Raw genomic sequence first — 176,032 nt, forward strand, 5'->3', positions numbered from 1 at the left:
CCCCTGCCGCACCGGCGGCGACCCAGGCCCATACGGCCGTCGCGGGGTCGGTCGTGGTGAGCACGGCGCGGGCGATCTCGGCGGCGGCGACATAGGGCAGCAAGCCGGCCACCGCGCCGAGCGCGGCCAGCGCCGCCGCCGCGAGCAGCCGCCCGCGGACCGGGCGCAGCAGGCGCGCCGCGGCTCCGGTCGTTCCCCGCGGTGGTGGCGACGGTGGTGGTGAGGGCGGGTTCGACGCCGGTGCGGGCACGGTTTCTTCGACTGTGGTCACGGTTTTCCTTTGATCAAGCGGCGACGACGTGGAGCGCGGTCGCATGCGGGTGGTGGTGACGGGCCCACCGGGTCGCCGCGACCGTGCCGAGCAAGGTCAGCGCCGCACCGGCGAGGATCAGGGGTGGATAGCCGGCCTGGCCGGCGAGAGCCGGGCCGCTCGCGTTGGCGACGAGGCGGACGACGCCGACCACGGCCAGTTGGACGGCCAGGTCGGTGGCCGCGGTCGCGGGCCGGGCCAGATCCATGGCACAGCTGTAGATCGTGCTGAGCGCGGCCGCGTTGGCGGCCCACAACAGGATCACGGCGAGCGTGGTCACGGTCGCGCCGAAGCCGTTCCCGGCATGGCCGGTGGCCACGGGGAGAAGGAACAGCAGCAGAAGTGCCTGAACGAAGCCGAACGTCCGTAGCGCTCGACGGCGGCTGACTCGCCGCAGCAGCATTCCTGTACCGAGTGCGGCCAGCGCGGACGCCAGCCCGCCGAGCGTGCCCTGGACGATCGCGATCCGCGAGGTCGACCATCGCGCGTCCACGAGCATCGCCGGTACCAGCGCCTCGGCGGAGTACACGCCGAGGAGGTACAGGGGAACCACGGCGAGCATCCACCGTGCGATGCCTGGCCGTCGGACGAGCGACAGGAGCGCACGCGAGGCCGGTCCGGACGCCGACGGCCCGGGCGGTTCGCGGAACCTCAGGAGAAAGACGAGGGGGAGGGCCGTCACGGCGGCCAGCACACCCAGCGCGGCTTCCCAGCCCACATGCGCGTAGAGCAGCAGCGTGCCGCTGGAGCCGAGAATGATGCTGAGGCTGATCGCGGCGATCTGCAGACCGCTGCCGGTACCGCGTTCCTCGGGGGTGAGCAGGCGGACCGCGAGCCCGTTGGTCGCGACGTCGTGAGCGCCGGCGACGATCAGCATCACGACCATGACCCCGAGTACGAGCGGCAGGTCGCCGACAGGGTCAAGGGGCAGCAGGCACAGCAGCGCGAGCACCATCAGCGCCTGGGTGAGAAGGAGCCAGCCGCGGTAGTGGCCGAAGCGCCGGACGCTCCAGCGGTCCACCACCGGGCCGAGCAGGAACTTTCCGGCCCAGGCGAAACCGGCCAGGTTGACCAGCGCCAGTTGCTCCAGCGAGGCACCCCGTTGACGCAGGATCACGACCAGCGCGAGGAAGAAGAACGAGAAGCCGATGTCCTGCACCAGATAGCACGAAGAGAGCAACGCCACCCTGCGCAGCCTGCCCCGGTTTTCGCAAACGCTTTTCATTAAGGCCAGCTTCGCAGCTCAAGTCAGCTTGAGGTCAAGCGATGAGCGGTTCGCGATCTTCACTCGTTCGGACCCAGCGTGTTGAACTCATGTCGACTTGAGGTGTCACGCTCGGAGAGCGAATTCGTGCTGACCGTGACCACGGAGCAGCGCCAGGCGACGGCAGGGGTGAGAGTCATGTGCGGCATCGCCGGATGGGTCGACTGGCAGCGCGACCTGAGCAACGAACGCCGGGTGCTGGAAGGCATGACCGAGACGCTCGCGCCGCGAGGTCCGGACGGCGCCGGGATCTGGTTGTCCGAGCGCGCGGCTTTCGGGCATCGGCGGCTCGCCGTCGTCGACCTGGCGGGGGGAGCCCAGCCGATGGTCGCGAGCCGGCACGAGACGGAGTCGCCGGTCGTCACTTTCAACGGCGAGATCTACAACTTCCGTGAACTGCGAACGGAACTGGCGGGCCGAGGGCATGAGTTCCACACCCGGTCCGACACCGAGGTGCTGCTGCGGGCCTACCTGGAGTGGGGCCCGCGCTGTGTGGACCGGTTCACCGGCATGTTCGCCTTCGGTATCTGGGACCCCCATCAGCGGAGTCTGCTCCTGGCAAGGGACCGGCTGGGCGTGAAGCCGCTCTTCTATCTGCCCTACGACGGCGGCGTGGTGTTCGGTTCTGAACTGAAGACCCTGTTGGCGCATCCTCTCGTTCGGCCCCGTGTGCGGGCGGAGGGGCTGGCCGAGATGCTCTGCTTCACGCACACACCGGGGGCGGGTGTGTTCGAGGACGTTCGTGCCGTCCGCGCGGGCCATCAGGTCCTGGTGTCCGGTGCGGGGTGCACCGAAACCCCGTACTGGAGGCTGGAAAGCAGGCCGCACGAAGACGACCTTCCCGCCACTGTCCACAAAGTACGGTCACTTCTCGGAGAGGCTGTCGAGCAGCAACTGGTGGCCGATGTCGAGGTCGGCACGCTGCTGTCCGGTGGGCTCGACTCGAGCACGGTCACGGCGCTGGCGGCCGGTGCGAAGAGCCGCGCCGGCACCTTGATCACCTGTTCGGTCGACTTTCAGGGGGCGGACGAGTACTTCCGGCCGAACACGGTCCGGCCCGAGCGGGACGCCGAGTTCGCAAGGCAGGTCTCCGAGCACGTCGGCTCCCGGCATCTGGAGGTCGTGCTCACCCCGGAGGACGTGAGCCTGGCACGGTCGGAGGCCTTGCAGGCACGGGACTTGCCCGGCTTCGGCGACATCAACGCCGCGCAGTGCCTGATGTTCCGTGAGTTGAAGAAGCACGTCACAGTCGCTCTCTCCGGTGAGTCCGCGGACGAGTCGTTCGGCGGGTATCAATGGTTCACCCCGGCAGGTGGGCTCGACGCGCCCGCGTTTCCCTGGACAGGCAACGTTCCGGCGATCGAATCCGTGCTGGCCCCGGAGTTGCGGAAGCGCTTGCGCATGCGCGAGTACGTCGCGGACCGCTATGCCGACGCGCTCGCCGAGGTCCCGGCCGTCGAGGGTGAATCCGCGGCGGACGCGTCGATCCGGCGGATGTTCCATCTCAACATCACGCGGTGGCTCGGGGTGCTGCTGAACTTCACCGACCGGATGAGCATGCGCGAGGGACTCGAAGTGCGCGTCCCGTTCTGCGATCACCGGCTCGTCGAATATCTGTGGAACACACCGTGGGCGATGAAGACCGCGGGTGGCCGGGTCAAGGGCCTGCTCACCGACGCGGCCGCCGATCTGTTGCCCGAAGCCGTGCTGAAGCGGAAGAAGACGTCGTTCCCGGTCGATCCGCATCCCGGTTACGAAAGGCTGTTGCGCGGACAGCTGCGCGACGAGCTCGCCGATCCCGGCTCCCGGCTCGCGCCGTTGCTCGACCCCGTGGCGACGGTCGGGCTCCTGGAGCGGTCACGACCCGCGACGGGCGTGTGGCGGCAGGTCGACACGATCTCTTTCTGGCTCCAGACGGCCGAGTGGATGCGAAGCCACCAAGTGACAGTTGACGTCTAGGAGCTTCTTTCACGTCGAGCTGTGGACAGGAACACCGCGGACATGTTGGGCTGAGACCTGACCGAACCTGACCTGGTCGGTTGTTTTCTGCCCTGCGATGTCGAGGAGCGGCGCCCTGAGCCTGTCGGAGTACCTCCGGGAGAACTGGATCGACGTCGTGAACGACGCGATCCTGCACGTGGATCTCACCCTGGCGGCGATGGCACTGGCCGTACTGGTCGGAATGACGATCGGCCTGCTCACCTACCGGCGGCGCTGGCTCGGCGCGATGGCGACCACGACGACGGCGGCGTTCCTGACCATCCCGTCGATCGCGCTGCTGGGCATCCTGATCGGCCCGTTCGGGCTGGGGCTGACGAACGTCCTGTTCGCACTGGTGCTCTACGCGCTTCTGCCGATCACGCGCAACACGATCGTCGGGCTGCGTGGCGTCGATCCGGCCGTGGTGGACGCGGCGCGGGGGATGGGGCTCGGCCGCGTCCGGCTGCTGTTCCGCGTGCGCCTGCCGCTCGCCTGGCCGGTGATCCTTTCCGGCATCCGGGTCTCGACGCAGATCACGATCGGTATCGCGGCCATCGGCGCGTACGTCAAGGGCCCCGGCCTCGGCAACGAGATCTTCGACGGGCTCGGCCGGTTCGGCTCGGTCAACTCGCTGAACCAGGTGCTCACCGGAACGCTCGGGATCATGGTGCTGGCGCTGCTGTTCGACCTGGCCTTCGTGGTGGTCGGCAAGCTGACCACCCGGCGACGTCCCCTTGTCCGCGTGACGGCGGCTCCGGCGGCGCCGGGGATGACCGCCGGACTGGGCGGTGAGACGATCGAGCTGCGGGACGTCAGCAAGCACTACCCCGGGCGAGCGGTACCGGCTGTCGAAAGCTTGACGATGCGAATCCCCGCGGGCGAGATCGTCGTGCTGACCGGTCCGTCGGGGTGCGGCAAGACGACGACCATGCGGATGATCAACCGGCTCGTCGAGCCCACCGCGGGCGTCGTCACCATCGGCGGCACCGACGTGGCGGCGCTCGACCTGGACGAACACCGGCGCAACACCGGCTACGTCATCCAGCAGATCGGGCTCTTCCCGCACCTGCGGGTGGACGCCAACATCGGCGTCGTGCCGCGGGTGCTCGGCTGGACTCGACGGCGCGTCGCCGACCGCGTGCGCGAGTTGCTCGACGTCGTCGGCCTGACCCGCGAGCACGGCAACCGGTACCCGCGTGAGCTTTCCGGCGGTCAGCAGCAGCGCGTCGGTGTGGCGCGGGCGATGGCCGCGGACCCTCCGGTCATGCTGATGGACGAGCCGTTCGGCTCCACCGACCCGATCACTCGCGCCCGGCTGCAGGACGAATTCCTCCGCCTGCAACGGGAAGTGCGCAAGACGATCGTGTTCGTCACGCACGACTTCGACGAGGCGCTGAAGGTCGGCGACCGGATCGCCGTGCTGCGGCCGCGGTCGGTGATCGCTCAGTACGACACGCCCCAGGCGATCCTCGCCGCACCGGCGGACGACTACGTCGCGAGCTTCGTCGGCTCGAAGCGGAACCTGAAGCGGCTCGCGCTGATCCGGGTGGGTGACCTGAGCCTCCCGCCGACGGCCGAGGCGGACGGCCTGCCGCCGGTCCGGCCCGACGCCACCCTGCGGGACGTGCTGGACGTGATGGTGCGCACCGGCAGCACCGCGGTCGTGGTCACCGAGGACGGCACCGCGCGGCCGCTGGGGGTGTGCGACGTGCCCGGCCTCGTCGCGGCGCTCAGGTCTCCTGACGAGGCTGCCGCGCCCGCGATCCCGGCCGCGGAGGAGACGCCTGGACCGGGTTCGGACACCACGATGCCCGCGCGGCCTCGTCGGCGTCGGCTCGGGCTGCTGGTGCGCCCGGTTCTGCTGGCCCTTGCCTTGCTGACGCTCTTCATGATCGTGCGTGCGCACCCGCTCGACTCGATCGAACAGCGTTTTCTCAACCCCGGCGAGATCTTCACCGAACTGGGCGCGCACCTGCGGCTCACCCTGATCTCGACGGTGTGCACCATCGCCATCGCCCTCCCGCTCGGCATCCTGCTCACCCGCGCCGGCGCCCGCTGGGCCCGGCCCGTCGGCCTGGGGCTGGGCAACCTCGGCCAGGCGATCCCGTCGATCGGGCTCGTCGTGCTGCTCGCGCTCTGGATCGGCACGGGCACCGCGACGGCGGTGACGGCGCTCGTCGTCTACGCGGCGTTGCCGGTGCTGCGCAACACGATCGTCGGGCTCGACGGTGTCGACCCGACCCTCGTCGACGCCGCGCGCGGGATGGGCATGGGCAAGACCGCCATCCTGTGGCGGATCGAACTGCCGCTGGCCGTCCCGGTGATCCTCGCCGGGATCCGGACCGCGCTGGTGCTCACCGTCGCGAGCGCGACACTGGCGACGTTCATCGACGGCGGCGGTCTCGGCGGCGGGCTTGTCGCCGGGATCGGACTGGACCGCCCGATCCTGAGCCTGACCTTCGGCATCATCGTCGCCGCACTGGCGCTCTTCGTCGACTGGCTGGGGCTGGTCGCCGAGGAGGTCCTGCACCCGCGCGGCATGTAGCTCGACCGACTGCAAGGAGATCAACTCATGCGGATGCTCCAGCGCACGACCGCCGCCGTGCTCACGCTCGTCGTGGCGGCGACGCTCGCGGCCGGCTGCACGATCGGCAAGGACGAGACCGGCGCCCAGGTGGGCGCGGGGTCCATCAAGAAGATCGACGCGCTGAACGGCGCCCAGATCCGCGTCAGCTCCAAGGAGTTCGACGAGCAGCTGCTGCTCGGCCAGATCGCCCTCGTCGCGCTGCAAGCGGCCGGGGCGAGCCCGCAGGACAAGACCAACATCACCGGCTCGAGCAACGTCCGCCAGGCGCTCACCAGCGGCGCTGTCGACCTGTACTGGGAATACACCGGCACCGCCTGGATCAGCTACCTCAACCAGACGAAACCGATCAGCGATCCGCAGGCGCAGTACGAAGCGGTCAAACAGACCGACATCGCCAACGGCGTCACCTGGTGGGCACGCTCGCCTGCCAACGACACCTACGCCCTCGCCGGCAACCCGGCGACACTGGCCCGGACCGGCGTCAAGACACTGTCCGACTACGCGGCCCTGGTGAAGCGGGACCCGGCCGCGGCCTCGACCTGTATGGGCCCGGAGTTCAAGAGCCGGGACGACGGGTTCCCCGGCCTGGCGAAGACCTACGGGTTCACCCTGCCCGACCCGCAGGTGCACCTGCTCAACGACGCCGTCGTCTATCCGAGCATCGGCAAGGGCGACCCCTGCGGCTTCGGCTCCGTCGCCTCCACCGACGGACGCGTGGCCGCGCAGAACCTCACCGTGCTCGACGACGACAAGCACTTCTTCCCGACGTACAACCCCGCGATCACGATCGCCACTCCGCTCGCCCAGAAATACCCGCAGCTGGAGCAGGTCTTCACGCCGATCGCCGCGAAGCTCGACACCGCGACGCTCACGGACCTGAACAAGAAGGTCAGCGTCGACGGCCAGAAGCCCGCCACGGTCGCCCGCGACTGGCTCAAGTCGGCGGGCTTCATCAGCTGAACCATCAGCGGGGGCCGGACGGAGTCGAGCTGTGCGCTTCAAGATCAATTCGAGCTACGCGGCATCGGGTTCAGGACAGTGGCAACCCCGCTTCCAGCGGTGTTCCGGTGGCTTGCCGCGGGTGCAGAGAGATCTCGCTGCCCAGGAAAAGGTCCGTATGGGCGTCGCCGGAGCGGAGGAGTCAGGTGGCGGATTCCCGCCGGTGATGAGCCTGATCGCCCAGTGACAGCGCGCGACGTGGGCGACCGTCTTCGGCGGCAGCCCGATCTCTCGGTGGAAACTGGCGGTCAGGTGCTGCCGGCTCACGCCCGCCCGGTCGGCCAGGTCGGTGATTCTGACGTCGCCTCTCGATCCGGTCATGCTCCGCCAACTGCCTTCCAGCGCCTTCGACAGATTCGGACCGTCCAGGATCCTGCCTGCCAGCCAGCCATCGATCGAGAATCCGGAACCGGTGGGCGACGTCGTCCGCCTCCCAAAGCTGTTCCGTGAGCCGGCGGGCATCGGCGCCGATATGCCAAATAGAAGTTGACCCAGCGGGTCAGTCTCTTGTCCGGTCGCCGGGTCTGCCATGCCTGGCCGACGGCCGCGAGCCTTTTCTGTTCTTGCACCACGGTTTCCCCGGTCGCCGCCGATGTCGAAGGACGAACTCCACCAGAACCGCAGCATGGCACGACGTCGATCTCCGGGCGAGGTTCCGAGCCGACCACGACCCGAAAAGACGCCCGGCCCGACTTTCGTGGGCGCCGCGGTTCGGAGCCGGTTGCCGGAATGCTCACCGCTGGAGGAAAACGAAGTCCCGGGGTCTTCCAAACCTGAATCGCCCGGTGATCACCCGATAGGCCGAGCGATCTCACTCTTGATGCACCTGACATTTTTCCTATCCACGCCTTGTTGTCCGCCGGTAGCTTCCCTCCGGCCGCGCGATGCGGTCCGCCGAAATGCCGAAAGGAACACCATGCTCACGAAGAAAGTCATGCGTGCGCTCGTCGCAGCAGGTGTCGTGTTGTCACTGCCCGCGCTCGCCGTGTCCGCCGCGGCGTCACCGGAAGCCGGTGTCCCGCGGTCGTCCGCGGCCGTACAGGGGATCGGAGTTCGGGTGACTCCGCGTATCACTACTGCGATGTACTCTGGTCCTGGACTGAGTACTCCCACGGTGGGGAGAGCGCGGCAGGGCGACAATGTGGCTGCCGTGTGCAGACTGCAGGACAACAACGGCAAGTGGATGGTGCTGGGCATCGACCGCCCCGGCGAGAACGGTGCCCAGTGGGCCAACACGGCAGGCTACATTTGGGACCTCGACATCATCGAACCCACCTATGGTCTTGATTTGTGCACGGATCGGTTGACCGTGCAACCTTCGAGAGACACCGCCCTGTACTCCGGCCCCGGTCTGAGCACCCCGCAAATCGGCAAAGCGTGGGCGAACGAGGACGTCGCCGCACTGTGCAAGATCAACGACAACAACGGCTGGCGCCTGGTGCTGGGCGTTCATCTCGCCGGTCGTAACGGGGTTCAGTGGGCCCGTACGGCAGGTTACCTCTGGGATGCGGATATCCGTGACAGCACCAGCTATTTGGCTGATTGCGGGGTGCAGTAGCGGGCCATCGCCGAGTCACCGCCCGCCCGACGTTTGGCGGGCGGTAAGCGGGGTGCGCACGGACGTGACCGGCTACCGGTACGCCGCCACGATCGACCTGCCCGCCGACGAACTGTTCGCTTGATCTGGGAGCACCTCGAGCTCGGAGGAAGAGTTACGGGCGAGAACAGACGACCTGGTGCGGGAACGCTCGCATAGTGCCTCGCTGTCAGCTGCGTTCAAAGCGGTGGACAGGCGTTCGGGCGAGGCTGCCGTCGACCGGTCAGCAGGACGAACTGCTCCGGATCATGCCCGCCAGGGTGTGAGTGCCACTTCGGTGGCGGTGCGCATGGCTGTCCGCAGCGCGGCAGGGTCGGCTGCGTCGGCCGTGTCGAAGAGCGCCTGGAGGGCGCCGGTGACCGCGCCGACGAACGCGCCGGTGAGCGCTCCCGCGCGGACCAGATCGAGCTGATCCGGGAAGGCGTCGGCGAGGTGCTTCGCGATTTCGCGCTGGGCGTCGAGCTGGAGCTGCAACGCGCGGCCGCGGACGGCCGGCACGGTTTGGATCATGCGTAGCCGCAACGCGGACAGGGGGCTGACGAGGTCGTCGCTGGTGTCGCTCACCTCGCCCAGGGCCCGCAAGAGCACGTCGGCCGGACCTTCGGTCGGTTCCCGAGTGGCGATGGCCTCGATGGCCGCCTGGATGCGCGCGTCGGCTTCCGGGAACAGCAGTTCTTCCTTGCTGGCGAAGTAGCTGAAGAACGTCCGCGCCCCGATCTCGGCCGCCGCGGCGATGTCGGCGACCGTCGTCTCGTCGTAGCCCTTGCGCTCGAACAACTCCGTCGCCGCATCGATCAGCGCCTGGCGCGTCCGGGCCCTCTTGCGCTCACGGAGAGACATGCCGAGCAGCATACGGCGCGTGGCAGCGACTGCAAAACGGCAGTGACTGCAAATCTGCACTCACTGCTGATATCGTGGTGTGTCATGACGGACGTTCTGATCTGCGGGGCGGGGATCGCCGGGTCGACGCTGGCGTACTGGTTGGCGCACAACGGATTCACGGTGACCGTCGTGGAGAGGGCACCGGGTGTCCGCTCGGGTGGCAACCCCGTGGATGTCCGCGGTCCGGCGCTGCCGGTCGTCGAGGCGATGGGCGTCGAGGCCCGGTTGTGCGACGCGGCCACGAGAGCCAAGCGGGTGCGGCTGCTCGACAAGCATGGCCGTGCGGTCGCCACCCTCGGCCTTCCCGCGGCCAAGGGACACGAGTTCGAGATCCCCCGATCCGATCTGGCCACGGTCTTGTACGAGACGGCGTGCAAGGACGCCGACTTCCTGTTCGACGACACCATCACCGGTCTGAGCCAGGACCAGCACGGTGTCGACGTGACTTTCGCCCGCGCCGTGTCACGTCGGTTCGATCTCGTGATCGGAGCGGACGGCGTGCACTCCGCGGTCCGACGGCTCGTCTTCGGTCCCGAGCACGATTTCGTCCGCCCCACCGGCATCTATGTGGCTACGATGTCGTTCGGCGAAGCGGTCGACCACCCCGAAGACGTACTCCTCTACAACACGCCGGGCAGGCTGGCCGCCCTCCATCCGTCCCGCGACGAAGGCGGGGTCGCGTTCATCTTCCGCGCCACGCCCGACGACATCGACATCCGCGACACCGCACACCACAAGCGGATCGTCACCGAGGCGTATGACGGCCTCGGGTGGCGCGTCCCCGAACTGCTGGCCCGGCTGCGGAACGCCGACGAAGTCTTTTTCGACGCGGTCAGCGTGGTCGACCTCCCGTCATGGTCACGAGGACGGATCGTGCTGCTCGGCGACGCCGCGTCGTGCGTTTCCCTGCTCGGCGAAGGCTCCAGCCTCGCGATAGCCGGTGCGTACACACTCGCTGGCGCACTCGCGGAAGCGGCTATCGGAGGCATTCGCCGGTACGAGACCGCGCACCGCGCCCATGTCGCGACCCAGCGGCGCCCGATGAAACTCGTCGCGGCCATGCTGGTGCCGAAAACCAGACAGGGCCTGATGGTCCGCAACCTCGCCGCCCGCCTGTGGCCCCAAAGTCCATGACCTGGCGTCATTGGACGGTTCTCGACGAAATCGGATCAAGAGAACCGGCGTCTTGGTGGGTCGAGTCGATTCGCCTTGTCGTGCAGGTATCGCTGTTCGATGTGGTTGTCGGTGAGGGCGGCCGCCTCTCGGTACAGCTTGGCCGCGTTGGTGGTGTCGCCGGTCAGCTGGAGCAGATGGGCGCGGACGGCGCGTACTCGTTGGTGTGTCAGCGGGTTCTGAGCCAGGTGGTGGCGTTGGTCGAGGTCGTCGAGCAGCGCGAGACCTCGCGCGGGTCCGTATGCCCGGGCCACTGCCACGACCCGACTGAGCTGGACCGGCGCTGTGGGGGTGAGCCGCTCGAGCCACAGATAGAGCGCCGCGATCTGCGGCCAGTCGGTCTCGCTCGGCGTCCCGGCGGCGGCGTGGACGGCCGCGATCGCGGCCTGCAACTGGTAAGGGCCGATCTCGCGTCGCTCCCAGACCCCGTCGATCAGGGCGGTGCCCTCGCGGATGAGGTCGGCGTCCCAGCCTGTGCGGTCCTGCTCCTCCAGCGGCACCAGCCTGCCGTCGGCGCCGGTGCGTGCCGCGTGCCGGGACTCGGTGAGCAGCATCAGCGCCAGCAGACCGGTCACCTCGGCGGTCGCCGCGTCCTCTGTGGACAGTGAGGCGCGCAGCATCCTGGCGAGCCGGATCGCCTCGTGGGTCAGGTCGACGCGGGTCAGCTCGGCACCGGCCGAGGTCGTGTAGCCCTCGTTGAAGATCAGGTACAGCACCTGCGTGACCGAGGCCATCCGGTCGGCCCGGTCGGCGTCGGTCGGTGGTGTGAAGCGGGCGCCCGCGCGGACAAGCTGTTGTTTCGCACGGCTGATGCGCGTGCCCATGGTCGTCTCAGTGGTGCCGTACGCGTGGGCGATCTCGGCGGTCGTCAAACCGCCCACCGCACGCAGCGTGAGCGCGACCTGGGACGTGGCGGACAGCGCGGGATGACAGCAAAGCAGCAACAGGGTGAGGCTGTCGTCCGTGCCCGGTGCGGGACCGGCCTGGCGGGCGGGTTCGTGCATGGCCAGTTCGGCCGCGCCTTCCTCCCGTTCACGTCTGCGCCGCGCCTGGTCGGAACGGAGTAGGTCGACCATCTTCCGGTAGCCGATGCGGATCAGCCAGCCGCGCGGGTTCTCCGGCACCCCGTCGGCAGGCCACACCCGGCTCGCGGCGAGCAGCGCCTCCTGCACCGCGTCCTCGGCGATGTCGAACTGGCCGAAGCGGCGCACCAGCGCGCCGAGCACCTGGGGCGCCTCGGTGCGCAGCAGGTGCTCGACATCGGCGGTGAGGGTCATGTGCCGAGGTCTGCGCCGAAGTCCTCGCCCATGATCGGGCGGATCTCGATCGGCTCACCCAGCGCGTCGACGATGCGCGCGACGATCTCGACCGCGCGCTCGTGGCTCGCGACGTCGATCACCGCGTAGCTCGCCAGGACTTCCTTGAGCTCGGCGAACGGCCCGTCCGTCGCCACCACGCCGTCCGGTGTCTTGCGGACCGTGGTGCTGACCGCGGGGTGACCGAGTCCCTCACTGACGACGAACTCGCCGGTCTCGACCAGTTCCTGTTCGAACTTCTGGTACGCGGCGAACGCGGCCAGCGCTTCCTCCGAGGGAGTCTGTGCGGTGGCGGCGTCCCACGCGGCTGCCGGCGTGTAGTTGAGCAGCAGGTACTTCACGTTGGTCCTCTTCCTCGATCGAGCTGGGGCAACGGTACGTCGATCAGCGGTCGGTTCGCAGCGACAGGGCCACGACGGTCGTCCACGCGAACGCCACCACGCCGTTCACCGCGATCTGGATGCTCATGAACTCCGGCGTCATCGGCACCAGCAGCACGAGCGCCGCCGCCCCGCTCAGCACCGCGGGCCTCACCCGCCGCGCACGGGCGTGCCGGACGGCCAGTACGATCGCGGCGAGCGCCAGCGCGGTGAACGCGACCGCGGCCGCCGCCGAGTGCACGATGCTGTGCCACGACATCTCGGCCACCGGCGCATCCGGTGTGCCGACAGGGAAGCCGTTCTCCGAGTCCGCGGTGAACAGACCGGCGACGACCAGCCCGGCACCGAAGATCCCCGTACAGACCGGCGCCGCCCTCCTCCCGACCCCGTCGGTGAGCGTGTGCCGGATACCGGCGGCCAGCGCGAGCACACCCAGGCCCGCGACGACGAACGTCACGACCTGGAGCCACCCGAGGCTGCCTGTGGACAGCTGGCTGAGCGGGTGCCGGGTGATGTCGAAGCCCTCCCGGGTGAGCATCTGGATGATCGACGAGGTGAAGAAGATCGGCCCGGCGAACGTGCCCGCGAGCAGCAGGCGTTCGGATGGGCGGCGAACGGGGTTGACGGCGGCGGTGACCATGACTCCTCCTTGGTGTGCTCGCCGCAACCACGTCGCCGGTTCGCGTGCCTTGACGTATGTCGGCCGTGATGTGAGTCACACGAAGGACGTGTCGATGTGACCGTGGCGCCTCCGAGGTACCGGTGCACAACGACCGACTCCAGGAGGACGACATGACCGAGACGACTACCCAGCCGAGCGCCGAACTGCGGACACTGGACCGCCTCGTCGGCACGTGGACGGTGACCGGCGGCGCGGAGGGGACAGTGCGGTACGAGTGGATGCCTGGCCGGTTCTTCCTGCTCCAGCACGTCGAGCTCACCCAGTTCGGGGAGCCGGCCACAGGTCTGGAAGTGATCGGCAACCTGCGCCCGTTCGGCGAACCCGCCGGCGCGGATGTCGTGTCCCGGTTCTACGACTCGACGGGCAATACCCTCGACTACGTCTACGAGCTGGCCGATGACACCCTGACGATCTGGGGCGGTGCGAAGGGCAGCCCGGCCTACTACCGAGGCACGTTCAGCTCCGACGGCACGACGGTCGACGGGGAGTGGGTCTACCCCGGCGGTGGCGGCTACCCGTCCACGATGACCCGGAGCTGAGCCCGGCTCCGACCGGCTGGGGAACGGAATTGTTCGAGCCGGTTGAAGCAGCGTTCGACGACGTTGCGGTGCTCGTAGACGTCAGCGTCGAAAGCCGGTGGTCGCCCGCCGCGGGAGCCTTTGTCCCGCGGTGGGCGATCTGGTGTGCCGCGTGCGGTGGCTTGGCGACTCCTGCGGTAATCCTCGACACTCCATCGGCGAAGTGCCCGTGGCCTTGATCCAACCGCCTGCGCACGCTCATGCCGAGGAGCGCACCCTTGGTGTGACTGGAGTCCGGTCGTACGGCCGGTCGGTTCGCGCTGGATGTCGGGTGGCCGATACCGGGTCGAGCAAGCTGTTACTGAGACAGTCCCATGGTGTCGGCCCACTGTGTAACGGCTTGGTGGTAGTCAGGTGCGTTGGGTGCGTAGTTGATCGAATGGCCGTAGCCGGGTAGTACGTAGGTCCGCAGTCGTGCGGCCGCGGAGTAGTACGGCGCCTCGGACTGGAGCAGACCGGCCGAGGAGGTGCAGTCGGTCGCGAGCGGGCCACAGAGGCCGCTGTCTCCGCCGCCGAGCACGACCAGCACCGGCACTGTGATCAGCCTGGTGTAAGGGAGAACGGTGGCGAGGGCGGCGGCGTCGAGCAGTTCGCCGGGGGCGACGACGTCCTTGGTGGCCTCGTCGTAGGCGGTCATCTCGAGGACGTCGGGCCCGGGTGCGTGGAATGCCGCGTATCGGGTGCCTGGCTGGGTGGTCAGGTAGGTGGGGTCGAGCCCCAGCTGCGACATCACCGGGTCGAGCGCGACGGGGATGAACGAGCCGAGGATGATCAGCGCGCCGGGGGGATTGATGTGGTGTGCCAGCCCGGTGATCAGCACGCCGTCCACATCGTGGTAGGTGCCTGCTTCAAGCACGGTGATGGCGGAGCCGAGCGAGTGTCCGCCGAGAATCACCTTGTCGAACCGCGAGCCGACGTCGCCGTGCCGGATCGCCTGGATCACCTGGTGTACCACGTCGGCTTCAGTGAACGCGGTCAGCAGTGCGCTGGGCGGTTTGGAGCTGGCGCCGGTGCCGAGCCGGTCGATGGCAAGGGTTGCGTAGCCTGCCTTGTTCATCGCGAGCCGGAACGAATGGGTTTCCGGGGTGGGCGCGGGGTCCCAGTAGACGCTGTTGTAAGTGGCGCCGGGGACCAGCACCTGAACAGTTCGCGCGCCTTGCGGTGGTTCGCACAGTCTGCCGTGCACGATCTGGGGGAGCAGCCCGGCCAGCCGCACCGGGATGGTCACGTCCTGGCAGGACGCCGTATCGGCCTGAGCCTGCGCGGGCGTCAGCAGTGACCCGGCCAGCAGGATGGCGAACGTCACCGCGCCGGCACGGCGCAGAGGATGGCGCTTCACTCTGCCATGACGCCAATGCATGAAACGAACCTCCACTGAATAGTGTGTTTGACGATTATGGGAAGCGCGGGACGACTGTCATCGGCAGCCGGCTCGGGTACGCGGTGGTCGTGTACTTCACCCGGACCGGCATGCCCGGGACGGGAACCAGGCGCCATTTCGCGGCGATCGTGGCCACGACGATCGCGATCTCGGTCATGGCGAAGGAATTCCCGATGCATTGGTGGGCGCCGGCGCTGAACGGTATATAGGCCCCGCGGGGCAGCTCCTTGGCTCGCTTGCTCGCCCAGCGGTCCGGGTCGAAACGACCGGGGTGGTCGTGGAACCTCGGATCGAAATGCATGGCGTGCGGGCTGATGATCACCTCGGTGCCCGGTGGCAGGCGCACACCGCCGAGGTCGACTTCCGTGGTGACCCGGCGCATGAGAATCCACAGTGGATACATCCGCAGGACCTCGTTGACGACCTGCCGCGTGTAGACCAGCCGTGGCACGTCCTCGGCGGTGGCCTGCCGCCCGCCGAGCACCTCGTCGATCTCGTTGTGAAGCTTCTGCTCGACCTCGGGGTGCCGGGCGATTTCGTGGAACAGCCAGGACAGCGCCAGCGCACTCGTCTCGATCCCCGCGGTGAGCAGGGTGATGACCTCGTCGCGCACCTGCTCGTCGGTCATCCCCTCGCCAGTGTCGGCGTCCCTGGCCAGCAGCAGCATGGACAGCAGGTCGCTCCGGTCGACCTGCTCGGCACGCCAGTTGTCGATGAGCTTCTCCACGATCGTGCGCATGCGGTCGACGGCCCCGTCGAACCGCCGGTTGGCCGGAATCGGGAGCTTCTCCACGAACGCGGGCGAGAGCACCCGGATCATGCCGTACTTGAGGATGACCGGGATCGACCTGCGGGCCTCCTCGATCGCGGCCTTGCCCAGTTCGGTGGAGAACAGCGCCTCGCCGACGATGGCGACCGCGAGTGCCTGCATGTCGTGGTCCACCTTGCGTACCTCGCCCGGCTCCCATGGTCTGACCAGTTCGGCGGCCGCTCTCGCCATGATCCGGGCGTACCCCGCGATGGTGGCGTGGTGGAAAGCAGGTTGCATCAACCGGCGCTGCCGCAGGTGAAGAACTCCGTCGGAGAGAGCGAGCCCGTTGCCGACGAACGGGCGGAACTTCTCGAACATCGCGCCCTTGCGGAAATTACTCCCGTCGGCGACGAGCACCTGGTGCGTCAGTTCCGGACTGGTCAGGAAATACGTTTCCAGCGGGCCGAGGTAGACCCGAACCACGTCGCCGTGCGCGTACAACGACGACGTGAATCCGAAGCGACGCCGCAACATCGCCGGAGTGTGTCCGATCAACGGCCATCGACTGGGCGCAACCGGTACAAGCATCCCGGACTCCATCGCCGACGCGGAAGGGAACAGAACACGTTAGCGCCATTCGGCGGCAGCCCACAGCGCTCGATCGGGTGACTACGCAGCCGTGACCCGACCACCATGCCGGACTGAGTAAGCTCGACGGCTCTGCAAGGAAAAGCGATGGGATCGGGGTGTTGGCACTGAAGCGACTACCAGACTGGGTCCCACCGGGCACCGACGACACGGTACCCAGTGCCGCCCGGATCTACGACTACATGCTGGGCGGCGGCCACAACTTCGCCGTCGACCGCGAGGCCGCCACGCAGGCCGAGCAAGTCGTGCCTTACGCGCGGGGAGTGGCGAGACTCAACCGCGCGTTCCTCCGACGGGCTGTCCGATTCATGATCGACCAAGGCGTCCGCCAGTTCCTCGATATCGGTTCGGGCGTGCCGACCGTCGGCAACGTGCACGAAATCGCGCAGGACGCCGACCCGGAATGCCGGGTGGTGTATGTGGACCACGATCCCGTCGCGGTCGCGCACAGCCAACTGATCCTCGCCGGCAACGACCGAACCACCGTGCTCAAGGCCGACGCCCGTGACCCCTCACGGATCCTCGGCGATCCTCAGCTGCGTCGGCAGCTTGATCTCGACGAGCCGATCGGCATGCTGTTCCTGTGCATGCTGCACTGGATCCCGGACGAATCCGACCCGGGTGGCCTCATGTGCCACTACATCGACGCGATGGCTTCCGAAAGCTACCTGGCGATCACGCACATCACCGAGGACTACCAGCCCCACCAGGTTCGGGAAGGACTCAGGCTCGCGACAAGGGGCGGCGACCAGGTCACGCCGCGCCCCTACGACGAGGTGCTCTCCTTGTTCGGCGAGCTCGAACTGCTCGAACCCGGCCTGGTCGGGTGCGGCACCTGGCGCCCCGCCGGGCCCGGCGACATCGCCGAGGACCCGACGCTGAACCAGTTCCTCTACGCCGGAATGGCACGCAAACCCTGAAGCGGGACGCCGGAGTGGCCCGCGCCCGCTCCGGCTTCCGCCGAGGCCACTGTCCATTAAGGACGCTGAGGCTCACCGGCCTCGAAGCGGGCCGGCCCGTCCGCCGCCGATGAGGGATCCGATGTCGGTCACTGGTCCCTTGTCGCCGGTGAACAGCGGGCCCATTCCCAGCTCGACTCCCGCTCGCCGCCACCACCGTGCCTGCGCGCCGGTTTCGAGATCACCGGCGAGCACGGTGATCCCGGCCTGACGAACCAGCGCGATCATGTTCCTCGCCCCGGCGAGGGCGATCGAGTCCTCATCGATGGCATGCCACACGAGACGAGAGTCGAGGCGTACGGCGTGTACCGGGAGGTCCTCGAGCAACGCCAGCTCGCCTGGCGTCACGCCGAAGTCGAGCAGTACCACTCCGATCCCCAGGTCGGCGAGAGCGCGCGCGTCATCGACGATCTCGTGCCCGGCTACGAGCAGTGCCCCGGCCGGCAGGCCGAGCCACAACCGGTCGGGAGTCGGCGCGGCACTGTCGAGAATTCCTTGGATCGTCCCGGCCAGCCGAGGATCGGCCATCTGGTTCGGTGTCAGTGGTACCAGCAGCGGCATGTCCGCGCCGCCGCCCGCGGCCTTGTCCGTCCAGCCACGCTTGACCAGCCACGTGCCGAGCGTGCCGATCAGCGCGGTGCGCTCGGCGAGTTCGAGGTATCGGTCCCTGAGCAGCAGTCCCAGCTCCGGATGTTCCCACCTCAGTTGCGCCTCGGCCCCGACGATCTCGCCGTCGGCCAGACGTACCACCGGCTCGTAGCCGATGCCCAGCTCGCCGTTCTCCCAAGCGCCGGGCATGGCGGCCACCAGGCCGATGGCCTCCCTGGCTTGGACGTCCCATACCGGGTCGTACCGTTCCCACCGGCCGGGGCCCTTGCTCTTGGCCCGCCGCATCGCCAGGTCCGCCGAACGCAACAACTCGGCTGGTTCGACATTGCGGGGAAGGTCTTCGACCACGCCGAAACCCGCCGTCACCGCCAGGCCCTTCTCGTCGATGTAGATCGGCTCCGACAGCGTCTCGTTGATCCGCTCGATCATCGTGAGGACGTCCGGCGTGCTCGCGGAATTCTCGATCAGAATGCCGAACTTGTCGCTCTCGAACCGCGCGACCATCGCGTTCTCGCCCGCCACCACGGACCTGAGCCGGTCCGCGGCGATCCGCAGCAGGCTGTCTCCCGCTTTCCTGCCGAGACCGTCGGTGACCAACGAGAAACCGTCGAGATCCACGTGGTACAGCGTCGCCGGATTCGGCAGGTGCAGCACATGCTCGAGGTGCGTGCTGAAAAACTGCCGGTTCGGCAGACCGGTGAGCATGTCGTGCAACAACTGGTGTCGCAGCTGGTTCTGCAGGAGCGTCAGCTCCGCGTCGTCGGTCACGATCGTGACGTAGCCGTGCGAACCGCGTAAGAGCGAAGCGGTCAGCGTGGCCTGAGACAGGTCGCCGTCCTTGGTGACGAAGCGCGGGCGCGATCGCAGCCGGTCGATCTTGCCGTCCCGGAGATCGCGGTAGCCGTCGCGCAGGACTCGCCGATCCGCCTCGTGTACGAACTCGAACAGGTTGCCGCCCGTGACCTCGCTCGACGCCCGGTCCAGTATCCGGTGCAGGGCGGGATTCGTGCGGACGAGGTGCCCATCGGGCCCGGTGACCGCGATCCCGCTCGGCGAACCGAGGAAGATCTCGTCCAGCTGGGCCTCACTGGCCCGCCACTCACGCTGCGACTCCCGGACCGCGTTGAGCAACGCCTGGTCACTCGTGTCCCGCTGCTCGACGGCCGCGGAACGGATCGCCTCCACGTAACCGGACGCCAGCGCACCGAGCAACCTGGCGACGCGCTCCGGTAACCGATCGGCGGAGCGTGAATCCGGCGGCGCCAGTAACGCGGCGGCGAGCACGTCCACCGTGCACTGCAGGCTCGTCCTGCCGACACAATGCAGCCGAACGAGTTCGGCGCCGACCTCCGCCGCGCTCTCGGTGGCGGGCTGGTCCCCGACCACCGCCGCGAGCAGTCGATCGAGCAGGCCAAGCAACTCTCGTTCGATCTGGTCGTGCGACAAGGGGAGATAAGTGGTGCTACTGACGAGATAGGCCCATTTTCGCGCGACCTTGACGCGCTCCCGCGGCGACGCGAGAGGCTGCGTTCTGGCAGGCCGCTCCTGGCCGCCGGAAGGTAGTGGCCTGGTCATGACGCTCGACCCCTTGATCTCCGTGTCCTCGACCGGCTGCTCGCGCCGATTCGGCTTTTCGTCCGAGGCCGATCAGGGTACGGCAGGCCCGCCATGGGGTGATGCCCTATCGGATCTTCCTGGCGACGCCACCGTCGATATGCGAATTGATTTCGGGATTTTCCGAAATATCGCCTGTTCCGCCAGGGCCTCCACAATGCGCGGCCGACCAGTCCCGGTTCGATCAGCATGAAGTCATCGAACAATATCTCGGCCTCATGGTAGCCGCCCGCAGCGGCTGCTCCTGGCGATGTCTCGGATGCCGGGCATGATCTTCCCGGCTTGCTCCGCGGCGTCCCGATCGACTCGGAAATTGTGCGTGCCCCCGGTGGATAGTCGATTTTCCGGGCGCCATCCGGTCTCGTCGTGCCGATTTCCCGGAGGAACCCCGTCCTGGTTCTTCGTGGCGTCGTCACCGTGTGGCTCGTTCGCCTGGAGGCGAAAAGTCTACTCTCTACGCCGAGTTCGTGGCTGGTCCATCGGTGTGACGGCGCATCAACCGATGGGGTGCTGTTGTCCTGTACCGATGGGCGCCTGTCACGCCTCGGTTTGTTGGGAAAATATTTCCCGACCGGCTCGAAGTTGGTGAATCGCGTTTCCCAAAAGACTCTTCAATGACGTCGAAATCCGCCGATGAGCGTGTGTATCGGCTCCGGCGACGGGCAGGATGTCACGGCGGATTTCCGCGGCCGGCGTTGTGCCGCTGTCCTTTTGTAAGGGCGTCTGCGCCCGGATTGCCTCTATGCTCGCCAGGGAACTGAGGTGCTGTGAGCGTGCCGGACGTGCGATAGCCGGGCTGTATCAGTTGATCAAGGCCAAGTTCGCCGACGATCCTGACGCGTCCGCGGTTCTCGACGCCGCTGAAGGTGCTGCGGAGGATTCCGCGGAGGTGCGCGAGCTTGCTGACACGCTGGAGAAGAAGGCGGCCGCTGACGAGGTGTTCGGCGAGCAGTTGCGGCACACTCGGTCATCGTCAAGGCCTGCTGACGACCGTCGACCGGCTCGCTGCACTGTGGCCACTGCGCACGGCGACCCCGGTTCGCGGAACAGCAGGCCCAGCTCCGTGCGGCTGCTTCACGCGCGACGGTTACGCCGTGGTGGCTGAGCGTAGGTCTGGAGTGCAAGATGACTCGACGTCTCGTGGTTGTGTTCGCGACAGTGGCCGCGATGGCGATGCTGCCGACCGGATGTGGCCTGGTCCCTACCGGCGACAGGGGGAAGAGCTCCACCCCGGCCGCCCAGAAGAGCGAGATGACTTCTGCCGGGCCCGTGGTCGACGCGGTGAAGGCCGCGCTTCCCGAGTTCCTCCAGGTCGAGATAGGCACGAACCAGGACGGACTGACCACAGAAGTCATGGTCGATGCCGAGGTCCCGTTCGGATACGTGGTCACGGGTGAGAAGCTCAAGGCCTTGCTGGTCTCGGTGTGGAATTCGTCCGATCCGAAGCCTGCCTTCGTGAAGTTCAACCCGTGGTCGACCTATGCGGGCCAACGGGGCGCGATCAAGGCGCAGCGTGCCGCCAAAGAGCTCGGCATCGACTGGAGCCCGAGTTTCGAGGTGGGCGTGAACGTGCCCGACTACGAGATCAAGGAACTCGCCGGCAACTGATCACCGGCGGCTCGGTCGTGCAGGGCCGTCGTGCTCGGCCGGGCAAAGGCCGTGTCGCAGTCACGGAGCTCGGGCTGGAGCAACAACGTTTGCCAGGCAAGTGAAACGCAGGGTTCCGTCGGGTATCTGATGTCCGGTGTAGACGGTATCGGAGTTCAGGTCGGCCACTGGAGCGGGATCCGGCCGGTGGTGTCGGGTTGGGACGAAGTCGTCGAAGAACGGTGCGATCAGGTCGAAGGCCTGGATGAGGTTGCTCTTGCCCGCGCCGAACGGATCGAGCTGAAACTGCGGATTCGTGACGGTGAAATGGAAGTCGGTCATCTTGTACGGTACGGAATACGTAGGATATCGCGGCTCGACATCCCGAGTTTGTAGCCCGATTCGGCCGAGGCGCATGATCAACCGAACGGCCCATCCGTGATCGCTTGACACGATCGGATGCCCCTGCGAGCATTAACTGGAAGTCACTGGTGGGGCCGTTTAAGTAACGGCATTCGGTCGAAGCGCGATTCCTGGACCGAATATTCTTCATGCCTTCGATCGACTTCGCGTCGAAGGTGTGTTCATGGGGAATCTGGTCGGCACTATTTGCTGGCCTGCAAGTTGTGTTCGGTGCGCAGGAGTAGTTCATCGACCGATGTGGGAGTGGAACCTGTCCGTACGGTTCCGCTGGGGATAGTTTGGAACGAGACTGCGAGGACCGCGTATTAGCGTGTGCCATGGTGATGGTCGTTCTCGTCCCTCGTTGGCGAACTTCCTGTCGAGGCGCTTAGATGTCAAGCTATCAAAATACTTTGATTGGTTCTCGCGTGAGTAAAACAGGGATGACCTTCTCTTCTTTATGTGTTGAAGAACGTGGAACGAATACTTCCGATGCGATGACACTGAGCCGATGACGTCGTCCACCGTCTGGTGTTCTGGCGATGCCGGCCGGGGTGGGCCGCCACGGCCGGTTCATGCCGTGCGGATCAGCTCGTTGGCCCGATCGGCATCTCCGCGCCAGGAAGGCACTGACGAGGCCCACGTGAGGTTACTGGCCGACTGCGGGGTGGTTCTCCCGCCCATCTTGGTGCACCGGCCCACCATGGGCATCATCGATGGGGTCCACCGCGTCCAGGCGGCGATCTTGCGGGGCCAGAAGGAAATTGACGCGGAATTCGTCGACGGCAGCTCCGAGGACGCCTTCGTGCTCGCGGTCAGGGTCAACGTCGACCATGGTTTGCCCTTGTCACTGGCGGACCGCAAGGCTGCCGCCGAACGCATCCTCGACACCCATCCAGACTGGTCAGACCGCGCCATTGCCGCTGCGGTCGGACTGTCGCACAAGACCGTCGGTGCGATCCGGCGGCGTGCGAGTGGGGAAAAATCCCACTCGCACGCCAGGGTCGGACGTGACGGAATCGCCAGGCGCCTCGACGCTACCGCCGGTCGCAGGCGGGCCGGCGATCTGCTCGCCGAACGGCCCGATGCGACGCTGCGTGAGATAAGTGCCGAGGCCGGGGTCTCCACCAGTACGGTGCGTGACGTTCGCGACCGCCTCCGCCAAGGCCGCACTCCTGTCATCGAGCAGCGGTCGCGCACGGGAGGCAGGGAATCGGCGGCGCCGGCGAAAGCCGATCACCTCGAGATCTTGCGGAGATTGCGGGCGGATCCGTCGCTGCGATTCACCGAGCACGGGCGTGCGCTGCTGCGAAGTCTCGATGTTTGGATGGCCGACCCGAATAAGTGGCCTGCCGCGGCAAGCGTCCCCGACCATTGGGCGTCCGTCCTTGCCGACCTTATCGACGAGAGCGCGCAAGCCTGGAAAGATCTTGCCAGCCAGCTCAGGCGACGAATTTCCAATTAATAGCATGATGGAGGTGCGAGCGCACCATTGTCATGCCGGGAAATCTCCTGCTAGCTTCGGCTCGGTTCCGGTGCTCGCTCCAGTGATTGAGTAGTGAATATTTCATTCGCGGGTTGACATGGGGGAGAGGGTTTCTCGATGAGGGACGACTTGCGGCTACCGTTGGGTGACGTGCGCCTTGCTCAAGCAGCCCAGCAGCCACGTTGGCAGGATGACGACGTGGCCGATCGGGTGGTCGAAACCTTGCGAAACGCGCCACCGCTGGCTTCGGTGTCTGAGACCAGACGATTGCAGGAGCAACTGGCGCATGTTGCTCGGGGAGAGGCCTTCCTGCTGCAGGGAGGTGATTGCGCGGAAACCTTTTCCGGCAATACCGAAAGCCATCTTCGGTCGAATATACGGTTGATGCTGCAAATGGCGGTCGTGCTCACCTACGGGGCGTCGATGCCGGTGGTCAAGGTGGGCAGGCTGGCCGGGCAATTCGCCAAGCCGCGCTCGGCGGAAACCGACGCGGCCGGGCTGCCCTGCTACCGCGGGGACATGATCAACGGGATCGAGGGCACCGCGCTGGCACGACGGCACGACCCGGCCCGGATGCTGCAGGCCTACAACCACGCCAGTTCGGCGATGAACCTGCTGCGCTCGATGACCGCGCACCGGGTCACCGGCCTGCACGAGGTGCACGGCTGGACCAAGGATTTCGTGCGTACTTCGGGCGCGGGCCCTCGGTATGAGGCCTTCACCGAGAACATCGACCGCGCCTTGCGCTTCGTGGACGCCTTCGACGTCGATCTGGACGGGCCGCGGGCGAACGAGATCTACTGCAGCCACGAGGCGCTGGTACTGGACTACGAACGCGCGCTCACCCGGCGCGCGGAGTCGGCGTGGTACGACTCCAGCGCGCACTTCCTGTGGATCGGGGATCGGACCCGTCAGCTGGACGGCGCACACATCGCCTTCGCCGGTGAACTGGCCAACCCCCTCGGGGTCAAGATCGGCCCGAGCGCCGCGCCTGAGCAGGTGGCGGAGTACGTGGACCGGCTGAGTCCGCAGAACATCCCCGGCCACCTGACCCTGATCTGCCGCATGGGTTCCACCCGTATCCGCGATCTGCTGCCGCCGATCATCGAGAAGGTCTCGGCCACGGGGAAGCACGTCATCTGGCAAAGCGATCCCATGCACGGGAACACCATCACCTCGAAGCAGGGGCTGAAGACGCGGCAGTTCGACCGAGTGGTCGACGAAGTACTCGGTTTCTTCGAGGTCCACGACCGCCTCGGCACACATCCCGGTGGGATTCATCTCGAATTCACCGGGGAAGACGTGACCGAATGCGTCGGCGGCGCACAGAACCTCACCGAAGCGGATCTTCCCGGCCGCTACGAATCGGCCTGCGATCCGCGCCTGAACAGTCATCAATCGCTGGAACTGGCCTTCCTGGTCGCCGAAATGCTCCGTAACAGGACGGCGTGGCGCCCGTATGCCACCGCCCCCTCGACCTTGGCGGTGACGTCATGACCATCAGGCACATCGTCCTCTTCAAACTGAAATCGGGAATCGAGCCCGACGACCCGCGGGTGCTGTCCGCCATGGCCATGTCGCGAAGTCACGGCAAGCACATCGACGAGATCCAGGAATGGTGGGCGGGCCCGGACGTCTCCCGTCGCGACATCTCCTACGACTTCGCGGTCGAGGGCGTGTTCGCCGACATGGACGCGGTCGCACGGTACGCCGTGCACGCCCACCACCAGCAGGGCGTCGCGCTGTGGCGCGAGTTGGCCACCTGGGTGGTCGTGGATCTGGACGAACGGTTCGCCGCACAGGAAACGGACTAAGAGGGGGCGAGATGTACACGATCTTCCATCCCGAACAGGACACACTGGTCCGCGATCTGCTGGCCAGGCACGAAGAATTCGAGCGGGGGGAGTGGGATGCGGGGCGGCTGGCCGACCACCAGCGCGAGGAACTGCGGGCGACCCTGCGCTACGTCACCGAGAACTCCCCGTTCTACCGCAAGCACTTCGCCCGGCTGAACACCACCGACGTCGACGGGTTCGAGCTCGCCGACCTGGCCGGCCTTCCCTTCACCACCAAGCAGGATCTCCGGGAGAACCTGCTGGAGATGTTGTCGCGGCCGCTGACCGAGGGCTGGGTGTTCTACGAGACGACCGGCACCACGGGCCGGTCCACCCCGTGCCCGCGGGACAACACCGACAGCGCGGTCAACAACATGGCGCTGACCGTCAACTACCGCGACGTGCTCCGCGCTCACCCCGGACGGCACCTCGTCGCGATCATGGGGCCGACCGAACTGCACTCCACCGGTGACACCTTCGGGGAGGTGTTCCGCAATCTGGGGCACGCCGTGGCCAAGATGTGGCCGCATTCCCCCGTCGTCGGTTTCCGTCGCGCGCTGGAGCTGTTGCGGGAGCTGCGGGTCACCGGCCTGGTCTGTACCCCAGGCATGGCGATGTCGATGGCCAACGAGGCGCGCGCGCTCGGACTGGACACCCAGCGCGACTTCGGGCTGCGTTTCATCATGGTGGTAGGCGAACTGGTCACGCCGGCGCTGCTGGACAACATCGGCTCGTTGTGGTCGGCCAAGGTCTACAACTGCATGTACGCGTCGCAGGAGGCCTCGATCATGGCCGCCGTCCGCGCGGACGGGTTGCTGCGGACGGTGCCGCTGAACAACTTCTACGAGGTCGTGGACCCGGAGACCGGCGCCCCGGCTGAGCCTTCGGCCGACGGCACCCGGCTGGGCGAGCTGGTGGTGACCCATCTCTACCGGGGCAGCAAACCGCTGATCCGGTACCGCACCGGGGACCTGGTGCGGCTGAGCCCGCCTGCGAGCGCCGCCGACTACCCCTCCCCGACGCTGCGGCCGGTGGGCCGGGCGCGCGACATGGTGCGGCTGAACGGCGAGCCCACCTATGCCTACGATCTGGAGCAGACCGTGCTGGCCCACGTCTCCACCAGCCTGGCCTACCAGATCGTGATCGACAACGACGGCGCCGACCGGCTCACCGTGCGGGTGGAGTGCCCGCGGCCCACCGACGTCGACGAACCGGCGCTGCGGGCGGCGGTGCGGCGGCGGTACGGCATCGAGCCCTTGGTGGTGCTGGAGGACATCGGGTCGATCGCCGGCACCGGCGCGATGGTCAGCTGGAAGGCGTCCCGGGTGCACGACCGGCGGGTCGAAGCGGACAGCGAACGCCTGGCGGCACTCGCGATCGCGGCGCGCCGGGATGCCCGGTGACCGCGCTCGTCCCCTTGGCAGGGCCTTCGGTCGGCGTCACGCCCTACGTCTACCACCAGGGCCGGATCCAGCTCTACGAGGACGTCGGTTTCACCGCTGGGACGCAGGGCCTGCACTACGGCACTGGCGTGTTCGAAGGGATCCGCGCGTACTGGCAGCCGGAAACCGCGCAGCTGCACGTCGTCCGGCTAGCCGAGCACTACCGGCGCTTCCTCGCGTCGGCCGGGATGCTGCGCCTGGAGATCGCCGAGTCGGTGGACGAGCTGTGCGCGGCGACGGCCGAACTGTTGGTGCGTAACGACTACCGGGGCGACTGCTACCTCCGGCCGATCGCGCACAAACTCGCCCTCCTGCCGGGCGCGTCGTTCGGCGTCAAACTGAGCGGGCTGTCCACCGCGCTGTCCGTCTATGCGGTGCCCATGCCGCGCGCGCCGCTGAGCCGGAGCGCACGGGCGCAGGTCTCCTCGTGGCGGCGCATCCCGGACACCGCGCTCCCCGCTCACGGCAAGATCACCGGCTCGTACGCCAACGTGGCGCTGGCCGTGGACGAGGCGGAGTCGAACGGGTACGACGAGGCGATCCTGCTCAACGTCCGCGGCACGGTGGCCGAAGCGGGCACCGCGAACGTGTTCCTGGTCCGGGATGGGCACCTGATCACGCCGCACGAGGGCTCGGACATCCTCGCCGGGATCACCCGGCGCTGCGTGCTGGAGATGGCCGTGCGCCTCGGCGATCGCACCGTCGAACGGGAGGTCGCCCGGTCCGAGCTCTACACCGCCGACGAGGTGTTCCTGACCGGGACCGGATGCGAGCTCCTGCCCGTCACCGAAGTGGACGGCCGTGTCGTGGGCGACGGGCGAATCGGCCCGGTGACGGCGCGGTACGCCGAGTCGTACCGGGCGGCGGTCACCGGGCAGGCGAGCGAGTACGCACCGTGGTCGACCACGGTCCAGCTGAACGATCCAGCGAACTGAGCATTGTGGGGGGTCAATGAGCACCATGACAGGGACGTCCATCCTCGACGTCGAAATTCCCGCCGAACTGCCCGCCGCCCCGATAGCCACGCTCGGGCCAGAGGGCACCAGCAGTGAGGCCTCTTCCCGCTACCTGGGCACCCAGCTGGGCACCCGGTTCGGCAGACCGGGCTCCGACTGGCCGGTGCAACTGCACGATCGGTACGAACTGGCCGGGAACGCGGTGCGAACCGGCGCGGCGGGCTTGCTGGTGGTGGCGAACGCCTATCACGGTGTGTCCGAGTTCTACATGGATCCGCGGCTGAGGATCCTCGGGGCGTACGTCTTCGACACCCCGCTGTACGGCATCGCCGCCGCCCCGTCGTCTCCCACCGCCGGCCCGGTGCGCATCGCCAGCCACCCGGCTCCGGTGCCGCTGATCCACGAACTGCTGGACGCCGACCGGTTCGACGTCGCGGAGATCATCCGCTGCGATTCGACCAGCGCCGCGGCGGCGACGGTGGCCAGTGGCGAGGCGGATCTGGCGCTGACCACGAAACCAGCCAGCGAGTTGCACGGGCTGACGCTCATTTCCCGCGTCCGGCCGATCCGGATGCTCTGGTCGATTTTCGCTCCCTGGCCCGCGGAACGGCGCCGTCAAGGCCTGTCGGCCGACGGCAGCCACCCCTCCCCGCAAGAAAGGTGAGACAACCCGTGACATCGAGCATCGAGCCGAATGGGAGCGACCGAGCCGGCCTCGACATCGACGCCCTGCGCCACAAGTACCGCGCCGAACGCGACAAGCGGCTACGGCCGGATGGGCGGCGTCAGTACGTCCGGCTGGGAAACCAGTTCGACAAGGCACTGGGCGACCCCTACACGCCGGTGATCGCTCGTCCGCCCCGGACCGAGCACACGACCGTCATCTGCATCGGCGGTGGTTTCGCCGGGCTGGTGACCGGGGCCCATCTGAAAGAGGCCGGGATCGGCGGGGTCCGCATCGTCGAGCAGGGCGGCGATTTCGGCGGGACCTGGTACTGGAACCGCTACCCGGGGGCACAGGCCGACACCCATGCCCTCGTCTACCTTCCGCTGCTGGAGGAGACGGGCTACGTACCGATCGAGAAGTACCCCCACGGCCCCGAAATCCTGGAGCACTGCCGTCGGATCGGCAAGCACTATGACCTCTACGACGACGCGTTGTTCCACACCGCGGTCACCAAGGTGACCTGGGACGAGGCCGACTCGCTCTGGACCGTGTCGACCGACCGCGGCGACCGACTCACGGCGCGGTTCGTGGTGATGGGGATCGGCCCGCTCAACGTGGCCAAGCTGCCGGGGATCCCCGGCATCGACCGCTTCCGAGGACACTCATTCCACGCCAGCAGGTGGGATTACGGCTATACCGGGGGCAGTCCGACCGGCGACCGGATGGACCGGCTGGCCGACAAGCGGGTCGCCATCGTCGGCACCGGGGCGACGGGTGTGCAGTGCGTGCCCCACTTGGCCGAGGCCTGCGGCGAGCTGTACGTGTTCCAGCGCACCCCTTCATCGGTGGATGTGCGCGGCAACGGGCCCATCGATCCGGACTGGTTCCACCGGATGGCCGAGCCTGGCTGGCAGCAACGGTGGATGGAGAACTTCGCCGTCAACTACTTCGGCGGCGACGGCGGCGAGGACCTGGTGATGGACGGCTGGACCCTCCCGGGCAAGCGCGTCCGGGCGGCGATGAGCCTGCTGTCCCCGGCCGAGCGGACCCCCGAGGCGCTCGCCGCGGTCCGTGAGCGGGTCGACTTCGAGAAGATGGCGGAGATACGGGACCGGGTCGAAGCCGTGGTCGAGGACCGCGAAACTGCTGAGCAGCTCAAGGCTTGGTACTCCCGGATGTGCAAGCGACCGTGCTTCCACGACGACTACTTGGCGTCCTTCAACCGGCCCACGACTCACCTGGTGGACACCGAGGGCAAGGGGGTCGAAGGCCTCACCGAGACCGGTCTGCTGGCCGGTGGGCGGGAGTGGGAGGTCGACTGCGTCGTCTACGCTTCCGGGTTCGAGGTCGGGACGTCCTACACCAGCCGTGCCGGATACGAGGTCACGGGCCGCGGCGGGACGACGCTCAGCGAGCACTGGGCGGACGGGATGCGGACGTTCCAGGGGCTGCAGGTCCACCGCTTTCCGAACGCCTTCGTCGTCCAACCGTTCCAGGGAGCCAATTTCCTGAACAACATCGGCCACGATGTCACCGAGTCGGCGAAGACCGTCGCCACCCTCGTGCGGCACACGCTGGATCGGGGACACCGTGCGGTGGAGCCCTCCCACTCGGCCGAACAGGCTTGGCACGACATGCTTTTGGCCGGTACGGAGAACTTCCGGGTCTCCCTGGAGTGCACCCCGGGTCTCTACAACAACGAGGGAATGCCCGCGGACAACTCCCACCGGCTGAACTCCGGCTATCCCGGCGGGCCGATGGCCTACTACTCCTACATCCAGGGGTGGCGGGCGGCGGGAACGTTCGACGAGCTGGAGTTCCGGTGACCCGTTCTCGTGGTTTCTTCTCTCACGCGGGGATTTCACAGCAGGGGATCTTGCTACCTGGGAGGGTTCGACATGGTTGACCGCGGCTGGGACCTGATCGTGGTGGGCGCGGGGTCGGCGGGTGCGCCGCTGGCGGTGCGCTCCGCTGAGCGGGGCAAGCAGGTCCTGCTCCTGGAGGCGGGCTCGGACTGGCAGGCGGGGCAGCTTCCCGAGGTGTGGCGGTCTCCGAATCCGCTGCTGGCCAGGCTTCAGCCGGAGGCCGCCGCAGGGCTGTTGTGGGAGGGGCTGGTGGCCGCCCGGACCGACAAGCAGCAACAAGCGCCGTACAAGCGCGGCCGGGGCATGGGTGGTAGCTCGTTGATCAACGGGCAGATCGCCATCCGGCCGCCGATGGAGGATTTCGAGGACTGGGTGGGCCTGGGCGCCGCCGGATGGTCGCCTGCCGACGTCTTGCCGTATTTCGCGAAGCTGGAGGATGACGAGGAGTTCGGCGAGGCGTCTTACCATGGGCGCGGCGGCCCGACCCCGATCTTCCGGACACCGCGGGAGCAGTGGGGCGCGGTCGATTCCGCACTCGCCCGCGCGGCGCTGGCGTCGGGCTACCCGTGGGCGCCGGACGTGAACGCGCCGGGCGCGACCGGGGTCTCCCCGTACCCGATCAACTCGCGCTCCGGCCTCCGGGTGTCGATCAACGATTCCTATTTGGACACGGCGAGGGACCTGCCCGGCTTGACGATCCGGGGTGACACGCTGGTGGACAGGGTCGTGTTCGAGGGCGACCGCGCTGTCGGGGTCCGCGTCGTCGCGGGCGGGACGGCGAAGACCGAGTACGCCGACACCGTGGTCCTGTCCGCGGGGGTGATCCACACCCCGGCGATCCTGCTGCGGTCGGGCGTGGGACCCGCCGACGAGCTGCGCTCGCTGGGCGTCGAGGTGCGCGCCGACCTGCCGGTGGGACGTGGCCTGCAGGACCATCCGATGGCGACGCTGGTGCTGCCGCTGACCGAGGCCGCGGCCCCCCGGTCTCAGCACGACCGACACACCAACGTCTGCGTCCGCACCGGCTCGGCGTCCGGGACGGTCTCGAACGACCTGATGCTGGTCTCGGACAACCAGACCGGCGCCGGACTGGGGGCGATCAGGATCTGGCTCAACCAGAGCCACTCGCGTGGGCTGGTGACGTTGACCTCGCCCGACCCGATGGCGCAACCGCTGGTGCGTCAAGGGATGCTCGCCGACCCCCGCGACCTGCGCCGGTTGCGCGAGGGGGTGCGGACGGCGGTCGAGCTGACCCGCCGTCCGGAGATGGCCGAGATCCTGGCGGGGCCGATGGCGAAGGCGAACGAGGTCTTGTTCGCGGCTTTGGACAACGACAGCGAGCTCGACGACTACCTGCTCGCGAACGTCGTCGATCCCGGGCACAGCACCAGCACGTGCCGGATGGGCGGGCCAGGACGACCCGACACGGTGGTCGACCCGTCATGCCGAGTGCTGGGAGTGGACGGCCTGCGGGTGGTCGACGCATCCGTCTTCCCGTCCGTCCCGCGAGCCAACACCCACCTGACGGCCATCATGGCCGGCGAGCTGATGGCTGACAGGCTGGACTGAGCCGGTCGGCTGGATGAGGGAATGAGAGTATTTATGGCTACTGCGGACGTGGTGATCGTCGGGGCGGGTGTGGTGGGGGCCTCGGTCGCCTATCACCTCACGCAACTGGGGCACGATCGGGTGACGGTGCTGGACGCCCGTGACCGTGCCGCCCTGCCCGGCTCGACAGGGCTCGCTCCCGGCTTCGTCGGACAGCTCAGCGCCACGCCCGAACTGGCCGCCCTGGCCACGGACAGCGTCGCCACTTACCGCGAACTTTCGTCAGTGGCGCCCACACCGCTGTTCTGGCAGGTCGGCTGCTTGGAGATCGCGACCGGTCCCGCTCGCCTGGAGCAGGCCCGCCACGATGTCGAACACGGGCGCCGCCTGGGCATAGAGGCGCACGTGCTCGACGCGGCCGACGCGATCGCGCTGGCCCCCGCGCTGGTCGACGCCGAACGAACACTGGGTGCGCTGCACATCCCGTCCGACGGCGCCGCCGATCCGGTCGCCCTCACACACGCGCTGGTCGACGCGGCGGAGCAGGGCGGCGCCACGTTTCGCTGGAGTACGCCGGTACGCGCGCTGGAGGCCGACCGAGGTCGGGTCGTCGGCGTCCGCGCGGGCGAGGACGGGGGACTGCTCAGGGCCGATCGGGTCGTGCTCGCCGCCGGCATCTGGGGGCCGGTGCTGGCGGCCGACGTCGGGGTGCGGCTGCCCATGGTGGCCGTCGAGCACCCTTACGTTTTCACTGCCGAAGTGGCCGCCCTCGACGACATTCCCCTCGACGCCCCGATCGTGCGCTATCCCGAGCAGGCGATTTACACCCGCCGTCATGGCCGTCGTTATGGACTGGGGACCTATTCGCATGCCCCGCTGCCAATGTTTCCCACGCCCGCGCTCAAGTCGGCGGAACGCCCCTTCCGGGAAACCCACTTCGGCGCCGCCGTCGCGGAGGCGGCCGCGCTCGTTCCGGCCTTCCGGGAAACGGCATTGGGTCGTCAGCTCAACGGGGTGTTCGCCCTGACCCCTGACGAACTCCCGCTCGTCGGCCCCGCGACCGAAATGCCCGGCTTGTGGTTCGCGGAAGCATCCTGGGTGACCCACGCCGGAGGTGTCGGCCGCCAGCTCGCGAACCTGCTCCTCGAGACTGGTGACCAGCTCGTCCCGCCGGAACGGCTGGCCCCTGATCGCTTCGCCGACCGGAGCGATCATTGGATCCGCGAGACCGCGCTGAGCAATTACCGGGGCATCTACGATGCGCACTGAACAGGGCCGGGAGTAGCGCGTGATCCACCGCGTGATTAAGCTCGACGGTCATGAAGCATCAGTGCTTGTTCTGCGGGATCGTGGCCGGCGATATCCCCAGCGTGAAGGTATTCGAAGACGACACGACGTACGCCTTCATGGACATTAACCCGGCTTCGGACGGCCACCTGCTGGTCATTCCCAAACGTCACAGCAAGGACCTGCTCGAGATCGAAGGCGAAGACCTCGCCGACGTCACGCTGGCGGCGCAACGGATCGCGAAGGCAGTGGTCAAGGAGTTCGGCGCCGACGGCGTGAACCTGCTGAACTGCTGTGGTGCCGATGCTTGGCAGACCGTGTTTCACTTTCACCTGCACGTGATTCCGCGCTACGTCGACAAAACCAAGGACCGGCTGGTGCTGCCGTGGCAGCCGGGAATGGGGGGCGACAAGGCGACGATGGCCGCTTTGGGCGATAGGCTCGCCGCGGCGATCAGCTGACGATTCGTCAGATTCGGGGAGGTTGGCAGCGAACTGTCAGCCTCCCTTTTCATGCGTGCCTCGACCGCGCTGGAGACATTGCCACGCCGCTGCTCTTCGCTTAATATTCCTGTGGAACATTTCACGGCATAAGGGGGGCGAACGATGCTGACAGATGAAAGCCGGGAACTCACTTACGAGACGGGTTTCCTCAGCAAGGACAGGCCGAGTGAACTCACCCGGCTGCGGGCGCTGGAGCGCTCGATGGACCCGACCGCGATCGCCATTCTGGAAAGCCTGCCCGTCCAGCCGGACTGGCACAGTCTTGAAATGGGGGCGGGTGCGGGTTCGATGGCCTATTGGCTCGCCGAGAGATGTGCCGCGGGCAGTGTCATCGCCGCCGATCTCGACCCCCGCTATATCGAAGCAGACCGGCTGCCGAACCTCGAGTCGGCCAAGGTCGACCTGGCTTTCCACGAGTTTCCCGCCGAATCGTTCGACCTGGTCCACGGGCGCATCGTGCTCTCCCATATCCCGGAGCGCGAGGAGGTCCTGCGCAAGACGCTGGACTGGCTCAAGCCCCAGGGCTGGCTGATGGTCGAGGACATGGTCGTCTTCCCACAGCACGAGGGAACGCGGTCCGCGTTCGCCCCGTTCCTCGAAGCGTTGACGCGCAGCAGCGCACTTCAGGGCAGCGACGCGACCTGGTCCCGGCGCATGCCTAACAGCCTTGTCGCACTGGGGCTCCTCGATGTCCAATTGCGGACGACGCCCATGGTGCTGGGCCTCGGTGGGCCTTCGGATGATTTATGGCGGCTCTCCATCGAGCAGTTCGGCCCTCTCTTCGTGGAGCGGGGAACAATGACTCAACAGCAACTCGACGCTCTTCACGCCGCTTTGGCCAAGGGGGAACTCCTGGATTTCTCCACGGTCATCGTGTCCGCGTGGGGTCGACGCCCCTGATCGTCGCGGCGGCAGTTCGTCACCGAACCCGCCGCGTGCCGCCCGTCATCCACACTTTCCCTTGGCGGTTTTGGCCGAGGAACTCGCCGACGACTCCACGCGTCTCGACACTCCGCGGACCGGCGACCTGTGCGGACATCTCGGTGCCGTCATCGCCAGCTCCTACCGCGTGCTGGAGACGGGAACCGCTGACGCGTTCCAGCGACTGGCATCCATGATCGGGCCGGGCATCGGACTCCCCGCGGCGGCGCGCCTGATCGAGCAGCCGGGCTCACGGACACGAACGATGCTGGACGAACTGGAACGCCTGCACTTGGTACAGCAGCTGGAAACCGAGTACGACAACCTCGTCGCGGCGAGCACCGCGGCCGCGCAACTCGGCTGGAACGACCACGCATGGCGACTGGCCGACGCGTTGTGGTATTTCAGCTACGCCCGCGGACACGGCACCGACTGGATCGACACCCTCCTCACAGCACTGCGGGCAGCACGCCGCCTCGGTGACCGTACCGGTGAGGCGGCCACCCTCAAGCAACTCGGCAACGCGTCCCTCCAATGCGGCCGTCCCCATGATTCCTCCGCTACGGCGAGAATCTCGGGACATCAGCAGGGATGCACGAAAAAACGGTGTCCATCATCTCCACGCGTCAACCTTAGGCTGCCTGAGCACAGTGCTCGCACAGCTCGGACACATCGAGGACGCCCTTCAGTGCGGCGAAAAGCAACAGCGACCGTCGAACACCTAGCCGCCGTCCACGGCGTCGTGAACGGAGCCGACGAGCCGGACTTCAGTCTCGACTCCGTCCGAGGATGTGTTCAGGCGAGTTACGGCGTCACGCTCCGGATCACCGGTCGCCACGAGGAGGCGCTTGCCCACCTTGACGGCGCCCTGCCCTTCGTTCGCCGATGAGTCCGGCGCCAGAGAAGTGACCCTCGCGCCGCCGAGGCTTGCGGGCTGCGAGGTCATCTCCGGCCGATTTTTCTCAGGCGGCTGCAACGGTGCTGATCACGTCGTTCGTCTCGTGCGCAGGGAGATTCATCGGCAGTGTCGAGCTACCCCATCTCCATCCGCGACGCTCCATGTGTTCCGGGAGCCCGGCTCATCCACCCGCCCCGTTGGCCGGGGTGGGCGGCGCGGCGGGAATCCGGCCCGACTCCGGGCCGGCATTGGCGTCGAAGGACGTGCCGGAGTAATCGGGGTCCAGCACGGAGATCGCGTACGTGGCTGGCGCGGCCACCACGGCCGCGACCCCGATGGCGAGCCCGGCGGTGACCAGGCGGGGCGAGGTGGTCTTGACCACGCGCACCAGGATCAGCGCGACGACAGCGGCCACGCCCAGCGCGAGCGCACCCCACTTCGCCCACGGCAGGAAATTCGGGTAGTGCGACCACAGCCACGCAGCCCAAACCACCTCGGCCGCCACCACGAGTGGTAACAGCCAAGCCTGCTTGCCGCCCTCCCGGTACGCCCGCCAGAACAGCACGATGCCCAGGGCGGAGAGTGCGGCGACCGCCGGCGTGAGCGAGGCCACGTACGCGGTGTGCGGGACATCGGCGACGCTGAAGACCAGACCGAAGGTCAGGAGCCACACTCCCCACATCACCATCCCGCCCCGCACCGGATCGGTGCGTTCGGCCCCGCGTCGCCGCCACAGTCCGTACAGCAGGGCCAGCAGCGCGAGCGGGTACAGCCAGCCGACCGCGACGGCGAGGTGGCCGTCGAACAGTTTGGCCCAGCCGTTCTGGACCGGCCTGCTCGTCGCCTTCGTCGGGTCCTCGTCGGGATTTCCCCGCTTGGTGGGGAGGATGTCACGCTGCCCGGCCACCTGCTGCGGGTCGATCGCGCCGCCGTTGTTGTCGAACTTCCTGGCGCCGGGCAGTTGGATGCCCAGGTGCCCGAGACCGTTGTAGCCGAACACCATGGAGAAGGCGCTGTTGTTCGTGCTGCCGTCGACGTCGGGCCGGGCACTGGCCGGGGTGAAGGTGTACAGCGCGATCCACGACAGTGACACCGCCAACGTCACCGCACCGGCGACCACCACGTGCTTCACCCGGCGACGCAACCCGGCCGGTGCGCTCAGCAGGTAACCGATCGCCAACGCAGGCAAGATCATCCACGCCTGCAGCATCTTCGCCTGGAAACCCAGCCCCACCCAGACCCCGGCCCATACCAGCGACCGCAACCGTCCCTCCAGCACCGCCCGCTGATAGGCGTCGACAGCCAGCACCAGGCACATCACCAGCGCGCCGTCCTCCATGCTGTGCCCGAACATCGACGCGGCAACCGGAGTCAACGCGAAGATCCCGGCCGCCAGCAGACCGGGCACCACACCGGCCCAGCGCCGCACCACCCGGTACATCACCAGCACCGAGATCACGCCCTCGATCACCTGCGGCAACGCCAGCGACCAGGCATGGAACCCGAAGATCTTCGCCGAGACCACCTGCGGTACGAACGAACCGGCCAGCTTGTCCAAAGTGGACGTCGCATCCGCGTCCACGGCCCCGAACAGGAATGCCTTCCAGCTCCCGGACATGCTCTTCACGGCGTCCGAATACAACGGCGCGAAGTCCACCGCCGGCAGATTCCACGCGTACAGCACCGCTGCCACCGCCGCGATGCCCAGCAACACCGGCCGGGCCCAGCGCGGCTGACCGTCAGGCGAACGCCACACCGCCCAGCGCGGGGACCTGTTTTCGGACACGACGTCCTGGGACAACGGAATACGGGCAAGTGTTTCGGACACTCGGATACCTCCAGGCGCGGGCAAGCCGGCCGAGTCATTTCAGTGCATTCCCCAGTGCGCGAATTCGCCCCCGCACGCGCGCTACGGCCGGAGCTCTCGCAGACTCCGACGTTATCCACGAATGATCGTCATCCATACCGCCGATCGGATTCGCAAGCTGCCGGACATGCGATACGCAGAGCCCCCATTTGGGCGGGGTGCGGGGCACGCCCGGATCCCGGTGGATGACGTGCAGCCAGTCGGTGTGCAGCATCAGGTGCCGCGTACAGTCGTCCGGCGACAGCGCGGCCCATCTCGCGAGGAAATCGAGGTAACGCGCGCGAATTCGTTCGGTATCGAAGGCCTTGCGGACCAGTTTCGCGGATTCCGTCGGCTTCGCGGGGCGCGCCGTGACGTCGCGGACTCCGGGTACGACCCACAAGCCGTTCTGGAGCGGGCCGATACTGACGCGGCACGAGCAGGTCCAGCACCTCGTTTCCGCGGGCAGCGCGGTCACACCCGGTTGGACGCTAGACACCGACTCCGCTACGGGCGGTGAAGTATTGCGGCGACCCTGCCCCCACGACGGCCTCAGAGGCCGCGTCAATACGTAAATACGTGCCCGATTCGCAGCCCTGTCAAAGCCTAGCGGCCCGGTCCAGTGGCGTGAGCCCGGCTCATCGGGACGACGCGTGCCCGGCGAAGCCAGGCCTCTTACGAGCGCCCATAGTCGCGCCAGAGTTGGCCTGTGTTGTCGGTGGCTTTCAGCAGTTCGTCGGCGCGTGGTGTGTCGGGCCAGATTTGGAACAGGTGTTGTTCGACCGGGTCGGCGGGTTCGCGGTTGTCGCCGGCGTCGCGGTTGCGTACTGAGTCACGGATGCGGAAGTTGTTGCCCGGGGCGGAGGGGAGGGGGAGGGGGATGTCGGTGTCGACGTCGACTGCGGCTCCGCAGACCGCGACATGGCGGGTGGGCCAGGTGACGGATACTTCGGCCACGTCGTCCCAGGGGGCGAGGTCGGGTTCGGGGCGGCTGTCCCAGATCTCGGTGGTGACGGTGATGTCGCCGAGGTGGAGGCCGCAGGTGACCGCGATGAAACCCGCTGACACTGCGAGGAGTCCCGTGGTGTCGGGAGTGGAGACGGCGCCGACGATGTAGAGAGGGCTGTCCTGGTCGTCGCGGTCTCCGAGGGAGAATCCGCTGTCCTCGATGAAGACGCTGCCCGTGGCGTGGTGGAGCATCGTGGCGGCCATCGGTCTCCATTCCGGTGTTGGGGACGGACGGGGCGTGAGACCGCGGTTCGGCCTCATGCCCCGCCTGCGGAAGCTTTAGCCTATGACGGGCTTTTTACGAACTCGCGTGTCTGCTCTGCGATATGTCCTTCTCGAGTACACGGTTGCCGCCGTACCAGGGGTGGCGGTAGCGGGTGCCCTCCAACCCGTGATGAGGTTGCGCTGTGCCCATTGGATATGCCAGGTGACCCCGGGGGGAGGGGCTCGCCACGGTGAGTGGCTGGGGCATGTGACGCAAGATCGCTGGGGGTGCTGTGCAGCGGACTGACCGCGGACGTGGGGCACGACGGAGCATTCCGTCAGCCAGAGGGCGCGGGACCGGCAGTCATGACTTTGGGTGGCTACAAGTATACGTTAGGTGCAACTTTGGCTTCGGTAGAGCCCGAAAGCTGGCGGACGGTAACCGATCATCATCTCAATGTGTGTCTCCGTGACTATAAGTACCCCCCTGATTCAGGCCTCCTGGGCGACGTATACTCTCTTCATATCAGCAAGTCCGAGTGGCGGAATGGCAGACGCGCTAGCTTGAGGTGCTAGTGTCCTTAACGGACGTGGGGGTTCAAGTCCCCCCTCGGACACCCGCATTATTCACACGCAAAGAGGTCGTCGCGTAGACGGCCTCTTTTTCGTTGTCGTACCGCAGGTCAAGCCTAAGATCCCGGTAGAGCCTTGCGAGCTTCCCCGGTTCGCTGTCGGCGAGCGCTGCCCCGATGTCGCCAAGCGAGTCGATCATCGCGTAGACCTCTGCATCGGTGATCCCCGCTGGCTCGCCCGCGGCCGCAAGCGCTCCCTGCGCTGCCGCTCGGTCCGCCTGAGCCTCGTTGATGCTCTCGACCAGCGCCGTCGGGTCAACGCCAGCGGCGATGGCGTCCTGGAAGCGCCTGAGCTTGGCCTCCGCCTCCTCCAACTGCTTACTGACGACTCCGTCGACCTCGGTTCGCGCCGCTGGCCGAGCGCCTAAGAGCTGGCTGACGGTCTGCTCAATGTTCTGCTGGTCAAACAGACCACCGATCCAGCCGTTCACCGCGTCCCGCAGCGGTTCTTCCCGGAGATAGATCGTGGGCGGATGCGTGAGCAAGGCCGGTGCACCTGGCGCCAATGTTCGGGCAGGGCATCGGTAGTACATGCCGTACTTGCGTGGGCTGCCTTCCATCTTCCGTTCGCAGGCGGCACACCGGATGAGACCGCGGAACAGGTACACATGCTTCACCGGGCGGCCCGCGCGTTCGGCCTTGCGAGCCGTCCGGAGGCCGCCAGCCGCTTTGGCTCGCCGGATCAACTGTGCCTGCGTGAAGTCCTCGACCGAGACGATCTTCGGGTGAGCGGGCTTACGTGACCGAACCACCCGGTCCGGCTTTGCTCGCCGGAACCGCACGACGTTGCCGGCAGCGACGTCATCGGGATCGAACAGCATCTCCTGCCGAGCCGACCGTCCAAAGACCGCATAGCCCGTATAGCGCGGGTTCTCCAGGATCGATCGCGTTGTGCTCCCCTGCCAGCCATCGGCGAGCCGATGCCGGTTCTGCTCCGGCCGCCGAGCCGAAGGGCAAGGGATCCCATCTCGATTGAGCCCGTTCGCTATCGCTCGATCGCCCATCCCATCGAGGTACTCAGCGAAGATGCGGCGCACGACTTCGACGGCTGGCTCATCGATCGCGAGCACCCGCAGACGGAACCCCTCCGCCGCCTTCCTAGGGTTCGGATGGGGGCCGCCATCAACGACCACGTACCCGTACGGTGCACGGCCTCCCTGGTGACGTCCCTCGTTGACGACCTGCGCGTCCATCGCCGCCCGGACGCGTGCCTGAACGTGCTGCCGCTCCGACTCACTCATGCCGCCGAGCACGCTCATCAGCATCTTGTGCGAAGGGTTCCGAGGGTCGAACCGCCCGCCCAGCTCCGGCACCCACAGCTCCACGCCGTAAGCAGCGAACCGCGGGGCGATCAGCGAGAACTGGTTGCCGAACCAGCATCGGGTGCCCTCGCCGACGACCAGGGCGTTCCACGTCCGGCGCGGATTCTTCAGCTCGGCGAGCAAGCGCGACGCTTCGGTCCTCCGCTCCCACGGCACTGACCGCGACTGGCCCACGTCGAAATACTCGGCCACGATCCGGCCGCCCAGCGGCTCGACGAACTTGCGCGCGTTCCCGATCTGCCAGCCTCGCGAGGTCTCCGGGTCCTGGTTGTCTTCAGTCGAGCAGCGACCGTAGACCGCCAGCGCGCCGATCCCGTCGTCCACGGGCTCGGCTACCTCCAGACCGAGGATCTCGTCCAATTTCGACCATGGGTCGCTGATTTCAGCGGTCATCGGTCGCCTCCCTCCTCGGTCCATCGAGGACCGGCACCTCAGTCAGGTCGATGAGAACCGCTAGCAAGGCGCGTGCTCCCGCAGGCGTCAGCTCAGGCAATCCCGCAGGTAGGATAACCTGACAAGGCTGGTTGTTCTGGTTCGCGCTCATCGCCGTGCCCCTGCGGCGACGTATCCCTCGCCATGACCGGCCTGCTCCACAGCGCGGCGGATATCAGCGGTCAGGTAGCCCCGGACCTGCCGAGTCTCACCGTCTTCGCTGGTCACACGGTCTCGCGTCGGCCGACATCCTGCTTCGGTCATCTGCTGCGAGAACGTCCTGCGTTCGATGCTGAGCGCCTCCACCAACTCGGCCGTGGGGACGAACTGCCGCCCCTCAGGCCCGAGGTCGACTCCCAGATACTCGACGAGCGCAGAGAGCGGTTCTGGTAACTCAGGCATCGATGGGCTCGTCGCAACCCCCGCGCCCAGAGCGTGTGCAACGGCAGCGTGATCGAGCGTTGGCATGCTGTCCTGACCGGCCGCATGCCCCGTCAGCGTTCCAGCCGCCTCCCGCAGAGCGCGCCCCTGCTGACAGATGGTCTGCCAGTCTTCGTTCGGCATGTAGTAGGTGCGGACCGTCATCGCCAATACGTCCGCCCCAGCCGCCGTGTCACCGTCCGGCCTGAGGATGCCCACGCCCTTGTGCGACGGCAGAAGGCGAGACGAGTCGAATCCGCGGGTGTTCATCTGCTCGCCGAGCACGATGTTGGAGTCACGCCAGTCCATCACCCGAAGGGCAAACCGTGATCCGAGCACTGCCCGGAGCCCGGATGGGATGGTCTTCGAGTCGGGGCGTTGAGTGGCGAGTACGAGCACGATCCCGGCCGCTGGCCCCTTCTTGGCCAGCCACGTCAACAACTCGCCGATGTACTCGCCTGCCGCAAGCCTCTTTCCTTGTACCTCAACAGGAGTGCGATCTTCGAGCGGCACCTGAACCTCGTCGATGAAGATCGCCGTTATCGGCATGTTCAACGCCTTGTCCCGTGACATCTCCGGCGTCACTTTCGATTCCGGGCACACCAAGTCGTCCAGATCCCGCATACGCCGGAACCTGCCCTGGACTTCGGCAACCAGTTCGGCCAGCCAATCAATGAGGGCATGGACGTGTTCAGGCTCGTCACCAGCCATGAAGCGGTGCGCAACTTGCCCGGCGGCGACCCAATCTTTCCCAGCCTTGAAGTCCGCTACGTAGAGCCGCACCCAAGCGTCCAGGACAAGTCCACTGGCAGCGAGCCGGGCAGCGAACGTCTTACCCTGCCTGGGAATAGCGCCAATCAGAAGCGATGTCCACACGAGCGGCAGATCGATCCGCCGATCACGTGCGTCACGTCCGAACGGGACAGGCCGCCAAGCATCCCACCGCGTAACGCCAAGCAGCGGCGTCTGAAGAGGCGGGCGAACGTACGGGTCCTCATCGGCAACCCACATCGAGATCCGGCCGGCATGCCCACCGTTTCCGCGCACGCGCTCCACGATGAGCTGAACTTCGTCGACTGCCAGGGCTGAAGCCAACGCATCCCGGTTCTTCACGACATCCGCGGCCTTCCGCGTCGCCGGCAGGTCTACGGTGACCGCCCAACCGTCACCCACGCGCGTTGCCCGTTCCACCAAGCGAAGTGTCTCGTCCTTCCCGATCAGCTTCGCGTCGCGGAACGCATCCACAAGAACTTGCGGATCCATCGTCCACGTCAGTGTGCGCGGACCGGCAAGTGCGGGCTTCCGTCCCGGACTGCCATCCTTGCGGCGTCCCAGAATCGCCAGCGCTAGTGATGCGGCAGCCCCGCCGATCCACAGTGGATCGTGTCCGTACAGGAGATCCACAACGGCGACCGCCAACGCCACTATGGCAACGACGGCCCCAGTGACCTTCCAGCGGAACAGCGTCAGTTCACGAATCTCCGTGAACTTGTCGGCAAGCTTCTCCGAGTCCTCGGCAGCCGTCCGATAGTCGTTTACCTTGACCCAGCCTCGCCACGCTCGCGTACCGGCTACGGCCCCACGGACTACCGCACCCGCGTACCGAAGCGGCGACTTGACTATCCAGACCACGGCGTCCTTCGCAGCCTGGACAGCTTGCGGCCTGCTCTTCATCCACAGTGGCACTCGCGGCGAGTGTTTCCACCAGCGCGCGAGCCGCCGACGAACGGTCCGAACACGCGGTTGGGGTAGCGAGTCGTCGATCAACTCGCCGTCCAAGATCGGCCCGACGTGCTCGACGTCGCCCGTGGCCATTCGGGCAAGTGAGACGCCGCTGTCAGCCTCTGAATTCGCTTCAGCTGCCATGGCGCACCCCCTCGTTCACCTCGGCCGAAAGCTCGGCAGCGAGCCGGGAGGACAACCCGCGCGAACAACCGGTGACCTCTCGCACCCAGGCGGGCGTCACTTTGACCTCGGGTTTCCAGGCCAGCCGCGCGTCGGCGAGGTAGTCGGCGAACAGCCGACGAGCGGGGCGTTCACGATCGGCCGTCGCCAGTTCATGAACGTCCGCGGGTTTCGCGGTGTTCACGAGAGCAATCTGCACGGCGTCCGTGAGCTTGTCGCGTAGGTCGGTGACGGCTTCGGCCGCGACGAATACGACCATCGGCGGCACGGAATGCAAGACCACTCCAGCCGGTGATCCGGCTGCCCACGAGGACCAGGTGTTCATGACGTACGTGGCCGCCAGCGTGAGCCACTTCGCCGCACGGACCCACCGCCCGGTGCGAACCTGATACCGGGCAGTGACCTGCTCCGCTCGAAGGATGGCGAGCAGCACCAGGCACACAGTCGGATCCAGCAGCCAGGCTGTCAGCCAGGGCAACGAGCCGAATTCTGATCCGGCGGCAGCGAACCACTGGACGTTGGCCGCGGTGAAAGCCAGTCCGAGGATGATTCCGGCCCAGCACAGCCGGTCGACCTGAGCACGAACTCGTTCGATCCGAAGGGCGACGACGTCCGGATGGGTCCGCCAGCGGCGGACATCGGCAGCCTCTGCGGCATCCGCGGCGAGTCGCTGAGCACGGCTCGTCGATGCCGTACGGGACGACATCTCCTGCGTCATGTCGATCATCGCCCACCGCCTCGACGTGAGGTATCGAGTGATGTGACGGTCAGAGCACGCGTCAGGACGTATGCCGCGATCAAGTCCGGCACTCCGAGTACCACGAGCAACAGAGTCGGGTTGCCAGGATGTGTGATCACGAGCCACTGCACGCCCACGAACGCCGCGCCCGTGAACAGCACTTTTCCGGCGAGCGAGACGACTCGTGCGCCCGCTCGTGCCGTTTCGGCAGCGCGGCGCGCTTTGCGTGCGCCGACACGCCACACCATGAACAGGGCGAACAGAACACCAAGTCCGGCGAGAACCTGTGTCGTTGAGAGGGTGAGCGTCATCGAGCCTCCCCTCCTCGGCGACGGTGCCAAACCGTGTGGAGGATGCGCCGGTCGGTATCCGGCATCGCACCCCACACGCCGAGAGCATCCGGCCCGGTAGTGCGGAGATCGAGTTCAAGGCACTCGTCGATCACTGGGCAGCCGGCGCACAGTCGCTTGGCCAGTTCCCTGTCAGGTGGATCGTCCCCGGTCAATTCCGGTATGTCCGCGCGCTCGAACGCCCAGAAGCACAGGCCGTCCCCTTCGACGACATCCTTCAAGACCGAGTCAGGAACAGGGGCGAACCGGTCTAGTTGGGCAGCGATCTCCGTGTAGTCGAGTTCGCTCATCGCGCACCCCCACCGAGGGCTCGCCGCAGTTCCGCGGCAGGGATGACGAGCTGCGAGCGGCGTCGCTCGGCCCGCAGCTCGCCGATCCGGATGGCGCGATGGATCGAGTTGAGGTCAACGCCGAGAATCCAGGCGGTGTCAGCCGGTGAGTAGAACGCTGGGCCGCCAGCGTCAGGCATTTTCTTCTGCATTGGAGTAGTCCCTAAAGTTAAGAAGCTGATTTGAGCCTTAAATGTGCGCTGATTTAGTCGCGCAAAGGCGCGAGAATGGTCCGAATGCGCGACGCGGTGTGGATCTCAGCGTCGTTGATTCCGTCAAGCGCTAATGTCGGCGCTGAGGCGGACCACGAAGGAAGAGGAATAGGTGTCGGAAGACTGGGCGGCGGTCGCGAAGACCATCAACGAGCGCGTACACGAGCTCGGGTGGAAGCAACGCGAACTGGCTGAGCGCTCGCAGGTCTCCCAGGCGATCGTCCGCGAAATCCAGAACCACACTGTGGAGCGCAAGCGAAGCGACCGGACGCTCGAAGCGCTTGCGGTCGCGCTCGGCTTGCACCCGCAGCATCTGCTCGCCGTCCTGCATGGCCGCATCCCGCCGTCCCTCGGCCAGCCTCGCGAAGACATGGAAGACGCCGTTTCGGCACGGCTCGCTGTCATCGAACAGCGGCTGTCGCAGATCACCGAGCACCTCGCCGATCTCACTGAGCTGCTCCGCCGCGATGGGACCTCCCGCGGCTAGCGCGAAATCCTGTTTGCGATCGGCCGACTCGGTCGACCGCCGGTGTTCCTTGTCGTTTCTCATGTCACTAAGAAACGGCATTTTGCCGGGCCGCGGGAGCTGGCAGCGGTTTACATGCCCCGTGTTATTTCCTGTTATCTCCGCAGTTCAAGGCCAGTGCCGGAGGCGCACGTCATGAACTCGACAAGCCCTTGAAGGCCGCTCGTAATGCGCTTGACTGGAGCCAGGAGAAACTCGCGCGAGCAATCAACGCGCGTGCAGCGGCACACGGATTGCCCGAACGCTCGGTCCCTAGCCGGAAGACGGATATTTCCCGGTGGGAGAACGGCCATGTGGTGCCCGAACCGCCGATGCGTGCCGTCCTGCGCGAGATCTATGGCCGAACCGACGACGATCTCGGGTTCCCGACGGGCGATTTCGCCGGCCCCTCCGGCGATGAACTGGCCGAACGGCTGGTCATCGCCCGCCGCGTGGACGAGCAGACCATCGAACTGTTCCGCGATGAGGTCATCAGCGTTCGCCATGCCGACCGTCGGTTCGGATCAGCCGCCAGGCTCGAACGGCTTCGCGGACAAATCACCGAGATCGAGGGCCTGCTCAGGCACACCATCCTGCGTCGCGACAGGGCTCCGCTGGCCGGCGTGCTCGTCGAGGCGTCCACGCTGGCGGGGTGGAACTCCCTTGACATCGGCTCGCTTGCGCAGGCATGGACGCACTACGAACGCGCGAAATACGCGGCAATGGAGTCCGGCTCGACCGGGTTGCTTGCTCACGCCACAGCTGAACAGGCATTCGTCCTTATCGACACAGGCAACGTCGATGACGCACTCGCCCTGTTCGAGGAGGCGCGTTCGATCGGCGAGCGCGCCCCGAAACTGCTGCGTGCCTGGCTCGCGGCCGCAGAGGGCGAAGGTCACGCGATCGCTGGTCACCGGGACGACGCTCTCCGAGCGTTCGACGAGGCCGACACGCTCCTACCGAACGAAGTCGTCCACCCGGAGCTTCCGTTCGTCTTCCTCGGCGGCAGCCATCTTGACCGATGGCGCGGCAACGCGTTGGTGCACCTCGGCGCCCCTGAAGCGATCGAACATCTTGAACGCGTGGTCGATGATGCCCGGTCGACGTCCTTCGTTCGCGCCGGCGCCGCCGTGTATGTGGATCTCGCCCTTGCCTACAGCGCATCGGGTGACCGGGAGGCCGCCCGAACCTACGCACAGCAGGCCCGGCGGATCATCTCCCAGGTCGGCTCCGTGCGGCTACGACGTCGGCTGGAACGACTGGTGTTGCCAGGCGACTCATACCCGGCGTGAGTTGAGGTAGTAGAGCAGGGACACCAACGTGCCTGATCCGAGCAGCTCCTGACGCTGGGCAAGCTCGTTAACCCGCGACAGCGGCACCCACTCCACCCTGCCGACTTCTTCCGTGTCGGTGGGCTCGCCAACGTGTTCGGCCTCGCGCCACAGGTACACGTCGACCGGCGCTGTGACCTGGCCCGGCAGCGGCTCGAAGCTCACCAGGTGTTCCGGCTCGCCGACCGGCTGCCAGCCGGACTCCTCGGCCGCTTCCCGAGCGGCCGTCCCAGCGGAGTCGTCGCCGTCGTCGACCATGCCGCCCAGCAGTTCATAGCCCCATTGCTCGGTAGCGAACCGGTAGCGCCACAGCATCAGCGCCTCGTCCTGGTCGTTCACGATCAACGCGATAGCTATCCGCGCGAGGTGCACGACGTGGTAGTCCCAGCGCTCGCCATTCGGCGCCTCGACGTCCGTCAGCCCGACCTTGACCCATCGGTTGTCGTAGACCAGGCGCTCGCCGAACGTCTTCCACGACCCATGCTCGTCAGCCACGCCGCGAGCCTACGGGCTGGCAGTTGCCCGCAGTACCACCTCCCGCTCAGTCTTCGCGCCCCGAAGCGATGAGCTGGGCGATTCGACGTTGCTGCCGCACAGACCCGATTTCGACAGCAAGGGCACGAGCACGAGCTGCGTGCGCTCGGCCTTCTTCGTACTCGCCCATCGCGACGAATGCCGTAGCGAGGTCCACTCGCAACGCTGCCTCCGCGCGCGTGAACGTCGGATCGAGACAACTGAGCGCAGTCGAAAGCACGCTTACCGCCTCCGGCTCGCCGATCCGGGCAAGCGCGTGCCCGCGCCACCTCGCGAGATGAACAGGATCAAGCACCACGTAGGGACCGTCCGCCGCGGACACGTCGGTCGGCAGAAGGGCTGCGGCACGATCGAAGGCCAGCAGACTTGCTGAACGCTGCCCGTCTGCCGCGAGAGCTTCACCGTGCGCGGCGGCGAGCCACGCGCGAAGGAGGCGGCCGGCTAGATGTCGGGCCTGACGCTCGGCAGCGCACAACAGGTCGACCGCTGATCCAGTCTCGCCGACGTCGATCAGTACAAAGGCCTGTTCAGCGAGACAGTGCACTTCAAATGCCTTGTCACCAGACTCGCGAGCAGCCGCCTTGGCTTGCTCGTAGAACTGCCAGGAGTCGTGAACGGAACCCATATCGAGCCTCTGCCAGCCGGCGAGCGTGCCGAACTCGGCGAGCAGCGCGGCAAGTCGGCCACGAGCGTCCGAAGTGAGGCTGTGGGACCGCAAGCGCGCGATTTGCCGGATTTTGGTAGCCACCTCTTCGTGGGCTGTTGAAGCACCCAGCTCCCGATCAAGGCGCCGGACCGAGGACAACTGGCTGTGAAACAGGGTCAACACGTCCGCGTTCACACGGCGAGCAGCGCTAAGTCGCTGCCGGAGTTCCGCGTCCGGGTCTTCGGTGGAACCGCGGACGGCGTCAGGTGCCGACAGCAGCTCGCCGATCCCAAGACCGAGCATCCGTTCGAGCAGGCGCGCGGTAGCCGGGCGCGGGCGTCCGACCGTTGATCCGTCCGGCTTACGTCCCGAGATCAAGCGCTGCAGATGCCGCACGCTGAGCGTGCCAGGCTCACCGAACCTGCGCGCAAACCGCTCGGCATCCTCGACGAACTCGGCGAGGGTCTGGTTTCGCTCCCGGAGCTTCATCTCCAGAACTGTCCGCGGCAGGTCGTTGATGCGGCCGCCAGCCGTCACCGCGCCCTCCCCAGCCTTCATGCTGCCCACAAGATGTCCTCGCTATGTCGTCCGCGTGACCTGTCGCCTAAATGAGCGCATAAGGCAGGCTGATTTCATACCTTACCGCCCGTTGTGGCTGGTCAACCTGTAGGTAGCGGAGGACTCATGCGCGACGTACTGCGGCCGGATGTGGCCGCCGGGACATACGTCACCTGGCACAGGAGCGAGGTTGACGGCCTCGATCACGCCGTAACCGACGAAGCGTTCGCGCGTGGCCGAGATGACGACCTCGGACGATACGAGGGACTCTGCGGTCACGTCGTGCTGCCCTTCTCGATGCTCGTTCCACCTGGGCGACCATGTGACCGCTGCAAGGCGTACCTGTCAGCTCGGTCGACGCTATCCACCGTCGAACGGCGTCTCCGCCCGCCTCAGCACCGCAAGCCGTCGCGTTTGCGCCGGCTCTTCCGACCTTCTCCTGGAGCCGATGCTCGCAGGCCGTGTGCGCGGCACTTGCTGAGCACCGCTCGAACCCGCGGGCTCCCGACCTCGAGCGCTGCTCTCTGCACTACCGAGCTACCACGCGGCAAGTCATGACATCGCCAACCGACGCCTCGATCCCCGTCTTCCAACGTGAGCTTGACCCACTTCTGCTCCTGCCGATCCGGCTGTTCGTCCTGTGTCTTCTCGCTGACGTCAGTTGGCACGAAGAGGGCGCTCTGGCGACGCGCCTTCGCGTCAGCTCACGAGTCCTCGCCCCTCATACCGACCGACTGCTCGCGGCCGGGTACGTCGCTCGACACGAAGGGCATCGAAGCCTGCTACGTCTCACCGAACTCGGCTTCGAGCGGCTCACCGGTCACGTGACCGCGTTCCAGCGAGTCGCTAGCCGAGCCGTAGACCTCGTCGCCGCGCAACGCGCTGGCCCAAATCCGCCGATGTGACACCTGAGTCGCCGTCTCTCCAAAGACATGCCCCCAATGGCGATACGTGGCGGGCGTGACGGTTTCAAAGCCAGCCGACCCAACCGTCACACGAGGCGTTCCCGAAGGTCATGAATGCCTTCATGCGTCACAACACCTGGGACAGCTGGTGTGTCACCAGACGGCTTTTCAATCCCCGTTTCCAGTACGACGTTCGCCACTACACCCCTGAGCAGGAACTGGTGAAATCGAAAAAGATGTCCCAGCTGTCTACCGCGAAACAGAGGGAGCTGGGTGCAGAACTGCGGCGGATCCGTACCCGCGCCGGCTACCTCGCAACCGACATGAGCCGAATGCTCGGCTGGCCCGCCTCCACCATCTCGCGGCTAGAGAGCGGCCTCCGCAACTACCAAGCCGGCGACATCGCCATCTACCTAGCCCGAGCGAGAGCAACCCCTGGCGAACTCGACGAGCTGGTAGCTCTAGACCGCCGTCCCGATGACGGCTACCAGGTCAGAGGCCACCCTGCTGGCTTCCCCGACGACCTTCCGCTCGTCAAAGTGCTCGACACTGGCAGCCAGTCCGTAACGGCCTACGCCCCAGTCGAAATCCCAAGGCAACTCCAAATCGAGCCCTACACACGCGAAACGCTCGCCAGGGTCGGGCACGAGAGCGGGGACGCTCTCGATACGACAGTTCACACTCGACTCGCTAGCCAACCCACCTCCCTGAGAATGCCGGGGCCCTTTACCTTCTACGTGCACCAAAACACGCTTGACCTGCCCAGCCAGGACCCCTCACTCGTACACGAGCAAGTGCTCCATCTTCTGCTCGTGTCCTCGCTACCGAACTTTCGCATTCACCTTGTTCCCTCCGAGTCCGCTGTCGTCGCTGACATCCGTACGGGGGCCACGATCTACGAACATGACCAGCACCGTCCTGTGCTCCACCTCCAGCAGCTCACCACAAGCCTCTTCTTGGAAAACGACCGTGACGTCTCGTTCTACACAGGGTTAGTAGCACGCATCGCCGACAAGGCGCTCACTCGTCAACAGACGCGGGAGTGGCTCACCGAACACCTGGCCAACATCGAACAGCGATGACGATCCAGCCTCAGCTTCCTACAAGGAAGTACTCGGCGAGAGTGAGGCGCTAGGTAGCAAGCTTGTGTTGCGGCACGGCGCCTCAAGCTTCGTTGCTGAGATCGTAGCCAAGCCTTGCTGCTGTTTGAAGATCCGCCTTCCAGGTTCCTGCTAGGACAACGAGGCCATGCGCAGCGAGTACGTCAGGTTTGCTTACACGTGCCCTTTCAAAGGATCTCCAAGGCCCGCGCCCACGATCGTAATCGTGGTCCGCGGGATCACCTGCTCTGGCAGATAGCCGAATAGTGCGATCACCCGCTTGCGCATGCCATCGGAGCCAAACACCACCCGAAGCTGTTCCATACTCAGCAGGCGCACTGGCTCAGGCGGCAGCGGCGTCCATGGCGCAACCTCAAGCGCGTAGTCGCAGTTGTCCTTCTTCCCGGTGAGCCACGCTCGATGGGTGCGCATCAGCAGGGCCTGGAAGCGGTGCTGCTTGGCGTCGATCTGGATCATGAGGGTGATCTCGCACCGGCCTTCGCGCGGGATCATCCAGGTGTTCCTGACCGTGCCCTTGATCTCGACGGGGATGTCCAGAATCGTTGTATCGAGGGGCGGCTCCTTCCGCAGCTCGAGGCACTGAATCACGTGGTACTGGATTGGTGCCCACGGATGAACGTTCGTCAGAGTTGGCCTCAGGGCTACTGAGGTCAAAGCGCCAGGTGCGCGCGCCTCGAGTACGTATCGGATGGCGTCGTTGACTGCGGACCGCGGCAGGTCCGTGATCGGTCGCATCTTTAGCCACGCATGCACAGCGTGAAGGTCAGCGTCGTCTTCTGGAGCGGCGATGACACAATGTCGCCGACAAGGTCTTTTAGGTAAAGTTACATCCTTGTCATCCGTGCCAGGACAAACTTGAACGATAATGGAGCTCGTCCGCACCTGATTTGATCACCAACGAACAAACTACCAGCTGGAGCGTCGACGAAAATGCTGCGCTACCCTGAAGATTTTCCGCCGGGTCCAAATTATTCGATCTCGCCTACGCTGCTGGAAATACAGTGCAGCGATTTTCCTATCGTGAAAGTAAAGACCCCTAGCGGGCAGACTATGTGGCTCGTCACAAAACACAACGATGTGAAACAGGCGTTCATGGACACCCGCCTCTCAAGATCTTTAGCCTACCCTGGCGCGCCGCGCCTTCGAGGCGACGACGTTACATCTATAGGTGGTTGCATACTCAATCTTGAAGGCGACCAGCACTCTCGAGTTCGGAGCGCTATTTTCCCACTTTTTACAAAGAAAGCAATCATACATTGGAGTGATCAACTACAGGAATGGTCCCGAGACACACTGCGTTATGCGTTGAAAGCAACAGATACCATCGACCTAGTTTCCGAGTATGCCCAGCCTATCGTCGCAAAACTATGTTCACAAACCCTTGGCATCAATGCCCGTGAACTCGCAGAGATTCGAAAACTGTTATCTGCGCAAGCAAGTCTCGTCGAAGACCCGCAATGCATCTTCCGGGCAACTCGTGAGATCTTAAGCATCGCAGAGCAACTCCTGAACCAAGAAGCCCCGTATCACGGCCCACTTTCTCCGATCAGGAACGCATGGAAAAGCGATCGTAAAATCTCCCACACTGAGGCGACAGGAACCGTGTCCATGTTGCTTTTTAATCTAGTCGAACCCCTCGAAGCTCCGATAATTCTCGGCATACTTCAATGCATCAAAAACCGGTCAAAAATAATGCCCATAACCGAAGGTTCAATTAAAGCACAAGATCACACCCATGCCTGGTCCCGGATTACCGAAGAGGTCCTCCGCTACCATAATAACGGACCGACAAACTTACCCAGGATTGCAACAAGCCAGGTCCAGCTATCTAGACAGAAGATCGAAGTTGGTGATCCTGTACTTACATCAAGTCTCGCTGCAGCTTGGGATTCCCGTGCCTACCATCGTCCAAGCTCTTTCGATCCCAAGCGAAGACGCCGTGACTCAATTTGGTTTGGCATAGGTCGACATCGCTGCCTTGGTGCCCAATTCGCGCACCGCGCAGTACAGGCGGCAATCTCAAGCTTCTTTTGTGCACTCGCCGAACGATCGATTGAGACACTTGATACACTTCCCCAAAGCGTCACCCGCATTAAGCGGGAGAGTGAAACCAATAAAGTTGGATTCCTGTTTCACCCTAAATCGGTAATGGTGCGAATAACCTAAAAGACACTCAATCGATAAGACCGCGACGCTTCATCTCTGGCATCACCTTCCGCGCCATAATAGAAGCCACGCGCAGGCCACTCGCGGGAAACTCCGTGTTTATCCATATATACTCCTTGATCTCACTAGAAGGACGAGGAGTTCCCTTTATTTCAACATGATACGCATGAATCACCAATGGAACTCCTTCAAATACTGCAATGTCACGATAGGTTCCTACAAACTCACACTCTCCCACATCAACCTTTAGCTCTTCATTTAATTCGCGAACAAGACATTCGTACTGAGTCTCGCCCTCCTCCATTCTTCCACCGGGCATGATGCATTCGCTTTGTTTTTCATTCTTCTTTCTGACAACCATAACCTTTCGATTGCTAATAATAACAGCGCCTACTTTTTGCATCGCCTTAAGCGAAGCATCGTACCTTTGATCCTCGGGTCGCATCATCTTCCCTTCAATACTTTTAGTTAAAATAATTCCAATAAGCCCTTAATTCAGTGTGATTTATCCGTTCCCAACTCCCATGGAAAGACGATCCACCCGTCAAGCGAGCAACCTGCAACGAGATCGAATTCTATCTCCAATTCAAAGTCAGGTCGAACTACGCATACGGCAGCATTTACCATGCTACATCCTTGTGCACGAACGACATCAACAACTGCCATAAGCGTCTCACCGGTTGTAGTGATATCGTCTACAACCAAGACACTTTTCCCTGTAAGATCACCTGGCTGTCCAGCATCAGGCACTACTACCCTTGATAATCGATCTGCGTCGATTGAATCACCCCTCGTCACTTGTGCCTGCAGTATCCTGACGTCACGAACGCCAAGTCGATGAGATAGGAGAGCGGCTGGCACCATCCCTCCACGGGCAATTGCAATCAGTACCTCGGGAGCCTCATTAGCCACAAGTGCTGCAACAAGATTATCTACACATCGCTCGATATCGCTCCAGCTTAGAATTCTTCGCATCGTTCCCTAACGTTAGAAAGAATCTCAGACTACAGCACGATCACTACATCGGAGATGGGCTGTAATTTCTCATTGGCATCCAGCGCTGAAGCCGCATCCCATCGAAATAGTCCTCTCCGGCGAAGAACTGTCGTAGCGATCCATTCGGTGGCAGACACTTTGCGGAATGGCGACGGTCCAGAATAAAGTTCTCCAGCATCGTCATATAAAGATAACGTCATCGGGGTCGATAATTCACGTGAAGCGAACGTCCCCCGCACGGTCAATTTGTCACCGACAGCGATGGCATCTTCGTCGGACTCAACAGCTATCCCCAAAGGAGTCGCCATCGGAGGCCTTGGGCGTGCCGAAAGTATACCGAGAACCTGCCTGACAATATTTTTAGTGGACTGCAAGGAAGCATGCCGTCCAGATGCGAAAAAGCAGGCCGCATCATCTTCCCACTCTGGAGGAAATGCTGAGATACGCGCAACTGTGCCGTCACCAGATTGACTATACGGACTATCCGCGGGTGGCAACGAATCAGCTTCTGACATCGAGAATACAACAGGCGTCCGTTGGCTATTTCCTAAGATGACATGATATACGGGGCCCGAAGCAGAACTGCGGCGGGACACCGCTTGTCGCATTTCCAAGTGAAAGTCTGCACCATGATGCGCTGCTTCATACACTTCTTCGAATCCAGCATCGGTGAGCGGAACCAATGTTTTTCGAATCCCCAGATTCACACAGGGGTAGACTGGAAGAAGTTCGGCAGCAGACGGAAAGGACCGCACTAACTGACTTAAGTCAGGACCGATGCGCCCTACACGTCGAGGAAACCATGAATTTAATGCTTTAACTGAACCAAGAAATGGCGTACCAATACAAATGATCCGCTGTGTAACACCGAGTGAATCTAGGCAATGAGCAAAATATCGAGCCACTAGTCCACCCATTGAATGGCAAACAAAGGATACCTGGCATCGTGAATCCAAACGTCGAGCATCGATTAGGATTGGAGTGAGCCATTCCTTTAGGCGTTGTGCAGAAGCCCGATTTGACTGGCGCCAATCATAAGGGAACGAATAAACCGCCCCAGGAAACTCGTTCTCCAAAGCGGCAATCAAATCACTATAGCCAGTTGAACCGAAAAAACCGGGAATTAGCCCCAAGCTTGGCAGCAATGCCTCGGCTTCAATACCGTCGTCATAGCCTTCAGTGCCGCGCGAGAACGCTGCTGGCGCCAACTGCAAGTCTGTAACTAAGCGGTGCCCAAGCTGGGCAGCCTCCTTTGCTAGCCGCCCATATCCCCACATCTGCTTACCGCCACGCTTTAGAACGCTGCCTAGGATACCTGGAATGACCACGATAATGCGGCGCATTCGTGGTACTCTGCACATAGCGAGGGAAAAAGTCAATAGCACTACCGAGTGGTTGAGAATTCACGAACTGGCGGGAGTTGCGGTGACCAGGAGGCAGAGTGGTGCGATCTTGGCGATCGGCATCGATTATACGGCCACCTCTCATGGCTCGTTACCTGATACACCACAGGATGCTGAACGAATCAGCTCACTCTTTAGAACTCTTGGGTTTGCCTCGGCAGACGAAGGTGTTCCATTAGCGCATGCGAACGCCGTCGAAATTATCGCGGCCGTCGCAGAGTGGGCGCGAGAGGCTGCGACGTCAACGGACTCTTTGATTCTATATGTCGGCGGTCATGGCAGAATGCACCTCGGACGGCATTTTATATTGACGCGCTCGAGTCCTGCTCAGGCACCATATTCGTCGATCAATGCCATTAGCGCACTTGACCTTATTGAGTGCATCATTAACAGCGGAGCTTCTCAGGCTCTTATACTGCTGGACACGTGCAGGGCCGGCTATGCGGCATCAGAGATGAACGTGACCTTACATCGAAGCGCAGCTAGTACTGCGCGGCCACCGACACGAGTTGCAGTCCTCGCGTCCACACTTCATCATGAACAATCGTACGCTGGCCTCTTTGTCGGAGCGTTAGTATCCAGCATAGATGACGGCTCTGTGACGCAACGTCATTGGCGCGATATGGATCCATACATCACACCTGGCGAATTATGTGAAGAGATTCGCGATCGCCTGGGCGATCATCAATTTTCGATGACCGCAGGCAATGAATCATTGCGCATAGTTCCAAACCCTCGCTTCAGGTCGCCTGCTCCAGACCGTCCAGTTGAGCTAAGCCATGTCTTAGCCGCATTGCCACCAGACGATCGGGAGCACTTCTTGCTCCACGCTTCCGGTTCGGACATCATCGATCTAGGCTGGCATTTCTCCGGCCGCCGCGGGACGACTCGTCGGATCCTCGAGTGGCTCAAAGAAACCAGGCAAGGAGTCTTGATTCTCACCGGATCACCAGGCACCGGAAAGTCCGCAATATTAGGACGGCTCGCAGTTTTGGCAGATCGCAGGGCGAATGGAGCATGCGTATCGCTTGGACTGAAATCCAGTGATGCAGATTTGATACCTGAGCTTGGGACCTTTGATGCGGTTGTCCATCTAAAGAACAGGTCACTTAATGACGTGGCGAGCCTTCTTTCTGCTGAGTTCGGATTTGCCGATATTTCGACTGTTGTCACGTGCGAAAACCTCTTGGATAACCTTCGAAATAATCTCAAGGATCGAACAGTACTGTTAGACGCGTTGGATGAAGCGGCGCCCGGAAACATCCAACTGATCGCGGTGGATCTCGTTCGACAACTCGCACAAATACCAGGGTTTAAAATCGTCATAGGTTCACGGCGCCAAATTCCGGTTCGCGACCTTGCCAGCACTGACTCGTTGGGGCCGCTGGCGGAAATGCTACTCGACGAAAATGTGCGACCATCAGTGATTGACCTTGATCAAGATCCGGAGAGCGAAGGCAGCATCGCGAGCTACGTGTATAAGCGTCTTTCGGGGATCTGGTCGGACGCCGACGCTGTGCAGACCGCAGCAAGTAAAGTCGCTTCGCTGTGCCAAGGTGTCTTTCTCTTAGCTCGCTTCGCAGTTCGCGCGCTCCAACTGCAGGAGTCAGCTCAGGTATTTCGTCAAGACTGGCATGAGCAAATCATTAGCGATATTACCAAAGGTGGTTTCGAGCGCGTTATAAGGGCCGACATTGAACGTCAAGCGGATCCGGAAGCTGCACAAGATCTACTTGGCGCCCTGGCATTCTCCCGAGGCAAGGGGCTGCCTCGTCGAGAGGTGTGGGCAACAGTTGCGACTACCCTCTCTCTCGGCAAGCGAATCTACACCGATGATGACGTCTCGGCAATAATCAGTGATGCTGCATGGTATCTCGTAGAGGCAGTGGAAGAAGGGCAGACCGTGTTTCGCCTTTACCACCAGGCGATCGCTGAGGTTCTGGCCGGTATGTTAACACCGCTTGACGTGATAGTCGCTCACCAGCGAATATGCGCCACATTCGTCCAATGCAGCCGGTCAAATGGTTGGTCATCCGCTAATCCATATATAACTCGATATTTGGCGAGCCACGCGGCCACTGGCGAGTGTCTCGGCGAAATCGTTGATGATGTAGACTTTCTTTCCCATGCTGACCTGGATGTCCTAACCGAAGCACTTGGTACGGGTATCACCGCCAATACCCCAGATCTGGTTCGCACGTACCTGCAGTCTGGAGAGTCACTTCGCGGGCAGTCTCCATCGGCAAGAAAAGCGGTCTTGGCGCTTCATGCACTTATGACGAACCGACCGGTAACGATCGAGAAAAGTATTGGTGCTCCGTGGTGGCCAAGGTGGGCCCGACTTCGCAGAGTCTTCTATACACGAGCTCTGTTTGGGCACATCTCATCGATCTACACATTGACGTTCGTCGGTCCGCCCGATGAAATATTTTTGCTTTCAGGTTCCGGTGACGGTATCGCTCACATTTGGTCTCTGCATTCTGGACGAAGCATAGGTCAACTAGCTCGCCACGATAATTGGATCCGGTCAGCTACTTGGCTGGATACTTCGTATGGTCGAACATTACTCACTTCCGATGGCAACCTAATGAATGTCTGGGACTTAAGAACGTTGACGCTTCTGCATCAGTTTGACGCTCAAGTCGGGGAGATTCTTAGCATTTCTCCCGTTCCTGGCCAGCGTGATATAGCAGCGGTATCCGGCGATCAAGGCACAGTCTGTATTTGGAACATAGTTGGCGCGCGAATTGAAGTAAAACTGGAGCAACATTCGGATTGGGTAAGAACACTTGCCGCAATAGCGGTGGATCATGGGGGAATCCTTGCGGCGGGTGGTGATGACAATTTCATCACCCTGTGGGACACTAATTCTTGGTCGGTTTTGAGCACTCTTCATGACTGCTCAGAAAGTACTTACGGCATGGCTTTTATCACTCTTGAAGATAAAATGCTCCTTGCAGCCGGCGGTAGCAGCAACGAGATTTTCGTCTGGGACTTGGCGAACAGTAGAATCGTAATGACTTTGCAGGGCCACACCGATTGGATCACGGGCCTATCGGCAAGTAATTCGGTGAAGAGACCAATTATTGCGTCGGCGAGCACCGATGGCACGTTACGAATATGGAGCGTAAGTGACGGTGCTTGCGCACAGCTGCTTGAAGGCCACTCCGATGTCATTTGGTCGGTCGATGCCAGGACTGGTGACGACGGAGGTTTATTGATTGCCAGTGGCGGCCACGACCGCACTGTCCGTCTTTGGGCACCTGACAGTCAGAAGGTTCTCGCAGGTCAAACTAAAGCCGCAGCAACTCACTGCGTGGCCCTAGCAGGTTCAAAAGAAGGCGATGTCGTGATCTCGGCAGACGATGACGGCCGAATCTTTATCCGGGATCGCCTATCTGGGCAACTCGTTACCGATTGGAAGGCACATCACTCGGCGATAAATTGTATTTCCGCAGTCGATGTCGGCTTTTCTCACTTTCTCGCTTCCGTTGGAAGTGAAGGGCATGTCTGCATCTGGTCTACTGAGGGTCAATTGATTATTGACTTTGAAGGCCCCGATAGAACGCTACGCGCTGTAACGTTTATAATGATTGAGGGAGAGTTGTTCGTCGCCGTAGGCGGCGACGATCGGATGATTACGGTTTGGAGTGTCAGCACTGGGAAAAGGTTGCATTCTTTAGGCGGACATGATGGTACAATCCTTAGCCTTGATTCATTTGTCGTGAATGGCTGCTCGTTTCTGGCGTCGTCAGCATCAGATGCAACTGTTCGTATATGGGATTGGCAGCGAGGTACCTGCACTTCGATCATGGGCGGCCACCAGGAATGGGTGCATGCCGTCGTAGCTGGCACGTTAGATGACGATGTAGTGATTGCTTCGGCAGGCGATGACGGAATCATCCGGCTATGGCATCCAAATGGAGCACCGGCGATCACCTCAACGGTTTCTAATAATTCTATTAGAAACCTCGCCATGGGCAAAGTTGGCGGTCTTGACGTGCTTTTGGCCGCTTCTGCGCAAGGTGACGTTTTGATTTGGCGCCCCGACAGAGGCGTATTCGGAAAGATTCCTGCTAACAGCGTATTGGATGTTGCTTCCACAGAAAACGAAGTTGCTATTGCTACCAGGCAAGGCGTATTCGTGATTGATTTGAAAGACTCAATCTTACGGCCAAGATAGCTCTCATCGATACAATAGGACGCCGAAATGTACTTCATCGAAAAGTGGCCAGACAGTCTGGATGTCAAATTTTTGATTTTGCCCCGAAGCCTTTAAGTATTAATTAGGCAGCTACTGAAGGCATCAGGATGTGTCATAGCAACTTGTGTCAGCTGGAGGTTGTACCGTGCCAAACACTGAAGCATGGCAACGACCAGCATCGTCAGCACGTACGCGGTTAGGTGATAGGGCGTCTTTGGCGAAGGTTTTGGTTGGCGGCTGGGATGCTGCTGGTCGTGTCGCGGTTCAGTTGCTGTCAGACGTCGTAGTGGGCGTTGATCGAGGATCTGCTCCCGGTCCGTACTGGTAAACGAGGCAGGCCGTTCTCCGATGCCCGGGCGATGGTCGAAGGAGTCATTTACCCCTAACGGTGCGGGATCGCCTGGCGGGATGTGCTGGACGTATTCGGTCCGTGGCAGACGATCTGGACCTGGCATCGCCGGATGGCCGACGAAGAGACCTGGGACGCCGTGCTGCAACGCTTGCTGACCATCGCGGACGCGGCCGGTCTGGTGGACTAGGCGTCGTCGGTGGATTCGACGATCGTGCGGGCACGTAAGCACGCCACCAGGATCACCTGCCCTACAAGGGCTAGGTCGAATTACACGGATCTGCTGACTGAGCCGCGTGATCACGCGATAGGCCGCCTCGTGGCGGCTGGAGCACCAAAGTCCACCACCTCGTCGACGGCAACGGCCGACCACTGATGGCCCTGGTCGGCGACGCACCAATGTTCCCGCACCTGATGCGACACCTGCGGATCCGTCGGACCGCGCGTGGCCGGGTCCGAAGCCGGTCAGGCCGGCATCTGCGAGACCGGGGCATCACCGCGGTGATCCCCGAACCTGCGATCAGTCCGGGCACCTCAAACTACGAGGTTCACGCGGTGGTCGCCCACTCACGTTCGAACCGGTGGACTACCGCTGCTGCAACGTTGTCGAGCGCCGGTTCAATCTGCTCAAGCAATGGCGTGGCCTGGCCACCCGCTACGACAAGCTCGCCATCGTCTACCAATCCGCGATAGTCCTCCACGCAGTGATCACCTGGACTAGAACTGGTCCGGCGAACCAGGGGGAAGCTCACTCATGACGGACACGACTTACCCACCTGCCACTGCAACACAGCGACCTCATGGCGCAGCACCAGGGCCTCGACGTCATCTGCCGTAGGCAGAGGCTCAATAACAGCAGGGTTAACGTGCCTGAGCCAACTACCGGTACACCGCGACCTAATCAGAAGTTGGTATGATCTTCCCTGACGAGGAGGTGCCTGATTACCGGCTGCTTTCGAATATGACTGAATGTCACACGAGGTCGAGCCGTGTGGATAGTGAGCAACTCGCTCGGACACAGTATTACCCCACGGATCGCGGAACGCGATCTTGAAGCTGGGGCGATCGCAGCCTAGCTCGAATCGATCTTCTCTAGTCGCCACCCGGCGCTATCGCAGACAATGAACTGCCGCGAGTCGCGCAACGCTACGGTGATACGGCTGCTTCGTGTCCGAGCTGACTCCAGCGGGACGTGGCCGTCACCGTCTTGAATGCCGAGCCGGACGTGGATCTCGTCGACGAGATGGTCTTCGCGGATGTAGAGCGTCTTCGGCCGCGGTTGGCCCGCGCGTTGGCTGCTGGTGTGGCCATGGCGGCAGCGGTACGTCGGTCGCCCGTGGTTCCAGTGCGAGTCCAGTCGCCGGTTGCAAACGCCGCAGTGGATGAGCCCGGCGAGGGCGAATCGGCGAGTCTGGCCGTCGTCGGCGGGGCGCGCTGCTCGGACTTGCTGCGCGGCGACGAAGTCCTGCTCCGTGATCAGCGCCGGATGGGCAGCCTTCGACGACAGCGCGGGCGTTGAGGCTGGGCCGTCGGTGCCGGTGGCGCGACGGTTCCAGGTCTGCCGTCCGGTGTAGCGCTGATTCGCCAGGATGACGGCGACGGTGCGTAGGGTCCAGGTACTGCGGGTTCGATGCCGGTTGCGGTGTGGATCGGCGCTGGACGGACAGGGGATACCGCGCTCGTTGAGGTGCCGGGCGATGCTGGCGACGCTGTGCCCGGCGAGACGCTGGCGGAACATCCAGGCGACGTGGGTGCGGTTCGAGAATCGGGGGCGAGGCGCTGGAGGCGTCGGCCCCAGCGGGCGTCGGCCGGGTTGGGGTGCGGGCCGGCGTCGACAAGTTGGTAGCCGTAGGGTGGTCGGCCGCCGAGGTGGCGTCCTTGCTGGGTTGCCTGGTTATGCATCGCTGCCAGTACCCGGTGGCGGGCGCGGAGCACTTCGCGCTGCGACTGGGTCGCGAGAAGCGACAATAGCGCCCGATGATCGCTGTTAGCGAGGTCGACTGGACCTCCTGTCTCGGGCAGCCACAGCTGGATGCCGTGCCGTGTGCACCAGGCGTAGAGGGTGACGAATTGGGTGCCGGTAAAGGCCCGCTCGTACTCGCCGACCACGATCGCATCGATCACGGATTCTGGGATCGAGGCCGCAGTCATGAGCTGGGCGGCCTGAGGGCGTTGTCGCCACGGGATGCGGCGTGAGGCGCCGGCGTCGAAGTAAGTCACGACGACCTGGCCGTGGCCCGCGACCAACTCATCGGCCATGTCCCGTTGCCAGCCCTGTGACGACACGCGGTCTTGATGGCGGGTGGTCGACGTGCGGCCGTAGAAGGCGAACCGCAAGCCACTGCCGTGGTCGCGGCGGGTAGGGGTGGTGGTTGTTGGCTTCTTGCCGTTCATCCACTGCGCCAGCAGATCGGCCGTGCCAGCAGGTGGTGCGACCTGAGGTAAGGGCGGGTGCGGTAGGATCACGCTGGACGGATGTCTCCGCCGTGGGGTCATGACGGCGCGCTCTGAGTGGTTCATCCGATCAGCGCAGTCGCGATGCGTCATTGAGGAATGTATAACGCCCTATGCGGCGACGATCGAGCGTAGCCCTCGCTGTGTGCCGGGTCCGCATGGCGCTCGACTAGCGAAACGTTATCGATTTCCTCTGAGGCGTTGTAACAGCGGGTGGCTGACCGCCGACCCATCAACCGTACCTAGCGGTGATCGTCGATCTTGCTGGGCGGAGCCGGATTTACTGGGCCGTCCCAGTGACTTGGTGTTGACGTTGCACCTCTCGTTCGGCAAACGTGAAAAGGAGCCACGATCCTGTGGTTGAGACGACGTCGTCGGAGGTTCCCATAGCCGTAGGAGCGAGCCAGGCCGGGGAAGTCGCTGAGATTCTTGCTCGTATCGGTCCGGTCGACGGAAGCGCGCTGTTGAGCGAAGCTCAGCGTCGTTGGCCGTCACTGACACTGCGACGTCTGCGTACGATCGTCATGTCGGCGATCCAGGCCGGCTTGGTGCTGGCTGACGGTGAAATACTCTCTGCTGTTGCAGAAGCGGCGCAACCTGACGACGGACGGCGCGATCTCTTGCGGGCTGTCATCGTGGACTTCGAATCCGTGGTTCGTCCCAGCTCGGAGAAACCGGACGGCGATCGCCAGGTGTATCAGATTGGTGCCGCTCGCTTGTCCAGCGACTCGAATTGGGTTGGCAAGGGGGAGCGGTTCACGGCCTGGGTAAGGCTGTCGGACGAATACTGGGAAGCGGAGATCAGATCGGAGCGCGTTCGCGCGTCATACGAAAGCCATGCAGTTAGTCCGGTGGAAGCGTTCGAAGCGCTGTGGCAATTCTGCGCCGACGCCGACACCCTGGTTGCCTACAACGGCATACAGGCCGACTTCCCTCTGCTCGACGAAGCAAGCGGCAACGCGGGCATCCAGGGTTTCGGCGGCCACCGCCGGGTCGATGCGCTCTACCTCGCTCACGCTATCTGGCCGACGGCTTCCTCCCACCGACTGGCCGAGCTGGCCACTGAGGTCGGGGTCGACCGCACGGGGCTGCGCTGGCATGACGCCGAGGCAGACGCAACACTGACGGCCCGCGTGGTCCAGCTCGCGGCGTCGACCGTGGCTGCGTGGCCTGAAGCAGAGCGTGTCCTGGCGTTGAGCGCGGGCACCGGTAGCGCGGCCTGGGACCTGCTGGCTTCATTGCTTCCGTCCGATTTGGCCACCCACGAGCACGACGATGCGGAGGTTGAGCAGGTACTGTCCGACCTCATCCCGGCGCCGTCACCGAGCCGCCGGAACACCCCGCTGGTCGTGCCGGACGAGCTGCGCGACGACTCGGGGCGGGTCGATCCGCACCGCCTTGCCCAGGCGGCAGCCTCGGGGCGAGTGGAGCGTCGACCGGCGCAGCAGGAGATGTCCGCCCAGCTGGCCGCTCAGGTGACCGCCGGCCGGGATGCTCTGTGTGAAGCACCCACCGGGACCGGCAAGAGCCTCGCCGTCCTCGCCACCGGTCTCGACTGGCTCGCCGGTGCGCTGGGCCGGCAGGTCGTCCTCTCGACCCACACCAAGCAGCTGCAGTCCCAGCTCGCCGGGGACATCGCCAAGCTGGCCGCGGTGGTGCCCGGTCTGGCGGACGTCGCCGCGCTGGTCAAGGGCAAGCGGAACCGGCTGTCCCTGCGGGCGATGGTCACCGCGCTGGCCGACGCCACCGGCGCGGTGGCGAGCTCCCGGCCCGAGCAGCGCACCCGGTTCGCCACCGACCCGAGTTACCGGGAGCTGCTGATCTACTTGGTCCGGCGCTTGGGCGAGGCGAAGACGCTCGACGACCGCTGGTCCTCCCGGAGTGTGGACCCGGCCGATCTCCCGGCCTTCATTTCCGAGTACTTCGAATCGGGTGCCCGGGTCCCGCTGACGCTCTGGCTCATCGGCCTCAGCCAGGAGAACGGCGACTACCGGCGCAGCTCGTCGTCGCTCCTCGCCCGGCTCTCGGAGACGGCGGCTGAGGCGTTCGCCGCGAGTCAGCTCATCGTTGCCAACCACGCGCTGCTCCTGAGCCAGCCGGACGTGGGTTCGGACTCGACGTTGCTCGTCATTGACGAGGCCCACTCACTTGAGCAGGCTGCCACCGCCGCGGCGAGCGCCGAGGTCGACTACCGCGCCGTGGAGAACCTCACCGGTGAGCTGCGCCGCTGGTGCACGCGCGGGCGTGACGTCCCCGACCGGCTGGCGGAAGCCGTCGCCGACCTGGAGTCCCTGCTGGACACCGAAGCGTTGCCGCGGGCGGCTCAGGCTGTCTTCGACCGGTCCGGTGGCACAGTGGGCAGCCGCGTCGTCACCTTGGCCAGCCCGTTCGGTGGAGTCGGCGGCGAGGCGCCGTCCCGGCAGCTGCTCGGCCGGCTCGACCGGCTGGCTCGATCGGCGAATGCCGTTTCCGGGGCTTTGGCCGCGTACCTGGGTGCTCGCGCTCGGACCGATGTCTGGTGGGAGTACGAGCGCACAGCCTCACTTGCCGCGCGAGCGGAGGTGCTTGCGGATGCGGCGAGCCGGGTCACCGGAGACGCGCGGCTGATCTTGGACGGAACGCCGGACGATCCGCCGCCCGAGGACGGCAACCGCGTCGTCTACGCCACCGAGCTGGAGAGCGAGGGGATCAGCGTTTCGGCTCGCCGATATGCGTTCGCGGTCGTGTCCGCCCCGATCGAGCTCAGCCGCGAGACGACCTGGGCCGACGTGCGTGAGCGGTTCGGCCGGGTTTTCTACGTCTCCGCCACGCTCCGGGTGGGCGGCAGCTGGACGTATATCCGCTCGAGGCTCGGCCTCGGGGTGGAAGTCGACGCGTTCGCCCTGACCGGCCCGTTCGATCTGGCCGGTCAGGCCCGGCTGGTCTGCCTGGCGGACTTCCCGAGCTGGGGTGAGCAGGCCGACGGCGCGGTACGCACGACAGCACACCAGCTCGCCGGCTATGCGAAGGAGGTCATTCGCCGCGAGGGCGACGCGTTCCGCGGCGGCGGACTGGTCTTGACGACCGCGAAGAAGGCTGCGTCCGCCATCGCCGAACGGCTGATCGGTGAACTCTCCGGCCGGGCGCCGGGAACGCCGGTCACGGTGGCGCCGCTGCTGGGCAACACACGTGCCGCTCGCTCGTTCGCCGAGACAGGCGGCTTCTGTGTCGCGACGCGGGGAATGTGGCAGGGCGTCGATTTCGCAGCCGACCGGGTTTCCCTTGTGTGGATCAACAAGCTGCCGTTCGCGCCCTTCGCCGACCCGCTCGTCGCCGCCCGTCGCGCGGCAGCGGCGCGCCGAGCCGCCGACGCCGGCGATCCCGATCCGGAACGTTCCGCGAACGAGAACTACTACTTGCCGCTGGCCGCGATGGATCTCCGGCAAGCCGTCGGCAGGCTGGTTCGCTCGACCGAGCACCGGGGCATCGTAGTGATCAGCGACCGCCGGCTGGCCGGCCGGACCGCGCAACGGCGGAGCTATCGCCGGGTGTTCCTCGAGTCGCTCGATCCGGGGCTGCAGGTCCCCGATGAAGTGACCGGAGAGCCCGCGGGAGGCAACGTGCTGACCATGGCCGAAGGCTGGCGGACGATCTGGCAGTTCCTCGGCGAGAACGGGCTCATCGAGCGGCACCGAGCCGCCGAACTGTGCGAGTCGGACGCCCTGCGGACCCACACCTTGCTGCCGGCCACTCGCGAGATCCTCGACGCGGTGATCAACCCAGTCGAGGAAGCGGCCGCGCGGGCCGCCGGGAAGCTGGGCGACCTGCTGGTGGAGCGGTGCGGCCGGATCGCGGGCCTGCTCCGCTTCTCGGAAGAACCGTTTCGGCTTCGTGCACAACAGGAATCGGTGATCCGTGCGGTCGCCGAGGACGCCGACGTGCTGGCTCTGCTGCCGACCGGTTTCGGCAAGTCGTACGCTTTCCAGCTGCCCGCGCTGGCGCTTTCCGGGGTGACCGTCGTCGTTTCGCCACTGGTCGCCTTGATGGCGGACCAGGCCCTCGAGCTGAACGCCACCGTCGGCGGGGCCGTGCGCGCGCTGGTCGGGCCGATGCCCGAGTCGAACAGCCGACGCGGGAAGACCGAGGTCGCCGAACAGCTGACCGGGGTCGCGGACCACGGCATCCGGCTCGTTTACGTCTCGCCGGAACGGCTGGCGAACCGCCGGTTCCAGGAGCTGCTGCGCGAAGCGGCGGAGAAGGGCATCCTCCGCCGGATCGCGGTGGACGAGGCGCACACGTTCGTGCAGTGGGGCGACGACTTCCGGCCGAGCTTCCGCCGTGCCGAGCGGCTCATCACCGAGCTCAGGAACGACGACCGGGTGCGGGTGACCGCGGTGACGGCCACCGCGAACCGGTCGGTCCGCGCTGGCCTGCGAGCGGGACTCTTCGGTGTGGCCGAGGAGCCTGTTGAGGGTGATTCACTCGTCATGGTGACCGCCAGTCCGCTACGTCCCGAGCTGGCGTTGTACCGGCGGGTGATCCACAACGCCGGACCCGCCACGGTCGCCGGGCTCGCCGAGGAGATCGCGACCGCGTGCGACGACCACGCGATCTTCTACTGCCTGACCGTGAAAGAGGTCGAGGCTCTGCACGCCCATCTCCGCCAGTTCCTCGGCGACGCCGGTGTCCGGCAGGTCCGGCGCTTCCACGGCCGGCTGTCCGAAGCGGAGAAGGCGGCGGTGCTGACCGAATTCCGCGAAGCACCGGTCAAGGGCGATCCCGGTTTCGTTCCGCTGATCATCGTGGCGACCAGCGCGTTCGGACTCGGCGTCAACCGGGGAGACATCCGGTGTGTGTTCGTAGTGTCGCCGCCGCCGGACCTCGCCGCGCTCTACCAGCAGCTCGGCCGAGCCGGACGTGATCAGGCCGGAAAGACCGCCGCCGAGATCAGCTCGCCGTCCTACGGCCTGGCTCTCGGGACCGGTCGCGGCTTCCGCACCCTGCGGTGGATGCTCTCGCAAGGCCTGTCGTCCGCCACCGAGAACCAGATCGGGAAGCTCCTGCTCGAAACCGCATCCAGGAGCGGCGTGCTGGATCCCGACGAGCTCGCGGACAGCTGCCTTCGGGTCGAGGTCGCGGCGGGACGACTGCGGCCCGCCGAAGCGCGGCATGCGTCCACAGTGGACGCCTTCCGGACCGCCGTCATCCGGTCGGTCGCCGTCCTGGCTAAAAACGGCGTGCTCGACGACCGGGGCGACTTTCCGGCGACGGTCCTGCTGGCTCCGGTCGACGAACCCCTCGACCTGGGCGACGACGAGCTGGCGGCGGTTGCCCAGCGGCTGCAGCAGATCGTTTCGGCGAGGTCAGGCCGGTACGAGATGACCGAACTGCACGAGAGACTCGCGCGGGAGGTGCCTCGATACGACCGGACATCCGGTGACGTCGCCGGTACTTGGGCCGTCCTTTCGACGCTCCACGACCGGGGTTGCCTCGACGTCTCCCAAGCCGGCAACTACCGGACGCTGATCTCGGTCCGGCCGTCTCGGACGGTGCCGGGAGAGGTGGTGGGCCACACCGTCGGACACCGCGCCCGGCGTGACCGTGAACTGGCCGAACTTCTTGCCTGGTATAACGAAGACCGCACCTGCGCCAACGCCAGCATCGCCGGGTACTTCGGTATGCCGGAGTACGCCCTGCCCGAGGATACGTGCACGACGCCGGCTTGCCGGTGTTCAACCTGCTGGCAACGCAACGCGGACCGGGCCCCGCAGCCGGACCTGCTTCGCGCGTTCAACACGGCTCGCCCCCGGCCTTCGGTCCGGCGAGACGGCTTGCCGTACCGGACGGTGACGGATCGCAATGTCCGCAGCCTTCTGTGGGACAACTACCGCGGGCTCACCGACGTGATGATCAACCGGGTGCTCCGCGGCGACGAGACCTACCCGGATACGGCCACGGGAAGGCAACGTCCGCTGTGGCCGAGGCTGCTGTACCACCGCCTTCGCGGATGTGATCCGGGCGCCCGGATCGATGACGTGCGCGCCGCGCTCGACCGACTGAACGCCGCGGAGCAGGTCATCCTGACCGGTGACGGACTTTGGCGGCTGCGCAGGTACGCAGAAGCAGACGAACGCCGTGAGCGGACCACGGCCGGGCAAACCGCGGAGGTGGTGACATGACAGCGAGCGCGACCGAGATCTGGCGGCCGTTCCACGACGATCCGCTGTTCACCGCGGAGCTTTTGGTCGAGCCGGACGCGCCGCACGAACGGGTTCTCGCCTATCTGGAACGGGTGGCCCTGGCGCGACGGGCTCCGCTGCACGTCGCGACGGCGTTCAACGCCGTGCATTTCGGTTTCGGCCCGGACGGCTCGGGCTATCGCGGAGAGCTCCTCGATCCGGAGCTGTTCTTCCGCCTCGACGTCGAGACGGAGACGGTTCCCGAGGTGGGCGTGTTCGTCCGCGTCGAACGAGGCGGGCACACCCTATGGGCCGAAGTGGTCGGGCAGTTCGGAGCCCATCACGGCGTTGACGTCGACGGCTGGGTCCCGCCCGAGCTCCCGGGAACATCCGGGTGGAACGATCCGGCGCAGGCCGGCGAAGCCCGCGCCATCCTCGACTTCGAAGCGTTCGGCATCGGCTTGAACCACCGCGACCGGGCGGAGCTCGAACGGCAGCGCCGCCGCGGCACAGTCCTCGACGCGCGAGGCCACGTGCTCGGTACCGCCCCGGTGGCTGCGCAGCCCCCGGGCACCGGCTGGTACGCCGACTGGCTGCTGACGAGCGCGAAACCGCTACTGCTCAGCGGACCGTTGGGCGGCCTGCTGACCGATCCCCACGACGACGGCGCGCTCGCCGACGCGTTGGAAGCGGCTCTGACCACGATCGGCAGCCTCCTGACGCGGTCGGCGATCCTGCGCCGCTGGGGCCCGTACGCCACCCCCGCTGACCGGTTCGCCGAACGCCTCGCCTCGCCCGACGCCCTCGGCGGAGACGACCTGGGGGAAATCGTCAGGATCGTCACCCGGCCGGCAGGCGAACCCCGTTACACCGGCGTCTGGCCGTTGCTCGAGGCGAGGGTCCACCTCGGTGAGACGCCGGACCTGCTCTCCTACGCCGGCGCGGTCGAAGCCGTGGTGCACGCCAATCTCGCGATCGATGGCGAAGCCGCTCGGCTCGGCGGGCTCGACGTGCGGATCGACGATCCGTGGCAGGCGGGCGGTGTGTGGCGCAGCGCGCCGTACCCCGCCCGGGGCGAGGAGTCCATCGAGGACGACGTCCTCCTGGAACACCTCGACAACACCCTCACCGTTTTCACGGTCGCGTTGCGCGCGACGCACATCGACAACGGCGTGCTCCCGCTGCCCACGTCCGCCATGAAGCTCTTCCCCCACCAGAACATGATCATCGACCTGTTCCACGAAGGCGAGCCGCTCGACGACGCGATGCGTGTCCAGGAGGTGGTCCTGAAGGACAACCGCCTGACCGGCATCGCCTGGCCGTTCGGCTTCTACCCAGGGATCAAGGTCACCGTCGCCGCCGCGCGTGGCGCCCGCCGGGTGGCGCTTTCGACGACGCTCCTCGACGCGCCCCTGCCTTACGGCGACGACTATCGCTGGGCGACCGACGAGAAGGTCTTCGCCGCCGCGCTCGGCCTGACCGAGGCAGCCACCCCCACGCCGGCGTCCGGCCGGAGTGTCAAGCCAGGGCGCGGCGTGGACCCGCTGGGCCGATTCATCGTCAACGCACTGCGCAGACACGGCGAGGCAGGGCCGTTCGGCGCCCGGCAGCTCATCGGTCCCCAGCTGATGACGGCGCTGTTCGGGCCGGATCTGGTCAACCCGGTGCTGCTCTGGCAGGTGATCCACACCTGCGAGGATCTGGTGGAGGCGGGCAAGCTGACCTGCGAACCGGTCGCGGACCGGACGGCGCCGGACGTCTTCGTCTGGTGGCCCGACGGCACCGGAGCACCTCGTATCCCCGATCAGGCACGTCGACCGGGAGGGCTGGCCGGCCAGGTCAAGGAGCACTGGGTGCCGCCGGGTATGCGGCAGCTACCGGACGGGTTCCGGGCCAGTGAGCAGGCGAAGGCCAACTACGCGAAGTACATCCGCGGCCTTCACGGACCGCACGCACCCGTCGAATTGCGGCCTGGTTTCACCTTTGTCCGAGGACATCGCCGCGGCGACGACCCCGGGCCCGTCTGGCTCGACGCGACCTCGGACTGAACCGCACCCGAACTTCGAAGAGGAAGGTGGCCGACCATGGCCGCTCCACACCGGCGTCACCGTCATGACACGGACTTCGGCGGACCGCTCGGGACCACCGAGCTCCTATCCGAGGCCGCCACGGCGACCGACCCGGACGAGGCCGCACGTCTGCGTTCTCAGGCTGAGCTGGCCGGCTTGCTGGACCGGCTCGGCGACGTCGTCGAGACGGCGCTCGACCTCGTGACGGCAGAGGAGTTTTCCCGGCTGGTTTGGCGACTGCCGAATCCCAACCGCACGAATTTCCTGCGCGACCTGCGTGTCCCCCCGGCGAAGCGGCCGACGCCGATGGCCGCGCGTGACGGGCTCACCCGCCTTCGGGCCTGGCCCGAGGAGCGGCGCATGCGTGCTTTGCAGCTTCTGGTGTCGCCGGTGCGTCGAGCGCTGGCCCCGGCGTTGACCGAATGGTGCGAGAGCCACGACGACGATGGCTTGCGGCAGGCACTGACCGACGATCCGGCTCAGGCGAGCGCGGTCCGGTTGACCGTTTTCGCCGACTGGCAGCGCGGGCCCGCGTCAGTGGCCGCGCTGCGGATCGCGCTGCGCAGCAAGCTTGCGTTGCCCAGCTGGCCGAGTGAGCTCGTCGACGCTGTCGTTGCTGCTTGCCGGAAGCTCGAAGCTGTGAGCGGAGGCGCGGCAGTGACGGTTCTTCCCGTTCCGGCGCCTGAGGTGAACGAGCTGTTCAAGACGGCCGAGCAGCTCCGGGAAGCCCTCGCGGAGGCCCAGCGCGCAGCAGCGAGGGTTTCCGCTGAACTGGCGGATTCCCGGACCGCGTCAGCGGAAGACCTTGCGACGATCGCGGCCCTCGGACCGCAGGCCGAATCGGCGCAAGCCCTTCTCGAAGGTGCGAGTTCGGAATCGGAGTTCGCAAATTGCCTGGTTCTGGCCGAGAAGCTGGAGGAGGCGGCCGAGCGAGCAAGCCGGCCGGACGAACACCCCGAACTCGAACGCTTCGAGGGTCTCGAGGGCCCGCCGGAGTACGGGGAGATGATCGCGAGCGTCCGCAGCGCCGCGAGTGAGCTGCTCGAAAGCGACGACTGGGACGACGCTCGGCGAAGCCGGGCCGAGGGCTTGACGGCATTGGCCCGCCTGGTCGACGCCGCGGCCGCGGGGGAACCCGGCGTGGCGGTCGAACTCCACCAGACGGCGCAGGCGGCACTGCCCGGCGACCTCCAGCCACTACTCGTGATCGCTCTCATGGGCCGACTCGGCTTCCGCCCGGACGGCGAGCCGGAACCGCGTGATACGCCGGTGCCGGTGCCGGTGCCGGTGCCGGAACCCGAACCGCGGCCCGCGCCGCTCGCGGTGGCACCTCCCGCCCAGCAAGCTGCCACGCCCGATGTATCAGCTCCCACTGATCAGCCGGACGACGCCGATCAGGCAGCCGACACCGAGGGCCGGCAACTGACCGCGGAACTGCTCGGGGCCGGCAAGCTTGCTCTGGCCCACCACGCCGCGGACATCATCGGAGACGACCAGTTCGCCGAAGCGACCCGGCTGCTCACGCTGGCGACAGCCGTCCGGACCGAATCGGGTACCACGGCCAAGGAACTCCGGGACTCGCTCGAAAACCTCGACCTGCACGGCTTCGACGGTCATCAGGCCGCCCAGCTGGCCTTGCTGACGGCGGCCGTACGTGCGGCGCTGGTGATGGCCGATCCCCATGCCGGTGAACTGGCGGACGAGCTGAGCGGGCACTTCGAGCGCCAGCCTCACCTGACCGCCTTGACGTCGGCGATCGGAAAGGCCTCCGCGCGCGGGCTGCTCTACAACCAGGCCTTGCTGGCCGAGCTGGCCCCGATCGCCGTTGCCGACAACGACATCGCCGCCGCGGCGGAGGCCGCGGCCGCCGACCGCGACCGGAGCAGGAACCTGCGGTTCCCGCGGGCCAACCAGATCGCGGAAACGTGGTGGGCACCGAACGGGCTGGTCGGGCGGGCGGTGGCCATTGCGGCGGCTGACCGGCGGGAAGACATCGAGACTGCGGTCGGAACGCTGCGCAAGCTCAGCCGGCGCCAGGATCTCGTCGCCGAGCTCAAGACCATCGACGACAGCCTGCGCAGCTCCGGTTCACGGTCGCTCGAAGGCGCTTCCCGGCGCAAGATCATCGAGCAAGTCGTGGAGTCGCTCGACCTGGTGCGGGTGTGGGTCGACGCCGTGCGAGCCGAAGCCAGCGCCGCGCACGGGACCCACCCGGTACCCGCGCAGGTGACCGAGCTCCGCGCTCGGGTGCTCGAGGAACGGGAGGGAGCCTCCGGCGAGCTCGATGTCCTGCGTCACGAAAGTGCGGACCCCGTGCTGGCGGCCGCGGCAGCTGCCTGCCTGGCTCTGCTCGAACAGAGCATCGACATGCTCGACGGCGAAAGCCTGAGGGGTGCCGAGCCCGACCCGCGCGCAGTGTTGAACCGTGACCTGCTGCGCTGTGCTCCGCTGCGGCTCAGCGCCGACCTCGTCCCGGCCCGGCCGATGACGCTCGATGACATCCGGCTCGCCGACCGCACCGGCTGGGAGACCGCGTTCGACGAGCGGCTGGCCATCGAGGATTTCGTCGCCGCGCGGACGATCGTCGACGCGATCGCCGAGGAAGCCGGCCGGGACATGACCCCGCTGCTCGACCGGCTCGAACAGGCCGTGGCCCGATCACGAGCCCAGGTGCGCGGGCTGGCCACGGAGATCGGAGGCCGGGTCCAGAAATCCGCCCGGCTGGGGCAGCTCCTGGAATCGGCGCGCTCCGAGGTGCTGGCCCAGCTCGAAGCCGCACGGCCGGACCGTGACGACTTGGACCAGGTACGCCGGCTACTCGACGAGATAGACTGCCGGCTGCCCGAGTACGCGGCGAAGGCCAAGGCGGAACTGTGGGAACGGGTGACCTCCGAGCTGAACAAGGCCGGGCAGCTCGTCCCCGAGAACGCCGCGGACCGCATCCGCGCCCGGATCGACGCCGGAGATCTCGCGACCGCGGAGGAGTACCTGCTCGTCGCGCTCGGTGGTGAAGAGCCGCCGAGCGCACCGGAATCCCCTGACCTGCCTCGGTTCCTCACTGCGCTCGACACCCTTACCGCTACGGTGGTGCGCGACGCGCTGAAGGCCGCCGAGAGTGGCACTGTCCTCGCGGACTGCCTGGACTTCGGGCCGCTGTCCCCGGCGGAACGCATTGCGGCGGCCGACGGGTTGCATGCGTGGCTCGACCTCGGTGGAGATCGGCGACACCGGGCGTTCAAGCCCGCGCTGGCCCAGGCACTCCGGCTGGCCGGGATCGAGTTCACCGCCGAGCGCCCGGCTGGCCTTTCCGACGGGCCGAACCGGCGCTGGGTCGAGCTGAGCGGCGTGAAACGGGTCGGCGACGCGTTGATCCCGGCGTTCGGTTCCCTGGCCGGTGACCAGCTGCGGCTCATGCTGTGCTGGAACGCACCCGACGTCCGGACGCTCTTCGCCTGGGTCACACAGGACACGAGCGACGCGCCCGTCCTGGTCGCCGTATTCGGGACGCTTTCCGCGAGTCAGCGACGGGCGCTGAGCAAAGCCACCGCGGCCCGGCCGGAAAAGCCGGTGATCATGCTCGACGACATGGCACTGGCCTACCTCGCCGCCTATGGCGGTGGCCGGTTCGCGGCCACGGAACGCATCCTCCTGCCCTTCGCGACGACCAACCCGTACCACCCGCACGCGACGGGCAACGTGCCGAGCGAGATGTTCAAAGGCCGGCAAGCGGAGCGGTCCGCCATCCTCGAGCGGCACGGGGCCAACCTGCTCTACGGCGGACGGCAGCTCGGCAAGTCGGCGGTGCTGCAGGCGGCGGCTCGCCGCTTCGAGGTCACGCCGGACAACATCGCGGTGTATCTCTCGCTGCCCGGATTCGGCGTGACGCGAAAGCCGGACGCGCTCTGGGACATGATCGTCGCCGGGCTCGCCGAGCGGGGGATCACCGCGCCGGGCCAACGAGGACGGGATGCGGCCAAGCACGCCGAACGGGTCGTGAAGACCTGGTTGGGTGCGGATGCCCAACGACGGTTGGTGCTACTGCTCGACGAAAGCGACGAGTTCTTCGACGCGGACGCCACGACCGGCTTCGCGACGACCACCCGCCTGCGTGACCTGATGAATTCGACGGAACGCCGGTTCAAGCCGGTCTTCGCGGGTCTGCACCAGGTTCAGCGGTTCGCGCAGCTGCCGAACCAGCCGCTCGCCGCCGCCCACTTCGGGGATGCGCTGGCGATCGGCCCGCTGGCCCCGGAACCCGCTTACCAGCTGATGTTCACGCCGATGGAAACATTGGGCATCTCGTTCTCGTCGGACGAGCTCATCCACCGTGTCCTGGCGTACTGCAACTACCAGCCCAAGCTCCTGCAGCTCGTCGGGGAAGCGCTCGTGCGGTCCGCGCACGAGCGACGCGAAGACAACCCGCGCTACGTGATCAACGACGACGAGCTCGAACGGGTCATCGGATCAGAAACAGTCCGGCAGAAGGTTCGAGAAGCAGTCCAGCTGACCCTGAACCTCGACTCGCGGTACAAGCTCATCGCCCTCGTGGTGGCCTTGGCCGCACTCGAGCACGGTGCCGATCGAACGATGGCGACCGGCGAGCTGCGCGACGAATGCCACTCCTGGTGGTCCGCCGGCTTCACCGGGCAAGGAGCGGACGAGTTCCGGTCGCTCTTGGAGGAGATGAGCGGACTCGGCGTGCTCGCCGCGGCGGACGGAGGCTGGCGGCTGCGCTCCAGCAACGTCCTGCGCCTGCTGGGTTCGGCGCAGGACATCGAGGACGAGCTGTTCGGCTCGGAATGGCGGGCTCCGACGAGGCTCGCCGCCGAGAATGCCCGCCGCACGGTCGCCGACGGCCTGGCCGCCCCACTGACCGAGAAGCAGTTCGCCACGCTGATCGAACGCTCCAATCGCCTCCGGTTGGTGCTGGGCAGCCGCGCCACGGGCGCCGACCATGTGGAGCAGCTGCTCCAGGAGGAGGACCGCCGGGTCGGAGCGCGGTTCACTCTGGAGAAGGCGACGTCTCCGGAGAGCTATCGGCGCGAACTTCGCGGCGGTAAGCCCGGCGACCCGCACCGGGTCGTGTTCTGCGACCTGGGCGGGATGAAGGTCGAAAGCGCCTGGACCGCGGTCAACCAGGCGCTCGAGCTGCTGCCCATCGCCGGTGTGACCCGCACGGTGGTCGCGCTGGTCAGCGCCGACGCCGGCGAGGTGTTCTCCGCGACCTGTGGTTCGGATCGGGCCGATCTCGCCGACCTCGTTGTCCCCTTGCGCCGCGTCTCTGCGGACGGGCTCCGCTCGTGGTTCGGAGCGGACAACCTGACGACGTCCTTCAGCGACTCGGGTAGTCAGGCAGAGCTGCTCCAGATCACCGGGGGCTGGACGAACTTGCTGAACCAAGCTGCGGAGCTGGCCGCGGGGGAGGCGCGAAGTGCCCGGCGGGTGTGCGACAAGATCCGCCAGCAGCTCGCCCGGCCGGAAGGCGCGGCAGAACTGGTCGACGCGGTTGGCTTAGCCACGATGCCCGCTTGCGCAGACGCGTTCGGCGAGTTCGTGAATTACGACGAGGCCCTCGCCACCGACGATCTCCTGGCGCTTCTTGACGACCACGGAGGAGCCGCGACCATGAACGTTCTGCGCAACTTGGACGTGCTCGTTGAGCGACCACAAGACGGCATGTGGGAGGCCGAACCGGTCATCGCGGCGGCTTGGCGTGTGTTCTCCACGTCACGCCGAGGCGTTGCTGACTGATAGCCGGCGAGCCGCCACCTGGCCAAAATTGTCGGTGGTGCTGGCTACGGTGAAAGAACACTCACTGAGGGGGAGCGGAGATGGCTTCCCCGCGTTCCGGCGTGGCGGGACGGGCCCACCGTAGTCGTGCCGGACCTGCTACGGGCGACCGGGGCCGGGGGACGTGGCCGGCCTCCGGCAGCTCGCGATGACACCGCTGCGCGAGAGGAGATCAGCGGACAACGTCGAGAACGAACCCTTGAGCACGACGAGGCGTTGCGGGAGGCGTTCTCGACGGGTAGGGAACGCCGCGGGCATCGAGCTTGCGGCTTCGCGACTCGACGTCGGCTGATAGGAGTCGGCGGCGTAACGGTGACGCGCTCGTAGCCGATCTTCCGGGCATCCACGCACCGAGGGGGTGGCACAAGATGAGTGCTCCGCGGACCGTGGGCCGCGCCGTGTTCGACGAGGCCTTTGGCGGGCGGGTGCGGGCACTCCTGCGAGCCCGGCCGGTCGCGGATGCGGCTGACAATGCGAGCCGGCAGTCCTGGGGCACCCACGACTACGACGTCGTCACCCTTGCGCTCGCCGCCATCGACACGGTGATCTCCCGGCAGGGTTTCGAGGAAGAAGTGACCTACGACGAGGCTGTCAGCGGCCTGGCGAGGCTGGCGGCGAGCGCATGTCCCGAGCAGCCCTCCGAGGAACACGAAGCGGTCGCACGGTACGTCATCGATGCGCTGCTGAACCGCCGAGAACGCGAAGCCCCGTTCGCCTACCAGGTCTCGGACTTCTCGCTCGAACCTGACGGATCTGTGCAGCACCGGGCGATTGCGGTGGAGTTCCGGCTGCTGAGCGAGCACGAAGACCAGCAGCGGGGCGTGAACGTGCTGCGAGCGTCCGCGGACGCGATCAACGCGCTGGTCGGCGGGCTGGAATTCGACGTCGAGGACGAGCAGGCCGCGGTCGAGCTCATGCTCGACCGGCAGCTCAAGCGAGGGGCGTTCGGCCAGGCGGAGAAAGCCGCGGAGCGGTCGCGGCTGCTGTCGGTGCGCTACAGCGACGAACTGCGCACGCTCCTGACCGACACCGTGCGCGACATCCGTACAGTCCTCGACCGCTGGGCCCGGGACGTCCCGGCGCAGTTCGAGCGCAACCGGGTGCATCTCGAGGAGCGGCTCGGCGCGGAGGGCAGGCTGCTCGACCACGTCCGGAGCGCCCTCGACACGGCGGAGGCGGATCCTGCGATCACCGCGGCGGCCGCCCGGATCGCGGGTCTGCTTGAAGAATGCCGTCGCCGGCACACCGAACTGCACGGCAGGCTGGTCGGCGCGCGGACGATCTTCCTCGACGAACAGCTTCGCCAGTCCTTCCGGCCGATCGGCGGGTTGCGCAACCCGGACATCGCCGACGGCGTGTTCCTGCCGCTGCTGACCATGGCCGCCGAAGACGCTGCGGAACCGGCCGAAGCGTTCGCCGTGTTCGCCGCGGGGCCACAGGTGCCCCGGATCGTGCGGTTCGCCGACCTGGTCGACGACCTGCTCGCACCGCGCCGAGAGCCCCGGATCGACGAACCACCGCTCGACGACGAAGAACTTGGTGACCCGGACCCGCCCGCGGTCTCGCCCGAGATCCTGGCGGCCGCTACGGCTGTGGTCGACTCCGTTCCGTTGCCCGCCCGATTGTCGGTGTTGCTGCTCGCCGTCCGAGCCACCGACCTGCCTGGCGAGCTCGATCGAGGTGCTGTCGAGCGACTTGTCGCGCTCGCCGCGCTCTGGACCTACGCCCCGGAGAGCGCGGAAGACTTCTCCACCGCGGTCGACACCGCCGCCCGCATCCTCGGTCCGGCTGCGGTGGTCGACGCCGACGGCACCCTGATCGACGTACCGGGCTGGTCGGGAGACGACCTGATCGTGGCCGAAGACGAAGAAACACTCGCCCGTTGGGCCGCGACTTCCGTTCAGGAGGTGTCATGACGCTCGGCCAGCAGGATCTTTCGGACGTCGGCGTACTCATCGGCTGCGCGCTCCGCCCGAAGCAGCGGCCCGGCGCCGATTCCGACTACCGGACTCTGCTCGGGCGCTACCGCGAGGACGCGGAATTCCACAACGCGGTGACCAGTGTCCTCGACGGGCTGGACCTGCAAGTGCTGGCCGCCGGCGAGCTCGGCCTGGTGCTGGGCGCGCGCCGTGAATCGGTATTCGCGTACCGGCTCACGGATCTGCCCAACGTGAGCACAGTGGCCCACCGGCTGCTGGTCGGGCTGATCAGCGCGGCCATCGCGGCTTACGTGTTCCCGGTCCCGGCCGACTTCGACGACGACCGCGTTCGGTGGGTGTCGGTCGACGAGATCGAACGGTTCGTCCGCGACGCGTGCGATCGGCTCAAGCGCGCACCGGAACCCCAAATGCTGGAAGATGTGTCGTTCGAAGAAGCATGGCGGACGTATGACCGACTGTCTCCCGGGTATAAGGCTGATAGGGGGAAGGGACAGGGACGTCGCTCGGCCGCGTCCTCCACTTATTGGGTCGCGAACGTCTTGAACTGGATGGTCGACCAAGGCCTGGCGCGGCTGGCGCCGAACCGCGGCCCCGAGACTTTCCAACTCCTCGAACGCTTCCGCATCCAGGTCGGTGAGCTGGCGGGCAACGCGACCTACGAGCTGTTGGCCGCGAGGCGCCGTGGCGACCACACTCCGGTGGTGGGGACGTGACCTACCAGCTTTCGTCCTTCCGCCTCGCAAACGTCGGGGACCGTGCCGCCCGCTTCACGGATCTGACACTGGACGTCTCGACGGCGGGCGAGCGAGCACCAGTCGACTCGATTCTCTGGCTGCGCAACGGCGGCGGGAAGTCAAGCCTGCTGTCTCTTTTCTTCGCGCTGTTGCTCCCGCTGCGCAAAGACTTCATGGGCAAGACGGTCAAGCGGCACATCGAGGACTACGTGTCCTCCGGCGACACGAGCCATACAGTGGCGGAATGGGTGGCCCAGCCCGGCAGCGACGCCAGCCGGCCAGCCCGGCTGGTCACCGGCGCCGTCTACGAATGGGACGAACGGCGAAAGCCCGCCGACCCGGATCGCGACCGCGAGAAGCTCAAGGGCTGGTACTACAGCTTCTTCGCCGTCCCGGGTGTACTGGACCTGCTCGGTTTGCCGCTGCGCGACGAATCCGGCCGGACGCGGACGATGGCCGAGTTCGTGAACGTGCTCAAGGAGATCGCGGCGGCCAATCCTCAGCAGTTCAGGTTCGTGATCACCCGCCAGCGTGGTGAGTGGACGGACGCGCTGACCGCGCGGAACCTCGATCCGGCGGTGTTCGCCTACCAGAAGCAGATGAACCATTCCGAGGGCGGCGTCGCCGGGCTGTTCGAATTCGCGACCACGGACAAGTTCATCGACTTCCTGATCGATCTGACGGTCGACAGCACGCAGCCCGACCTGGTCGCGAACAACCTGCGGAAGGTCGTCGACGTGCTCGCGCGCAAGCCCGGCCTGCTCGTCGACCGGGAATTCTGCGGGGAGCTGGAAGGCAGGCTGGAGCGGCTCGCCGAACGGCACATGCTGGCGAAGGCGGCGGCTGAGGCGGCTGCGGGAGCCCGCTCCTCCGCTTCCCAGCTTGCCGGAGCGTTCCGTACCGCGGCTTCGTCGCGGGAGGGCGACCGGGAGTGGCTGGCAGAAGAAGCGGACCGACTGGGGAACAGCGCTCGCACGCTGGATCGGGAGCGCAGCCGGGTCAACGACATCGCGAGCGAGCTGTACCGGGTCGCGGCGAACCACCGGAAGAAGACCGCGAAGGCTGAGTGGGAAAGGGCGACCACCACCGCGGGCGAAGCCAACAATAAGGACCTGGCGTGGCAGGCCGTGGTGCATCTCGCTGATCGGGTCGAAGCTCACCTTCACGCGGAGGACGTGCGGCAGCAGATCGCTCAGGAGGACCGGGAGACCGCTCCGTTGCGGGAAGCCCGTGACAACGCCGCCGTGACGCTCAAGGCCCGCTATGCGCAGCTCTCCGGGGAAGAACGCGAAGCCAAAACGATTGCGGATACGGCAGCCGGTGAGGCGCAAGCGGACGCGAAGACGGAAGGTGCTCGAGAGCAGCAGAACCGGAAACTGGCGTCCGAGGCGGGTGTGCGTGCCGAAACCGCTCGTGGTCGGCTGATCGAAATCCGCGACGAGGTGGCCGTCGCCGTGACGCTGGGCGATCTCCCGGACGATCAGGTCGATCCTGCGACCGTCCTGGCCGAGACGAAGCAGAACCGCCGCGAGAAGGAGGATCTGCGAGGCCGGGTGCGGAAGCGGCGTGAGGCCCGGCCTCCGGTTCGCGGCGGGCTTGAAAAGCAGAGCCGGAAGCTGGCGACCGATCGCGCAGCCAAGAGCGCCGAACGCGACCGCCTCGATGACGACCGGCGCAAGCTCGTGGCCAGGGCCGACGCACTCGGGACGGACGTCCGGCTCGCCGAGCTGACCCAGCTGGCCGCCGGAGCTCGCCTCGACCTGTGGACCGAGGCCGCGGACTTGCGGGCGGCACTCACCCGGGAGGCGTCGGCCGCCGAGTCGGCCGTCGTGGCCACGCGGGTGGACGCTGCCGAGGACAACCGCGCGCTGGACGGGCTCCAAGCCGACGACTTCTTGCCCACCACGCGCGACGCCGAACGGGCCGCGGAGGTGCTCGTGGCGGACGAGGTACCGGCGAGGCCGGGCTGGCAGATCCTGCGTGACCTGGTCACCGAGTCCGAGCGTGCATCAGTGCTGAAGAATCCCGGCGTCGCGGAACTCGCCGCCGGTGTGGTCGTCGCCGACGGCGATGCAGAGAATGCCCGCCGAGCTCTTGCTTCGATGCCGTGGCACGCCGTCGCGCACATCGCGGTATCCACCGTCACGCAGTTCGAACGGGCGGTGACCGCGACGCCGCCGGCACACTCGGTTTTCCCCAGCGAACCCGCGCTCTATGACCGCGATGCGGCGGAACACGCGCGAGCAGACCGTGAAGAGCGCAGGCGTGACCAGGACCGGCGGATCGCTGAGCTGCAGGAACAGGCGAAGTCGGACAGAGCATTGCTGGCGACGCTGGAGTCGCTGCTCGAAGACTGCCCGGCGGGGCACCTCGATGCGCTGGAGAAGGCCGTCGAAGAGTGTGACGAGGCGATCTCGGGCATGAGCGATGCCGATCAGGTCGTCCGGGCGCAGATCGAGGAGCTGGACGAGCAGGAAGCGGAAGACGCGGCGACCGAAATCGTTTTGAGCGACGAGCTGAACCTGCTGGCGCAGCGGATCGAACGGCTGAACACGCTGGCGAAGCGGACCGCCGAACGACCAGGGATCGAGCTGGCGATAGTGCAGCTCGACAAGGAGATCGAGGTCCACACCGGCATCGCCGACGAGGCCGCGAGCCGGGTGTCGGAGTTGCAGGAGGCGGAGCGAGCCGCTCGTGCGCTGGCCTCGCAGCACCAGGCGAACTGGAAGCGGTACGAACGGGATTCCACCCAGGTCACCCTGCTCGACGGCGATCGGGAGGCCGTCGTGACCGGCGACGGCGATCCGTTGTCGTGGCTGAGCAGCCGGTTCGCCGAGCTGGACTCGCAATGGCAGTCCGTGGCTTCCCAATCCGTGCTGGCCGAGCGTCTCACCGCACACCTCGAGCGAGGCAAACGGGCGGACCGGGCGCTGGCCGAGTACCCGGAATCCGCGCGCGAGCTCGCGCAGCAGCTGCTCGCGACCGGCGACGGTCAGGACATGGATCGGCGAGCAGCAGCGCGGAAACGCTCCCGCGACGTGGCCAACGAGGCACAACAGAAGCTGAGCGAGACGAAGACCGAACTCAACCAGGCATCGGAAGAGGTCAAGCAGCGCACTCCGCGTGATCGGCTGCGGCACGCCCCGCTCGACGACGAGCCCGCGACCGAGGCGGAGGCCCGGGAACGAGCGGCGGCGGAAGCCGAGCGGGCGACCGAAATGAGCAGCGAGGTGACCCGGCTCAACCGCGAGGCCGAGGACGCGGGCAAACTCGCGTCCGAAGCCGATACGGCTGCCCAGGTGTTCGCTCAGCAAGCCAAAAGGCTCGCCGGCGCCGCCACTCCGGTCGAGGTGCCCGAAGACGTCCCGGCCTATGCCGGGGACGAGCCGGAAGCCGAACTCGACTCGCTGCTCAGTAGGCTCAACATGGCCAACAAGGAGGCCGAGGAGACCGCCGGTCGTGTCACCAGGTCGGTCGCGGAGGTCCGAAGGATCGCTGCGGAAGCCCGGTTCGCCGAGGTGCCCGGCGCGATCCGCGATCGCCTCACCGGGGACGACGCGGATGTGCTCGCGGACCGCGCCGAGGCCCGTGCGCAGGAAATGCGGGTGCGGTACCGGACGATCGACGGCCAGCTCGCCGAAATCGGGCGTGATCAGCGGCTCGTGGTCGGGGAGATCGCGGGCCTCGTGAAGGACGTGCTCGCGAACCTCGAGTCCGCGCATCGATACTCGAAACTACCCGGCACGCTGGGGCGGTGGGCGAACGAGCACTTCCTCCGGATCAGCTTCCTGCGTCCGACAGGGGACGAGGACCTGCACGCCCGGATCGACGCGGTCGTCGACCGGATCGTCGCGGACAAGAAGACGAAACCGGAGGGGCTCGCGGTCCTCAAGAAGTGCGTGCACGAAGCGGTCGCGCCGCGCGGGTTCACGGTCAAGGTGCTCAAGCCCAACAGCGATCTTGCCGTCGAACCGGTCGACGTCACCCACCTCGGCAAGTTCTCCGGCGGTGAAAAGCTGACCGTGTGCGTCGCGCTCTACTGCACGCTCGCGCGGCTGCGGGCGGTCAACCGCGGACGCGGACGGGCCGCCATCGGCGGGACTCTCGTCCTCGACAATCCGCTCGGCACGGCCAGCCACGTTGCCCTGCTGCGCCTGCAGCGGGACGTCGCGGCGGCGCACGGTGTCCAGCTCGTGTACACGACCGGCGTGGAGGATCTCGGTGCGGTCGGCCAGTTCCCCAACGTTCTTCGCATGCGCAATGCGCCCGGCTCGCTTCGCAACCGGCGCTACGTGGTGTTAGACCAGCAAGCCACCGCAGATGACGACGGTATCACCCGCGCCCGAGTCCTGCGCGAGGACGACTCGTGAACGCGTTGGCCGGGCGGCTCGCCGAGCACGTCGCGGCGTCACCGGTGCAGCGAGTGGAGTTGGTTGACCTCTACGCGGCTGCGGTCGCCTTCGACCGAAGTCTGGCTACGACGCCGAGCGCCCGAAGCGAAATCCGCGAGGCACTGGACGAGCTGGTGGCGGCCGGTCAGGTGGCGTTCCCCGTGTCGCGTCAGCATTTCGACACGCGGGAGGAGCCTCCGCTGCCGAAGTGGGTACGTCTCCCGCCCCGCCGGCGCCCTGGTCGTGCGCCGCGGGACGTTCGAGTTTGGCCGGCGGCCCTCGAGGCTGCGGGACGCATCGCCGCCCGCGACGACGAGATCGGGGTACTCGAGATCGCCGCAGTTTTCCTGCGCGACAAAGGTGCGTCGCGCCCGAGCGTGCCGGTTCGCGAACGTTCGCTGGAGCTATTCGGTGACGAGAAGCGGCTGGACCGCCTGAAGTCGACGCGCTTGTTCACCTCGGGCGCGTTGACGATGGACCTCTTGCGCTGCCACGAGGTGCCTATTCCCTTCGTCTCGCAGTGGGTGGCGGGGGCTCCGGACCCGCGCGGTACCGCGCTGCTGATCGCTGAGAACCATCACACCTACACGTCGCTGCTCGAAGCCACGCGGTTCAGCGCTGCCGCCGGCGGCCCGGCTCGGTACGTCGGTTACGGGACGGGTAGCCAGTTTCCGTCGGCGGTCTTGTCCGTCCCGCTCCTGTCTCCGCCGCCGGATCGGATCGTCTATTTCGGCGACGTCGATCTCAACGGTTTGCAGATCCCGGCCACCGCGAGTCTTAACTCCCAGCGTGCGGGGCTTCCGGTGGTTGAGCCCGCGTACTCGCTCTACAACCTCCTGTTCGCGACGTCCTACCGACGTCCTACTGAGCCGGTGGCCGAGCACGTCGCCGCGCAGGTAGCGGGCTGGATGGGACCTTTGGCCGGGCAAGCCCAAAACGTGCTGACGGTCGGTACGCGGATCCCTCAGGAGGCCGTGGGGTACGAGCTGCTGATGGCTCGTCTTCCCGCGCTGGATGCCGCCTGAGCGAAATTGGGCCTTGGCCAGGACCGCTGTCGTGAGCGATCGGGACCGGTGACTCTGCGCTACACTGAGCGCATGATCTCCCCAGACACGGAAGATATCCCACGTATGGGGGTTCAAGTCCCCCTTTGAGCACTCGCCAGGGGGAACGCCCCACATCAGCGCTATGCCTGCCACCCCTTGACGGGCCGCCCTTGGACATCATCCAGGCAGCTGGAGGCGTGTGGATAGTGAGCAACACGCCCCTCGGACACACGCGTTAACCCTACGGGGCGAGCGGATGGTCAACCAGACCATCCGCTCTTCTGCGTTCTAGGGCTGCTCGCCCCGCAGCTCCGAGACCGGAGCGGTAGGGGAATCAAACCCGGGCATCGGGCGCTTACACGGGCGTGAAGAAGATTGGTTTTCTCTCGTTCGGCCACTGGTCGGCGAGTGCGCACTCCGAGACCCGGTCCGCCGCCGACTTCCTGCTCCAGTCGATCGACCTGGCCGTCGCGGCCGAGGAGCTCGGAGTGGACGGGGCGTACTTCCGTGTCCATCACTTCGCGCGCCAGGCGGGGAGTCCGTTCCCGTTGCTGTCGGCGATCGGGGCCCGGACCTCGAAGATCGAGATCGGCACCGGCGTGATCGACATGCGCTACGAGAACCCGATGTACATGGCCGAGGACGCCGGCGCCGCCGATCTCATCTCCGGCGGCAGGCTCCAGCTCGGCGTCAGCCGGGGATCCCCGGAGCAGGTGATCGACGGCTGGCGGTACTTCGGCTACGGGCCCGCGGAGGGGCAGACGGCGGCCGACATGGCCCGGCAGCGCACGGAGGTCTTCCTCAAGCTGCTCGACGGGGAGGGTTTCGCGCAGCCGAATCCGCGTCCGATGTTCGCCAATCCGCCGGGGCTGCTCCGGCTCGAGCCGTACTCCGAGGGGTTGCGCGACCGGATTTGGTGGGGGTCCAGTTCGAACGCGACCGCGGTCTGGGCCGCGGAGCTGGGCATGAATCTGCAGAGTTCCACGCTCAAGGACGACGAGACGGGGGAGCCGTTGCACGTTCAGCAGCGCAAGCAGATCGAGGTCTACCGCGCGGCATGGAAGGAGGCCGGTCACGAGCGTGAGCCGCGGGTGTCGGTCAGCCGCAGCATTTTCGCGTTGACCAGCGACCTTGACCGCGCCTACTTCGGCCGCGATCGTGACTCGCGGGACCAGGTCGGCATGATCGACGAGACGACCAGGGCGATCTTCGGGCGTTCCTACGCCGCCGAGCCGGACGAGCTGGTGCGGGAGCTCAAGGCGGACGAGGCGATCCAGGCCGCGGACACCTTGTTGCTGACCATTCCGAACCAGCTCGGCGTCGAGTACAACGCGCACGTGCTGGAAAGCATTCTCACGCACGTGGCGCCGGAGCTCGGCTGGCGCTGAATGCGCGATTCGGCCGATGGGCAGGGGAGTCCGGCGCGGTTAAGATCGACGCAATCCCCGGCTATCGGAGGGTCCCATGAGGCTGCCCCGATTCCGCTGTCTTCTCGGCCTGGTCCTGGCCCTCTGCCTGGCCTTGCCACCGACCGCGCAAGGGCACGCTCCCGCCCCGCTCGGCGGCGGGAGCGTGCTTCAAAACAGTGCTTCGTCCCGGTGTACGGCCGGATTCGCCGCCGTCTCGGGTAATACCGGCTACCTGATCGCGAGTACCGCCTGTGGGCAGCCCGGCGACACCATCCGCAGTGCGGGTCGCGTCGTCGGGGTGGTCGTGGCGGCCCAGGTGCCACCGACCGGCGCGATCGTCATCCGGGTGACCAACACGACCGACTGGCGGCTGGTGGGATCCATTCCGCCCACGGACAGCCGGGTGACGATCACCGGCTCGGCCGAAGCCGCGGTCGGCGCGTCGGTGTGCAGGTACGGCTCGACCACCGGCTGGCGGTGCGGAACCATCCAGGGGAAGAACCAGACGATCACCTTCCCCGGGGGAACGTTGACCGGGCTGACCAGGACGTCCGTCTGTGCCGAGCCCGGTGACAACGGCGGGCCGTTCGTCAGCGGAACGCAGGCGCAGGGAGTGCTGGTCGGCGGCAGCGGGAACTGTTCCAGCGGCGGCACCACGTACTTCGTCCCGGTGAACCGGGTCCTGTCGGCCTACGGGTTGACGATCCTCGCCGGGGCTAGCTGAAGACCACCGAGCGCAGCAGAAGCCTGTCCGAGCCGCGGCCACCGTTGGGGCGGAGCGAAAAGTAGGCCTCACTCGAGCAGTCGTCGTCGGTGAACACCACCGCCGTCGAGTCGGTGTCGTTGCGTGGGCGGAACGCGTCGACGTCCCAGTCGGCGATTTCGGGGATTTCGATGCACTCGCCGCTGGGCGGATCCACCAGGACTCCCACCTGGATCTCTTCGTGCTCGTCGTAGTAGCGGTAGGTGAATTCGCCTTCGGCCGCCGACGCCGTCGCCGGAATCGTGAGGAACAGGGCGACAACACCTGTGACAGCAAGGAAAACGCGACGCATGTGGAGACGTCCTTTCGGGAAGTCGGGATTCTTCGACGGTAGGACGAAGATCGACATCTCCGATAGGCCTCACGGGCACGTCCACCCGCCGGTGCCGGCGGCGGACCTGATCGTGGGTCGGGCGACCCCGATCGGTGACCGATGCTCGAGGAACTCCAGGTTTACGATCAAGATCATGCGATTCGCCATCAAGACTTCGCCCCAGGACACCGTCTGGTCCGACATGCTCGCCGTCTGGCAGGCCGCCGACGAGATCGAAATCTTCGAATCCGCCTGGACCTTCGACCACTTCTATCCCATTTTCTCCGATTCGACCGGTCCGTGCCTGGAAGGGTGGGTGACCCTCACCGCTCTCGCCCAGGCCACGAAACGGCTCCGGCTGGGCACGCTGGTCAGCGGGATCCACTACCGCCACCCCGCGCTGCTCGCGAACATGGCCGCGACGCTCGACATCGTGTCCGGCGGACGCCTGGAGATCGGGATCGGCGCCGGCTGGAACGAAGAGGAATCCGGCGCGTACGGCATGGAACTCGGCACGATCAAGGAGCGCAGCGACCGGTTCGAGGAGGGCTGCGAGGTCCTCGTCGGGCTGCTGACCCAGGAGACCACCACGTTCCAGGGCGAGCACTACCAGCTGGCCGACGCCCGCTGCGAACCGAAGGGCGTGCAGAAGCCGCACCCGCCGATCTGTATCGGCGGCAGCGGCGAGAAGCGGACCCTGCGCACGGCCGCGAAGTACGCCCAGCACTGGAATTTCGTCGGCGGCACGCCGGAGGAGTTCGCGCACAAGCGCGAGGTCCTGCATCGTCACTGCGCGGATATCGGCCGGGATCCGAGCGAGATCACGCTGTCCTCGCACGTCCGTCTCGGCGCGGACGGCGACTACGCCAAGGTTGCCGCGGACGCCGAGGCCCTCGGCGAAGCGGGTCTCGACCTGGCGATCATCTACCTGCCGCCGCCGCACACCCCCGCCGTTCTGGAGCCTTTGGCGAAGGCGCTCGAACCGCTGCGCTGAGCGAACAGGACGGCCTGCACGTGGACCCTTCCGTCCGCGTGCAGGCCGTTCGCGCGTCCAGGACTCACTTCTTCAGCACGAGGCACGCCAGCGTCGCGGCGGCACAGGTGCTGAATCCGACGAGCAATGCCCAGACTTCCAACGTCAGCACGACGTAGGCCACGGTGGTACCCGCCATGGCCAGTAGTACGACCCCTCGCATCCCTCGACCTCCCCGTCGAAGCGTTGCGATTAATCACTTTACGGGACGCCGTCACTCTGGCAACAGGCAAGACTACCGAAAGTGTGCAAGTCGTCGAAAATGACTGTTCAGGACGGTTGTCGCTGCGGAATCCGCAGGCGTGATCGACTTGGTCGACGACTGGAATAATCGGATTAGGTCCAGTTTTCAACTATGTGACTAAGTGGACCACGGGTGCGACGAGAAGCGCCATTGCGTAACCGGCCGGTCTCGCTATACGGTGGCAGAACTAGAACAGGTTATAGTTCTGGACGGTGGGCGGACCGAGGAGCGGAAATGGCGAACAGGGCTGCGCGCGGCGACGAGGCCGACTACGTGGTCGTCGGATCGGGCAGCTCGGGTGCGGCGATCGCGGGCAGGCTGGCGGAGTCCGGTGCCAGCGTGATCGTGCTCGAGGCGGGCAAGACCGACGAGCGGATGCTCGTCAAGAAACCGGGGCTGGTCGGGCCGATGCACGCGGTGCCCCAGCTCAAGAAACCCTTCGACTGGGGCTACTACTCGGTGCCGCAGAAACATGTTCTCGATCGCCGGATGCCGGTGCCGCGCGGCAAGGTGGTCGGCGGCTCCAGCTCCATCAACGGCATGGTCTACGTGCGCGGCAATCGCGCCAACTTCGACTCCTGGGCCGCCGAGGGCAACAAGGGCTGGGACGCCGACAGCGTCAACGCCGCGTACAAGCGGATGGAGGACTTCGAGGACGGCGAGAGCGAGTTCCGGGGCAAGGGCGGCCCGATCCGGGTCACCCGCAACAAGATCCCGCAGGAAGGCACGCTGCAGTTCGTCCAGGCGACCGCCGACGCGATCGGCTGCGAGATCATCGACGACTACAACGCCGAGTCGCAAGAGGGCGTCAGCCGGATGCAGCAGAACGCCGCCGACGGCCTGCGCTACAGCGCCTCGCGCGGTTACATCCACGATCTCGCGCCCGCCACGCTCCAGGTCCAGTCCGGGGTGCTGGCGGAGAAGGTCCTCATCGAGAACGGCCGCGCGGTCGGCGTCGAGGTCGTCGACTCCGACGGAAGCCGACGCACCCTGCGCGCGGGCAAGGAGGTCATCCTCTCGGCGGGCTTCGTCGGCTCCGCGCAACTGCTGATGCTGTCCGGGGTCGGCCACGCCGAACACCTGAAGGAACACGGCATCGACGTCGTCGCGGACCTGCCGGTCGGCGACAACCTGCACGACCACATGTTCCACGCGCTGACCTTCCGCGCGTCGTCGAGCAAGAACAAGGGCACGCCGCCGTACTTCGCGACCGGAATGGTCAAGGAGCTGATGCGACCGGGCACGACCTTCCTGGCGAACTCCGTCTTCGAGGCGGTCGCGTTCCTCAAGACCTCCCAGGCCACCGAGATTCCCGACCTCCAGCTGCACCTCCTGCCGTGGGCGTACGTGACGCCCAACCAGGACGCGCCGATCCGGCACGACGTCGACAAACGGCCCGCGCTCACCGTGCTGACCACGCTGATCTACCCGAAGAGCCGCGGCACGTTGCGTCTCGCTTCCGCCGATCCGACGGCGGCGCCGCTCATCGACTTCCAGTACCTGTCCGACCCGGCCGATCTCGAAGTACTCGGCGAGGGCTCGGAGATGGTCCGCGAGATCTTCGCTTCGAAGGCGTTCAACGGCTCGATCAAGGAAGAACTCCACCCGGGCAAGGCACTCCAGGGCCAGGAGCTGCGCGACGCGATCCTGAACCGCGCGACCTCGGTCTATCACGGCGTCGGCACCTGCCGGATGGGTGTCGACGAGCTCGCGGTCGTCGGCCCCGACCTCAAGGTCCGCGGCGTGGAAGGCCTGCGGGTCTGTGACGCCTCGATCATGCCGTCGATCACCGGCGGCAACACCAACGCGCCCGCCATCATGATCGGCGAGATGGGCGCGCAGCTCGTGCTCTCGGACAACTGACGCACGGAAAGAGGGCCATGACCGTCACACCGCTCGCGCTCACCCGCCCGGCGTCGGTGACCGACGCGTTCCTGCGGCGGCTCGTCGCCCGGGTCCCGGGCTCGTCCGGCACGACCTGGAAGCTCACCGAGGTCTATACCGGTGACCTGCTCGTCGAGCTGCCCCAGTCGACACCCGCCGACATCGAGCAGGCGTTCGCCACGGCGCGCGCCGCGCAGGAGAAGTGGGCCGCCACGCCGCTCAAAAGGCGGTTGGAGGTGTTCAAGCGGGCGCACACGCTCTTCGTCGACAACGCGCCGGCCGTCACCGACCTCATCCAGGTCGAGAGCGGCAAGAACCGCCGGATGGCGATCGAGGAGACCTGCGATCCGGCGATGGTGATGAGCCATTACCTCACGCGGGCCGCGAAACTGCTGGCGCCGACCAAACGCGGGGGGCCGGTCCCGTTCCTGACGACGTCGACCGAGGTCCGGCAGCCGAAGGGCGTGGTCGGCATCATCGCGCCGTGGAATTTCCCTTTCGCCACCGGCATTTCCGACGCCATTCCGGCGTTGATGGCCGGGAACGCGGTCGTGCTGAAGCCCGACAACAAGACGGCGCTCTCCCCGCTGTACGGCATCGAGCTGCTGGAGCAGGCAGGCCTGCCGAAGGGGCTGTTCCAGGTGGTGTGCGGCGAGGGCCCGGACGTCGGACCCACGCTCATCGACCAGGCGAACTACGTGATGTTCACCGGGTCCACCGCCACCGGCCGGGTGATCGGCGAACGGGCGGGCCGCAACCTCATCGGCTGCTGCCTCGAACTCGGCGGCAAGAACCCGATGATCCTGCTCGACGACGCCGATCTGGCCGAGGCCGTCCAGGGCGCGATCTTCGGCGCGTTCGGCAACACCGGGCAGATCTGCATGCACATCGAGCGGATCTATCTGCCGGAGTCCCGTTACGAGGAGTTCAAGAACGCCTACGTGGCCAAGACCGAGGCCCTCGACGTCCGCGCCGCGTACGACTTCGGCCCGGACATGGGCTCGCTCGTCTCCGCCGACCACATGAGCCGCGTCAAGTCGCACGTCGAGGACGCCGTCGCGAAGGGCGCCACCGTCCTTTGTGGAGGAAAGCCCCGGCCGGACCTCGGCCCGGCGTTCTTCGAACCGACGATCCTCGAAGGCGTCACGAAGGACATGCTCTGCGGCGTCACCGAAACCTTCGGACCCGTTGTCGCGCTGCACAAGTACGCCACGGTCGACGAGGCCGTCGCGCTCGCCAACGACACCGAGTACGGCCTCAACGCCTCGGTCTGGGGCGGTGACGTCGACGCCGCTCGTGCCGTGGCCGCGCGGATCGAGTCCGGCAACGTCAACATCAACGACATCCTGGCCACCGCGTTCGCGGCCAAGGGGACACCGTCCGGCGGGGTCAAGAACTCGGGCGTCGGCGCCCGCCACGGGGACCAGGGCCTGCTCAAGTACACCGACGTGAAGAACGTGGCGGTGCTCAAGAAGCAGGTCATGGGTCCCCGAGGCGGCCAGACTTACGAGAAGTACGTCGAAGGGATGCTTTCCGGGCTGAAACTCATGCGGCGCCTCCGCATCCGCTAGACGTCGTCGGTGTGCTGCGGCGCGGCCAGCACGCAGGCGATGCTGAGCACGCACATGCCGATCAGCAGGCCGATCGCCGGCCAGACACTGCCGGTCGCCTGGAACAGCAGTGTCGACGCCAGCGGGGAGAGACCGCCGAAGAGCGCGCCCGCCAGCTGGTAGGACAGCGAGATGCTCGTGTACCGCGCCCGCGGCCGGAACATCTGCGACAGGATGGCGGCGATCGGGCTGTAGGTCGCCGTCATCGCCAGGCGCATCGCGACGAACGCCGCGATGATCAGCGCCGCGTTCTTGGTCGAGAGCACCAGGAACTGCGGGGCCGCGAGCACGGCGACGCCGACAAGTCCGATGACGACCACCCGCACCCGGCCGAAGCGATCGCCGAGCCAGGCCGCGCCGAAGCTCACGGCCAGTTCCACGAAAGCGGCGATGGTGAGCGCGTTGAGCACGAGCGATTCGGAGACGCCGATGGCGGGATCGGTCGCGTACGCCGTCGCGAACGTGGTGACGAGGTAGTAGCCGCCGACCGCGACGGGTAGCACGCAGATGCCCAGCAGGATCGGTTTCCAGTTCGTCCGCACCGCGTACAGGATGGGGACGCCGGTGTCCTCGGTGTTCTCCTCGAAGACCGGTGACTCCTCGACTTTCATGCGCACGACGAGCCCGACCCCGATGAGCAGCACGGACGCGAAGAAGGGGATCCGCCAGCCCACCGTGCTGAGCCATTCGGTGCCACCGGTGCTCAGGAGGCTGAACAGACCGGTGGCCAGCAACGCGCCCGCGGGGTTCCCCGCCTGCGCGAAGGCACCGTAGAAGGTCTTCTTGCCCGGCGGCGCGTGTTCGACGGCCATGAGCACGGCGCCGCCCCATTCGCCGCCGACGGCCAGCCCCTGGACGAACCGGAGCACCACGAGCAGGATGGGCGCCCACGCGCCGATCTGGCCGTACCCGGGCAGGCAGCCGACCAGGAAGGTCGCCGCTCCCATCATGGTCAGGGTCACCACGAGCGCGGTCTTGCGGCCGACGCGGTCGCCGATGTGCCCGAACACGATGCCGCCGAGCGGCCGGGCGAAGAACCCGACAGCGTAGGTGGCGAAGGCCGCCGCGACCCCGGTCAGCCGGTCGCCCGTCGCGGGGAAGAACACGGTGCCGAAGACGAGGCTCGCGGCCGTGGCGTAGATGTAGAAGTCATACCACTCGATGGTGGTGCCGACGAAGGCCGCGAGACCGGCCCGGCGCGCGCGACGGAATGACTGGGTGTCGGTTCGGACGGTCATCGGGCCACCTCGCCGTCGATCCAGGTTTCCAGCACCTCGATGCCCGCGATCCGGGCGGGGTCGCAGGTGAGGGGATTCTCGCCCAGGAGCACGAAATCGGCGCGTTTGCCGGGGGTGATCGAGCCGAGGTCGCGTTCCCGGCCGAGCACCCGGGCACCGGCGATGGTGTGCGCGGCGACGGCCGAGCGGACGTCGATCAGCAACTCGTCACCGCCGAGCCGGTGGCCGCGCCGGGTCGTCCTGGTCACGGCTGTCTGGATGGCTTCGAGCGGGTTCGGCTCCGCGACCGGGGCGTCCGAGCTGAGCGTGACCGGCACGCCCGCCGCCTGGAACTCGCCGAGCGGGTTGAACCGCTCGCCGGGCGTACCGACGGCGTCGGTGACGCCTTCGCCCCAGTTGAAGTAGTGCTGGGGCTGGTTGACCGGGTGGACACCGAGCGCGGCCATCCGCTCGATCTGTTCCGGCGACGGCAGCCCGCAATGCTCGATCCGGTGACGGGCGTCGGGCCGGGGATTTCGGTGCTGCGCGTCCTCGATGGCGTCGAGCACCATCGCGATCGCGTCGGGGGACTGGGCGTGCGTCGCGGTCTGGAGCCCGGCCTCGTGCGCCTTGTCGATCAGCGCCGAGTAGTCCTCGGGGTCGTGATAGAGCTGCCCGGTGCGGCACGGGTCGCCGACGTAGCCGTCCGGGAAGTACGCGGTCCACCCGCCGAGCGTGCCGTCGGCGTAGAACTTGATGCCCGCGAACGCGAGGCGGGTGGTGCCGAAAGCTCCGTGCAGCCCCATTTCCAGGGCTTGGTCGAGCAAGTGCGACAGCAGGTACATGTGCACTCGCGTCTTGAGCCGCCCGGCTTCGTCCAGCCGCAGGTACATGTCGAACTCGCGACGCGTGACCTGCGCGTCGCCGATCGCGGTCACGCCCGCGGCGAGGAACTTCTCCTGCGCGGCGGCCAGCTGCCGCGCGTGTTCCTCCGGCTCGTCCTCGAGGTGGAAGTTCGGCCCGTGCCGTCCGACCTTGACGCCGGTGACCCCGGTGAGGATGTTGCACGCCGCGTCGGAAAGCTCTCCGGTGAGATCGCCGTGCTCGTCCCGGAAGAACACGCCGCCGTCGGGATCCGGGGTGTCACGCGTGACGCCGTTGCGCCGCAACGTGAAGCTGTTGACGACGCCGCCGTGCCCGCTGGCGTTCATGAGGTAGACCTCGCGGTCTTCGGCGACCGTGTCGAGTTCTTCCTTGCGGGGATGGCGTTTCTCGGCGAGGTTGCGGTGCTCGTAGCCGTAACCTCGGACGGGCCTGCCTGCCGGAGTGCCGTCGGCCGCCTCGCGCAGCAGCGCGACGATCTCGGGGATGGTCGAGGCCTGCTCGGGACCGCAGTCCACCCAGGTCATCATCTGCCCGTACATCAGCGGATGCGCGTGCGGATCGACGAAGCCGGGCAGGAGTGTGCCCGGCAGCCGCCGCACCTCCGGATCCGGACGGCCGAGGCCGGCGGCGCGGGCGCGGCATTCGTCCAGCGAGCCGACCGCGGCGATCTCCTCACCGAAGACGAGGACCGCGGCGGCGCCTTCGGTGGCGTCGTCGACGGTCACCAGCTCTTCGGGAAGCAGGATCGTCGCTGTCGCGTCGAGGACGGAACGATCGAGGGGCAACAGGCGCATCGCGCGGACTCCTGGGGTTCGACGGTGAAGGCGGGGGTCGCGGCGGTGAACGTAAACGACGACGGCTGGTGAGGCAATCAGATCACTCGTGCACGGACGGTGTTCACGATCGATATGCGCGTTGTCGGTCACATAACGCTTTATCTCTGCTGTCCAGAGGGGAATCTGGCCGGTGATATGGTGCGGCCCATCGTCGGAAACTCAGCGGAGGAGATACTGCCGTGGACGACGCGCTGGTCACGGCTTTGCGCGCGGACGGCCGGATGAGCGTGGCCGATCTGGCCAAGCGGGTCGGAGCGTCACGCTCTGCCGTGTCGGCCCGGCTGGAGCAGCTGAAGGCCGACGGTTCGCTGAACGTGGTCGCCGCGGTCCATCCCGAGTTCCTCGGCCTCACCGCGTACGCGCATCTCGCGATCCGCACCTCGGGCCGGTCCCAGGCGACCACGGACGCCATCGCGGCCCTGCCCGCCGCGGCGTTCGTTTCCGCGGTGAGCGGGGAGTACCAAACCGTCGCCGAACTGCGCCTGCCCGATTCCCCGGAGCTCTACCGCACGGTCGCGGACATCCGCGGCTTGCCGGAGGTGGAACAGGTCAACACCCTCGTCTACGTGGACGTGGTCAAAGGCCTGTTCATGCCCGGCCGCCCGCTGCCGCCCTGGTTGCGGCTGGACGACCGCGACCTCGCCATCATGCTGCGGCTCCAGGCCGACGGGCGGGAGAGTTTCGCGCGCACCGCCGAGTACGTCGGGCTGTCGCCGTCGGCCACCCGTACCCGCGTGCGCTACCTCGTGGAACACGACGTCATCCGGATCGCGCCGGTGCTCAGCCGCGCCCGCCCGGACGCCGGCCTGGTCTGCGGGATCGGCCTGAACGTCCGGGGCGCCGGGGACGCCGTGACCGCGGCGCTCGCCGCGCGCGACGACACCGAGTTCCTCGCCAGGACCATCGGCCGGTTCGACGTCGTCGCCACCATCGCGGCGCAGTCCGCCCGCGACCTCGACCGGACGCTGGAGGAGATCAGCGGCAGATCCGACGTGGTGACCACGGAGACGTGGGTCCACCTCCGCATCGCCAAGGAGCGGTACGAGTGGCCCTTGCCGACCGCGGAGGAACTCGCCCGCCGCTAACCGTTGTCCAGCAAGGCTTTCCGGATATCGGCCTTGAGCACCTTGCCGATCTTGGATCGTGGCAGATCTGGCCAGAGCAGGATCTCCTTGGGGGTCTTGATACTGCCCAGCCGTTCCTTGACCGCGGCGCGGAGTTCGTCGACGGACGCCGTCCTGCCGGCATGGAGCTGGACCACGGCGGTGATCTGCTCGCCCCATTTCTCGTGCGGTAGCCCGATCACCGCGCAGTCCCGCACCGCCTCGTGCGTCATGAGCGCCTGCTCGACCTCGGCGGAGTAGACGTTGAAGCCGCCGGTGATGATCATGTCCTTGGCGCGGTCGACGATGTAGAGGTAGTGGTCTTCGTCGAGGTATCCGATGTCGCCCGTGTGATGCCAGCCGTGCGCGCCCGCCTCCGCCGTCGCCTCGGGATTCCGGTAGTAGCCGGGCATCACCAGCGAACCGCGGACGACGATCTCGCCGCGTTCGCCGGGCGGGAGCAGCTCGCCCGTGCCGGACATGATCGCGACCCGGGTGAGCGGGGTGGGCCTGCCCGCGGAGGCGAACCGTTCAAGGGCAAGCGATCCGTCGGGATGGACGTGCTCGACGGGGGACAGGGTGGAGATCATCATCGGGGCTTCGGTCTGCCCGAAAAGCTGCCCGAAGACGGGGCCGATCCGGGTGATCGCCTCGGCGAGTTTGGTGGCCGACATCGGTGCGGCGCCGTACCAAAGGCATTGCAGTGACGTGAGATCCGCGCCGTTCAGTGCCGGGTTGTCGAGCAGGAGGTAGATCAGCGTCGGCGGCAGGAAGGTGTGCGTGATCCGGCGGCGTTCCACCAGGGCGAGGAACTCGCCGAGATCGGGGGAGGGCATGACCACGATCTCCCCGCCGAGTGTCATGACCGGGAAGCAGAGTACTCCCGCCGCGTGTGTCAGCGGTGCGAGCGCCAGGTAGCGCGGGCGCCCGGTGAACGGGTAGCTCATCAGTGTGAGCGCGGACATCGTCTCGACGTTCGTGCCGCTGAGCATCACCGCCTTGGGACGGCCGGTGGTGCCGCCGGTGCCGACGAGCATGGCCAGGTCGTCCGGTGGCGTCTCCTCCCACGGCTCGGCGCCGACGCCGTCGATCCAGTCGGAGAACGTGACGGCGCCGGGCATCGAGCCGTCGAGACAGACCACTGTGGACAGTTTTGGCAACTCGGGGAGCATCCGGGAGACGAGCGGTGCGAAGGACTCCTGCACCAGTAGACACGTGCAGTCGAACAGGTCGAGCAGTTCCCGGTTCTCGGCCGCCTCGTTGCGCGGGTTGACCGGGCACCACACGGCGCCCGCCCGGCTGATGCCGAAGACGCACCCGAACGACAAGGGATCGTTCCCGGACAGGATCGCCACCTTGTCGCCCGGTCCGACGCCGGACCGGGCCAGCGCCCGCCCCACCCGCCACGACAGCTCCCGCACGTCGCCGTAGCTGAAGGAGACGTCGCCCATGGTGAGGCAGGGTGCCGCCGGGTCGAGAGAAGCGCCCTTGTCGAGATAGTCGGTCAATCGCACGCGCTCGTCCTTCCGGTCACATGCCCATGCCGCCGTCGACCGGGAGCCCGGCCCCGGTGATGAACCGCGCCGCGTCGGAGGCCAGGAACACGACGGCGTCGGCCATGTCCGAGACCTCGCCGAGCCGCCCGGCGGGGGTCTGCCCGACGACAGCGCTGATGGCGTCCTCGACGCTGGGGAACAGACCGACCTCGACGACGTCCTGCGCGAGCTGATTACCCATCCGGGTGGGGACGAGGCCGGGGTAGACGCAGTTGACGCGCACGCCGTAGCCGAGTTTCCCGGCCTCCGTCGCGGCCACCCTGGTGAGGCGGTCGACCGCCGACTTCGTCGCCGAATAGCCCGCGATACCGGGGAAGGCGATGGTCGCGGCGACCGAGGCGATGTTCACGACGGCACCACCGGCGCCCGCCGGACCGCCGGGCCGCATCGCGCGGAAGGCGTGCTTCACGCCGAGGGCGGTGCCCAGCACGTTGACCTCGAGCATCTTGAGCACGTCGGCGGGATCCAGGTCCGCGACAAGCCCGGTGATCTCGACACCGGCGTTGTTCACCACGATGTCCAGCCCGCCGAGCTCGCCGATGACCGCGGTGACCGCCTGTTCCCAGCTCTGTTCGTCGGTGACGTCCAGCCGGACGAAGCCCGCGGTGGCGCCTTTCTGCTTGATCTGGTCAGCGGTGGCGCGCCCGAGGTCCTCCTGGACGTCGCCGATGACCACCGAGGCGCCCGCCTGGGCGAGCGCCTCGGCCATTCCGGCTCCCAGACCCTGCGCTCCACCCGTGACCAGGGCTTTCCGGCCCGAAAGGTCGTACGAACCCATGGACTTCTCCTCCTTGAGACGGTCCGCGGTTGCGGCGTGGGTCACATCCTGAGTGTTTTTTGGACGATCGTCAAGATTTTCTTGGACAGTCGTCAAGACTTCCGCGACGCTAGACTGTGGAGCCCCGCGACAGGCGCGGGCTCCCGGACCGACAGGAACTCGTGGTGACCGAGACGACCGAGCGGATCGCACGCCGGAGCGTGGACAAGTTCGCCCGGCGCCGGGCGGAACTGGCGGAGTCCACGCTGCAGGCGTTGTCCGAGCTGGGTTACGCCAGGACGAGCCTGCGGGAGATCGCGCAGAAGTCGAACTTCTCGCACGGGGTGCTGCACTACTACTTCACCGACAAGGTGGAACTGCTGACGTACTCGGTCCGCAGATTCGAAGAAGTGTGCGTGACCCGCTACGACGAGGCCGTGGCCGTGGCGCTCTCGGCGGAGGAACTGGAACAGGGCTTCGGCGCCGCGATGGCGGGCACGCTCCGGTCCGACGCCGTGATGCACCGGCTGTGGTACGACCTGCGGAACCAGAGCCTGTTCGAGGAGGCGTTCCGCGCCGACGTGCTCGAGATCGACGCGCAGCGGCAGGCGATGATCTGGCGTGTCGTGGAGCGCTATGCCGAACTCGCCGGCGCGTCCCCGGTCGTGACACAGCCTGTCGCGTACGCCGCTTTCGACGGGTTGTTCCAGCAGGCATTGCTGCACCATCTCGCCGGTGAGGAGAGCGCGGCGGAGACCCTCGCGGAGGACGCCGGGGCGCTGCTCGGCCGATTGGTGACCGGCGGCTGACGTCGCGCCGTGACGACGGAATCCTTGTAACACCCGAGAAGTCGGGACGACTCCTGTGCGGAGCCGTCAGCTGACGAAGGGGATACCGGTGATGTCGCGGAGGAACAGGCGCAGGACGAGACAGGCGCCGCCGCCCAAGTGGTACGCCTCGCCGCTGTTCGTGACGATCGTCAGCGTCGTCGGTCTGGCCGCGAGCGTGATCTCCGTTCTCGTCGCGACAGCGGCTTTCGATCAGGACTCCGCCGCGCTCGACGTCTCACTCACCTCGAAGGTGCGAATCGTTTCGTACGAGGCGTCTTCTCTCGACAAGATCCCGATGAAGGTGTCGGAAGGCGAGGAGGATCCGGCCTCCGACCTGTCGATCAGCGCCGCCGCGGTGGACGTCGCCGTGGAGAACCTGCACGATCAGTCGGCGTTGATCACCCGGGTCGACGTCGAGGTCCGCGCCGCCTACGCGCTGCGGGCCTGCGGTGGCGGTCCGCTCAGTGCCACCGCCAGGTTCGACATCCCGATCCCGGCCGACCGGAACGTGGTGGGCCGGGTTTTCGGGCAGGACAAGATGTTCGAGGTCGAGGGTAAACGCAAGGACCGCTTCGCCGTCTCGGTGGGGCCGGACCGGATGGTCGAGAACGACCTCGTCCAGATCTACCACGTCGATCTCCTGCTCCGGCTCCAGTCCGGGGAGACGGTACGCGCCGACGACATCATGCTCGTCCCGCCGGGGTCCGCTGGCGATGACGACCGCATCGTCGCCACGTTGGGGACAACGACGACCGGCTTCCTCGGGTCCCCCGAGTGCCTGCGGAAAGCGCGTGCGATGGTCGACGCCGCTGTGGAAGCGAAGGCGGCCAAGCAGTCTCCCAGGCTTGCCGCGTTGCATGCCAAGCTGCACGCCGTGGGGTACTGAGGGGTACGTGCTCTCCGATCGGCGGGCGGCCCGGATGGGATGCCCGGGCCGCCCTGTGTCACCGGACCTACTTGAAGATCACTTTGAACACGTCGCCGTCGAGGATGCGGTCCCAGCCGTAGAACACGCTGATCCCGTTGCCCGCGATGCTGTTCTCCGTATCCGGCACCGGCTTCGCCGAATATTGCCCGAACGGGGCGCCGTACTGGGAAGCCGCCGCGCCTTCCGCGGTGGTCTGGAACGGGAATTCGTCGCAGTTCTCGCCCGTTCCGGAGCCATGTCCGGGGAAGTACACATTGCAGGTGATCTTCGCCTGACCGTTGTTCGCGCCGCGCCGGACGCCGTCGTAATAGATGCGGTGCAACTCACTGGGGATCTGCTTTCCGCGCACCTCCGGTTTGGTCGAGCCGGGATTGTTGAGCGCCTGCCAGATGTGTTCCGACACCTGCGGGAATCCCGGTTCCGACCGGAACAGCTGAAGCCGTGGCAGTACGCGGTCGAAAATCGCGCCGTGACCGTATTGCGTTCCCTTGTGATAGATGTACTGCGCCGAATCGAAGCGGAATCCGCCCTCCATCACGTACCGCTTCACCGGGCCGGGCCAGAACGGAGGGAACGGCATGTGGTGCACGGCCAGCCGGTGCACGCCGATCGCCTTGTCGTCAGGTTGTGCCGGGTTGCCGGAGCCCACCGGTGAGGTGAGCACGAACGACATCTGGCCACCGTTCCATTCGGCGACGGTGCGTTCCTGGGTTCGGCCGGTCTGGTCGCGGCACGAGTTCGCGGTCGGCCAGCCCCCGCACTCCATCTCGAACGCGAGTTTCACGGCCAGTGCTGACGGCGCGCCCGGCACCTGGACCTCGACCTTGACCTCATCGACGAAAACGTCGAACTCGATCCTGCGACCGGCCGTCGGATCGTTCGCGACCGCCCCTCTTCCCACGGTGATCAGGCGATAGTAGACCTTCGACACCGTCTTGTTGGCAGGCAACTCGATCAGGGAGATGTCGCGGTCCTCGGATATGTGACAGTAGGCATAATGGTTCTTGATCCACCCCGTCGGCTTGACGGCGTCATTACGATGGGCGAGACATTCCCCGCGATCGGTGTAGTCCGGGTTGATCGGTGATTTGGTCGTCGCGTCGGACACATACTTCGCGAGTGGCGTTTCGTAGAACTGCTGTGCTCCGGTACCTTTCCAGTCGGTTTCCTCGATGTCGAGCCGATATGCGGGCTCGGTAGCAGGCTGGGCCGCCGCCGGCGTCACCACGGCCAGCAAGGACGCGCCCACGACGAGCAGCAGCGGAAATCTTTTTGACACCAAACTGTTCACCCCTCAGAAAAATTTCGAAACGACTGACCCTTAGTCGCTTCTTTCAGTTCTAAACCTGCGGGCAACGACGGGCAAGACCGCCATTCGGCCGCTTTTCCTGGTAGCTTCGGCATCATGGAGCCGGTCCGGGTGAAAGAAGACGAGGTAAGAGTCGAGTATGGCCAGTTCTTCGTCACCGACGAAGCGGGCTGGGATGACATACCGGTGACCGCGGAAACCGTGGGGACCATGCCCGGGGGAGCCGTGATCCGCGCGGAAGACGGGGTCAAGCGCGTGCGGCTGGAGTTCTGGGGAGAGCCGCTCGGCGAGCCTGCGGCGGTGTTCGAGACCTCGACCGGCCGAGTGCGGCTGCTCAGTGGAGGGCAGGAGCCGTCGTCGCGCGGCCAAGTGCTCGAACTCGATGGGCCGGGCGGCTACGGGTTCGACGTCGAGCGGCGGCGCGACGACCATGTGCTGCGCTGGTGGAAAGAGCGGAGTTCGTGAGGCGGTGGTCCACCCGGTTCGGCCAGGTGGACCACCGCAGCCGCGAGGTCGTCGAGTCCGGGCGACTAATCGGTGGCGTTGATCGCCGCGCCGTCGTAGAGGACCGTTCCGGCGGAGTCGTAGACCCGGACCTCGACCTGCGCCATTTCCCTGCGCCCGTCCGCCAGGAGCCTTTCGAACTCGGCGCGGCCTTCGTCGGACCCGGAGTCGTGCGCTTCGAGCCTCCCTCTCGCATCGCGCAGGCTGACCATGTCCACGGCTATTTCCGCGGCGAAGGTACCGTCCACGACGTCTGCCTCGGCCACCGTCCGGCCGGCGACCAGTTCCAAGCGGGCCGCTTCAGGGGCGAGGGCCCCGAGCAGCCGAACTGTGTCACCGTTGAAGGCGGGCCGCCATCGCCAGACCGAATACGGGCGCTGCGTGAAATCCCGGTCGTGACCTTCGGGCGCCAGGTTCAGCCATGTTCCCAGGCCGCTCGCGAGATTGCAGATTCCGTCGGCACCGTTGTCGTTGTAGGCGAGGAGCGCTCCGTGCTCCGCGGTGGCTCCGACCCTGGCGCCGGGATGCCATCCCCGGGTGGGAGGCTTTGTGTGACCCCGCGCGGCTTTTTCCTCCAGGGTCGTGGTGAGAGCGGATTCGAGCTGTTCGGCCGGTGATGTCACTGCGTGCTGTTCTCCTTCTTTTGGGGCAGTGGTTGCACTCTGACTGCTGGTCGAGGTGGGCGCATCGGGGAGATTCCCTGAGTTCCGATGATCGGCATCGTGGTCTTGAGTAAGCGCTTACCTGCTGTGGCCGTGGGGACTGCTGGGGTGTCCGGTTCGCAATTAGTCGGCTAATTGCGGACTGGTGCTTAGTGCTCACTCTTTGGTGGGGGCCTGGGAGATTTTTCGGTGACTTAAAATTACGAACACATGTTCGATTTGTTCGGGTACTATGAAGAGGTGTCCGAGACTGTTCTTCCCGAGTTGCCGCAGGAGTTGTGGCGTGCCGGCAAGCTGGAGCTTGCGCATGGCGTGCAGCAGTTCTTGCAGGTGATGCGGGTGGCGTCCGCCGGGTTGGGGCGGTATCTGGCGGAGATCGAGTCCCGGGGCGTCAAGGACTTGTTCGGGTATGGCACGACGATCAGATGGTTTGCCGATGTGGCGGGGCTTTCCTTCAAGGAGGCGCGGCCGGTGGTGAATCAGGCGATTGCGTTGAACCCGACCCGTGCCCTAGACGGCACCGAAGTCCCCGCGGTCGCGCCTACTACGGGTGCTGTGGCGGCGGAAGGGTTGGTCGGGGTCGAGCGGATCCAGCAGATTCTGGAGATTCTCGCGAAGCTCCCTGCTGACACGTCGGTTGAGGATCGGGAGAGTGCGGAGAAGATCCTCGGCAACCTGGCCCGGGACGCGGGTCCCCGGCAACTGGCGGACGCGGAGGCGAACCTGCTCGCCTGGCTCGACCCGGACGGGAACGAGCCGAAGGATCCTGAGCCGAAAGAGCCGCGCCGCGAAGTCACCTTGGAACGCCGCAAGGACGGCTTCTGGAAGCTGACCGGCCTGTTGGATGACGAGCTGGGCGCTCGGACCGCCGCCGCCCTGGAGGCCTATGCGAAGCCCCGCCCGGTGGACGAGTTCGGCCAGGCTGACCTGCGCATGAAGTGCGAACGCCTGGGCGACGCGTGGGCTGAACTTCTCGATCTGGCCATCGCCTGCCCGGATCAACCCGGCACCAGCGGGTATCGGACCTTGGTGCACGTCACCATCGGTCTGGACGAACTCAAGACCGGCATCGGCAAAGCGTGCCTGGACTTCGTCGGAACGGTGACCGCTCGCGAGGCGCGGATGGCCGCCTGCGACTGCCTGATGCTCCCGGTCGTGATGAACGCCGCCGGGGAGCCACTGGATGTGGGACGGCTACGGCGGTTCGTCACCCCAGGTCAGCGCCGCGCCTTGAACATCCGCGATCGTGGCTGCGCGTTCCCCGGATGTCATCGAAGACCGAAGAATTGTCACGCTCACCATATTCATCACTGGGCAGACGGGGGACTTACCGATCTCCGGAACCTCGTCCTTCTCTGTTCCTTCCATCATCGGCTGATCCACCACGGAGACTGGCAAGTCCGCATGGCCGCCGACGGGTTACCCGAGTTCATCCCACCCCAGTACTTGGACCCGCTACGCAGATCCCGGCGCAACACTCACGCATGACCCGAGGAGCCCGCCAGCCACACCCGGCGACGGGCCCCTCGGCATGCCCGAAGCACCCAGAACCGGGTCAACGCCTGGTGTGGCATCAGTGCTGTCGGGGCGTACCTCAACGGCCTCGATCTTCCACGTTCGAACCAAAGCGCCGGCGCTCACCGTGGACCAAACTTCCGATGCTGCGAAGGTGGCTTTCACGTGAGATCCATTCCGGATCACGCGAGTCAGGCCTTCGCTCACCTTGAGGGCCGGACACGACGCCACCGCTGCCATACCCTCAATAACCCGAATCGCCACTCACGACCCGCTGCCCCTCAAGGAGACGGTCCCGCACCCGCGTGAGCTGGGCCGGGGTCGCTCCGCCCTTGAGCAAGTAGGCCCGCACACCGCCATGACGGTCATCCAGGTGAGCCAGCGTCCGGAGGATGGTGTCGCCGTCGCAGCCAGCCGTGAGTGCGTAGTCCGCGGCGATCGACGCAGGTGGCACGCCCGCGACGCTCAGCGCGAGCGCCACGAGTACCCCTGTCCGGTCCCGTCCGGCGCTGCAATGCACCGCGAGCGGGCCGGGCGGTGCGTCAGCCAGCAGGGCGAAGACCGCGGTGATGCGACGCTGGTTGTCGTCGGACATGGTCCGGTAGGCGTCCGGCATGGTGGTGCCTTGCTCCGCCAGTTCGGCGATCAGTGGCTCGTTGCGGTACGCGGGATCATCGGCGAACGGGCTGGGGGCCTGCGCCGTTTCCCGCGCCCATCGGAGGTCCAGTATCCGGCTGATCCCCAGCGCGCGAACCGCCGCGATCCCGTCGGCGGTCAGCTGACTGTGACTGTCCGACCGGAGAAGCGCGCCCGAACGGATCCGCCCACCGGCGGACGTCGGCAGGCCGCCGACGTCACGGCTGTTGGGGCAGCCTCCCCAGTCCAGCCTCAAGCCGACCCCTCACCGACCGCTCAGCAGAACGATCTGATCCCCCCTGACCGAACCCGTCCGAACATACGCCACCAGCCCGGCCAGCGCGGCCGAGCCCGCGGCGCCCGCCACCGTGCCCTGACGCGCCAGCATGGCCTGAGCGGCAAGGAGTTCGTCGTCGGCCACGGCGTGCACGGCGCCGCCGGAGGCGTCGATCGCGGCGAGTGCGTCAGGTCCGTGGAGGGCGTGCCAGTTCACCAGGGGCTCGTTGTGCTCCGTCGTGACGACGGCGTCGCGAGGCAGCACCTGGTACAGCCCTGGCCAGCTCGTCACGATCGGGTTGTTGCCGGGGGAGCCGACGCCGTGCAGGGCCACCGGCCAGCCGAGCGCACGCAGCCGCCGGTGGGCCGCGACGATCGTCGTGCCGTTGCCGACCGGGATCCACAGCGACGCCGGTGCGGGGCCCAGCTCGTGATACAGGGAATCGATGACGTGGCCGTGTCCTTCGAAGATCACGTCCTTGTACGGTCCGTCGACGTTGCCGTCCATCGCCCCCTCCGAGACGGCCAGGCGATGCGACGCGCCGACGGCGTCCTCGTAGCCTCCTGGCACGAAGTGGACGTCGGCGCCGGTCGCGGCGGCGAAGGCGCCACTGTCGCCCCAGTCGGCTGGGAGGACGACGGTGCAGCGCACGCCTGCCGTCGCGCAGGCGGTCGCCATCGCCCGCCCGTAGCTGCCACATGAGCCCACGACGACCCGATCGTGGCCATCGGCGACGGCGCGGGCCACGATCGCGCGGGCGGCGGGTTCCTTGTGGCTGCCGGAGGGGTAGTGGGTCTCGTCCGCGAGGAACACGCGGACGCCCGGCAGCAGGTCGTCCGAGGGAGCGAGACTGGAAGTCCGAGGCAGCACGGAACCGTTCCCCTTCACCGTTTGTGGGCAGCGAGCAGTTCGTCGGCCTCGCGCTGCAGGTCGTCGCGCGTGCCGATGTTCGCGGGCGGTACGGCGTCGGGCAGCTCGTCTTCGATCAGCCGTAGCCGCGCGGTGAACCAGCCGCGGATCGCCCATCCCAGCTGTAACAGTCCACTGAGGACGATCAGCAGCGCGAGACCGCGGCCCGGCGAGTCCAGCAGGGGCTGGACGAACCGTTCGGCCAGCGGCCCGACGACGAGGTAGCCCAGCGGCATCGTCAGCATCATCAGGGTGATGAACAGGGACAGCACCCTGCCCTGCAGTTCGAGGTTGACCTTGCCCTGGATGATCGCGATCCAGTGACCGTCGGCGAGCGATTCGCCGAAGCCGACGAGGAACATGCCGGCGATGATCAGCGCGGGCGACGTCGTCACCCCGACGAGGATCATCGCGACGCTGCCGATGCCCATCGCGATGAGCATCCCGTGGCTGCGCCGGGTCGTCCCACCCCAAAGTCCCATCACGACGCTGCCGGTGAGCCCACCGACACCGCTCGCGCCCAGCGCCACGCCGAGCACCGACGCGGGCTGCTCCACCAGCAGCATCGGCGTGATCACGGCGAAGCCCAGCGTGTAGAAGACGTGGTCGATGACGAAGAAGCGGAGAGCGGCCCGCAGGCCGGGACGGCGGGTGATGAACTGCCAGCCGTTGCGAATCTCGGTGCGGAAGTTCTCTTCGCGCCGCCGGAACAACAGGTTCGGGAAGCGGACGAACACCAGCGTCAGCGCACCGGCGGCGAAGGTGCCCATGTCGACGAGCAGGACGCCGCTGATCCCGATCGGGCCGATCAGCGCGGCGCCGAGCATCGGGGAGAACACCATCCCGACGCCGACCCCGAGCTGTCCGATACCGCTCGCATGACCGAGATAGCGCTTCGGCACCAGCTGGGCGACCGCCGCGAGGTACGCGGGCCGCTGGAACGCGCCCGCTATCGACGTCACCGTCACGGCCAGGTAGACGTGCCAGAGGTGCAACCCGTCCGACAGCATCAGGAACGCCAGCGCCGCCATCGAGAGGCCCGCCATGCTGTCGCTCACCAGCATGACCTTGCGCCGGTCCCAGCGGTCGGCGACGGCGCCGGCGAGCGGCCCGGCCAGGATGCCGGGTAGGAGCCCGATCGCGCTGACCGTGGCGAACGCCGTGATCGAGCCGGTCTGCTGGAGCACCCAGATGCTCAGCACCAGGGTGCTCAACCCGCTGCCGACCATCGACAGGAGCTGCCCGAACGCGACGACCGCGAACTTGCGCAGATCGGGTTCCGCGCTCGTCATTGGCGCCGGCTCCGCGGTGACAGGCCTCCCGGAGACGAACCCGGCCAGCGCCTCGGCGAGCGGCTCGGCGTGGCTCTTGAGGAAGAAGTGCCCGGCTCGCGGCAGGACGGCGAGGCCGACGTCGCCTTCGGTGAAGTGCCGCCATTCCTGACGGCGTTCCCGATAATGCTCGGTGACCCGGTCACGCGCGCCGACGACGGTGAGCACCGGCGCCTTCAGCGGCTCGAAAGTCCCTCGGTACGCGGCGGTGAAGTACTCCTCCGCGTCACGCGCGTCGTGCCGGACGTTGCGCAGCACGAAGGCCTTCTGCCCGTCGTCGTCGAGGTCGGTGAAGCCACCGCGCGCCCGGAGATAGGCGAGGTACTCGCGATCGGAGGTGAACCGGTCAACCGGGACGTGCCGGTAGATCCAGTCGAAGACGCGACCCGGCAGCCGCGCGGTGGGGAACCCGGCGCCGAGGGCGACACCGGCCACGGGCAGACCGGCGGCTTCGGCCTTTCGTGCGACCTCCACGGTGAGCGCGACGCCGAGGCAGTGTCCATAAAGGAGGATCGGGCCTTCGATCGACCGCAGTTCTTCGACGATACGGCCGGAGACGACGGCGATCGGCTCCAGCTCCTCCTCGGGTCTGGACCGATCGTGGCCGGGCAGTTCCGCCGCGTGGAGCGCCCAGCCGGACGGCAGCGCGTCGGCGAGCGGCTGGTAGGCGACGGCACTGCCGCCGGAGTAGGGCACCGCGACGACCGTGTGTCCGCCGACGGCCGCGTCCGTCGCGGTCAGGCGGTGCAGGAGCCGGCGGCCGGTGTCCGAACGCGAATCGAGGTGCGCGGCCAGCCGCCGGATGGTGGCGTGCTGGTACAGCTCGACGAGGCTGGGGGAGGGCTCGATCCGCCGGACCACCTTGAGCGCGGCGAAGGAATCCCCGCCGAGGGCGAAAAAGCTGTCGTCGATGCCGGGATCGGTGACCCCGAGGACGTCCGACCACGCCGCCGCGATCCGTCTTTCGGTGTCGGTCCGCGCCCTCGCCCCGGTGAGACTCGGGCCGTTGCCTGAAGGCGCGGGCAAGGCACGTCGATCCAGTTTCCCGTTGGGTGACAACGGAAGAGCGGACAGGGTGAGGATCCGCGCGGGGACCATCTGTGGCGGCAGGCCTGCCGCGAGCGTCTCACGGTAGACGGCCTCGTCGGCCTCCGACCCGTCGCGGGTCACGACGTAACCGACGAGCTGCGCGCCATGGGGAGCGGCGGCGCAGGCCACCACCTCGGGCAGCGCGCCCAGCGCGGCCTCGACCTCGCCGAGCTCGATCCGGTGGCCGTTGACCTTGACCTGGTCGTCGAGCCTGCCGAGGAAATCGACCGTACCGTCGAGCTGGAACCGGGCCGAGTCGCCGGTGCGGTACATCCGGGCACCGGGGGAGAACGGATCCGGAACGAATCGGTCCCCGGTCAGCTCCGGCCGCTCGTGATAGCCGGGGACGACACCGAGACCACCCAGGTACAGCTCGCCGACGACGCCCGCGGGCACCGGCTGACCGTACGAATCCAGGATGTAGACCCGGTTGTTCGGGAAAGGCCGTCCGATGGGCAACGGCGCGTCGTCGGCGAGATGGTCGACGGAGCCTTCGAAACAGACGTTGTCGACGGTGACCTCGGTGACGCCGTAGGAGTTGACGACGCGGTTGTCCGGCCCGACGAGACGCCGCGCGAGCCGGAACTCCTTGACGTGCCACTTCTCGCCGCCACCGATGAGCAGGTGGACGAACCCGAGATCCTGCCCGCTGCTTTCGGTGTGATCGAGCAGCGCACGCAGCACCGCGGGTACGAGTTCGGTGCAGTCGACCCGCTCGGTCTTCATCAACGCGAGGAGAGCGGCGGGATCGAGCAGGGTCTCGCGGGGCACGACGACCAGACGGCCGCCGCTGAGATGCGCCCGCAAGGTCTCGCCGACGAACATGTCGAACGAGAAACTGGCCGCCTGGAGATAGGTCCATTCAGGACGGAGCCGGTAGGCCTGCTGCCACATTCCCGCCGCGTGGACCAGGTTCCCGTGGTTGACGACGACGCCCTTGGGCCTGCCCGTGGACCCCGAGGTGTAGATGACGTACGCGGGATCGTCCGCCGAGGTGACCGGCGGCAGGCCGGTGTCGTCGTCGGGGAGGCTCCCGGCGAGGTAGGCCGCGTCGATGACGGCCGTCGGCGCGCTGTCGGCCAGCATGTACTCCAGGCGATCGGCGGGATAGGCCGGATCCAGCGGCACATACGCGCCGCCCGCCTTGAGCACGGCCCACATCGCGGTGAAGAGTGCCGTACCGCGCTCCAGGTTGATGGCCACCCGATGACCAGGCCGCACTCCCTCTGCGCGGAGCCGTCGCGCCAGCCGGTTGGCCCGGCGGTCGAGGTCGCCGTAGCTGATCGTGTCGCCGCCGACGGTGAGCGCGGGCGCGTCGGGCGTCGCGAGCGCGTGTCGTTCGAACAGCTGATGCACGGCGGTCGCTTCCGGTGTCGGCGCGACGACGTCGTTCCAGTCGTGCAGGACACGACGGCGCTCGACGGCGGTGAGCATCGGGAGCCGGGTGACCGGGGTGGCCGGATCCGTGGTCGCCGCGTCCAGCACGGTCAGGAGATGGTCGAGGACGGCCTCGGCCCGGGCGCCGTCGAAGAGTTCGGTGGCGTAGTCGGCGTGCAGGACGGCGCCGTCGGCGGGGAAGTCGAGCGCGATGGAGAGATCGACCATCGAGGCGGACGGCGCCAGTTCGCCGGCGTAGCGCAGGATCGGGTCACCGGGCGCCGGGGTGTTGTGCACGGTCAGCATGACCGGGCTCAGTCGCTTGACGCCGGGCCGGGCCAGCGCGGTCACCAGATCGGGCAACGCCAGCACCTGATGGTCGAGGTCGCCGAGCACGGCGTCCCGCACCCGCGTGACGAGTTCGGGGAACGACGGCTCGCCCGTCACGTCGCCGCGCAACGGCAGGACGTTCAGCGCGGGCCCGATCAGCGAAGCGAGTTCGCTCGCCGACCGCCCCGCCACCGGCGCCAGCACGGTGACGTCGGTGCGACCGGTGTAACGCCGCAGCACGACTTGCAGACCGGCCAGGACCACCATGAACAGACTCGCCCGCTGCTCACCGGCGTACGCGCGCAGCCGGTCCAGGAGAGCGGGGTCGAGCCGCCGGACGACGCGCTCGGAGGCGTACGTGCGGGCGGCAGGACGAGGCCGGTCGGCGGGCAGTTCGAGATCGAGCTCGGCGCCGTCGAACCGGTCCCGCCAGTACGAGACGAGCGGCTCGTCGGCCTTCGCTACAGCGGCCCGGGCGGCGAGGTCGGGCGCGGGAAGCGCGGGCGGGAGAGCGGCGTCGGAGTACAGCGCGGCGAGTTCTTGGCCCAGCACGCCCGCCGACCAGCCGTCGAAGGCGAGGTGATGCACGTTCAGGACGAGCTCGCGTCCGTCGAGGAACGCGTGCGCGATCGGGCCGCGCCGGAGGTCGATCCCGGCGCGATCCGGTGCGCCGAGCGTCAGCGGAACCGAAACGCCGGGCTCGATGATCATACTCGGTTCGGTGCCGTCGTCGGGGAAACGTGCTCTGAGCAGCGGATGCCGCCGTGACAGTTCGGCGAGCGCGGCGGTCAGCGCCGCGACGTCGACCTCGACGGCCCAGCGATACCGGATTCCCAAGGTGTAGACCGCAAGGCCGCACAACTGTTCGGCGATCCAGTAGTCGCGTTGCATCGGGCTCAGCGGATGCGGGACGCCCTCCGTGAGTCCCGGCAGGACGGTTTCGGCCGCCCCGGACGCACTGGAGATGACCTCGGCGAGCGCGGGGACGGTCGGATCCGCGTACCACCGGGTGAGGGTCAGCTCCGCGCCGTGCCGCAGGCGCAGGGCGGCGATGAGGCGGACCGCGTCCAGCGAATCACCGCCCAGGGAAAGGAAATCGTCGGTCGTGCCGGTGACCGCGCCGCCGAGGATCTCCTCGAACAGCGCGGCCGCGGACCTTTCGGCCGCCGAGAGCGCGCTGTCTTCGACGCGGTCGGACGGCGCCTCCGCCGCCAGCGCCTTCTTGTCGATCTTTCCTTGCGGCGTCAGCGGAAACCGGTCGTGCCGGACCAGGACGGCCGGGATGAGATGGGTGGGCAGGACGTCGCTCAGCGCGTCCCGCACGGTCGTGAGGTCGGTCGTGTCCGTGACGAGGTGCCCGATCAGCCGGGCGCGGCCGGTCCGGTCGTCGACGAGGACGACGGCGTCGGTGACGCCGTCCAGCTGCCGCAGCGCCGCCTCCACCTCGCCGGGTTCCACCCGGTGGCCCCGGATCTTGACCTGATCGTCGAGCCGGCCGAGGAACTCCAACTGCCCGTCCTCGGACCAGCGGACCCGGTCGCCCGTCCGGTACTCACGGCCCCGGTCCGGTGTGGTCACGAACCGCTCGGCGGTCAGCTCCGGCCGGTTCAGATAACCTTCGGCCACGCCGATCCCGCCGATCAGCAGCTCGCCGTCGTCGCCGATCCGGCAGGTCACGCCCGGATGCGGGGTCCCGATCGGCACCACCTCGCCGGACCACTCGGTCACGTCCGTCGCCGTGGCGCCGACCGTGGTCTCGGTCGGCCCGTAGCTGTTGAACAGCCGGGTCGCGCCGCCGACCGCGGCCTGCCAGCGGCGTACCGCGTCGGGCCGCGCGGTCTCCCCGCCGATGATCACGCACCGCATCCCCGGCGGGACGGTGGTCTCGCCGCGGTCGAGGGCCGCGACGAGTTCGTGCCAGTACGCGGTCGGCAGGTCCAGCACGGTGATCCCGAGCTCGCCGCAGCGTTCGAAGAACAGGTCGGGCCTGCTGATCATGTCGTCGTCGCGCAGGACGAGGGTGGCGCCCCGGATCAGCGTGCAGAAGATCTCCTCGACGCTGGTGTCGAAGCTCAGCGACGCGAACTGCAGGATCCGGTCGCCCTCGGCGAAGGCGAACCTGTCCGCGAACGCCGTGGTGAAGTCACGCAGCGACCGGCGGCCGATCAGGACGCCTTTCGGACGGCCCGTCGAACCCGAAGTGAAGATGACGTACGCGGGTTCGGCGTGCAGCGAGGCGCCGGACAGCGGGACGACGCCGTCGGCCGTGATCAGCGCGCTGGGCCGGGTCTCGTCGACCATCACGGCCAGCCGGGCTTCCGGATAGACCGGGTCCAAGGGCACATAGCCCGCTCCGGCCCGCAGCACCGCGAGCAGGGCCACGATCGCGTCCCGGCCACGCGGCAACCGGACGCCGACCAGGTGTCCCGGTCGTACTCCGGCTTCGGCCAGCCTGTCGGCCATCGCGGCGGCGAGGCCGACGAGGGTTTCGTAGTCGAGCCCGCCGTCGGCGTCGGCCAGCGCCACGGCACGCGGCGTCCGGACGGCCTGGCCTGCCACGGACGTCCAGACGTCGCCCTCCACTGTGGACAGTGGTGGCTCGTGAGTTCGGGTCACCGGTTCTCCTCGGTATTCACATCGACCAGTGCGTGGGGGTCCGGTCCCAGCGATGGGCGCGCAGCGCGTCGAGCAGTTCCGGCGGCAGCGGCGCGGCGCCGGACACCGCGAGGTTCGACCGCACGTGCTCGGGACGGCGCATCCCCGGGATCACCGCGGAGACAGCGGGGTGGTGCAGGATGAACCGCAGTGCCAGCTCCGGCATGGTCATGCCGTCGGGCACCAGTTCGCGCAGCGCGTCGATCCGTTCGACGGTGGGCGGCAGGTTCTCCGGTCCGAAGTAGACGGCACGCCAGTCCTCGGGCGGGAACGTGGTGCCGGCGTTCAGGTTCCCGGTCAAGGACCCCTCGTCGAACGGGACCCGCGCGATGATCGCGATGTCCTCTTCGAGCGCACGCGGGAAGAGTTCGTCCTCGGGGGCCTGGTCGAAGATGTTGTAGATGACCTGGATCGCGTCGACCAGCCCGGTGTCCAGCGCGGCGAAGCAGTTCGTCGGCTCCCAGCGGTTGACACTGATGCCGAAACCGTCGATCAGGCCTTCGTCCTTGAGCCGCGTGACGACCCGCTGCCAGCCGGGTTCGGCAGCCCAGCGGTCCTCCCAGACGTGGAACTGGAGCAGGTCGATCTTGTCGACGCCGAGGTTTTCGAGGCTCCGCTTGGTGTATTCGAGAACGTGGTCGACGGGGAAGACGTCTTCGAGCGTGTCCTGCGGACGCGGCGGCCACTCGCGGTTGAGCGGCGGAACCTTGGTGGCCAGCCGCATCTCGGCCTCGGGACGGCGGCGGCGCAGCTCGCCGAGCAGGCTCTCGGACTTGCCGCGTCCGTAGACCCAGGCGGTGTCGAAGAAGGTGCACCCCAGATCGACGGCGAGGTCGAGGGCGTCCGGCGCGATGTCGTAGTTCCAGCCGGTGAAGCCGCCGGGGCCGCCGCCGATTCCCCACATGCCGTAGCCGACTTCGCCGACCTTCCAGCCGAGCCGTCCCATGGTGCGCTGCCGCATCCGCGTCTCATTCCTCTCAAGCACTGGCGGGTTCCTTCGGCCGGGCGGCGGAAGTGGTGAACAGTGCCGGGTTGTCCTGCAACAGGTTCTCGAGTACTTCACGGGCGGCCGTCTCGTCGTCGGCCCGCCCGCCGGCACGGTGTTCGAGGATCGCGAGCAGCAGGCCCAGCTCGACGTCACCGGCCGCCGCCGCGGTCCGGAGACGGGCGAGGAAACGCAGGCAGGGCACCCGATCCGCGCCCACGGTCAGCTCGTCGAACCGCACGGTCCCCGGGCTGTAGACGTGCAGGGCACGGCCCAGCACCGTTGGATCCTGGACGGCCTCCACGACCGCCCGCGCGACCGTGTCGACCGGGCTGTAGTCCGACCGGATCGCCGCCGCGGGCACCGAATCGAGCCGCTGGAAGGCGGTGAGCAGCAGGTGGGTCAGCGCGGTCGTATTCGGGACGGCGACGTCGGTCGCGGGCATGACCTCGCCCAGCCGCAGCACCGAGACCGGGAGGTCGACGGCGGCGTGCACCAGGCGCTCGCCCGCCCATTTGGACAGGCTGTAGCCGCTCGACGGCGGTGTCACGTCAACGATGTCGATGTCTTCGGGCACCGTTTTTTCGCTGATCAGGGCGTGGTCGTACAGCACGCCGAGCGTCGAGATGTAGTGCAGGGGGATGCCGCCCGCCGCGCGGGCGAACCGGATCACCTCCGCGGTGCCCAGCACGTTGGGCTCGCGGTGCATGCGGTAGTCGTACAACAGGTTGACCATGGCGCCGGCGTGGACGACCAGGTCGCACTCTTCGGCGAGCGATCGCCACCGCGGCGCGGTCAGCCCGAATCCGGTCCGGGCGAGATCGCCCGCGACCACGGTGATCCGCGCGGCGTGGTTCTCGTGCTCCAGCCGTTGCGCGTCGAGCGCCGCCAGAACCCGGTGCCGCGCGTGGGAATCGTCGCGGCCGCGGACCAGGCAGCGCACCGTCAGGCCGGTGTTTTCGAGCAACTCGTACAGCAGCCGGGCGCCCACGAACCCCGTCGCGCCGGTCAGCAGCACCGTGCACGCCGTCCGATCCCGCTTGTCGCGCAACGGGGTCCGGACCGTGCTGAGGCTGGCGAGGTCGGCGGCGACCAGATCCGACGGGACCGGTACGCGGTCGCGTCGCGCGATCAGTTCACGCAACCCGGACGCCGTCGGGTGGTCGGCGAGGTCCCGGACCCCGACGTCCACCCCGAACAGGTCGCTCAGCTCGACCACGGCGGCGACCGCTTGCAGCGAGTTCCCGCCCGCGGCGAAGAAGTCTTCGCCGACGGCGAGATCCGGGCACCGCAAAGCGGTTCGCAGCACGGCCAGCACGGGATCGGCGCCAGGGTCGGGCACCGCTTCCGGCCGCTCGACCCGACTCGCCAGGCGGCGTCGGTCGATCTTGCCCGCGGCGGTCAGCGGAAGCTCGCCGACGACCACCCCGCGTCGCGGCAGGCTCCCCCGGGGCAGCCGACTCCGCAGGTGGGCCAGCACTTCGCGCGAGTTCGCCAGCCCGGTGGTGACGAGCACCAGTTCCTGCTCCACGACCAGTGCGACAGCCTGCTGCACGCCTGCGCAGGAGAGCGCGGCCGTCTCGATCTCGCCCGGCTCGATCCGCACCCCGCCGATCTTGATCTGGTGGTCGATCCGCCCGCCGAAGTGGAACCGGCCCTCGGCGTCGCGGTGCCCGAGGTCGCCGGTGCGGTACATCCGGCCGGACGGGGAATCGAAGAACCGTTCGGCGGTGCGGCCGGGTTCGCCGTGGTAGCCGTCGCCGACACACGCGCCGCCGATGACGATCTCGCCGGTCGCCCCCGGCGGCAGGGGACGCCCGTCGATGTCGACGACGATCGCGACGCAGTTGTCGATCGGCCGTCCCAGCGGCACGACGTCGCCGTCGCGAGCCTCCACCTCGTGGAAGATCATGCCGATGGACGCTTCGGACGGCCCGTAGGCGTTGCTGACACGCAGTCCCGGCAGCAGTTCCCGCAGGCGGTGCACGTCGAGCGGGTTGATCTGTTCGCCGCCGACCACGAGGTGCCGCAGCGAACGCAGCCTGCCGACCGTGGCGGGCCGCTGGCGCACCAGGGTCAGCAGTGCGCTCAGAACCGCGGGCACGAAGTCCGTCACGGTCACCTCGTGCGCTTCGATGAGGTCGATCGTGTGCTGCAGGTCGTGGTGGTCCCCGGTGGCCGGGACCACCGTCGCGCCGCCGGTGGTCAACGGCCAGAAGAGCTGCCAGAACGCGGAATCGAACGTGTGCCGGGTGTTCTGGAGGACCACTTCGCGGACGGCGGGCCCGCCGAACCAGCGGTCCATGAACGCCAGCCGGTTCGTCAGTCCCCGGTGGAGATTCACCGCGCACGAGGGGGTTCCGGTGGTGCCGGAGGTGTAGACGCCGTAGACGACGTCGTCCGGTCCCGGGTCGGGAAGGTCGTCGAGGGTCTCGTACTCGGCGAGGTCGACGGGGAGCGCCCGATCGCGGTGCGCGGCGGGAACGGCCGCGACGTCGGCGCACAGCACGAGAGGGGCGTCGAGCAGGTCGAGCACGTGCGCGATCCGCTCCTCGGGCCAGTGGGGATCGACTGGCACGTAACCGATTCCAGCGGTCATCGCCGCCGCCCACGACACCGGCAGCGCGAGACCGTCCGCGACGAGAACGGGGATCAGGGAGCGGCTATCCGTTGTCACGGAACGGATCCGGGCGGCCAGCGCGTCGGCGAGGACGACGAATCGCTCGTAGGTCAGCGTTCCGTCGGCGGCGTACACCGCCACGGTGTCCGGTGTGGACCGTGCGACCGCGCGGATCTGCGCCGGGACACTGCGATAGGGACCGTGGTCGACGTCGGTCTTGGCGAGCACCAGTGCTTTCGTGGCTTCGGACAGGCCGTCGAGGCGGCCGAGGTCCACCGCCGGATCTGTCAGCAGAGCGCCCAGCAGCTCGCCGTGCATCTCCGCGACGGCGGAGGCGGCGCGTTCCCAGACGTCGCCCGGCGGGCAGCGCAGCTCGACGCACAGCAGGCCGGGGGAGTCGATCCACGCGTGCGCGACCGGTCCGGCGGCCCCGTCGGCGACGTTGTGGGCGTAGACGGCGACGCCCGTGCGGCCGAACGTCGTGGCGGACAGGGTGAGGTCCCGATCCAGGCGCCGGGCCACTTCGGCGAGTGCCTTGGCGGCCGCGTCCGGCAACGGGACCTCGGGTCTGCGCGGAGCGTCACGGCGGTACTTACCCCATCCGAGGGTCATGTCGCTCAATCAAGTGAATCCAGGAATCCGTCGCGCGGACGGGAGATAACGCTTGCCCGAACTCGATCTGAACGAATGATCGCGCTGCCTGCGGGGTCACCTTTGGTTGAACGAAGATGCAGACTTGTGGATCTCAGCGCGCGGACGAGCGCGGCGAACGCCGCCAGGAAGTCCGGTGTCCGCATAGCGGCACTGGAATCGATGGCGAGTGCTTTCGCCTGCGAGCGGTTCCTGTCCGAGGTGTGGCGGACCGGTCCGGACCATCCGCCGATCGCCGCGGACGTCGTGAAGGCGATGGCCGACGCCGGGAGTTACGTGGCGGGCGCGTTCGACGGGGACCGGCTCCTCGGAGCCTGCGTCGGTCTGTGGGGGCCGCCCGGACAGCCCGGTATGCACAGCCACATCGCGGGGGTCGGCGCCGAAGCCCGCGGCCGCGAGGTCGGCTTCGCGCTCAAGCTGGACCAGCGTGCGTACGTCCTGGAGAACGGCGCCGATCGGATCACCTGGACCTTCGACCCGCTCGTCGCCCGCAACGCCCACTTCAACCTGGGCAAACTGGGTGGCACGGCGGACGAATACCTGACCGATTACTACGGGCCGCTGTCCGACGGGCTGAACCACGAGGACGAGTCGGATCGTCTCCTGCTGCGCTGGGACCTGCTCGGCGAGCGGACCCGGGCCGCGTGCGATGACCACCGCCCCGAGCCCGCGGGCCCGGTTCCGCCTGCTCTGCTGGACATCGAAGACGATCGCCCGGTTTCCCGATCATGCGAGGAAGAAACGGTCCTGGTCGCCATACCGCCGGACATCGAACTCCTCAGGACCCGGCGGCCGTCGATCGCGCGGGACTGGCGGCTCGCCGTCCGCGAAACCCTGGGCGTGCTGCTGGCCGACGGAGCCCGGCTGACCGGCTTCGACCGAGCCGCCTGCGGCTACGTTCTCACCCGGGGCGAGGGACGATGAAGATCGAGCGCGTCACGCTCCGGCGTATCGCTTTGCCGCTGGTCAGCCCGTTTCGGACGTCCTTGGGTATCGAATACGACCGGCCGGCGCTCCTGGTGCAGGTGACCACATCGGACGCCGAAGGCTGGGGAGAATGCGTCGCCGGGGCCGACGCGAGCTACTCGTCCGAGTACGTTGAGGGCGCCGAAGACGTCCTCATACGGCATCTGGTGCCGCCACTGCTGGCGGCCGGAAGCCTGACCGCGCACACCGTGGCGCCGCTCCTCGCCGGGGTCAAAGGCCATCGGATGGCGAAGGCCGCGCTGGAGATGGCCGTCCTGGACGCCGAGCTCCGCGGGCACGGCCTGTCTTTCGCGACCGGATTGGGAGCCGTCGCCGACAGCGTCCCGAGCGGCGTGTCCGTCGGGATCATGGACTCGGTACCGGAACTGCTCGACGCCGTCGAAAGGTATCTGGCACAGGGCTACCGGCGGATCAAGCTGAAGATCGAACCCGGCTGGGACCTCGCGCCGGTGCGCGCGGTCCGCGAGCGATTCGGTGACGACCTGCTCCTCCAGGTCGACGCGAACGCCGCCTACACGCGCGCCGACGGCCGGCACCTCGCCCGCCTCGACGACTTCGACCTGCTGCTGATCGAGCAACCGCTCGACGAGGAAGATCTGCTCGGCCACGCCGCCCTCGTCCGAAGCCTCCGCACCCCGATCTGCCTCGACGAATCGATCGTGTCGGCCCGGTCCGCCGCCGACGCCATCGCGCTGGGGGCCTGCCAGATCGTCAACGTGAAACCCGGCCGCGTCGGCGGCTACCTCGAAGCCCGCCGCATCCACGACGTCTGCGCCGCGTCCGGTGTGCCGGTGTGGTGCGGCGGAATGCTCGAAACCGGGATCGGGCGGGCGGGCAACCTCGCGCTGGCCGCGTTGCCGAACTTCACCCTGCCCGGCGACGTCTCCGCTTCGGATCGGTACTACGAAACCGACATCACCGAACCGTTCGTCCTGCGAGACGGGAATCTGCCGGTACCGACGGGACCCGGTCTCGGGGTCGCGCCGATCCCGCACGTGCTGGACGAGGTCACGACGTCGGTGCGGGAACTGAGCAATCCCTGACCGCCGCACGCCAATCCCGAGCATGGGAACGGCGATGATCCGCACCTAGATTCGCTGCCGTGCCCGACATCGAACCCTTCACCATCCGCGTCCCCGATCGCGAGCTGGCCGATCTCCACGCCCGTCTCGCCCGGGTTCGCCTTCCCGAACCCGAGACGGTTTCCGATGCCACCCAAGGAATCGAGCTGGCCCGGCTGACGACGTTGCTCCAGGCGTGGCGGGACCACGACTGGCGGGCGAGGGAAATCCAGTGGAACACCATTCCCCACTACCGGGCCCGGCTTGACGGTCTGGAGATCGCGTTCTGGCACGTCCGCTCACCGGAGCCCGCGGCGCTCCCACTGCTCCTCACCCACGGCTGGCCAGGCTCGATCCTCGAATTCGGGAAGGTGATCGGGCCGCTCGCCGACCCGGTCGCCCACGGCGGTTCCGCCGGTGACGCCTTCCACGTGGTCGTGCCTTCGTTGCCGGGCTTCGGTTTCAGTGAACGGCCCCGCGAGCGGGGCTGGCATCCGGGGCGGACCGCGTCCGCGTGGGCCGGTCTGATGACCGCGCTCGGCTATGAACGTTTCGGGGCCCACGGCGGGGATTGGGGCGCCTGTGTGAGCACGGAACTGGCGCGGCTCGCCCCCGAACGGGTCGCGGGCCTGCACCTGACGATGCCCTCGGCGTCGCCACTGCCGGAAGACCGGGTGACGGCGACCCCGGAGGAACAACGCATGCTGGACCGGCGCGACCTGCACCTGGCCGACGGGTACGGGTTCGGGCTGCTCATGGGGACGCGTCCGCAGACCCTCGGTTACTCCTTGCTCGACTCACCGGCGGGGCTCGCCGCCTGGCTCGGCGAGAAGTTCGCCGCTTACGCCGACGAACGGCCGGGATCCGGTGGCGGGGTGAGTGTTGCGGACCAGGTCGACAACATCGCGATGTACTGGCTGACCGGAACCGGTGCTTCGAGCGCTCGCTGGTACTGGGAGGCGATGCGGTGGGTGCCGCGCAGCGCGGAGGAGGAGAACGCCTCGCCGGTGACCGTGCCCACCGCCGTCTCGCAGTTCCCTGCCGATCCCTGGCCGACCGCGTTCCGCTGGGCGGAGCGGCGCTACCGGAACCTGCACCGCTGGACCGAACTGGAGCGCGGCGGCCATTTCCCGGGACTGGAGCAGCCGGACCTGCTGGTGTCCGAGATCAGGGAGTCGTTCCGGGAGATCTGATCAAAACGGTTAAAAGCCCCAGACCTTCGGAGGGATACACCGGGGATGCGTGCTCTTAACGTCGGAGGACGACCGACCCGGTGAGGAGCACGTCCGATGAAACTCGTGCGCATGATGGGGCTGGCCGTGCTGACGGCCTCCGCGTTGGTGTTGTCGATGTCCGCGGCTTCCGCGCACGACCCCGAGACGGCGGAGGGGCAGGCGGCGGCCAGGACCTTCCTCGCCGACCACGTCCCGGCCGAGCGGCACGCCGTCACCGGCACCGCGGCGGGGGTGCCGTGTGTCAACGGCAAGGCCGACAAATACCCGTGCCAGAACGTGGACCTCCTCAGCGTGCTGCCCCTGTCCGGCCTCGGAGGTGGGAACGGCAACGACATCTGGGGCTGGACGGATCCTTCGTCCGGCAAGGAATACGCCATCGTCGGGCGGACCAACGGCACCGCGTTCGTCGACCTGAGCGTGCCGACCTCGCCGAAGTTCCTCGGCAACCTGCCGTCCAACGGCGGCAGCAGCTCGTGGCGGGACATGAAGGTGTACAAGGACCACGCGTTCATCGTGGCCGACTTCATCACCGGGCACGGCATGCAGGTGTTCGACCTGACCAGGCTGCGCGGCGTCACCACGCCGCAGACCTTCACGGCCGACGCGCTGTACAAGGAGTTCGGTCCCGCGCACAACATCGCGATCAACGAGGAGACCGGGTTCGCCTACGCGATCGGCTCCAACACGTGCAGCGGCGGACCGCACATCGTCGACATCCGGACCCCCAAGTCGCCGGTCAAGGCGGGCTGTGTCTCGCAGGACGGCTACACCCACGACACGCAGTGCGTCGTCTACCGCGGACCGGACGCGGCCTACCGCGGCAAGGAAATCTGCTTCAACGCCAACGAAGACACACTGACCATCGTCGACGTCACCGACAAGGCCAGGCCAGTACAGATTTCGCGCAAGGGCTACTCCGGCGCGCAGTACTCGCACCAGGGCTGGCTGACCGGTGACCAGCGCTACTTCCTGCTCGACGACGAACTGGACGAGTCACGCGGCACCGACAAGCGCACCAAGACCTACGTGTGGGACCTGGCCAAGCTGTCCGCTCCCGTGCACACCGGCGTCTACAGTTCGCCCGCCACCGCCATCGACCACAACCAGTACATCAAGGGCCAGTACTCGTACCAGGCGAACTACCAGGCGGGTCTGCGCATCCTGGACGTCAGCGGGGTCGCGTCGGCGAAGCTGTCCGAGGTCGGCTACTTCGACATCTATCCGTCGGGCAACTCGGCGAACTTCAACGGGGCGTGGAGCAACTACCCGTACTTCGCCAGCGGCATCGTGATCGTCAACGGGATCGAGCAGGGCCTGGTCGTGGTGAAACCCAACCTCGGCGGGAAGTGACCGGGAGCGATCGTGCGCAAACCCCGGTTGACGGATTGGTTGTTCCTCGCGCTGGCCATGGTGATCGGAGTGTTCGCGGTGTCCGTGGCGCTCCGGCCGACGCCTGGCTCCGCGCATTCGGCCCATCAGCAGCCCGTCGTGACGGCGGATCTGCTGCCCGCCGCGCACAGCGACGGACTGTCGGAGGCTGAACGCGGCTACCGGTTCGAGCGGATCACCACACCCGCCACGCGAGGTCCCGAGGTGCCGGTCGCGTTCCGGATCCTCGGCCCCGACGGGCGGCCCGTCACCCGGTTCCTGGACAACCAGACCAAGCAGTTGCATTTCTTCGCCGTGCGGGACGACATGAACGTGTTCCAGCACGTGCATCCGACCCTGGACGGGGACATCTGGCGCACGAACCTCGCGCTGGCCGACGGCGGCGCCTACCGCATGTTCGCCGAGTTCGTCCCGCTCGACACCAAGGATCCGAAGCATCCGGTGGTGCTCGGGGTCCCCTTCACCGTGCCCGGCGACACCACCTTCGTACCGGTGCCCGCGCCGACGGGAGACGCGGTGACCTCGACGGGATACCGGGTGGCGCGGGCGGACGGTACGACGCCGATTCCGCTGATGCGGGCACAGGTCCTCCGGTTCGCGCTCCGCGCTCCCGACGGCGCGCTCGTCACCGCGGTCGACCCGCACCTGGGGGCGAACGGACATATGACCGGTTTCCACACCATGCTGCTGTCGGCCACGCATCTGCATCCGGTCCAGCCCGTCGGTACGGCACTGGTCAACGGCGAGCTGACCTTCCATTCCCTGTTCTCGGAACGCGGCGAGTACCGCTTGTTCCTGGAGTTCTCGCACGGAGGCCGGGTGCACACCGCCGCCATCACGGTCGCGGTGGGCTGACCGGGATCACCTCGGCGATCTTCGGCGGCGCACCTCCCGGCGACCAGAGCAGCCGGACGCGGTCGGTCACGATGTCCTGGACGGGCAGTTCCGTGTAACCACCCGTCATCCGGCCGATCGTGTGCCAGTCGCCCGCCGCGTCCGCGACCTGGACGTCGGCACCCGCGCCGGCTTCGTTCGCCAGGACGACGACCTTGCCCAGCGGCTTCGGCGCGGCGGCCGTGACTACGAGCGCGTCGCCGGTCAGCGGCGCCGACGCCGCCGTGTACACCGAGTCGGCGTTGTTGTCCGCGGCGGCGGGAAGGTTCGATCCCGCCGGGGCTCCGGTGACCGTGTACTTAGGACTGTCCGGAGTGGACACGGTGATCTCCCGGACCACGACCCAGTAAGTCTGGGCGCCGGTCACTCGTATCCGGACGAACCGTGCCTCGGCGCCGTCCGGCAGATCCGCCGAGACCACCGGCTCCGTGACCGTCTTCACCGTCGTCCACCGCTCGCCGTCGGCGGAGTATTCGAGCACGCCGTTGTGGACGAAGTCTTTCGGGCTGGTCGGTTTGCCCATGGCGATGTCCACATGGGACACCCGTTGCGCGGTCCCCAGGTCGACGCCGATGGTGTCTCCGACGCGCGGTGCCCAGTCGCTCCAGTAGTAGGTCTCGGGGTCGCCGTCGACCATCCGGGCCGGGACGTTGTCGGTGTAGGTGCCCATCGAGGTCGTCGGTCGCGGCCGGATCCCGGGCAGGCCGAACCAGCGGTCGGCCGTCGCCAGCGCGCTGTCGAGGAATGGCACGCAGACGTCCGTGCAGGTGCTCGGGTTGCGCGGCCCGCGCGCGGTCTGGACGCGGATCGCCTGCGCTTTCTTGAAAGCGGTGACGAGTTCGCCGCGTTCGGCCCACGCCTTCGCGCCGTCGCCGTCGACCTGGGCCAGCAGCATCTTCACCGCGTGCCTGCCCGCCTGACCGTAGAGTCCGACCTGGTCGAGCCACGGGCCGACCTCGGCGAGGAACTTCGGGTTGGTCGCCATCCCGCTTCGCAGGTCAGCGGGATCGGCGGCCATCGCGGTGAGGTAGCCGTCCAGTTTCGCCGCCGCGTCCCAGGGGTCCTTCTTCTCGAGCGCGGCCCAGAAGTCGGCGATCAGCGGGCGCAGCACCGGCGAGTCCAGATCCGGCTTCCCGGTTTCGAGGCGGACGAGCAGACTCGAATAGTTGTTCTCCGCGAACACCTTCAGCGCGGGAGCGGCGGGACCGCCGAGATCGGCGATCGCGGCGAGCCACGCTTTGTCAGCGTCGTACTTGTCGGGATTCCAGAGGAAGTCGCCCGAGGTGAATTCGGCGATCTTGGACGCCTCGGCCTGCACCATCGGGTTCGCGGTGATGCCGGACAGGAACTTCGCGACCCCGGGTTCACGGCCGATGTACGGGCCGAGCAGCAGGCGCTCGGTGATGTAGTCGTTGACCGGGTAGTTGTCCCAGATCAGGATGTCGTGCCCGAAGACCTCCTTCGCCTGCCGGGCCTGCTTTTCGGTGATCTGCCCGGCGATGACGCCGACGCCGGTCCATTCGACGATCACCGCCTTGTCGAGCTGGGTGCGCAGCGCGGTCTTGTACGGGGAGTCGGCGAGGTCGTAGTACTCGGTCGGGACCATCTGCAGCCGCTCGGCACCGGGATGCGTGGCGATGAAATCCTGCTGGACCCGGTTGAGCAGGAACGACTGCGCCGCGCCCGCGGCCGCCCCGCCGGTGCCGAACTTCGCGGCGTCGGCGTCGCAGTTCCAGCGGGTGTAGGAGATGTCGTCGAGCGGGATCGCGAACGAGCGCACTCCGATGTCCCACAGCGACTGGAACTTCGTGATCAGCGCGTTCTTGTCGGCGTCGGAGGAGTAGCAGACCGAGAGGCCGGGGGAAAGGGCGTAGGTGAACTCGACGTGGTTCGCGGTGGCCCGGCCTACCAGTTGCGAGAGCAGCGCGAGCTGGTCGGGCGGGTACTGGTCGCGCCAGCGGGCGCGGAGATACGGGTCGTCCTTCGGGGAGTAGACGTACATGTTCTGCTTGGTACGGCCGTAGAAGTCCAGTTGGGCCAGCCGATCGACATGCGACCACGGGGCGCCGTAGAAGCCTTCGATCACCCCGCGCATCGGCGCGGCAGGCCAGTCGCGCAGGCTGAACGCGCGGCTCTTGCCGGAAGCGAAGAGCTGCCGGAACGATTGCGCGGCGTAGAACGTCCCCGAAGTGTCCACGCCGGACAGTGCGATCACGCCGCGGTCGGCGGCGAGGACGTATCCGCCGGGAGACAGGCCTTCGGGACCCGCGACGCGGAGCGCGTCGAGCGCGAGGGCGGTCGCCCTGCTTTCGGTGGGACCGCCGACGAAGACGACGAGCCCGCCGTCGGCGCGCTCCCGGTCGACGGCCGCCTGGTCGTTGTCGGTGATCTTGACGAAGGTGCTCGCACCCGCCGATCGGAGGACCTGCTCCACGACGGCGAGCGCGGACGGGTCGGTGCCCGCGCCGACAACCTCGACGACGGTGCGCGGAATGGTCACTTGCCCCGGTCGCGGCGTCAGCTGCTGGGGTGTCGGCCAGACCTGCGCGAGTGGCGGGGGAGCGGGCGCCGCGCTCGCCGGCGCGGGGACGGCCACCGCGACGGCGGTCACGAGGAGCGTCACCGGAATGAGGTGGAGAACCCATCGGAAGGACATCGGATCGCCCCCAAATCGTCGATCAACGACGTTCTGTGAGCAAGGAAACACCCAAAGCGATGACGTGGGCTAGGTCGGTCCGGGTGATTTTCCGACAGCTGGCGCTACGCCTTTTCGGCCAACGCGGCCGCGGTCAAGGTGGCCCAGTGCGGCTGAGGCTTCGGTCCAGGTGGTCGTGAGCGGTAAGTCGCGTTCTAACGACACTTACCACTCACGACCCCCTGCGCCGAAGCGGCGCCGGCGCGTGGTTGCCGACGGCGGCGTCGCGAAAGCCACGTTCGCAACGTTGAAGGTTGCGAACGTGGCTTTCGCAACGCGTCCTCCACGCTCGGTCTCGGGCTTGCGCTGGATGGCGGTGTGGTCGACGGGGGAGGATTCCGGACGTTGAACGTCCGGATTCTTCCCCCGTCACGTCGTCTGCCAGCGGATGCGGTCGTCGAGCCCGGCAGTCACGAAACCGCTACCCCTCGCGCAGGTCAGGCGTGGGTAGGCAAATGCTGGTCCGCTCTAACGACACTTACCACTCACGACCCCTGCCGACGCTCACTGATCGCGCTAAGAACCTTCGGTCAACGCGGCCGCGGTCAGGGTGAGATGCCTGGTCAGCGCCTCGGCCGCCGCGTCGGCGTCACGTGCCAGCGCGGTCTCCTCCAGTAGGCGGTGTTCGGCGAGGTGGTCGCGGTCGGGGGCACGGTGCGCCGCCCATCGGCGGGCCAGTTCGCTCGCGGTCCACAGCCGGTCGAAGGTCTCCAGCAGGACCGGGTTCCCGCAGCCGTCCAGGAGGGTGCGATGGAAAAGGCGGTGCGCCTCGGACCACGCGCCGCTGATGTACTCGCCCTCCTCGGGCACGAACGGCGGCGTCCGGCTCAGGCGGTGGTGCGCGGCGCGGACGCGGGCCTCCCAGTCGAGGTCGCCGCGTTCGATCGAGAGGCGCAGCACGAGCGGTTCGATGGTCCGGCGGGCCTCGGTGATCTCCTGCCAGCGGCGATCGGAGAAGGCCGGGACGGCGAAGCCGCGATTCGGCAGCCTGTCGGCGAGGCCGTCGCCGACCACGCGCACGAGCGCTTCGCGGACGACGGCCAGGCTCACACCCTGTTCCTTCGCGAGGTCCTGCGGTTTGAGCGCGGCGCCGGGGGCATGGTCGCCGCGCATGATCGCGTCCCGCAGGCGGGTGTACACCTGCTCGGAGAGCATCTGCTTGTCCGGTGAAGACATCCTCGAAGCATAGACGAACCGATAGATAATCGATTATCTGTGTTATGGTCGATTTATGAACGACCCCTTCGCTCGCTTGCCCGAGGTCCCCTCCTTCACGCTAACCAGTAGTTCTGTCGTCGACGGTGCCGCCTGGGCGCTCGATCAGCTGGCTGGCAAAGACGTCTCTCCTCAGCTGAGCTGGAGCGGCGCCCCGCTGGGTACCAAGAGTTACGCCGTCACGGTCTACGACCCCGACGCCCCGACCGGTTCCGGTTTCTGGCACTGGGCGGTCGCCGACATCCCCGCCACCGTCACCGAGTTGCCCGAAGGTGCGGGTGACGACACCGGGGCGGGGCTGCCCGAGGGCGCCCTCCAGCTGCCCAACGACGCCCGCGTGGCCCGTTTCCTCGGTGCTGCCCCGCCCGTCGGGCACGGCGTGCACCGCTACTTCGTCGTGGTGCACGCCCTCGACGTCGAGTCGCTCGGTGTCCCGGCCGACGCCACGCCCGCCCTGCTCGGCTTCACGATGGCCTCGCACGTGCTCGGCCGCGCGGTCCTGGTCGCCACCGCGGAAACCCCGGGTCCCGAGCGCATCGAGGTCTCCCGGCTCATCCCCGCTTCCGCCGACGCCGTCTTCGCCGTCCTCAGTGATCCGAAGGGGCACGTGGACATCGACGCGTCGGGAATGCTCATCGACGCCGAAGGGGATCCGGTCAAGCAGGCCGGTGACCGGTTCGTGGTCCACATGGACCGGGAGGCGCTCGGGGACGTGCCGCTGGGCAAGTACGACGTCGAGGTCGTCATCACCCGGCTCGACCCGGACGTGGAGATCGCCTGGACCGTCGAAGGCCGGATCCGGCCGCCTGTGCGGCACGTCTACGGCTACCGGCTGGAGCCCGCCGAGGGCGGCACTCTCGTCACGTCCTACTACGACTGGTCGGAGGTCGGCGAGGAGTGGAAGGGCCGCGTCACTTTCCCGGTGGTCCCCGAATCCGCGCTCAAGGCCACGCTCGGGATTCTCGAACGGACAGTGCGGCGACGGAGCGTTTCGCACCCATGAGGACGTCGGGCCCGACAGAATGATCCCGTGCGAATCCTCTGTGGTGCGGTCGCCCTCGTCCTGCTCGCTGTCACCGGATGTCAGTCCGGGGTTTCGGGGAAACCCGAGCCCGAGGGCGACAGCTTCGCGGTCAAAGACGGATCCCGGCTGAGGTTCCGGCCGGTCCTGGCCGAACTCCCACCCGGCCCGGCGACAGGCGCGGCGACGAACAGGCAGAGCACGGATCCTGTCGAGCAGCAGGCCGCCGCGGCCGCGCTGGACTGCTCGCCGGGGCCGGACCCGCTGGACGGCCGCGACGATCCGGCGCTCCCGCTGGTCGGCTGCGACCGCGTCCTGGGCACGAAATACGTGCTCGGCCCGGCCTTCCTCACCGGAGCCGACCTCAGCCGGGCCAACGCGCGGCTCGACCCGCAGACGGGCGGCTCGATCGTGGGCCTCAGCTTCACCGACGCCGGTTCGCGGACGTGGGCGGACTGGACCGCGGGCAACATCGGCAAGCAGGTCGCGATGGTGCTGAAGAGCCGGGTGCTGACCGCGCCGTCGATCCAGACCGCGATCACCGGCGGGGAAACCCAGATCACCGGCAAGTTCACCCTGCCCGAGGCGCGGCAGCTGGCGCGCGACATCGCCGGCGCCTGAGCCGATCGGCTAGGTGTCGGTGACTACATGACTGTTGCTCCCGACGATGCGAAGCACATCGTCGTGGAGAACCAGCCTGGGCGGGTTCCCGTCGACGCCCGTGCCCGAATACCAGATCAGCAGCCCGGGTGGAGCGGAGTACGAGGTCGTGGTTCCCGAATCTTCGACCTCGACCAGGTTCCGCGCCTGAGTGCGCGCGTCGCTGACGTAGAGACCGGCCGTGGTACCGGACGAGGCGGCTCCTGCCGGCCAGCCCTTCAGACGGAATGACGGTTGATCATTGCGGATACAGGGAGGCAGTTCTTTTCGGACACCGTTCACGGAGAGCTCGGTGTCTCCGGACTCCCAGCCATGGAGCCACAGGATCGGGCGTCCTTCATGGGCGTCGAAGACGATCTCGAGGTAGCCGTCCGGCGGGGTTCTTTCCGTGACCTCGAACGAGTCTCCCGGGTGGAGTTCGAACGTCATCGCGCAGTGGCTGAAGCTGACGGTGGTCTGCGCGGTCAGTGCGCTAGTCACCTGAACCGTGTTGAGGATCGCCTCGTTCACGGCCTCCAGCGTAGCCGCGGAATACGATCGCCAGGGCCGACGTTTGAGCGTTCAACTACTTGAGGGAGTTGGACATGGGTTACGAGATCCTGGGCACCCGGCACGAGCCGACCTTCGGCCTGGACACCTTCGGCGACGTCGAGAACGGCCCGGACGGCCAGCCGGTGAGCCAGGCCGAGGCCATCCGCCAGGTCGTGGCCGAGGGCGTGCTCGCCGACCAGGTCGGCCTCGACTACTTCGGTGTCGGTGAACACCACCGCGCGGAGATGGCGGTGTCGTCGCCGGACGTCGTCCTGGCCGCGGTCGCAGGCCAGACCGAACGGATCCGGCTCGGTACGGCGGTCACCGTGCTCAGCTCGGACGACCCGGTGCGCGTCTACGAGCGGTTCGCCACGCTGGACGCCGTTTCCCGGGGACGCGCCGAGGTCACGCTCGGCCGGGGCTCGTTCACCGAGTCGTTCCCGCTGTTCGGCTACTCGCTGGACGACTACGAGGCGCTCTTCGCCGAGAAGCTCGACCTGTTCACGCACCTGCAGAAGGAGAAGCCGGTCGACTGGTCCGGCACGGTCCGTCCCGCGCTGGAGGGCGCGCAGGCCTTCCCGGTCACCGAATCCGGCAGCCTGCCCGCCTGGGTCGGCGTCGGCGGCACCCCGCAGTCGGTGGTCCGCGCGGCCGCGTACGGCCTGCCGCTGGTGATGGCGGTGATCGGCGGATCCCCGGAGCGCTTCACCCCGTTGGCCGATCTGTACCGGCGAGCCCTGAAGGAAGCCGGACACCAGGAGCTGCCGATCTCCATGCACAGCCCCGGGCACATCGCCGAGACCGACGAACTCGCGATGGCCCAGCACTTCCCGCACCACCAGGCCGCCTTCGCCAAGATCGGCGCCGAACGGGGCTGGGGCCCGATGTCCCGGGCCGACTACGACGTCATGGCCGGGCCGCGCGGCGCGCTGTTCGTCGGTTCTCCCGAGACCGTCGCGCGGAAGATCGCCTGGGCGGTGCGGACCCTCGGCCTGTCGCGCTTCCAGCTCAAGTACAGCGTCGGCGCGCTTCCGCACGAGCAGCGCCTGAACTCGATCCGGCTGTACGGCGAGCAGGTCGTCCCGCGGGTGAAGGAGCTGCTGAAGGACTAGCCTCGAAGCCGTGGTGTTCGACTCCGAGCGATTCGACCTTCAGCCGTACACAGGGTTCGACATGTCCCGCTACGTCCGGCGGACCTATTGCAGCTGGGAGGATTCCGGCTGGGAATCGCTGCTCGTCCAGCGGTTCGACCATGTCCCCGTCGCCGAGGACATGCGGCTGCCCGCCGTCGCGGATCTGCATCTCGTCCTGCCGTTGTCGGGGACGGCGGTGATGGAGACCCGCGGTGAAGGGCGGTGGGACCGCCACCGCTGGGCGCCGGGGCGGCTCGAACTCGCCGTTCCCGGCAGGCCGGTGTCGCGCCGGTACCGCGGGGACGGGTCGATGCGCAGCCTCCAGATGCATCTCCCGGGCACCACGGTGGCGTCGGTCGCCGCCCGGCTCGGCGGCCGCGCGGTGGACCACGAGGCGATGGCGGCCTCCGTGGCCGGGGGAGACCCGCTGCTCGTCGAGCTGGTCCGGGCGGTCGGGAACGCGCGGGAGGACGACGACCTCTACGCCGAATCCGCGGCCGCCTTCCTCACCGCGCATCTGCTCACCCGGCACGCGCGGAAACCGTCCCCACCGGACGCGGGGCGAGAGGACAAACGGGTCAGCGCGGCCGTGGCGATGATGCGCGAACGGCTGTCCGACTCGATCGGCCTGGCCGAAATCGCCGGCGAAGTGCATCTGAGCGTCTATCACTTCATCCGGGTCTTCAAGGAGAAGACCGGCGAGACACCGCACCGTTTCCTCGCCAGGCTCAGGATCGAGGAGGCGCAGAGACTCTTGCGCGACACCGATCTCCCGATCGCCCGGATCGCGAGCAGATGCGGATTCGCCACCCCCGGCGCCCTGTCGGCCGCTTTCCTGCGGCACACCGGAGCGCGCCCGTCGGAGTACCGCAATCCCTGATCGCGGCGCCGCAATCTCGCACATGGTGACCCAGGTGAGCCCGTTTCTAGGGTGATCGTGTGAGTAGTTCTGGAAAACAGTCGTACGACGTCACCGCCGAATCGACGGCGCCGCCCGCCGCGGTGTGGGCGCTGCTGGTGAACGCCCGCAGCTGGCCGATCTGGTCGGGTGTCGGCTCCTTGGAAGCCGGTGCTTCACAAGGACTTTCCGCCGAGGGAAGCGACGGAGTCGGCGCGGTCCGTGCCTTCCGTACCGGCAAGACGGTCACCAAGGAGCGGATCACCGCCCTCGACCCCGAACGCCGGTTCTCCTACGAGGGCGTGGACGTTCCGGTGATGACCGACTACCAGGCCGCCGTCGATCTGCGCGAGACACCCACCGGCGGGACCCGGATCCGTTGGCACGGAACGTATCGCGTGGGCCGGGGCAAGGCGTTGTTCTTCCGGTGGTATCTCCGCCGCTTCATGCAGGCCATGGCGACCGGGCTCGCCGAGCACGCCGGCGGCCCGGCCGGGCCGCCATGACCGGGGAAATCAGTGCCGGGCGGCGGCTTCCCGGTGGAAGCCCGCGATCATCGCTTCGGTGCTCGGCGGGTTGAAGGGCTGCCCGAGCGTGCGCATGAGCGAGTTCACGCTGGGGCGGTACATCCCGGTCTTGCAGTAGCGGGACCCCTCGAAGACGCCGACCGTGCCGCCGTCGGGGGAGGGCTTGCCGAGCCAGGCGTACCACTTGGCCCGGCGGTCCTTCATCTGCTGGGCCGTGAGCGCGGACGCGTTGGGCTCCCGGGGTTCCCGGGTTTCGCACGTGCCGTAGTCGTACTCGTCGGCCAGCCCGCCGATGGAGTGCCCGAGTTCGTGGGCGACGATCTGGCTGGCCTGGATGTTGCCGCCCGAAGAGGTCGCGACACCGCCGCCCGCCCCGCCGTACTTCGTGGTGTTGGCGAGCATGATGACCTGATCGACGTCGGGAGCGGCCGCGGCGTACTGGTTCGCCTTGGTTTCGTTGACGCACAACAGCCGTTCGATGCCGCCGCACCAGAAGTACGAGCCCAGCGCGGTGTTGCGCTTCACCCCCTGGGTCGGGTCGTTGGTGATGCCCGACTGGGATGACACGACGTCGACCTGCCAGAGGTTGAACTGTTTGCGATAGCTCTTGTACGGCTCGATGGCGAACAGCGCCGCGATGCTGGAGCGGACGTGCTGCGAGTACGTGCCCAGCTGCGAGGAGGTGTAGCCGTCACCGACGAAGACCAGGTCGAACGTGGTCTCGCTGGGGCCGTTGGTTTCGATCGGGGTCACCGCGGCGGCGTTCGCGATCGACTGTGGGGCGGCGGTCCGGTCCGAAGCGGGCCGGGTGACGTCCACCCGGGTGATGGTTCCGCCGGGTTCGAAGGCCTCCATCGACGTCGTGAACCGTGGAGCCGCCGACGCCGTCGCGGGCGTGAATCCGGCTACGAGGACGGAGGTCAGCGCGACCATGAGACATGCGCGTCGCATGCGTACTCCTTGCGGGGAGGGGAGAAGGGGAGGGGCAGGGAGGAGTACGAAAAACGATCCCGACTTTCGACGGCTTCCGGCACATCCCAAACGGCCATAAGGTCCGCGTGATGGACGTCGAGTTACGTCACCTGCGAGTGGTGTGCGCGGTGGCCGACGCGGGCAGCATCACGCGCGCGGCGATCGGCATCGGGAGCTCCCAGCCCGCGCTGACCGCCGCCGTGCAACGGATCGAGCGCGCGTTCGGCGGTACCTTGTTCGTCCGCGGCCGGGAGGGGGTCTTCCCCACCGCGTTCGGTGAATGCGTGCTCGTCCGCGCGCGAGCCGTCCTCGCCGCGGCGGACGCGATGCACCAGGACGCGGCGCGCTGGCTGGCGGAGGGGGAGGGACGTCCTGTCGCGCTGGGTGGGATCGGTGGTTCGATGGTCGTCGAGCTGGCCGACCGGCTCGGTGACTCCGGCCGTGGGCAAGCGGTTTCGGTGACTACGGAGTTCTCGCCCTTGCGGCTGCTGGATCTCGTGGCGGGCGGGCAGCTCGACGCCGCCGTCGTCGCGGACTATCCCGGTCATGTCCTGCCGTCGGCACCGGGGGTGGCGTCGCGGCCGCTGGCCACGCAGCCGGTGTTCGTCGCGATCGCCGCGGACCATCCGGCCGCTCGCCGCGCCGAGGTCGAGCTCGCCGATCTCGCCGGGGAACGGTGGGTGCTCGGGCCGTCCGACGGCGCGGGCTGGCCGGAGTGCTTCGAGGAAGCGTGTGAGCGGGCCGGATTCCGGCCGCAGGTCGCGCACCGGAGTACGGAACTACGGCCACTGCAACGCCTGATCGCGGCGGGCCGGGCGATTTCCCCTTGCCAGGTCACCTTTCCCGCCACCCCCGGAATCGCGATCCGACCCCTCGCCGGGGATCCGTTGTGGATGCGGTATCTGATCGCCTGGAGCACCGAAGGAGCCTTCGGTCCGGACAGCGACGTGTTGATCGCCGCGGCCGAGGCGGCCTATCGGTCCGACACCGAGAGCAGTCACACCTATCGGAGTTGGCTGGCGCGCCGTGAGGAACCCGCCCGGCGTGCCATCGGGTGACACCTGGTCAGGGAATTCCCCTTGTCGGGCGGTGGTCTTAGCCTCGGAACCTCACCGACGAAGGGTAAGAAATTGCGTCTGCGCGCCCTGCTGGCCGCTGCTGTCCTGACCATCACCACCGCTCCGGCCGCGCTCGCCGCGCCGGACGTCGCCCACGGCACCGATGTCCCACCAGGACAATTCGGGTTCGTCGCGAAGATCGCGATGACGAAGATCCCCCGCCCGGACGGTTCGACCTACGGCAGCTTCTGCACGGGAGCGCTGATCGCGCCCGGCTGGGTCATCACCACCGGGCACTGCTTCCACGACGCGCACCGCAAGCGGGTCTCGGGCAAGGTGCCGTATCCGACGACGGTGACGTTGGGGCTGGTCGACGAAGCGACCGAATCAGGCGTGGCCCGCAAGGCGACCGAAGTGCTGCAAGCGAAGGAAAACGACGTCGCCCTCATCAGACTGGACACCCCGGTGACCACGGTGACCCCGCTGACGGTGAACCGGGCCGTCCCGCAGATCGGCCTGCACCTGACCCTGGCGGGCTGGGGCAGCCTGACCTCGGCGAATCCCGTTCCGGCCACACGAATGCAGCAGGGCACCGTGCAGGTGGCGACGGTGGCCCCGACGACGCTCGGCGTCCGCGGCGCCGCACCGTCGATCACGACCAGTGCCTGCACGTACGACTCGGGCGCGCCGTACTTCGTCCCGGGTGGCAAGAGCGGCGCCTTGGTCTCCCTGGAGGCCACCGGGCCGGACTGCCCGCACGCCGGGGTCGAGACGACGTCCCGCGCGGACGTCATCGCGGACTGGATCGCCACCCAGACGGGGTAGCGCTTCGTTTCGGCCGGTCATGGAGCGGGTAGTGCCGTGGGCAGGAGGTACTGCGATGACGAGTGTCCGAATGACCGCGCCTCCGGCGCCGCCGAACCCCATGCCGCCGGATCCCGGGGTCCCCGATCCCGGGATCCCCGAGCCGGTGCCGGATCCGGGTAGGCCGGAGCCGGTGCCGGACCCCGGGGTGCCCGAGAGGGTCCCCGATCCGGGACCGGATCGTCCGCTGCCGGAGCCCGAAGGTCCACCGGAAGGCCAGCCGGGACCGGCCGGGCTCAGAGGGTGAAAGCGAGCCAGAGCGCCAGCCAGGCGCAGGCCGCGACCGCGACGACGATCGCGAAAACCCGCAGGCCGGCGGTGGCGACCCGGAGCGACGCCGTCCCGTTCTGCTGTCGATGATTCCCCATGATGCCGCCCTCCTTTCAAGATCACCTTCCGCTCTTCGCGCGTTCGGCGCAGCGGGGATGGTCTGTCAGGGTGACCCCATCCGGGTGAGGGCGTCCCGCATTTCGTCCTCTGGATGTGGTGGTTCGTATCGCGGACGACCGCATCCAGAGGACTAAACGCGTCAGAGCCAGCCGTTGTGCGCGGCGAAAACACCCAGCTGGAACCGGCTGGAGACGCCCGCGCGGTCCATCAAGGTTTCGAGATAGCGGAAAAGGGTGCGTCGGCTGACGCCGAGTTCGGCGGCGATCTCGTCGTCCTTGCGCCCGGCGGCGAGCAGGATCAGCAACTCTCGTTCGATCGGCCGGATCGGCTGCTCGGCCGTCCGTCCCTGCTGGTCGAGCGGGAGCGCCGCGGCCCAGGACGTTTCGAACAGTCCTTCCAGCGCGGAGAAGAGACTGCACGGGCGCACGATCACGATGGACTGGTTGCGGTCGGCCTGGCGGATGGTCAGCGCGATGGTGGCCGCCCGGTCGTCGAAAAGCGTCAGTTTCACCGGAAGTTCGGGTAGCAGCCGTGCCTGCTCGCCGGCGCGCAGGCACGGCACGATGTTCGTGGTGAGATAGCCGGGTTCGCCCAGTGAAGCTCCACTGTAGACACAGCGGTAGGTGATCCCGCGCCGCAACTGCTCCTCCTCTAGGAGATTGCGGCGGGTGCTGGTGAAGTAGGGCGGCGAATCGAGACGGCGAACCTGGTGGCGCACCAGGGTCGCGAGGTGCTGGAGCCGGGGGAGGATCGCGTCGCCGGTGACCACTTCGAGCAGGTCCTGCGCGTGCGGCATCCCCGTGTGCGCCCGCCGGAACGCGCGGTACGCGGTCTGGACCGCGAGCCGCGCGTCGTGCAGTTCGGCCTGCCGTCGCGTGGTCAGCGCGGCGAGCGCCTCGCCGGGGTTCGCGGGGAGGAACTCGGTGCCGTCCACTCCGGACGACACCGCCAGCCCCGCGTCCGCCAGTTCCTTCAGTGCCAGGTGGACGGACTCCGCGTCGTCCTCCCGCCAGGCCAGTTCCCCGGCGGTCACGGGCGCGCTTTCGAGCATCCGCCGGTAGATCCTGGCGGCGGACTCCCCGAGGCCGAGCCTGAGCAGTTGCGCGCCGAGCCCGTCCCGGGGAGTCGCCGATGGCACGGCCTAGACGCCCGACGTGTCGCGGATCCAGGTGCGGTTCGCCGAGATGGCGGTATGCGTCGAGCTGTCGACCTTGTTGCCCGCGATGTGCACTCCGACCTGCTTGCCGCCGACGAAGACCGGTCCGCCCGAGTCACCGCCGTTGGTCAGGCCGTCGCCCCGGCTGGCCTTGATCAGTCCACTCCCGACACTGGCCACCTTCATCTGGGCGACTTTCAGGTACCGCTGCAGGTCGCCGTCTTCGTTGTAGCCCCAGCCATAAACGTATTCGGTGTCACCGGCGGAGACGGACGTACCGAGGGACGCGTACGTCGTGCTGACCGAGCGGTCGAGCCTCAGCAACGCGATGTCGGCACCGCTGGAAGGCGTGTAGATGTCGGACGCCGCGGCGTAGGTTCCGGCCTGATGGTCGACGTCTCCGACCCGGACCGAGTACTTGGCACCGGGTTCATCGACGCAGTGCCGGGCGGTGAGCACCCAGCGGGCGCTGATGATCGAACCGGAACACCACTGCTCGCCGTTCTGCTCGATCATCGCGGCCCACGGGCCGGACTGGGCGTATTCGCCGTCGATGATGGGAGCCGCGCCGGCAGCGGGCGCGACCGTGACGAGCCCGGCCGCGCACAGCAGTGTGGTGAGGAGACCTCGAATACGCATGGTGCCTTCCAATGCAGGGAAAACAGAAAAGAAAGGGAAAACAACGGGTCGCCGTTCTTTGACCGCGGCGGGATCGCCAGGGGTCGCCTGGCCCGACCCGGCGCCGGTTTTCCCATGCTAGGCAGGCGGATACGACGTCGATAGCGACTAAAGACGGGAGAAGCCCGCACTGGACGGCAGGGGACCCGGGGTGTCGGCACGAGAGTGCCGATGGCACTTATGTGTCATGGACCGAAGGGCGGCAGGGGTGCCGGTACCGCGTCGGCTGGGTTGGTCGTGAGTGTTTTGGGTCGTTCTAACGACACTTTTCACTCACGACCACGGTGACTAAACGCGGGTCTTGCGCTTCCGCGAAGGCTTGGGGTCGAGCAGTTCTTCGGCGATGAGGATCGCCCGGTCCGACAGCGTGACGGACAGCCGCTCCACCGAATCGCCGATCCGGCCCGCTTCCCGGCGCACACCCTCGCCGACGGGTTCGCTGTGCCGGTCGGCGAGACCGGCGAGCCTGCTTCCGGAGACCACGACCAGATCGGCGAGGCGTTCACCCAGTTCGGTCAGCCGGTTCGCCGTCCGGCCCGCCCGCCGGGCCACGAGATCCTCGGTGTCCCGGCGCAACTGCCGGACCGCTGACCTCGACTCGGTCGTCGTCCCGGTGAGTGCGGACTTCAAGGTTTTCGTCACGTCCATCAGGAATCGACCTCCGCGCGGCTCGGCTGCATTTGAGTGTACGGGTGTGCACCGGAACTGCGGAATAGGCGATCCACTTCGACCTGGAGGAAGTCGCAAAATTTCTGAAACATGTCAACTTCTTGCATTTTGTCTCCGGGTTGTTGCATGCTCGTACGGCTCTGGCTCCCTCCCCGCTGTCTTGAAGAAGAGAAGACGCCATGACACGTATGCGCCTGTCCCGGATCGTCGCCGGTTTCCTGGTCACGGGGCTTTCCGTCGCCGGACTCTCCCTCGCTTCCGCCGCGAGCGGCCCACCCTCGGGCACCGCCGCCCCGCCCGGGCCGGCCGCGCTCGCCGAGGTGCCGCTGACCCGCACGGTGTCGGCCAGCAGCGCGCTGCCCGGCTATCCCGTCGCGAACGCCGTCGACGGAAACCAGGACAGCTATTGGGAATCCGCCAACAACGCGTTCCCGCAGTGGATCCAAGCCGATCTCGGAGCGGCCAAGACGCTTTCGCGGATCGTGCTGAAACTGCCGTCGGGCTGGGAGGCCCGCACCCAGACGCTGACCGTGCGCGGAAGCGCCGACGGCACGGCTTTCACCGACCTCGCCGCGCCGACCGGCTACGCGTTCGCTCCCGGCGCCGACGCGGTCACGATCCCGATGACCGCGTCGGCCCGCTACGTGCGCTTGCAGGTCACCGCGAACACGCGATGGCCCGCCGCGCAGCTTGCGGAATTCGAGCTCTACGGGCCCGACACCGGCGACACGCAGGCACCGAGCGCGCCCGCGAATCTCGCGCTGACCGAGCCGTCCGCCGGGCAGGTCCGGCTGACCTGGTCGGCCTCGACCGACAACGTCGGCGTCACCGGGTACACCGTCTACCGCGACGGCACACCGGTCACCACGGTCGCCGGCACCTCGTTCACCGAGGCCCGGCCCACGGGTACGCGGGTCGAGTACTTCGTGCGGGCCGAGGACGCGGCGGGCAACGAATCCGGCGACAGCGACCACGTCGTGCGCTCCGGGACGAGCGCGGGCGCGAACCTGGCGGCGGGCAAGCCGATCGAGGCCACGTCGGTGGTCCATTCGTTCGTCGCCGCCAACGCCAACGACAACGACCCCACGACGTACTGGGAATCCGCCGCGGGCTATCCGAACTCGCTGACGGTGAAGCTCGGAGTCGACGCGGAGGTCGACTCGGTCGTGGTGAAGCTCAACCCGGACGCGATCTGGGGCGCGCGGACGCAGAACTTCGAGATCCTCGGTCGCGCTCAGGGCGCCACCGCGTTCACCTCCCTTTCGGCGCGGGCGGACCATCGCTTCGACCCGGCCTCGAACCAGAACTCGGTCGTGATCCCGGTCGGCGGACGTGCGTCGGACGTACGCCTCCAGTTCTTCGCGAACTCCGGCGCTCCGGGCGGTCAAGTCGCCGAGTTCCAGGTGATCGGCACACCGGCGCCGAACCCGGACCTCGTCGTCACGGGCACGACCTGGACGCCGTCGAACCCGACGGAGACCAGTCAGCTCGCCGTGTCGGCCACGGTGAAGAACGCCGGCATCGCGAACGCCGCCGCGACGACCGCGAACGTCAGCCTCGGCGGCACCGTCGTCGGTGAGGCGGCCGTCCCGGCGCTCGCCGCGGGTGCTTCCACCACCGTGACGGTGAACGCGGGCACGCGTCCACAAGGGACGTACAGCGTCACCGCCTCCGTCGACCCGGCCGGCAAGGTCGCCGAGCAGAACGAAACCAACAACACCTACACCTCCCCGACGTCGCTGGTCGTCGCGCAGTCGCCGGGGCCTGACCTCGAAGTCACCGGCATCACCTCGAACCCGCCCAACCCGGCCATCGGTTCGGCCGTGTCGTTCACCGTCGCGGTGCACAACCGCGGCACGAGCGCCGCGAGCGCTTCGGTGACCCGGCTCGCCGTCGGAGGCACCACGCTGACCGGCGCCACCGGTGCGATCGAAGCCGGTGCCACCGCGACCGTCGCGATCTCGGGCACCTGGACGGCCGCCAGCGGAGGAGCGACTCTGACCGCGACGGCCGACGCGAACGGCACGGTCACGGAGACCAACGAGTCCAACAACAGCCTCTCGCGGGCGATCGTGGTCGGCCGCGGCGCGGCGGTCCCATACGTCGAGTACGAGGCGGAATCCGCTCAGTACCAGGGACAACTGCTGGAGACCGACCCGCTGCGCACCTTCGGCCACACGAACTTCGCGACCGAGTCCTCCGGCCGCAAGTCCGTGCGGCTGGCGAATCAGGGCCAGTATGTCGAGTTCACGTCGTCGAACCAGGCGAACTCGATCGTCGTGCGCAACTCCATCCCCGACGCCCCCGGTGGCGGCGGACAGGACGCGACGCTCAGTCTGTACGTCAACGGGACTTTCGCGCAGAAGCTGACGCTGTCGTCGAAGCACAGCTGGCTCTACGGCAGCACCGACGACCCCGAAGGCCTGACGAACACCCCGCAGGCCAACGCGCGACGGCTGTTCGACGAGTCGCACGCGCTGCTGTCGCAGTCGTACCCGCCGGGCACGAAGTTCAAGCTGCAACGCGACAGCGGTGACAACGCGGCGTTCTACATCGTCGACCTCGTCGATCTGGAGCAGGTCGCGCCCGCCACGGAGAAGCCCGCGAACTGCGTGTCGATCACGGAGTACGGCGCGGTGCCGAACGACGGGAACGACGACTCGACCGCGATCCAGCGCGCGGTGACCGACGACCAGAACGGCGTGATCGGCTGCGTCTGGATCCCGGCCGGGCAGTGGCGGCAGGAGAAGAAGATCCTGACCGACGACCCGAACGTGCCCAACGGCGGCGGCCAGTACAACCAGATCGGCATCTCCAACGTGACGATCCGCGGTGCCGGGATGTGGCATTCGCAGCTGTACTCGGAGATCGAGCCGCAGAACGCGGGCGGTATCAACCACCCGCACGAGGGCAACTTCGGGTTCGACATCGACAAGAACACCCAGATCTCCGACATCGCCATCTTCGGATCCGGTCGGATCCGCGGCGGTGACGGCGGCGCGGAAGGCGGCGTCGGCCTCAACGGCCGGTTTGGTACCGGAACGAAGATCTCGAACGTGTGGATCGAGCACGCCAACGTCGGCGTGTGGGTCGGCCGCGACTACAGCAACCTTCCCGCGCTCTGGGGCCCGGCCGACGGCCTGGAGTTCAGCGGCATGCGCATCCGGAACACCTATGCCGACGGCATCAACTTCACCAACGGCACCAGGAACTCGAAGGTGTTCAACTCGTCGTTCCGTACCACCGGTGACGACTCGCTGGCGGTGTGGGCGAACCAGTACGTGAAGGACACTTCACAGGACATCGCGCACGACAACGTGTTCGCCAACAACACGATCCAGCTTCCCTGGCGGGCCAACGGGATCGCGGTCTACGGCGGGTACGGCAACAAGATCGAGAACAACATCGTCCACGACACGATGAACTACCCGGGCATCATGCTGGCGACGGATCACGATCCGCTGCCGTTCTCCGGGCAGACGCTCATCGCGAACAACGCCCTGTACCGCTGCGGCGGCGTGTTCTGGGGCGAGCAGCAGGAGTTCGGGGCGATCACGTTCTTCGCGCAGGGCAAGGACATTCCCGGGGTCGTCCTGCGGGACACGGAGATCCACGACTCGACCTACGACGGCATCCAGTTCAAGACGGGTGGCGGAGTGGTGACCGCGGACGTCTCGGGCGTGAAGATCGACAAGTCGAACAACGGGGCAGGCATCCTCGCCATGAGCGGCGCCCGCGGCAGCGCGACCTTGACGAACGTGACCATCACGAACTCGGCGAGCGGCGACGTCGTCCGTGAGCCGGGGTCGCAGTTCGTGATCAACGGCGGACTGGTTCCGGCGGTGGTCGCGTCGGGCCGTCGCGGTACCCGGTAAGCCCAGTCCGTGAAGGCCTCCTTGAGGGACTCAGGGTCCCTCAAGGAGGCCTTCACGGACTTCGGTGATCACGTCCGGGGGCTCAGGCCGGCCACGGCCAGCCGGAACAGCCGGTCCGCCTGTGCGGCGGGATCCGGGTGGTGCTCGGTGGCCAGGACGATGCCGACGATCAGCGTGATCAGCTCCGCGACGGTGACCTCCGGCGCCACCGCGCCGTCCCGCACGGCCTGCCGCAGGAGCGGATCCCCGGCTTCCTCGATGGCCGCGGAACACGAGTTCTCGTGCGTGGGGTCGGTCTCGTCGTAGGACAGCGCGGCCGCCAGACCGCGTGCGGTGACGCAGTAGGTGACGACCTCGTCGAGCCAGGTCAGGAGTGCTTTCCGGCTGTCTTCCCCGCCGGTCAGTTCGACGGCGCGGGCGCACAGCACCGCGATCCGTTTCGCGGAGACCGCCTCCAGCAGGGCACGGCGGGTGGGGAAGTGGCGGCGCACGGTCGCCGAGCCGACGTTGGCGGTGCGGGCGATCTGCTCCAGCGAGGCGCCGGAGCCGTGGTTCGCGACCTCCTCCTCGGCCACCGCGAGGATGCGCGCGTAGTTGCGCCGTGCGTCGGCGCGCTGGCCGTCGGACATGTCTTCACCTCGGCGTTTGCGTAAGTGGCGGACCCCGCCATATCGTAGCGGACGATAAATGGCGGGCCCCGCCACTTAGCTGTCCAAGGAGCGATCATGTCCCCATCACCCGTTTTGGTCACCGGCGCCACCGGCAGGCAGGGCGGTGCGACCGCCCGCGCCCTGCTCGCGGCGGGCGTTCCCGTCCGCGCGCTGGTGCGCGACCCCGCCAAGGCGAAGGCCGTTGAAGCGCTCGGCGCCGAACTCGTCGTCGGCGATCTCCATGACGTCGATTCCGTGACCCGGGCCGCGAAGGGTGCTCGCGCCGTCTTCTCGGTGCAGATGCCCGGCATGAGCGCGGAAGGATTCGACTTCGCGGGTGAGGTGACTCAAGGCGTCAACCTCATCGAAGGCGCGAAGGCGGCCGGAGTGCCGCAGTTCGTGCACACCTCCGTCTCCGGCGCCGGTCAGCACGTCGAGGCGCCCGGATGGGCCGAAGGCCGCTGGGCTTCGATGGAGCCCACCTTGGGCGCCAAGGCCGCGATCCAGGATCGCCTCCGCGAAGCGGGCTTTCCACAGTGGACACTGCTCAAGCCCGGCTTCTTCATGGAGAACTTCCTGCCCGACATGAAGTTCCTGTTCCCGCGCGGGGTCGACGGCGGCCTGGTGAGCGTCATCAAGCCGTCGACGAGCCTTTCCCTGGCCGCTGTGGACGACATCGGCGCCGCGGCCGCGGCGGTCATCGCCGAACCGGAGCGGTTCACCGGGGTCGAACTCGAGCTCGCGAGCGACTTCCTGACCATGGCGGAGATCGCCGAGGTCCTGTCGGACGTGCTCGGCACCCGGTTGGCGGCGCCGGACATGACCGTGGAGCAGGCGGTCGCCGCCGGGATGCCGCCGATGGGCGCTTCGCACGAGTGGCTGAACGTCATCGGTCAGCCTGGGCGCCCGCAGTACGCCCGGGAGCTCGGCCTCCCGCTGACGGGTTTCGCGACCTGGGCCCGGAAATACCTTGCGTAGTGCGTGATCGTTGAGGTACGCGCATCGAGCCTCTGCTGGACCTGGCCGCGGACGATCCCGACGTCGTGATCCTCGCTGCCACGGCGTTCGCGGCGCATCGGGTTCTGCGCGGTCCCGTGCTCGCCGACGTCCTCGAACCGGTGTCGCCGGACCTGCTCAGGAGTGCGGTCCTCGGCGGGGCCAGGGGAGTTTGACAAAGCGGAACACTGCTCCGTATGTTTGTGGAACAGTGCTCCGCTTAGTGCGGTGCCGTCACACGAGGGAAGACTCACCATGAGCACTACGAACCCCGCGACGGTCCTCTCGGTCGCCCCGGTGGTGTTGCCGACGCCGGATCGGGCCGTGGACCTGCGGCTGCGCGTTTCCGCGCCGGTGACCGGGAACGACCTGCCGATCATCCTGTTGTCGCACGGCCAGGGCCCCTCGAACCATCTGTCGTCGCTGAACGGCTACGCCCCGCTCGTGAACTACTGGGCGGCCCGCGGTTTCGTCGTCATCCAGCCCACTCATCTGAGCTCGCGGACGCTGAACCTGGCACCCGGCGATCCGGAAGCGCCGCTGTACCAGCGATCCCGGGCCAGGGACCTGAGCCGGATCCTCGACCGGCTCGACGAGATCGAGGGCGCCGTTCCCCAGCTGCGCGGCAGGCTGGACCGGAGCAAGGTCGCCGTGGCCGGCCATTCGATGGGCGGGCACACCGCGAGCCTTCTGCTGGGCGCTCGCTATGTCGATCCCCGCACCGGCGAGGAAGTGAACCTCGCCGAACCCCGGATCTCCGCCGGGGTCCTGCTCGCCGCGCCCGGCCGTGGCGGCGACGCCGTCACCGCGTTCGTGGCCGAGAACTATCCCTTCTTCCTCAGCACGGACTTCTCCGCGATGACGACGCCCGCGCTCGTCGTCGCGGGGGACAAGGACGCCTCCACGCATCTGACGGTCCGCGGTCCGGAGTGGCACACCGACCCGTACTTCCTTTCACCGGGCCGCAAGACGTTGCTCACCCTGTTCGACGCGGAACACGGGCTCGGCGGGATCTCCGGCTACGACGTCGCCGAGACGACGGACGAGAACCCGGAGCGCGTGGCCGCGGTGCAGCGCCTCACCTGGGCTTACCTTCGTTCCGAGCTCTACCCCGGGGACGCCGCCTGGCGGACGGCGTGTGACGAACTCACGCTCGGCCGCGTCGAGGCGAAGTAGACCTCAGCGCGCCACCGTCAGAGCACCGGGATCTCCGCCCACACCGTCTTGTAGCCGGTGCCGGTGTCCACGCCCCATTCGGTGCTGATCGCCTCGACCAGCGCCAGTCCTCGCCCGTGCGGGCTCGCCGGGTCTTGTTTGGTCACCTTGCGCGGACGCAGATGTGGTCGGCGGTCGTCGACTTCCACGCGGACGACGTCCCGGTCAGAGGGCTGGAACACTCTGAGCTCGGCGACGCCGTCCGCGTGTTCGTGAGCGTTGGTGACCAGTTCCGTGGTCAGCAGTTCGGTGTCCGCGATGGTCATGCGGCCGACCTCGCTCAGCTGATCCCGGAGCCAGGCCCGGATCTCTCCCAGTGGCGGGGCGCTGCCCGTGTGGAATTCGAAGGCTTGCCGTGTTCCCGTAGTACCCACGCGTGTCTCCTTAGCGGGTTTCCCAGCTGGGCCAAGAGCATGGGCGCACTCGGGTAGTACCCACGGGGCACGGCGTTCACACGCGGGCGGATCCGGCGATCGCGGTGACCTTGATCTCGACCCGCATTCCCGGGGCGCCGAGGGCCGGGACGCCGAGCTCGGTCCAGATCGGCGTGCGGTCGCCCATGTGCTTGCGGAACTGTTCGACCATGACGCGGCCGTGGGTCTCGCCGATGAATCCGGGGATCTCCGGGACGTGGTACGAGTCCACGGAAATGACGTCGCGCCAGGTGGCGCCCGCGCTGGCGAGGGCTCGCTCGACGTTCTCGAAGGTCTGGACGATTTCGGCTTCGAGGTCTTCGGGGAAGGTGGGGAAGGGCTGGTCGTCGGCCCAGCCGCCCTGTCCCGAGATCTCGACGCGATCGCCGACGCGCACCGCTTGGCTGTAGCGCATCTCGGGCAGGAGCCGTTCGCCGTGGCCGGGGGTGACGAAGAATCGCGGCTGGGTGGCGGTGTTCTCGTTGACTTCATGCATGAAGTCAACGTAGCACGATTTAACTTCACGTGTGAAGTGACGCGGTTCTCGGTAAGGTTCCGCCATGGCCACCCCCGCGACCCCGGACCCGGACGAAGCGCTGTGGCTGACCCCTGCCGAAAAGGAGGCCTGGACCGGACTGGTCTCCCTGGTCCTCCTGTTGCCGGGGCGGTTGGAGTCGCCGTTGCAGCGCGACGCCGGGCTGACCCTGTTCGAATACCTGACCCTCAGTCACATTTCGGAAGCCCCGGACCGGCGGTTGCGGATGAGCGAGCTGGCCTACCTCGCCAACGGCTCGCTCTCCCGTCTGTCCAATGTGGTCAAACGCTTCGAGCAGCGAGGGTGGGTGGAGCGGACACCCGACCCCGCCGACGGCCGGTACACCCTGGCGAGGCTCACGGACGACGGCTACGACGTGGTCGTCGCGGCGGCGCCCACGCACGTCCGCTCGGTGCGGGACCTCGTACTCGAGCCGTTGACCGCCGAGGACCAGGAAGCGCTGGCCCGCATCGCCGCGAAGCTGCGGACGCGACCGGAGGACCTCGCCTAGGCCGTGTCTAGCCGGTCCACGACCAGGTCTCGCCAAGGTTTCGGCAGGCGTCGGCGTTGCGACATTCGGTGCATGTTCGGCGGTGAAAGACCTCACGGAATCGGGCTCCGCACGGCGAATCGGTCACGGAAAACGCGGTAATCGCGAGCCTTTCTCATGCTCGTGAGTGAGCCGCGCCGGAAAACTTTCCACTTCCTGGCCTAGCGCGGACATCGCCCCAGTAGGCCGGACTCGCGGTAACAGCCCGTTGAGCAGCTTGACATGGGCGCTCCGGGTGACGTTCGCGTAATGCGCTAACGAAATGCGGATTGTTCCGTCTTTCTCAGGAAGCTCACAGGAATTCCACCTGGGGCCTGCTTTCGAAAGGGAAATCCATGTCGCGAAGACCACTGCTCGTCGTCCTGACCGCCGTGACGGCGATGCTCGCGTCCACCGGGATCGCCGCCGCGGCGCCGCCAGGGGTGGACCCGGCCACCGTCGACCTGACCCTCAACGCGGGGCAGAGCACGACCGTGACCAAGAACGTGACGACCTCGGCGGTGCCGCCGAACCCGGATCTCGTCCTGCTCGCGGACACCACGGGCAGCATGGGCGGGCCGATCGGCAACGTCCGGTCGAACGCCAGCGCCATCACCGGTGACGTGCTCGCCGCGCAGCCGACCGCGCAGTTCGGCGTCGCCGAGTACAAGGACTTCACCGACTCCGTGCCGTTCAAGGTGAACCAGGGGATCACCGGCGACACCGGCGCGGTCCAGGCGGGAATCAACCAGTGGGTGGCTTCGGGCGGCGGGGACACGCCGGAAGCGAACCTGAACGCCCTCTACCAGCTGGCCACCGGCGCGGTCGACTTCCGGTCCGACGGCACCCGCATCATCGCGTGGTTCGGCGACGCGCCGTCGCACGATCCGAGCGGCGGGCACACCCTGGCCCAGACCATCGCGGCGTTGCAGGCGGCGAAGATCCGCGTGGTCGCCGTCAACGTCGGGGCTCTCGATTCCACCGGGCAGGCCTCCGCGATCACCTCGGCCACGGGCGGTGTGCTGCTGAACAACGTCCCGGCGGGGCAGGTCTCCCAGGCGATCCTGGACGGCATCAAGTCCATCGAGGTCACGGTGACCCCGAAGGTGACCAGCTGCGATCCGCAGCTCACGGTCACCAACGACCCCGGCAGCCTCAAGGTGACCAGCGGTGATGTCGCCACGTTCACGGAGACGATCAAGGCGTCGGCCAGTGCCGCTCCCGGTACCTACCACTGTGTCGTCGACTATCAGGTCGACGGTATGTCGCGGGGGTACATCGAGAACACGACCGTGCGCGTGCTCGGGTTGAGCATCAACGACGTGTCGGTCGACGAGGGCTCGGGCGGAGCCCAGGTTCCGGCGACCTTCACCGTGTCCCTGCTCGGCGGCCCCAGCCCGAATCCGGTGACGGTCCAGTACTCGACCGCCAACGGCACCGCGACCGCGCCGGCCGACTACGCGACGGCGGGCGGGACAGTCACCTTCGCCCCGGGACAGACGGCCAAACCGGTGACCGTGCTGGTCAACCCGGACACCGTCGACGAGCCGAACGAGACGTTCACGGTGAACCTCTCGGCCCCGTCGGGTGCCGGGCTGGTCGACCCGACCGGGGTCGGCACGATCGTCGACGACGACCGTGACGGCGTCTTCTCCTGCACCGGCACCGCGGCGAACGTCCTCGGGGTGACCGCGGCGCAGGCGAACCCGGCGAACCTGCCGTGCGCCGACGACACTCGCACCGTCGCCGCCGCGACGCTCAACGCGGGCCTGATCAAGGTGGACACCAAGGTGCTGACCGCGTCGACCGATCTCACGCCCGACGACCAGTCGGCGGCTCCGGCGGCGGGCGATCGCGCGCTGGCGTCGGCCAAGATCGACAAGACGGTGATCAGCACGCTCGGGCTGAACATCGAACTCGGCGTGATCCAGTCGCAGGCCACCGCGACCTGCCAGCCGTCGCCGGGCGGACTCGCCCCGGTGCTGGCGGGCAGTTCGAACATCGCCTCGCTGAAGATCAACGGCGAGTCGATCACGGTGGGCTCGGCGCCGCTGACCATCCCGCTGGTCATCGGCTCGCTGAAGCTCAACGGCCAGACCGTGGCGAACGGCGTCGTGAAGCAGCAGGCCGTCGCGTTGGACACCGCGCTCGCGAAGATCGTGCTCGCGGAATCCCAGGCCGACGTGCACGGAACCGCCGCGCATCCGGCGGGCAACCCTTGCCGGCGCTGATCCGGTGAGACCGGCCGGGCGGACGGGGGAGTCCCCGTCCGCCCGGTGGGTCAGGGAAGCACCTTGACGGCGGCCGCGGTCGCCTGCGCCAGCAGCGCGTTGTCGATCTTCGCGTCCTTGGTGGCCCGGTCGGTCAGGACCGAGATGACGATCGGGGCCCGGTTCGGCGGCCACACGACCCCGATGTCGTTGCGTGTCCCGTATTCCGCCGTGCCGGTCTTGTCGGCCACCGGCCAGCCGGGGACCCCGGCGCGGATGTTCTCGTCGCCGGTGGTGTTGGCGCGCATGATGTCGACCAGGACCTGGCGTTTGTCCTCGGGAAGCGCGTTGCCGAGGGCGAAGGCGCGCAGGCTGACGGCGAGGGCGCGAGGCGTGCTGGTGTCCCGTTTGTCGCCAGGGAAGGTGTCGTTGAGTTCGGGTTCGATCCGGTCGGCGTGGCTGGTGGTGTCGCCGATCCCGCGCAGCACCGCGTTGAGGCCCTCGGGACCGCCGAGTTCGCGGAACAGCAGATTCCCGCCGGTGTTGTCGCTGTAGCGAAGGGTGGCGTCGATGACCGCGCGCAGCGGCATGCCGGTCGCGACGTGCTTCTCGGTGACCGGCGAGTTGGAGACGAGGTCCTTCTGGCTGTAGGTCACCGTCCGGTCCAGGTCGGCGAGCGGCGTCCGCTGCAGGACGCCACCGGCGGTGAACACCTTGTGCGTCGAGGCGTAGGCGAATCGCTCGTCGGCGCGGAAGGCGACTTCGCGGCCGGTCGCGGTGTCCACCGCGTAGACCCCGAGCCGGGCACCGAAGGTGCGTTCGAGCTGCTCGAAGTCGGCCTGCGCGGACGCCTCGACCACGCCGGCGGAGGGAGCGGCGGAAGGCGGCGATGCGGGAGCGGGGGTGGAACACGCGGCGAGTGACACGACCGAGAGCGCCAGGAGGGCCGCCCAACGGCGGGAAGTGACGGACACGGTGATTCCTTTCAAGATCGTTCGATGTCCGCAGTCTGGCCAGCGCCGGTCATGCTGTCCAAGACAGTAATGTCCTCTTCCATGCGAATCATGCATAGTATGTGGTCGTGGACCTGATCGGCAGCTGCCGGGCGTTCGTGAGCGTGAGTGAGGCGGGGACCTTCACCGCCGGAGCCGCGATCGCCCGCATCCCCCAACCGGTGGCGAGCCGCCGGATCGCCGCGCTGGAAGGACATTTCGGTGAGCGGCTGTTCGACCGCTCCACCCGCCGCGCGCGGCTCACCCCGTTCGGCCGCGACATGCTGCCGTCGGCGAAACGGCTGGTGGCCTTGGCCGACGCGATGGAGCACGACGCGCAGCGCGCCAAACTGCGCCCGCTGCGGCTCGCGATGCCGGAGACCTGCACCACCCGGGACCTCGCCGAACTCGACGCGGCGGGACGAGCGCTGGACGTCTTCCTGGAATTCCGGCAGGCCTCGCCGCGGGAACGGGCGGAACTCGTACGCACCCAAGAGGTTCGCGCCGCGCTGACGGTCGTCCCCGCCGAAGAGGGCGCGTGGAAGGTCACCCTCGGCCTGGCCGGCACAGGTGGGTCGCGAACGGGGGCGCTGCACCTGGAAACGTTGCGGGTCGGCCGGTCCGGCGGTGCGCCTCGCCGGGTCTGGATCCAGCCCGAGGACGACGTCCCGCAGCTGCGCGACCGGCTGTTCCGGGTCCGCGATTCGGTGGGACTGCGGCCCGCGCAGGTCTCCGTCGCCGATTCGCTCACCGCCGCCGCGGCGGCCGTGTTCGGCTCGGACGACCTGCTGCTGTGTTCGACGGCCCAGGCCGCCGAACTCGGTCTGGTGTGGCGGCCCATCGGCGAGATCCGGCTCGCGCGCGGTTACGAGATCACGGCGGGGCTGGGCGAGGACGCGCAACGGATCCGGGCACGCTTGTGGCCCGACATCGCCCGGTGTCTCGGCGCGGAGGAGACGACATGAACACGGAAGCACTGCTTCTGCGGTTGCGCTCGGAACTGGACGACGGCGGCCTGAGGGGCTCGTTCCTGGTGCGGGATCTGCGGACCGGATACGAGCTCGGCATCGATCCCGACCTGGAGTTCCCGAGCGCGTCGCTGGTCAAGATCCCGCTCGCCACGGCGACCCTCGAACGGATCCGCACCGGAGAGCTGGACGGCTCGGCGCCGATCGACGTCCAGCCGGGCCGGGCCACCGCACCGGGGCCGACCGGGCTGACCCGGTTCCGGCATCCGGCCAGGGTGGCGATCGACGACCTGCTCTACCTCACCATGGCCATCAGCGACGAAACCGCGGCCGACGCGCTGTTCGCGCTGACACCGCCCGCCGAGGTCACCAGGATGACGCGCGAGTGGGGCGTTTCCGGGATCACCGCGCGGCATGGTGTCGCGGACCTCAGCGACACCCCGGCGGAACGCTTCGACCCCACGGACGTCCACCTCGCACACGCGCTCGCGATCAACGCGGGCACCGCAGGGCAAGGACATCCCGTTCCCCAGCTCGACGTCACGCGGGCGAGCTCCGGTTCGGCCCGCGCGTTCGTGAACCTGCTCGAAGCGCTGTGGAAACCGTCCAAAGTGGACGATGAAGTGGCGGCGAGGGTGCGCGAACTCATGGGCCTCAACCTGCTGCGCCAACGGCTGAGCCCCGATTTCGTCTCCGACGCCACGAAATGGTCGTCGAAGACGGGCACCGTGCTGAACATGCGGCACGAGGTCGGGGTGGTCGAACACGCCGACGGCGGGATCTTCGCGATCGCCGCGCTGACCGCGTCGCGGGTGCCCGCGGCGATCCAGCCGGAGGCCGAAGTGCTGATGGCCCGCGTGGCGCGTTCGATTCGCGATCACCTGCGGGCGTGACCGGGGTTGTCACGAACTCGGCTTCCGCTCGGTTCTTAGGGGAAAGGACCGGCGAAAGGGAGGATCGGCATGAAGGTCGTCATCGTGTGCGTTTCGGTGTCCCACGGCAACACGGCGCGGATCGCCGAAACCATGGCGAAGGTGCTCGAAGCGCGGGTCGTGAGTCCCGAGGAGGTCGACCCGGCCGAACTCGACGCCTGTGACCTGGTGGGCTTCGGTTCGGGGATCTTCACCATGGATTTCCATCCGCGCCTGCGCCGGTTCGTCCGGGACCTGCCGGAGAAGCAGCGGCGGAAGGCGTTCGTGTTCACCACGAGCGGCCTGCCCGAGCCGCCGTTCCGGCGCTACGTCCGCCGTCTCGCGGGACTGCTCGGGCGGAAGGGGTTCGACGTCGTGGGCACGTTCGCGTGCCGGGGTTTCGACACCTGGGCGCCGTTCAAGCTCGTCGGCGGGATCCGGAAGGACCGCCCCGGGACGGCGGATTTCGAGGCCGCGCGACGGTTCGCCGAGGGGCTCGGTGGTGGACCGGCGTGCGGCGAAAACGTGAGCAGCCCGGGCTCCTGAGTCGCGCTCGCCCAGGTCCGGGCGCCTCCCGAGCGTCAGTGAAAGCGAGTACCCAAGAACTGAGGAAATGCTCATAATAGTGCTATGACCTGCGAAAACATCAAGGCAGTGCAGTGATCCCGCGCCTCCGGCTCCCGGCGTCACGCAAGATGATCACGCTCGAAGTGCGAGAGCGTGTCCTCCTGAGTCCGAACTTCGCGTCGGTCACCCTCGGCGGTCCGGCGCTGAAAGATCTCATCGTCGCCGGAACGGACCAGACGGTGCGGCTGTTCTTCCCTCGCGAGGGGCAGTCCCGGCTGCGGATGCCCACCTTCTCGAACGAGGCGTGGATGCCCGAGGTGATGATGATGCCCAAATCGGTCCGTCCTTGGGTGCGTACACTCACCATCCGCCGGGCGCGCCCCGCGGATGACGAGATCGACATCGAGTTCGCGCTCCACGAGAACTCGCCCATGAGCGACTGGGCACGGGGAGCCAGGCCAGGGGATGCCGCCGGCATCTTCGACATGGGCACGACCTACCGGCCGCCGGACGACGTCGGCGGGCAGCTCATCGTCGCCGACGAAAGCGCACTCCCCGCGGCGTTGGCGATTCTCGACGACGCACCGGAATCCCTTGTCGCGGAAGTCTTCCTGGAAGTGCCGACCGTCGCCGACATCCGGCGGTACGACACCACCGAAGGCGTTCGCGTCCATTGGCTGAGCCGCGACGATCCGGAACGGCGTCCGGGAACTCTCGTCCTCGAGACGGTCCGCCGGGCCGCGCTTCCGCCGGGGCGGTTCTACACCTGGGTCGCGGGGGAGTCCCGGCTGGCGACCTCGTTGCGCAGGCATCTGGTTTCCGAACGGGGTGCGGCGAAGGCGGACATCTCCTTCGCCGGATATTGGCGGCACGGCTGGTCCAGCCCCGGCTGATCCCTCGCGGTGTCGAGATCCTGCCATGTCGGGTATCCGCCAGCTCCGGGCCGTGTGGGAAAGCCGATCACCCGTCTTTACTTCTCGTACGGACGTCGGGGGGCTCCTGTCGAAAGGGAACATGGTGATCAGTAGTACGAGAAAGACGCGGAGAGGCACGGTGGCCGTGGTCGCCGGTGCGTTCCTGGCCTCGGGCCTGGTGCTGGCTCCCGCCGCGGGTGCGGCTCCCGCGGTCAAGGCCGACCCGGACACCGCCGCGCTCGCCGGCGCGCTCACCAAGCAGGCCGTGGCCTGGGGCGAATGCTCGTTCCCTTCGGTCGCCCCGGCGACGGAAGCCGCGCTGAAGAAGGTCAAGGGTCTGGCCTGCGCCACGATCCAGGTGCCGCGTGACTGGCACAACCCGCAGGACGGCAACACCATCGGCGTCCGCGTCTCCAAGACCGCGACCGCCTACCCCGGCACCGGCCGGCAGGGCATCGCGCTGGTCAACCCGGGTGGACCCGGCGGTGAAGGCCTGCCGTGGGGCGCCGCGATGGCGATGCGCAGCCCCGTGCTGGCCTCGCAGTACGACTTCGTCGGCTTCGACCCCCGCGGTGTCGGCCAGAGCACCCCGCTGACCTGCAGCTACACCGTCCCGGACAGCACGGATCAGAACGTGATCAGCCGGGCGAAGGTCGAGGGCTGCCTGAAGAACCCGCTGACGAAGTTCATCACCACCGAGCAGACCACGTACGACATGGACTTCATCCGGGTCCTGCTCGGCGAGAAGAAGACCAGCTACATCGGCTACTCGTACGGCACGTGGCTCGGCACCTGGTACGCCACCACGTTCCCGGGCAAGGCGCACCGGTTCCTGCTCGACTCGTCGACCGACGCGAGCCGCTCGACGCTGGAGAAGACCTGGGACCTGCAGCCGCGCAGCCGTGACCGCCAGTTCCAGGAGGCGCTGCTGCCCTACGTCGCGCGTAACGACGCCAAGTACAAGGCGGGCACCGACCCGCTCGAGATCCGCCGCAACTGGGAGAAGGCGGGCGGCACCCGCGAGTTCGCGGGCATGCTCTACGCCGCCTGGTTCATCATCCCGGCGATGTACGACACGACCCAGTACCCGTCGGCGGCCTCCATGGTGGCCGCGCTCGCGAAGGGACCGGCGCCCACCGGGACCGACGCCGAAAAGCTCGACCAGGTCGTCGCCAAGGCGCTGGCCACTCCCGGCCTGACCGACGCCAACAAGGCGTTCCTGGCCAAGGCCAAGGGCAACGCGCTCGAAGCCATCGCGAAGAAGGACTCGGTCGAGCGCAAGGCTTCCTACCAGGGCGGCGCCGAGGTCGAGACCTGGGACGCGGCGTTCGAAGCGATCCGCTGCCAGGACGGCCAGTGGAACCAGAACCTGCACTACTGGACTTACTGGCAGGCCGATCTGACCGTGAACGCGCCGTTCATCGCGCCGATCATGGCCCAGTCGGGTGCGCCGTTGTGCGCGTTCTGGCCGACCACCAACGCCAAGCCGGCGCCGGATCAGAAGACGTTCCCGAAGCTGCTGATCGCGCAGACCGAGCTCGACGCGGCCACGCCGTACGAGGGCGCGCTGGCCACCGCGAACGGACTGCCGGGCGCCAAGATGATCAGTGTCGACAACGAAGGCAGCCACGGGATCTTCCCGTACAACACCGACTGCGTCGACGACCCGATCGTCGCCTACTTCCAGACCGGTCTCACGCCGAAGAAGAAGTTCACCGGCTGCCAGGGTCTGCCCCTGCCCGGTGAGGACAAGACGGTCGAGGTGGGTGGCAACCTCGGGCACGACGGGAAGATCAAGATCAAGATGATCACGCCCGAGGTGCGCAAGGCGAACGAGATCGTCCGCGAGCTGCTCGAAGGCACCGCCACGCCGGAAGCCGACGAGAAGGGTATGCCCGCCAACGCGTAGTCCCCGACAGCGCTGAAACAGGGGCTCCCGCGAGCCGATCCGGTTCGCGGGAGCCTCTTCGGCGTGCCTCCGCCGGGATCTGTGATCCTTTCGTTATCGGTTCAGGCGCACGATCTCGCCCCTTTCCCCCTCAAGACCAGTGAGCGGAAAGAGCGGTACCACGACGCCTGACATCGATGTCAGGTCGTCGAGTCCTGGGGTGGGGGAGGAGAAGCGTCATGCTCGCCGAGTCGCGAGGCCTGTCGATGGAGGCCGAGCAGCTGTACCGGGCCTTGCTGAACGGGAGCCCGACAGCGCCCGGTGCCGAGCTGGCCGAACTGGAGCGGTTCGGCCTGGTCCGCTCCGGCGCGTCCGGCGTCGAGGTGTGCCCGCCGCGCGCGGCGCTGTCGGCGTTCGCCGCGCAGCACGAAGCCGCGGCCGTCCGCGCGCGGGAAGCGGCCGAAGTGCTCGGCGCCGCCTACTCCCTGCGGACCGGCCGCGACGCGGACTTCGTCGAGGTGCTGCGCAGCCGCGACGAGGTGATCGCCACGTTCGAGGCGATGCAGACGCAGTCGGGGGTGGACATCGTCGCGCTGGACCCCGGGTCGTACATGAGCCCGAAGGCCGAAGTGAGCACGGTGCAGCCGGGATCGATGGCGCGCGGCATCGCCTACCGCGTCGTCTACGACTCGTCCGTGCTCCAGGACGACGACGGATTCGCCCAGGTGCAGTCGAGTATCGCGCTCGGGGAACAGGCCAGGGTGTTCCCGCGGCTGCCGTTGAAGCTGGTGATCGCCGACAGCGGACGCGCGTTGATCGCCGTCCCGAACTCCGACGCCGGCGACGTGCTCGCCCTGCTGATCCATCCGTCGATGCTGCTGAGCGCGTTGATCGAGCTGTTCGAATCCTTCTGGCGGATGGCGGTGCCGGTGCGCGCGGGCGGCCCGGACGACGCCGAAGCGGCGCAGGAACCGACCGTCGCCACCCGCCGTCTGCTCGCGCTGTTGAGCGGAGGCCTGACCGACGAGGCGATCGCGCGCGAACTCGGCGTCAGCGAACGCACGGTGCTCCGGCGGATCAGCCGGTTGCAGCAACTGCTGGGCGCGCAGACCCGGTTCCAGCTGGGCGCGCAGGCGTCACGTCAAGGCTGGCTCTGACCGGCGCCTCACTGTCGCGTGACCAGGCGGACGGCACGTGTGATCAGATGGACGACACACGTGACTGGACGGACGACACGCGCACGCGGCCGGTCCGCCGCGAGTCGTCCGCCTGGACACACGTGTCGTCCATCTGATCACGGGTGTCGTCCGTCGGATCACACGAAACCGCTCGACTGTAGGTACCTAAGGCGCGGTTGGCTCTAGCCCGAAGCACCGCTCTCGACTACGTCACCGAAGCGAATCCTGGCGCGCGTGTGAAGTGACGCGACGGGAATTGTCACATCGGTCAGGGCGAAGGTTTCGTGAGTGGTAAAGACGGTGGGAACCGTCATTGCCGCTCTCGAGGAGTGAAATGCGACCGACGTTGGTCATGATCGCGCTCGGGGCTTTCGTCACCACTCTCGACAACACGATCGTCGCGGCGGGCGCGCCGTCCATCGCCCGTGATCTCGCGCTCGATCTGCCCACGCTGCAATGGGTGAGCATCGGGTACATGCTGCCGTTCGCCGGGCTCCTGCCGGTCGCGGGCACGCTGGTGGATCGCTGGGGGCAGGCCGCGACCCTGCGGGCCGGGCTGCTCGCGTTCGGCGCCGGAGCGGCGATCGGAGGACTGGCCACAGCGGCCTGGCTGGTCATCTCCGCGCGCGTACTGCAAGGTGCCGCCGCCGCGTTCCTGGTCCCGGCCCTGCTCAGCCTGCTCCGCACCAACCTCGACGAACGAAGACGCGCGGTCGGCGCGACGGTGTGGACCGCCTGCCTCGCGGTCGCGCTGGCGCTCGGCCCGACCCTCGGCGGCGTGCTGAGCGAATATCTGGGCTGGGGCTGGATCTTCTTCGTCAATCTCCCGTTCGTCGCGGCGATGCTGGCGCTGCTGGGCAAGGTCGCCGTCGCGAGACGCGATCCGGCGGCGGGGCGGCCCGCCGTGCTCTCGATGCTGGTCGCGACCACCGGGATGGTTCTGCTCACCGCCGCCGTCGTGGAACTGGGCGACGGCGCCGCGCTGCTGCCCGCGGTGCTCGCGCTCGCGGGAACGGGCTTCGCGATCTGGTTCGTGTCCAGGGAAAGACGCACGCGGGACCGGCTGGTGCCCGTCGAACTGACCGGTCAGCGGGTCTTCACCGGCGCGCTCACCGTGCAGTTGCTGTGGGGACTGGGGGTCTCGGGAGTCTTCTTCTTCACCCCGTTGCTGCACCAGGAATCCCTCGGGCTCGGACCGGTTCTCGCCGGATCGCCGCTGGTCGTGGTGGCGGTCGCGGTCGTCGCCGCGACCCCGCTGGTGCCGTGGGCGGTGCCGCGATTCGGTCCACATCGGACGGTCGCGGCCGGGTTGGCGACGGTGGCCGCGGGACTGCTCGCGGTCGCCGCCGTCAACCACGTTCCGGAAGTCCTTCCGAGGATTCCCGGGCTGCTGCTGATCGGCGCGGGATCGGCCCTGACCACGCCGCTGACCTCGTACGCGCTGGAAATCGTGGCGGAACGGCACGCGGGCACCGCCTCCGGACTGCTCACCGCGTCCAGGGAACTGTCGAGCGCGCTGGGTGTCGCGCTGATCGGGGCCGTGCTGACGGTGGTGCGCACGGCGCGGCTCGGCGAAGGCGACGCGTCCGCGCTGGCGGACGGCTACACGGCGGGTCTGCTGACCGCGGCGGGGCTGGAACTCCTCGGCGCGCTCCTCGCGCTCCGGCTGCTGAACCCCCGGGCGAGGCAAAGTTCGTCCCGAGGTGACAAGTGGGGTGCCCCCTTTCTCACTTCACGGTGAGCACGGTCGCACCGCCGTGAGCGTTTCACGGTCCTTTCATTGACACTCTTCGACCGTGATCCATACAGTTCCGGGCAGAGGAAAGAACGGTCTCCGGAATGGAATCCGCTTTCGGCAACGGCGCCGTTCCGCATTCACCCGCTCCTGCTCACGTCGTCAAACGAGGGGCCATGGAAACCATTTCGGAAACGGTCGTCGCCGCCCACGGGCAGGACGAAACACCCGCCGGAGAGTCCTTCGCGACCCTGCTGGAGTACTGGGCGCGGCGGCTCGGTGACGAGGTCGCCGTGACCTACCTCGACCACCGCGCCGGCGCGGACGGCCGGGCGGTCACCCTGTCCTGGCGCGAACTCGACGACCGGGTCGACGCCCTCGCCACCCGGCTGGTCACCTTCGCCGCCCCGGGGGAGCGGGCGGCGATCCTGGCACGGCAGTCCACCGACTACGTCGTCGCGTTCCTCGGCGCGATCCGGGCCGGACTGGTCGCTGTCCCGTTGTTCGCCCCGGACCTGCCGGGGCACGCGGGCAGGCTGGCGGCCGTGCTGGAGGACTGCGCGCCGCGGATCGTGCTCACGACCGCCGACGGAACCGACGCCGTCGCCGGTTTCCTCACCTCGACGGCGATCGAGCGGCCCGCCGTGCTCGCCGTCGACACCCCTGCTTCGGTCGCGGCCGGTGAACGTTCCTGGCCGCGACCGGAACCTGACGCGCTGGCGTATCTCCAGTACACGTCCGGTTCCACGCGGACCCCGGCAGGCGTGATGCTGACCCACCGCAACGCGCTCACCAACGCCCGCCAGGCCTGCGACGCCTACGCGATCGAAACCGGGACGACGTCCACCGTCAGCTGGCTGCCGCTGTTCCACGACATGGGCCTGATCCTCGGCATCGGCGCGCCGATGGCCGCCGGTGCGGCCTCGGTCCTGATGGATCCGCTCGCGTTCCTCGAACGGCCGTCCCGCTGGCTGCGCGCCCTCTCGGCCAGCCCCGGCGCGATCAGCGCGGCACCCAATTTCGCCTACGCCTACAGCGCTTCCCGCGTGACCGAGGCCGAGAAGAGCTATCTCGAACTGAGCCGGGTCGTCTCGCTGATCAACGGAAGCGAGCCGGTCCTGCCCGCGACCATCGCGAAATTCCACGACGCCTTCGAGGACTGCGGGCTGCGCCCCGAGGTCCATCGTTCTTCCTACGGGCTGGCCGAGGCCACGGTGCTCGTTTCCGTCACAGAGGCGGGCAAGGCACCGCGGCAGGTCACCTTCGACCGCGACCGGCTCGCCGCCGGGATCGCGATCCCGGCCGCGCCCGGCGCCGCGCCCACCACGCTCGTGTCCTGCGGTTTTCCGGCAGGGCAACGGGTTCGCATCGCCGACCCGGTCACCGGCGCACTGGTCGAACCGGGCCGGGTCGGCGAGATCCAGGTCAACGGCCCGAACGTCGGCGTGGGCTACTGGGGACTGCCCGGCGCGTCCGTCGCCGTCTTCGGCCTGCCGCCGATCGATCCGGACTCCGGCGCGGGCTGGCTGGCGACCGGGGACCTCGGCGTACGCCACGACGGCGAGCTGTTCATGACCGGCAGGCTGAAGGATCTCGTCATCGTCGACGGCCGCAACCACTACCCGCAGGACATCGAACAGACCGTGGAGACCCACTCCGCCGTTCGGCCGCATTCCGCCGCGGCCTTCGCGGTCGAGCGTGAAGACGGCGAAGCGGCGGTCGTGGTGGTGGAACAGGCGAAGGGAGTGGAGACCGACATCGTCCTGGCGACCGCGGAGATCCGCAGGGCGGTCTCGACAGCGCACGGCCTGCGCCCGCACGACGTCGTCTTCCTCGCCCCGGGAGAGGTTCCGCGCACCTCCAGCGGCAAGATCAGCCGGGCCCTGTGCCGAAAGTCCTATGTGGATGGTTCGCTGACCGCGCGGCGGCTCGGATGACCGCGGGGATCCGCGCCTGGCTCGTCGCGTGGGTGACGGACCGGACCGGGTTGCCCGCCGACCCGGACCGGCCGCTGCACGAGAGCGGACTTTCGTCGCGGGAATCGATGGAGCTGGCCGCGGACCTCGGCCGGTACCTCGGCCGCCCGCTCGCGCCGACCCTGGTGTGGGAGTACCCGACGATCACCGCGCTCGCCGATCATCTGTCCACAGTGGAGCACGACGTCGTCGCGGACGTCGAACGCCGGGAGGAAGAACCGATCGCGATCGTCGGTCTCGGCTGCCGCCTGCCCGGCGGAACCGAGTCGCCGGAGCAGTACTGGCGCCTCCTGGACGTCGGCGGTGACGGCATCCGCGACATGCCCGACGGGCGCTGGGAGGCGGACTTCGGCCGCGGCGGATTCCTCGACGACATCGCCGGGTTCGACGCCGACTTCTTCGGCATCGGGCCGGGCGAGGCCGAAACGATGGATCCCCAGCAGCGGATGCTGCTCGAAGTCGCCTGGGCGGCGCTGGAACACGCCGGCATCCCGCCGTCGACGCTGCGAGGAAGCCGCACCGGGGTGTTCGTCGGGCTCTCGGCGGCCGAGTACGGCCACCTGACCATGACCGATCCGGCCGCTGTCGACGTCTGGTCCGCCACCGGGGCCGCGACGAGTATCGCCGCGAACCGGCTTTCGTACCTGTTCGACCTGCGCGGGCCGAGTATCACCCTCGACACGGCCTGTTCGTCTTCGCTGGTGGCGGTGCATCAGGCGGTGCAGAGCCTGCGCCGCGGCGAATGCGCGACGGCGCTCGTCGCCGGTGTGAACCTGATGCTCACTCCCGCCGTCACCGAGACTTTCCGCCGGGCCGGAGTGCTGGCCCCGGACGGTCACTGCAAACCGTTCGACGCCGCCGCCGACGGTATCGCCCGAGGTGAGGGCTGCGGCGTGGTCGTACTCAGACCCCTGAAGGCCGCCCGGCGCGCGGGGGACCGGGTGCTCGCGGTGATCCGCGGGAGCGCGGTGAACTCCGACGGCCGGTCCAACGGCCTCGTCGCGCCCAGTCCCGGCGCGCAGGCCGCCCTATTGCGGGACGCGTACGCGGCGTCGGGGGTCGAACCGTCCTCTGTGGACTATGTGGAGGCGCACGGGACCGGCACCGCGCTGGGAGATCCGATCGAGGCGGACGCGCTCGGCGCGGTGCTCGGAGCCGGACGCGAACCCGGTCGCCCGCTCCTGATCGGCTCGGTCAAGGGGAACCTGGGCCATCTGGAGGGCGCGGCGGGGATCGCCGGGCTGATCAAGGTCGTCCTCGCGATGGTCCACCGGCGGCTGCCGCCGACCCCGCACTACCGGGAACCCAGCCCGCACATCGATTTCGCAGGCCTCGGCCTCCGCGTGGCCGGCACCGGGGCGGACTGGCCGCGCTACTCGGGCGTCGCGCGCGCCGGGATCTCCGCGTTCGGTTTCGGCGGCACCAACGCCCACGTCGTCGTCGAAGAGTGGCCCGCCGCGTCGTTCCCCGCTCGGGGGAAGGAAACCGAGGGCCCGCAGGTGATCGCGCTGTCGGCCCGGTCGCCCGAGGTACTCCGGGCGCGGGCCGCCGACCTGGCGGACTGGCTCGAAGACCACCGCACCGTGCCGCTGGACGCTGTCGCCGCGACGCTGGCGCGAGGCCGTGACCACCTGCCTGTCCGTGGTGCTGTGGTCGGCGGGGAACACACCCAGGTCGCCGCCGCGCTGCGAGAAATGCCCGCCACCGAGGCCGGGCCCGCGCCCGACGTCGTGTTCGTCTTCTCCGGCTACGGCTCCCAGTGGCCCGGCATGGGCCGTCTCCTGCTGCGCACCGAGCCCGCGTTCCGTGCCGAGGTGGAGGCGCTCGATCCGGTGTTCCGCGAGGAAGCCGGGTTCTCCCTGCGTGAGGTGCTCTCCAGCGAAGGCGACCTGCCGGACCTCGGCGCGACGCAACTCGCGCTGTTCGGCATGCAGCTCGCCCTCGCCGGGCTCTGGCGCGCGCACGGCGTCGTCCCGGACGCGGTGCTCGGGCATTCGATGGGCGAGGTCGCGGCCGCCGTCGTCGCGGGAGCACTGGAGGTCGCCGACGGCCTGCGCGTGATGGCCACCCGGGCCCGGCTGCTCGCCGAGGTCGACGCGAGCGGCGTCGGCGCGATGGCCGTGGTCGAACTGTCCCCGGCCGAACTGGCCGACCTGGAAGCGGAGTTCCCCGGCATCACCGTCGCGGTCTACGCCTCGCCGGTCCAGTGCACCGTCAGCGGCGACGCCGACCAGGTCGAGGCCCTGGTCTCGCACGTCGAAAGCCTCGGCAGACTGGCGAGACGGCTGCCGGTCGGGGGTGCCGGGCATTCGGAGGCCGTCGACGCCGTCCTCGACCGGTTCCGCGCCGAACTCGCTGGGCTTTCCCCGCGACCGGCCGAGATCCCTTGCTACAGCAGCGTTCTCGACGATCCGCTGTGGTCGCCGACGTTTGACGTCGACTACTGGGCGGCGAACCTGCGCCGTCCGGTGCGGTTCAGCCAGGCGCTCGCGGCGGCGACCGCCGACGGGTACGGCGTGTTCGTCGAGATCTCCCCGCATCCGGTGGCGCTGGCCGCGATCGAGCAGAGCACTGGCGCGCTCGCGCTGCCGTCGGCGAGCCGCAAGATCGACGAACGGACGGCGTTCCTGACGACGCTGGCCCGGCTCCACACCCTCGGCGTGCCCGGTGTGCTCGATGCCCGAGGTCCTCGCCCGGTCCCGGTCGAGCTGCCCGGTCCGCGCTGGCGGCACGTCCGGTTCTGGCCGCGGCGCCCGGCCGCCAGGCGCGCGCCCGACGGCGCGCATCCGTTGCTGGGCCTCCACATCGAACAACCGACCGGCGACGGGCACCTGTGGCACGCGGACGTCGGGACGGAAGCACTGCCCTGGCTGGCCGACCACGCGGCGATGGGAGTCCCGCTGTTCCCCGCCGCCGGGTTCCTCGAACTGGCGCTCGCGGCGGCCAAGGCGGTCCTGCGTCCCGGCGGGCAACTGCGTATCGGCGGTCTCGAACTGCACCGGGTGCTTCCGCTCGCCGCGCACACCGAGGTGACGACCAGCCTGAGCACCGGCTCCGGACCGTCCGAAGTGGACGTCTACGCGCGGTCCGCGGACGGCGGCTGGATCCGGCACGCCACCGCGCGCGTCCGCGACGGGGAGACGTCGGTGGTGCCCTTCGGCGCGGTCACCGAGGACGCCCGGCCGGTCGACCTCTACCAGGTGCTGGCCGGGATGGGGCAGAGCTACGGTCCCGCTTTCCGTGGGCTGAGCGACGTCGTGGCGGTGCCCGGCCGCGCCTCGGCGTCGATCACCCTTCCCGCCGACGACGCGGGATACGTCCTGCACCCGGTGATCGCCGACGCCTGCCTGCACGCGCTGGCCGCGGCCGCCGGGGACGCGTTGCGCGAAGCCGACGGCGTCTTCCTGCCGCTGACCTTGGGCGAGGTCGTCCTCACCGGTGATCCGCGCCGCGGCGTCCGGGTCGACGCCGTGCTCGACTCGCTCGATCCGGCCGGTGACGGCCTGGTCGGCGGTGTCCAGCTGGTCGACGCCGACGACGTCGTGCTGGTCGAGTTCCGCGAGGTCTACTGCCGCCGGTTCCAGCGTTCGGCGCTGCCGGTGCCGATGACGGATCTGCTGTTCGAAACGGTCTGGCGGCAGGCCGACCTGCCGCCGGAGAAGCCGGGCACACGTCACTGGGTCGTCCTGCACGAGAACGCGCCCTGGCTGACGGCGTTGCGCGACCGGCTCGCCGAGTCCGGGGACGAGCTGACGATCGCGCCGCTCGGAGACCGTGCCGCGCTGGCGGAAATCCTGCGCTCCCGGGACACGGCGGGAGTGCTCGCCTGTGTCCCGGCCTCGGATCCGATGGGGTCCGCGCGGACCGTCGCCACGCTCTCCGGCGTCGTCGCCGAGCTGGCCGAAGCGGCGACTGCCCCGCGTCTGTGGCTGGTCAGCGCCGGTGCGTCGGCCATCGAACCCGGTGAGCGTGGTGATCCCGGCCAGGCGTGGCCGCGCGGGTTGGTCCGGGTCCTCGCTTTCGAACACCCCGAGCTGCGGGCGAGTCAGGTCGACTTCGACGCCGAGCCGGATCCCGCCCGCTTGTGGATCGCCAGGCTGGTCGCCGAGATCCGCGCGGACGCGCCGGACGACGAGATCGCGTGGCGTGAAGGCGTCCGCTACACGCGGGTCCTGGCCCGTCCGGAACTCGGCGAACCGTGCCGCGAAACGGTGGTGCGCGAGGGCGCTTACGTGATCACCGGTGGTCTGGGCGGCCTGGGGCTGTTCGCGGCGGACTGGCTGGCGAAACGCGGCGCGACCAGGCTGGTCCTTTCCGGCCGCCGTGGAGCGAGTCCTGAGCTCGAACCGACGCTGGCGGACCTGGGCGCCGATGTCCGCGTCGTCGCGGGTGACATCGCCGAGCCCGGGACGGCCGAGGCGCTGGTCGCGGCCGCCACGGAAGGCGGCGTCCCGTTGCGTGGAGTGCTGCACGCGGCCGGGGTCTTGTCGGACGGCGCCGTCGCTTCCGTCGAGGTCGACGCGGCCGAAGCCGTCTGGCGAGCGAAAGCGCTCGGAGCGTGGCGGTTGCACGAGGCGACGGCCGGACACGACCTCGACTGGTGGCTGACGTATTCGTCGGCGGCAGCCTTGTTCGGATCGCCGGGCCAGGCCGCGTACGCCACCGCGAACGCCTGGGTGGACGCGCTCGTCGCGTGGCGCCGGGCCGCCGGACTTCCGGCGGCGACCATCGGCTGGGGAGCCTGGGGCGAGGCAGGCGCGGCCGTCGGCAACCGCAACCCGGTGCTCGAACCGCTCGGCACGGAGGAGGCACTGACGGCGATGGACGCGGTGCTGAAGCGGGATCGCGGGGCGACCGGGATCGCCCGCGTCGACGCGGGAACCGTGCTGGCCCTGTTCCCGGGTCTGGCCGCACGCCCCTTCTTCGAGCTCCTGGTACCGAAAGAGAACGCGGGACCGTCCACTTGGGACGGACTGGACGCGCTGCGGGCGGTCCTGCCGGAAGCCGCCCGCGAGATGCTGGCCGACTACCTGGCCGGGCTCGTCGCCGGGATGCTCGGCCTCGCCGCGGACGGGATCGACAGGCACACGTCGCTCACCCGGCTCGGCTTGGACTCGCTCACCGCCATGCGCGCCAAAGGTGTCGTGGAGCGCGATTTCGGCCTGCCGTTGCCGATCCCGCTGCTGCTGCGCGGCGCCAGCCTCGCCGAAATCGCCGACCATCTCGCCGGCCAGGCAGGATTCGGCGACGCAGGTTCGCGGCAGGCCGTTTCGCGTCTGGTGGTCGGGCCCCGCGACCCCGCTGAACGCTGGGTCGCCCGGCACTGGCAGGCGGAACTGGGCGGCGCCGAACCCGGCGTCCACGATGACTTCTTCGCCGCGGGCGGTGACGCCGAAGCGGCGGATCGGCTGCGTGCCGCGTTCGCCGCGCAGCTCGGAACCGTCCCCGACCGGCTCTTCGCCACGCCGACCATCGCCGCGATGGCCGACCTGCTGCGTGACCGGATCGAGGGCCGCGGAGGCTGTCCGGTCCGGCCGCTGCGCGAAGGCGGCACGGATCCGGTGTTCCTGTTCCATCCGGCGGGCGGTCCGACGAGCGTCTACGAGGGGCTCGTCCGCCTGCTGCCGGAAGGCAGGTCTGTCTACGGGCTCGAACGGATCGACGACGAGGACACCGTCGAGGGCAAGGCCGACTGCTATCTCGAACTGATCCGGGAAATCCAGCCCCACGGGCCGTACCGGCTGGGCGGCTGGTCGTTCGGCGGCTGCCTCGCCTACGAGACGGCCCGGCGGCTGACGGCGGCGGGGGAGCGGGTCGACCTCGTGGTCATGATCGACAGCATCCTGCCGTTGCCCGCGCCCGGGATCCCGGCCCAGGAGATCCTGCTGGACCGGTTCGACCGGTTCGCCGAGCACGTCGAGCAGACCTACGGCGTCCCGCTGGACATCCCGCGCGAGGAACTCGTCCGGCTCGACGACGACGCGCAGATCCGCCTGGTGATCAGCGAACTCGCCGCGCGGGTGCCCGGGATGGGCCAGGGAGTGCTGCGGCACCAGTACGAGTCCTATGTGGACGCACGGGTCGCCGAACGCTATGCCCCGGAACCCTATGCCGGACCGGTGTTGCTGCTGCGGGCACAGGAACCGCATCCGCTGACCACCACCCTCGACCCGCGCTACCTGCGGACCGACGACGCCCTCGGCTGGGACGCCTACTGCGCCGACCTGGAGATCGTGCGCGTCCCGGGGGATCACCTGTCGATGATCGACCCGCCGCACGTCGAAGTGGTCGCCGAGGCGCTCGCGTCCCGGCTCGCCGCACCGAGAGCGGCGCGGCCATGACCGACGTCCCGTTCGCCCCGACGACGGCGTTCCGCATCGCCGACCTCGCCGCCCGCCAGGACGAAGCCGTCCGGATCGCGGAGAAACGCGCCGTCGACCGCCAGCACGCCAAGGGCAAGCTGACCGCGCGCGAACGCGTCGACGAGTTGCTGGACCCGGGCTCGTTCGTCGAGCTCGACCAGTTCGCGCGGCATCGGTGCGCCGAGTTCGGGATGGACGCCAACCGGCCGTACGGCGACGGCGTGGTGACCGGGCACGGGACCGTCGACGGCAGGCAGATCTGCGTGTTCTCGCAGGACTTCACCGTGTTCGGCGGCAGCATGGGCGAGGTCTTCGGCGAGAAGGTCCTCAAGGTGATGGACCTGGCGATGACGCTGGGCTGCCCGGTCGTCGGGATCAACGACTCCGGCGGCGCGCGGATCCAGGAGGGCGTCGTCTCGCTGGCGTATTACGCCGAACTCGGGCGGCGCAACGCGCTCGCGTCCGGCGTCATCCCGCAGATCTCGCTGATCATGGGCCCGTGCGCCGGCGGGGCCGTGTACTCGCCGGCGATCACGGACTTCACGGTGATGGTCGACGAGACCGCGCACATGTTCGTCACCGGGCCGGACGTCGTGCACGCCGTCAGCGGCGAGCGGGTCACCGCCCAGCAGCTCGGCGGCGCGGCGGTGAACAGCGAGATCTCCGGGAACGCCCACTACCGGGCCACCGACGAGCACGACGCGATCGACTGGGTGCGGACGCTGCTCGGCTACCTGCCGTCCAACAACCTCGACGTCGTCCCGGAATACGCCGACGACACCGCTCCCGATCTCACCGCCGCCGACCTCGAACTCGACCGGCTGGTGCCGGATTCGCTGAACCAGGTCTACGACATGACCGAGGTGATCGCGCGCCTCGTCGACGACGGCGAGTTCACCGAGGTGCACGGCGCCTTCGCGCCGAACATGATCTGCGCGTTCGGCCGGGTGCAGGGCCGCACGGTCGGCGTCGTGGCCAACCAGCCGCGGCAGCACGCGGGCGTGATCGACATCGACGCCTCGGAGAAGGCGGCACGGTTCGTCCGGTTCTGCGACGCGTTCGGCATCCCGATCCTCACCCTCGCCGACGTCCCCGGCTATCTGCCCGGGGAAGCACAGGAACGGCAAGGCATCATCCGGCGCGGGGCGAAACTGATCTACGCCTACGCCGAGGCGACCGTGCCGATGGTGACCGTGGTGATCCGCAAGGCCTACGGCGGCGGATACGCGGTGATGGGGTCGAAGCATCTCGGCGCGGACGTGAACATGGCCTGGCCCACCGCGGAGATCGCGGTGATGGGCGCCGAGGGCGCGGTGCGGGTGCTGCACCGGCGTGAACTGGCCGAACTGCCGCCGGAACAGCGGTCCGCCGAACGACGGCGGCTCACCGAGGCGTACCGCGAACGGCATTCGAACCCTTATCTGGCAGCGGAACGCGGCTACGTCGATCAGGTCATCGCGCCGTCGCAGACCCGGCTGCACGTGGCGAGGGCCCTGCGGGCGCTGCGGACCAAACGGCAGACCCTCCCGGCCAAGAAGCACGGAAACATCCCCTTGTGAGCAGAGGAGAAGTGATGAACCGAAGGCGGCGGTGGGGTCTGCTGGTGTTGTCCATGGTCGTCCTGCTGGGCGGCTCGATCCCCGCGATCGCCGCTCCCGCGCGGGTCACCGCCGACAACGGCGCGAAGGTCGTCGAGGAGACCTGGCTGGACGCGCGCACGGTCGACCTCAAGATCAGCTCGCCCGCTCTCGGCACCACCGGCATGGTCCGGCTGCTGGTCCCGACCGGCTGGGCCGCGCAACCCACGCGGACCTGGCCCACGCTGTACCTGCTGCACGGCTGCTGCGAACCGGTCGACTACCGCTCGTGGGACCAGTTCACCGACGTCAAGGCGTTCACCGCGGACAAGGACGCCCTCGTCGTGATGCCGACCGGCGGACCGGCCGGGATGTACACCAAGTGGTGGAACTTCGGCCTCAAGAGCACGCCGGACTGGGACACCTTCCACACCCTGGAAGTGCGGCAGATCGTCGAACGCGGGTACCGGGCGGGCACGCGCCGGGCGGTCGCCGGGCTGTCGATCGGCGGGTACGGCGCGCTCGCGTATTCCTACAAGCACAAGGGGATGTTCGCCGCGGCGGCGTCCTACAGCGGTGTGCCGAACACACTCAACCAGGGAGCGCCGCTGTTCATTCAGGGGATCCTGGCGCGCGCGGGGATCTTCAACTACCTCGAACTCTGGGGCGACAGCTGGGGCATGCGGCCGATCTGGTCGGCGAACAACCCGTTCGACTACGTCGACGACCTGCGCGGCACGGCGCTCTACATCTCCTGCGGGAACGGGAAGACCGGCCCGCTCGATCCGCCGGGTCAATCCGACTTCTTCGAGCCCGAGGCGCTGGCTTCGTCGGTGACGTTCACGGATCGGTTGAAGGCCAAGGGGATTCCGGCGACCGTCGACTACTACGGCGACGGCACGCACAGCTGGCCGTACTGGCAGCGGGCCCTGCGGAACTCGTGGCCGGTGCTGGCCGGCGGCCTCGGCCTCTGACGTTCTCTCGTCGCAAGTCCGTGAAGGACTCCTTGAGGGACCCAGAGTCCCTCAAGGAGTCCTTCACGGAACACCGCATTTAGAGGACGAAATACGTCAGGTCAGGGGGTCGCGAGTAGGTCGGCGAAGCGTTCCGGGCTGACGTTCCCGCCGCTGACGATCACCCCGACCCGCCCCGAAACGGGAACCTGACCGCTGAGCAGCGCCGCGAGACCGGTCGCCCCGCTGGGCTCCATGACGAGCTTCAGCCGCTCGAACGCGAACCGCATCGCGTCCCGGACCTGGTCGTCGGTGACCAGCGCGATGTCGTCGACGAGTCGCTGGTTGATCGAGAACGTCAGCTCGCCGGGGATCGAAGCGGCCTGGCCGTCGGCGATGGTCCGCGGAACCGGGATCGACACCCGTTCGCCGGCTTCCAGCGAACGCTTGGTGTCGTCACCCTCGGCGGGTTCGACACCGACCACCCGGATACCGGGCTGCAAGGCCTTCGCGGCGGTCGAGCTGCCCGCGATCAGGCCACCACCACCGACCGGGACGACCAAAGTGTCCAGGGAGTCGGTGTCCTCCAGCAGTTCCAGCGCCGCCGTGCCCTGCCCGGCGATCACGTGCGGGTGCTCGTACGGCGGGATGAGCGCGAGACCGCGGTCGGCCGCCAGCGCCTCGCCGATCGCGACGCGGTCGCCGGTGTACCGGTCGTAGGTGACGATCTCGGCGCCGTAACCCGCGGTGGCGTCCTTTTTGGACTGCGGAGTGTCTTCCGGGATCAGGATGACCGCGCTGCTCCCGAGTTCCCGCGCGGCGAGCGCGACGGCCTGCGCGTGGTTGCCCGAGGAGTAGGCGGCGATGCCCTTGGCCAGCTGTTCGGGCGAGAGCCGGGAGGCGGCGTTGTAGGCGCCGCGGAACTTGAAGGCCCCGACGCGCTGGAGGTTCTCGCATTTGATGAAGACCTCGGCGCCGACGAGGTCGTCGAGGGTCCGGGAACGCACGACCGGGGTCCGGTGCGCGACACCGGCCAGGCGGGCGGCGGCGTCGCGGATGTCGTCGATGGTCACGGGGGCGGTCATGATGCTCCTTGATCACGGATTTCGGCGAGATAGTTGTAAGCGGAGGCCCGGGAGATGCCGATCCGGGCCGCGACCTGGGGCACGGCCCGGCGTACGGCGAAGACACCGCGCGCGTGCAGGCTGCGGAACAGGTCGAGTCGTTCTTCGCGGCTGAGCGCGGTCCAGGGTTTGTTCAGCCGGAGCTGGTGTTCGTCGACGATCGCGTCCACGACGGCGTCCACGTCGTCGCCGAAGGTGGTCGTCGGGGTCTCGGCGGCGGTGCCGACGTCGGCGAGTTCCCCGACGAGGGTCTTGAGCTGGCCCAGGGCGGTGACGTCGAGGTTCACGCACAGGGCGCCGAACACCGAGCCGCCGCTGTCGCGCAGCAGCATGGTCGAAGACTTCACCAGTTTCCCGGACGCCGTCCTGGTGACGTAGTTCAGCTGGTCTTCGGCATCGTCACCGCGGGCGAGCAGGCCCATGCCGATCTCGCTCATCGACCCGCCGACGCTGCGGTCGGTGACCGAGCCGGCGATCGCGACCACCGATTGCTCGGGGCGCCGGAAGTCGTGCACGACGACCTCGCAGAACGAGCCGAGCGTCGCCGCGATACCGTCGGCGACCGGGGCGAGCGCGTCGAGGATCGCGTCCTGCTCAGACATCGCGTACCCGGGCGAGAGCCTCGACTTCGACGACGCCGCCGTAGGGCAGCGACGCGACGCCGACGCAGGTGCGAGCGGGCCGAGGCTCGGCGAAGAACTCCTCGTAGACGCGGTTGAGGCCGTCACGGTCGGCGATGTCGGTCAGGTAGACGACGACCTTCACGACGTCGGCCCGGCTCGCGCCCACCGACAGCAGCGCGGCATCGAGGTTGGCGAACGCGCGCGGGCATTCGGCGTCGAAGCCGCCGGGGACCAGTTCCCCGGTCTCGGTCACGCCGAGCCGTCCGGACACGGAAACCAGGTCGCCGCTGCGGAAGGCCGGGGGATACGGATGCTCGTTGGTCACGAGACTGACTGTATAAGTGCTGGACGGAAAGTCCAAACGAATAAGAAGTGACGTACCGCTCACGCGAGACGAAAGCGATTGATATACCGTATACAGACCGGAAGGGGGTCGGAATGACCATGGGTTCGACGAGTGCCGTGCAGGACGAGGACGGCCGGATCGTCGCGCCGCCGAGCATGGCCGACCTGGCCACCCAGGCGCTGCGGGCGATGATACTTTCCGGCGAGCTACCGCCCGGAACGCGTTTGGTCGAGGCCAAGCTCACCGAGCGGCTCGGGGTTTCCCGTCCGCCGCTGCGCGAAGCGTTGCAGGTGCTGGCTTTCGAGGGTCTCGTCGTGCCCCATCCGCGGCGCGGTGTCATCGTCCGTCCCCTGACTCGCCACGACGTCTACGAAATCATCACTTTGCGCGAAGAGCTCGAAGCCTTCGCCGTCCGGATCGGGATCCCGGTCCGCTCGCCGGAGCGGCTGCAGGACTGCCGGAACGCCTTGGCCGCCTTCGAACAGGCGGGCCTCGACGGCGACGAAGGGGTCTTCACGCAGCGGAAGTACGACTTCCACCAATCGATCGTCGCGCTGGCTGGGCACGAGCGCGTCACCGAGGCCTACCGGGCGCTTTCCTTGCAGATGCAGTTGTGCATGGCGCTCAACCGCAGTGCCCGCCGCGACGGCGAATCGTTGATGCAGAACGTCGAGAGGCACCGCGACCTGCTCACGATCATCGAGGGCGGCGATCCCGAGGCGGTGCTGAAGGCACTGGCCGATCACGGGCATAGCAGCTTCCTCGACGAAGTGGTGGATCAGCTCGACGGCGGCACTCCCGACTCCGAGCGCTGGCTGGCCGAACGCCGGGGCCGTTAGCTGAAGGGGACTTTCCCCGCATGCGATGCGGGGAAAGCTCCCTTCGCTGCGTGAGATGAGGGGAAAGTCCCCTTCAGCTCAGCCCCAGCCGGGCAGGACGAACAGCAGCCAGGTCGTGACGGGCGCGATCAGGCACATGCTGAAGCCCCAGATCGTCAGTCCTCGGAACACCTTGTCGTTCTGGCCCTCGGGCGCGTTCGCCACGACCAGTGCGCCGCTGGTGGAGAACGGCGACGAGTCCACGACCGAGGACGAGATCGCCAGCGCGATGATCATGCTGACCGCGCCGACCTCGCCCGCCAGCAGGAACGGCACGGCCAGGGGGATGAGCGCGCCGAGGATCCCGGTCGTCGACGCGAACGCCGAAACCACCGCGCCGATCGCGCAGATCAGGATCGCGGCCAGCAGGGGCGAGCCGATCTGTGTCACCAGGTTGCCGAGCCAGTCGATCGTGCCGACCCGTTCCATCAGCGAGACGAAGGTGACGATCCCGCAGATCAACAGCACCGTCGGCCACGCGACCTCACCGACGGCGGCTTTCGCCGACCCTGGCGAGACCAACGACAGCACCGTCGCCACGGTCAGCGCGGTGAACCCGACGTCGAGTTTGAACACCAGCGCGCCCACCGCGAGCGCGGCCAAGCCGATCAGGGTGAACACGTGGTCGCGAGTGAGCGGCAGGCGTTCGTCGGGCTCGTCGGTTCCGCCAGTGGGAGGCGGGGAATCGTCGGTGATCGTCGTGCCCGCACTGTCCACCAGTGCGGGCTGAGCCGCCGCGACGACCACCCGGGTCTTGGCGGTCGAGGACCGGCGGATCAGTTCGCGGCCGCCGAAGAGGAAGAACACCACGACGCTCAGCACCAGGTTGAAGGCGAAAGAGGACACGAACAGCAGTCCGGGATTGCTCGGCAGGTTGTCCCGCGCCACGACGCCGTTGACGATGCTGCCGAAGATGCTGATGGGGGAGAAGCCGCCCGCGCTGGCGCCGTTGATGATCAGCAGGCCCATCAGCATCGGGTTGATCGAGTAGCGGCGGGCGAACCCCATGCCGATCGGGGCGATGATCGCCACCGCCGCCGGCACCACCGCGCCGACCGCGGTCAGCGCCGCGGTGACCACGAACATCACCCAGGGGATCAGGGCGATCCGCCCGCCGACGGCGCGCACCACCAGGTGCACGAGCCGGTCGACGGTGCCGTTGCCTTTGGCTATCGCGAACAGCAGCGTCACCCCCACCAGGATGACGAAGAGATCGCCGGGGAAGCCCGAGACGATGTCGTCGGTGCTCTCCCCGACGAACGCCGTGCCGATCACGAAAGCGGCGACGAACGCCAGCGCTCCCATGTGGACGGGAAGCACGGTCGCGATCAGGAACACCAGGGCGAGCGCCACGACTGTGACGAGTTGTATGGACATGGGAATCCTCTGCGGTCGGCGCTGACACATTCAGGGAATCGGCACGGTCAGGGAATCGGGTCGAAGTTTGTTCCGGCACCCTCTCGACGGAGTTCGGTACACGGTATACCTTTCAAGCAGCGGGACCAAGGTTTCGCTCTGTGGAACATCTCGAAGCCGAGCGTGGAGGCGCACATGACATACGCGGCCGGACGTCACTTCCTGCAGATCCCGGGCCCGACGAACGTCCCGGACGTGGTGCTCCGGGCGATGTCGGCGGCCACCATCGACCACCGAGGACCCGAGTTCCAGGAGCTGGCGAGCGGGCTGCTGCGGGACATCAAGCCCGTCTTCGGCACCACGAACCCGGTGGTCATCTACCCCGCGACCGGGACCGGGGCGTGGGAGGCGGCGCTGACCAACACCCTGAGCCCCGGCGACACCGTGCTGTCCTTCGAGACCGGTCACTTCGCCACGTTGTGGCAGGAGATGGCGCGCGGCCTCGGCTTGCATGTCGACTTCGTGCCGGGGGACTGGCGGCGCGGCGCCGACCCCGGGATGGTCGCAGAGAAGCTCGCCGCGGACACCGCGCACCGGATCAAGGCCGTCTGCGTGGTCCACAACGAGACCTCGACCGGCGTCACCAGCCGGGTGCCGGAGATCCGCGCCGCGATCGACTCGGCGGACCATCCCGCGCTGCTGCTGGTCGACACCATCTCGTCGCTCGGTTCGATCGACTACCGGCACGACGACTGGGGTGTCGACGTCACCGTCGCGGGCTCGCAGAAAGGCCTCATGCTCCCGCCGGGCATGAGTTTCAACGCGATCAGCGACAAAGCCCTCGACGCCGCGAAGACAGCGGCCTTGCCGAAGGTCTTCTGGGACTGGGGCCCGATGCTCGCCGCCAACGAACGCGGATTCTTCCCGTACACCCCCAGCACCAACCTGATGTACGGGCTGCGGGAGGCCTTGCGCCTGCTCTACGACGAGGGTCTCGAGAACGTCTTCGCGCGCCACGCCCGGCACGCGGCCGCGACGCGAGCCGCCGTGCGAGGCTGGGGTCTGGAAGTCCTCTGCCAGGACGAACGCGAGCATTCCGGCGCGCTGACCGCGGTCCTGATGCCGGAAGGTGTCGACGCCGACAAGGTCCGCGCGATCATCCTCGACCGGTTCGACATGTCCTTGGGGGCCGGACTGGGCAAACTCGCCGGGAAGATCTTCCGCATCGGGCATCTCGGCGCGTTCAACGATCTCACACTCGCCGGAACCCTGGCCGGAGTCCAAATGGGACTGACACTCGCCGGCGCTCCCGCCGATCCACGCGGCCTGCAGGACGCCCTCGAACACCTGCAGAACGACTGAGGGCCCGCCGATGACCGCCGAACTGACCCGCACCAGCCCGCTCGAAGACGCACTGCACGCGCGGATCAAGGGCGAAGTCGCCTTCGACGACTACACGCGGCATCTGTTCTCCCGCGACGCGAGCATGTACTCGATCATGCCGCGCGGTGTCGTCTTCCCCCTCGATCACGAGGACGTCGCCGCCGCCGTCGCCACCGCGGCGGAGTTCAGCGTGCCCGTCGTCCCGCGAGGGGCTGGCACCAGCCTGGCCGGGCAGACCGTCGGCCCGGGCTTGGTGCTCGACCTGTCCCGGCACATGAACCGGATCATCGACCTCGACCCCGTCGCGCGCACCGCCGTCGTCGAACCCGGCGTCGTCCAGGACCAGTTGAACAAGGCGGCGGCCGCGCACGGGCTGATGTTCGGGCCCGACACCTCCACCAGCAACCGCGCCACCATCGGCGGTATGGCGGGCAACAACTCGGCGGGCTCCGGGTCGCTGACCTTCGGGATGACCATCGACCACATCCGCGCGCTGGACGTCGTCCTCGCCGACGGGTCCACCGCGCGGTTCGAGCCGGTGAGCGAAACCGAACGGGTGCGCCGGGCCGAGGCGGACACCCTCGAAGGCCGTATCTACCGCGAACTCCCGGCGCTCGTCACCGCGATCGAGGACGCCATCGCCAAGGGGATGCCGGTGTTCTGGCGCCGCGCCTGCGGCTACCGGCTCGACCGGCTCGCCGGGTACGGCGATGAGAATCCCTTCGATCTGGCCAAATTCGTCGTCGGTGCCGAAGGAACCCTCGTACTGGCCACCCGGATCGAAGTCGACCTGGTGCCCAAACCGAAGAAGACCGTCTACGCGGTCGGGCATTTCGAGACGACGCACGGCGCGATCTCGGCCACGCTCGACGCGCTCAGCTGCGAGCCGCATCAGGTCGAGATGATGGACAAGACCATCCTCGACCTGTCGCGGCGGAAGATCGAGTACGCCGACCTCGGCAATCATCTCGTCGGAGACCCGGCGGCGCTACTGTTCGTGTCCTTCTCCGGGGACGACGAAGCCGGACTGGCGGCCAAACTCGACGAGGTCGCCGCGTTGTGGGAGCGCAACGGGCACGGTTATCACACGCTCAAGCTCGTCACCGCCGCCGAACAGGCCGCGCTGCTGAAGGTGCGCAAGTCCAGTCTCGGGCTGCTGATGGCGGCGGGTGAGGGCACCAAGCGGCCGCTGGCGTTCATCGAGGACACCGCCGTCGCTCCCGAGCATCTCGCGCAGTACACGGCGCGGTTCAAGGAGATCCTCGACGAGCACCGCCTCGAAGCCGGGTTCTACGGTCATTGTTCGGTCGGCTGCCTGCACATCCGGCCATTCGTCGACCTGACCGATCCCGCGCAGGTCGACACGATGCGCGTGGTCGCGGAGAAGATCAAGGACCTCGTGGCCGAGTTCGGCGGCGTGAACTCGTCCGAGCACGGGGACGGCTTGGCCCGCTCCGAGTTCAACCGCGAGATCTTCGGCGACGAACTCTACGAAGCCATGCGCCAGGTCAAGAAGCTGTTCGACCCGGCGGGCACGATGAATCCCGGCAAGATCGTCGACGCGCCGTCGATGACCGAGAACCTGCGTGACCGCGACGCCCTGCCGCCCGCGCCGCCGCTGCGGACGATGCTGTCGTTCGAGGTCATCGGCGGGGGCGGGATGCGCGACGCCGCCGACCGCTGCATGAACATCGGGTTGTGCCGCAAGACCACCGGCGGCGTGATGTGCCCGTCGTACCAGGTCACCTTGCAGGAGGAGCATTCCACGCGCGGCCGTGCCAACGCCCTGGTCAAGGCGCTCTCCGAACCGGATCCGAAGGCCGCGCTCGGCGGCGAACGGCTCAACGAGATCCTCGATCTGTGCCTGATGTGCAAGGCCTGCAAGAGCGAATGCCCGATGAGCGTCGACATGGCTTCGCTCAAGGCCGAAACCCTGCACCAGCACCACGAGGAGCACGGCACGCCGCTGCGGTCGCGGATCTTCGGCTCGATCCGGTTTCTCAACCGGCTCGGTTCGGCCACCGCGCCGCTGTCCAACTTGCCCGGCCGGATCGGGCCGCTCCGCAAGCTCATGGAACGGGCCGTCGGCATCAAGGCGGAGCGGCCGCTGCCGAAGTTCGTGCGGGACAACCTCGTGCGCTGGGACCGCCGCAGGGCGACCGTGCCGGGTACGGCGGGCACAGTGAACTGGCTGGCGGATTCCTTCACCACCTTCACCGAACCGCAGATCGGCAAGGCGGCCATCGAACTGCTCGAAAGCGCGGGCTGGGCGGTGGAACTCGCTTCCGGCGGCTGCTGCGGGCGGTCGAGCCTGTCCAAAGGCCTGCTCGACGACGCCAAGAAAAAGGCCACCGGACTGGTCACGTCCCTGGCCCGTGACACCGAGCCGGGTTCGCCAATCGTCGGCTGCGAGCCGTCGTGCGTGTTCACCTTGCGGGACGAAACGCTGGCACTGTTGCCGGAAGTGCCCGAAGCGCAGCAGATCAAGGAGCGCGTCCGCCAGGTCGAGGAACTGCTCGTCGAGGCGATCGACGACGGCAGGCTGAAGCTGCCGGAGCGATCGTGGCTCAGCGGGCGGCGAGTGGTCTTCCACGGTCACTGTCACCAGAAGGCGGAGGTCGGCACCGCCGCCACCATGGCGCTCCTGCGCCGCATCCCGGGTCTGGAGGTCGCCGAGATCGACTCCGGCTGCTGCGGGATGGCGGGCTCGTTCGGTTTCGAGGCCGAGCACTACGAAACCTCGATGGCAGTTGGCCGCGACCGGCTTTTCCCCGCGCTGGAACAAGAACCGGCCGAGACACTGGTGGCCGCCACCGGGGTCTCGTGCCGCCAGCAGATCTTCCACGGGGCTGGGCGGACGGCGTGGCATCCGCTCGAACTCGTCCGCGAAGCACTCGGTGGTTCGACATGCGCCTGATCCGCTTCGACGTCGAGGGAACCGCCCGAACAGGCTGCCTGGACGGCGACCTCGTGCGCTCGTATGACGCGGTCACCGGTCCCGGCGAACTCGTCGGCCCGCTGTCCGGCGTCCGGCTGCTCGCGCCGTGCGATCCGCGCACGATCGTGTGCGTGGGCAGCAACTATGCCTGTCAGCTGAAGGAGAAGGGCCGCCCCTGGCCCGAGCGGCCCGCGCTGTTCCTCAAGGCTCCCAACGCCGTCACCGGCCCCGGGCAGCCGATCCTGCATCCGCCCGAGGTCGAACGTCTGGAGTACGAGGGAGAACTGGCCGTCGTCATCGGCAAGACCGCGCGGAACCTGACCGCCGATAGCGCTTTCGAGCACGTTCTCGGCTACACCTGCGCCAACGACGTCACCGCGCACGACTGGCGGGCCGACGGTCAATGGGCGCGGGCGAAGAGCGCTGACACGTTCCTGCCGCTCGGCCCTTGGATCACCACCGACATCGAGAACGGAGACCTCGCGGTGACCACCCGGATCAACGACCGGACCGTCCAGCGGTCCACCACCGGGGAGATGATCTTCGGCGTGCCCGCGATCCTCGCCTGGGTGACCCGCTGGTTCACCCTGCGCCCGGGCGACGTCGTCCTCACCGGCAGCCCGGCCGGGGTCGGGCCGATGAAGCCGGGGGACGAGGTGACGGTGGCGATCGAAGGCGTCGGCGAGCTGACCAACCCGGTCCGGTCTCGTGAGCGGTAAGGACGGTTGTTGAGACGAAGGCAATGTGGCCGGGTGAGTGGCTCTGTGCGGCGCCGGACCTTTGGTGCCGACTGTGTGGATTTTGGAGCGTTAGATGACCAGAAATCCACACAGTCCCGCGTAAACCGGTCCGGTCACGAAAGGGTGTGTGGAAAGAGGGACGT

At 67.5% G+C, this 176,032-nt stretch carries 135 protein-coding genes, 1 tRNA gene and 2 pseudogenes; 79 read left to right on the plus strand and 59 right to left on the minus strand.

The genetic code is table 11. The features are described from left to right. Together B0293_RS44155 and B0293_RS04385 are read right to left on the minus strand one after the other, a co-directional pair. Positions 1 to 271 (minus strand): annotated as a pseudogene (locus B0293_RS44155) (ABC transporter ATP-binding protein); the annotation flags it as partial. 13 nt (positions 272 to 284) lie between these two features. Next, positions 285 to 1,496: an MFS transporter gene (locus B0293_RS04385; protein WP_052014639.1), complete on the minus strand. Its 1,212-nt coding sequence runs from the start codon at positions 1,494 to 1,496 to the stop codon at positions 285 to 287. Positions 1,497 to 1,661: 165 nt separating this feature from the next. On the opposite strand from B0293_RS04385, the gene asnB reads away from it, so the two are divergent. The 5 genes from asnB to B0293_RS42920 all read left to right on the plus strand — a co-directional run bounded on the left by asnB (position 1,662) and on the right by B0293_RS42920 (position 8,698). After that, on the plus strand, positions 1,662 to 3,533 hold the full coding sequence (gene asnB / locus B0293_RS04390; protein ID WP_143254479.1) for an asparagine synthase (glutamine-hydrolyzing): 1,872 nt from the start codon (positions 1,662 to 1,664) through the stop codon (positions 3,531 to 3,533). Positions 3,534 to 3,630: 97 nt separating this feature from the next. Then, entirely contained in the window at positions 3,631 to 6,099 is a 2,469-nt protein-coding gene (locus tag B0293_RS04395; RefSeq protein WP_005168233.1) for an ABC transporter permease subunit, read from the plus strand. Between the two features lie 27 nt (positions 6,100 to 6,126). After that, entirely contained in the window at positions 6,127 to 7,101 is a 975-nt protein-coding gene (locus B0293_RS04400; RefSeq protein WP_005168234.1) for a glycine betaine ABC transporter substrate-binding protein, read from the plus strand. 31 nt (positions 7,102 to 7,132) lie between these two features. Beyond that, positions 7,133 to 7,327 carry a hypothetical protein gene (locus B0293_RS42915; protein ID WP_005168235.1) on the plus strand — a complete coding sequence of 65 codons (195 nt, stop codon included), beginning with the start codon at positions 7,133 to 7,135 and terminating at the stop codon, positions 7,325 to 7,327. A gap of 729 nt (positions 7,328 to 8,056) precedes the next feature. Next, positions 8,057 to 8,698 carry a hypothetical protein gene (locus tag B0293_RS42920; protein ID WP_143254480.1) on the plus strand — a complete coding sequence of 214 codons (642 nt, stop codon included), beginning with the start codon at positions 8,057 to 8,059 and terminating at the stop codon, positions 8,696 to 8,698. Positions 8,699 to 8,983: 285 nt separating this feature from the next. On the opposite strand, the gene B0293_RS04410 is transcribed toward B0293_RS42920, so the two are convergent. Continuing rightward, positions 8,984 to 9,577: a TetR/AcrR family transcriptional regulator gene (locus tag B0293_RS04410; protein ID WP_245192193.1), complete on the minus strand. Its 594-nt coding sequence runs from the start codon at positions 9,575 to 9,577 to the stop codon at positions 8,984 to 8,986. A gap of 84 nt (positions 9,578 to 9,661) precedes the next feature. Between B0293_RS04410 and B0293_RS04415 the strand changes: the two genes are divergently transcribed. Then, the gene (locus tag B0293_RS04415) at positions 9,662 to 10,753 is read left to right on the plus strand and encodes an FAD-dependent oxidoreductase (protein WP_005168239.1); all 1,092 of its coding nucleotides are present in this window, start codon (positions 9,662 to 9,664) and stop codon (positions 10,751 to 10,753) included. A 35-nt stretch (positions 10,754 to 10,788) separates the two neighbouring features. Here the strand turns inward: B0293_RS04415 and B0293_RS04420 are convergent, their stop codons facing one another. From B0293_RS04420 to B0293_RS04430, 3 genes are read right to left on the minus strand one after another with little or no spacing between them, the layout of a single operon-like run. Further along, the gene (locus B0293_RS04420; protein ID WP_005168241.1) at positions 10,789 to 12,069 is read right to left on the minus strand and encodes an RNA polymerase sigma factor; all 1,281 of its coding nucleotides are present in this window, start codon (positions 12,067 to 12,069) and stop codon (positions 10,789 to 10,791) included. Next, entirely contained in the window at positions 12,066 to 12,449 is a 384-nt protein-coding gene (locus tag B0293_RS04425; RefSeq protein ID WP_005168242.1) for a YciI family protein, read from the minus strand. The genes B0293_RS04420 and B0293_RS04425 overlap by 4 nt, the downstream gene beginning before the upstream one ends. Positions 12,450 to 12,492: 43 nt before the next feature. Beyond that, positions 12,493 to 13,128 (minus strand): DUF998 domain-containing protein, encoded by a 636-nt coding sequence (locus B0293_RS04430; protein ID WP_005168243.1) that lies wholly within the window; start codon positions 13,126 to 13,128, stop codon positions 12,493 to 12,495. Positions 13,129 to 13,280: 152 nt separating this feature from the next. Here B0293_RS04430 and B0293_RS04435 point away from each other — a divergent pair, with 152 nt between their 5' ends. Next, positions 13,281 to 13,709, plus strand: a complete 429-nt coding sequence (locus B0293_RS04435) for a hypothetical protein (protein ID WP_039920056.1) — start codon at positions 13,281 to 13,283, stop codon at positions 13,707 to 13,709. 337 nt (positions 13,710 to 14,046) lie between these two features. Here the strand turns inward: B0293_RS04435 and B0293_RS04445 are convergent, their stop codons facing one another. Together B0293_RS04445 and B0293_RS04450 are read right to left on the minus strand one after the other, a co-directional pair. Next, complete coding sequence (locus tag B0293_RS04445; protein WP_039920049.1) at positions 14,047 to 15,108, minus strand: alpha/beta hydrolase; 1,062 nt, start codon at positions 15,106 to 15,108, stop codon at positions 14,047 to 14,049. Between the two features lie 34 nt (positions 15,109 to 15,142). Further along, a complete protein-coding gene (locus B0293_RS04450) occupies positions 15,143 to 16,468 on the minus strand; it encodes a cytochrome P450 (RefSeq protein ID WP_039920050.1) in 1,326 nt (441 codons plus the stop codon). A gap of 158 nt (positions 16,469 to 16,626) precedes the next feature. Between B0293_RS04450 and B0293_RS04455 the strand changes: the two genes are divergently transcribed. Further along, positions 16,627 to 17,448 (plus strand): SAM-dependent methyltransferase, encoded by an 822-nt coding sequence (locus B0293_RS04455; protein ID WP_005168247.1) that lies wholly within the window; start codon positions 16,627 to 16,629, stop codon positions 17,446 to 17,448. 72 nt (positions 17,449 to 17,520) lie between these two features. Here B0293_RS04455 and B0293_RS04460 read toward each other — a convergent pair whose 3' ends face one another. Beyond that, complete coding sequence (locus B0293_RS04460; protein WP_005168248.1) at positions 17,521 to 19,671, minus strand: putative bifunctional diguanylate cyclase/phosphodiesterase; 2,151 nt, start codon at positions 19,669 to 19,671, stop codon at positions 17,521 to 17,523. 709 nt (positions 19,672 to 20,380) lie between these two features. Next, on the minus strand, positions 20,381 to 20,671 hold the full coding sequence (locus B0293_RS42925; protein WP_143254481.1) for a hypothetical protein: 291 nt from the start codon (positions 20,669 to 20,671) through the stop codon (positions 20,381 to 20,383). Between the two features lie 206 nt (positions 20,672 to 20,877). Between B0293_RS42925 and B0293_RS04465 the strand changes: the two genes are divergently transcribed. Beyond that, a complete protein-coding gene (locus tag B0293_RS04465) occupies positions 20,878 to 21,318 on the plus strand; it encodes a hypothetical protein (protein WP_245192195.1) in 441 nt (146 codons plus the stop codon). A gap of 60 nt (positions 21,319 to 21,378) precedes the next feature. On the opposite strand, the gene B0293_RS04470 is transcribed toward B0293_RS04465, so the two are convergent. Then, on the minus strand, positions 21,379 to 21,639 hold the full coding sequence (locus B0293_RS04470) for a hypothetical protein (protein WP_039920053.1): 261 nt from the start codon (positions 21,637 to 21,639) through the stop codon (positions 21,379 to 21,381). 763 nt (positions 21,640 to 22,402) lie between these two features. Here B0293_RS04470 and B0293_RS04475 point away from each other — a divergent pair. The 12 genes from B0293_RS04475 (at position 22,403) to B0293_RS42930 (ending at position 35,098) form a co-directional block, all read left to right on the plus strand. Beyond that, the gene (locus B0293_RS04475; protein WP_245820049.1) at positions 22,403 to 23,164 is read left to right on the plus strand and encodes a hypothetical protein; all 762 of its coding nucleotides are present in this window, start codon (positions 22,403 to 22,405) and stop codon (positions 23,162 to 23,164) included. A gap of 138 nt (positions 23,165 to 23,302) precedes the next feature. Beyond that, positions 23,303 to 24,682 carry a class II 3-deoxy-7-phosphoheptulonate synthase gene (locus B0293_RS04480; RefSeq protein WP_077241230.1) on the plus strand — a complete coding sequence of 460 codons (1,380 nt, stop codon included), beginning with the start codon at positions 23,303 to 23,305 and terminating at the stop codon, positions 24,680 to 24,682. After that, a complete protein-coding gene (locus tag B0293_RS04485; protein ID WP_005166221.1) occupies positions 24,679 to 24,999 on the plus strand; it encodes a Dabb family protein in 321 nt (106 codons plus the stop codon). The genes B0293_RS04480 and B0293_RS04485 overlap by 4 nt, the downstream gene beginning before the upstream one ends. 11 nt (positions 25,000 to 25,010) lie before the next feature. Beyond that, positions 25,011 to 26,423 carry a phenylacetate--CoA ligase family protein gene (locus B0293_RS04490; protein WP_005166220.1) on the plus strand — a complete coding sequence of 471 codons (1,413 nt, stop codon included), beginning with the start codon at positions 25,011 to 25,013 and terminating at the stop codon, positions 26,421 to 26,423. Further along, a complete protein-coding gene (locus B0293_RS04495; RefSeq protein WP_005166218.1) occupies positions 26,420 to 27,397 on the plus strand; it encodes a branched-chain amino acid transaminase in 978 nt (325 codons plus the stop codon). Before B0293_RS04490 ends, B0293_RS04495 begins: the two co-directional genes overlap by 4 nt. A gap of 16 nt (positions 27,398 to 27,413) precedes the next feature. After that, positions 27,414 to 28,082 carry a hypothetical protein gene (locus B0293_RS04500; protein ID WP_063936670.1) on the plus strand — a complete coding sequence of 223 codons (669 nt, stop codon included), beginning with the start codon at positions 27,414 to 27,416 and terminating at the stop codon, positions 28,080 to 28,082. Between the two features lie 8 nt (positions 28,083 to 28,090). Further along, complete coding sequence (locus B0293_RS04505; RefSeq protein ID WP_005166214.1) at positions 28,091 to 29,911, plus strand: flavin-containing monooxygenase; 1,821 nt, start codon at positions 28,091 to 28,093, stop codon at positions 29,909 to 29,911. 72 nt (positions 29,912 to 29,983) lie between these two features. Then, positions 29,984 to 31,519, plus strand: a complete 1,536-nt coding sequence (locus tag B0293_RS44640; RefSeq protein WP_005166212.1) for a GMC family oxidoreductase — start codon at positions 29,984 to 29,986, stop codon at positions 31,517 to 31,519. Positions 31,520 to 31,552: 33 nt separating this feature from the next. Next, positions 31,553 to 32,767 carry an NAD(P)/FAD-dependent oxidoreductase gene (locus B0293_RS04515; protein WP_005166211.1) on the plus strand — a complete coding sequence of 405 codons (1,215 nt, stop codon included), beginning with the start codon at positions 31,553 to 31,555 and terminating at the stop codon, positions 32,765 to 32,767. Positions 32,768 to 32,817: 50 nt separating this feature from the next. Further along, on the plus strand, positions 32,818 to 33,246 hold the full coding sequence (locus tag B0293_RS04520; protein ID WP_039919552.1) for an HIT family protein: 429 nt from the start codon (positions 32,818 to 32,820) through the stop codon (positions 33,244 to 33,246). 144 nt (positions 33,247 to 33,390) lie between these two features. Then, positions 33,391 to 34,188 carry a class I SAM-dependent methyltransferase gene (locus B0293_RS04525; RefSeq protein WP_005166209.1) on the plus strand — a complete coding sequence of 266 codons (798 nt, stop codon included), beginning with the start codon at positions 33,391 to 33,393 and terminating at the stop codon, positions 34,186 to 34,188. A 70-nt stretch (positions 34,189 to 34,258) separates the two neighbouring features. Beyond that, entirely contained in the window at positions 34,259 to 35,098 is an 840-nt protein-coding gene (locus B0293_RS42930) for a hypothetical protein (RefSeq protein ID WP_005166208.1), read from the plus strand. A 190-nt stretch (positions 35,099 to 35,288) separates the two neighbouring features. On the opposite strand, the gene B0293_RS04540 is transcribed toward B0293_RS42930, so the two are convergent. The 3 genes from B0293_RS04540 to B0293_RS04550 all read right to left on the minus strand — a co-directional run bounded on the left by B0293_RS04540 (position 35,289) and on the right by B0293_RS04550 (position 38,165). Next, positions 35,289 to 36,893: an ArnT family glycosyltransferase gene (locus B0293_RS04540; RefSeq protein ID WP_245192119.1), complete on the minus strand. Its 1,605-nt coding sequence runs from the start codon at positions 36,891 to 36,893 to the stop codon at positions 35,289 to 35,291. A 76-nt stretch (positions 36,894 to 36,969) separates the two neighbouring features. Further along, entirely contained in the window at positions 36,970 to 37,431 is a 462-nt protein-coding gene (locus tag B0293_RS44180) for a hypothetical protein (protein WP_245192115.1), read from the minus strand. Positions 37,432 to 37,628: 197 nt separating this feature from the next. After that, the gene (locus B0293_RS04550) at positions 37,629 to 38,165 is read right to left on the minus strand and encodes a hypothetical protein (RefSeq protein WP_005166206.1); all 537 of its coding nucleotides are present in this window, start codon (positions 38,163 to 38,165) and stop codon (positions 37,629 to 37,631) included. Between the two features lie 533 nt (positions 38,166 to 38,698). Here B0293_RS04550 and B0293_RS04555 point away from each other — a divergent pair. Next, a tRNA-Leu gene (locus B0293_RS04555) sits at positions 38,699 to 38,782 on the plus strand. Here B0293_RS04555 and B0293_RS04560 read toward each other — a convergent pair. From B0293_RS04560 to B0293_RS04585, 6 genes are all read right to left on the minus strand, one after another. Beyond that, entirely contained in the window at positions 38,764 to 40,512 is a 1,749-nt protein-coding gene (locus B0293_RS04560) for a recombinase family protein (RefSeq protein WP_077241233.1), read from the minus strand. The genes B0293_RS04555 and B0293_RS04560 overlap by 19 nt on opposite strands. A gap of 147 nt (positions 40,513 to 40,659) precedes the next feature. Next, positions 40,660 to 42,786, minus strand: coding sequence for an FtsK/SpoIIIE domain-containing protein (locus B0293_RS04565; protein ID WP_063936669.1), 2,127 nt, complete (start codon positions 42,784 to 42,786; stop codon positions 40,660 to 40,662). A 40-nt stretch (positions 42,787 to 42,826) separates the two neighbouring features. Next, complete coding sequence (locus tag B0293_RS04570) at positions 42,827 to 43,603, minus strand: hypothetical protein (RefSeq protein ID WP_005166204.1); 777 nt, start codon at positions 43,601 to 43,603, stop codon at positions 42,827 to 42,829. Continuing rightward, positions 43,600 to 43,926 carry a hypothetical protein gene (locus B0293_RS04575; RefSeq protein WP_077241234.1) on the minus strand — a complete coding sequence of 109 codons (327 nt, stop codon included), beginning with the start codon at positions 43,924 to 43,926 and terminating at the stop codon, positions 43,600 to 43,602. Before B0293_RS04575 ends, B0293_RS04570 begins: the two co-directional genes overlap by 4 nt. After that, on the minus strand, positions 43,923 to 44,255 hold the full coding sequence (locus tag B0293_RS04580) for a WhiB family transcriptional regulator (RefSeq protein WP_039919550.1): 333 nt from the start codon (positions 44,253 to 44,255) through the stop codon (positions 43,923 to 43,925). The genes B0293_RS04575 and B0293_RS04580 overlap by 4 nt, the downstream gene beginning before the upstream one ends. Beyond that, positions 44,252 to 44,434, minus strand: a complete 183-nt coding sequence (locus B0293_RS04585; protein WP_245192114.1) for a helix-turn-helix domain-containing protein — start codon at positions 44,432 to 44,434, stop codon at positions 44,252 to 44,254. Before B0293_RS04585 ends, B0293_RS04580 begins: the two co-directional genes overlap by 4 nt. A gap of 184 nt (positions 44,435 to 44,618) precedes the next feature. Between B0293_RS04585 and B0293_RS04590 the strand changes: the two genes are divergently transcribed. Next, entirely contained in the window at positions 44,619 to 44,993 is a 375-nt protein-coding gene (locus B0293_RS04590) for a helix-turn-helix domain-containing protein (RefSeq protein WP_005166201.1), read from the plus strand. A 332-nt stretch (positions 44,994 to 45,325) separates the two neighbouring features. Beyond that, positions 45,326 to 46,303, plus strand: coding sequence for a tetratricopeptide repeat protein (locus tag B0293_RS04595; RefSeq protein WP_005166199.1), 978 nt, complete (start codon positions 45,326 to 45,328; stop codon positions 46,301 to 46,303). On the opposite strand, the gene B0293_RS04600 is transcribed toward B0293_RS04595, so the two are convergent. The 3 genes from B0293_RS04600 to B0293_RS44645 form a co-directional block, all read right to left on the minus strand. Continuing rightward, positions 46,289 to 46,837, minus strand: a complete 549-nt coding sequence (locus B0293_RS04600) for an NUDIX hydrolase (protein WP_005166197.1) — start codon at positions 46,835 to 46,837, stop codon at positions 46,289 to 46,291. The genes B0293_RS04595 and B0293_RS04600 overlap by 15 nt on opposite strands. A 46-nt stretch (positions 46,838 to 46,883) precedes the next feature. Continuing rightward, on the minus strand, positions 46,884 to 48,080 hold the full coding sequence (locus tag B0293_RS04605) for a hypothetical protein (protein ID WP_052014599.1): 1,197 nt from the start codon (positions 48,078 to 48,080) through the stop codon (positions 46,884 to 46,886). A 782-nt stretch (positions 48,081 to 48,862) separates the two neighbouring features. Continuing rightward, positions 48,863 to 48,988, minus strand: coding sequence for a hypothetical protein (locus tag B0293_RS44645; protein ID WP_005166194.1), 126 nt, complete (start codon positions 48,986 to 48,988; stop codon positions 48,863 to 48,865). A 119-nt stretch (positions 48,989 to 49,107) separates the two neighbouring features. On the opposite strand from B0293_RS44645, the gene B0293_RS04620 reads away from it, so the two are divergent. Further along, positions 49,108 to 50,067, plus strand: a complete 960-nt coding sequence (locus tag B0293_RS04620) for a helix-turn-helix domain-containing protein (protein WP_157376440.1) — start codon at positions 49,108 to 49,110, stop codon at positions 50,065 to 50,067. 192 nt (positions 50,068 to 50,259) lie between these two features. Here B0293_RS04620 and B0293_RS04625 read toward each other — a convergent pair whose 3' ends face one another. After that, on the minus strand, positions 50,260 to 50,694 hold the full coding sequence (locus tag B0293_RS04625; RefSeq protein ID WP_039919543.1) for a NaeI family type II restriction endonuclease: 435 nt from the start codon (positions 50,692 to 50,694) through the stop codon (positions 50,260 to 50,262). 342 nt (positions 50,695 to 51,036) lie between these two features. On the opposite strand from B0293_RS04625, the gene B0293_RS04630 reads away from it, so the two are divergent. Further along, on the plus strand, positions 51,037 to 52,272 hold the full coding sequence (locus B0293_RS04630; RefSeq protein WP_077241236.1) for a cytochrome P450: 1,236 nt from the start codon (positions 51,037 to 51,039) through the stop codon (positions 52,270 to 52,272). Positions 52,273 to 52,279: 7 nt separating this feature from the next. On the opposite strand, the gene B0293_RS04635 is transcribed toward B0293_RS04630, so the two are convergent. From B0293_RS04635 to B0293_RS04645, 3 genes are read right to left on the minus strand one after another with little or no spacing between them, the layout of a single operon-like run. Continuing rightward, complete coding sequence (locus B0293_RS04635; protein ID WP_077241237.1) at positions 52,280 to 52,720, minus strand: NUDIX hydrolase; 441 nt, start codon at positions 52,718 to 52,720, stop codon at positions 52,280 to 52,282. Between the two features lie 47 nt (positions 52,721 to 52,767). Beyond that, positions 52,768 to 53,247 carry a phosphoribosyltransferase gene (locus tag B0293_RS04640; RefSeq protein WP_063936668.1) on the minus strand — a complete coding sequence of 160 codons (480 nt, stop codon included), beginning with the start codon at positions 53,245 to 53,247 and terminating at the stop codon, positions 52,768 to 52,770. Positions 53,248 to 53,276: 29 nt separating this feature from the next. Next, positions 53,277 to 54,611: an esterase/lipase family protein gene (locus tag B0293_RS04645; protein ID WP_157376439.1), complete on the minus strand. Its 1,335-nt coding sequence runs from the start codon at positions 54,609 to 54,611 to the stop codon at positions 53,277 to 53,279. Between the two features lie 109 nt (positions 54,612 to 54,720). Between B0293_RS04645 and B0293_RS42935 the strand changes: the two genes are divergently transcribed. Together B0293_RS42935 and B0293_RS44650 are read left to right on the plus strand one after the other, a co-directional pair. Further along, complete coding sequence (locus B0293_RS42935) at positions 54,721 to 58,854, plus strand: caspase family protein (protein ID WP_158081882.1); 4,134 nt, start codon at positions 54,721 to 54,723, stop codon at positions 58,852 to 58,854. 431 nt (positions 58,855 to 59,285) lie between these two features. Then, complete coding sequence (locus B0293_RS44650) at positions 59,286 to 59,414, plus strand: hypothetical protein (RefSeq protein WP_005166185.1); 129 nt, start codon at positions 59,286 to 59,288, stop codon at positions 59,412 to 59,414. Between the two features lie 358 nt (positions 59,415 to 59,772). Here the strand turns inward: B0293_RS44650 and B0293_RS44185 are convergent, their stop codons facing one another. From B0293_RS44185 to B0293_RS44195, 3 genes and pseudogenes are all read right to left on the minus strand, one after another. Then, positions 59,773 to 59,925, minus strand: a complete 153-nt coding sequence (locus tag B0293_RS44185) for a hypothetical protein (RefSeq protein WP_245192112.1) — start codon at positions 59,923 to 59,925, stop codon at positions 59,773 to 59,775. Between the two features lie 371 nt (positions 59,926 to 60,296). Then, complete coding sequence (locus B0293_RS44190; RefSeq protein ID WP_005166183.1) at positions 60,297 to 60,962, minus strand: recombinase family protein; 666 nt, start codon at positions 60,960 to 60,962, stop codon at positions 60,297 to 60,299. A 200-nt stretch (positions 60,963 to 61,162) separates the two neighbouring features. After that, a pseudogene (locus tag B0293_RS44195) lies at positions 61,163 to 61,771 on the minus strand (recombinase family protein); the annotation flags it as partial. Positions 61,772 to 62,529: 758 nt separating this feature from the next. On the opposite strand from B0293_RS44195, the gene B0293_RS04675 reads away from it, so the two are divergent. The 9 genes from B0293_RS04675 to B0293_RS04715 all read left to right on the plus strand — a co-directional run bounded on the left by B0293_RS04675 (position 62,530) and on the right by B0293_RS04715 (position 85,939). Then, on the plus strand, positions 62,530 to 67,836 hold the full coding sequence (locus B0293_RS04675; RefSeq protein WP_005166181.1) for a DEAD/DEAH box helicase: 5,307 nt from the start codon (positions 62,530 to 62,532) through the stop codon (positions 67,834 to 67,836). Then, entirely contained in the window at positions 67,833 to 69,884 is a 2,052-nt protein-coding gene (locus B0293_RS04680) for a hypothetical protein (protein ID WP_005166179.1), read from the plus strand. Before B0293_RS04675 ends, B0293_RS04680 begins: the two co-directional genes overlap by 4 nt. A 36-nt stretch (positions 69,885 to 69,920) precedes the next feature. Continuing rightward, the gene (locus B0293_RS43490) at positions 69,921 to 75,656 is read left to right on the plus strand and encodes a hypothetical protein (protein ID WP_005166178.1); all 5,736 of its coding nucleotides are present in this window, start codon (positions 69,921 to 69,923) and stop codon (positions 75,654 to 75,656) included. Positions 75,657 to 76,063: 407 nt separating this feature from the next. After that, positions 76,064 to 77,611 (plus strand): hypothetical protein, encoded by a 1,548-nt coding sequence (locus B0293_RS04690; protein WP_143254485.1) that lies wholly within the window; start codon positions 76,064 to 76,066, stop codon positions 77,609 to 77,611. Beyond that, positions 77,608 to 78,348 (plus strand): hypothetical protein, encoded by a 741-nt coding sequence (locus tag B0293_RS04695; RefSeq protein ID WP_005166172.1) that lies wholly within the window; start codon positions 77,608 to 77,610, stop codon positions 78,346 to 78,348. Before B0293_RS04690 ends, B0293_RS04695 begins: the two co-directional genes overlap by 4 nt. Continuing rightward, entirely contained in the window at positions 78,345 to 82,739 is a 4,395-nt protein-coding gene (locus tag B0293_RS04700; RefSeq protein ID WP_005166170.1) for a coiled-coil domain-containing protein, read from the plus strand. The genes B0293_RS04695 and B0293_RS04700 overlap by 4 nt, the downstream gene beginning before the upstream one ends. Then, positions 82,736 to 83,785, plus strand: coding sequence for a hypothetical protein (locus B0293_RS04705; RefSeq protein ID WP_005166168.1), 1,050 nt, complete (start codon positions 82,736 to 82,738; stop codon positions 83,783 to 83,785). Before B0293_RS04700 ends, B0293_RS04705 begins: the two co-directional genes overlap by 4 nt. A gap of 386 nt (positions 83,786 to 84,171) precedes the next feature. Beyond that, complete coding sequence (locus tag B0293_RS04710) at positions 84,172 to 85,194, plus strand: LLM class flavin-dependent oxidoreductase (RefSeq protein WP_005166167.1); 1,023 nt, start codon at positions 84,172 to 84,174, stop codon at positions 85,192 to 85,194. Positions 85,195 to 85,270: 76 nt separating this feature from the next. Beyond that, entirely contained in the window at positions 85,271 to 85,939 is a 669-nt protein-coding gene (locus tag B0293_RS04715; RefSeq protein ID WP_077241239.1) for a S1 family peptidase, read from the plus strand. Here the strand turns inward: B0293_RS04715 and B0293_RS04720 are convergent. After that, the gene (locus B0293_RS04720; protein WP_005166165.1) at positions 85,932 to 86,270 is read right to left on the minus strand and encodes a hypothetical protein; all 339 of its coding nucleotides are present in this window, start codon (positions 86,268 to 86,270) and stop codon (positions 85,932 to 85,934) included. The genes B0293_RS04715 and B0293_RS04720 overlap by 8 nt on opposite strands. 175 nt (positions 86,271 to 86,445) lie before the next feature. Between B0293_RS04720 and B0293_RS04725 the strand changes: the two genes are divergently transcribed. Beyond that, on the plus strand, positions 86,446 to 87,285 hold the full coding sequence (locus B0293_RS04725) for an LLM class F420-dependent oxidoreductase (protein WP_039919539.1): 840 nt from the start codon (positions 86,446 to 86,448) through the stop codon (positions 87,283 to 87,285). Between the two features lie 64 nt (positions 87,286 to 87,349). Here the strand turns inward: B0293_RS04725 and B0293_RS43645 are convergent, their stop codons facing one another. Further along, positions 87,350 to 87,487 (minus strand): hypothetical protein, encoded by a 138-nt coding sequence (locus B0293_RS43645; RefSeq protein ID WP_005166163.1) that lies wholly within the window; start codon positions 87,485 to 87,487, stop codon positions 87,350 to 87,352. A gap of 315 nt (positions 87,488 to 87,802) precedes the next feature. Between B0293_RS43645 and B0293_RS04730 the strand changes: the two genes are divergently transcribed. Both B0293_RS04730 and B0293_RS04735 read left to right on the plus strand, forming a co-directional pair. Next, entirely contained in the window at positions 87,803 to 89,431 is a 1,629-nt protein-coding gene (locus B0293_RS04730) for a GMC family oxidoreductase (RefSeq protein ID WP_005166162.1), read from the plus strand. A 17-nt stretch (positions 89,432 to 89,448) separates the two neighbouring features. Further along, a complete protein-coding gene (locus B0293_RS04735; protein ID WP_005166161.1) occupies positions 89,449 to 91,023 on the plus strand; it encodes a succinic semialdehyde dehydrogenase in 1,575 nt (524 codons plus the stop codon). Here the strand turns inward: B0293_RS04735 and B0293_RS04740 are convergent. Continuing rightward, on the minus strand, positions 91,020 to 92,300 hold the full coding sequence (locus B0293_RS04740; protein ID WP_005166160.1) for an MFS transporter: 1,281 nt from the start codon (positions 92,298 to 92,300) through the stop codon (positions 91,020 to 91,022). The two genes, B0293_RS04735 and B0293_RS04740, sit on opposite strands and share 4 nt — an antisense overlap. Continuing rightward, a complete protein-coding gene (locus B0293_RS04745; protein ID WP_039919537.1) occupies positions 92,297 to 93,958 on the minus strand; it encodes an amidohydrolase in 1,662 nt (553 codons plus the stop codon). Before B0293_RS04745 ends, B0293_RS04740 begins: the two co-directional genes overlap by 4 nt. A gap of 221 nt (positions 93,959 to 94,179) precedes the next feature. Between B0293_RS04745 and B0293_RS04750 the strand changes: the two genes are divergently transcribed. Beyond that, positions 94,180 to 95,085 carry an Lrp/AsnC family transcriptional regulator gene (locus tag B0293_RS04750; protein ID WP_005166155.1) on the plus strand — a complete coding sequence of 302 codons (906 nt, stop codon included), beginning with the start codon at positions 94,180 to 94,182 and terminating at the stop codon, positions 95,083 to 95,085. On the opposite strand, the gene B0293_RS04755 is transcribed toward B0293_RS04750, so the two are convergent. Both B0293_RS04755 and B0293_RS04760 read right to left on the minus strand, forming a co-directional pair. After that, the gene (locus tag B0293_RS04755; RefSeq protein ID WP_005166153.1) at positions 95,082 to 96,617 is read right to left on the minus strand and encodes an AMP-binding protein; all 1,536 of its coding nucleotides are present in this window, start codon (positions 96,615 to 96,617) and stop codon (positions 95,082 to 95,084) included. The genes B0293_RS04750 and B0293_RS04755 overlap by 4 nt on opposite strands. A gap of 16 nt (positions 96,618 to 96,633) precedes the next feature. Further along, positions 96,634 to 97,437, minus strand: a complete 804-nt coding sequence (locus tag B0293_RS04760) for an SDR family NAD(P)-dependent oxidoreductase (RefSeq protein ID WP_005166150.1) — start codon at positions 97,435 to 97,437, stop codon at positions 96,634 to 96,636. 164 nt (positions 97,438 to 97,601) lie between these two features. On the opposite strand from B0293_RS04760, the gene B0293_RS04765 reads away from it, so the two are divergent. Together B0293_RS04765 and B0293_RS04770 are read left to right on the plus strand one after the other, a co-directional pair. Continuing rightward, complete coding sequence (locus tag B0293_RS04765; RefSeq protein WP_005166147.1) at positions 97,602 to 98,225, plus strand: TetR/AcrR family transcriptional regulator; 624 nt, start codon at positions 97,602 to 97,604, stop codon at positions 98,223 to 98,225. Positions 98,226 to 98,316: 91 nt separating this feature from the next. Continuing rightward, positions 98,317 to 99,132 (plus strand): hypothetical protein, encoded by an 816-nt coding sequence (locus B0293_RS04770; protein ID WP_039919536.1) that lies wholly within the window; start codon positions 98,317 to 98,319, stop codon positions 99,130 to 99,132. Positions 99,133 to 99,199: 67 nt separating this feature from the next. Here B0293_RS04770 and B0293_RS04775 read toward each other — a convergent pair whose 3' ends face one another. Further along, on the minus strand, positions 99,200 to 100,465 hold the full coding sequence (locus B0293_RS04775) for a NucA/NucB deoxyribonuclease domain-containing protein (RefSeq protein WP_039919535.1): 1,266 nt from the start codon (positions 100,463 to 100,465) through the stop codon (positions 99,200 to 99,202). 114 nt (positions 100,466 to 100,579) lie between these two features. On the opposite strand from B0293_RS04775, the gene B0293_RS04780 reads away from it, so the two are divergent. Then, positions 100,580 to 100,948, plus strand: a complete 369-nt coding sequence (locus tag B0293_RS04780) for a hypothetical protein (protein WP_039919534.1) — start codon at positions 100,580 to 100,582, stop codon at positions 100,946 to 100,948. A 65-nt stretch (positions 100,949 to 101,013) separates the two neighbouring features. Here the strand turns inward: B0293_RS04780 and B0293_RS04785 are convergent, their stop codons facing one another. Beyond that, complete coding sequence (locus B0293_RS04785; RefSeq protein WP_039919532.1) at positions 101,014 to 101,610, minus strand: hypothetical protein; 597 nt, start codon at positions 101,608 to 101,610, stop codon at positions 101,014 to 101,016. A 279-nt stretch (positions 101,611 to 101,889) separates the two neighbouring features. Between B0293_RS04785 and B0293_RS04790 the strand changes: the two genes are divergently transcribed. After that, positions 101,890 to 103,137 carry an HNH endonuclease signature motif containing protein gene (locus B0293_RS04790; protein WP_005162727.1) on the plus strand — a complete coding sequence of 416 codons (1,248 nt, stop codon included), beginning with the start codon at positions 101,890 to 101,892 and terminating at the stop codon, positions 103,135 to 103,137. 271 nt (positions 103,138 to 103,408) lie between these two features. On the opposite strand, the gene B0293_RS04795 is transcribed toward B0293_RS04790, so the two are convergent. Genes B0293_RS04795 through B0293_RS04815 form a run of 5 tightly spaced genes read right to left on the minus strand, consistent with a single transcriptional unit; the run spans position 103,409 to position 115,985 of the window. After that, complete coding sequence (locus B0293_RS04795; RefSeq protein WP_005162729.1) at positions 103,409 to 104,056, minus strand: tyrosine-protein phosphatase; 648 nt, start codon at positions 104,054 to 104,056, stop codon at positions 103,409 to 103,411. Positions 104,057 to 104,065: 9 nt separating this feature from the next. Then, positions 104,066 to 104,947: a pyridoxal-phosphate dependent enzyme gene (locus B0293_RS04800; protein WP_005162732.1), complete on the minus strand. Its 882-nt coding sequence runs from the start codon at positions 104,945 to 104,947 to the stop codon at positions 104,066 to 104,068. 14 nt (positions 104,948 to 104,961) lie between these two features. Continuing rightward, a complete protein-coding gene (locus tag B0293_RS04805; RefSeq protein ID WP_005162733.1) occupies positions 104,962 to 111,729 on the minus strand; it encodes a non-ribosomal peptide synthetase/MFS transporter in 6,768 nt (2,255 codons plus the stop codon). Between the two features lie 16 nt (positions 111,730 to 111,745). Next, a complete protein-coding gene (locus B0293_RS04810) occupies positions 111,746 to 112,753 on the minus strand; it encodes an aldo/keto reductase (RefSeq protein ID WP_209437324.1) in 1,008 nt (335 codons plus the stop codon). Beyond that, a complete protein-coding gene (locus tag B0293_RS04815; RefSeq protein WP_005162740.1) occupies positions 112,746 to 115,985 on the minus strand; it encodes a non-ribosomal peptide synthetase in 3,240 nt (1,079 codons plus the stop codon). Before B0293_RS04815 ends, B0293_RS04810 begins: the two co-directional genes overlap by 8 nt. 126 nt (positions 115,986 to 116,111) lie before the next feature. Between B0293_RS04815 and B0293_RS04820 the strand changes: the two genes are divergently transcribed. The 5 genes from B0293_RS04820 to B0293_RS04840 all read left to right on the plus strand — a co-directional run bounded on the left by B0293_RS04820 (position 116,112) and on the right by B0293_RS04840 (position 121,551). Then, on the plus strand, positions 116,112 to 116,948 hold the full coding sequence (locus tag B0293_RS04820; protein ID WP_005162741.1) for a hypothetical protein: 837 nt from the start codon (positions 116,112 to 116,114) through the stop codon (positions 116,946 to 116,948). Next, positions 116,945 to 118,054, plus strand: coding sequence for an o-succinylbenzoate synthase (gene menC / locus B0293_RS04825; RefSeq protein WP_005162742.1), 1,110 nt, complete (start codon positions 116,945 to 116,947; stop codon positions 118,052 to 118,054). The genes B0293_RS04820 and menC overlap by 4 nt, the downstream gene beginning before the upstream one ends. Positions 118,055 to 118,113: 59 nt before the next feature. After that, entirely contained in the window at positions 118,114 to 119,265 is a 1,152-nt protein-coding gene (locus tag B0293_RS04830) for an epoxide hydrolase family protein (protein WP_005162746.1), read from the plus strand. 96 nt (positions 119,266 to 119,361) lie between these two features. Beyond that, on the plus strand, positions 119,362 to 120,657 hold the full coding sequence (locus B0293_RS04835; protein ID WP_005162749.1) for a choice-of-anchor B family protein: 1,296 nt from the start codon (positions 119,362 to 119,364) through the stop codon (positions 120,655 to 120,657). 12 nt (positions 120,658 to 120,669) lie between these two features. After that, positions 120,670 to 121,551: a hypothetical protein gene (locus B0293_RS04840; RefSeq protein WP_005162751.1), complete on the plus strand. Its 882-nt coding sequence runs from the start codon at positions 120,670 to 120,672 to the stop codon at positions 121,549 to 121,551. Here B0293_RS04840 and B0293_RS04845 read toward each other — a convergent pair. Together B0293_RS04845 and B0293_RS04850 are read right to left on the minus strand one after the other, a co-directional pair. After that, a complete protein-coding gene (locus B0293_RS04845; RefSeq protein ID WP_245192019.1) occupies positions 121,532 to 124,213 on the minus strand; it encodes a beta-N-acetylglucosaminidase domain-containing protein in 2,682 nt (893 codons plus the stop codon). The two genes, B0293_RS04840 and B0293_RS04845, sit on opposite strands and share 20 nt — an antisense overlap. Before the next feature lie 588 nt (positions 124,214 to 124,801). Further along, positions 124,802 to 125,440 carry a GntR family transcriptional regulator gene (locus B0293_RS04850; protein WP_209437327.1) on the minus strand — a complete coding sequence of 213 codons (639 nt, stop codon included), beginning with the start codon at positions 125,438 to 125,440 and terminating at the stop codon, positions 124,802 to 124,804. Between the two features lie 76 nt (positions 125,441 to 125,516). Here B0293_RS04850 and B0293_RS04855 point away from each other — a divergent pair, with 76 nt between their 5' ends. Together B0293_RS04855 and B0293_RS04860 are read left to right on the plus strand one after the other, a co-directional pair. After that, positions 125,517 to 126,503 carry a YbhB/YbcL family Raf kinase inhibitor-like protein gene (locus tag B0293_RS04855; RefSeq protein WP_005162761.1) on the plus strand — a complete coding sequence of 329 codons (987 nt, stop codon included), beginning with the start codon at positions 125,517 to 125,519 and terminating at the stop codon, positions 126,501 to 126,503. 27 nt (positions 126,504 to 126,530) lie between these two features. After that, positions 126,531 to 127,142: a SecDF P1 head subdomain-containing protein gene (locus tag B0293_RS04860; RefSeq protein ID WP_005162763.1), complete on the plus strand. Its 612-nt coding sequence runs from the start codon at positions 126,531 to 126,533 to the stop codon at positions 127,140 to 127,142. Positions 127,143 to 127,151: 9 nt separating this feature from the next. Here B0293_RS04860 and B0293_RS04865 read toward each other — a convergent pair whose 3' ends face one another. Beyond that, on the minus strand, positions 127,152 to 127,691 hold the full coding sequence (locus B0293_RS04865; protein ID WP_005162766.1) for a hypothetical protein: 540 nt from the start codon (positions 127,689 to 127,691) through the stop codon (positions 127,152 to 127,154). 74 nt (positions 127,692 to 127,765) lie between these two features. Here B0293_RS04865 and B0293_RS04870 point away from each other — a divergent pair, with 74 nt between their 5' ends. The 3 genes from B0293_RS04870 to B0293_RS04880 are packed head-to-tail and all read left to right on the plus strand — an operon-like array spanning position 127,766 to position 130,249. Then, on the plus strand, positions 127,766 to 128,824 hold the full coding sequence (locus B0293_RS04870; protein ID WP_005162769.1) for an LLM class flavin-dependent oxidoreductase: 1,059 nt from the start codon (positions 127,766 to 127,768) through the stop codon (positions 128,822 to 128,824). A gap of 10 nt (positions 128,825 to 128,834) precedes the next feature. Further along, positions 128,835 to 129,725 carry an AraC family transcriptional regulator gene (locus B0293_RS04875; protein WP_005162771.1) on the plus strand — a complete coding sequence of 297 codons (891 nt, stop codon included), beginning with the start codon at positions 128,835 to 128,837 and terminating at the stop codon, positions 129,723 to 129,725. Between the two features lie 59 nt (positions 129,726 to 129,784). Beyond that, positions 129,785 to 130,249 (plus strand): SRPBCC family protein, encoded by a 465-nt coding sequence (locus tag B0293_RS04880; protein WP_005162774.1) that lies wholly within the window; start codon positions 129,785 to 129,787, stop codon positions 130,247 to 130,249. Positions 130,250 to 130,258: 9 nt separating this feature from the next. Here B0293_RS04880 and B0293_RS04885 read toward each other — a convergent pair whose 3' ends face one another. Beyond that, positions 130,259 to 131,221 carry a M64 family metallopeptidase gene (locus tag B0293_RS04885; protein ID WP_005162776.1) on the minus strand — a complete coding sequence of 321 codons (963 nt, stop codon included), beginning with the start codon at positions 131,219 to 131,221 and terminating at the stop codon, positions 130,259 to 130,261. Positions 131,222 to 131,331: 110 nt separating this feature from the next. On the opposite strand from B0293_RS04885, the gene B0293_RS04890 reads away from it, so the two are divergent. The 3 genes from B0293_RS04890 (at position 131,332) to B0293_RS43890 (ending at position 133,411) form a co-directional block, all read left to right on the plus strand. Next, complete coding sequence (locus tag B0293_RS04890; protein ID WP_005162779.1) at positions 131,332 to 132,300, plus strand: LysR family transcriptional regulator; 969 nt, start codon at positions 131,332 to 131,334, stop codon at positions 132,298 to 132,300. Positions 132,301 to 132,372: 72 nt separating this feature from the next. Then, a complete protein-coding gene (locus B0293_RS04895; protein ID WP_005162783.1) occupies positions 132,373 to 133,125 on the plus strand; it encodes a trypsin-like serine protease in 753 nt (250 codons plus the stop codon). A gap of 55 nt (positions 133,126 to 133,180) precedes the next feature. Next, positions 133,181 to 133,411 carry a hypothetical protein gene (locus B0293_RS43890; protein ID WP_209437325.1) on the plus strand — a complete coding sequence of 77 codons (231 nt, stop codon included), beginning with the start codon at positions 133,181 to 133,183 and terminating at the stop codon, positions 133,409 to 133,411. Here the strand turns inward: B0293_RS43890 and B0293_RS44655 are convergent. The 4 genes from B0293_RS44655 to B0293_RS04910 form a co-directional block, all read right to left on the minus strand. Further along, positions 133,401 to 133,532, minus strand: coding sequence for a hypothetical protein (locus tag B0293_RS44655; RefSeq protein WP_005162787.1), 132 nt, complete (start codon positions 133,530 to 133,532; stop codon positions 133,401 to 133,403). The genes B0293_RS43890 and B0293_RS44655 overlap by 11 nt on opposite strands. 161 nt (positions 133,533 to 133,693) lie before the next feature. Then, positions 133,694 to 134,692: a helix-turn-helix transcriptional regulator gene (locus B0293_RS04900; protein ID WP_005162791.1), complete on the minus strand. Its 999-nt coding sequence runs from the start codon at positions 134,690 to 134,692 to the stop codon at positions 133,694 to 133,696. A 3-nt stretch (positions 134,693 to 134,695) separates the two neighbouring features. Beyond that, complete coding sequence (locus B0293_RS04905; RefSeq protein ID WP_005162795.1) at positions 134,696 to 135,349, minus strand: S1 family peptidase; 654 nt, start codon at positions 135,347 to 135,349, stop codon at positions 134,696 to 134,698. A 327-nt stretch (positions 135,350 to 135,676) separates the two neighbouring features. Further along, positions 135,677 to 136,036: a hypothetical protein gene (locus B0293_RS04910; protein WP_005162797.1), complete on the minus strand. Its 360-nt coding sequence runs from the start codon at positions 136,034 to 136,036 to the stop codon at positions 135,677 to 135,679. 200 nt (positions 136,037 to 136,236) lie between these two features. Between B0293_RS04910 and B0293_RS04915 the strand changes: the two genes are divergently transcribed. After that, positions 136,237 to 139,932: a CARDB domain-containing protein gene (locus B0293_RS04915; RefSeq protein ID WP_039919093.1), complete on the plus strand. Its 3,696-nt coding sequence runs from the start codon at positions 136,237 to 136,239 to the stop codon at positions 139,930 to 139,932. A 68-nt stretch (positions 139,933 to 140,000) separates the two neighbouring features. Here B0293_RS04915 and B0293_RS04920 read toward each other — a convergent pair whose 3' ends face one another. Next, positions 140,001 to 140,561: a TetR/AcrR family transcriptional regulator gene (locus B0293_RS04920; RefSeq protein WP_005162802.1), complete on the minus strand. Its 561-nt coding sequence runs from the start codon at positions 140,559 to 140,561 to the stop codon at positions 140,001 to 140,003. Positions 140,562 to 140,657: 96 nt separating this feature from the next. On the opposite strand from B0293_RS04920, the gene B0293_RS04925 reads away from it, so the two are divergent. From B0293_RS04925 to B0293_RS04930, 3 genes are all read left to right on the plus strand, one after another. Beyond that, positions 140,658 to 141,560, plus strand: a complete 903-nt coding sequence (locus B0293_RS04925; RefSeq protein ID WP_005162803.1) for an NmrA family NAD(P)-binding protein — start codon at positions 140,658 to 140,660, stop codon at positions 141,558 to 141,560. Positions 141,561 to 141,625: 65 nt separating this feature from the next. Further along, positions 141,626 to 141,754, plus strand: a complete 129-nt coding sequence (locus B0293_RS44660; RefSeq protein ID WP_005162804.1) for a hypothetical protein — start codon at positions 141,626 to 141,628, stop codon at positions 141,752 to 141,754. A gap of 79 nt (positions 141,755 to 141,833) precedes the next feature. Beyond that, positions 141,834 to 142,754: an alpha/beta hydrolase family protein gene (locus tag B0293_RS04930; RefSeq protein WP_005162806.1), complete on the plus strand. Its 921-nt coding sequence runs from the start codon at positions 141,834 to 141,836 to the stop codon at positions 142,752 to 142,754. 17 nt (positions 142,755 to 142,771) lie between these two features. Here B0293_RS04930 and B0293_RS04935 read toward each other — a convergent pair whose 3' ends face one another. Together B0293_RS04935 and B0293_RS04940 are read right to left on the minus strand one after the other, a co-directional pair. Beyond that, positions 142,772 to 143,167 carry an ATP-binding protein gene (locus B0293_RS04935; RefSeq protein WP_005162808.1) on the minus strand — a complete coding sequence of 132 codons (396 nt, stop codon included), beginning with the start codon at positions 143,165 to 143,167 and terminating at the stop codon, positions 142,772 to 142,774. 76 nt (positions 143,168 to 143,243) lie between these two features. Beyond that, positions 143,244 to 143,702 carry a Rid family hydrolase gene (locus B0293_RS04940; protein ID WP_005162810.1) on the minus strand — a complete coding sequence of 153 codons (459 nt, stop codon included), beginning with the start codon at positions 143,700 to 143,702 and terminating at the stop codon, positions 143,244 to 143,246. Between the two features lie 64 nt (positions 143,703 to 143,766). Here B0293_RS04940 and B0293_RS04945 point away from each other — a divergent pair, with 64 nt between their 5' ends. Continuing rightward, on the plus strand, positions 143,767 to 144,252 hold the full coding sequence (locus B0293_RS04945; RefSeq protein WP_005162812.1) for a MarR family winged helix-turn-helix transcriptional regulator: 486 nt from the start codon (positions 143,767 to 143,769) through the stop codon (positions 144,250 to 144,252). A gap of 374 nt (positions 144,253 to 144,626) precedes the next feature. Continuing rightward, positions 144,627 to 146,501, plus strand: coding sequence for a Calx-beta domain-containing protein (locus tag B0293_RS04950; protein ID WP_005162823.1), 1,875 nt, complete (start codon positions 144,627 to 144,629; stop codon positions 146,499 to 146,501). Positions 146,502 to 146,551: 50 nt separating this feature from the next. Here the strand turns inward: B0293_RS04950 and bla are convergent, their stop codons facing one another. Then, positions 146,552 to 147,454, minus strand: a complete 903-nt coding sequence (gene bla / locus B0293_RS04955; protein ID WP_005162825.1) for a class A beta-lactamase — start codon at positions 147,452 to 147,454, stop codon at positions 146,552 to 146,554. A 101-nt stretch (positions 147,455 to 147,555) separates the two neighbouring features. On the opposite strand from bla, the gene B0293_RS04960 reads away from it, so the two are divergent. The 11 genes from B0293_RS04960 (at position 147,556) to B0293_RS05010 (ending at position 166,522) form a co-directional block, all read left to right on the plus strand. Further along, entirely contained in the window at positions 147,556 to 148,437 is an 882-nt protein-coding gene (locus B0293_RS04960) for a LysR family transcriptional regulator (protein WP_005162827.1), read from the plus strand. Continuing rightward, positions 148,434 to 149,333 (plus strand): serine hydrolase, encoded by a 900-nt coding sequence (locus tag B0293_RS04965; RefSeq protein ID WP_005162829.1) that lies wholly within the window; start codon positions 148,434 to 148,436, stop codon positions 149,331 to 149,333. The genes B0293_RS04960 and B0293_RS04965 overlap by 4 nt, the downstream gene beginning before the upstream one ends. Positions 149,334 to 149,402: 69 nt before the next feature. Continuing rightward, a complete protein-coding gene (locus B0293_RS04970) occupies positions 149,403 to 149,897 on the plus strand; it encodes a flavodoxin family protein (RefSeq protein ID WP_005162831.1) in 495 nt (164 codons plus the stop codon). Between the two features lie 113 nt (positions 149,898 to 150,010). Then, positions 150,011 to 150,811 (plus strand): siderophore-interacting protein, encoded by an 801-nt coding sequence (locus B0293_RS04975; protein ID WP_005162833.1) that lies wholly within the window; start codon positions 150,011 to 150,013, stop codon positions 150,809 to 150,811. A 160-nt stretch (positions 150,812 to 150,971) separates the two neighbouring features. Further along, positions 150,972 to 152,741, plus strand: a complete 1,770-nt coding sequence (locus B0293_RS04980) for an alpha/beta hydrolase (protein WP_005162834.1) — start codon at positions 150,972 to 150,974, stop codon at positions 152,739 to 152,741. A gap of 218 nt (positions 152,742 to 152,959) precedes the next feature. Beyond that, positions 152,960 to 153,877, plus strand: coding sequence for a helix-turn-helix transcriptional regulator (locus B0293_RS04985; protein ID WP_005162837.1), 918 nt, complete (start codon positions 152,960 to 152,962; stop codon positions 153,875 to 153,877). Between the two features lie 355 nt (positions 153,878 to 154,232). Further along, on the plus strand, positions 154,233 to 155,639 hold the full coding sequence (locus tag B0293_RS04990; protein ID WP_005162839.1) for an MFS transporter: 1,407 nt from the start codon (positions 154,233 to 154,235) through the stop codon (positions 155,637 to 155,639). A 170-nt stretch (positions 155,640 to 155,809) separates the two neighbouring features. Next, complete coding sequence (locus B0293_RS04995; RefSeq protein WP_005162841.1) at positions 155,810 to 157,570, plus strand: fatty acyl-AMP ligase; 1,761 nt, start codon at positions 155,810 to 155,812, stop codon at positions 157,568 to 157,570. Further along, entirely contained in the window at positions 157,567 to 163,950 is a 6,384-nt protein-coding gene (locus tag B0293_RS05000) for a type I polyketide synthase (protein ID WP_005162843.1), read from the plus strand. Before B0293_RS04995 ends, B0293_RS05000 begins: the two co-directional genes overlap by 4 nt. Continuing rightward, entirely contained in the window at positions 163,947 to 165,530 is a 1,584-nt protein-coding gene (locus B0293_RS05005) for an acyl-CoA carboxylase subunit beta (protein WP_005162846.1), read from the plus strand. The genes B0293_RS05000 and B0293_RS05005 overlap by 4 nt, the downstream gene beginning before the upstream one ends. Positions 165,531 to 165,544: 14 nt before the next feature. Next, positions 165,545 to 166,522: an alpha/beta hydrolase gene (locus tag B0293_RS05010; protein WP_005162853.1), complete on the plus strand. Its 978-nt coding sequence runs from the start codon at positions 165,545 to 165,547 to the stop codon at positions 166,520 to 166,522. 101 nt (positions 166,523 to 166,623) lie between these two features. Here B0293_RS05010 and B0293_RS05015 read toward each other — a convergent pair whose 3' ends face one another. Genes B0293_RS05015 through B0293_RS05025 form a run of 3 tightly spaced genes read right to left on the minus strand, consistent with a single transcriptional unit; the run spans position 166,624 to position 168,573 of the window. Further along, complete coding sequence (locus B0293_RS05015) at positions 166,624 to 167,586, minus strand: pyridoxal-phosphate dependent enzyme (RefSeq protein WP_005162855.1); 963 nt, start codon at positions 167,584 to 167,586, stop codon at positions 166,624 to 166,626. Next, a complete protein-coding gene (locus B0293_RS05020) occupies positions 167,583 to 168,227 on the minus strand; it encodes a helix-turn-helix transcriptional regulator (RefSeq protein ID WP_005162858.1) in 645 nt (214 codons plus the stop codon). Before B0293_RS05020 ends, B0293_RS05015 begins: the two co-directional genes overlap by 4 nt. Beyond that, on the minus strand, positions 168,220 to 168,573 hold the full coding sequence (locus B0293_RS05025; protein WP_005162859.1) for a RidA family protein: 354 nt from the start codon (positions 168,571 to 168,573) through the stop codon (positions 168,220 to 168,222). Before B0293_RS05025 ends, B0293_RS05020 begins: the two co-directional genes overlap by 8 nt. Positions 168,574 to 168,686: 113 nt before the next feature. On the opposite strand from B0293_RS05025, the gene B0293_RS05030 reads away from it, so the two are divergent. Next, positions 168,687 to 169,433, plus strand: coding sequence for a GntR family transcriptional regulator (locus B0293_RS05030; RefSeq protein ID WP_005162861.1), 747 nt, complete (start codon positions 168,687 to 168,689; stop codon positions 169,431 to 169,433). Between the two features lie 78 nt (positions 169,434 to 169,511). On the opposite strand, the gene B0293_RS05035 is transcribed toward B0293_RS05030, so the two are convergent. Continuing rightward, positions 169,512 to 170,849: an SLC13 family permease gene (locus tag B0293_RS05035; protein WP_005162863.1), complete on the minus strand. Its 1,338-nt coding sequence runs from the start codon at positions 170,847 to 170,849 to the stop codon at positions 169,512 to 169,514. 174 nt (positions 170,850 to 171,023) lie between these two features. On the opposite strand from B0293_RS05035, the gene B0293_RS05040 reads away from it, so the two are divergent. Genes B0293_RS05040 through B0293_RS05050 form a run of 3 tightly spaced genes read left to right on the plus strand, consistent with a single transcriptional unit; the run spans position 171,024 to position 175,868 of the window. Next, a complete protein-coding gene (locus B0293_RS05040) occupies positions 171,024 to 172,190 on the plus strand; it encodes a pyridoxal-phosphate-dependent aminotransferase family protein (protein ID WP_005162865.1) in 1,167 nt (388 codons plus the stop codon). A gap of 10 nt (positions 172,191 to 172,200) precedes the next feature. Beyond that, entirely contained in the window at positions 172,201 to 175,128 is a 2,928-nt protein-coding gene (locus B0293_RS05045; protein ID WP_005162866.1) for an FAD-binding and (Fe-S)-binding domain-containing protein, read from the plus strand. Continuing rightward, on the plus strand, positions 175,119 to 175,868 hold the full coding sequence (locus B0293_RS05050) for a fumarylacetoacetate hydrolase family protein (protein WP_005162868.1): 750 nt from the start codon (positions 175,119 to 175,121) through the stop codon (positions 175,866 to 175,868). The genes B0293_RS05045 and B0293_RS05050 overlap by 10 nt, the downstream gene beginning before the upstream one ends. Positions 175,869 to 176,032 lie beyond the last annotated feature (164 nt).

Source organism: Amycolatopsis azurea DSM 43854 (assembly GCF_001995215.1).
GTDB lineage: Bacteria > Actinomycetota > Actinomycetes > Mycobacteriales > Pseudonocardiaceae > Amycolatopsis > Amycolatopsis azurea.

Coding starts and splice junctions, on each gene's coding strand:
- B0293_RS04395 (WP_005168233.1), top strand. CDS start 3,631: ATGTCGAGGAGCGGCGCCCTGAGCCTGTCGGAGTACCTCCGGGAGAAC.
- B0293_RS04400 (WP_005168234.1), top strand. CDS start 6,127: ATGCGGATGCTCCAGCGCACGACCGCCGCCGTGCTCACGCTCGTCGTG.
- B0293_RS42920 (WP_143254480.1), top strand. CDS start 8,057: ATGCTCACGAAGAAAGTCATGCGTGCGCTCGTCGCAGCAGGTGTCGTG.
- B0293_RS04410 (WP_245192193.1), bottom strand. CDS start 9,577: ATGTCTCTCCGTGAGCGCAAGAGGGCCCGGACGCGCCAGGCGCTGATC.
- B0293_RS04415 (WP_005168239.1), top strand. CDS start 9,662: ATGACGGACGTTCTGATCTGCGGGGCGGGGATCGCCGGGTCGACGCTG.
- B0293_RS04420 (WP_005168241.1), bottom strand. CDS start 12,069: ATGACCCTCACCGCCGATGTCGAGCACCTGCTGCGCACCGAGGCGCCC.
- B0293_RS04430 (WP_005168243.1), bottom strand. CDS start 13,128: ATGGTCACCGCCGCCGTCAACCCCGTTCGCCGCCCATCCGAACGCCTG.
- B0293_RS04435 (WP_039920056.1), top strand. CDS start 13,281: ATGACCGAGACGACTACCCAGCCGAGCGCCGAACTGCGGACACTGGAC.
- B0293_RS04445 (WP_039920049.1), bottom strand. CDS start 15,108: ATGCATTGGCGTCATGGCAGAGTGAAGCGCCATCCTCTGCGCCGTGCC.
- B0293_RS04450 (WP_039920050.1), bottom strand. CDS start 16,468: ATGCTTGTACCGGTTGCGCCCAGTCGATGGCCGTTGATCGGACACACT.
- B0293_RS04460 (WP_005168248.1), bottom strand. CDS start 19,671: ATGACCAGGCCACTACCTTCCGGCGGCCAGGAGCGGCCTGCCAGAACG.
- B0293_RS04465 (WP_245192195.1), top strand. CDS start 20,878: ATGGCGATGCTGCCGACCGGATGTGGCCTGGTCCCTACCGGCGACAGG.
- B0293_RS04470 (WP_039920053.1), bottom strand. CDS start 21,639: ATGACCGACTTCCATTTCACCGTCACGAATCCGCAGTTTCAGCTCGAT.
- B0293_RS04475 (WP_245820049.1), top strand. CDS start 22,403: ATGGGCATCATCGATGGGGTCCACCGCGTCCAGGCGGCGATCTTGCGG.
- B0293_RS04480 (WP_077241230.1), top strand. CDS start 23,303: ATGAGGGACGACTTGCGGCTACCGTTGGGTGACGTGCGCCTTGCTCAA.
- B0293_RS04485 (WP_005166221.1), top strand. CDS start 24,679: ATGACCATCAGGCACATCGTCCTCTTCAAACTGAAATCGGGAATCGAG.
- B0293_RS04490 (WP_005166220.1), top strand. CDS start 25,011: ATGTACACGATCTTCCATCCCGAACAGGACACACTGGTCCGCGATCTG.
- B0293_RS04500 (WP_063936670.1), top strand. CDS start 27,414: ATGAGCACCATGACAGGGACGTCCATCCTCGACGTCGAAATTCCCGCC.
- B0293_RS44640 (WP_005166212.1), top strand. CDS start 29,984: ATGGTTGACCGCGGCTGGGACCTGATCGTGGTGGGCGCGGGGTCGGCG.
- B0293_RS04515 (WP_005166211.1), top strand. CDS start 31,553: ATGGCTACTGCGGACGTGGTGATCGTCGGGGCGGGTGTGGTGGGGGCC.
- B0293_RS04520 (WP_039919552.1), top strand. CDS start 32,818: ATGAAGCATCAGTGCTTGTTCTGCGGGATCGTGGCCGGCGATATCCCC.
- B0293_RS04525 (WP_005166209.1), top strand. CDS start 33,391: ATGCTGACAGATGAAAGCCGGGAACTCACTTACGAGACGGGTTTCCTC.
- B0293_RS04550 (WP_005166206.1), bottom strand. CDS start 38,165: ATGGCCGCCACGATGCTCCACCACGCCACGGGCAGCGTCTTCATCGAG.
- B0293_RS04560 (WP_077241233.1), bottom strand. CDS start 40,512: ATGACCGCTGAAATCAGCGACCCATGGTCGAAATTGGACGAGATCCTC.
- B0293_RS04565 (WP_063936669.1), bottom strand. CDS start 42,786: ATGGCCACGGGCGACGTCGAGCACGTCGGGCCGATCTTGGACGGCGAG.
- B0293_RS04570 (WP_005166204.1), bottom strand. CDS start 43,603: ATGATCGACATGACGCAGGAGATGTCGTCCCGTACGGCATCGACGAGC.
- B0293_RS04575 (WP_077241234.1), bottom strand. CDS start 43,926: ATGACGCTCACCCTCTCAACGACACAGGTTCTCGCCGGACTTGGTGTT.
- B0293_RS04580 (WP_039919550.1), bottom strand. CDS start 44,255: ATGAGCGAACTCGACTACACGGAGATCGCTGCCCAACTAGACCGGTTC.
- B0293_RS04585 (WP_245192114.1), bottom strand. CDS start 44,434: ATGCCTGACGCTGGCGGCCCAGCGTTCTACTCACCGGCTGACACCGCC.
- B0293_RS04605 (WP_052014599.1), bottom strand. CDS start 48,080: ATGAAGGCTGGGGAGGGCGCGGTGACGGCTGGCGGCCGCATCAACGAC.
- B0293_RS04620 (WP_157376440.1), top strand. CDS start 49,108: ATGCGTCACAACACCTGGGACAGCTGGTGTGTCACCAGACGGCTTTTC.
- B0293_RS04630 (WP_077241236.1), top strand. CDS start 51,037: ATGCTGCGCTACCCTGAAGATTTTCCGCCGGGTCCAAATTATTCGATC.
- B0293_RS04635 (WP_077241237.1), bottom strand. CDS start 52,720: ATGATGCGACCCGAGGATCAAAGGTACGATGCTTCGCTTAAGGCGATG.
- B0293_RS04640 (WP_063936668.1), bottom strand. CDS start 53,247: ATGCGAAGAATTCTAAGCTGGAGCGATATCGAGCGATGTGTAGATAAT.
- B0293_RS04645 (WP_157376439.1), bottom strand. CDS start 54,611: ATGCGCCGCATTATCGTGGTCATTCCAGGTATCCTAGGCAGCGTTCTA.
- B0293_RS44190 (WP_005166183.1), bottom strand. CDS start 60,962: ATGTTCCGCCAGCGTCTCGCCGGGCACAGCGTCGCCAGCATCGCCCGG.
- B0293_RS04680 (WP_005166179.1), top strand. CDS start 67,833: ATGACAGCGAGCGCGACCGAGATCTGGCGGCCGTTCCACGACGATCCG.
- B0293_RS43490 (WP_005166178.1), top strand. CDS start 69,921: ATGGCCGCTCCACACCGGCGTCACCGTCATGACACGGACTTCGGCGGA.
- B0293_RS04690 (WP_143254485.1), top strand. CDS start 76,064: ATGAGTGCTCCGCGGACCGTGGGCCGCGCCGTGTTCGACGAGGCCTTT.
- B0293_RS04695 (WP_005166172.1), top strand. CDS start 77,608: ATGACGCTCGGCCAGCAGGATCTTTCGGACGTCGGCGTACTCATCGGC.
- B0293_RS04715 (WP_077241239.1), top strand. CDS start 85,271: ATGAGGCTGCCCCGATTCCGCTGTCTTCTCGGCCTGGTCCTGGCCCTC.
- B0293_RS04720 (WP_005166165.1), bottom strand. CDS start 86,270: ATGCGTCGCGTTTTCCTTGCTGTCACAGGTGTTGTCGCCCTGTTCCTC.
- B0293_RS04725 (WP_039919539.1), top strand. CDS start 86,446: ATGCGATTCGCCATCAAGACTTCGCCCCAGGACACCGTCTGGTCCGAC.
- B0293_RS43645 (WP_005166163.1), bottom strand. CDS start 87,487: ATGCGAGGGGTCGTACTACTGGCCATGGCGGGTACCACCGTGGCCTAC.
- B0293_RS04730 (WP_005166162.1), top strand. CDS start 87,803: ATGGCGAACAGGGCTGCGCGCGGCGACGAGGCCGACTACGTGGTCGTC.
- B0293_RS04735 (WP_005166161.1), top strand. CDS start 89,449: ATGACCGTCACACCGCTCGCGCTCACCCGCCCGGCGTCGGTGACCGAC.
- B0293_RS04740 (WP_005166160.1), bottom strand. CDS start 92,300: ATGACCGTCCGAACCGACACCCAGTCATTCCGTCGCGCGCGCCGGGCC.
- B0293_RS04745 (WP_039919537.1), bottom strand. CDS start 93,958: ATGCGCCTGTTGCCCCTCGATCGTTCCGTCCTCGACGCGACAGCGACG.
- B0293_RS04760 (WP_005166150.1), bottom strand. CDS start 97,437: ATGGGTTCGTACGACCTTTCGGGCCGGAAAGCCCTGGTCACGGGTGGA.
- B0293_RS04770 (WP_039919536.1), top strand. CDS start 98,317: ATGTCGCGGAGGAACAGGCGCAGGACGAGACAGGCGCCGCCGCCCAAG.
- B0293_RS04780 (WP_039919534.1), top strand. CDS start 100,580: ATGGAGCCGGTCCGGGTGAAAGAAGACGAGGTAAGAGTCGAGTATGGC.
- B0293_RS04815 (WP_005162740.1), bottom strand. CDS start 115,985: ATGACCCTCGGATGGGGTAAGTACCGCCGTGACGCTCCGCGCAGACCC.
- menC (WP_005162742.1), top strand. CDS start 116,945: ATGAAGATCGAGCGCGTCACGCTCCGGCGTATCGCTTTGCCGCTGGTC.
- B0293_RS04835 (WP_005162749.1), top strand. CDS start 119,362: ATGAAACTCGTGCGCATGATGGGGCTGGCCGTGCTGACGGCCTCCGCG.
- B0293_RS04850 (WP_209437327.1), bottom strand. CDS start 125,440: ATGCTCTCCGAGCAGGTGTACACCCGCCTGCGGGACGCGATCATGCGC.
- B0293_RS04855 (WP_005162761.1), top strand. CDS start 125,517: ATGAACGACCCCTTCGCTCGCTTGCCCGAGGTCCCCTCCTTCACGCTA.
- B0293_RS04870 (WP_005162769.1), top strand. CDS start 127,766: ATGGGTTACGAGATCCTGGGCACCCGGCACGAGCCGACCTTCGGCCTG.
- B0293_RS04885 (WP_005162776.1), bottom strand. CDS start 131,221: ATGCGACGCGCATGTCTCATGGTCGCGCTGACCTCCGTCCTCGTAGCC.
- B0293_RS04890 (WP_005162779.1), top strand. CDS start 131,332: ATGGACGTCGAGTTACGTCACCTGCGAGTGGTGTGCGCGGTGGCCGAC.
- B0293_RS43890 (WP_209437325.1), top strand. CDS start 133,181: ATGACGAGTGTCCGAATGACCGCGCCTCCGGCGCCGCCGAACCCCATG.
- B0293_RS44655 (WP_005162787.1), bottom strand. CDS start 133,532: ATGGGGAATCATCGACAGCAGAACGGGACGGCGTCGCTCCGGGTCGCC.
- B0293_RS04905 (WP_005162795.1), bottom strand. CDS start 135,349: ATGCGTATTCGAGGTCTCCTCACCACACTGCTGTGCGCGGCCGGGCTC.
- B0293_RS04910 (WP_005162797.1), bottom strand. CDS start 136,036: ATGGACGTGACGAAAACCTTGAAGTCCGCACTCACCGGGACGACGACC.
- B0293_RS04915 (WP_039919093.1), top strand. CDS start 136,237: ATGACACGTATGCGCCTGTCCCGGATCGTCGCCGGTTTCCTGGTCACG.
- B0293_RS04920 (WP_005162802.1), bottom strand. CDS start 140,561: ATGTCCGACGGCCAGCGCGCCGACGCACGGCGCAACTACGCGCGCATC.
- B0293_RS04925 (WP_005162803.1), top strand. CDS start 140,658: ATGTCCCCATCACCCGTTTTGGTCACCGGCGCCACCGGCAGGCAGGGC.
- B0293_RS04930 (WP_005162806.1), top strand. CDS start 141,834: ATGAGCACTACGAACCCCGCGACGGTCCTCTCGGTCGCCCCGGTGGTG.
- B0293_RS04940 (WP_005162810.1), bottom strand. CDS start 143,702: ATGCATGAAGTCAACGAGAACACCGCCACCCAGCCGCGATTCTTCGTC.
- B0293_RS04945 (WP_005162812.1), top strand. CDS start 143,767: ATGGCCACCCCCGCGACCCCGGACCCGGACGAAGCGCTGTGGCTGACC.
- B0293_RS04950 (WP_005162823.1), top strand. CDS start 144,627: ATGTCGCGAAGACCACTGCTCGTCGTCCTGACCGCCGTGACGGCGATG.
- B0293_RS04965 (WP_005162829.1), top strand. CDS start 148,434: ATGAACACGGAAGCACTGCTTCTGCGGTTGCGCTCGGAACTGGACGAC.
- B0293_RS04970 (WP_005162831.1), top strand. CDS start 149,403: ATGAAGGTCGTCATCGTGTGCGTTTCGGTGTCCCACGGCAACACGGCG.
- B0293_RS04985 (WP_005162837.1), top strand. CDS start 152,960: ATGCTCGCCGAGTCGCGAGGCCTGTCGATGGAGGCCGAGCAGCTGTAC.
- B0293_RS04990 (WP_005162839.1), top strand. CDS start 154,233: ATGCGACCGACGTTGGTCATGATCGCGCTCGGGGCTTTCGTCACCACT.
- B0293_RS04995 (WP_005162841.1), top strand. CDS start 155,810: ATGGAAACCATTTCGGAAACGGTCGTCGCCGCCCACGGGCAGGACGAA.
- B0293_RS05000 (WP_005162843.1), top strand. CDS start 157,567: ATGACCGCGGGGATCCGCGCCTGGCTCGTCGCGTGGGTGACGGACCGG.
- B0293_RS05005 (WP_005162846.1), top strand. CDS start 163,947: ATGACCGACGTCCCGTTCGCCCCGACGACGGCGTTCCGCATCGCCGAC.
- B0293_RS05010 (WP_005162853.1), top strand. CDS start 165,545: ATGAACCGAAGGCGGCGGTGGGGTCTGCTGGTGTTGTCCATGGTCGTC.
- B0293_RS05015 (WP_005162855.1), bottom strand. CDS start 167,586: ATGACCGCCCCCGTGACCATCGACGACATCCGCGACGCCGCCGCCCGC.
- B0293_RS05020 (WP_005162858.1), bottom strand. CDS start 168,227: ATGTCTGAGCAGGACGCGATCCTCGACGCGCTCGCCCCGGTCGCCGAC.
- B0293_RS05030 (WP_005162861.1), top strand. CDS start 168,687: ATGACCATGGGTTCGACGAGTGCCGTGCAGGACGAGGACGGCCGGATC.
- B0293_RS05035 (WP_005162863.1), bottom strand. CDS start 170,849: ATGTCCATACAACTCGTCACAGTCGTGGCGCTCGCCCTGGTGTTCCTG.
- B0293_RS05040 (WP_005162865.1), top strand. CDS start 171,024: ATGACATACGCGGCCGGACGTCACTTCCTGCAGATCCCGGGCCCGACG.
- B0293_RS05045 (WP_005162866.1), top strand. CDS start 172,201: ATGACCGCCGAACTGACCCGCACCAGCCCGCTCGAAGACGCACTGCAC.
- B0293_RS05050 (WP_005162868.1), top strand. CDS start 175,119: ATGCGCCTGATCCGCTTCGACGTCGAGGGAACCGCCCGAACAGGCTGC.